The sequence below is a fragment of the Streptomyces canus genome (genome assembly GCF_041435015.1).
Classification (GTDB): domain Bacteria; phylum Actinomycetota; class Actinomycetes; order Streptomycetales; family Streptomycetaceae; genus Streptomyces; species Streptomyces canus_G.
Map to the genome: position 1 here is coordinate 9814396 of NZ_CP107989.1, position 230686 is coordinate 10045081.

Here is a 230686-nt window from a genome sequence, read left to right on the forward strand (position 1 = left end):
TCGCCGAGGCGCAGTGTCTGCTGCGCCGGGCAGGCATCTCACCCGGCGGCATCGACGGCATGTTCGGCCCGCTGACGCTGCGGGCGGTCAAGACGTTCCAGGAACGCGCGGGCCTCGCAGTCGACGGCATGCTGGGGCCGCGCTCGTGGAAGGCGTTGCGCGGATGACAGCCGGCGCGCCCTCACCGCCGGGCGCGCGACTGGCGGTCGTACTCCAGCAGTTGCGGCAGCGCACCGGACTGAGCCTCGCGCAGCTCGCGAACGCGACCACCTACAGCAAGTCGTCCTGGGAGCGCTACCTCAACGGCAAGAGCCTGCCACCGCGCAGCGCGGTCAAAGAGCTGTGCCGTCTCGCCGGCGAACCCGCCGACCATCCGCTGGCACTCCTGGACATCGCCCGCACGGACCGGGCGGAAGCCACCGGGTCGACACGGGCAATGCCTGTTCGACAGCGCACGGCCACCGGGACGGACACACCGACCCCGGGCTCCACCACTGTCCCACCCGACACCGACACCGACACCGACACCGACACGGCCACCGGCGAGACAACTTTGAGCGACGCCGACGACACGCGCACCAGCTCCACCGGCCGTCGGCACGTGAACGTCGTCACCGCCCTCGTCTCGACCTGTGCCGTCGTCCTTGGGGCGCTCGTACTCACCCACCTTCCCTCCACGCACCGCGAGGAGGCGCCACCGTCCCCCGCGCCCTCCGGGGCCACCGGGGTGCTCTGTCGGCACACGGCCTGTCAGAACAAGGACCCGATTGCGATGCGATGCGGGGCCGAGCCGCTGACCCTGGCCGAACACGAGACCGCCACCGGTGCCTTCATCCAGATCCGCTACAGCCAGGAGTGCGGGGCGAGTTGGGCCCGGATGTGGGGCGCCGCCGTGAAGGACCGCGTCGAGATGCGAGTGGGAGGCCGGCACGGTTCCCTCCACAGCGCCCAGGTCACCACCCGCAAGGAGGCGGACACCTACGTCCACACCCTTATGAGTGTCGTCAGCCCCGGAACGCCCGTGCAAGCCTGCTTCAGCCCTGCGGCCGGCGGCGACAAGGAATGCTTCAAGGTCCCGGGTCGGGCAACTGGCGCGAGTGGCGCAGCAGATCCGGCCTGACGTGACCAGCAGGCCCGGCTGAACCGTCACAGGTTCAGCGCCTGGCGCTCGTGACGCTCACGTTCACTACCCCGCGCAACCGTGCGCCGCTGCTCAGGGAGTCGTCGATGCGCTACACAAGGCATCTACATGAGCTACCAGGGGGACGCGATGAGCTCATCAGGGGGAAGTGGCGCGGGTGCACCAGCCGGAAACGGTTCAACCGATGGTGACGCTGCCCAGAGAAGTAACCACCGGATCCAGATCATCGCGGCGGTGATCGCCGCGGCAGCAGCGCTCTGTGTTCCGGTCGTGGCGTTCCTGCTGCCCGAGGACGGCAGGTCAGGGGCGGCCGTCACATCCGATCCCCAAGGCAGCTCGACGTCAACCGGGTCGTGCAAGCTGGACAAGTTGTCCCAGCATTGGGTGACGCCCGATTCAGTGCCACAAAATCGCCAGTACTACGAGAACGGCAGCGAGCCCGACGTACGAGTGCGGATCAGTGCCGGAGACAATCCCAGCATCGAAGTCGTGGGGCAAATCAAACTGGCGCCGCACCCCGGTCAGGACCTGCTCCTGGCCGTGTGGCCCGACCCCAATTCACGGGACACCACGGGAAACCGGGGGTCCGGCCAGTACTATCCACACGGTTCCATCGAGCCGGACTCAACGGGCTGCTGGAACGACGCGCCTCACCTGGTGGGGTATCCGGGCGTACGGGGAATCACGGAAACCTACTCCCTGGAGCTCGTCCCGCACGACCAGGCTGTGAAGGTCCTTGCCCGAGAAGGCCATCCCGACGGCTACTCGCCCCAGGAATGGGAAGCCCTCGACACCACCACGGTCTTCAGCTTCACCGTTCCTACGGCCAAAGAGACGTGACCGCCGATACAGCCTCCTGCGGAGGCAGTGATGCCCCCGCAGGACCGCGTCCTCATCCGGAAGACGTTGAGCGCACCGCGAGCGGTCACGTCCTCCTGCCGCTTCGGCGTCGTCGGTCAGGCGTTCCAGTTCACCTTGAAGACCCAGACATGCTGTCCCGCTTTGCGGGCCGCCGCCGGGACGTCGATCACCAGCGCTCCCTTGCTGAGCGTCCAGGTCAGTGGCCGGTCGTGGCCCAGCATCGTCACCGTGTCACCGTTGCGGATCGGGACCGGCGCCTCAACGGTGAGCCGTGAGCCCGGCTGTGCCAGAGAGTGGATGTAGAAGGCCCGGTTCGGGCGGACGGTGAAGCGGAGGTCGTCACCCAGTTCCGCCATCTTCGACCAGTACGTCGTGTCGTAGACGGCCTCTCCGTTCGTCCGCAGCCACCGACCCGTCTCCCGCAGTCGTGTCTGCATGATCTCCGGGATGGTGCCGTCGGCGCGTGGGCCGATGTCGAGCAGGAAGTTGCCGTTCTTGGAGACGATGTCCACCAGGCTCTGCACGACCTGTTCCGTCGTCATGTAGGAGCCGTCGGGGGTGGCCTGGTTGTAGCCGTAGCTGAAGGGGTCCAGGCCGCGGCTGGACTCCCATTTGGCGATCACGGTGTTGTCGTACGTCGTGTACTCGGGCGTCGTGAAGTCGTGGAAGGAGATGCCCGAGCGGTTGTTGACGGTGACGTCGATGGGACGGGACCGGTTCTTGGCGTGGTTGAAGTACTCGGCGAGCACGTGCACGCTGTCGTTGGCGCCGCCGATGTCGCACCAGATGAGCTCCGGGTCGTACCCGTGGATCAGCTCGAGCATCTGGGGGGCCTGATAGTCCTTCACGAAGTCCTTGCCCGCGCTGTATCCGGTGTAGGGCACGGGGTCGAGGGTGTACGGGTTGCGCGGGGCGTGGCCCATCCAGGGGTTGTCCGGGTTGAACCACTCGGGCATCGAGAAGTAGAGGCCGCGGTGGAGCTCGGGCGTGTAGCGCCGGGACGCCTCGAACAGCTCCTTGAGCAGGTCCCGCTTCGGGCCCATCTTCACGGCGTTGCGGTCGGAGACCTTGGTGTCCCAGAGGGCGAATCCCTCGTGGTGCTTGGAGGTCAGCACGTGGTACTGGGCACCGGCGTCCCGGAACAGCTCGACCCAGGATCGCGGGTCGAACTTCTCCGCCGTGAAGCGCGGGATGAAGTCGTCGTAGGCGAAGTCCTCGCCGTAGGTGTCCCGGTGGTGGGCGTACGTGGGGTTGTTCGGGTCCTGCATCTGGTCCCAGTACCACTCGGCGTACTGCGTGCCGACCGGCGCCCAGGCGGGCACCGAGTACACGCCCCAGTGGATGAAGATGCCGAACTTGGCGCTGTGGAACCAGTACGGCGCCTGGTGACCGGAGAGGGAGGTCTCGGTCGGCTGGTAGTCGGCGACGCCGAGGGACAACCGGCTGCGCTGGGTGGCGGCCGTGGCGCCGCGGCCGGTGACCGTCACCACGCCGTCCTGGGAGGTGCCGGGTGCCGTCCCCGTGCGGTTGCGGATACCGATGCGGACGCGAGCCTGCTCGCCGGGGTCGAGGCGGCGGACGGCGGCGGGCTCCACGGTCCGGGCGCCCGGCACCGTGACCTGTACCGACACGTCGTCGCCGGTCAGGACGGCGGCGGTCCCCGCGTTGACGACGGTGGCCTCGACGCTCTGGGCGCCCGTGGACGTCAGGAGCGAGTTCGTGGAGTGGGCGTCGCGCAGGATGAGTGCGCGTCCCTGGGCGACCGGCTGGAGGGAGAGCGCGAACACGTGCAGCGAGGTCTGGTTCGGCTCGGGTGCGTGGGTGGTCGGCAAGGTGATGGCGATCGCCTCGCGCTGCGGATCGACCCATACCTCCGAGGTGCCGATGCCGACGCTGTGGTCGTCCTTCGCGCCGTCCGGACCGTAGCGGTACGGCGCCGACAGCGAACCGCCTGCCGCGTACCAGTCCGCTCCGGTCAGGCCGGCCGTCGTGGTCGAACCGTCCGCGTAGTGCACGGTTGCCTTGCCCGAGGCGTTGCCGTAACTCCCCGAGGTGAGGAAGTAGGCCGCCATGTAGCGGCCCTTGGGCAGGTCGATGCGCTGACCGAGCGCGACGACGTTGTTCTTGGCGCCTGCGGCCGAGGAAGGGAAGACGAAGGAAACGCCGTCCACCTCCACCTGGCCGGCCGGGAGTTCCTCGCCCGGGAACGTGTAGCCGGAGCCGTCGAAGTCGCCGCCGCGCGCGGCGGCGGTGTCGATGGCGTCGTTGTCGTAGAGGCTGTCGAGGGGTACGGGAACCGGAGCGGGCACGGGCGCCCAGGTCCGGCTCTGCTCTGCGACCGCCTGAGCAGCGTGGGCGTCGGTCGTGGAGGCGAAGGAAAGAGCGGCTGAGGCAGCGACACCCGCCGTGACGCCGAGGACGTGACGTCTTGGATACGTACTCATGGCGGCTCCCAATCATCGGATGTCTTGATGATTGGGGAGGCGTGAGAGGGTGTCAATGGGGAGTGCGTGGAAGAGAGTTGAAGCAGAGGTCGGATGGGTGGGGGCCCCACGGCGAGGGTGACGGCCGCTTCCAGGACGTTGTAGGTGCTGGTCACGGCGACCGGCAGCCGTGTTCGATGGGCCGGCACACCGCGGTGGCCGGGGTGGAACCGTCTTGGCCGCCTCCACCGCGACCACGGGAGCGCGCGGTTGCTCGAGAGCGGGGCCGATACGTTCGTCGGCGGCTTGGCAAAGGCTCGCTGAGGGGGAGGTCGCTGGATCGGCGGAACATCGGCGCCGAGATTGGCAGCGCGCTGTCTCATCTCGCCGTGCCGGCACGCACCTCTGCCTCCGGCATCAATGGGAGACATCCTCACGCACGCGCCGCCGCAGATCCCCGGCCCACCAACGGCCGACGGTCACCGCTGCGCGCGCAGCGGTGACCGTCGTGTTGTCGCGAACTTCAGCAGCAGCCTGCCGTGGGGGCGCTCCTGGCCGCCATCGTCGTCGCAGTCGTGGTGGCGGCCGCCCGCTGATCCTGGGCGATGCGGCCGCGCAGCATGGTCTCCACGATCTTCATGAAGCGGTGTGCTGTCGAGGTGCCCACGATGAACGGGTTCTCGCGGCCGTTCGGCGCGCTGCGCAGCGCTTCCATGCGCTCGAGGCCGTAGTCGGCGAAGCCGTGGTTGCTCAGCTCGACGTCGACACCGGCCCGCCTCGCCCGGGAGGCGAAGGTGAGGGCGGAGGAGAGGTACGTCTGCTTGCTCGCGGTGGCCGCGGGCGGGTTGGTCCCGCCCCACAGCATCGCCGTGTGGGTGCGGCCCCGCCAACGGGCCGGGAAGATCGGCGAGACGGTGCCGGGTGTGTGTCCCGGTGTGTGGTCGAGCGTCACGGTGGTACCGCCCAGCGTCAGCTTCTGGCCGTCGGCGATGTCCAGGTCGCGGGTGGGTGCGTTGGCCGGGGACGTGGAGGCGAGGAGGTCCCAGTCGGCCGGGGCCATCATGACCCGGGCTCCGTACCGGTCGGCCAGGTACTGGGCGCCGCCGAAGTGGTCGCCGTGGCCGTGGGTGACCACGACGTACTTGATCGTCGAAGGGTCGGCCCCCAGGCTGCGCAGTCCGGAGACGATGTACTGCTCTGCCTCGTCCGGGTTGTCGAGGGCGTCGATGAGGATGATGCCGCGTGGGGTGAGGATCGCCGTGGCCGACACGAAGCCGACGCTGAGCACGGCGACGTTGTCGAAGATCCGCAGTGGCGCGGGAGCGGTGGGCCTCGGCGGGGTGTAGCCGGCGGTGAGCGCGCTGACGATGCTCTTGAGGACCGGGTCGTCGCCGGCCAGTTCGGCTGCGCGGTCGAAGTAGTCCTGTGCGGCGGGGACCGCGGACGCCGAGGTCTCGGCGGAGGCACGTCCGGGAAGCAGCGACGCTGCGCCGGCGGTGAGTGCCGCGGCGGCGCCGAGCTGCCACAGGCGGCGGCGCGTCAGGGCTCCGTGGGGGCGGACTTCGGGCGATGCCTGGCGGATGGGGGCGGTGTGCGGCTCGTTCATGCGGGAGCTCCTCGAAGCGTGGTGGTGGGGGGGAGGGGGTGTTGTGGTCGGTCGCCTGTCGCCGCGGCGTGGGCTGCGTCGGCCGGTTTTGACGTTGCTCAGGCGGTCACGACCGCCTGCTCGTCCTTCTCGCCGGCCTCGGCCTCGGCCTCGCTGAGCGGCACGCCCTGGCGCTCCTTCAGGACGAACGTGACGGCGAGTCCGACCACCGTCACTCCCGCGAGGTAGACGGCGACGGAATACACGGTGCCGGTGCCGGACTGCAGGGCTTCGGCGATCATGGGGGCGAATGCGCCGCCGAGTACGGCTCCGATGGCGTACGACAGGGCCGCACCGCTGTACCGGACGGCGGTGGGGTACAGCTCCGCGAACAGTGCGGCCTGCGGACCGTAGGTGAGCCCCAAGCCGATGCTGTAGAGGACGAGCGCCACCACGACGAGGCCGGTGTTCGCCGTGTTGAGCAGCGCGAAGAACGGGAACATCCAGGCGAGTTGGATGACGAAGCCGATGCGGTAGACACGGAGGCGGCCGAATCGGTCGGACAACCGGCCGCCCGCGAGGGTGCTGGCCAGCCAGCCGACCGCGGCGACCATGACGCAGATGAGGATCAGCGTCGGGTCCATGCCCAGATGGTTCACGGAGTAGCTCTGGACGTAGCCGCCGGTGGTCATGTAGCCGACGGCGTTGTTCGCGGCGAAGAGCAGGGCGCCCGCCACGACGAGCGGCCAGTGGTTCTTGAACAGCACGGCGATCGGGGCTCGCGACTGGTTCCCGGACTCCTTCAGCTCCCGGTAGGCGGGGCTTTCCTCGACCTTGCGGCGGATGACGAACCCGGCGGCGACGAGGACGACGCTGAGCAGGAAGGGGATGCGCCAGCCCCAGGCGAGGAACTGGTCGTCCGTGGTGAGAGCGGTGACGGCCGCCAGGGCGCCGTTGGCCAGCAGCAGGCCGAGCGGTGCGCCGAGCTGGGGGTAGGAGCCGAACCTCCCGCGCTGTCCCGGTGGTGCGTGCTCCACGGAGATCAGCGCGGCGCCGCCCCACTCGCCGCCGGCGGACAGGCCCTGAAGGATGCGCAGGAGGACGAGGATGACCGGGGCGCTCATCCCGATGGAGGCGGACGACGGTACGAGGCCTATCAGGGTGGTGGAGACGCCCATGAGCAGCAGGGTGGCGATCAGCATCGCGCGGCGGCCGAGCCGGTCACCGAGGTGCCCGGCGAGCGCGGCTCCGACCGGCCGGAAGAAGAAGCTGATGCCGATGGTCGCGAAGGAGATGACCAGCGAGTCCTCGCCGAGCCCGTCGAAGAACTCGCTGCCGAACACGAGTCCGGTGCACAGGGCGTAGATGAAGAAGTCGTACCACTCGATGGTGGTGCCCGCCATGGCGGCGAGCGCGACCGTGCGGTGCTGACTCCGGTTGCCGGATGTCTGAGCGGATGGGGACATGGGGAGTCCGATCGTCGTCGGGTCGTCGTTGGCCCGGGGGAGCGGGAGGGTGTCCGACGGCGTGGTCCGGTGGGCGTGTCACCGGCAGGCGTGTCAGACGGCGTAGTCGGGGGCGACGCGGTCGATCCTGCGGCGCAGTGCGTCGAACAGGGTCCTGCCCGCCTCGGTACGGTCGCCCATCTGGAAGGACTCCTTGGTCGAGCGCACCGCCGCCTCCCGGCTCACCGCGGTCAGCGGCTGCCCGGACTGCTGGGCGGCGAGCTGGATCTCACAGGCCCGTTGCAGCGTCCACAGGGCGGCGAAGGCGGCGGGGACGGTCGGTCCCACCGCCAGCAGGCCGTGGTTGCGCAGGATCATCAGGTCGCGGTCGCCGAGGTCGGCCACCAGCCGTGGCTTCTCCTCGGGGTCGACGGTGATGCCCTCGAAGTCGTGGTAGGCGACCATGTCGTGCAGTTGCGCGGCGTAGAAGTTGTCCGGGTCCAGTCCACCGCGCAGACAGGCGACTCCGGTGCCTGCTGTGGTGTGGGTGTGCATGATGCAGTGCGCGTCGGGCCGACCGGCGTGGACCACCGAGTGGATCAGCAGCCCCGCCTCGTTGACGGGCCAGTCCGAGTCCGACAGGACGTTGCCGTCGAGGTCGATCTTCACGAGGTTGGACGCGGTCACTTCGTCGTACATCAGGCCGAACGGGTTGATCAGGAGGTGTCCCTCCTCGCCGGGCACCCGGACGGTGATGTGGTTGAAGATCATCTCCACCCATCCGAGGTGGTGGAAGACGCGGTAGCAGGCGGCGAGTTCGAGCCGCGCCCGCCACTCCGCATCACTCATGTACGCCGGTTTCGCCGTGCTCGTCGGGGTGTCCAGAACGGTCACTGCCGTGCTCCTTGATTGCTGCGTGGGCATCGCCGGTACCGGGTGAAGGCCTCGGTGTGCAGGAGCATGGGCGCGCGACCGTCCGCGAGCCAATGTCGGGTTCGACAGTGAATCCGGTGGAGTGGTGTCCGATGCGACATCAGCCCCTCGTCGGCGGCTCCGACAGGCCGGCCAGGGCGGTCAGTTCCAGCGTCAGCAGAAGGCGCCGCGTCGGATCGGCGAGCGCTACGCCGAAGAGTTCCTCGGCCCGGCGCAGCCGCAGCCGCAACGTGTTCTGGTGAATGTGCAACTCGGCGCTGGCCGTGGCGACATCGCCGAAATGCCGCAGATAGGTGAGCAGCGTGGCGCAGTAGTCGGTGGCGTGTTCGGCGTCGTGTGCCCGCAGGCGTTCGGCGATGCCGGTGCGCAGTTCGGCGTCCTCGCGTACGGCGCCGACGAGCCGCCGCAGCACCAGCTCCGGCCGCAGGTCCCCGGCGTGGTACGCGCCGGTCCCGGCCCGCCGCTCCCGGAGGTGGTCGAGCGCGGCGTCGATGTCGCGGCGCGCCGCGAGCAGGGCGGAAGTCGTCCCGACGGTGGGGGAGTCGACCGCCGTGAACGACCGGTGCAGGCTGTGCCGGGCCCGGTCCAGGAGGTGGTCCAGCAGGACACCGGTGGACACGGAGCCGGAACCGGCAGTCGGCAGCAGCACGTAGACGCGGTCCCCGAGCAGGGCCGCCGCCGGTTCGTAGCCGAGGGAGCGCCCGTCGAGGACGGCCAGATCCAGCGCCCGAAGCAGAGCGGCGCGGCGTCGGGCCGCGGTGCCGGCTTCCCATGACTCCTCGTCGCCGCCCTCTTGCATCGCCTCGGCCAACCCGACCAGCACGGCGGGAAGGCGGACACCGCCGGGCGGGTCTCCCTGCCCAAACTGGCCTTCCAGCGCGTGACGCAGGGCGCGGTCGCGGCTCTCCTGCTCGGCGTCGACCTGGCGGCGCAGCGCCAGCATGTGCAGCGCCGCGACCCGGGCCGCCTCCTGCAGGGTGGGCCCGCAGTCGGCGGCCGCGGCCTCGTCGGGGAAGGCGACCCAGAGGGAACCGAGTACGTCCTCGCCCGCCCTGATGACCACGGCCGTGCGCGGCAGATCGCCGGGTCGGTGCTGGCGTACGACCGTGTCGCTCACCCACACCTCCCGGTTCAGGTGATCGGCGAGCGCGTCCTCGGGCACCCGCCTGCCCAGGATCCCGCGCCGCCGGGTCTCGTCGATGGGCTGGTCGGGCAGGTTCGAGTAGGCGACCACCACCTGCTGCGTGTCCATGATCGCGACAGCGCCGCCGACGGTGCCCGCTACCGCGTTGGCCAGCGAGAACAGGTCGCCGCCCGTGGCCCCACCGCCGCCCGGTTCCGCAACCGCCCGGCGCGCGGCCAGGATGGTCGTGACCAGACGCTGCACACGCGTCCACGGCACCCGCGGATCGACGGCCAGCACGGGGACGCGGGCCGTGGCGACCTGTGCCGACACCTCCGGCGGCGGGGGAGTGGGGCACTTGACGGCGAGTGCGCAGGACTGGTCTGCCGCTGTCCGGAGGGCGGCGCCCAACGCGTCGCGGTCGGCGATGTCCAGGCCGACCCCGAGCAACAGGTGTCCGGGCGCGGTGGTCGCAAGCGCCTCCGGGTGGTCCAGCAACTCGGCGCCGGTGACGCGCCATTCAGCCGCAGCGCCGTCGGACAGCAGGCTGATGACACCGCCTCGCAGGGCCTCGACGAGCTGCTCCAGGGGCATCGCGGTCATGCCGACCTCCGTTCAAGGGGATGTCGGAATCTACATCAGGCAAGCTCCGTGCGTGGAGGCACCGACATTGTTGCGGGCCGTGAGGCGGCGCATGCTCGCTGCGAACGGTCACACCGGCCCATGACCACACCCGAAAAGGAGGTGCGACGGCGTTGTCGCATCCACCCGCATCCCCGCCGAGCAGTCGGCCACCTCGGATCACCGTCGTGGGCCCGGGTGCCGTCGGCGCCACCCTCGCCGGGGCGTTCGCCGCCTCGGGCGCCGAGGTCTGTCTGCTCGGACGGCCTGGCCCGCACCTCGACGCGATCGCCGCGCAGGGGCTTCTGCTGCGTGGCCGGGAGACGGAAGGCGGCCGGGGAACGGGAGCCGAGGTCTGTCACCGCTTCCCCACGGCATACGACGCCGCCCGGCTCCCCGTCCCGGACCTGGCCGTCGTCTGTGTCAAGAGCCAGTACCTGCTTCCCGCCGCCCGTAGTATCCGCACCTGGGTCGAGCACGGCACGGACGTGCTGGTGGTGGCCAACGGAGTGCCCTGGTGGCTGCCGTCCACCGCCGAGCGTGCCGGGGAAGACGCCGTGCTGCGATCGGTCGACCCCGACGGGGAACTGCTGCGGCTCCTGCCCGCCGAGCGGGTGATGTCCGGTGTGGCGCACTTCAGCAGCGCTGTCGAGGGCCCGGGCCGGGTGACGCACCTCAGCGGTGACCGGCTGATCATCGGCGACCCGGGAGGCGGGATCTCCGACCGCGTCCACCGATGCGCCGCAGCCCTCTCCGCCGGGCCCGTCCGCCCGGAACCCAGCGCGGACATCCGCCGGGACATCTGGGAAAAGCTGCTGGGCAACGTCAACCTCAACCCCGTCAGCGCACTCACCGGTGCCGCCGTCCTCGACATCCTCGACGACCCCGACGTACGACAGGTCTGCGCCACCATGTTCGACGAGACAGCGGCCGTCGGCAGGGCACTGGGCATCGAGAGCGCCATGACGGCCGACGACCGGCTCGACATCGCCCGCAAGCTCGGCGCGTTCCGCACCTCCATGCTGCAGGACGCGGACCGGGGCCGCCCCCTCGAACTCGACGCCATCGTCGGCGCCGTACGCGAACTCGCGCGCCGCACTGGTGTCCCGTCCCCCTCCCTCGACGCGGTGCACGGACTGCTTGCTCTGCGCGAGCGGGTCCGCGACCGCGGCGAGTCGTCCGGCAGCTGAAGGAGCCCCGGTGTCACACCCCTTGGGGAACCCGCCATCGAAGATCATCGCTGTCCACCTCAACTTCCGCAGCCGCGCCGAGGAGCGCGGCCGAACCCCCGCCCACCCCTCCTATTTCCTCAAGCCGCCGTCGTCGCTGGCCGGCACCCAGGAGGCGATCGTCAGGCCGCGGGGCTGCCGGCTCCTGGGCTTCGAAGGCGAGATCGCCCTCGTCATCGGTACGCGGGCCCGACAGGTGCGACCGGAGGACGGCTGGCGCCATGTGCGCTGGGTGACCGCCGCCAACGACGCGGGCGTCTACGACCTGCGGTACGCCGACCGCGGCTCCAACCTTCGCTCCAAGGGTGCGGACGGCTTCACCCCGATCGGGCCACGGCTGCTGGACGCCTCCGAACTCGACGCCGCTGGACTGCGGTTGAGGACATGGGTGAACGGCGAGCTGGTCCAGGACGACACGACCGACACCCTGTTGTTCCCCTTCGGTGAGCTGGTCGCGGACCTGTCCCGACTGGTCACCCTGGAACCCGGGGACGTCATCCTCACTGGCACCCCGGCCGGCGCCTCGGTGGCCGGACCGGGCGACGTGGTCGAAGTCGAGGTCGGCGACGGCCGGTTGAGTACAGGGGTGCTGCGCAACCCGATCGCCGACGCCGATCACGACCTGGAGCCGTGGGGCGCGCAGCCCAGGACCGACCGGGCCGAGGAGGAATCGGCCTACGGGGCCGGGTACGTGCCCGAGCCGCTGCTGGCCGAAGACCTCGCCGACGGACTTCGCTCGGTGGCCGTGGCGACGCTGAGCGCACAGATGCGCTCGCGCGGTCTGCCGCACATGTCGATCGACGGCGTGCGACTGGTCAGCGGCACGGCGATGGTGGGCGTGGCCCACACCCTGCGCTATCTGCCGCTGCGCGAGGACCTGTTCAAGCGGTACGGCACCGGCATGAACGCCCAGAAGCGGGCGATAGAGGAGCTGCGCCCCGGACACGTCCTGGTCATGGACGCCCGACGGGACCCGACCGCCGGCACCCTCGGCGACATCCTCGCACTGAGGGCCGCCCGGCGCGGCGCGGCCGGTGTCGTCACCGACGGCGCCGTACGCGACGCCGCCGCCATCGCCGGCCTGGGCCTGCCCGTCTACGCGGCAGGCAGACACCCCTCCGTCCTCGGCCGCCGGCACGTCCCCTGGGACACCGGCGTGCCCATCGCCTGCGGCGGGGCTCTGGTGCAGCCCGGCGACCTGATCGTCGGCGACGCCGACGGCGTGGTCGTCGTACCGCCCGACCTCGCCGAGGAGCTGATCGCCGACTGCCTCGAACAGGAACGGCAGGAGCGCTTCATCACCGAGCAGGTCGCCGCGGGCGAGAGCGTCGACGGCCTGTATCCGCTGGGCCCGGCCTGGCGCGACGCCTACGAGAACTGGTGCAAGGGAGAAACACAGTGAAGTTCCGCAGCGACCCGTCGGCCATCCGCGGGTCCATCGCCCCCGTCGTCACACCGTTCACCGCGGACGGCGCCCTCGACCACGACAGCCTGCGCGGCCTGATCCGCTTCCAGCTGGAGTTCGGCTCGCACGGCATCTCGCTCGGTGGATCGACCGGCGAGCCGAGCGCGCAGAGCGTCACCGAGCGGATCGCCGCGATGCGCACGGCGGTCGAGGAGATCGGCGACCGGGTGCCCTTCCTGCCCGGCACCGGCTCCCACAAGCTCGACGAGACCCTGGAACTCACCGCATCTGCCCAGGAGTTGGGCGCCGACGCGGCCCTGGTCATCACGCCGTACTACGCGCGGCCCACGCAGGAGGCCCTCTACGAGTGGTACGCGAGGGTGGCCCGGGAGTTCCCGGACCTGCCGATCGTCGCCTACAACGTGCCCTCCCGCACCGCCGTCGACATCGCCCCGGAGACGGTCAAGCGGCTGTTCACCGATTTCGACAACTTCGTCGGCGTGAAGGAGACCACGAAGGACTTCGAGCACTTCTCCCGCGTACTGCATGCCTGCGGACGCTCGCTGCTGGTGTGGTCCGGCATCGAGCTGCTCTGCCTGCCGCTGATGGCACTCGGCGGGGCGGGCTTCGTGTCGGCCGTCGCCAACCTGGCCCCGACCGCGGTGGCGCGGATGTACGGGCTGTGGGAAGCCGGCGAGTTCGAAGCGGCCCGTGACCTGCACTACCGCCTGCACCCGCTGGTCGACCTGCTGTTCGTCGAGACCAACCCGGCGCCCGCCAAGTGGGTCCTCGCCCAGCAGGGCCGCATCGCCTCCGCCCACGTCCGCCCGCCGTTGACGACACCCACCGAGACGGGCCTGGCGAAGATCCGCGCGCTGCTGGCCGAGGGCGGCGACCTGACCGCACAGATCGGAGCCTGACCGTGAGCATCGAGAACCTGCCTCCCGTCATCCAGCACTGGATCGGCGGAGAGTTGGTCGACAGCGCCGACGGGCGGACGTTCCCCGTGGCCGATCCGGTGACCAACACGCCCTACGCCAAGGCCGCGGCCGGCGGCCCGGCCGACGTCGAACGGGCGGTGACCGCCGCCAGGTCCGCGTTCCACGCCTGGTCGTCCCTCGGCAACCGGGAGCGCGCGAACATCCTGAACCGCATCGCGGACGCCGTCGAAGCCCGCCACGAGCGGCTGGCGTCCTTCGAGTCGTACGACACGGGGCTCCCCATCACCCAGGCGAGGGGGCAGGCCCGCCGGGCGGCGGAGAACTTCCGTTACTTCGCCGACGTCATCGTCGCCCTCGGCGAGGAGGCATTCCGGCAGGGGGACGAGCAGTTCAGTTACGTGGTGCGCAAGCCGGTCGGCGTGGCCGGGCTGATCACGCCGTGGAACACCCCGTTCATGCTGGAGAGCTGGAAGCTGGCCCCGGCCCTGGCCTCCGGCTGCACGCTGGTCCTCAAGCCCGCCGAGTGGACCCCGCTGTCGGCCTCGCTGTGGCCGGAGATCTTCGCCGAGGCAGGAGTGCCCGACGGAGTCGTGAACATCGTGCACGGCTTGGGGGAGAAGGCCGGCCAGGCACTGGTCGACCACCCGGACGTCCCGCTGATCTCCTTCACCGGCTCCACCGACACCGGCCGGCACATCATCCGCTCCAGTGCCCAGCACCTGAAGACCACCTCGATGGAGCTGGGCGGCAAGTCCCCGGCCGTCGTCTTCGCGGACGCCGACCTCGAAGCCGCCCTCGACTCGGTCGTCTTCGGTGTGTTCTCCCTCAACGGCGAGCGCTGCACGGCCGGTTCACGTGTCCTGGTGGAACGGCCGGTGTACGAGGAGTTCACCCGCCGTCTGGCGGAGCGGGCGGACGCCGTCCGCGTCGGGCCGCCCTCCGACCCGGCCACGGAGGTGGGCGCGCTGGTGCACCTTGAGCACTACGAACGCGTCCTGAACTACGTCGAGATCGGCAGGAAGGAGGCCCGCCTCGTCGCCGGCGGCACCCGGCCCGCCCACCTCGCCGACGGCAATTACCTCCAGCCGACCGTCTTCGCGGACGTCCCCCGTGACGCACGGATCTTCCAGGAGGAGATCTTCGGCCCCGTGGTCGCCGTCGCCCCCTTCGACGACGAGTCCGAGGCGATCGAGCTGGCCAACGCCACCCAGTTCGGCCTCGCCGCCTACATCTGGACCTCGAACCTCAAGCGCGGCCACCGCATCGCCCACGCCGTCGAGTCCGGCATGATCTGGATCAACTCCCACAACGTACGGGACCTGCGCACGCCCTTCGGCGGCGTCAAGGCCTCCGGCGTCGGCCGGGAAGGCGGCGCGCACAGCATCGACTTCTACACCGAGTCGAAGATCGTCCACGTCGCCCTCGGCGATGTCCACACCCCCCGCTTCGGAGCCGCCTCGTGACCGCGCCGGATGTGATCCGCTCCGCCTACGCCCAGCTCGCCGTCACCGACCTCGCGGCGGCCCGCTGGTTCTGGGTCGACATGCTCGGATTCCACGTCCAGTACGAGGACGCCGACACCCTGTGCCTGCGCGGCACCGACGAGTTGACACACCACTCCCTCGTCCTGCGCAGGGGCGACCTCGCCGCCCTCGACCACCTCGCCTACCGGGTCCGCACTCCCGAGGACGTCGACAAGGCAGAGAAGTTCTTCCGCCGACTCGGCGGACCGGTGCGGCGCCTCCAGAAGGGCGAAGGCACGCCCGGCGTCGGCGACGCCGTCCGCGTCATCGACCCGCTGGGCTTCCCCGTCGAGTTCTTCCACGACATCGAGCGTGCCGAACGCCTCATCCAGCGCTACGACCTGCGCCACGGCGCCGAGGTGGCCCGCCTGGACCACTTCAACATCTGCACCCCCGACATCTCCGCCGCATACGCCCACTACCAATACCTCGGATTCGGCTGCTCGGAGACCATCGAGGGCGACGAACACGAGCTGTACGCCGCCTGGATGTACCGCAAACAGACCGTCCACGACGTCGCCTTCACCGGCGGTGCCGGACCCCGACTGCACCACCTCGGCGTCGCCACCCACGAATCACACCAAGTCCTGCGCGCCGCGGACCTCTTCGGCTCGATCCGCAAGGAACACCACATCGAACGCGGCCCGGGACGGCACGGCGTCTCCAACGCGTTCTACCTCTACCTGCGCGATCCCGACGGCCACCGGGTGGAGATCTACACCTCCGACTACTACACCGGCGACCCCGACCACGAGACGTACCGCTGGAACGTCCACGACGACCGCCGCCGCGACTTCTGGGGCAACGCCGTCATCGAGTCCTGGTACAAGGAGGCCACCCCGGTCCTCGACCTCGATGGGAGCCCCCAGCCCGTCTCCGACGCCCTGCTCGACGAGTCCGCCGTGACCGTGGGAGCCGACGGCCTCGGCTGACCCGCCGGCATACGGTACGCACGGATCCGGCAGCTGGTAGGCGGTCCGGGTGAGTGGTCCCCGCCGTGGTGGGTCCACCGACGAGCCGGCGCCGGACGGGCTCAGCGGGGCTCGCGGACCACGGCGACGCCTCCCGGTGGGATGGTGACGGTTCCGGTGACCGGTGTGCCGGTGTGCCGGTGAGGAGTTCGACCCCTTCGGCAGGTGCTTCGGCGCCCTTGCCGGTGTGGTCGATGAGGAACAGGTAGTCGGCCTCCGCGCCGCGGCGCCCGACGGCCTCCATCCCGGCGGGTGCGTCGTGCTCCGGTGTGACACCGGCCTCCTGACGGATGCGGTCGAGCAGAGCGGCGAGCGTGTCCGGGTCGGGGTGGGTGCCCAGATACCAGGCGGCGCCCTTCCCGTACTGGTGGCGGGTGACGGCGGGGTGGCCGGTCAGTGGGCCGTCGGCGTGGGAGGCGACGGCCTGAGCGCCGGTGAGCTGGATGCGTTCCGACCACAGGTCGGCCGTGGCGCCCGACGCCACGTCGCCGGTCAGGCCAGTCGTCTCGCCCGGCAGCAGGGGGAAGAGCTCGTCGGTGACCACGCCGAGGACGTCGCGGAACGCGCCGGGGTAGCCACCCAGGTACACGTGGGCGTTCTCGTCGACCATGCCGCTGTGGAAGCCGACGGCCAGCGTGCCCCCGCGCTCGGCGAACCAGGGCGAGGTTCGCCGCGGCTGCCTCCGCGACCAGGTACAGCGAGGGTGCCAGGACGAGTTCGTAGCGGTCGAGGTCGAGGTCGAGGTCGAGGTCGGGGTCGTCGGGGCGTACGAAGTCGACGGCGACCCCTGGGAGGGCAGTTCCAATGCCCAGCGGGCGTCCCAGTCCCACACGATCGCCACCTGCGCGGTGCTGGTGGAGTCCCGCACCTCGGCCAACGCCCGCAGATCTGCGCCCAGTTGGACGACGTCCCGCCAGATCTGGCTGTCGGTTCCGGCATGCGGCAGCATCGCCGAGTGCCACTGCTCGGCACCCGCCTTGGCCGCACGCCACTGGAAGAACGCGACGCCGTCGGCACCGTGGGCCACGTGCGCGAGCGCGTCGCGGCGCATTTCTCCAGGCCCCTTGGCCCGGTTGACGGGCTGCCAGTTGACGGCGCCGGTCGAATGCTCCATGAGGAACCACGGCCCGCCCGCGAGCGAACGCATCAGGTCGCCGTGAAGCGCGATGTCGACCTCGGCCTCCGGGTCGTCGGACAGCAGGTAGTGGTCGTTGGAGAGGATGTCCAGCTCCGGTGCCCAGCGCCAGTAGTCGAGGGCGTCGATGGTGCGCAGGACCAGGAAGTTGGTGGTCGCGGGGATGTCCGGAGCGGCCCTGCGCAGTACGTCGCGCTCGGCGGTGCACAGGGAGAGCAGTTCGTCGGAGCAGAAGCGGCGCCAGTCGAGCTGATGGGTGGGGTTCGGGGGAGCCGCGGTGGTGCGGGGCGGCAGGATCTGGTCCCAGGAGGAGTACCACTGGCTCCAGAACGTGGTGCCCCAGGCGTGGTTGAGGGCGTCCAGGTCGTCGCCGTAGCGGGCGCGCAGCCAGGTGCGGAAGGCGGCGGCGCTGGTGTCGCAGTAGCAGGCGTCGTTGTGGCAGCCGTACTCGTTGTGCACGTGCCACATGGCGACGGCCGGGTGGTCGGCGTAGCGCTCGGCGAGCGCTACGGCGATCCGCAGCGCCGCTCGGCGGTAGACGGGGCTGCTCGGGCAGAACGTCTGGCGGCTGCCGTACGACAGTCCGCGGCCGTCCCTGTCGACCGGCAGCGCTTCCGGGTGCTTGTGGAAGAACCAGGCCGGCGGCGCTGCCGTTCTCGTGGAGCAGGTCGAGGATCTTGTCCATGCGGGCGAAGTCGTGGACGCCCTCGGCCGGTTCGAGCAGCGCCCAGGAGAAGATGCCGACGCTGACCATGGTCACCCCGGCCTCGCGCATGAGGCGCATGTCTTCGGCCCAGACCTCCTCGGGCCACTGCTCGGGGTTGTAGTCACCTCCGTAGGCGATTCCAGGAATGCGAAGACGGCGTGCGGTACTCACTGGTGGTGCTCCGGGGGGTGTAGGGGAGGGGCAAGTGGGGATGTGTCAGCCCTTGTTGGCGCCCAGGGTGAGGCCGCTGACGAACTGCCGCTGCAGCGCGAAGTACACGATCAGCGTGGGAATCGCGGTGAGCAGGGCGCCCGCGGCGACCAGGTTGGGGTCGGTGAAGTACTGGCCGGACAGGTTGTTCAGCGCCGAGGTGACCGGCATGTTGTCGCCCGTGGAGATCAGGACCAGCGCCCAGAAGAAGTCGTTGTAGATCCAGATGGACAGCAGGGTGGCCAGGGCGGCCATCGCGGGCTTGCACAGCGGCAGCACGATCTGCCAGTACAGGCGCCAGACGGAGGCGCCGTCGACGAGGGCGGCCTCGGTCAGTTCGTGCGGGAGCGAGCGCATGTAGTTGGCGAGCACGAAGGCGCAGAAGCTGGACTGGATCGCCACGTGGATGAGGACCAGGCCGAGGGCGGAGTCGTACAGCTTGCCGCTCGTCGTGATGCCGGGCAGGTCGATGAACAGGTACATGCGGTACAGCGGGGTGATGATGACCTGCTGCGGCAGCAGGTTGCCGGCGGTGAAGACCAGCAGCAGGAAGATGTTCAGGCGGAAGTCGAAGCGGGAGACGTAGAACGCGACCCTCCCGATCTACCGCAGCACGGACAAGGGCAACTCCTTCAACTGAACGGTTTGGCGAGGGGGCTCCTGCCCGCTCGGGATCGCGATGCGAACCGGGTGGCAGGAGGCCCCGGGGCGCCGTCCCCTGCGTACGTGATCGGTACGGTGGTACCGGGACGACGAGAGGGGCAGCGGGGTCGTGGATGAGGAAGCGGAGATCAGGACGGCGAAGGAGGCCGCCGACCATGAGCTCATCCTGGCGTTCGGGCGGCTGCAGGGGGCGGCGAACCGGCTGGAGTACATCCTCGGCCGGGCCCTCGAGGTGGAGTGCGGCATCAGCCATCTGGTCTTCGAGGTACTGCTGATCCTCGGTCGGGCGAGTGAGCCGGGGCTCCCCATGCGGGCCGTCGCACAGGAGCAGGTCCTGACCACCGGCGGCGCCACCCGGCTGGTGGATCGCATGGAGACGGCTGGTCTCGTGACGCGTGTGGAGTCCCCTGACGACCGGCGCGGAAAGCTGGTGCGGCTGACCCCGCTGGGCGAGGAGACGGCCGTACGCGCTGCCAGGGTGCACCTGGAGAACATCAAGCGGTACTTCGTGGAGCCCCTCCCGGAGGCCGACCGCGAGCGGTTCGCGGAGGATCTGCGCATCCTCAGCCACACGGCCCGGGACGTACTGCCTCGACTTCCCTGATCTGCGGACCGGCGGCAGCGCAGATGTAATGGCAATGAGTGCTCGCATGTGTCCCAGATCACACGAGTCGAGAAATATCTGATGAGTCAGTTACTGTTTGATCAGGTGAATCGCTCGCAGTCGGCGGGCGCCCCTCTCTGCCGAGGTCCTCGATGAAGCTCGTCTACGTCTTCGACGCCTATTGCGGCTGGTCGCACGGATTCACCGCGACCCTGCGCGAGATCACCACGCGCCACCCCGACCTGCCGGTCGAGGTCGTCTCCGGCGGTCTGTTCACCGGCGGGCGCCGGGTCCCGATCCGCGAGTTCGGCTACGTCCAGGGGGCCAACGCCCAGATCGCCGAGCAGACCGGCGCCACGTTCGGCCAGGCCTACGAGCGGCTGATCGCCGACGGTTCGTTCGTGATGGACTCCGAGGCCGCCGCCCGTGGCGTCGCAGCCGTGCGTCAGGTGGCCCCCGACCGCGCGGCGGAGCTGGCCACGGCCTTGCAGCACGCCTTCTACGTCGACGGCCTGAGCCTGTCGGAGGCGACCACGTACCGGACGGTCGCCCAGGCGACCGGGCTCGACGCGGATGCCGTCGTCGCCGCCTTCGAAGCGCCAGAGGCGCAGACTGCGGCCCGCGCCGACTTCCGCCGCGCCGCCGAGCTCGGTGTCTCCGGCTTCCCCACCCTCCTCGCCGTCGACGGCGAGCACGTCGTCCCCCTGGTCCGCGGGCACGCCACCGCCGACGAGGTGGACCGGCGTCTCGCACACCTCAACTGACCCCGCAACCCTCCACCCCTCCAAGGAGCCCCGAGCATGAGCGCCCTCGACTTCACGATCCTCGACCTCGACTTCCCCGCCGGATCCAAGAACAAGACCGCCACCCTCGTCACCGGCGAGACCGACGCCCTGCTGGTGGACGCCGCGTTCACCCGTGCCGACGGACACCGCCTGGCCGCCGCGGTCCTCGACTCCGGCAAGAAGCTCACCACCGTCTTCGTCTCCCACGCCGACCCCGACTTCTACTTCGGCGCCGAGGTGATCGCCGACGCGTTCCCCGACGCGACGTTCGTCGCCACCCCGATCGTCATCGAGCACATCCAGCACTCCTACGAGGGCAAGCTGAAGGCGTGGGCGGCCCTCGGCCCCAACCTCCCCACCCGCCTGGTCGACCTCGAACCGCTCACCGGCGACCTCACCCTGGAGGGCCACCGCTTCGAGCTCAAGGGCGGCCCGGCGGCTCTGCCCGACCGCCATTACCTGTGGCAGGCCGAGCACCGCGCCCTGCTCGGCGGCGTCCTGCTGTTCCAGCAGGAGCACGTCTGGGTCGCCGACACCGCCACCCCCGAGTCCCGCGCGGCCTGGATCGACCTGCTGGACGAGATGGCCGCCCTCGACCCGCAGCTCGTCGTCCCCGGCCACCGCCTGCCCGACACCGCCGCCGACGCCTCCGCCATCACCGCCACCCGCGACTACCTGCTCGCCTTCGAGGAGGAACTCGGCAAGGCGGCCGACGGCGCCGCGCTGACCGAAGCGCTCATCGCGCGCTACCCGGACAACGGCATGCTGATCGCCGCCCAGATCGGAGCGAAGGTCGCCAAGGGCGAGATGAAGTGGGGCTGACCATGAGCGAGTTCGCCACCTCCACCGCACCCGCCGACGTCGTACGGCGCCAGTATCTGGCCTCGGCCGCCGGGGACCTGGAAGCGCTACGGGCCACCCTCGCGCCCGACGTCGAGTGGACCGAGATGGCCGGCTTCCCGCTGGCCGGCACCTATCGCACCCCAGACGGCGTCACGTCCAACGTCATGGAACAGCTCGGCAAGGACTGGGAGAACTGGACCGCCCACGACGACACCTACGTCGTCGACGGCGAGAACGTCGTCGTCCTGGCCCGCTACACCGCCGTCAACAAGGCCACAGGCAAGGGGATCGACGTACGCGTCGCGCACCACTTCGTCGTACGCGGCGGACTCATCGTCCGCTTCGAGCAGTTTGTCGACACCGCACTCGTCCGCGACGCCATGACCGACTGACGTGTTGCATACCACCACAAGGCAGGAGATGCGCATGTCGGCTGAGGACAACAAGGCGTTGGTGGTCGCCTTCTATCAGCAGGCGTTCAACGACTACCAGCCGGAACAGGCCACTGAAGCCCACCTCGGTGAGACCTACATCCAGCACAACCCCGAGGCGCAGGACAGTCCGCAGGCGTTCGTCGGCTATGTCCACTGGCTGCGCGGGCAGTTTCCCGACCTGCGCCTGGACATCAAGCGCGCGGTCGCCTAAGGGGACATGGTGGTCACCCACAGCAACCTGCACCTCAAGCCCGGCGACCGTGGCATGGCCGTCGCGGACTTCTGGCGCGTCGTCGACGGGAAGATCGTCGAGCACTGGGACGTGATCCAGGAGGTGCCGGAGAAGAGCGCCAACGACAACACGATGTTCTGACTCCGCGGTGGCATCCGCGCCGTGATCGGGTGCGGATGCCCCTTGGGTCTTCGGCCCGACGAGGGAACGGCCCCCCCGCGCGACGTAGCTTCGCACGCCGTGCATCCGGACCTCGGCCGTCCTCCCAGCAGAGGGACGGCCTTTCGTCGTGGCCCTTGCCCCGGACGGGGGTGTCCTCGTGCTGGCCGAAGCCGGTGAAGGAGAAGGGGTCGCCGTTGATGAGGAAGTCGGTGCCGCGCACCTCGACGGTCGGACACCGAAGGGCTGGGTGCAGCTGTCGACGGTCTCGCGGGCCACGGCCAACTCCACGACGAGGTCATGGAGATAAGCCGCGCCCGGCTGCCAGAGCGTGACGTCCTCGATGCGCAGGGCGCCCGCGGGGCCTTCACCTTCCGCGACGGTTCGGCCGGCCTCGTCCACCGCGCACACCCGCACGGTGAGCGCGTCGGTGCGCTCGCCGGCGCGCTCCACGCGGTAGCCGACGGTACCGGCCGCGCCGTCCCGTCCGGTCACGACGGTGACGTCCTCGACGAAGGTCGTCGGCGTGCTGTCCATGCGGACCGGGCGGCCGATGCACGCGTAGTTGTAGAAGTCGTGCAGATACGACTGCCGTTCGCGGCCGTCGGGGCCGGTCGTGACGGTGCCGGGCGGGATCGTCACGTTCGTCAGCCGGTGGTCGATACCGACCGTCAGCCGGAACTCGGCCCCGGGCTCCACGACACCGGTCAGGTCCGCCTCGAACGGTGTGCAGCCGCCGGTGTGTTCGGCCACGAGCCGCTCGTCCCCGTAGATCTGCGCGGCGTAGGTGACCGAGCCGAAGCGCAGGGCCACGCGCTCGCCGGTCCAGCCGCGCGGGACGCGTACCTCGCGGTGGTACCAGACGACCCCGACGTGATCACGGATCTCCGGGTCCACGAACAGGTCGTTGTAGCCGGCGGGCACGGGGACTTCGAGCGGCGGGGCCAGTCGTGACGCCCAGGGGGTGGCACCGGCCCGGGTGCGTGCCGGGAGCGAACCGCCACAGGCCGTTTCTGAACCCCCGGCGGACCCGGGCGGGGGTGAGCCGGCCGGGCTCGCCCACTTCTCCCCAGAGCTGCGGAGATCCGCGGCAAGTGGCCGGGCAAAGCGGAGTCGGGTGTGGGCGGCGACGACCAGCCAGGCCCACCGGTCCGCCGCCTCGGGAGTACGGAGCTCTGGGCGGTCCAGCCCAGCACGACGGGGCGGCAGCCACAGCGACGCACCCGCACCGACGCTGTCGCCGCCGCCCGGACGCTACCCGGCCTGTTCGCGCCGCGCGGTGGCGAATCGGCGCTGGTAGGCGGCGGGACTGATGGACAACTCGCGGGCGAAGACGCGGCGCAGGCTCTCGTAGCTCGGGAAACCGGCCATGGACGCCGTCTGTGTGGCGGTGTACCCCTGATCCGGAAGGGACTTCGCGATGTCGAAGCGGATCGACTCGACGTACCGGGCCGGCGTGGTGCCCAGCTCCTCGCGGAACAGCCTGGTGAGGTGACGCGTACTGACGTTGAGTCGCCCCGCCAGGTCGGCCAGGGAGTAGGGTCCGGCCGGGTCCGCCGTGACCAGGTCGACGACCCGGCGCAGGGCGGGCGAGCGGGGCGGTGGGCCCTGCAGGGGAGCGGAGAACTGCGATTGTCCGCCCGATCGATGCAGGTAGACCACCAGGGACCGGGCCACCTGCCGACTGATGTCGGGGCCGTGGTCCTCCTCGACGAGAGCGAGCGCGAGGTCGATGCCCGCTGTGACGCCCGCCGACGTGTAGACAGTGCCGTCGCGCACATAGATGGCGTCCGGCTCGACGAGGGCCTTCGGGTGCCGGGCGGCGAGTTCGCCGGTGATCTTCCAGTGGGTCGTCGCCCGCCTGCCGTCCAGAAGGCCCGTTGCGCCGAGGACGAAGGCACCGGAGCACACCGAGGCGACTCGGCCGGCGCGGGCCGCGAGATCCCTGGCCGCTTCGGCGAGTTCGCGCGTGACGGGGGTCCTGGGATAGACGTCTCCACCTGGGATCAGGAACGTGTCGGGGTCCGGCTGCGTGGCGGTGCCGCCGTCGACGGCGATCCGCATGCCGATCGAAGAGGTGACGTCGGCGCCCGTCGTCGACACCAGGGCGATCCGGTAGTCGGCGCCGAGCAGGTTCGCCTCCCCGAACACCTCGGCGGGACCGGCGACGTCCAGCAGCTTGACGCCGTCGTAGACGAGGACGGCCACCCGGTGCGGGTCGGTGCTCACGGGCCCACCCTGGAATGACCGGATTCGAGGGGTTCATGGCCCGACGGAGGCGGCGCCGCGGACCGTGCGGTCGGCACGGTGGAGAACGGACGCACGGTCCCCTCGTAGCGCATCGCATCGGAAAGCAGGGACGTCATGACGGACATCATCGCAGGGGTGGAGATACCCAAGACATCGGCTGTCAGGGAAGCCACGGAATTTCTTCGGGAGAGGACGAACCCCCTGATCTTCCACCACTCCCGGCGGGTATTTCTCTTCGGCTCTCTGCACGCGCGGACAAGGGACCTTCGACCCGATCCCGAGTTGCTCTACATCTCGGCGATGTTCCATGACGCGGGCCTGATGATCCCGTTCTCCGAGACGCAGCAGCGCTTCGAACTGGACGGCGCCGACCATGCACGGAAGTTCCTGCTCGACCGCGGGTTTTCCGAGAGCGCCGCCGAGGTGGCCTGGAAGGCGATCGCCCTGCACACGACGCCGGGGATTCCCGGCCGCATGGAGCCCGAGGTCGCCGCCACCAACTACGGCGTGCTGACCGACGCCATCGGCTGGGGGATGGACAGACTGGAAGTCGACCAGATGGACGAGATCGTCGCCGTTCACCCGCGCGGCGATTTCAAGAAGGAATTCCTTCAGGCATTCGTCGACGGCCTCAGAAACCGCCCTGACACCACCTACGGGACGGTCAACGCGGATATTCTGGAACACTTCGTTCCCGGTTTTCGCCGTACATCCATGGTGGAGCGCGTCATCGGCGCTCCCTGGCCGCGATGACTTGCACGGCCCACTCTCCACACACCCAGAAAGGAACGCTCATGCGAGCCATCACCGTCCGGGATCGCGAGGCCGGGCTCAAGGGGTTGACCCTGGAGGATCTTCCCCACCCCCATGCCGCCGAGAACGATGTCATCGTCCGGGTGCACGCTGCCGGCTTCACCCGAGGCGAGCTCGACTGGCCCGCGACCTGGACCGACCGTGCCGGCCGCGACCGCACGCCGAGCGTGCCCGGCCACGAGGTCTCGGGGGTGGTGACGGAACTCGGGTACGGAACCACCGGCCTCACCATCGGCCAGCGAGTCTTCGGACTGACCGACTGGACCCGCAACGGCTCGCTCGCCGAATACGTCGCCGTGGAAGCCCGCAACCTCGCCCCGCTCCCCGCCGACGTCGACCACACGGCGGCCGCCGCACTGCCGATCTCCGGACTGACCGCCTGGCAAGGCCTGTTCGACCACGCCCGTCTCACCACCGGCCAGACCGTCCTGGTCCACGGAGCCGCCGGCGGCGTCGGCTCGATCGCCGTCCAGCTCGCCCACGAAGCAGGAGCCCGCGTGGTCGGCACGGGCCGCTCCGCCGACCGGGACACCGTCCTCGACCTGGGCGCGCACGCGTTCCTCGACCTGGAAACCGACCGGTGGGAAGACACCGGCCAGGTCGATGTCGTGTTCGACGTGATCGGCGGCGACATCCTCGACCGCTCGGCCGCCCTCGTACGCCCCGGCGGCACGCTCGTCAGCATCGCCCATCAGCCCACCGTGCGCCCCGACGACGGGCAGACCGTGTTCTTCGTCGTGGAACCCGACCGCGTACGCCTCGCCGACCTCGCCGGGCGTCTGCGGGACGGCCGGCTGCGGGTGCGCGTCGGTGAGGTGCGGTCGCTTGCCGACGCGCCCGCCGCTTTCACCTCGCGACAGCGTGTCCCCGGCCGCACGATCATGCGGGTCGCCGAGGACTGAGAGCGGCAGGGGCGATGTAGTCGGCGGCGTCCAACGGTACGGCCACTCCTGCCGCCGGAGTCACTCGCCCGTGTGGGAGAGTTCGATGTCGTGGCCGTCCGCACCCGAGCCGTGCATGGTCACCTGGGTGGCCTTCGGCGGGTCGCCGGACGCCGTGACGTGTACTCGCCGCCGTCGAGGTCAGCGAGCCGACGGAGACGGCATCGAAGTCGGACGGCTTCGATCAACCGGCTGGGGCTGCGGTCGGAGCCGGTCGAGTTGATGACCGGCCTCGCCGGCGGCCTGAACTGGAACGAAGAGGAGCCGACAAGCAGGGAGGAGTTCCCACCAGTACGGCGTGATCGGCCATCAACCCTGAGCCCCTGCCGCAGATGCCGCCAGAACGGGCCGGGCTCTCACAGGAGCAGTTGGACCTGCTGCGCACCGGAACCCTCGCGTTGAGCGCTCAGGCCTCCGCGCGTGACCGTGCGCACGATCGCTGCCTGGCCGCCGACTCGGATCCGGTGTCCCGTGCGGTCGCGGTGGGCGGTCGCTGTGATGGTGGACGGGCTGCCGAGGTGATCACCCATGTCGACAGCGAGGCGGTGTGTGCCGAACCCGGCAGCATGCGCTGCCAGGCAGGCCGTGCTGTTGGCGTTGGCGATGTCCTAGGGGACGCCGATCGACGGGGCGAACATCCGGGCTGCTGCTCGGCCGTGTCGGTCCGGGGGCGAGTAGGCGTAGCAGCCCGGCAGACCGCGGTCACAGGTTGCGCGCAACAGGGTTAAGTCCGGTGTGAGTTCGGCCAGTGCGGCGCGGGATCGGATAGGCAGCAGAAGCCTCGGCCGCCCGTTCGACGCCACGCGGGCGTCGCCGACGACCGCGTCCTCCGTCAGTCCGAGGCCGCCTGCGACTGCCCTCAGTTCGGTTCCACCGGCGCTACGCAGGCTGACCGGGCCCGGGTCGAACGACGCCGTCAGGCCGTCACCGTTTCGGCTTGCCCGACCGTCGAAACTGCGGTGGGCCGTACGCAGGACGGTGCGGTTGACGCGACCGGAGAGCGACTCTCCGACCCTTGATCACGATCTCGCGCGCGGTGCTTCCAGCTCGCTTGTCATGCGACAGATCGGCGGGGACACGGCCAATGCCGCGACTCAAGCGGGCATCGCGCCGGAGACCGGGGTGACGCCCATCGCGACAGAACTGCCCGGGGCGGGGCGTCAGACAGTGCTGGTCGGTGGGGTCCACCGGTGGGGGCGGGGTACGACGCCGGTGATGCCGTAGTCCTTCTTGAGTGTCTCGGGGATCGCGTAGTGCATGACGCGTCCACGGGTGAGGGAGGACAGCTCGAGGACCGTGGTGAGGTGGCCGAGGCGGTCCAGGGCCCAGGCGCCGAGCGGGGAGCGGTCCTCGATGGTCTCCAGGACGCCGAGGAGGTGCGGCACTGCCTTGACGAGGGTGTCCCATGAGGTGCGCGGCACGTGGAGCCAATCGGCGCAGGTGTCGCCGATGAGGTGGCGGATGAGGGCGGAGACGATGGGGTCGAAGAAGGTGCCGGGCACCACCTCCTCGTAGAGGTCGATCAGCTGCTTGGTCAGATGGGCGCCCTCCTCGGAGGGCCCCATGTGCCGGACCATGTACAGGTCGAGGAACCGGCGCGCCTCGTCGAGGTTTCGGGGGACGGCGTCCTGGTCGACGCCCAGCATGGCGCCGACGACGCGCCACGCGTAGTAGTACGCTTCCGCGCCCTCGGTCGACATGTGGATGCCGAGTCGGTGCAGGCTGTCCAGGACGAGCAGGGAGAAGAACATCTGCCCGCCGATCATGTCCTCCTGGCAGATCGGCGTCCCGAGCGCCGCGGTGTCCCAGCGGTTCTCGCGGGTGAGGTGGTGGCGGATGGAGGCGTGCAGAAGGCGCACCTTCTGGGCGGCCGGGATGAAGCGGCTGCCGGCCTCGAACGCGTCGGGCTGCATCAGATGGACGGTGAACTGCCCGGTCTCCGCCATCCGTTTGGACGGGTACTTCAGGCCGTGACTGGCCGACAGCAGCTTCGCCACGTGCGGGACGACGTAGCAGGCGGGCATCGAGGCGAAGGACAGCGCGGTGGAGATGTGCACGTTGTTGTCGATGAAGAACAGCCGGGCCTTCTCCATCTCCGCCCAGTCCACCCAGGACGGCGGGGTGCGGGTGGCTTCGAGGTACTCACGCGCGACGTCGGGAAGCCCCTCCGGCAGGGGAGCGCCGGCGGTGGAGACGTACCGCATCAGGGTGTTGTACGTACCCACTTCCCCGCGTGCGAAGAGCTCGGCGACAGTGGCATCGGCGAGTTCGTCCCCGGTTCGCCGCAGGGCGTCCAGCGATGCGTCGGTGTGGGCCATGGCAGGGTTCCTCGTCTTCCTCTGGAACGTCCACGACAGGCGGAAGGGCCGGCTGCCGGGGTGGTGGCTCGTGCTGGACGCGAGAGGTCAGGACAGGCGTACCGCCGCGGAATGCGCCAGCGCGGTCAGTCCGCCGGCGGCGTGCGCCGGTAGGTCCAGCTCGTGGAGGGCGCCGAGAGCCTCCTCGACCCGTGCCCCGATCATGCTCTCGATGCGGTCGGGCGCTTTGAGCCGGCGCATCACCTCGCGCACCGTGTCCAGCCCCTTCCCGTCCGGGTCGTCCCGGCCCAGCAGCGTGTGCAGCAACTCCCGGTCCGCGTCGCCGGCGAGACGCCATGTCTCCGCCAGCAGCGCGGTGGGCCGTCGGCCGCGCACATCGTCGGCATTGGCCTTGCCGGTGAGCTCGGGGTCTCCGAACAGCCCGAGCAGGTCGTCCCGCAGCTGGAACGCCTCGCCCAGAGGCAGTCCGTACGCGGAGTAGCCCTCGCGCAGCCGCACGCCCGCGCCGGCCAGCGCACCACCGATCAACAGGGGCTGCTCCACGGTGTACTTGGCGGTCTTGTACCGGATCACCTTCAGCGACGCCTCGGTGTCCGGACCGGCACCGGTACGCAGGATCTCCAGACACTCGCCCGCGATCAGCTCTCGGGCCATCACCGCCCACAACGGGCGGGCCCGGACGAGATAGGCGGCGGGCAGACCACTGGCGGCGAACAACTGCCCGGCCAGCGCCATCAGCAGGTCTCCCACCAGCATCGCCAACGACCGCCCTGCGGCATCGGCGTCGGGGCGAGTCCCCACGGCCCCGCGCAGGGCGACGTGGGTCGAGGGTCGCCCGTGCCGCAGCGGGCTGTCGTCGATGAGGTCGTCGTGCACGACCGCGGCGGCATGCACCAGTTCCATCGAGGCGGCCGCCCGCACCAGCGCGTCGCTGTCCGGCTGCCCCACCGCCCGCCACCCCCAGTAGCAGAACGCCGCCCGCAGCCGCTTGCCGTGTGCGACCGCCGCCTCCAGCCTCTCGGCCACGGCACCGAGCATCGGATCGACCGCCGCGAACTCGTCGGCCTCCCGGGCGACGAACTGCCGCAGCACCTCGTCCACGCGGGCCTTGAACAGGGCCGGCTCCCACCGCTCATACGCCACCGGCGGCCCTCCGGGCCAGGGCACGCTGGGCGAGGATCTCCAAGTGGGCCGGGGGAGCGGCCGTATACCGGTCCAGCACCAGACGCCCACGCGCCACGAGTTCGCGCTCTGCCTCCCCGGCCAGCTCGGTGGCATCCGACCGGCGCAACAGCCCTCGCACCGTCCCCAGTGCCGACCCCACTGTGCTCACCGCCAGATCAGCCAGGCCGGCAGCCAGCAGGAGTGCCTGGCTGTCGCTGTTCAGGCCTCCGCGCGGTTCCGCTTCTCGCGTCACGCCGTCTCCCTCGTCCGTCGTACGGCCAGGCGGCCCTGGGCGCACACCGCCACTCCGAGCATCGCGGCACACAGGATGCGACCGTGGAAGAACTCACGATCGAGTGATCCCACCGCTCTACCGTGCGGATCCAGCGGTTCGCTCCGAAGAGATCCCTCGGCGGCGTACCTTGCCGCCGCCCGAGCAGCGCTGGGGCGGCCGGCCGCCGACCTGTGATGTCGGACCGACGGCGTTGGCGGCGCTGCACAGCGTTTCGGCGCGTGGTGCGAGGGTCCCGAGGCGCCACGGCGGCAGGCCGATCGCATGCCGGTGCGCCGGTGTGCGCCGGTGTGCGCCGGACCAGATCGGCCAGGGTCAGCTCGGTGTTGTCGGGGTCAAAGGCGAACAGCAGATCCCAGAGTCGGGAGCTGACAGTGCGTCCCGGCTCGTTCGCACGAGGCATGGGCGTTCTGTCAGTGCGTACTTTGCCGAACGTAGGCAACCAGTCACCACCTCGCCAGAGGCCAACGGGAGTGAAGGAGCATGATGGCTACGGAAGCAGGTCCCAGGATCGCGATCCTCGGCGGCGGCATCGGAGGCCTCGCTGCCGCGGCCTTCCTCCGCGACAAGGGCTTCCACAGTGACGTCTACGAGCAGGCGGCAGCCCTCACCGAGGTCGGTGCCGGCCTGGTGATCGCCCCCAACGCCGCCCGCCTGCTCCGGCGTCTCGGCGTGCTGGACCGGTTCATCGAGCGCGCGGTGCGGATGGAGATCGGCTGGGAGTTCCGGCGCTGGGAGAACGGCACCGTCCTGTCCGCGGAGAACCTCCAGGACGGCTGCAAACGCCTGTACGGCGAGCACACCTATACCGCCCACCGCGCCGACCTGCTGAATGCCTTGAGGTCGGCCGTCCCCGAGCACTCGCTCCATCTCGGCAGGCGCTGCGTCTCGGTCGAGTTCGAAGGCGGCCAGGCGGTGCTGCGGTTCGAGGACGGCGAGACCGTGCGCCCGGACATCCTCATCGGAGCCGACGGAATCCACTCACGCGTGCGCAGCGCGATCGTCGGGCAGACACAGGCCAGGGAGTCGGGCATCTGCGCCTTCCGGGCCCTCGTACCGGCGCGCGAGGCACCCGAATTCGCCAGACGGCACGCCCAGACCCTCTGGATCGGCCCCGACCACCACCTCGTGCACTACCCGGTCTCCGGCGGCGACTACGTCAACCTCGTCGCCTTCGCACCGGCCGGCTCGAGCAGTGTCGAGTCGTGGACGGCCACCGCGACGCTCGGGGAACTGCTCGACGAGTTCGACGGCTGGGATCCGCGTCTGGTGGAGCTGATCAGGTCGGCCGACACACCGGGACGCTGGGCGTTGCTCGACCGCGAGCCCCTCGACCACTGGAACCGCGGCACCGCGACCCTGCTGGGTGACGCGGCCCACCCGATGTTCCCGTTCTTCGCCCAGGGCGCTGCCCAGGCGATCGAGGACGGCGCCGTCCTGGCCCTCTGTCTCGCGGAGAACCCGCACAGCCCGTTGACCGCGCTGGGACGCTACGAAGAACTCCGCCGACGCCGCACGGCACGCCTGCAGGAGGTCTCCCACGGACGGTCCCACATCAACCACCTACCGGACGGCCTCGAGCAGCAGGCCCGCGACCTGGCGTACGCGCAGGCCGACCCCCTCAGGGCGAACGGCTGGATCTACGCGTACGACCCAGAGGTCGCCGTCTCGGCCTCGGGGTGAATCGCCATTGCCCCCCCGGGCCAGACCAGGACTTCTGCCGAATCCCTGAGCATGTCGCGAAGGGCCGATCACCCACCGGCACCCGCAACCGGTAATGGGCTCGTTGTGCGAACCGTGCAGCGAGCCGGACTCAACGTCGCCTTCGGCTTGAACGGAGCAGACGCCACGCGACCGAGGGCTCCGCACGCGTCACCGGGGACCGAAGAAATGCGGCTCCCGAGGTGACGTGATGCGCGCGGCGGCTTCAGTTGGCCGGACAAGCGTGTGGCGCCACCCATCCATGGAACAGGACGGGCAGCGCCACACATCGAAACCGGAAACTTATCCGGGGAACGGCTTGCTCGCGTCGTCGTCAGCCTTGATGCACGCGTCGAGCTTCTTCTGGAGGGCGGCCGCGTCGTTGAGCGCCTTCTTGGCCGCCGCGGTCTCCCCCAGCTGCTTCAGCTTCGCGGCCTTGGTCTTGAGGCTGGCGATCTGCTGGCGCAGCTGGCTCGTGTTGCAGGTGACGGCGGCCTTGAGCGAAACCTCGCCCCGGTCGGCCGACGTGGCGGCGTGAGCGGGCACCGCGGTGATGAAGAAGCCTCCGACGATGGCCGCGGAGACGGCCAGGACGGAAAAGCGCTTGGTCATGAGTTGATTCCCCCTGTTAGGGCCTGCGTTGGTCAGAGTGGATCTTACAGACCCTTGTGACCCGTCAGTAACCGGAGGGATGAGGCCTGGGGTGGTTCGCGACCAGAGCGGGACTTCGCGGAGTTGCTGCCGCCGCTCCACCGGCACTGCCCGACGTCCGTACCGTCACACGCTTCCGTAGGTCCGTCGTGACCTGTCCGGCCGGACACGCCGTGGCCCTGCCCGACCCCGCCGGGCAGCATCAGCTGCACATGTTCAGCCACGTCGCGCCGTTCGGCGTCCGAAGTGCGTCTCAGAACATCGCCCGGATGATCCCCACGGTGCGCTCCAGGTGCGGCTCGGAGCGGTCCGCGCGGTGGGCCACGGCCAGTTCCACACGTGCGTCGGCCCCGGTCAGCGGTCGGTAGGCGACGCCGTCGAGTGCCAGCGCTGTCACGGGTTCGGGCACGACGGCGACGCCGAGGCCGCCGGCCACGAGCGTGACCAGTGTCGAGGTCTCGCCGACCTCGTGGCGGATGCGCGGCTCGACGCCCGCGTCGCGCAGCAGGCCGAGCACGACGTCGTACATCACCGACCGGCGGTCGGCGGAGTGCACGATCAGGTCGGCACCGGCCAGGTCGGCTGCCCGCAGTCGTTTCCTGCGGGCGAGCGGGTGGTCGGCCGGTACGGCGACGACGAGCCGGTCCCGGCGCAGCGTGTGCACGGTGAGGGAGAGGTCGGCGGCCACAGGACGCAGCAGTGCGACGTCGATCGCGCCGGTGCGCAGCGCCTCGACCTGGTCGGGCGCGAGCATCTCGCCGCGGAAGGAGAAGTCGACGCCGGGAAGGTCCTCCGTGAGCCGTCGCGACAGCGCGGGCAGAACGCTGTACGTCGCCGAGCCCACGCACCCGAGCGCGAGGTGGCCCACCGATCCGGCGGCGACGAGCCGTGCGAGCTGACCGGCCTCGTCGACGTCGGCGAGGATCGCGCGCGCCCGCTCGAGGTAGGTCCGGCCGGCCTCGGTGAGGTCGACGCGGCGTGTGGTGCGGTGCAGCAGCTGTACGCCGAGTTCGGTTTCGAGCTGGCGGATCTGCTGGGACAGCGGCGGCTGGGCCATGTGGAGCCGCTCGGCGGCACGACCGAAGTGGCGCTCCTCGGCCACCGCCACGAAGTACCGCAGGTGGCGCAGATCCATATGTCGTCCATATCAATCGGCTCGGATATGCGTACTTCAGAATATCGCGGACCGGGATTAGCGTGGCTGTCATGAGTGCTTTCCTCTACTCCGCCACCCGCACGCCGTTCGGCCGCTTCAACGGCGCGCTGGCCGGGGTGCGCCCCGACGACCTCGCCGCCGCCGCGATCACCTCGACGCTGGCCCGGGTGCCGGGTCTCGACCCCGCCGCGATCGACGACGTGGTGTGGGGCAACGCCAACGGCGCCGGCGAGGACAACCGCAACGTCGGCCGCATGGCGGCGCTGCTCGCCGGGCTCCCGGTGAGCGTGCCCGGCACCACGGTCAACCGGCTGTGCGGGTCGAGCCTCGACGCGGCGATGACGGCGAGCCGCACGATCGAGTCCGGAGACGCCGAGGTGGTGCTGACCGGCGGCGTGGAGTCCATGACGCGGGCGCCGTGGGTGCTGCCGAAGTCGGCGAAGCCGTTCCCGGCCGGCGATGTCACCGCGGTCTCGACCACGCTCGGCTGGCGGCTGGTCAACCCGCGGATGCCGAAGGAGTGGACGGTCAGCCTCGGCGAGGCCAACGAGCAGCTCCGGGAACGCTTCGGGATCTCCCGCGAGCGGCAGGACGCGTTCGCCGCCCGCTCCCACCAACTTGCCCACGCAGCTTGGGAGTCGGGCTTCTACGACGACCTGGTGGTGCCGGTCGAGGGCGTCGACCTGGCCCGCGACGAGGGCATCCGGGCCGGATCCACGCCGGAGGTGCTGGCGGGGCTCAAGCCGGTCTTCCGTACGGCGGAGCAGGGCGGCACCATCACCGCGGGCAACGCCAGCCCGCTCAACGACGGTGCCTCCGCGGTGCTGTTGGGCAGCGCGAAGGCCGCGGCCGCGATCGGGGCCGACCCGATCGCCCGGATCGCCGGCCGGGGTGTGATGGCGTTGGAGCCACAGGCCTTCGGCTACGCCCCCGTTGAGGCCGCGAACCGTGCGCTGGCCCGGGCCGGGATCGGCTGGGACCAGGTGGGCGCGGTCGAGCTCAACGAGGCCTTCGCCGTGCAGTCGCTCGCCTGCGTCGACGCGTGGAAGATCGACCCCGCCATCGTCAACCAGAAGGGCGGCGCCATCGCGATCGGGCACCCGCTGGGCGCCTCGGGCGGCCGCGTCCTCGCCACGCTGGCCAAGGTGCTGCGCGAGACGGGGCAGCGCTACGGCGTCGCCGCGATCTGCATCGGGGTCGGTCAGGGCCTGGCCGTCGTACTCGAGAACTGCGCTGTCACGGGGTCGGGCCGATGAGCCGCGCGGAGATCCTCGAAAGCACCGACGCCGCGGTCGCCGGGATCGAGGACGGCTCCACGATCCTCGTCGGCGGCTTCGGCCTGGCCGGGATGCCGTTCGATCTGATCGAGGCCCTCATCCGGCAGGGTGCGAAGGACCTCACGATCGTGTCCAACAACGCCGGCAACGGCGACGTCGGGCTGGCCGCGCTGCTGGCCGCAGGCCGGGTGCGCAAGGTGCTCTGCTCCTTTCCGCGCCAGGCGGACTCCTGGGTCTTCGACGGCCTCTACCGCGAGGGGAAGATCGAGCTCGAGGTGGTGCCGCAGGGCAACCTCGCCGAGCGGATGCGCGCGGCCGGTGCCGGCATCGGCGCGTTCTACTGCCCGACCGCGGTCGGCACACCGCTCGCCGAGGGCAAGGAGGAGCGGGAGATCGACGGCCGCAGGTACCTGCTGGAATACCCCATCAAGGGCGACTACGCGCTGATCGGCGCGCACGTCGCGGACGCGATGGGCAACCTCGTCTACCGGAAGACGGCCCGCAACTTCGGGCCGGTCATGGCCACGGCCGCCACGACGACCATCGTCCAGGTCGACGAGGTCGTCGAGCCCGGCAAGCTCGACCCCGAGGCCGTCGTCACCCCGTCCATCTACGTCGACCGGATCGTCCAGGTCGAGGCCCGCCGCTACACCGTCCAGGGGGCACGATGACCACCACGCCAAACGATCAGGTGCGCGCCGACCACCGGCTCTCGATGGACGAGCTGGCCGCCGTCATCGCACGTGACATTCCGTCCGGCGCCTTCGTCAACCTGGGCATCGGGCAGCCCACCAAGATCGCCGATCATCTGCCGGCCGACTCCGGGGTGGTGCTGCACACCGAGAACGGCATGCTCAACATGGGCCCGAAGGCCGAGGGCGACGCGGTCGACCCCGACCTGACCAACGCCGGCAAGGTCCCGGTCACCGAGTTGCCGGGGGCGGCGTACTTCCATCACGCCGACTCCTTCGCGATGATGCGCGGCGGCCACCTCGACGTCTGCGTCCTCGGGGCCTACCAGGTCGCGTTCGACGGCGACCTCGCCAACTGGACCACCGGCAGACCCGAGGACATCCCCGCCGTCGGAGGTGCCATGGACCTCGCCATCGGCGCCAAGGACGTCTACGTGATGATGACGCTCTTCACCCGCTCCGGCGAACCGAAGCTCGTGCCGCACTGCACCTACCCGCTCACCGGCGTCGGCTGCGTCAGCCGCGTCTACACCGACCACGGGGTCTTCGACGTGGGCCCCGATGGCGTACGGATCCGGGAGACGTACGGCGTCAGCGCCGACGAGCTCGCGGAACGACTCGGCATCCCTCTGGCGTAGCTGTCGTTTCCGGCATTGACGGCTGCGGTCCGGTCGCTGAGCCGTCGGGGCTACGGGCCGGTTGCTCCGGTCGTCTTCGTGGATCCGATTGTGGCGGCGATGTGCCGTGCGGGGGAGTACCGCCGTCGGTTGGAGAAACGGTCCCGGGGTGGGGTGAGGGCTTCGCCGAGCCGACGGGGGAGCTGGCGGATCGCTTGCCGGAGGGGTTCGCCTTGGCGACACATGGCCAGGGGGATCGCATGCAAAAGCGTGCCGTCGTGACGCCCGTCAGTGACGCCGACCCGTTCGCCCCCGAGGTCCTCCTGGACCCCGAACCGCTGCACCGGGCCCTGCGCGAGGCCGGTCCTGTCGTGTAACTGTCGCGCTACGACGTCCACGCGCCGGCCCGCTACGAGCAGGTGCACGCCGCCCTGGTCGACTGGCAACGATTCGAGTCGGGTTCAGGCGTGGGCCTGGCCAACTTCCGGCACGAGGAGCCGTGGCGCCCGCCGAGCCTGCTGCTGGAGGCCGACCCGCCCTGGCGTGACGCCCCGCGTCGGGTGCTGCGCGAGATCCTCACCCCGCCCGCACTGCGCCGCCTGCGCGAGACGTGGCAGCCGGTGGCCGAGGAGCTCGTCGACCAAGTCCTCGCCGAGGGAGCCGAGTTCGACGCTTTCACCGCGCCGGCGCAGGCGTTCCCGCTGCGGGCGTTTCCGGACGCGGTCGGCCTCGGCCCGGACGGCCGGGAGCGCCTTCTGCCGTACGGCAACATCGCCTTCAACGCCTTCGGCCCGCGCAACGACCTCGTCGCGGTGGAGGCGCAGCGAGTGGCCGCCCGGCAGCAACGTACTGATCATGCCGCGCAACCGGGCCACCGGCGGTCGGCGGGTTGTGGACGTCCTCGGCCGCGGCCTCTCGCGATCTGCCACTGCAGGAGCCGAACGGTGCTTCTCTAGATGAGATCCAACAGCCCCCGGCGGACCGCCTCGGAGACCGCCGCCGCCCTGTTGTCGACGCCGAGTTTCCGGTAGATGCGCACCAGGTGCGTCTTGACGGTCGCCTCACTGAGGTAGAGGGCGTGCGCGATGGAGCGGTTGCTGTTCCCGTCGGCCATCAACCGGACGACTTCCTTCTCCCGTTGTGTCAACTCCGGTGCAGGGCTGACCACCTGGCCGACGAGGTCGCCGACCAACTCCGGCGCGAGGCCCAGGCCGCCCTCGGCGGCGCTGCGCACGGCCCGGAAAAGGTCCTCCGGCGGCCCCGCCTTGAGGACGTAGCCGCGTGCGCCGGCCTCCAGCGCGCCTACGACGTCGGCCCGTCCTGAATAACTGGTCAGCATCACCACGGGCATGCCCGGGGCCTGGGCGGTCAGCCGGCGGATCGCCTCGATCCCGTCGATGCCGGAGTTCGTGCCCGCGAAGCGCAGGTCCATCAGCACGACATCGGGTGCCAGCTCGAGCGCCAGGCGTACGGCCTCCTCGCCACTGCCGGCCTCCGCGATCACGTCGAGGTCCGGGGCACCCTCCAACAGGGCTCGCAGCCCGGCCCGTACGACCGGATGGTCATCGGCGATCAGCACGCGCCGCGTTGCGGCCGTCATCGGGCCGCTGCCGCGGAGAGGGGTACCTCAGGACCGGGCCGCACCCCACGGATCGGGACAGTGGCCCGAATCCGCGTACCCCGCCCCGGGGCGCTGTCGATCTCCAGATCACCGCCGTCCCTGCACAGCCGCGCCCGGGCCGAGGGCAGCCCGAACCCCCGGCCCCGCCGGACGGCCCCGCCGACGCGGGCGGGATCGAAGCCGACACCATCGTCGTACACGTCCAGCACGATCCGGTCCGTGAGATGGCGCAGCGTCACCGACACACTGGTGGCCCGTGCGTGCTCGCGGACGTTCGCCAGCGTGCTCTGCGCCACGCGGAACAAGGTCGTGGCGGTCTGTTCGTCCAGACCGAGGGCCGGGGTTCCGACCGTGCGGAACCCCACCTGCCCGGCGCCGCCCATCTGCTCCGCCCGCCCGCACAGCAACCGCAGGGAACCCTCCAACCCGGCCTCGGCGACCGTGGGCGGGGCGAGGTCCTGGATGATCCGCCGGGTCTCGGTGAGCCCCGCGTCCAGGCCGTCGGCGACTGCGCGCACCCGGGTCAGGGCCACGTCGGGCCGTTCCTCCCAGTCCTGTTCCGCCGCCTGCAGCAGCATCAGGCTGCCGGACAGCTCCTGGGCGAGTGTGTCGTGCAGGTCCCGGGCAATGCGCGCGCGTTCCTCGAGTGTGCCGCTGCGATGCCGCTCGTCCGCCAGTACGTCGCGGGTGCCTCGCAGTTCCTCGACCAGACGCTGGCGCTCCACGACGTTCCGCTGCTGCGTCCGGTACAGCGCCACCGTGCCCCATACGGCAGCCACGGGGATCAGCACCATCTCCGGGTCGAACCCGCCCGCGGTTCGGGTCAGCTGACCGACGAGCAGGGCGGTGACGGCGGTCAACGCCACCGCGGCGGTACGGCGTCCGAGCGCGTCCAGCACCACGCACGCCAGCGGAACGGCGCACCAGACGTAGGCGCCGGTCAGGGGCGGCGGAGTGAGCAGCACGAGGATCGTCCACAGCAGGAGGAGGGCCGCGACCCAGGTATGCCGGGCGAGCCTGCCCCACCTGCTCCACCGCGCCAGGCCGACCGCGTACGTCACGGCGAGCAGCCCGCTGACGGTCACGATGTCCCAGCACAGCGGGGTGTTCAGACGGGCAAGACGGATCAGCGCGGCACCGACGACAAGAAAGAACAGCAGGTGCGGCAGCTGCCTCGGGCCGAACCGTCTGCGGTCGGCCGGCACGGAAGCGTGGACGGGGCCGGAGTCGGACACGACAAACCCCCTGGATGAATGATCCATTGGGACAGGGGGGCCGAGTCTATCCGTCGACTGTATGACTCATGTGAAGAGCGGGGCTGCCGTTCCGCCGGGAGGAAGAGTGCGGAACGGCAGCCGGGCCGGTGGCTGGGCGTGGCTGGTGAAGCCCGGTGCGGTACAGCGCCCCGCAGGGGCCGCGGGGCTGCATCCATGTGCGGCTCCGCCGCGCGGGTGCGACCAGCCACGATGGTGCCGCAGACGATCGACGGCACATCGCGGCACTTCCAGCGGAGTGCTCAGGCGCCCGGGTGCAGTCCGAGCCAGCCGGGTGTCGGGGCGCCCTTGACCTCGCCGAAGTACAGGGCGAAGGTCTGCTTCCAGCGCTCCACCTCGGCACGGTCGGCCATGAAGCGGGGGAAGCCGTCCACGTGGGCGTTGGGGTACTCCCACATCTGCTTCAGGCCCGCTGGGGGAGTGACGTCGGTGCGCACGGACCAGCCGTTGAAGGACTGCTGCTGGTGCTCGGTGGACAGCTGCCAGTTGAGGAAGAGCTTTGCGGCAGTGGAGTTCTCGGCCTGCTTGAGGATCGCGGTGCGCTGGCCCCAGGCCACGAACGGGTGGCGCGGGTCGATGACGAACTTCACGGGGGACGACGTGGACGGGACCGCCGAACCCGCTGTGCCGATACCGATCGGCTTCTGCCCGCCGAAGACGGCGTCGCCGGGGGAGTTGCTGCCCCGCGCGAACTGCACGTCCTGCGCGGCAAGTCCGGCCACCCAGTCCCAGCCGTACTTCTGGGCGTACAGCGTGTAGAGGTAGAGGACCGCGTCGTCGTCGTGCGGGTACGACGAGGCGATCTTGCCCTTCCACCGCGGGTCGACCAGGTCGCGCGGGGTGAGCAGCACGCCCGAGCCGACCGCCGTCGTGCTGTACAAGAGGCTGAAGGCGATCGCTCCCGTCGCCACCCAAGCGCCCTGCGGGTCCTTGAACTTGTCGTACACCTTCGAGAACCCGGCGGGCTTGTAGTGCAGCAGGCGGCCCTGCTGCTTCCAGCGGTCGAAGTCCTGGAGCGTCTGGAACTGTACGACGTCCGGAACGAGGGTGTCGGTGGCGAACTGGTTGTCCACCCGCACGTCGTGGTACTTGCTGTAGTCGACGATCAGCGTCAGGTCGATGTCCGGAAAACGGTCCTGGAATGCGGCCTTGGTGCCGTCCTGCTGCGTCGGCGTGTCACCGCCGGCGTAGACGACGAGCTTCCCGCCTTCCGCGAGGGCGGCCTGATAGAGCTCGTCGAGCGACCTCGTCTCCTCGCGTCCGCTCGAGCGCCCCGACGCGGCCGGAGAGGCCGAGGCCGGGATGGCCGAGGCGCCGAAGGCACCGGCGCCGAGGGCGGCACCGGCACCGACGGCGAGGACACGTCGTCTGCTGGGGATGCTGGGCATGCGAGGAGACCTTTCTCAGGGGGGTGGCACAGAAGGCCCGGCGCGCGCCATGGGCGATGCTCATTCTCGTGCGGCTCCACTCGACTTCGCGTCGTCCGTACGGCGGGACGAGGTCTCCCAGAGGTGGAATCCGTGTTCAACCGATCGGTTGAACACGGATTCCAGGTGCCGGTGCGTCGCTCTACTCCGGAGGCGGAGCGGTGGTCCGTCGCGGTACCAGGCTCGGAGAGAGTTTGACCTGTACCGAAGTCTTCCGGCGGTCGGCGATCCGCTCGAGGAGCAGGCGCGCGGCGTTGCTGCCGATCTCGGTGCCCGCCTGGTCGACACTCGTGAGTGAGATCGGGCCGAAGGCGGCGAAGGTCGTGTTGTCGTAGCCGGCCACCGAGATGTCGCCGGGAACGGACAGCCCGGCTTCGGTGAAGGCCTCCAGCACCCCCATGGCAACGATGTCCGCACCGGCGAACACGGCCGTGGGCCGACGGGGACGCGCCAGCAGTTCCTTGGCTCCCTCGTACCCGCCCCGCTGGGTGTAGCTGGTGGAGACGACGTCGATCTCCGCCGCGAGTCCGAGGGAGTGCATGGCCAGCCGATAGCCGTCCGCGCGCTGGGCGTTGGGCATCTCAGCGATGCGCGTCGGGTCGGTTTCGTGGTGTTCGATGTGGGCGATCCGGCGGTGCCCGAGGCCGGCGAGGTGACCGACGACCAGGGACGCCCCCGCCACGTCGTCGTCCGTCACGGTGTCGTACACCGGCGAATGTCCATGGCGGCCGACGACCACGGTCGGTACGACGGCAGCGACGTGCTCCAGATGGGTGCGCGGTGATACGGGGGCGATCAGGACGATGCCGTCCATCCCGCGGTCGATCATTGCCTCGGTGACGCGTGCCTCCGCCTTCTCGTCGTTGCAGCCGCCAGGCCCCAGGAATACCTGATAGTCGGTGTCCGCGAGCCGGCCGGTGATCCCGTCGAGGATCTCGGGGAAGAAGGGATTGCGGATGTCGGGCAGCATGACGCCGATGGTGTACGTCTGCCCGCGCAGGCCCCGGGCGGCGGCGAACGGCCGGTAGCCCAGCTCTTCGATCGCCCTCCGCACCTTCGCGCGCATCTCGGGGCTGGCTCCATAGGCGTTGCGCAGCACCTTGGAGACGGCGGTCGTGGACACCTGGGCGTGACGCGCGACGTCGACGATCGTGACGCGGCGCGGCGGTGCTGGCTGCTCCATCCGGGCGCCCTCCGTCGAAGTGGGAAACGTTGCCGCAGAGTGTACGGACGGAGCCCCACCTGAGTAAGACTTTCCTCTCTGAGCCCCGCATTCGCCGCGGTCGTGGACGGCACCGTCGATGTAACAGACGTGCAGCATGCGCGGCACCTTGACGTCACGCGGGACGCTCTCTAGGGTCTGGCAACACCCTTTGGGGAACGTTACCCACAGCCAGGGGCCGGGTCGCCGCACCCGGTGCCGCCACCACACCCAAGACCTGGAAGCCGACCGGCCGCCTCACGGTGTCGAGTCGACGGAAGCTCTGACCGTGTCGTCGCTTGAAACGTTTCAAGGAAGGGGTCCGCCTGTGACCCTCGCCCCGCACGAGCAACTCCCGGACCACGACCGAATATCCCGATCGGGGCCGATGGCAAAGGCGCGCCGTGCCCACAACACCCCGCCCTGGTGGTTCGCACTGCCGGCATTGCTGTTGTTCGCCTTCGTCGTCCTGGTGCCGAGCGTGCGCGGCGTGTATTACGCCTTCACCGACTGGGACGGCCTGGACCCCCACTTCTCCTTCGTGGGGCTGGGCAACTTCGCCGACATGTTCAACGACGCCGATGCCATGCAGGCCATCTGGCACACGCTGCTGATCGCCGTGTCGATCACGGTCATTCAGAACGCGGTGGGGCTGCTGCTGGCCCTCGGGGTCAACACGGCCATCAAGTCCCGCAACCTGCTCCGCGTGTTCCTGTTCGCACCGGCCGTGATCACTCCGATCGTCACCGCCTACTTGTGGCGGAACCTGCTCGGCCCGGACGGGGCGGTCAACACCCTGCTGGGCGCGGTGGGTCTGGACGGCCGGCAGCAGGACTGGCTGGGCAGCCCGAGCCTGGCGCTCTGGGCGGTGGTCGGAGTGATCGTGTGGCAGTTCGCCGGTTATTCCATGGTCATCTTCCTGGCGGGACTGCAGTCCGTGCCCCAGGAGATCCACGAGGCGGCGGCGCTCGACGGCGCCGGTCCGGTACGGCGCTTCTGGTCGGTGACCAGGCCGCTGCTCGCCCCGGCGTTCACGATCAACCTGATGCTGTCGATCATCGGGGGGATCAAACTCTTCGACCAGGTCTACGCGTTGACGGGGGGCGGACCCGGGCACGCCACCGACACGCTGTCGACCCTCATCTACAAGGACGCCTTCACCCTCGGCGAGTTCGGCTACAGCATCGCCCTCGCGGTTGTCCTGACGATCATCGTCGCGGTGGTGTCCACCGGGCAGTACCTGGCCCTTGCCCGCAACGAGAGGGCCGTGTCATGAACCGCTACCGCCCCCGCACCCTCGCCCTCGAACTGGTGATGATCGGTACCGCCCTGTTCGTGGGCTTCCCGGTGTACGTCCTGGTCAACCTCGCGGTGCGACCGGCATCGGACACGTCCTCGCCTCTGTCGCCGACCGCCTCACCGACCCTGCACAACTTCACACAGGCCTGGCAGCAGGGCGCGCTCGGCGGAGCGCTGGCCAACAGCGTGCTGGTGACGGCGTGCAGTGTCGCCATCGTGCTGGCCGTGTCCTCCCTGGCCGCCTATCCACTGGCCCGCGTCGCCTCACGCTGGTCCCGGGGTACCTATCTGCTGGTCCTCCTCGGGCTGGTGCTGCCCTTCCAACTCGCCTCACTGCCGCTCTACCAGACCATGCGCGACCTTGGCCTCCTCGGCACCCCATGGGCGCTGGTCCTCTTCTACTCCGGCCTTCAGGTGCCGTTCACGGTCTTCCTGTACGTCGGTTTCCTGCGCGCCCTGCCCCGGGACTTCGAGGATGCCGCGCTGATCGACGGCTGCACCCCGCTTCAGGGCTTCCGATACGTGGTGCTGCCGATGCTCAAGCCGATCACCGTGACGGCTCTGGTGCTCAACGCGGTCGCCGTGTGGAACGACTTCTTCACCCCGCTGCTGTATCTCAGCGGCAGCGCGCAGCAGACGATGCCGGTCGCGATCGCCGGCTTCGTCGGCCAGTACGTCACGGACTGGAACCTCATCTTCGCCGCACTGGTGATCAGCATCCTGCCTGTCCTGATCGTCTACTTCCTGCTGCAGCGCAGCATCATCAACGGCTTCGCGGGAGGGCTGCGCGGATGACACGCCACACCCGCCCGCCACGCACGGCCGCGGCACCTTCTCCCAGGGAGACATCATGAAGACACGCACACCAGCGGTCCTGCTGGCCGCGGTGACAGCCACCGCCCTGCTGGCCGCCTGCAGCGGTGGCACCAAGGCGGGCGGCTCCGGCGGCGGATCCAAGACTCTGACGCTGGCCTCCGTCGACCAGGGCTCCGTCGAGGACGTCGTCAAGGCGTTCGAGAAGGCCAACCCGGGCGTCAAGGTCCGCTACACCACCAGCGGAGCCGACCAGTATCAGCAGCAGATCCGCACCCAGCTCTCCTCGGGCACCGCACCCGACGTGATGTCGGTGTGGCCGGGCAACGGAAACCCCGGCGCCACCCACGTCCTGGCGAAGCCCGGATACCTGCGGGATCTCTCGGACCAGCCCTGGGCCGCCAAGATGCCGCCCGCCATCAAGAGCGTCGCCCAGTACGACGGGAAGACGTACAACGCCATCTTCGGGCAGAACGGCATCGGCGCGGTCTACAACCAGCAGGCCATGGACAAGGCGGGCCTCACCCCGCCGGACACCTGGACGAAGCTGCTGGCCTTCTGCCGGGCCGCCAAGGCCAAAGGGACGCCCGCGTTCGCGCTGGGCAACCAGGACAACTGGGTGACCCAACTCGTGCTGTACGCGCTGGTCTCCACGACGGTCTACGGCCCGGACCGCGACTTCGACCAGAAGATGCAGTCCGGACAGGTCACCTTCGAGAAGTCGCCGTGGACCACCGCCCTGGACAAGTACCTGACGATGGAGAAGACCGGCTGCTTCCAGAAGAACCCCCTGGGGACCAACTACGAAGCCAGCCAAGGTCTCGCTGCCACCGGCAAGACGCTCGGCATCGTCCAGGGCAACTGGGTGATCGCCCTCCTCAAGGGAAAGAACCCGCAGGGGACATTCACCTTCAAGGCGCTGCCGGCCACGGACGAGCCGTCAACGACCCTGATCCCGGCCGCCGCGGGCGCCGGCTACGGAGTGAACGCCAAGGCCAGGAACGGCGAACTGGCCCTGAAATTCGTGAACTTCGTGATGTCCCCCCAGGGCATGAACCTGTTCGTCAAGAAGCAGGGCGGTCTGCCCTCACTCCCCGACACCGGCGTCGCGGTCGACCCGTCCCTGACCGAACTCTCCACGTTCATCAAGGCGAACCGCACCGTGCCGTTCATGGACCAGCTCTGGCCCAACGCCAAGGTCCAGCAGACCATGCTCAGCGGCCTCCAGGAGATCTTCAGCGGCCAGTCCACGCCCGACAAGCTCCTCACGGAGATGGACGCCGACTACAAAGCCGGGAGCTGACCAGCCGCCCCATCGCGCCATCGGCCGCCGACAGGGGCGGCACCCACTGGCCCCTGATTGAAACGTTCAAATAGTGGAAGGTCCTGACATGCCCGAAGTCCCCGGCGGAGCCCCGAGCCGCAGACTGGTGGTCGGCACCATGGCAGTCTCCGCGGCCGGGCCGGCACTGCCCGCGGCCCCCTGGCCCCCCACGCAGACCGCGTACGCCGACGAGGCGGGTGACAGACCGGGACCGCAGGCGGCCGGTCTCGCCGTCGTCATGGCTCGCATGGCAGCGCTGATCGGAGCCGAAGGCGAGCAGGGCGGTGCCGGGGCGACCCAGGCCGCGCAGGCACCGGCACTGGACGAGGGCCTGGTACCGGACGGTGAACGCCGGAAGGTCCTCGGCGCACTGGTCGAACTGGTCCGCGCCCACCAGCCGTTCGGGGCAGGGCCGCATCTCAGCGGCGGGACCATCGGGCTCGCGCCGATCGTCAGGGCCCTGCACGAAGGCGGCCGCGACGACGTCCTCTGGGACGTTCTGCAGGAGGACACCCGCCCCGGCTACGGCTCCTTCATGGCGCCCACGACTGCCAACCCCCACGGCCTGACGACCGTTCCCGAGCAGGGGGACATGGGCAACTCCAAGAACCACATGATCCTGCTGCAGATCGACGAGTGGTTCCACAGTGGCCTTGCGGGCATCCGCCAGGCGCGCGGCAAGGCCGACTGCCGCGAACTGGTGATGACCCTCGCCCGTTCGGCGGACTCACGCATGTCGACGGCGGCTACCGCACCCCGTGCGGAGTGGTGTCCGCCCGGTGGATCCGTGAGAACGGCAGGTTCCGGCTCGACGTCGAGCTCCCGCTCAACGCCACGGCGGAAGTTCGGATACCCACCGGCGGACGGACAGCCCAAGTGACCGGGGACGGCGCGGTGTTCCGGGGAGTACGGGGCAACCGCGCCACCTGTTCCGGGGCCTCGGGCAGACACGCGTCCATTGCCCGCGACACCCCGTAGGTCCGCGGCTCCAGGAGAGCTTCGGCGGCCAACCCCATGCCCGGGCCGACCCGTGATCGGTGCCGGCGAACCGAGAGGAAGACGGTGTGAACCATGAAGGACGCAGTACCGACGGTGCCGACCGCGATGTCGAGGTGGCAATCCCCGCCCGCAGTGACAGAACGGGAGTGCGTCGTCGTACCCTGCTCGCGGCGACGGTCGGCACCGTGTCCGTAGGGGCCGGCGCCATGGGAGGCGGAACAAGTGAGGCGGCGGAAGCGTCGCCCCACGCGGAGAGCGGCGCGGTGTCGGACCTGACCGTGGAACACCGCACCGATCCCCTGGGCATGGACGCCGCCGCACCCCGGTTCGGGTGGCGCATGCGGACGGCCACCCGGGGGCGGAGCCAGGGCGCGTACCAGATCCTCGTCGCGAGTTCTCCCGACAGGCTGACCGGCGCCCGTGCCGACGTCTGGAACAGCGGCCGTGTCACCTCGCCCGACTCGGTGGCCGTCCGCTACGCGGGCAGGGCCCTGAGGCCCTCGACCCGCTATCACTGGACCGTCAGCGTCTGGGACGCCGAAGGCCGCCCGGTCGGCACCGCGTCCCCGGCCCTCTTCGAGACCGGCCTGATGACCACCGACGGCGTGGCCGGATGGGACGGCGCGCAGTGGATCGGCATGAAGGGCAAGGCCCCCAACTCGGCCGGCGCACCCATGCTGCGGACAGAGGCAGCCCTGAAGAGCCGGACCCGGATCCGTGAGGCACGGCTGTACGTCTCGGCGCTCGGCGTCTACGAGGCCTACGTCAACGGACACCGCGTCACCGTCCCGCAGGACGGAGGCACCACGACCGAACTGCTGCCTCCGGGCTGGACCAACTACGACGTGCGTGTCAACTACATGACCTATGACGTCACGGAATGTGTGACCCGGGAGCAGGCGGTCACGATCGCCGCCGTCCTCGGCAACGGCTGGTACAACGGCCGCATCTCCGACGGCAGCACCTATTACTCCAGCGACGGTCACGCCCTGGCCCTCAAGGCGAAGCTGCTGATCCGGTACACCGACGGCACGTCGCAGACGGTCGCCACCAGGCCGGACGCCCGCTGGAAGGCCACCGACACCGGCCCGTACCGGGCCGACGACATCTACGACGGCCAGACCTACGACGCCAGGCAGGAACTGCCAGGCTGGACCGCGCCCGCTTTCGACGACTCCGCCTGGTCGGACGTGGAACGCGTGGCCTTCGAGGACAAGTACCCGGACGTGCAACTGCTCGCCTACCCGGGTGAGACCGCTCGCTTCATGCACCGCTGGGACCGCCGACCGCAGTCGATCACCGTCGCCACCGGAGTGACCGGACAGGACGGGAGCGCCAACGGCAGGGGGCGCATCGTCGTGGACCAGGCCCGAACAGTGACAAACCCCGCGAAGGCGGCCTCCGCTTCCATCACGATCGGCAGTGGCGAGACCGCCGTCGTCGACCTCGGCCAGAACATGGTCGGCGTGGCCGGCTACAGTGTGCGCGGACCGGCCGGAGCCCGGGTCGAGTTCAGGTTCGGCGAGATGCTCAACGACGACAGCGCGGGCGCCGACGGCCCCGTGGGCTCCGTCTACCGGGCCAACCTCCGCAGCGCCAAGGCCACCAGCACCTACATCCTCAAGGGCGACCGACGGGGCGAGACCCATCAGGACTCCCTGACGTTCTACGGCTTCCGCTACGTGTCCGTGACCGCGACGGACACCGTCACCATCACTGGGCTGACCGGAAGGGTCGCCACGTCGGCGATCCGCGAGATCGGCACGGTCAGCACCGACGACCCCGACATCAACCAGCTGGCGAGCAACATACGATGGGGGCAGCGCGGCAACTACCTCTGGGTGCCCACCGACTGCCCGCAACGCGACGAACGACTCGGCTGGACCGGCGACACCCAGGTCTTCTCCACGACCGGCCTCTACAACACGGACGCCGGGGTCTTCCTCAGCCACTTCCAGGACACCGTCGTCGATTCCGCGCTCATCTACGGTGCGGACAAGGCGCAGTTCACCGGGGTCGCGCCCGGCGGGCGCTACAACTTCCCCGGTGGCGGCAGCGGTTGGGCCGACTGCGGCGTCGTCCTTCCATGGACGGTGTGGCAGATGACGGGTGACGCGACCGTCGTGGAGCGCAGCTGGCCCGCGCTGACCCGCTACCTGGACTGGATCCGGCAGCAGACCGGCGACACCTACGCCGGGCAGGGATCCCTCACCGGTGACTGGCTGGCGCCCCAGAAGAGCAGTGCTCAGATGATGAGCGACATCTACTACGGCTATGTCGCCCGGCTGATGGCGCAGCTGGCCCGCGCGATCGGCCGGCCGGCGGAGGGGGAGACGTACAGCCGGCTCTTCGGACGCATCCGGCAGGCGTTCATCACGAAGTACCTGAGCACCGAGGGTGGGACGGTCACGGTCAAGTCCAGCCTTGGCGACGCCTCCCCGATCGAGCCGGGTGCCGATCCGAATCAGAAGACGGAGGACAACAGCCAGACCGCGCTGCTGTGGGTCCTGAAACTCGGCTTCTACGAGACTGAGGCCCAACGCCGCACGCTCGTCGAGTTGTTGGCGGACAACATAGGCAACGACGCGGCCTACAAGGCCGCGCACCCGGACAGCAGCCGGGTCGGGTACGCGGAGAACACGCTGTCCGTCGGCTTCCTCGGCGTCAACGTGCTCGCCCCCGTACTCACCGACGAGGGCCGCGCGGACCTGGCGTACAAGCTGCTCCACCAGGACGCGCTGCCGTCCTGGCTCTTCTCCGTGAAGAACGGCGCCACCACCGTCTGGGAGCGCTGGAACTCCTACTCCAAGGACGCCGGCTTCGGCCCGGTCAGCATGAACTCCTTCAACCACTACGCCTACGGCGCCATCATGGAGTGGATGTACGCGTACATGGCCGGCATCTCCCGCGACCCGGACAGCCCAGGCTTCAAGCGTTTCATGCTCCAGCCTCACATCGACCCAACCGGCAGGATCACGCAGGTGTCGGGCACGCACGAGTCGCCGTACGGCGAGATCCGGAGCGAGTGGAAGCTGGAGGACAGCGGCAGGGGCCTTGTGTACGACGTGGTCGTGCCCGCCAACAGCGAGGCGGTGCTGCGACTTCCGGCGGCGTCCGCCGATTCCGTCCGCGAAGGACGAACTCCCCTGGCAGGAGCGGACGGCGTGCGGTTCATCGGTTACACCGATGGCGTTTACGCGTGCCGGTTGGCGTCCGGTCGCTACCGCATCACCGCCGAACTGCGGTGATGGGCGCCTGCTGAGAGGACAGGCGAAGTGTCCGCGGTAAGACCAACGCGGGTCGGATTGACCTTGGGGACGCGCGCATTTGGGTGCCTCACGGTTGCCAGGCCATCCCGCCGGGCCCCATCCAGGTCACGGACACCGTGGGGGCGGGTGACGCGTTCATGGCCGGACTGGTCAGCCGGCTCCTGCACGCCGGGCTGGGCGGAGGCCCGGGTGACGAAGCCGCGATGGCACGCGCCGCACTTCGCGCGGCTACCAGCACGGACCGACTGCCCGCGATCCTCAGTGAGGTACTGACGGCGGCAGCTCGAATGGCCGCACTCACCTGCGCGCAAGAAGGGGCGGCCCCGCCCACAGCCGTCGCATTGGCGGCATGAGCCGACAGGCGTCCGGCCTCGTTTTGACGAGGCCGGACGGCGCTGGGCCCGCGTGCGGGTCAGGTGTTCAACCGCCGACGGGTGGCCTACCTGCCTCCAGCAGGCGGAGGGCTTCGGGCGTCTGCTCGGTCGGTCGTCGCGGGCAGGCCCTACTTCGGCGACAAGAGCGAGCTTTTCGCCGTCGTCGTCGAACGCACCCTGGCCGACCTCGCCGAGGCCGTCCCGCCGAGCGACGACCTTCCCGGCTACGCTGAGCGCCTCTTCGAACCCGCACCCGTCACTACCAGGACAAGATCGACGCCGCCGGATCAGGCGGGCCGGACGGCGACGCGCGGACCCGCGTGTTCTTCACCCTCGCCCTGGTCGGCTGGAGCATCGCCATGCCCCGGCTGCGGCGCATGGTCCTCGGCCCCGACCAAGCCTCGACGACCTCCGCGACGAGGTCCCCGGTCCGTACGAGCCCTGTCGACGGGGCTAGGGACGCCCGGGCAGAGCCGGCAACGGTGACGCAGCAGCGGCGGGGGAGGCAGAGCACCACCACGGCAAGCTCCGGCAGGTGGCCGCAAGAGCCGCGGTCGACCTCACCCGAGGGCGGCCGGACGACGAAGCCGGACCCCGCCCGGCGGCTGGACATCGGCATGGAGGACCATCTGCTCAGCCACCGTGCCACCGTCTGCCTGTGAGGGACCGTCATGCGCTCTGCCCGCCGTACCGTGCCGCCCATCCTGCTCACCAGCCTTCTGCTGGCGGGGTGTTCACCCGCCTCCCTCGGCACGTCGACGTCGTCCGGGACGCAGAGCCCGGCGCCGGGAGCGGCGACCGGCTCGGGGCGGGCGATCGCGGTGGGGGCGGGCCCGCAGAAGCACTACGCGGTGCAAAAGCAGCCGGCCGCGGGCTCCTGCCACTACCGGTACCTCAAGGGGGAACCGCTGGAGGATCCGACGTGCACACCGGGCGCGATATCCCCGGCGGTCACGCAGTCGAACCTGGCCTCGACGATCTGCCGCAAGGGCGGCTACACCTCCGGGGTGCGCCCTTCCACATACGTGACAGGCAAAGAGAAGAAGCTCAACGCCGCCTCCTACGGCTTCACCGGGCGCATGGGAGATGCCGAGTACGACCACCTGATCAGCCTGCAGTTGGGCGGGGACCCCAACGACTACCGCAACCTGTGGGTCGAGCCGGCCGACCCCGGCCACAAGAAGGGCTCCGGGGTCAACAACGCCAAGGACCCGGTGGAGACGAAGCTGCACACCGCGGTCTGCAAGGGCACCGTCACCCTCGCCGCCGCACAGCAGGCGATCGTCACCGACTGGACCACGGCCCTGAGCACGCTTCACCTCGCCTGAAAGCGGCTGGGGTTGCGGGTGGGGGAGAGACGGCCCGGACGAGCGGCCGCCAGGTCTCCGACGAGGCCGCGCAGACTGCCGGCGCACGAAAGCTCTCCGACAACGACACTCACTCATACATGGTTACGCTCACTTGCCCGACTTCGAGGACCAGCAGGTGGAGACCCCGTCTCAGAGCCGCTGTGAGCTGCGGCACGCCCAGCGTGTCCGGCGCCCTGCGTCACATGGGGAGCGAGAACAGCCGTACCGGCCCTGAGGGCCAGCGGACACCGTCGCGCAGAGGCGTCACCATGGTCCGCAGCGGCATGGTCACCAGGCGGTCCTCGGGTTGTTCGATCAGTACGTCCGTATCGAGCGGGTGCCATCCGAGGCGACGGTAGAGCGACACGAGGGGAGGTCGGCAGAACAGGAGTGCATGCTGAGGACCCATCGTGCGGGCGTGCTCCAGTGCAGCTGTGACGACGAGCCGAGCCAGACCCCGACCTTGCATGCTGGGGGCGACGGCGACCCCGCCGACGCCCACCACCTCTGTCTCGTCGTCACCGATCGCGACAGGCAGTCGCCGCAGGCCTGCGTGTGCCACGAGCCGGTCTTCGTGTCTGATTCCGAAGTGTTCCTCTTTCGGCAGCCAGGTCAGGCCGGCCGAAGCGACACCGAAGGGATCATCGCCGTTGCCGAGGATCTCCTCCTGGTCCGCCTTCGTGTACTGGGGAAGCCGCAGCACATGCGGTGCCACAGGGGATGGGTTGTCAGACATTCCCCCAGCATGATCTCTCCGCCTGGCAGGGCCAAGTCGACAGCTCCTCAAGTGGACTGAGTCATCCCGGAGCGGAACTGCCGCACTAGCGTTCCCGGGTGCCGTACGGCCTGCCACAGGCCGATCGACAGCAGCGCCAGGCTGATGGCGAAGCAGACCCAGAACACGAACTGGGTGCCGGTCGCGAGGTCGTGGGTGCTGCCGTCCTCGTAGCGGCAGTACGCCTGAGGAGGAAACGCCTTCGAGACGCCGACGCCCCCGTAGTACATCGAGCACGGGTCCTCGCCGGGGTCCTTGATCGTGTCGTCCGCCGTGACGACCAGCAGCCAGGCCACCGCTGCCACCGGAACCGTGCCGAACACGAGCATCTTCGTCCAGATCGGCAGGCGGGGGTGGCCGAGGAGTCCGATCAGCGCGATCAGTGCGACCACGAACACCGCGGCGACGGCCACGGCGGTGAACGACCTCCTGTACACCTCCTCCAGAAGCCAGACGACTCCGGCCACCGGGGGCGCGGTGAGGAGGACGACCTTGATCCCGGATGCCGTACGCGGGTGCGCGAGCAGGTACACGGCGAGCGCGCCCGCGATCAGGGCGAGGAGCGCGGTCACGGGCGCGCGGTGGCGGTGGCGGGCTCCCGGTGTGTCTCGTCCTTCCGCCACGGACCGACGCCGAGCTTTCCGGTCGTCCCGAGGTCGAGTTCCGGTGCCACCATCACGGGATCGGCTGTGGGCGTTGCCCATACGCGAACGTACGGCGCGTTGACCGGTTCGCCGGCCTGGGTGGTGTTCCGCCAGGCCAGTTCGGCCAGTGCGGCCTCACCGGGACGCAGGACGACCGGTTGCGGTTTGCCGCCTCCGCCGAGGCCGGTACTGATCTGATCGGTCCCCTGGAGGATTTGGACACCGTCCACGGTGTGGTGGTCCTCGTCCTGGATCGTGAGTTTCGGGTAGCCGTTGAGCTGAAGGGGCCCGGTACCGCAGTTGACCAGGTGCAGGCCGACGACGCGCAGCCCCATGGCCGCGTCCCCCTGGTCGGCGTAGAGGCGCAGGCCCGACTTCGGGCACGTTCCCGAGGTGGACGGCGCCTCGGCTTGTGGGACGCTACGTGTCTTGATCACCTCTATGCCCGTCACCTCGGGTGCGTTCCCGACCGGCTCTCCCATGACGACGGTGCCCTTGACGGTCCGCCCCTTCCCGACCGCCTCCACGGTCTGTTCCGCGTTGTCGACCGCTCCTCCGGAGGCCGAGAGGAAGCCGAAAGTCAGCGTGTACGTGGCGGACTCCGTCTGCTGGTTGGTCAGTTCGAAGTCCGCGCTGTAGGCGACTCCCCCGCAGCCGCTCTTCGGGCCCCAGGCGTACAGCGCGGTGATCTTGACGCCGTCCTCGGCCGTACTTCCGACGGAAGGCAGTTGCAGCGCGGTCGGTGTGCCGGAGGGACGAATGGACGGTTCTGTGGACGGCGAGCTGCCGTACCGGGCGAAGTCCGACGGGCACAGTGTCTCGGCCCGGACCGGGCCGCCGCCGGCGCCTCCGCCCGGTGAGACGCTCTCGGAACCGCAGGCGGCGAGCAGCAGGGTGGCGGCGAGGACGGCGGGAGCGGTGCGGGAGGCGGTCGGCATCCGTCCACCACACCAGGGCGACGCCCTCGTGGGCTGTGGCGGAGCCCACACCTCCGGTCACAGCGGTGTCACAGATCATTCTGGAACTGCGCCTGCTCGCGGGTTTGTTCCTCCAGACCAGTGGCGTGATCGGCCAACGGGGCCAGGCCGAGACCTCGTAGAGCGGCATCCCAGCCGCACCGCGGGCCGCCGTCGCGTGCGCAGCCACCCGTGCCGCGCCCGCGCCGCGTGCCGGGCCAGCGCGAACTCCGCCTGGCCCAGCAGCAGATGAGCGTGCAGGGATCCGGGGTGCAAGGGAGGAATCAATCCACACCCACCTGTTCCTGTGGGACGTATTGGCTCCCGGCCGGGCTCAGATACGGCGCACGGTGTGCAGCGTTTTGGCGTACGTCCCCGAGCCGTCGAGCAGAGAGGCACCGCCCAGGTCGGACATGGTGGGCCCGTTGGCCGTCTTGCGGCTGGAGAGGAAGCGGCGTCTGCCGACGGCGTCGAGACCCAGGTAGATGCCGACGTGGTCGAGGGTCGGGCTGACCCGGTCGTCACCGGAGTCGGCGTTGAACAGCACCAGGTCGCCGGGCTGGAGCAGGGCCGCGGCGGGCGGGGTGGCCCCGGTGGCACGGTCGACGACCACGCCCGGCGCGTAGTCGGCGATGTGCCGGGACTTGCGCGGGATCCGCGTGCCCGAGGTGTCCTCCTCCGCGGCCAGGGGCACGCCCAGGTGGTAGCCGTAGACCATGCGTGTGTAGCCCGAGCAGTCGAGGTTGCCTAATCCGTTGCTAAGGGCGTTCCGAGGAACATCGCGGCGTACGCGAGGACGTCCGGGACGGTGGATCCGGCCCAGCCGCGGATGGTCTGCTCCAGCTCGGCTGTCCAGGTACCGTCGAACGGCTCCGGCAGCAGACGCACCCAGTCACCGTGGGCGACGGTCGGCAGGGTCGCCCAGTTCGCGGCGTCCACTTCGAGGCGGCTCACGGACAGGCGGACCGGCAGGTTGGTGCAGCCGTCGTTGGCCAAGGCGCGCAGACCCACACGGCCCTTGGTCAACGTGGGCGTGGAGTCGGTGAGATCGAAGGTCCACGAAGATGGTTCAGGCGACGCGGACGGCCAGGCCTTCGCCTGGATCCGGGCACTCTCCCGCCGCACCCGGATCGTCCAGTCGGCCCCTGCCCGCACACCTGTGGCCAGTGTGACCGCCGCTCCCAGCACCGTCACGTCGTTGTCGACCTCCTTCTCCAACCGCATCTCGACCGCCCCGGAGGTGAGGAAGGACAGCCGGGCCCGGTAGTGATTCTGGGTGCTGAAGTAGCCGAAGGTCAGTGCGAACGAACAGGCCTGCCCTGTGGGGACCTTGTCGAACCTGCCCGTGCAGCGCACGTCGACGTCGGTGATCTGTTCGTCGAGCAGGCTGGCGTGCCGGCTGGACCCGGTGGTCGTGAGGTCGATGATCCCGGTACCCGGTACGACCGAGAAGTCGGTATTGAAGGTGTCGGACGTGATCCACCTGCCGCCGCCCGGTGAGGTGCCCCAGTACACCGGGTCCCCCTCGCGCAGCGCGAGGTCCGGCAGCGTCCGCTGGAAGTCGTCCACGAAAGGTCGCTTGTTCTCCGCGAACGTCCGCTGCGGGCCGGGCAGTACGACGGTTCGCGCGCCGCGTGTCAGCAGCGCGACGCGCTTGCCGGCGGAGGTGACCTCGGTGCGGGCCGGGGTGCCGGCGAGCACGGTGGTGGTGAGCGGGGTGATGAGGGCCACCGGGGTGAAGTACGTGGCGTCCAGGGGCGCCATGCGCACCCACGAACGGGCTGAGGACAGGCCGTCCGGCCCGGGGAAGGCCGGCACGTCCGCGGCCGCGGCGGCACGCGCCGGGGCCGCCGTGGCCAGACCGGTGAGCGGGACGGCGGCGGAGGCCGCGAAGGCGGCGAGGAGTCTTCGTCGAGATGTGTCAGACATGTGTTTCATGATCCGCCGCCACCCATCGAGTCGTCACGCCACCCCCTACTTCGGCCAGGGCCCGGTGAGTTCGCGGTCCAGCAGGTTCGACGTCCTGGTCACTAACGCGGGCGTCCCATCGATCAGCGTGTTCGAGGGCACCCGCATGGCCCGCGCGCGGGAGGTCTTCGAAATCAACACGTTCGGTGTGATCGCGACGACGCAGGCGGTACTGTCCCAGTTCCGCGAGCGCGGCTCCGGCGTGGTGGTCGATGTGACCTCCACCGTGGTGCTGGGCCAGATGTCGCTCTCGGTCGTCTGCAAGGCGAGCAAGATGCCCCCCCGGACGAACTGGTTCCTGCGCCCTACGCACCATGGGCAGAGAAGGCCATGGGCGACTCCACGGGCCAGGCCCCGCGGCACCAGTTCGAACTGCGCACTTGCCTGCGTACCCACTCCGCTGCGGAAACCGCGTCGCCGCACCGGCCGCACAGCCTGATCGCGGCGACAACTCAGGCGGCCTCCCGACGCGGCGCGCGGCGGCGGGTCAGGCGGGTGCGGAGGCCGAGCCGTCCGCCGGTGACGACCAGGGCGACGATCAGGACGAGACCGGTGAACAGGCTGGGGGCCCACTGGGCGGAGGTCGCGAGGCCGAGGCCCACCGTCCCGGTGCCCAGCAGCAGGACGGCGATGACCGTGCCCCAGGAGTTGAAGCGGCCCGCGCGCAGCTGGGTGGCGCCGACGAAGGCGGCGGCGTACGACGACAGCAGATAGGGCGTGCCGGCCTCTGGTGAGCCCGAGCCGATCTGCGAGGCGAAGACGACGCCCGCGCATCCGGCGATCGCCGACGACGCGACGAGGGTGAGGAAGCGAAGGCGGTCGGTGGGTACGCCCTGCAGGCGTGCGGCGTCCGAGTTGAAGCCTGTCGCGTACAGGCGGCGCCCGGTCGCCGTGTGTTCGAGGACGAACCACAGCGCGACCGCCACCACCAGGAGGTAGAGCACGGGGATGGTGAAGCCGCCCGCGCTCTTCTGCCCGATGCTCGCGAAGGGTTCACGCAGGAGTTTGACGCCGGTGATCGACGTGCCGTCGGTGAACATCGTGATGAAGGCCTGGATGAGCGACCCGGTCGCCAGCGTCGCGATGAACGAGTCGACCCGCAGCGTCACCACGACGATTCCGTTGATCACACCGATCACCAGGGCGGTGCCCATGGCGAGGGCGATGGCGCCCCCCGCGCCGATGTCCGTGGAAATGATCACCTTGGCGGTGATGACTCCGGTCAGCGACATCGTGTAGGCGATGGACAGGTCGAAGACGCGCGCGGCCAGCGGCGGCACCACGCTCAACGCGACCAGGCCGGTCACCGCGTTGCTGTTGAGTACCTGCTGGAACGTCTGCCAGGTGGGAAACGTGTCCGGCGCCCAGAACGAGAACACGACGATGATCACGATCCACACGTAGACCGCGCCGATGTTCGTGAAGGACAGTCCCGTGAGCGCACGGCGTCCCAGCGGGGGTCGCGTCGGCGGCGCGGCGGGTGGCGCCTCGGTCGGTTCGCCGAGGGACGGGCCGGTGCCGGTGGGGTCGGCGGCGGTGGTGCTCATGCTTCGGTTCCTTCCATGGCGTGGACGAGCGTCGGCTCGGTGATGGCATCGCCGGCGATCTCCCGGACGACCTGGCCGTCGCGCAGTACGAGGACCCGGGTGCACAGGGCGAGCAGGTCGCCCACGTCCGACGAGGAGACGATGACGCCGAGCCCTTGGGCCGCCTGCTCCTTGATCAGGTCGTAGAGCTGGAGCCGGGTGGCGATGTCGACACCGGCCGTCGGCTCGCACAGGACCAGCACCTCGGGTTCCAGGGCCAGGCAGCGGGCCATGACAACCTTTTGCTGGTTGCCGCCGCTGAGGGTGGTGATCGGGGCGTGCCGGCCGGCCGTACGGATCCCGACCCGCTCCACCCAGTCGTCGACGACCGCGGCCTCGTGCCGGCCGTCGAGGATGCGCCGCCCCGTACGGAGCCGGGACAGCAGCGGCAGCGTGAGGTTCTCGGCGACGCTGAAGTCGGCGATCACACCGTGGGCGGCCCGGTCGCCGGGCACCAGGGGGATGCCGAGGCGGGCGGCGCGGGAGGCGTCGGACCACTCCGGCGACCGGGCGGGACAGCGCAACTGCCCTTGTACGTCACCGGGCCAGGCGCCGGTCACGACGTACGGCAGCACGTCGTGACCGGAACCGGCGAGCCCGGTGACACCGAGCAGCTCACCGCGCGCAAGGGAGAACCCGAGCTCCCGGAGCGGGCCGCCGGTCAACTCCCGTGCCTCCAAGGCGAGTTCGCCGGAACGCGAAGTCGCCGATACCGCCCGGCGCTCGGCGGAACGCTCCGTCGCCTCGCCGGCCATGCGGGAGGCAAGGCTCTGAGGCGTCAGTCCTTGCACCGGCCGGGTGGCGATGCGCCGGCCCCCGCGGATGACGGTCACCCGATCCGCCACCTGGAAGATCTCGTCGAGGCGGTGCGACACGTACAGCACGCTCGCCCCGCCCCGCCGTACCTCCCGCACGATGTCCAGGAGCTTGCCGACCTCGCTCGGCGGGAGAACGGCGGTCGGTTCGTCCAGCACCAGCAGGCCCTGGTCGGCCTCCCAGCCCTGGAGCGCCGCGGCGATGGCCACCACCGTGCGCTGCACGGGCGTGGCGTCCACCAGGGGGCGGCGCACGTCGATGTCCAGGCCGAACCGGTGGACGAGTTCCACAGTGCGCTGCTCCTGCTCGCGCCAGCGGATGTTGCCGAGGCGGCTGCGGGCGAAGCCCCGGCTGAGCGCCAGGTTGTCCATCGCGCTCAACTCGCCCACCAGGCCCAGCTCCTGATGGACGAAGCGCAGCCGGTCGTGGTCCGAGCCGAGGTCGAAGGGCTCACCGTCCAGCCGGGCCTCGGCTCCCGCGTCGGCCTGGTGGTAGCCGGCGAGGATCTTGATGAGGGTCGACTTGCCGGAGCCGTTGGGGCCGACGAGGGCGTGGATCTCGCCTCGTGCGATGTCCAGATCGACGTCCCGCAGCGCCTGGGTCCCGCCGAAACGCTTGGACAGTCCGGTGATGCTCAGCACCGGGCTCGTTGTCACCGTGTCCGGCATCGCGATCACGACCCGCCCTGTACGGCCAGGCCCTCGACGGCGGGGATCGGGTTCGTGCGACCTGTCATGAGGTCCGCGAGCCGTTCCGCGGCGGCGATGGTCGGCAGGTTGGTGTTGGCCCGCGGCACCTCGGGGAAGACCGAGGCGTCGGCCACCCACAGCCCTTCGACCCCGAGCACACGGCCGGCCGGGTCGACCACCGTGCGCGGGTCGTCGGGCGCGCCCATGCGGCAGGTGCCGCAGATGTGTCCGGTGTCGCCGATCGTCTCCAGCAGCCACCGGGCGATGGCGCTGTCGTCCGCGAGCGCGTCGGTGGCCGTGCCGGCGAGGTCGACGGTGATGTGCTCGAAGGCGGCGTCGAACGAACCGGAGCGGACCAGCTCCAGGCAGCGGTGGACGCCGTCCCGCATCCGGGTCAGGTCCCCGGGGTCGTGCAGCAGGTTCTGCTCGATGATCGGGTGGACGTCCGGGTCGGGTGAGGCCAGGCGCAGGGTGCCGCGGGAGAACTCCTGGTTGGCCCACAGGCAGAGCAGCCCCGGACCGCCCGAGGCGTGGCCGCCGCCCGCACCGCCCCAGGTGCCGCGGGCCCCGTCGGCCACCAGGTGCGAGTCGTTCATGTCGGGCAGGGCGAGGGTCTGGTTGATCGAGACGATCATCATGTCGTTCTCGCTCGCGTCGGCGAGGTGGGACGAGTAGCGCAGACAGCAGTTGGTCTGCCGTTCGTCCAGGCCGGGCCGTGCCTCGGGGCGCTGGTGGAGCCAGAACAGCGCCAGCGGGTGCTCCTGCATGCCTTCACCGACCGGCAGCGACGCCACCCGGCCGCCCGGTCCGATGCCGGAACGCAGCAGGATCGAGGGGGAGTGCACGGCCCCGGCGCAGAGCACGACCCGCGCGGCGCGGACCTGCGTCCAGGTGCCGTCCACGCGCACCCGCACACCCACCGCGCGACCGCCCTCGACGATCACCTGGTCGACCGTCGCGTCACCCACGATCCGCAGGTTCGGCCGCTTCCGGGCGGGCTCCAGGTAGCCGTCGTTGGCGGTGACCCGAGCGCCGTCGCGGGCGTTGATGCCGTAGGGCGAAACACCGGTGCCGGTGGGCCCGTTGTGGTCGTCGCACCACGGGTGGCCGATGCCCAGCGCGGCCTCGGCGAGCGCGTGGTCGGCGGGCCCCCACGCCTCGCGCCCGAGCCGTTGCACCGGGATAGGCCCGCCGGCGCCGTGGTGCGGCCGGTCGCCGAAGTCCGCGTCGCTCTCCATACGCCGCAGGTACGGCAGCATCTCCTCGTACGACCAGCCGGGACAGCCGTAGGACGCCCAGCGGTCGTAGTCGTCGGGCAGCGCACGGATGGCGATCATTCCGTTCACCGACGACGAGCCGCCGAGACCCCGGCCGCGCACATGCGGACGGCGCTCTTGAGCGCTGCTGCGCCGCGATTCCAGACCGGGCCACTGAAACGGTGCGCACGCCGTCTCGTCCAGCGCCCGCCAGCCGTTCATGCTGCGCATCTCGGGCGGGGCCTCGGCGGACCGCCAGTCCGGTCCGGCCTCCAGGAGTACGACCTCCTGGGCGGGGTCCTCACTCAGCCGGGCGGCCAGCACACATCCCGCGCTGCCACCGCCGACGACCACCCAGTCGGCCTCGATCATGTTGCCCCTCACGCGCCCACCTCCACTCGCGGGCGCTCGGGGGCGGTCAGGTTCTTCTCCGGGGGGCGGGAACGTAGGAGATGGAGCAGCTGTGTGGACATGAGGTGACTCCCCTATGCGCCTTGTCGCGCGATCGGCTCGTGAGTCAAGCTGAAGTAGCTTCAGTACTGCGAAGCGTCAGTGGCGTGGTGAGGACGTCCGGAAGGGACGTCAGCTCTTGCCCCACAGCTTCTTGAACTGGGCCTGGTACTCCTCGACGAGCGGGAACTGCGTCTTCGTCGAGATCAGGTTGTCCTTGTCGATGAGCATGAACGGCAGCTGGGCGTCCTGTGTCACCTGCATCGACTGGCCGGTGAAGTGCCGTGCCAGCCCGTCGGCCTGCGCCCACGCGTTCTCGATGTTGTTGAACGCGACGGCGGCCTGTGTCTGACCGGAGTCGATGTACTGGTAGTTCGTGGACTCGCCGACGTTGACGATCGTGTGGACCTTGTTCTGCAGTCCGGCGGCCCGCAGTGCGGCCGGCACGCCCACGTTGAGCAGGGCGAGCGAGAAGACGATGTGCGTGACCTTGGGGTGTGCGCGGACGTAGGAGACCACGCGGTCCGGCATGTCCTTGCCGATGGCGGTGATCGGCACGTCGACCTTGTCGTAGCCGCAGCCGGCGCACCACTTCTCGTAGTCGCTGCGGAAGGTGTCGGCGACCGGCTTGAGGATGCCGTACGTCGGCATGTCGAAGTAGACGGCGTCGGCGTCGCCCTGGCTGTCGGAGGTCACCCAGGAGGCCATGATCTTGCCCTCGATGTCCACGACGTCGGGCCCGTCGATGAGCATGCTGATGCCGTCGCCCGCGGTGTCGTCCGTGGAGGACTCGACTACGGGGATGTTCAGGTCCTTGAGCTGCTTCAACTGCTTGGCGAACACGCTGCGCGGGAAGCCGGAGGCGATGACCGCGTCGGGCTTGTCGCGCACCGCCTGCGTCCAGGCGGCCTGCACCGACTGCGGGGTGCCCTGGGTGGGGATCTTGTTGACACTCCAGCCGAGCACCTTGGCCGCCTCGGTGAAGTAGTTCGCCAGGTCCTGGCAGGACTGCACACCGCACAGGATGAAGTCGATCTTCTTTCCGGCCGGGACCGGCTTGCCCACCGGCTGCGTGATGCCGATGCTCGTCGGGCGCTTCGAGTACTGGGCGAGGACTTGCTCGGCCGCCCTGACGCCGGCGGGGTTGCCGCCGGCCGCCTTGGCCGAGGTCCCGGCGTCGGCGTTGCCGCCGCACGCCGCCAGGGCGAGCAGCGCGGCGGTGGTGAACAGGGCCGTTGTGGCGCGGGTGCGGCCCTTGGAGCTGGTTCTACGACGACTCATGGCACTTCTCCTGTCGACCGGGCTACGGCCTTCGCCGTGCCTCCATGTCGTGCAACCTGAGTTCAGTTCAGGTGAATGTAAGCGCGCGGGGTCCGGCAGGCAACAGTCGTGCACACGATTGATCGCGTCTAGTCAACCAGCAACGTCGGTCGCGTCAGGCGGCGTCGTTCGGCGGAGAGGCAGGAGGTGCGTGTCAGCCGGGCAGCAGAACCGCCCGGCCTCGCACCCGCCCCCGGCGCAGCCGACCGAACGCCTCAGGTGCCGCGGACAGCGGGAACTGTTCCGTCTCGACATGGAGTGAACCCGCCCGTGCCAGGGCGATGACCTCGGCGAGTTCGGGACGGGTGCCCCAGAACGGCAGGGAGAGCCGGAAACCCGCGGGAAGGAGGCCCGGCTTGCGGACCGTCAGCCGGCCGCCGCCGCTGCCGATCACCGCCAGTTCCCCACCGGGGCGCAGCAGTTGGACGGCGAGCGCGAACGTCGCCTCGTTGCCGACGAAGTCGAGTACGGCGTCGACTCCCGCACCGCCGGTCTCCGCCCTGAGTACCTTGGCCGTGCCCGGCCCCATCCGGACGCCGAGATGCGCGCCGGACCGCAGGGCGAGGTCCACCGCCTCCTCGCGGATGTCGACCGCCAATACTCGGCTCGGGGTGGTCGCACGCACCATCTGGACGGCCAGGTGCCCCAGGCCGCCGACACCGACGACCAGCACGAGGCTGCCCTCGTCGAGCGCGTGTCGCACTCCGGCGAGGGCGTGGTACGGCGTGAGGCCCGCGTCGGAGAGCGGAGCCGCCTGTGTGGCGGGCAGGTCACCGATCGGCACCAGGTGGCGGGCGGAGGGGACGAGGAGGTACTCGGCCATTCCGCCGTCCCGGCCGAGCCCGGCCCCGTGCCAGTTGAGGTCGCCGCGGTGGTCGCAGTAGTTGTCCCGACCGGCGGCGCAGCGGGTGCAGTTGCCGCAGCCCCACGGGCCGTAGACCACCACGCGCTCACCCGCCGCCCTGCCTTCGGCGTCGGGGCCGAGAGCCGCCACATGGCCGGCGACCTCGTGGCCGAGGGTGAACGGCGGCCGGTAGGAGAGTGTCCCCTCGTCCGCGTCGACGACATGGAGGTCGGACTGGCACAGCCCTGCGGCTTCGACCCGCACCAGCACCTCGGTCCCGCGCGGGACCGGGCGCTCCACCTCGGCGAGCGCCGGTTCCCGTCCCCATTCAGTAAGCCGCACCGCTTGCATGCACACCGTCCCGGGTCTTGTCAGTTGACCGATGGTGACGGTAACAGAGGTGAAGTCAGTTCAGTAACGATGGGGTGGACGCCGTCATGCGGCGGAAAGGGAGTGCGCGGGATGGACGGGAACGAGCGAGGGGCCCGGTTCGAGGGCGGCGTCGTCCTGGTGACGGGTGCCGCCTCCGGAATGGGGGCGGCGGTCGCCAGGCAGGTGGCCGCCGAGGGGGCGCGGGCCGTGGTCGTCGCGGACCTGAACGGCGAGGGGGCCGAGACCGTCGCCAAGGAGCTGGCGGGCGGCCGTGCGGCGTCGCTCGACGTGGCGGACGCCGCCGCGGTCGACGCCGTCGTCGAGGACATCCTGCGCGAACACAGGCGGCTGGACGTGGTCGTGCACGCCGCGGGCGTCGACGACCCGCAGGCCAAGCGGCTCATCGCGGACGCCCTGGTCGAGGGGCGGCCCGTCGAGGTGACCGACCGTCTCGACGACGCGGCCTGGCGGCGTGTCATGCGCGTCAACCTGGACGGCACCTTCCATGTGCTGCGGGCCGCGGTACGGGCGATGCGGCCGGTGGGGGCGGGTGCGATCGTCGTCATCGGCTCCTCCTCGGCCTTCGACACCCCGGTCGGCTATCCCCACTACGCGGCCTCCAAGGCGGGGGTGCACGCGTTGAGCCAGGCGGTGGCCAAGGAGGTCATCGCGGCCGGGATCCGGGTGAACGTGGTCGCGCCCGGCCCGACGGAGACCGGGATGGCGGCGCGCACGCCCGAGGTCCTGCGCAGCGGTTTCGCCGACCCCCGGGTGCGCCCGTACGCGACGCCCGAGGAGATCGCCGACATCGCCCTGTTCCTCGCGAGCGAGGCCTCGGCGAACCTGGTCGGCGCGGTGCTGCTGGCCAACGGCGGCCGTTTCACGACCTGACCGGCTCGCAGGCGGGCGGACGCGCCTCGCAGGGATCCGTTCCGCCGGTCCCGGCGGGGTCGTCGGCCCCGGCTCTCCATGGTTGGCAGCGGTCGAATCAACTCGTGCACAGGTCTTGCCCCTCCCCGGCCCGTTGCTTACGGTTCACGAATTGAGTTCAGTTTGCAATGCGCGTGGGTGACGCTGAGAGCGCCGGGCGCGCGGGTGCGGGTGCGGGTGCGAGGAGACGGTCGACGTGGATCAGTTCCTGCTCATCCTGGTGAGCGGTCTCGCCAGCGGTGCGGTGTACGGCCTGATGGGCCTCGGGCTGGTGATCATTTACAGGGCGACCGACGTGGTCAACTTCGCCCTCGCCGGCCTGGCGACCGTCGGGCTGTACGCGGCGCTGGCGCTGAACGAGCGCGGTCTGCCCCTGCTGTTGGCCGCCGTGGCCGCGATCGTCACGACCGCCGCGGTCGGCCTGGTCGCCCGGGAAGCGGTCATCAGACCGCTCGCACAGGGCGAACTCCTCTCGGCGCTCGTCATGACCATGGGCGTCTCGCTCATCGCGGAGAGCGCCATCAGCACGATCTGGGACGACCAGCCACGGCTCTTCCCGAGCCTGGTGGAGGGCTCCGTCTCCCTCGGGAGCGCCGCAGTACCGGCACAGAGCCTGCTGACCATCGCCGTGGCCGCCGTCGCCATGGCCCTGGTGGCGTACCTCTTCGGACGCACCAGCATCGGCACCGCCATGCGCGCCGTCGCCGAGTCCGCCGACACCGCGCGGATCCTCGGCCTCGGATCCCAGCGCATCGCCCGGATCGCCTGGGCACTCGGGCTCGGCCTCGCGGCGCTCGCCGCCTTCCTGTACGCCCCCCGGGCCGGACTGGTGCCCACCGTGCTCAGCGCGCCACTGTTCCGCGCCTTCGCCGGGATCTTCCTCGGCGGTCTGACCAGCATGTACGGGGCCGTCATCGGCGGACTGACGGTCGGCGTCCTGGACAACCTCGCCGCAGGTTATGTCTCGGCCGGCTACCGCGACACTTTCGTCTTCTCGTTCACCATCCTCGTGCTGCTGATCCGCCCGCAGGGGCTGTTCGGCGTACGCACCTTCCAACGGGTCTGAGGGAGCGGTCCATGTCCTTCGTCAGTCGTTCCGGCAACTCCCTCGTCAGCCGTTCCACCCTCTCGCTCGTCAGTCGCTCCACCGTCGCCAGGGCGGCGCTCGGGCCGCTCGCCGCGGCAGTGCTCCTCGTCGTACTGAGCACCGGTGCCATCCCGCCCTACCAGGCGTATTCCGTGGGACTCGCGGCCGTCTACACGATTCTCGTCCTCTCGGTGAATCTCCTCGCCGGATGGGCGGGCATCTGGTCGATCGCCCACCCCGCGTTCTTCGCCCTGGGCGCCTACTTCGCTGCGTACGGCAGCACACACGGCTGGTCACTGGAGCTCGTGCTGCTCGGCGCGACCGTGTGCGCCGCGGGTTTCGGGGCGTTTCTGGGGGCCGCGGGAGCCCGCTTCTCGATGCTGTACGTCGCACTGCTCACGCTCGCGTTCACCATGGTGTCGCTGGAGGTCATGGGCCAGTGGACCGACGTGACCGGCGGCGACCAGGGCATTCCGATGGAGAAACTGCACAGCGCCCTGGGCCTGGGCACGCTGGCCGGCGCCGGCACCCAGGCGCAGTACCTCGCGGTGGGTGCGGCCGGGCTCGCGCTCGCCGTGGCCGCGGTGGCCCGGCCCAGCGCCCTGCGGATGCGACTGGTCGCCGCCAAGTCCCATCCGATGGCCGCCCGTTCGATCGGGATCGCCCCCGAGGCCCAGTCGGCGCTGGCCTTCGCGGTCAGCGCCGTGTTCGCGGCACTGGCGGGTGTGCTGCTCGCCCTGGTCGTCGGATTCGTCAGCCCCGACCCGTTCTCCCTGGCCCTGGCGATCGCGCTCATCTCCGCGTGCGTACTCGGCGGCGCGGGCACGCTGCTGGGCGCGGTCGTCGGCGGCGCGTACCTGACCTGGGCCCCAACGGCGGCCGAAAGCGCGGGAGTGGCGCAGCCGATCCTTCAGGGGGTCGTCCTCATCGCCGCGTTGCTGTTCCTGCCGGGCGGAGTGGTGCCCTTCCTCGGACGGACGGCGCGTCGGCTGCTGCGACGTCCGTCCGCGCGCCCCGCGACACCGGTGGAGCCGACCGAGGAGCCCCCGCGGCGCATACCAGCGCCGCTGGCAACTGCGGACGAGGTGCTGCGACTTGAGGAGATCGCCGTCACCTTCGGCGGGCTCAAGGCGCTCGAGGGCGCCTCGTTGTCCGTGCGGGCCGGCGAGACCCTCGCCATCATCGGGCCCAACGGCGCAGGAAAGACGACCCTGTTGAACGTCCTGTCCGGGCTCGTCGGAGGCGGACGCGTGGCGGGCAGCGCCCACTACGCGGGCAGGACCCTGCTGAAGAACCGGGCCACCGCGCGCCGCCGGCTCGGCATCGGGCGTACCTTCCAGCACGCCGAGACGTTCCCCGAGCTGACCGTCCTGGAGAACGTGCTCTGCACCCGCCGCCGTATTACCGCGCACGACCGGGACAGGGCCGCCGAGCTCCTGGACCGCTTCGGTCTCGCGCACGTCGCGGACCGCTACCCGGCCGAGCTGCCGTTCGGCCTGCACAAGCGCCTCGACCTCGCCCGGGCGCTCGCCGAGGAACCCGGCCTGCTCATCCTGGACGAGCCCTTCGGCGGCCTCGACGCCACCGAACGCACACTGCTGACACGGCAGATCGTGCGGCAACAGGAACACGGCACAGCCGTCGTGATCATCGACCACGTCCTCGACGACCTGTTCGCCGTCGCCCATCGGGTGGTCGCCTTCGACTTCGGCCGCCCGATCGGCGAGGGCGGCCCCGGCGAGATCCTGGACGACCCCCGAGTGCGCTCCTCCTACCTCGGCGAAGGAGGCACACGGGACGAACTCCCCGCCCGCGACGGCACCGAGAGCCCCGCTGTGCACCTCGACGCAGTGGGCCACGCCTACGGCGGGGTCACCGCGCTGCGCGAGGTCGGCCTCACCGTTCCCCGGGGCAGCGTGCTCGGAGTCGTCGGCGCCAACGGCGCGGGCAAGAGCACCCTGGGCCGGATCCTGCACGGGACCCTCCCGCCCACCCGGGGCCGACGCAACGCCGCGAACGACCTGCGCACCGCGCTGGTGCCCGAGGGCCGTGCCCTGTTCAAGACACTGTCCCTGCGCGAGAACCTGGAGGTCGCCGCCTACGCCGCCGGCATCCGTGGGGCCGAGCTGCGAGCGCGGCTCGCGGAGACCACGCAGTGGCTGCCACCACGGCTGCGCGAGCGCATGGGGTTGCCGGCCGCCGGGCTCTCCGGAGGAGAGCAGCAGGTCCTGGCGATCGCGCGGGCCCTGATGGCGCAGCCGGACCTGCTGATCGTCGACGAACCGGCGCTCGGGCTGTCCCCCGCGATGGCCGACGAGGTGTACGCCCGTATCGGCCGACTCACCCGCGAGGGCATGACGATCGTCCTGCTGGAGCAGTCCCTGGGCCGGGCCGCGTCCGCCTGCCACGAGGTGGTCGTGCTGCACGAGGGCGGCATCGCGGTCCGCGGCGAACCCGCCGACCCGACCTTCCTCGCCCGCGCCGAACAGGCCTACTTCGACGGGGAGGACGATGCCGCCGTACCCGTCCCACAGGGCTGACACAGCCCGGACCCGGTAGCGAGTTTCCCTTTGCCGCTGAGGAGAGTGGCGTGCGCACAGAAGGCGTGGATCTGCTGATCATCGGCTCCCGGGACTCCTCGCCGCCGGATCGGACACCGGCGGCCTGTGGCGCCGCGCCTACGCGGGCGGCCTCGCCTCAGCCCTTGTCTTCGGCCGCAGGGCCGCGGAGACCGCCACCGAACCGACTCACCGTCCTTGACCACGCCGGTCGACGACCTCACCACCCTCGCAGGAGTCAAAGATGACAACGATCGATCACAAGGCCTTCTTCATCGACGGGGCGTGGAGAGCGGCCTCGGGCACGGACCGCTTCGACGTGATCTCCCCGAGGTCGGAGCGGCGCATCGGGAGCGTCCCGGCCGCCTCGAAGGAGGACATCGACGCCGCGGTCGCCGCGGCCCGGCGCGCGTTCGACGAAGGGGAGTGGCCCCGGCTCACCCCCGCGGAGCGAGCCGGCTATCTCTCGCGTCTGGCCGACGGGATCGAGAGGCGGCAGACCGAGCTCGCCGAGCTGATCACTGAAGAACTCGGCTGCACGTTGTTCCTGTCGCAGGTCTACCAGGCGGTGTCGCCTGTCATGAGCTTCAACTACTCGGCCGAGATCGGCCGAAGCCTGCAGACCGCCGAGGTACGCATCAGCGACCTCTCCTCCCTCGCGGGCAAGGCGGGAGGCAGCATCATCCCGATGGCGGGTGCCAGCCTGGTCGTCAAGGAGCCCGTCGGCGTGGTCGCCAGCTTCCCTGCGTACAACTTCGCGCTCCCGGCGATCGGCCAGAAGACCGGGCCGGCGATGGTCGCGGGCTGCACCGTGATCGTCAAGGTCACCGAACCCAACCCGCTGGCGATCTTCGTCATCGGCGAGATCTGTGAGGAGATCGGCCTGCCGCCCGGTGTCCTGAACATCGTCGCGGCACGCGCCCCGGAGTCCGAGTACCTGGTGCGCCACCCCGGTGTGGACATGGTCAGCTTCACCGGCTCGGCCGAGGTGGGCGCCAAGATCGCGGCGGCCTGCGGAGAGCTCGTCCGGCCGTGCGTGCTGGAGCTCGGCGGCAAGTCAGCGGCCATCGTGCTCGAGGACGCGAAACTCGAGGACGTACTGCCCACCCTCGTCGGGGCAACCGCCGGAACCAACGCGGGCCAGAGCTGTGTCGCCCTGTCGCGGCTCCTGGTCCCCGAGTCCCAGTACCGCGCCTACGCGGAGGCCCTGGCCGACGGCTTCGCGTCGCTGAAGATCGGCGACCCCATGGAAGCGGACACCGTGGTCGGACCGCTCGTCACCTCGCGCCAGCGCGAACGCGTCGAGTACTACGTGGATGTGGCCCGCAAGGAGGGCGCGACGATCGCCTACGGTGGCCGCCGCCCGTCGCACCTGGAGCGCGGCTGGTACTACGAGCCGACACTTGTCACCGACGCCCACAACCAGATGAGGGTCTCCAGGGAGGAGATCTTCGGACCCGTCGCCTCGCTCATCCCGCACCGCGGTGAGGACGACGCCATCCGCATCGCCAACGACAGTGACCTGGGGCTGGCGGGCTCCGTGTTCACGGCGGACGCGGCACACGGCTTCGAGGTCGCCCGACGCGTGCGCACCGGCACGTTCTCGGTCAACACGTTCGCAGCCGACCTGGGCTCGCCGTTCGGCGGGTTCAAGAAGTCGGGGATCGGACGGGAGCACGGTCCGTACGCCGTGGAGGAGTACCTCCAGACCAAGACGATCTCGATCGACCCCAGCCAAGAGCTTCCGGAGTCGGTCACCAGGAACGTTCCCTACGGAACCGGACCCGGGACGCGCGGCACCTCCAACTGACGTCGGCCTTGGTCCAGTTGCCCACTTCCTCTCCGCCACCCGAGCACGATGGAGACCCCATGCACCCCCGTCACCCCGACATCGACCCCCAGCTGCTGTCCCAGACCGAAGAACAGCGGGAACTGCGCAGGGTCCTGCGGGACTTCTTCACCGAGGCGAGCGGCCCCGAAGACGTCCGCAAGCACCTGGCCACCCCGCGCGGACACGACGAGAAGCTGTGGGCGCGGCTCGCGGGCGAGATCGGGGTGCATGGGCTGGCGATTCCCGAGGAGTTCGGTGGGTCCGGCTTCACCTTCGCCGAACTGGCCGTTGCTCTGGAGGAATCAGGGCGTGCGCTGTACTGCGGGCCGCTGCTGCCCACGGTGGTCCTCGCCGCGCACGCCCTGCTGAACAGCGGGGACCAGCAGGCGTGCGAGCGCTATCTGCCTCGGATCGCGAACGGCACGCTCACCGCCACGGTGGCCGGGTTCGAGGAGTCCGGGCCCGGCGTCGACGCCGAGCGGAGCGGGCCGGGGTGGGTGCTGCGCGGGGCGGCCGACTTCGTACTGGACGGAGCGGGCGCGGATCTGATCGTGGTCCGGGCCCAAACGCCCGACGGCGCCCGGGTGTTCGCCTGCGAGCCGGCCGAGGACACCTGCCCGCGGACAGCTCGCCGTGTCCTGGACGAGACGCGCCGCCAGGCGCGGGTGGAGTTCCGTGGCGCACCGGCCACACCCGTGGGCGGGGCGGGTGAGGTGACGGCGGTCCTCGACGCCGGGCGGGCCGCGCTCGCCGCCGAGCAGGTCGGCGGCAGCGGCCACGCGCTGGACGCCACCGTTCAATTCGTCGCCCAGCGCGAGCAGTTCGGGCGTCCCATCGGCTCCTTCCAGGCGGTCAAGCACCGGCTTGCCGACGTGCTGGTCGCCCTCGAGGCAGCCCGCTCGGCATCCGCGTACGCGACCGCCTGCGTGGCCTTGGCGTCGCCGCAACTTCCGGTGGCCGCGAGCGCCGCCGCCGCGGTCTGCTCCGAGACCTACCGTCTGGCCACGGCCGAATACGTCCAGCTGCACGGCGGGATCGGCTTCACCTGGGAGCACGCGGCACACCTGTACGTGCGCAGGGCACGCAGCAGCGAAGTGCTGTTCGGTACGGCGAACCGGCACCGCACCCGGCTCGCCGAACTCGTCGGCCTCACCACGCGACCCGCGGCCTGAGCAGGCACGGAGTTCCCCATGACACCCAGCGCCGACCTCACCCTCGCCACGCCGTTCACCCTCGGTGATCTCACCCTCCGCAACCGCCTCGTCGCCACCGCCCACGCCACCGCCGCCGTCGCCGACGGCGCCCCCACCGACAGCGATGCGGCCTACTGGCGCCGCCTTGCGAGGGGCGGCGCCGGGATGGTGATCACGGGCGGCACCGCCGTGGCCCCCGAGTCGACCCTGCCGCAGCGCTACCTGACCGAGGCATGGCGCCCCGAGATCAAGGACGCCGTACGCCGCCGGGCCGATGCCATCACCGACGGCGGCGCGGTCGCCATCGCCCAGCTCGTCCACCTCGGCCGCGAGACCCTCGGCGCGGGCACCTACTATCCGCCGGTCTCCGCCGCCGCCGTCCGTTCCCCTCGTGAGGCGACCGCGCCCCACCCGCTGAGCACGGAGGAAGTGCGCCGAGTCGTCGACGCCTTCCGCGTCTCGGCGGCGAACAGTGTGCGGGCCGGCTTTCACGGCGTCGAACTGCACGCGGGCCACGGCTACTTGCTCGCCCAGTTCCTCTCCCGCGTCAACAACATCCGCGACGACGAGTACGGCGACCGTATCGCCCTGCTCGCCCAGGTGATCGACGCCATCCGCACCGAGATCGGCCGACTCCCCGTCGGCGTACGGGTATCGGTGGAACCCGGTGACAACTCCGGGCTCGACCTGGACGACCTGACCGAGCTGCTGCCACGCCTGTACGAGGCATCGCCCTTCACCTACGCCAACGTCACCACCGGCGTCCGCAACACCTACGTCCCGGGCATGGCCACCACCCGCCCGCCCCTGCTGGAGTCGGTGGCTCGGCTGCGTGCGGCGGTGGCGGTGCCGTTGCTGACCAGTCAGGGGTTCCGGTCGGTGGCCGGCATCGAGCGGGCGCTGGACTCGGGGGCCGACCTGGTGGGCATGGCACGGCCCTTCATGGCGGACCCGGACTTCGCCCGCAAGGTGATCGCGGGCGACGAGCGCTCCGTACGCCCCTGTACGGGCTGCAACGAGGGCTGCCGGACCTTCGAGCCCACCGGATCCTGCTCGGTGAACCCGGAGCTCGGCCCGCCAGGGACCGCGTCCCGCCCGGCGGTGCCGCTGTTGCTCACCCGGCGCGCATCCCGCACCGGACCCGTCGCCGTCCTCGGCGCGGGCCCCGCGGGCATGGAGTGCGCCATGGCCCTAGCCCGTACCGGCGCCGAGGTCGTCGTCTTCGACCGTGCCCCGGCGGCCGGCGGCCAGGCGCGTCTCGCCGCACTCGCCGCGCACCGCTCCGGCTGGCAGAAGCTCGTCACGTACCAGCGCGACCAGCTCGCCGACCTCGGCGTCCCCGTGCGGCTCGGTGCGTCCGTCACCTCTGCCGAACTGGCCGAGTACGCCCAGCTCGTGCTCGCCACCGGCGCCGAGGAGACGGTCGTTCCCGTCCCGGGCGAGATGCGCCGGCTCACCAGCACGGACTTCCTCGACCAGTACACCGACCTCGTCCCGCGAGCGCCCAGGGTGGCCGTCCTCGACGACGGCTTCGGCTGGTGGCAGGGCATCAGCGCCGTCGAGAGCGCGTTGGCGGCGGGCGCTCGCGAGGTCACGGTCGTCACCCCCGGCACGGGGTTCGCGACGGGCCTGTCAGCGGAGAACCGCACCCAGCTGATGAACCGCCTCACCCGCGCGCCCCTCCGCATCGCCGCGATGAACACCGTGACGGCCACGACGGTCGGCGAACTGCTCCTGCGCAATGTCATGGACGGCCACGAGACGACTCTCGCCGCCGACATCCTGGTGACCGTCGGCGAACGCCGCCCGCGACGACCGGAGTTCACCCCAGCCGACGGTCAGACCGTCCGCGCGATCGGCGACTGCGTCGTGCCGCGCCGCATCGCGCACGCCCTCGCGGAGGGGCGCGCGGCCGCGGAGGGGGTCGCGACGGGGGCGCCGTGAGAGAGCGATCGCGTGTGTGAGCCGGCCACTGGACTACCAGCGGCCGACTCATACAAAGGAATGCCGTCTGCTCAGGCCTCGTCACCGTAGACTCCGCGGCCGCTCTTACAACCCAGGTGGCCGGCGGCGACCATCCGCTGGGGCAGCGGGGGAGCGGCCTACAGGGGCTCCTTGAACTCGTCGTACAGCGAGTCCGCTACGGCCTGTGCCGTGTCCAGGCCGATCAGGCCGGGCAGCCGCAGCGGGCCGATCGGGTGGGCGCAGCCCAGCTCCATGCCGCTGTCGATGTCCTCCGACCGGGCGGCCCCGGACTCGACCGTGCGGACAGCCGCGAGCAGACACGGCAGCAGCAGCGCGTTGACCAAGAACCCGGACCGGTCGGGATCCTGGACGACCGCCTTGCCGAGCCGCTCGGCGACGAAGGAGCGGGCGCGTGTCACGGTGTCGGTGGCGGTGGTGAGCGCGGGGATCACCTCGACCAGCTTCTGTACCGGTACCCGGTCGAAGAAGTGCAGGCCCACGACCTGGGCAGAGCTGACGCATCACGTGGAGTGCGTGGCGATCCTCGAACCGGCCGCGAAGGGCCCTTGACCTGCGGATTTGTGCGTGCCCATGATGTGAGGTGGGGGCGTTGGGGCGATATCGTGGCGCTGAAATGGCGCTGAAATGGCGCTCGTGACGCTCAATTGGCGCTCGTCCTGATCGGGTGTCAGGCGGCTTTCGGGCAGCTCGAGCACTTCACCTTCACCTCGCCCTGCCGGAAGGCGATCCTCAGCTCGGCTATGCCGTGATGCCGAATTGGACGTAGGCCACCATGATCGGTCTTGAGGGTGAGTGCGTGGGCGGTAGCCGAGTCCGTGCCGTGTGCCCTGATCCTTCCCTGTACCCGTCACCATCACAGGGCGGTCACGATCGCCGTTACGTCCGGGAGGGCCGTGAGATCGCAGGAGACAGCCGCTGCTCCAAAGCCAGCCCGGCACGCCGTTCTGGAGAAGCGGACGACATGGCGGCAGGGGTACTCGGCGCTGCGTTCCCCGGCTCCGCCATGCACCATTCGAACCATAGGAGGAGCGGCCCGCCCACCGGACGGTGGAACTCGTGCCGATCTCTTTCGGCCCAGTGAGTCCCCATTTCGTTTCTGCCATGACCCCGCGGCGGCCGCGGCCGACTGCCCCAGCTCCGGAGTCCGGATGCAATCCCGCTGTATCGCGTGCATGTCGGGGGCCTCGTCGTGACCTCTGCAAGCCGTCCGGTCGCGCCTGACGGAAAGCCCCCAGCGACCGCCACGGACCCCCTGACTCTCGTCCGTAGCCGTGGTTACGTGGTTCTCCTCCTGATCGCGGCGGTTCTCGGCGTCCCGATCTCGGCGGCGGCCTTCGGTTTTCTCGCGCTCGTCAACAAGCTCCAGTCACTCACCTACACGGATCTGCCCCAGGCTCTGGGCTTTCATGGCACGCCCAACTGGTGGGCGGTGCCGCTGCTGGCCGTGGCCGGGCTCCTTGTCGGTCCGATCGTCCGGTACCTCCCCGGCAACGGTGGTCACGAGCCGGCCCAAGGGTTCGTGGCCTCGGGCCCGACCCCGACAGTCAATTTGCCCGGCGTGGCGCTCGCCGCGCTGGCGTCACTCGGCTTCGGGGCGGTCATCGGGCCGGAGGCCCCGCTCATCGCCCTGGGCAGCGGTCTCGCCGTGGCGGCGCTGCGTCTGGCGCGGAAATCGTTCCCGAAGCAGGCGACCGCCGTCGTGGGAGCCTCCGGGAGTTTCGCCGCGATCAGCACCCTGCTCGGTTCGCCGCTGCTCGGAGCGTTCCTGCTCATGGAAATGTCTGGCTTTGGTGGAGCTATGCTCGGCGTCGTCCTGGTGCCCGGGTTGCTCGCCTCCGGCATTGGTGCGCTCATCTTCACCGGCCTGGGCTCGTGGACCGGCCTGGGTACCTACTCGCTGACGCTGCCGAACGTCCCCCATGCCGCCACACCGGATGCCGCCGGGTTCGGCTGGGCGCTCCTGATCGGGGTAGCGGCGGCGCTGCTCGGCGTCGGGATCCGGTGGCTAGCCCTCCATTTGCTGAAACTGGTCGAACCGCGACGGCTGACGGCCACCGTGCTCGCGGGTGTCATCGTCGGTGTGATCGCCTTGCTCTACGCGGAGTGGACCGGCCACCCGGCGTCGGGGCTGCTGTACTCCGGACAGAGCGCCCTCGGCCCTCTTCTCACCGCCAACGCGCAGTATTCGGCAGGCGCGCTCACGGTGCTCGTCGCCTGCAAGGCAGTGGCCTACTGCGTCTCCATGGCGGCTTTCCGTGGTGGCCCGGTGTTCCCCGCCATGTTCGTCGGCGCAGCCGGCGGTATCGCACTCTCCCACCTGCCCGGACTCGGCGTGACCGCTGGGCTCGCGATGGGCGTGGGTGCGATGTCGGCGGCGATGCTCAAGTTGCCCATGACCTCTTTGTTGCTGGCCACCCTGCTTCTGGGCCATGAGGGGCTCACTGTCATGCCGTTGGTGATCGTGGCGGTCGTGGTCTCCTACGTCCTCAGCCTCAGGTTGCCCCCACCGCCGACCGCCGCACCCGCCACCGAGCAGGACACAGCCGGGCCGCCGAGCAGCTGAGCCAGGTGGTGCGGCGGTCCGCAGCTCGACCCTCCGGGCCCACCACAGCGCGGCCCATTTGCCAGGCGCCCGATGCGGAGGTGACCGTCGTTTTCCAACCCCCACGGGCCCCTACCGATTGCGGCCCGCGACGTTGCTGCATCTCATGGATCCCATGCAGCAACAGACAACCTCGTCAGACGGTGCCGTGCCACCGATGGAGCGATCGCACTGGGTGGCCTTCGCCGGAATCCTGCTCATGGTCAGTGCCCTCTTCAACCTGCTCAACGGATTTGTGGCGATCTTCAATCACGGCTACTACTCGACCGTCTACTCCCAGGGCAATCGGTTGCTCATCCTCAACTACACGGCTTGGGGCTGGATCTGGGTCGCCATCGGCATCGTGATGGCCCTGGCCGGTCTCGGCGTTCTCGTGGGTTCCAGAGCGGCGCGACTGACGGGTGTCTGTCTGGCAGCGTTCTGTCTCGTCGGTCAGATGATCTTCCTTCCCGTCTACCCGTTCTGGTCTCTGTGCACCATGGTCGTGTCCGTTCTGGTCATCTTCGGTCTGCTGGCCGAGCCGCGGCACGTGCACGGCGCGCGCGTGTAGGACAGAGCAGGCCCGGAGGACTGCCGCATCGGGGGCACGGATCGGGGCAGCGCGGGCCGCATGAGGCGCGTACGGTCATCGAAAGCCCCCGAGCCGGGTGCGAGACGGGGGGTGCCGGTGCTGCTCACCACGCTGTTTCGGCGTGGTCGGCCCGTGACACGGCCGTTTCAGCCCTCTCGCTCCCGGCCACCTCCTCGGAGTCTGCGTCACCGTCGCGGCGGCTGCGGGCCTGGTCTGCGATGACGAAGGTGCACTCCCGCCGAGACCGGGCCGGCCAGGGCCCATGCCACCCCCTCGCAGGCTGTCGCTCGACACGACGGCGTTTCGCCCGTCCTCCGGTCCCGCCCATTTCTAAGCTCGGCCCGTGGGACAACCTGAGCAGCGCGCCGAGGGCGCGGGACCGTTCACCACCCGGCTCACCTGGCGCCCGCCCGGCGGCGGCACCGCTGTGTGGGATTCCCGGCTCGCGCGCCGACGCGGAGTACTCGCCGTCCGACCCCACGGTGCGGCGGCAACTCGGCACATCCGTGCGGACGCCGTTGCCATCGCCCGCCTGCACAGACTCAACGCCATTGCCGCGATCGCCTTCGTCATCGGCGGAGCCCTCTTCGCCGCCGGCGCGGCCGTCGCCCAGTTCGGCTCCGGCGACGCCACCGAGTGCGCCTCGATCTACTTCGCGGGCGGCCTGTTCTTCAGCACCGGCGGGTACGTCTCACTGCTCCAGGTGATCAACGCGCCCCGCCACGAGGGGGGCGGCGAAGGCCGGCTGGTCACCGGCCGCTGGCGGTGGTGGAGCTACGAGCCGATGCGGGTGGACTGGCTGAGCACGTTCGTCCTGTTCGCGGGCACACTCGTCTTCGCCGTCGACTTGCTGGATTCCTTTCTGCAGGGCCTGAACGTCCACCAGGTCAACAGGCTGATCTGGGTGCCCGATGTGATCGGCTGCGCCCTCTTCCTGCTCTCCGGCCACCTGGGCTTCGTCGAGATCTGCCACGGCCGGCCCTGCCTCCGTCCGCACAACCTCGGCTGGCGGATCGTCGCCGTGAACCAGCTCGGCTCCGCCCTCTTCATGGTCTCCGCGCTCGCTGCCTATACCCGACCCGCCACCGACAGCCTCGTCAATACCGACATCGCCAACTGGGGCACGCTCACCGGCGCCTTGTGCTTCTCCCTCGCAGGCCTCCTCCAACTCGGCGAACACCCATAGGGCTCGCAGGCAAGGTGACGGAATCGGGGGCCGCTCGGCACCGGTGGCCCTCAGCTCGTCCGGACCGACCTTCCAGCCGACGTGGATCCGGTGGGTACCCGGCCACCGTCCGGTCCGTGCCCCTGGTCCTCCGGGCAGGCATCCACGGTGGTCCGGACGAGGGTGTGTGCCGTGCTGATGACATCGGTGGGTAGCAGCCGGTCCGCGCCCTCCTCCGGGCCGGGGTGCTGAGGTCCGGTCCTACGCCGCGGGCGCGCAGAATGCGACGCAGCGAGTCGCCAGTTACTCGAAGGCGTCCACGGCCCCTTACTCCACCAGCGCATGGTCGAGTTCGGCTTGCGAGCGCAGTTCGGCCAGGGCGGTGACGGCGAGGTTGGCGGGACTCGTCCGGGCCGGTTATCGGCAACGGCCTCGATGACGATCTGCCGGTCGGCCCCGGGCGCCCGGATCATGGGTGAACGACAGCCGGGCCAGGGCCTGGTCGTTGTCTGCCTCGCCGAACCTGCCGCGCCGTGGACCGCGGTACAGGGACGCCGTGACACGTCCGCGGCCCGCCGCGGCCAGCTCGGGCGTCGACTCGGCGATGGATGTTGACGTCGAGGCCGCGCACGGCGGCCACCTCGGCGATGCCCGAGCCCATGGGTCCGCAGCCGACGATGCCAAGGCGGGAGATACCAGGCAAGCATTCTATTGAAGTCAGTTCAGTTCAGTGACAATCTCGGAGGTGTCGTACGGGACCGACACCGAGGAGGAAGCATGCTGGCCGCCAGGCTGTACGGAGCCAAGGATCTGCGGATCGAGGAGATGTCCGAGCCCGAGCCGGGGCCGGGCCAAGTGAAGATCCGCGTGGCGTACGCGGGGATCTGCGGCACCGATGTGCACGAGTACTTCGAGATCCCGCGGGCCACGCACGTGCCCAACCCGCTCACCGGTGCCACCCTCCCGCAGACCCTGGGGCACGAGTTCGCCGGGACCGTGGTGACCTGCGGGGAAGGGGTCGGCCGGGTCGCGCCCGGCGCCCGGGTCTGCGTACGGCCGATCCGCACCTGTGGAGTGTGTCCGCGCTGCACGTCGGGGCTGTCCCACCTGTGTACGGCCCTGGCGGCGATCGGTGTGACCGCCCCGGGCGGCGGCCTCGCCCAGTACGTGGTCGTGCCGGCCGACTCGGTGCATCAGTTGCCCGACGGTGTCCCGCTGGAGCAGGGCGCCCTGGTGGAGCCGATGGCGGTGGCCCTGAACGCGGTGGAGCGGGCCCGTGTGCCCCGTGGCGGCAGCGCGCTGGTGACGGGTGCGGGCGCGGTCGGGATGGGTGCGTTGTTCGCGTTCAAAGCGCACGGTGTCGATGAAGTGCTGATGGTGGAGCCCTCGCCGGCACGCCGTGCGGCGGCCGAACGGCACGGGGGTCGGGTGCTCGACCCCGGCGCGGTCGACGTGGCCGCGGAGGTGATGGCCTTCACCGGGGGGCGTGGCGTGGACGCCGCCGTCGAATGCTCGGGCCGGGCCGACGCGCTGGACGCCGCGATCCGCTCGCTGGCCGCCCGGGCGCCGGTGGTGATGGTGGCCCTGTACTCCGGCCCGGTGGCCATCGACGCGTCCGTGGTGCGCCTGGCCGAACTCGCCCTGCTCGGCTGTGAGGCCTACCCGGACGGGGTCTTCGAGAGGGTCATCGAGCACATGGCGAGCGGTCACTACCCGACGGACGGCTGGCTCGACCACATCCCGCTCCACGACACCCTCGCCGGGCTGCACGACGTCCGGGGCGCTCGACGGCTCAAGGTCCTCGTGGACATTCCGGACGGCGGCGGGAGTTGAGCCGGGCGGACCGGCGGACGTCCTTACGGCCAATCTCGACCAGGGGGTTGACAGTGGATCACCCCCTCCGCAAACTCGTAGTGAATTCAGTTCAGTTTGGAGGATCTGAGATGGCAGTGGAAGACGAAATCCAGTTCGAGCGTGATGGTCATGTCGCCCGCGTCTGGCTGAACCGACCGTGGAAGAAGAACTGCGTCACGGTGCCGATCCTGGACCGGCTCGACGAGATCATCACCGAGGTCGACGAGGACCCCGAGCTGCGCGTTCTGGTGTTCCGCGGCCGTGGGGGCACCTTCTGCTCGGGCTTCGACCTCGACAGCCTGAAGGCCGACTTCGTCGGCAAGTCGAACGCCATCGACGTCGCGGTGAAGTCCGCGAAGGTCTGCGACCGGCTCTACTCGATGAAGACCCCCTCCGTCGCCGTCCTGGAGGGCTACGTCACCGCGGGCGGCTTCGAGATCATGATCTCCTGTGATTTCGCCATCGCTGCGGACGACGCCAAGATCGGCGACTTCCACATCCGTCGCTCGCTGTTCGGCGGCGCGGGCCCGATCTACCGCGTGCCGCGCATGATCGGCATCCGCAAGACCAAGGAGCTCATGCTCACCGGCAAGCTCCTGTCCGGCACCGAGGCCGCCGAGTTCGGCCTGATCAACAAGTCCGCCCCGGCCGACAAGCTGGACGAGACGGTCGAGGACTTCATCGGTGACCTCACCGACAAGAGCCCGTTCACGATGTGGCTCACCAAGATGACCATCGACCGCAGCCTGGACGCCGACACCCAGTCGCTGATGGTGATGGAGCACCTCGCCGTGGGCGTCGCGCTCAACTCCGAGGACGCCGCCGAGGGCGTCTCGGCGTTCCTGGAGAAGCGTGAGCCCAAGTGGCAGGGGCGCTGATCCGCATGACCACGGATCCGCGCAGTCCGGCGACCGCACTCCAGGGCTCACGCTGCCCCGGCTGCTCGGTGTCGGTCTACCCCGCGGACGACGCGTGTCCGCGCTGCGGAGGGCCGGCCGACCCGGCGGCCCTGTCGGGCGCGGGCACCCTGTGGACCTGGACGGTGCAGCGCTACGCACCCAAGTCACCGCCGTACCAGGCCCCACCGGGCGGCTTCGCACCGTTCGCGCTCGGCTACGTCGAACTGCCCGACGGCGTACGGGTGGCCGCCGTCCTCGACGTCGACGACCTCGATGAGGTCCGCATCGGCATGCCCCTCACGGTGACCGCGGACGAAGGGGTGCCGCGGGCCCGCCCCACCACCGGCCACAAGGGGAGCGCATGAGCGCCGACGTCCTGATCTGCGGTGCCGGGCGCACCCCGTTCGGCCGCACGGAGGCAAGCGGCCGCCAACTGGCCGTCGGCGCGGTGAACAGCGCTCTGGCGGACGCCGGAATCGAGTGGTCGCGGGTGGGAGCGGCGTTCGGCGGCAGCGACAGCGCCGGGCTCGCCGACACCCTGGTGGCCCAACTCGGCCTCACCGGGCTGCCGTTCGTCAACGTCAAGAACGGCTGCGCGACCGGCGGCAGCGCCCTGGTCTCCGCCGTGAACGCGATCCGCTCCGGCATGGCGGACGTGGTCCTGGCCGTCGGCTTCGACAAACATCCGCGCGGCGCCTTCGACCCCCGCCCCGAGGACTGGGGACTGGGCGCCGAGTACGGCAGCGACGGATTGATGGTGACCACCCAGTTCTTCGGCATGAAGATCCAGCGCTACATGCACGACCACGGAATCACGCCGCAGACCCTCGCCCTGGTCGCCGAGAAGGCTTACCGCAACGGGGGACTGACCCCCGAGGCATGGCGGCGCAAGCCGGTGTCCGCCGAGGAGATCCTCGACTCCGGCATGGTCAGTGATCCCCTGACCCGCTTCATGTTCTGCTCGCCGGGAGCGGGCGCCGCCGCGCTCGTCCTGTGCTCGCCCGAGGTCGCCCGCACCCTGGACGGCCCGTCGGTCACCCTGCGCTCGGCGGCCGTACGCACCCGTCGCTTCGGCTCGTTCGAGGTGTTCAGCCCCTGGATCCCCGGGGGCGAGCTCACCAGCGTCAGCCGCGACGCCTCCGCCGCCGCCTTCGAGGAGGCGGGGCTCGGTCCCAGCGACGTGGACGTGTGCCAGCTCCAGGACACCGAGAGCGGCGCCGAGGTCATGCACATGGCCGAGTGCGGGTTCTGCGAGAACGGCGAACAGGAGCGGCTGATCGCCTCGGGCGCCACCGAGATCGGCGGCACCCTGCCGGTCAACACCGACGGCGGCTGCATCGCCAACGGCGAACCCATCGGCGCGTCGGGACTGCGCCAGGTCTACGAGGTCGTCCAGCAACTGCGCGGCCGGGCCGGCGAACGACAGGTCCAGGGCGAACCGAGGGTCGGCTTCACCCATGTGTACGGCGCCCCGGGCGTGAGCGCCTGCACGGTGCTGTCCCGCTGATCCCCGAAGGAAGGGCCCGCGGCGGAGGGATCAGCGACCGAAGGTTCCGCGACGGAGGAAGGAGAGGAAGGCAATGAGCGGTATCCCGGCCCCCGACGAGTTCCGCGCGCAGGCCCGGCAGTGGCTCGCCACGGTCGCGCACCCGCGCACCGCCGACGGGGCGTGGGGCAGTGGCTCCGACTCCGTCGCCGTGTTCGAGAACTGGACGCAGCAGCAGGAACGCGAGCACACCGCCCGCACCCAGGAATGGGAACGCACCCGGTACGACCAGGGCTGGGGCGCCCTCAACTGGCAGACCGCGTACGGAGGCCGCGAGCTGCCCGCGTACTACGAGCAGCTCTACCGCACCGAGGAAGCGGCCTTCGACGTGCCGCACCGCACCGAGATCTTCCCCGTGACCCAGCAGCTGGTCGCCCCCGCCATCGGCATCTGGGGCACCGACGAGCAGAAGGGGCGCTGGCTGCGGCCCATGCTGCGCACGGACGAGCTGGCCTGCCAGCTCTTCTCCGAGACCGAGGCGGGGTCCGATCTCGCCGCGGTGCGCACGAAGGCGGTGCGTGAAGGCGACCACTGGGTGCTGCGGGGCCACAAGGTGTGGACCTCCGGGGCCGGCGTCGCGACCTGGGGGGTCGCCGTGTGCCGCACCGACCCGGACGTACGCAAGCACGCCGGCATCACCGTCTTCCTGGTGCGCATGGACGCACCGGGCGTGACCGTACGGCCCATCCAGCAGATGACCGGCGGGGCCAGCTTCAACGAGGTCTACCTCGACGACGTGACCGTGCCCGACACCGACCGGCTGGGACCGGTCGGTGAGGGCTGGCGGGTCACGCTGAGCGTGCTGGCCGCCGAACGGCTCGACTCCGGAAACCTGGGCCTCGACAACGCCGACCGGGCCCTGGACCTGGCCAGGAACCTGCCCCGCCCGCTCACCGGCGGCGAACAGTGCCAGGCCGCCGACGTCTACCTCCGCGCCCTCGTGCAGCGGCTCATCGGACTGCGGGTGACCGGCGCCCTCGTCGCCGGACGCGAACCCGGAGCCGAGGCCTCGGTCGGCAAGCTGTACGCCACAGAGACCATGCGCCGCACCAGCGACCTGGTGTCCGAGCTGCTGGGGCCGCGCCTCGTCGCCGACACGGGGGAGTGGGGCACGTACGCCTGGACGGAGCACCTGCTTGGCGCGCCCGGATACAGCATCGCGGGCGGTACCGACGAGATCCAGCACAACATCCTCGCCGAGCGGGTGCTCGGCCTGCCCAAGGAGCCCGTCCGATGAGCACGGCCACGCAGGTGTCGGAGCTGGCCGCACGGGTCTGTGACGCTCTCGCCCGCCGCCATCCCGGGGCGCCCGTGGGCGAGTTGAGGACCCTGCCCGGCGGCCACTCGGGGCTGACGTACTCGGTGACCGCGGGCGAGGCGGCGTACGTCATCAAGGCGGTGCCTCCCGGGCAGCGGCCCGTCGGGCGCAACGACGTGCTGCGCCAGGCACGGGTCCTGGGAGCGCTCGCCGCGACCGCGGTGCCGGTGCCGGGCGTCGCCGCCGTCGACGAGAGCCAACCGGCCTGGTTCGCCATGGACTTCGCCGCCGGTGAGGCCGTAGAGCCCGTCCTCGACGAGCCCGAGGTGCTCGCCGCCACGGCCCGGGCACGCATGCTGGAGATCGCCTCCGTACTGCGGCGGCTGCACGAGACCGACATCGACACACCCGGTCTCGACGCACCCGAACCGCTCGACGCCGCCGGTGAGCTGGCGCGATGGAGCCGCACCCTGCACGCCGTACCGTCCGAACTGCGGCCGGGAGGCGAGGAGTTGCTCAAGCGCCTCGCCGACGATGTGCCCGACGGGCTCGCCCCGGTGCTGCTGCACGGCGACTTCCGGCTCGGGAACGTGCTGTGCGTCGGCGAGCGCGCGGTGGCGGTCGTCGACTGGGAGATCTGGAGCGTGGGCGACCCACGCATCGACCTGGGCTGGTTCCTGCTCTTCGCCGACCACCGCAACTTCCCGCAGCTGGGCCGCGCGGTGCCCGGCCTGCCCACCGAGGCCGAACTCCTCGACGCCTACGGCGGTGACGGCCCCGCGCTGCCCGCGATGGACTGGTTCCGCGCCCTGGGCCGCATGAAGATGGCCGCGATCATGGGCCACAACCTGCGCCGGCACCGCGAGGGCAAGCACCACGACCCGGACCAGGAGCGACTGCCGCCCACCATCGCCGCGATGATCCGCACGGCGCGCGACATCCTCGGCTGACCCGGACCCACAGGCACACCCCAGCATGAGGAGCAACTCGTGGATTTCGGATTCTCGCCCCGGGCGAGTGAACTCCAGGACCGTATGCGGTCGTTCATGGAACAGCACGTCTTCCCCGCGGAGGCCGTCTACGACCGGCAGCTGGCCGAGGCGGACGACCCGCACGCGCTGCCACCGGTGATGACCGACTTGAAGGAGAAGGCACGCGCCGAGGGCCTGTGGAACCTCTTCATGGCGCACGGCGACTGGGGCGCCGGACTCACCAACCTCGAATACGCGCCCCTCATGGAACTGGCGGGCCGCTCCATCATCGGCCCTGAGGTGTTCAACTGCTCGGCACCCGACACCGGCAACATGGAACTGCTCGCGCTGTACGGCACCCCCGCACAGCAGGAACGCTGGCTGCGGCCCCTGCTGGAGGCCGAGATCCGGTCCAGCTTCGCGATGACCGAGCCCGAGGTCGCCAGCTCCGACGCCCGCAACATCCGCACCCGCATCACCCGCCACGGCGACAGCTATGTCGTCAACGGCCGCAAGTGGTACACCTCCGGGATCCTCGACCCCGACTGCAAGCTGATCATCCTGATGGGCAAGACCGACCCGGACGCGCCCACCTACCGCCAGCAGAGCATGCTGCTCATTCCCCGCGACACACCGGGCGTCACCGTCCTGCGCGACCTGCCGATGTTCGGCTACACCGACCGGTGCGGCCACGGCGAGGTGCTCTTCGAGAACGTCCGCGTACCCGTGGAGAACATCCTCGGCGGTGAGGGCGACGGATTCTCCATCGCCCAGGGCCGGCTCGGCCCCGGACGCATGCACTACGCGATGCGCGCCGTGGGTTTCGCGGAACGCGCCCTGCAGCTGATGTGCGAACGCGCCACTGAGCGTGTCGCCTTCGGCGGGCCCCTGGCGGATCGCGGCGTGGTGCGCGAGTGGATCGCCCGCAGCCGCATCGAGATTGAACAACTACGGCTGCTCGTCTTGAAGTCGGCATGGCTGATGGACACCGTCGGCAACGCCGCCGCCCGGATGGAGGTCGCCGCGATCAAGGTGGCGGCGCTGGAGGTCGCCCACCAGGTGGTCGACCGCGCGGTCCAGGCACACGGCGCGGCGGGGGTCAGCGACGACACCGTACTGGCCCGGCTGTTCTCCATCACCCGGGCACTGAAGATCGCCGACGGGCCCGACGAGGTGCACCTGCGCACGGTCGCCCGCCAGGAACTCGCCCGGTACAAGAAGTCCGATCCGAAGGCCGAACGGCAGACCGCCGACTCGAAGGCCGAACGGCAGTCGGCCGACACGAAGGCAGGGGCAGCGTGAGCGCCAACACCCTCGACGGCAAGGTGGCCGTCATCACCGGCGGATCCCGCGGCATCGGCCTCGGCATCGCCGGCGCCTACCGGGCGGCCGGCGCGCACGTGGTCATAGCGGCCCGGAAGGCTGCCGGACTGGCCCAGGCACGCGAGGAACTGCTGCGCGTCAAGGGCGACGGCGACCTCCACACCGTGGTGGCCAACGCCGGCGAGCCCGACCAGGCCGAGGCCTGCGTCGACGAGACCATGGCCCGCTTCGCCCGCGTCGACATCCTCGTCAACAACGCGGCGACCAACCCGTACCACGGCGACCTGCTCGACCTGGACCTGCCGCGGGCGGAGAAGACGGTCCGGGTCAACCAGTACGGGATGATCGCCTGGACCCGCTGCGCCTGGCGCGCCTGGATGGCCGAACACGGGGGAGCGGTCGTCAACATCGCCTCCGTCGGCGGACTGATCGTCGACCCGCACATCGGCTACTACAACGCCACCAAGGCGGCCATGCTCCACATGACCCGGCAACTCGCCTACGAACTCGGGCCGCGCGCACGGGTGAACGCCATCGCCCCCGGCCTGATCAAGACCGAACTGGCGCGTGCGGTGTGGGAGGTCCGCGAGCCCATCCTCACCGCCAAGCTGCCGATGCGGCGCCTGGGCACCGTAGAGGACGTGGCGAGCGCTGCGCTGTTCCTCGCCTCCGACGCCTCCTCCTGGATGACCGGTCAGACCCTGGTGCTCGACGGGGGCGCGACCGCACTGCCGATCGGGGTGGACGAGTGAGCGCGCCGCGACCCGCCGGTGATCTCTTCTCGCTGGAGGGCAGGACCGCCATCGTCACCGGTGCGTCCGCGGGGCTGGGCGCCCGGTTCGCGAGTGTCCTCGCGCAGGCCGGCGCCACCGTGTTCGCCGCCGCCCGCCGCGTCGACCGGCTGAAGGAACTCGCGGACTTTGACGCGCGCATCCACCCGGTCGCCTGCGACGTGGCACGGGAGGCCGACCGTACGAGGCTCATCGAGACGGCGCTGGCCACCACCGGTCGCATCGACATCCTGGTCAACAATGCCGCGAGCCCGGGGGAGACCCGTGCCGAGAACGAGTCCCCGGACGCCTTCACCGACGTCCTCGGCGTCAACCTCACCGCGCCGTTCCACTTGGCCCGGCTGACAGCAGAGGCCCCGGCCCCGGCGAGTGGCGGCAGGAGCGTCATCAACGTCTCCTCCATCCTCGGCCTGGTCTCCGCAGCACCTCTCGGCGGCGCGAGCTACTCCGCGTCCAAGGCCGGCCTCATCGGCCTGACCCGCGAGCTGGCCGGACAGTGGGGCCGTAGCGGAACACGCGTCAACGCACTCGCCCCGGGCTGGTTCCGCACCGAGATGACCGCGGACCTGTTCGGCGACGAGCGCTCCAGCCGCTGGGTCGAACGCAACACCCTGCTGCACCGCGGTGGCGACAGCCACGAACTCGACGGCGCACTGCTGTTCCTGGCCTCGGACGCGTCCTCATACTGCACCGGCCAGGTCCTGACGGTCGACGGCGGATGGACCGCGCGGTGACGGACGTCGGATCGGGTGTGGGGAGCCAGACGGCGGCGGGCGCCGGACCGGGCGTGGGGGAGCGCGCGACGGTGGGCGCGGGATCGGGATCGAGGGACGGCGCGGTGGCGGCCAACGAATCGGGCGCTGTGGATCGTGTGACGGGGGATGTCGGTCCGGGTTCTGCGGATCGTGAGTCGACGGGTGTCAGCCGACGTGCTGTGGATCGTTCGGCGGGGGACGTCGGTCCGGGTGCCGGGGATCGCCCTACTACGGACATCAGCCGGCGTGCAGCTGATCCCGCGGCGAGTGTCGGCGTGGAGATCCAGGACGACGGCCTCGCCCGCGTCACGCTGCGCCGGGGCCACGCGGGCAACGCCATCGACCTGGAGACCGCGCGCGGGCTCCTCCACGCGGCACGGGCATGCGAACGTGCGGCCGTACGGGCCGTGCTGCTCACCGGTGAGGGGAAGGCGTTCTGCGTCGGCGGCGACCTCAGGGAGTTCTCCCGGCTCACGGGTGAAGCCCTGGCGAAACACCTCGTCGCGGTGACCGACGCCCTGCACGACGCCCTGCGCACGTTCGCCGCGATCGACGCGCCCATGGTGACCGCCGTCCAGGGAGCCGTCGCCGGCGCGGGCATCGGCCTCGCCGTGGCCGCCGACGTGACACTCGCGGCCGACGACGTCACGTTCACCGCCGCGTACACCGGTATCGGTTACTCGCCGGACGCCGGGGTGAGCTGGCAGCTGCCCCGCCTCGTCGGGCCCAAGCGGGCGGTGGAGCTGCTGCTGACGAACCGCCGTGTACCGGCGAGGGAAGCCGCCACGATGGGCCTGGTGAGCCGTGTCGTCCCGTCCGGCGAACTGTCCGCCGAGGCCGAGCGGACCGTCGAGGCCCTGCGCCGCGGCCCCACCTCCGCCTTCGGCGCCACCCTCCGCCTCGTCGCCTCCGGTCAGACCGCGGATCTCGCCCGGCATCTCGACGACGAGGCCAGGGCGCTCGCCGCCGCGGCCGCCTCGGACGAGGGCCGTGAGGGCGTCGCCGCGTTCCTCGACAAGAGGGCGCCGGACTTCACACGCATCCCGTCCAGGCCCTGATCAATCGACGATCACCCAACTCATCCCCGAACCAAGGGAGCCCACCGTGTCGGAAGCATTCATCGTCGGGGCCGTCCGTACCCCGGTCGGCCGCCGCAAGGGCACGCTCAGCGGCGTACACCCGGCCGATCTCGGCGCCCATGCGCTGCGTGCCCTGCTGGAACGCACCGGAGCCGACCCGGACGCGGTCGACGATGTCTACTTCGGCTGTGTCAGTCAGATCGGGGCCCAGACCGGAAACATCGCCCGCACCGCCTGGCTGTCTGCGGGGCTGCCCCAGCACGTCCCCGGAACCACCATCGACCGTCAGTGCGGCTCCTCCCAGCAGGCCGTGCACTTCGCCGCCCAGGCCGTCGGCTCCGGTGCGGCAGACCTGGTGGTCGCGGGTGGGGTGGAGGTGATGAGCCTGGTGCCGATAGCCAGCCCCATGTTCGTCGGCGAACAGGCGGGTATGGGCAGTCCCTTCGCGGGGGACGGCTGGCGCGAACACTTCGGGGAGCAGGAGGTCTCGCAGTTCCGTGGGGCCGAGCTGATCGCCGAGAAGTGGGGCGTCTCCCGCGAGGACATGGAGCGGTTCGCGCTCACCAGCCACCAGCGGGCGCTCGCCGCGCAGGCCGGCGGAGCCTTCGACGAGGAGATCACCCCGGCCTTCGGACTCGCCGCCGACGAGGGTCCGCGCGCCGACACCACGCTCGAGAAGATGGCGGGACTGAAGACCCTCACCGAGGACGGGCGGCTGACGGCCGCCGTCGCCAGCCAGATCTCCGACGGTGCGGCCGCCCTGCTCATCGCCTCCGAGGACGCGGTCCGCCGCCACGGTCTGACCCCGCTGGCCCGCGTGCACACCATGGCAGTGGTGGGCTCCGACCCGATTCACATGCTGACCGGCCCGATTCCGGCCACCGAGAAGGTCCTGGACAGGGCCGGCCTGACCATCGACGACATCGACCTGGTCGAGATCAACGAGGCCTTCGCCTCCGTCGTCCTCGCCTGGCAGAAGGAGATCGGTGCCGACCAGGAGCGGGTCAACGCCTTCGGCGGAGCGATCGCGCTCGGGCATCCGCTCGGCGCCACGGGCGCCCGGCTGATGACCACGCTCGTCCACCAGCTCCGCAGGACCGGCGGCCGTTACGGTCTGCAGACGATGTGCGAGGGCGGCGGGATGGCCAACGCGACCGTACTCGAACGCCTCTGACCGGCCATGCTCGAACGTCTCTGACCGGAACCGATTGGCAACTGAGTTCAACTTGGGTCTACTCTCGGGTACGGACACGGTGGGTGACGGCCATGGAGAGGGAGCATGACGAGGATCGTTGAACCGGAGGCGGGACCGCGGTCCAAGCGCGCGGCCATTCTCACGGCCGCGGTGGACTGCTTCGGTGAGACAGGCTTCGAGGCCACCAAGTGGTCGACGGTGGCGGAGCGCGTCGGCATCGGGCAGACGGCCCTGTACCACTACTTCGAGTCGAAGACTCACTGCCTGCTCACCATCATGCGGGTGGAACTGCAGCGCTCCCACGACCGGTTCGTGGAGGCGACGAAGGACGCCGCGGACCCCGTCGAGGCGCTGCGGGCCGCGGTCCGCGCGGCCTACGACGTGTCCCCGCAGGAGGTTCTGCAGATGCGCATTCTGCAGAACCACATGGATCTCTTGTCCGGTTCGCGCAGGTCCAAGCGCGAGGAGGACGAGCGGGTCGCGGCCCGCCAACTGGTCCAGGTCGTCGAACGGGACTGGACGAATCTGCTCGTCAAGGGCATGTCCCAGGGCTCCTTCCCGCTGCGGGACGCACAGCTGCTCGGTGCGAGTGTGCTCGGGCTGATCGTCAGCGTGTGGCGGTGGTACCGGCCGTCGGGACCGACCCCGCTCGCGGAGGTCAGCGAGCTGATCGAGGGCGCCTGCGTCCGGATGGTCGCCTCCTGACGCGCTGAGCGGTCACCGCACCTCGCGGCCCTCCGACGGACCCCCCGTCGGAGGGCCGCACTGCTTTCTCCGTACGTGACGAGCCATTGCCAGGGCTGTTTCCTCGGGATTAAAATCCAAACTGAACTGAACTGAACTTAACTCAGGTTGATCTGAGGAGGGGTCTTGCGACGACGCACGACACGCTCGCTCATCGCCGCAGCCACCGCCCTGCTCGCCCTGGCAGCGAGCGCCTGCGGCACCCAAGGCCCCGCGGCGCGGGACGACGTCATCAGGATCGGCGCGTGGTACCCGCTCACGGGAGCCGTCGCCTCGTTCGGCATCCCCGAGAGAGCCGGCGCCGACGCGTACTTCAAGTCGGTCAACGCCCGTGGCGGAATCAACGGACGAAAGATCGACTGGGTCGTCAAGGACAACGCCTTCGATCCGCAGCAGACCGTGCAGATCGCCCGCCGGCTCGTCGACCAGGACGGAGTGGTCGCGATCGTCGCCACCAACGGCACCGCCCAGTCCCAGGCCACCTTCCCCTTCGTCCTCGAGCAGTCGAAGGTCCCCGTCCTCAACACCCTGGGCGGAGACGCGTCCTGGTACCAGCCGGCCCGCGACGGCCTGTTCGGCATGCAGACGCTCTACGAGGACCAGGCATCGGCGCTCGGGCAGTGGGCGGCGCAAGACGGGGCGAAGAAGGTGCTCGTCGTGCACAGCGACCCGGCGGCGTTCGTCAACGTCGCCAAGGAGATCGGCCCGGCCGCCCGCAAGACCGATCCGTCGGTCCGGGTCAAAAGCCTGTCGGTCAAGTTCCAGACCACCGACTACAGCCCGGTGATCAGCAAGGTGAAGCGTGAGAAACCCGACGCCGTCGTGGTGATCCTCGCCGCCGCCGAGGCCGCGTCCTATCTGAAGGAAGCCAAGCTGCAGGGGCTGTCGACCCCCGTGTACGGCTACGCTCCGGTCGCGGCACAGTCCACCCTCACCCTGGCGGGCAAGGCGGCCGAAGGTGTCAAGGCGGTGCAACTGGTGAAGTCACCCCACGACGGCGACCCGGCCATCAAGGAGTTCCGCTCCGCGATGGCGAAGTACGAGCGCGGGCAGCCGGCCGACTTCATCACCCTGTGGGGCTGGGCAGCGGCCAAGGCGTTCGTCGAGATCGCCCGGACCATCGACGGTCCGATCACGTCCGAGGCGCTGACCGCCGCGTACAAGAAGGCCCGAGCGGTCGACACCGGCGTCGCACCGGTCCTGAACTTCTCCGCGGAGCACCACCTCGGCACCCGCGACGTTCAGAAGGTCGTCGTCAGGGGCGGCCGTTGGGAGTCGCAGGGGGACTTCTTCACCCCGCCCTCCCGTGACGGAATCCCCGATCGCGACTGATACCCCCCGCGGCTGAAACCAGCCTTCCCCGCATGGAGAGGACTCCCATGGACGGCGTAATCCTCGACTACATGGCCCGTATGGACAGCGACGACCCCCGTCGGGCACTCGAACTCCTCGAGCCGGACTTCCGATTCCTGATCGCCCTGCCCGGCCGTGAGGCGACGGGAACCTCCAGGGACGACTTCGCCGACTACATCGCCGGCCGCAACGCCGTCGAGAGAGGACACACCATCCTCCGGCACAGCTCCGACGGCGATCTGGAGACCGTGTACGGAGTGGTCACCGAGTCCGGGAAGACCGTCGGCTCCTTCCTCTCGGCCGCCGTCGTCACCCCCGACGGGCGCATGGCCCGCTACCAGTCGTACTTCAGCACCACCTACGACCTCATCGACCGGCCGGACTAGCCGCGCCCCTCCCCGGCAGCCACCCACCCATTTCCGGGAGCCGACATGACCGACACCTCCACCGACGCCGCCCCCGCACCCTTCCTCACCGAGTGGTTCGACATCCTCGACAGTGACGAACCGACCCGGATCCTCGACCTGATCAGCGACGACTTCACCCTCTCCATCCTGTTCTCCACCGGCGACGGCAACGCGACCGACTTCGCCGGGGACCGTGCCGCCCTCGTCGGCTATCTCGAACAGCGAGAGAAGGGCACCCGCACCCACCATCTCCTGTCCGCGACCACCCTCGGCCAGGACGAACTCTTCCTCGGCGAGGTGCGGCGCGGGGGAGTGCCCGAGGCGAGCTTCGTCGCCGCGGGCCGGGTGGACGACCACGGACGTCTGCAGCGCCTGCTGATCGGCCGGTCGTCCGAGATCCGCTTCACCTGAACCGTACGACCGGATTCAGCTGCACCTGCAAGCTCCGCTTCGACCGGACACCCACGGAGGACCGCCATGTACAACCTCGTCCTGCTGGCCGCGAGGCCCCCGGAGTGGACCCACGAGCAGTTCATCGACTGGTGGCGCGGCGACCACGCGGAACTGACCTACCGCCTGCCCGGTCTTCGCACCTGGCGCCACACCGCGATCGACCAGGCGCTGGAACCCCGCTCGGAGGGCTGGGACGGGATCTCCGTACTCAGCTTCGACTCCCCGCAGGACCTGAAGAAGGCCCTCGCAAGCCAGGAGTGGGCGGACGCGATCGCGCAGGTCGGGGACATGAAGGGCCGCCGCATCGCGGTGATGGGGCACGAGGCGCAGCTGTTCGGCGGCTGAGACCACCGGAACCACCGGAGAGCGTCCTCCAGTCCCGTCGGCACGGTGCACGTCGGGCATGCACCACAGCGTTCATCACAGAGTTCACGACCGCGTTCATCACACAGTTCTTCACGGAGTTCGGCCGGCGTAGCGAGGAAGCGGGATGCGACAGGTAGTGCGGGAGTTCCAACAAAGGGCCGAGCAGGCGGACTTCGTCGCCGTCATCGACGACGAGGGCAGTCATATGGCGCGCGAGCTGCTCGCCGAGGCCGGGCGGCTCGCCGAGGCGATGTTCCCCGGCGGCCCGGGCGGCACGGTCATGCTCCAGGCCGACAACTCATGGCGTACCGTCGCCGGCTCCCTGGCCGTGGGACTGCGCGGCGGGGTCCTCGCGGTCGTCAACCGGCACACCACCCAGGCCGAGTTCGCCGCGGCCTACGAGGACATCCGTCCCGACGCGATCGTCGCCGAGGCTTCAGCGAGCGACGCATGGGGACTTCGGGAGCTGCTGCCGGGCCCGGTGGACATGGTGCTCGACGGCTGGACCTGCCGTGTGACGCCCGGTCCGCGTGAGGTGTCACGGTGGTCCGGAGGCGTACTCATCGGCCTAACCTCCGGTTCGACCGGGCGGCCCAAGGGCGTGGTGCAGTCCGAGGAGGCCCTGCGGTACGCCTGCGCCAGCACGATCGACGTCAACGGCCTGGCCCCCGGCGACGCGGTGGCCGCGATCGTGCCGCTGTCGTCGACGGCCGCCTACTGCTTCGGCGTCCACCTCTCCCTTCTGCTGGGCGGCCCACTCGTCCTGACCTCGAAATGGGACCGGGCCCTCGCGCTGCGGCGGATGGCCGAGACCGAGGTCCGCTGGACCATGTGCGTGCCGACGATGGCGCTGCAAATGGGGGCCGAGGCGGCCGGATCCGGCATGCTCTCCGGAGTCCGCGCCATCACCGTGGGCGGCGGCCCCATGGACCGTGGCGCCCTGGCGCGTGCCGAACGGTCACTGGGCACCAGGATCCTGCGCGTCTTCGGCATGTCGGAGTGCCTCGGCCACACCTCACCCCGCCCCGACGACCCCGAGGAGATCAGGCTGGGCAGAGACGGCCGCCCCTTCCCCGGCACGGACCTGCGCGCACTGACCCCCGACGGTGCCGTGGCCGGACCGGGCGTCACCGGCCGGGCACAAGTCCGCGGCCCCTCCCTGTTCGTCGGCTACGCCCGCGACGGCCGGGCCGAGCGGCCGGAGCTGACCGAGGAGGGCTTCTTCCCGACCGGTGACCTGCTGCTGACCCACGAGGACGGCACCGTCAGCATCATGGGCCGCGAGAAGGACATCATCATCCGCGGCGGCCGCAACATCGACATCACCGAGATCGAACGGGCGGTCGCCGGGTACCCGCGGGTGGCCAGGGCCTGCGTCGCCGCGGTCCCGGACGAGGTGCTCGGCGAACGCGTCGCGCTGCTCGTCGTCACCGAGGACGGACACGGCATCGACCTGGCCGAGGTGACCGGACATCTGGAGAGCGTCGGACTGTCCAAGGCCAAGTGGCCCGAGTTCGTGTACGACGTCGAGGAGTTGCCCCAGACCAAGGTCGGCAAACTCGACCGGAGAGGGGCCCGCGACCTCGCCCACCGGCTACGGACGGGCGCACCCGACTTGGCCTGATCAAAGGCGATCCGGCCTGATCAGAGGACAGTCCCGGAGGGGTCGCACCCCGCACGCCCCGCCGGGTCCGATCCCCAGCGAAACAGAAGCAGCATTGGAGCATCATGACAGCGCGGTTCGACCAGGGCCCATGGGCCGCAGCCGGAGTCCAGACCGTCCAGCCCGGAGTGCACCGCGTTCCCCTGCCACTGCCCAACGACGGCCTGCACGCCGTCAACGTCTATCTGCTGGAGAACCTCGCGGAGGACAACGGCATCGTCATGATCGACGGGGGCTGGGCGATCCCCGAGGCGCGCAAGGCGCTCGAGGAGGCGCTGGCCGCCGTCGGGCGCGACCTCGGCGACATCAGCCACATCCTGGTCACCCACATCCACCGTGACCACTACACCAACGCCGTGGAGCTGCGCCGACTGCTGGGCTCGCGGGTCTACCTGGGCGCGGGCGAACGGCCGGGCCTGGAGATGCTCGACCGGCTGCGCAGCGACCAACCCGCCGGCTCGCTGGAGACGCTGCGCAGGGGAGGAGCGGCCGAACTCGCAGACGAAATCCGGGCGATGGACCACGGCGGCTACGACCCGAGTGTGTGGGAGGCCCCCGACCAGTGGCTCGGCGCGGAAACGCTCCGCTTCGGCGAGCACGAACTGCGCGTCGTACCGACTCCCGGGCACACCAAAGGACATGTGGTCTTCCTGGACGAACAGCGCGGACTGCTGTTCGCCGGCGACCACGTCCTTCCGCACATCACGCCCTCCATCGGCTTCGAGCTGACCGAGGCCGGCGGGCGCCCCCTCGCCGACTACCTGGACTCGCTGCGGCTGATGACGCGGTACGCCGACACCCGTCTGCTGCCCGCGCACGGCCCCGTCACCGACAGCGCCCACGCCCGCGTCGCCGAACTGCTCACCCACCACGACGACCGGCTGGCCAAGAGCCTGACAGCGCTGGGGGAGGACACCCTCGACGCGCACGCGGTGGCACGAAAGCTGGGCTGGACGCGCCGCGAGGTGCCGTTCGCAGACCTCAACGCCTTCAACCAGATGCTCGCCGTGAACGAGACGGCGGCCCACCTGGACGTCCTGGTGCTGCGCGGACGCGCCACGGTGGCGTTCGTGGGCGGGGTGAACCAGTACACGCGCGTGCGCTGACACGCCACGTGCACGAAGGAGGGGCTCGGCCGTCGCCGCGCCCCTCTTTCCCTTTTCAGGGCACCTTCAGGGACCCTTCGTCAGCGGGCCGTCCAACCGCCGTCCACGTACAGCTCGGATCCCGTGATGAAGGTCGCGTCCTGGGAGGCCAGGAACGCCACCGCGCCCGCGACCTCGTCGGGCCTGCCCAGCCGCCCCATCGGGGTGCCCTCGACCATGGCGGTGTGCCGGGGCGTGCCCCGCCACAGTTCCCGGGAGAGGGGCGTCTCGATGAAACCGGGGTGGATCGAGTTGACGCGGACGCCGCGCGTGGCCCAGTGAAGTGCCGCGTTCTTCGTCATCAGGCGGACCGCGCCTTTCGCCGCGTGGTACGAGAACTGGCTGCCGAAGCCGCCGACCGTACCGAAGATCGACGCGATGTTGACGATCGAGCCGCCGCCGGAGCGTTCGATCGCGGGACCGCCGTGCTTCATGCCGAGCCACACACCGCCCTGGGTGACCGCGATGACCTTGTCCCAGGACTCCTGGGTCTCCGTCTCCACCGTCCGCATCTCGGCGATACCCGCGTTGTTGACGAGCACCGACAGCCCGCCCAGCTCGTCGACCACCCGCTCGACCGCGCCGCGCCACGCCTCCTCGTCGCTGACGTCCAGCGCGAGGCCCAGCGCCCGCGCCCCGTCACTCGTCAGCTCCTTCGCCAGGTCGTCGCAGCGACCGGCGTCCACGTCCGTCACCACCACCGTCGCGCCCTCCGCGGCGAGCCGGTGCGAAACGGCATGTCCGATGCCGCCGGTCGCACCGGTGACCAGGGCGATCCGTCCGGACAGTCGGTCTCCCACGGGCTCTCCTCGGTTCGGTGTGGCCGCGGTCATGGCAGCAGCTCCAGCCCCGAGCGCAGCAGCGCGGGAACCGCGGACCCGACCCGCTCGAATCCGGTGCCGACGGTCTGTCCCGCGAGGTAGCGGGCGTGGATGCCCTCCGCGATGACGGCGAGCTTGAAACAGCCGAGGGCCTGGTAGTAGGGCAGGGCGTCGATGTCGCGGCCGGACTTCACGGCGTACCGCGTGGCCAGTTCGGGCCCGGTGGGGAAGCCGGGGTTGGCGGTGGGGACATGGCGCGCCGCGAGGACCGGCTCGCAGGTCGGGTCCCAGTACATGAGGAGCATCCCGAGATCGGCGAGAGGATCACCGAGCGTGGCCATCTCCCAGTCGACGATCGCCGCGATCCGGCCGAAGCCGTCGGGGGCCAGGATGGTGTTGTCCAGGCGGTAGTCGCCGTGGACGATCGCGGGAGCGCCGCTGACGGGTACGGCGCGGGCGAGCCTGCCGTTGAGTTCGTCGACGTCGGGCAGCGAACGCGTGGCGACCTTCTCCCACTGTCCGCGCCAGCGCCGCACCTGACGCTCCAGATAGCCGTCCGGCCGGCCGAAGTCACCGAGCCCTACGCCGGAGGCGTCGACCGAGTGAAGGGCCACCAGCGCGTCCAGGAGCGCGTCGGCAGCCCGTCGTGCCTCGTCCGGCGGCAGTACGGCAGCCTCGTCGCCGTCGCGCAGCACCGTCCCCTCCACAAAATCGACGACGCAGAACGGCGCGCCGATCACCTCCGGGTCACGGCACGACAGCACGGCACGCGCGACCGGCACCCCGGTACCGTCGAGCGCGGCGACGACGCGGTATTCGCGGTCCATGTCGTGCGCCGTGGGGGTCAGCACCCCCAGCGGGGGCCGGCGCAACACCCACCGGTGCGTCCCGTCGGTCACCTCGTACGTCAGATTGGAGCGCCCGCCCTGGAGCAGCCGGATCCTCAACGGGCCTGCGCACTCGGGGACATGGCGGTCGAAGTACCGCTGCAGCGCGGGCACGCCGACGCCGACCACAGCGGCCTCGGACGCGGTCACTGTGCGGCCACCCGCTCCCGCGCCGCCCGTACCGCGCGCTTGGCGATGGCCCACCGATGAGTCTCGGAAGGACCGTCGTAGATCCGGAAGGGACGCACCTCCCGGTACAGCCGGGACAGCGGGGCGTCCCCCGAGATGCCGAGCGCGCCGCACACCTGCACGGACCGGTCGACCACCCGGTTGACCGCCTCGGAGACGAACGTCTTGGCGATCGACGTGTGCTGGGCGGCCGAGCGGCCCTGGTCCAGTTCCCAGCAGGCCCGCCACAGCACCGCACGGCTGGTCGCGATGTCGATCTCGGAGTCGGCCAACAGCTGCTGCACCATGCCCAGTTCGGCCAGCGGTTTGCCGAAGGCCGCACGCTCCGTCGCCCGCTCCAGGGCGATGTCCTGCGCCCGCCGTGCCACGCCGAGCCAGCGCATGCAGTGCGTCATCCGGGCGGGCCCGAGGCGCACCTGCGCGTACGTGAACCCCTGGTCCACCTCTCCCAGAACAGCGCTGTCGGCGACTTCGCAGCCTTCGAAGACGATCTCGCTGTGCCCGCCGAACAGGCCCTGGTCCAGGGTGTCGATGTTGCGGACGATCTTCATTCCCGGGTTGTCGGCATCGACGAGGAACATCGTGGCGCCGCCCGCGTCGCCAGGTCCGCCACTCGTGCGAGCCATGCAGATGGCGAAGGCCGCCCCATCGGCGCCGCTGATGAACCACTTGCGTCCGTCGATCCGCCAGCCGCCGTCGACCCTGGTCGCGATGGTGGCGAGGGCACGCGGATCGGAACCGGCGCCGGGCGCCGGCTCCGTCATCGCGAAACAGGACCGGACCTCACCTGCGGCCAGCGGCCGCAGGTAGCGTTCTTTCTGTTCGTCGGTGGCGACCACCTCGAGCAGATGCGAGTTGCCCTCGTCGGGTGCCGCGCAGTTCAGCGCCAGCGGCCCGAGCAGCGAGTACCCGGCCGCCTCGAACACCACGGCCTGGCCGCACAGGTCGAGCCCGAGCCCACCCCATTCCGTGCCGACATGGGGTGCGAACACCCCTGCGTCGCGGGCTGCCTGCTGGAGCCTGCGGCGCAGCGGCTCGGGACCGGCGTGGATGTTCCCGTCGCACGCCCGCTCCTCGGGTATCACCACGTCCTGGACGAACGCGGTGGTGCGCCGAGCGACGGCGGCGACCTTCTCGTCGATCTCGAACCCGATGGGCATGTGCACTCCCGAGCTTGGCTACTGACTATTAGCCATCTCAGGGGGCGCGGGGGCGGCATGTCAAGAGTCCCGTCTATGCTTGCTGCTCCAGTAGACGAATTCGGCTAACGGTCGGTAGCTTCAGGAGTTCAGGTGAGCCCAGCCCAGAGTGAGGGGCACGGCAAGTCGCACAGCGCATCGCGCAACGGGTCGTACGAGAGGCCGCACCGGCCGGCGCGGGCCGAGGGCACGCCCGTCACCGACCGCCGGTCGGCGATCCGGCAGGCCGCGCTGCGGCTCTTCGCCGCACAGGGCTACCGGTCCACCACCATGGCCGACATCGGAGCCGCCGTGGGCATCCGAGGCCCGAGCCTCTACAAGCACGTGGCCTCCAAGCACGAACTGCTGGCCGAGATCATGATCGGCACGATGGAACAGCTCATCGCCGACACCATCGTGGCCGTCTCCGGTACCGACGACGTCCGCGAACAGCTGCGCCGCTCCGTGGAGGCGCACATCCGCTACCACGCCCGCCACCGCCTCGAGGCCTTCGTCGGCAACCGCGAGATCGGCAGCCTGGACCAGCCCGACCAGGACCGGGTGCTCGGCCGCCGCAGCGACTACGAGCGCCGCTTCCGCGAACTCATCGAGCAGGGCGCCGCCGAGGGTGCCTTCCACGTGCAGTCGGCCCGCATCGCCTCGTACTCGATCCTCGACATGGGTATCGGCGTCGCCAGCTGGTTCCACGAGGGCGGCGAGTTCTCCGTCGACCAACTCGCCTACCAATACGGCGACATCGCCCTGCGCATCGCGGGGGCGCGTCGGCGGGGGAGGAGTCGACCGGGTGACGTATGACGGCGATGACGGCGAGGTCCGGCGGGATCGCGGATCGTGCAGCGCGGCCGCGACTTCATGAGCCGGCCTCAAGCACGGGAGCGATGCCGAGGAGGGATCCAGATTTTCGAGGTGCGGCGGTGTGAGGATGTCGAGAACGTGCCACCAGCTCCGTCCCAGGGACAGCAGCGGACACCACCGGCCGCACGAAGACGAAGGAGAAACCAGCATGGCGATTCAGCGGATGGACAACGTCGGCATCGTCGTCGAGGACATGGATGCCGCCATCGCATTCTTCGTGGAACTGGGTTTGGAGCTGGAGGGCAGGGCGGAGGTCGAGGGCCTCTTCGCCGATCAGTGCACCGGACTCGACGGCGTCCGCTGTGACATCGCGATGGTCCGGACGCCGGACGGTCACAGCCGGCTCGAGCTGGCGAAGTACCGCAGCCCCGCGGTGATCAGCGCCGGACCGCGCAACCGGCCGCACAACATTCTGGGCACGCACCGCGTCATGTTCGCCGTGGACGACATCGAGGACACCGTTGCCCGCCTGCGGCCGCACGGCGCCGAACTCCTCGGCGAGATCGCCCGGTTCGAGGACATCTATCTGCTCTGCTACCTCCGCGGCCCTGCGGGCATCATCATCGGACTGGCCGAGCAACTGCGCGAGTAAGGGGCAATGCCTGTGGCCGGTGTACGGCCGGCCGCGTCAGTGCGTAGGAGCCTGGTGACATGAGGCCGACTTGCGGGCCAGTATTTGAAGACCCGCCGCTGTGTTGCCGTTCATGGTGGCCACGGTGATTCGTCGCGTGTCGATGGTCTCGAACCCGGCGAGCAGAGAGGTGAACCAGTCGCTCGGATGGTGGCGGCACACTGCGCCGTCGCCGGTCTCGAACACCCCATAGGTGCCGTAGGACTCGGCGAACCTCGCGTAGCGGTCACGGTTGCGCTGATCGTCCTGTAGCAGCAGATCGCTGAGGTAGAGCAGTGCGCCGGGCTTGAGCACCCGATGCAGCTCGCCGATCAGCAGCCGCTGTGCGCTGTCACTTGGGATGCAGGTCAGCACCGCGAAGAGCACCACGGCGTCGATACTCGCGTCCGGGCAGGCGATTGCAGGCGGCGTGTCAAGCACCGCGAAGCGCATCGAGGGGTGGAGGCTGCGGGCCCTGGCGATCATTCCCGGCGATGTGTCGACGCCGGAGAGGTTGTCAAAGCCTTGCTGTTCCAGGGCGTCCAGGGTTCGGCCGTAGCCGCAACCGTAGTCGAGGATCGCCGCGCTTCGTTCGACGTTGTCCAGCCATGGTGTGTGCAGCGGATGTGTGAATCGCTTGGTCGTCGCGGCGGCGTCCCAATATGCGGTCTGGCTGTTGACGTCGGACACAGTGGATGCCTCCCACGGGCGTCTCGGGGTGGTCACGTTGCCACTCTCTCAGGGCGTTCGGCTACATGGCCATGCGTCGAAGCGGGCTCCGGCGCGGACGAGGGCGATGAGGTGAAGTGCGTTGACCGGTCCGCGGCGGCGGTCGCGGCCGGTGGCTTCTCGCCGTGCCCGTGCTTGCCCGCGGGATCGCGGCATGGGCGACGACCTCGGCGTGTGTCGCGAGGACGGTCGGGTTGCGGCCGAGGTCGACGTCCTCGGCCCGTACAGATCCTTCGACGTGGCGGCGGCGCGGTCTCGTTCAGGTCGGCGACGGCGCGTGCTGGACGTCGCCCACCGCGCGGTCGTCCGTGCCAAGGCCGTACTGATCCAGGCCGGTCAGGGCGCCCGCACCTGGCAGGGAGTCGACGTCACGAAGGCTGGTCCCCGGCGACGCTGAGGCACCTGCGTACCTCCGGCTGTGCGCCTGACCCCGGTCGGAGGGTTGCCGGCGGCGGGCAGTCCGCCCTCGCCGGAGCTCTGTCCGACAGGCTGGGGGTCACCCTGCGCCTACGCCAGCCTCCTCGATCGCGCGGCCGCCCTGCTGTCCGCCTGCGAGTCCGTCGTTCTGGACGCCACCTGGTCCGACCAGGCGCAGCGTGAGGCGGCGCAGCGGGTGGGCGAACGCACCCGCACCACCTGGTCGCCCTACGCTGCCACGTTCCGGACGACATGTCAGCGGCCCTTCTGAAGGCGCGCCTCCGGGCCGTCCGAAGCCGACCTCGGCCAACGTGTTCTCGCAGGGCGCCACCACGGGCGCCCTGAACGTGGTGCTGTACCGGGCGTGGGAAAACGTGTCATGTCCGGCGGTCACTGGAACGCCGCGTGGATCTCCTGCTCGGTCGCGTTGTGCGAGACGAGCAGGATCTCGTCGCCGGGGCGGAGCAGGAGCGCCGGATCAGGCACGGTGGGCTGCCCGTCGCGGACGATCGTGGCGACGACCGCCCCCTCGGGCAACGGGACGTCGCCCAGCGCAACACCCGCTGTCCTGGACTGCGGCGTGATGGCCGTTTCGATGACGTCCACGCCGGCCTTGCTGAGCCGTAGCAGGGCGACCGTGTCGGTGGCCCCGGTGGCCTCCTCGATGAGGGAGATCAGCGGGGTGGCGGCGGGGACGGCGACGTCGACGCCCCAACGTCCGTCGAACAGCCACGCGTTGTCGGCGTCGTTGACCCGGGCCGCCACGCGGGCCACGGAGAACTGACGTTTGGCGAGCAGGCTGATGACGAGGTTGTCCTCGTCGTCCCCGGTGGTGGCGATGACGAGGTCTGCGGTGAGAGCACCGGCGTGTTCCAGGAGGGTGGGCTCACAGGCGTCCCCGGCGACCAGCCGCACCGGGACGCGCCCTTCCAGTTCGGCCACGCGGTCGTCGTCGGCGTCGATCAGCGTGACCTCGTTGTGGGCGGCGGCAAGCACCTGGGCGATCTGGGTGCCGAGCCGTCCGGCGCCGGCGATGATCACGTTCACGTCCCCAACTCCTTGTCGAGAAAGCCGCGCAGTCTGCTGAGCGCGGTCGCGGCGACGGTGAAGGTGACCAGGTCGCCCATCCGAGCGGTCGTGCTGTGCGAGGGGATCAGGGAGCGGCCCGCGCGGGTGACCTCGACGACGCGGATCTCGCCGTCGACCTCGAACTCGGCCAACGGCCGCCCGTTCAGATAGGGAGGAACTTCGGAGCGGTAGAGGAGAGTCTCGCCGTTGCCGAAGCTGATTTCTGGGGTCAGGTGGCGGTGCAGCAGCATCTGGTGGATCTGGTGGACCGTCCAGCGGACGCTGGCGATGGTGGGTATGCCGAGTTCGCGGTAGATGTCGGCGCGCCGGGGGTCGTAGATGCGGGCCAGGACGTTCGGCACCCGGTAGGTCTCCTTCGCCGTGCGCGCACTGACGATGTTGCTGTTGTCCCCGGAGGTGACGGCGACGAAGGCGTCCACGTGCTCGATACCGGCAGCCTCGAGGACGGCGCGGCTGTAGCCGTTGCCCTCGTGGAAACGGATATTCGGGCTGTCGGGCAGTTGCCGGGCCGCCTTGGGCCGTCGGTCTACCACCTGCACGTCGTGCCCTTCGGAGGCGAGCAGACCGGCGAGGGCGGCACCCACCCGCCCGCAGCCGACGACGATCACCTTCACTGTCGCGCTCCCTTCCGGCGGTCGGCGCTGCGGCGCAGCCACCGCTTGCGGATCTCGTCCGCGATCAGGGGCAGGGTCCCGAGCCCGGCCAGTACCGCCCAGTCGGCGGCGTCCAGTGCTGCGGTGTTGAAGACGTCCTGCAACAGCGGCACATAGCTGATCGCGGCCATGAGGGCGATACCGAAACCGCCGGCCGCCAGCAGGGCCGGATTGGACAGCAGCCCCACCTTCAGGATGCTCTGCCGGTCGGTGCGGACCGCGAGTGCGTTGAAGAACTGGCTGAGCACGATTCCGGCCTGGACCATGGTGATCGCCTCCCGGTAGACGGGGGTGTCCTTGGTGAAGTCGTCGAACGGGATGCCCGAGGACCCGACGTGCCAGAAGAAGACGGCGGTGACGCAGAGCGCCTGGATCCCGCCGAGAAACAGGATCCGTCCCACCACGGCGGCCGAGAACAGGTGCTCCCGCCGGGAGCGTGGCGGGCGCTCCATCACGTCGGGCTCGGGGGGCTCGGCCCCCAGGGCCAGGGCAGGCAGTACGTCGGAGCCCAGGTCGATCGCCAGGATCTGCACGGCGCTGATGGGCACCAGCGGGAATCCGGCGAAGGTCGCCGCCAGAATCGGGACCAGCTCCCCGATGTTGTGACTGAAGAGGTAGACGAGGAACTTGCGGATGTTCTGGTAGACGGCCCGGCCGAGCCGCACCGCCGTGGCGATCGAGGCGAACGAGTCGTCCAGCAGCACCATCGAGGCCGCCTCCCGGGCCACGTCGGTGCCCGACGCTCCCATCGCCACACCGATGTCGGCGTGTTTGAGCGCTGGGGCGTCGTTGGCGCCGTCTCCGGTGACCGCCACGACCTCGCCCCGCTGTTGGAAGGCGGTGACCACGCGCATCTTGTGCTCGGGGCTGACCCGGCACAGCAGCAGCTCGGACGGTTCGGCGAGCAGGGCGTCGAGTGCCTCCTCGTCCATCGCGTCGAGCCGGGCACCCGTCACCACGACCGGATCCGGCCCCCGAACGATCCCCACGCGGCGGGCCACGGCCTCCCCGGTGAGCGGGTGGTCGCCGGTGACCATGACGATCCGGATGCCCGCCCTGCGGCAGGCGGCGACCGCTTCGGTGACTTCCGGACGCGGCGGGTCCAGCATGCCGACCAGTCCCAGGAACATGAGTCTCGACTCGGCCTCGTGCTGCGTGGGATGGGGATCGTCGAGCTCCCGCCGCGCAGCGGCCAGTACCCGCAGTCCCTGCGAGGCCAGCGCGTCACTCGCCGCGAGGACCGCCGCCCGGTCCTGCTCGGTCAGTGGCCCGCGCCGTCCCTCCCATTCCCCCTCGGTACAGCGCGCCAGCAGCTCCGCCGGCGCACCCTTGGCGCACGCCTCGTAGCCCGCGCCGCTCTTGTGCACCGTGGTCATCAGCTTGCGGTCCGAGTCGAAGGGGTACTCACTCACGCGGGGCGTCGCCGCCTCCTCGGCACCGAGGTCGAGGCCCGCCTTGGCCGCGACGACGAGCAGCGCGCCCTCGGTGGTGTCGCCGAGCACCCGCCAGTGCCGGCGGCCGTCGGGTGGAACCAGACGGGCGTTGCAGCACAGGGCCGCCACCCTGAGCAGCTCGCGTGCCGGTGCCGCGCCGGCGACCTCCCCGCCAGGGGCGTATCCCACACCGGTCACCGCATGGGTCTCACCCCCTGCCCACACCTGGGTGACGGTCATCTCGGCCTGCGTGAGCGTTCCGGTCTTGTCGGTGCACACCACCGTGGTCGACCCGAGCGCCTCGACCGCCAGCAACTGCTTGATCAGAGCTCGGCGGCGAGCCATCCGCCGTACGCCGATCGCCAGTGACACCGAGAGGGTGGCGGGCAGCCCTTCCGGGACCATCGCCACCATCACCCCGAGCGCGAACACCGACGCGGCCACCAGGGACTCCCCGGTGGGCAGCCGCACGGCGAAGAGCAGGGCGCCGATCCCCAAGGCAGCCCCTGCCACCCGCCGTGCCATGGAGGCCACTTGGTGTTGCAGCGGGGTCTTCTGCCGCGGGGCGGCCGCGGCCAGCCGGTAGATGCGTCCGAACTCGGTCGTCGCACCGTTGGCGAAGACCACGACTCGCCCGGACCCGGCGACGACGTCGGTTCCCATGAACACGCAGTTGCGTGCTTCCAGCGGCGGCCCGGCCGGCACCGGGTCGGCCGTACGGCCCACCGCGTTGCTCTCTCCGGTCAGCGGCGCGTTGTTCACGGCCAACTCGTGCGCCTCGACCACCCGGCAGTCCGCGGGTACGGCGTCCCCGGCCTCCAGCACCACCACATCCCCCGGCACCAGGTCCCGCGCCGGAGCCTCCAGGAGTCGGCCGTCCCGCAGCACTCGGCAGGTGTGGGGCACCATCGCCTCCAGTGCCTGAGCCGTCCGCTCCGCCGAGTACTCCTGCGCGAACCCGATGGCGGCGTTCAGCACCACGACGCACAGGATCGCCACGGCGAGTTGCAGAGTGCCGACGTCCCGGGGTTCCTCCAGCCCGTAGGCCAGGAACGTGATCGCCGACGCGACGAGCAGCACGACCGCGAAGAGGTCCGTGAACTGCGCCCCCAGTTGCCCCCATAGGGGGCGACGCCTCGCGCGTGGCATTTCGTTGGGCCCGTACTGCTCCATCCCCGCCCGTGCACGGTCCGCCGACAGACCGCGCCGTGAGGTGTCCAGCGCGGTGTACACGTCACCAGCGGCGAGTTCTCGTACCGAAGGGCGCGGGGCGGGAACGGACGCGGCGTCGACCGCCGAGTCACTCCCTCCGCCTGGGACCAGCGGGTCCGAGCCGGTGCGCATCATCCGAACCCGTACGGCGCCGAGGTCCTCGGTTCCGGCGGAACCGCTCGGACCGCGCGGGGTGCCTTGCGTGCGGCTTTCATCACGGACTCCAATGAGTTCGGCGGCCGTCCCGTCGGCGCACCGCCGTCATTCGGTGGCGCCCTTGCATCGTCGGGCGAGTCGTACGGCGCCGCCAGGGCCGTCCGGGGCAGGGGAGGGGGGCCGCTCGGGCCTCCTCACACCGGGACCGTGATGACCGGGCAGTGGGCGTGCTGCAGAACTCCCTGGCTCACCGAGCCCAGCAGCATGCCCGTGAACCCGCCGTGCCCGCGGGTTCCCACGACCAGGCCGAGGGCGTGTTCCGAGGCTTCCGTCAGAACCCGCACGGGGTGGCCGAGGACGACTTCGTGGTGCAGCTCCACTTCCGGGTGTGTCGCGGTGCGGCCCGCGACCGTCTCGGACAGCACGCGGCGGCACTCCTGCACCGCGGCCTCCTCGTCGAGGACCCCGAGGAGCGGCGGATGCCACACATAAAGGGCCCTGAGAACCGCACCGCGCAGGGCCGCCTCCTCGAATGCCATGTCCACCGCCGCGGCGGCATGCGGACTGCCGTCGACGCCGACGACGAAGTACGCGGGCTCCTGGGTGATGTGCTCCGGCTCCGGAACGACGACCACCGGGCAGGGAGCGTGGGCGGAGAGCGGGAGCGCCACGGAGGCGGAGGTGAACCTTTCGCGCCGGGTGCTCAGATGCCAGGAGCCCACCACGACCAGGGAGGCGTTCCGCGCCTCCTCGCGCAGAACCCACGCCGGCTCTCCTTCCGCCAGCACCGTCGAGACCTCCACCGTCGGCCATCGGGACTCGACGAAGGCGACCGCCTCCTTGAGGGACTCGGCACCCGCTTCGTGCAGCGTGCGGTTCCACTCCTCCCAGGAGGGCCGTGCTTCCCCCGTTCGGTATCCGCCGGTCGGCACACCCTGGGCGTGGACCAGCCGAACGGGCAGGCCGCGGCGATCCGCTTCATCGACGGCCCAGGCGAGTGCCAGCCGTTTCGAGGGGTCGGGGTCGACCCCCACGACGATCGCCCGACGCCCGTCCGCACTGCTCATGGCACCTCCAGGAGATTCCCGTCGCCGCCGTCCACTCACGGTCCTTCCAGCGTGACCCCAGCCGTCGGGAGCCGCCACGTCACCGCTCCGCGAGCGCTCGATCTGGCGGTGCCTGGCTGGGCGGCCACCCGGCCGGGGGGCCGGCTGCGCAAGGTGCGACCCGTTGATGCGGGGTGTTGTGGCCTGAGGGAGCCTGGAAGGGCGGGAGACGGGGCGGCCGTCGGAGGGCCGGTTCGCGGCAGGTGATTGCCGGGCTGCGCGGCGTGGGACCGCGGCTGGTGCATGCCTTCGGGTGGCCGCCGAAGCATCTGCCGCCCGGCCGACGGACCCCGTGGAGTCCGCCGATGGCACGGGTGGACGGCACGCTGAGCGAGGCTGAGGAGCGAGCCCGCAGAGCAGTGCAGCAGGTGGATGTGACGCGCGAGGTCACCGTCGGCGAGCCGCTGACGGTACGGGAGATCGAGTCGCGGACCGCCTCGCTCGTCGTGGTCGGCAGCCGGGGCCTCGGGGCGTTCGGCGGCCTGCTGCCGGTGGTGCGGGGCCGGCCCGACCCGGACAATCCCGAACTGCCGGCGGTCGACGGCTCGTCGGCGGGCGAGGGCGCCGTTGAGTTCGCCTTCACCGACCGAGGCGACGAGCGAGCCCTCTGGATCGTGCGTTCGCCGAGTGGCCACTGCGGACCGAATGGAGGGAGGCTGGAGGGAGCTGATCCATGTTCCCGGAAGCTGTTTCGATCGCCGGGGAGGCTGCCACCAGGCCGGGTGACCAGCTGATCGGAGGAAGCCATGAGGGTGGGAGTGCTGACCGGCGGCGGTGACTGTCCAGGCCTCAACGCCGTGATCCGCAGCGTCGTCCGCAAGGGCGTCCAGGAGTACGCCATTGACTTCGTCGGTCTGCGAGACGGCTGGCTCGGCGCGCTCCAAGGCAAGGTGATGCCGCTCGACATCCCCGGCGTGCGCGGAATCCTCCCCCGCGGCGGAACCATACTCGGCTCCTCCCGCACCAACCCGTTCAAGCACGAGGACGGCCTGCGGCGTGTGCAGGACACCCTTGCGGCGCACGACGTGGACGCGCTCATCGTGATCGGCGGCGAGGACACGCTCGGTGTCGCCACCGAGCTGAGCCGTCAGGGGATCAATCTGGTCGGTGTACCGAAGACCATCGACAACGACGTGTCCGGCACCGACTACACCTTCGGCTTCGACACCGCCGTCGGCATCGCGACCGAGGCCATCGACCGCCTCCACACGACTGCTGAGTCGCACATGCGCACCCTTGTGGTCGAGGTGATGGGACGGCACTCCGGGTGGATCGCGCTGCATGCCGGCATCGCGGGCGGCGCCAACGCGATCCTCATCCCGGAGCAGCCGTTCGACATCGCTCAGGTCTGTGCGTGGGTGCAGAGCCGATTTGAGATCAACTATGCGCCGATCGTCGTGGTGGCGGAGGGGGCTGTCCCCCACGAGGGTCAGATGGTGCTCAAGGACCAGGCGTTGGACGAGTTCGGCCATGTGCGGCTGTCCGGCATCGGCGAGTGGCTGGCCCGGGAGATCTCGGAACGCACGGGCACGGATGCTCGCACCACGGTCCTGGGGCACATCCAGCGCGGCGGGACTCCGAGCGCCTTCGACCGGTGGCTGGCCACGCGCTTCGGGCTGCACGCCGTCGACGCGGTCAAGGACGGTGACTTCGGCAAGATGGTGGCCCTGCACGGTACGCAGATCGTCCGGATTCCGCTCGCCGATGCCACAGACACGACCAAGAAGGTCGATCCGTCGCTCTACGACGAGTTCGAGGTGTTCTTCGGCTGACCCCAGGCACTCGCCGGATCGTCATCGGACCTGCTGGTCCTCCATCAGCCCATGTGCGGAACGACTGCCACCGGACAGCGGGAGTGGTGCAGTACGGCGTGGGTGATGGGCCCCAGTCTGCCCTCGACCGCCTGCGGATCGCTACGGCGGCCCACGACGAGCAGCTCCGAGCCGCGGGACATGTTCAAGAGCGCTTCGGCGGGGTGGAGCAGCACGACGTCGGAACGGACCGTCACCCGCGGGTACTTTTCCTGCCACGCGCGCAAGGCGTCGGAAAGCTGCAACACCTCCTGATCCTCCCAGGTGGCGCGGTCCTCCTCGGTCACCGCCAGCGTCCGGGGAGACACGGAGTCGGCTGGAAGGGCCCAAGCCTGGACCACCCGCAGACCGGCTCCCCGTGCCTCAGCGGCCGAGAACGCGAAGTCCGCCGTTTCGCTGACCGGGTGATGCGCGTCGAACCCCACCACCGTTTGGGCGGCGCCGCGTGCCGCGGGTCTCCCTCCTCCCAAGGCGCCGGCGCGCTGTTGGGGTACCAGCACGATGGGGCAAGGGGCTGCCATGGCCATCCGCAGGGCCACCGAGCCGACCACGAGCCCGTCGAAGCCGCCCGCACCCCGTGTGCCGACCACGAGGACCCCGGCAGTGCGTGCCGCAGCCAGGAGTGCCGAGGCCGGTGCGTCATCGGCCTGTTCACTCCGTACTGCGAGGTCCGGGTAGCGGTCGCTGAGATCGGCAACCGTCTGCCGGAGCATCTGCTCACCCATGCGACGCAACCTGTCCACGGCCGGGAGCGGCACGGCAGCGCCCGGCAGCGGTGGGGAGGCCTGTATCAGGCGCAGCTGAACGCCACGGAGCGCGGCCTCTCGCGCCGCCCAGTCGGCTGCCACCGAACTGTGCGCGGACCCGTCGATACCGGCCAGCACAGGGCGACTCATCGTGTCCTCCTTCGCCGGGCGTGGACCTCCGCAGGAGAACCGCTCAGCCCCTGCCTTTCCCCTTCCAGTTCCAGTTCCACTTCCACTTCCACTGTTCCACGGCGGGAACGCGATGGCGTCCGCAGCGGTGCGGAGCCGAGGGCCCCAAGCGGAGCGGTCCGCATCACTGCCGAAGACCTACTGGCCCTGCGTCAAGCGCGTGGGTGGCGGAGACCAGATGAGGCCGAAGGCCAGTTCGAGCGGGACGGACTACCGTGGATGCCCGGGGTCCTCACGCAGGGCGGCGGCGACCAGGCCTTCGAGGGCCTCGCGGGACACTTCTCCGCCGCTCACCAGCCGGTCGAAGACCAGCCCGTCGATGCAGGTCAGCAGGGTGTGAGTGCGATTCTCGACGTCCGTCACGCCGTGCGTGGTGAGGAACAGCCGCACGGCTCGCGGCCGGCGTTCTCGCGGGGTACGAGGATCTCGCGCAGTTCAGGGTCACGCATGCTCTCGACGGCGCAGGCGTAGCGGGCGAGCGAGCGGCGGCGGCCCTCGCTGGTGAGCCGATGTCGGGTGAGCAATGCCATGCCGTCCACCAGTTCCTCGACGGTGCGCAGAGGTGGAAGCTCTTCGGCCATCATGTGCAGTTCTGCCTGGTCGAGTTGGACCAGGCGTGTGACCAGTCCGGTGAGCAGCGCGGCTCGGGTGCGGAAGTAGGCCCACCGTCGACTCCGCGCTCGCGCGCTACGACGCCGAGCGCCGACCGCGCAGCCAGGCCGTCGCGCGGGCCGCCCGGCAGGCCGGGCGGATGGGCCGGCAGCTCTCCCACCCGCTGGCCGTCGCCCCGCGCAACACGGCGATGCGGCTGACACCCTCCCGCGCCGCAACGCACATGATCCTTCGGCACCACGCCTGGGTCCCACCACAACTGAGCTGATGCGCACGACAGCCCTGTCAAGTGCGGCGGGTCGGCAGTCGGGGTCTGTGGTCTGATCGACGTGGGTCCTGTTCGCGTCGACGGGGACGGTTGGCCCCTACCGTCCGTACGGGGCGCTGACGCACTCTGGGGGAGTCAGCGCAGTGGATCCCCTCACCCGGGAGGCGGGCGAACCGTATGAACGCCCAGGCCAGGGGTGATGCCGAGGAGACGCGGGTGCTGGTCGTGGAGGACGATCGTGGCATCGCGGAGTCCCTGGTGCGCGGCCTTCGGCAGGCCGGATACGGAGTCGAAGGCGTCCGGACCGGGCGCGCAGCTCTGTCGGCGCCCACACCCGACGTCGTCCTGCTGGATCTGGGGCTGCCGGACATCGACGGCGTCGAGGTGTGCAGGCGGCTGCGTGCCCGGTCGGACGCCGCGATCATCGCGGTGACCGCTCGGGGCGAGGAGGCCGACCGGGTGGTGGCCCTGGACGAGGGCGCCGACGATTACCTGGTCAAGCCCTTCGGGCTGGCCGAGCTGCTGGCGCGGATGCGGGCCGTGCTGCGCCGCAGGCGTCCTGCCGAGCCGGAGATCCTGCGGCACGGGCCACTGGCGCTGGACCTGCGAACCCGGCAGGTCTCGGTCGAGGGACGTGCGGTGGCGCTGACGCCGAAGGAATTCGGCATCCTGGAGTGCCTGGCCGCGGACCCGGGCCGCGCGGTGACCCGGCAGCAGATCCTGGAACGGGCGTGGGACGCCCACTGGTACGGGCCGACGAAGGTGCTGGACGTGCACGTGGCCGCGCTGCGCCGCAAGCTCGGCGTGCCGGGGCTGATCGAGACGGTCTACGGGCAGGGCTTCCGGCTCGGGACGGTCCAGGAGCCGCAGGAGCAGCCGTGACGCGCCGGATCACCTGGACGCTCCTGGTCCTCACCTCCGTGCTGTTGGTGCTGGCAGTGGTACCGCTGGCGGTGTCGTTGACGGCGCGCGAGCGCGTCGCCTACCGCGACAGCCAGCGGGCTGCCACACGTGTGATCGCCGCGGCGGCCGAGGAGCATCTCTCCGACCACAAGCCGCCGACCGCCATGCGCCGGGAACTGGAGGCCGCAGCGCGGGCGGGGGACTGCGCCGCCGTGTACGACACCTCGGGGCGCGTGCTGGCCAGTACGTCCTGTACGGCTGCCCAGGGTGAGGAGGCGGAGGAACTGGTGAAGGACGTGCTGGCCGGGCACGAGCCGGAGCCACCGGAGAACGAGGGACGGCTTGTGGCCGCGGAACCGGCCGGAGAGGTGCGCCGGCCCGCTGGAGCCGTCGTCCTGGCCCGCTCCGCCGACCCGCTGGACGCCCGTATCGCGGCTATCTGGGGCTGGTCCGCCGCGATCGGTGTCGCCGGGCTGGCCGCGTCCGCGCTGCTGTCCGTGCGCCTGGCCCGCTGGGTCAGCCGTCCATTGTCGACGCTGGACGTCAGCGCCCGGCGACTGGGTGAGGGGGCCCTCGACGAGCGGGCCGACGTCGGGGCGGGTCCACCGGAGGTGCGTCGGCTGGCTGCCACCTTCAACACCATGGCGGCTCGTATGGAGGCACTGGTCCACGGCCATCGGGCGGTGATCGCGGATGTGTCCCACCAGCTGCGCACCCCGTTGGCCGCACTGCGGCTGCGGCTCGACGTCCTGGCCGCCGACGCCGGAGGTGACACCGCTGCGGAGTTCGCCGCCGCGCAGGAGGAGATCGCACGGTTGTCCCGGCTGGTCGACGGGCTGCTGGCGGTCGCGCGTGCCGAGCAGGCGGCACCGCGTCCGACCGCGGTGCGGATCGACGAGGTGGTGGCCGAGCGGGCGGCCGCCTGGTCGCCCGTCGCCGAGGAACGCGACGTCCGGCTGACCGTAGTTTCCGAAGGGCCGGCCCTGACCGTCGCGCTGGGCGCGGGGCATCTGGAGCAGATCCTCGACAACCTGATCGCCAACGCCGTGGATGCTGTGCCCGAAGGCGGAAGCATCACCCTCGACCGTGGCACGGTGGGGGACGCGGTCCGGGTGTTCGTGCGGGACGACGGTCCCGGGATGACGGAGGAGGCGAGGGCGGTCGCCTTCCGCCGGTTCGGTAACCCCCAGGCCCGGGGCGCGGGCCTGGGGCTGGCCATCGTGCACCGGCTGGTCACCGTCAACGGCGGTACGGCACGGCTGGAGGACACGCCCGGTGGCGGGCTGACCGTCGTACTGGATCTGCCCCTGTGGCCCGAGCGGGGTGCGGCGTAGAGATCTTTACCGGTTCTGAAGGAGACGTGAGCGAGTTCCTGGGTGCCGTGAGCACAGCCTGGATGTGCACGCAGCCGATCCGGGCCGCCGATCTCCAGGAGCGCTGCCATGGCCCCCTCGCCCGACGACTCCCCGCCGACACCCGCCCCTGCTTTTTCCTCGCACGCACGTGACCGCGGCCTGCGCCGCAGCCGCCGCACCACGTTGTGGATCGCGGTCACCGCTGCGGCCGGCGCGGCGGCTCTGGGCGGTGTGTACACGCATGTGCTGCCGGGCGGTTCGGCCGCCCCCGCGCCGGTGAACGCACCGGTCCACCATCCCGCTGCGTCTACCGGCGCGACTGTGGGGAAGGGGGGCGAGGAGCCGAACGGTCACCAGGATGGCGAGGATGACAACGACGAGGAGGGCGCGGCTCCCGTCACGCAACCGGCTCCGCAGCCCCCGGCCCAGCCGCCCGCCGCGACCCAGCAGCAGCCGCAGACCACGACGGGGGCGTCATGAGCACGCACATCCCGGCCCTCTCTCCCTCTCAGGTCGTCTTCCCGGCCCTCGGCACGACGGCCGCCCTGCTGGTCACGGACCCGGCCGCCCTGCCCGCCGCGGAAGCGGTGCTGCGCGCCGAGCTGGCTGCCGTCGACCGCACCTGCAGCCGCTTCCGGCCCGACTCCGAGCTCACACGTGTGAATGTGAGCGCAGGTGTCACGACGAAGGTCAGCGCATACTTCGCCGAGGCCCTGCAGGCCGCCCTGCGTGCCGCCCGCCTCACCGGCGGCGCCGTGGATCCGACCGTGGGCAGCGCGGTGATCGCCCTCGGCTACGACCGCACTTTCGCCTCCCTCTCGCCCGAGGACGCCCGCCCCGTGCCCGTGGCCCGACCGGCGTCCGGCTGGCGGCGGATCGCTTTCGACCCGGACACCCGCCACGTGTGTCTGCCCCCGGGCGCCCGCCTCGACCTGGGCGCCACCGCCAAGGCCCTGGCCGCTGACCATGCAGCCCGGCAGATCGCCGCGGTGACCGGTTGCGGAGTTCTGGTCAGTCTCGGCGGCGACCTGGCGACCGCCGGACCGGCGCCCGAGGGCGGCTGGCGGATCGCCCTCGCCGACGACCACGCCCGGCCCGCCCCGGAAGGCGGTCCCGCCGTGGCGGTGACCAGTGGGGCGCTGGCGACCTCGGGCATCCGGGTGCGCACGTGGCGGCGCGGCGGGCGGGTCCTGCATCACATCGTCGACCCGCTCACCGGCGAACCCGCCGTACCCGTGTGGCGCACGGTCACCGTCGCGGCCGCCACCTGCGTCGACGCCAATGCCTTCAGCACGGCGGCGATCGTGCTCGGTGACCGGGCTCTGGACCGGCTGCACGCCACCGCCCTGCCCGCCCGGCTGACCGGCCTCGACGGCACCGTCGTTCGCGTGGGCGGCTGGCCGCCCGACGGCCACGCTCCCGCCGCTGCGGGCTCCCGGACCGCCGCCCCCGGAGGCCCGCGATGACGACACTGGCCCTGACCGGCAGCCCCCTGTGGTACGCGAGCCGCGCCGGTGGCACCCTCGCCCTGATCCTGCTCACCATTACCGTGGTGCTCGGCATCGCCTCCGGCGGACGCACCGCGCCGCGGCGGATCGGCAGGTTCGAGGTGGGACTGCTGCACCGCAACCTGTCCCTGCTGACCCTGGTGTTCCTCGCTGTCCACGTGGTGACCGCGGTGCTCGATCCGTTCGTCCACCTGAGCTGGGCGGTGTCCGTGGTGCCGTTCTCGGCGTCCTACCGACCGCTCTGGCTCGGCCTCGGCACGGTCGCGCTTGACCTGCTGCTCGCGGTGCTGGTCACCAGCGGGCTACGGCGCCGGCTCGGGGTACGCCGTTGGAAGGCTGTGCATTGGTTGGCCTACGCCGCCTGGCCGGTCGCCATCTTCCACAGCGCCGGCACCGGTACCGACACCCGGCTTTCCCTCCAGCTGTGGCTGTATGCCGCCTGCCTGGTGTCGGTGGTCGGTGCCGTGTGGTGGCGACTGGCGAAGGCCGGTCCGGAGCGGGTCGTCGGACGCCTGGTCGCCGCCGTGGCCGCCATCGCCGTACCTGTGGCGCTGACCGCGTTCCTCGCTGCGGGGCCGCTCCAGCCGGGCTGGGCCCAGCATGCCGCCACGACGGCGATCCTGCACGGGGGCGGACGATGAACTCCCCGACTGCCGTGTCCTCCGCGTCCCACGAACACACGGCTGAGCCGGACTCGTCCGCGGCCGCCCGACTGCTGGCCGGATGGCACGCCACCGGGCGACCGACCGACCTCACCGATCACCTCCGGCGCCACGGGCAGCCTCCTGCCGCCACGGTTCTCGGCAGCCGGACGTCGATGCCGCTGGTGGAGGCTGTCGAGTCGGCCGGGCTCACCGGGCGCGGCGGCGCCGGGTTCCCCACCGCGCGCAAGCTGCGGGCCGTGGCGGAACGTGGCGGCCGGGCCGTGGTCGTCGTCAATGCCATGGAGAGCGAACCCGCCAGCCGCAAGGACCAGTTCCTGCTCGCCGTCGCACCCCACCTCGTCCTCGATGGTGCCGTCCTGGCCGCGACCGCGGTCGGCGCCGATACCGTCCACGTGTGCCTGCCACGCACCCGCAGCGCCCAGTACCGGCAGCTGAGCGAAGCCCTGGACGAACGACACCGCCACCGCCTCGACCGGGTGCGGCTGCGCCTGCACGCCCTTCCGCACGCCTACGTCTCCAGCGAGTCGACCGCGTTGGTGCGCTGGCTCAACGGCGGCCCGGCCCGGCCGCAGGGCAGCCCGCCACGCGCCCACGAACGCGGCGTCGCCCGGCGCCCCACCCTCATCCACAACGCCGAGACCCTCGCCCACCTCGCTCTCATCGCCCGACACGGCCCCGACTGGTTCCGCCGCACGGGAACCCCGGACGAGCCCGGCACGACACTTGTGACCGTCTCCGGCGCCGTCACCACCCCGGGCGTCCAGGAGGTCGCGATCGGCACGCCGCTCGCCACGATCGTCGACCGTGCCGGAGGTCCCACGCAGCCTGTGAGGGCGGTCCTCCTCGGTGGCTTCGCCGGCACCTGGCTCCCGTCGGAACACCTGGACACCCCCCTCACCCAGCGCGACCTGGCCCCGCTGGGCGCCGCCCCCGGGGCGGGCGTGCTCGTCTCCCTTGCCCACTCGGCCTGCGGGCTGAGCGAGACGGCGCGCATTCTCGCCTACCTCGCCGCCCACGGTGCCCGCCAGTGCGGACCGTGCCACTTCGGACTGCCCGCCGTCGCCGACGACTTCGCCATGCTGGCCGCCGGACGGAGCGACCCCGACCTGCTGCCCCGGCTGCACCGGAGGACCGGTCTGCTGCCGGGCCGGGGTGCCTGCCGCCATCCCGACGGTGCCGCCCGCCTCGCCGCCTCCGCCTTGAGCACCTTCGCCGACGACGTCGACCACCACCGCACCTACGGCCCCTGCCCCGCCGGCCACCGGTCGCCCCTCATCCCCGTACCGCCCGCCATACCCCCGGAGACCTGGCGATGACCCCCACCAAGACCCTGCGTGTCGACCGCATCGCCTGCACCGGGCAGGGCCTGTGCGGCGAACTGCTCCCCGAGCTGATCGGCCTCGACGAATGGGGCTACCCCGTTATCAAGGTCCGAGCCGTCCCCGACCATCTGCGCACCCACACGCGCCGGGCCGTCGCCGCCTGCCCCCGCCTTGCCCTCCACGCCGACGACGGTCCCGCGTGACGCGCACAGTGTCCCGTGACACACGCCGGGTCAGTCATCCTCTCCGTCGCCGGCCAAGGCCGTCTTGGAGAAGCTGTCGTGCCACGCGTCCTTCGCCCCCGAATCGCCGAGGGGCGAGGATGCGCCCATGTCTTCGATGCACGCTCGGCGGTCTTCGGCAGCTGCCGCGCCAGGTCGTTCATGGCCCGGCCCGCGGCCAGTTCGTCGCCGATTCCGGACGAGCCTTCCGTGAACGTCGGACCCAGCAGAGGCTCAAGATCGTGGTGAGGCCGGTGCAGGGCTGCGGCGGTAGTCGAGTGCCGACTCGAGCCCCGCCGCCACCAGGAATCCCCGCTCCGGAGGAAGGTCGCGGGCGAAGAGGCTGAAGGTGGCTGGGCCGATCATCCCCTCGTGAAGGGAGGACATGGCGATCGTGACTTCGTACAGATCCCCTGTGTCCGTCACGGACGGAAGCGTGCGGACCACCGGGGTTCCACCAGCCCCCATTCGGCGTCCCATTGCGCGTACCGTCTCCGGTTCAGGACCAGGCGCATGCCCGCCCCGAGCGCGTAGGATCCGGCGCCCACGCCGAACGCCGCCATACCGCCCACCAGCCAGCCGCTGGTCGTCGCGTTGAGCGTGGTCGTCGGCGGCTCGGTGACTTGTCCCTTACGGGTCACCCACACACGTACGGTGGAGCCCTTGGGAGTTCCCGGCTTCACCAGAACCGCGCCCGTCCGCACGACACCGTTGGGGTCGGTCCAGCGAACCCGCGCCGGTCGCTTCACCCAATCGCCACCCCCGGCGGTCGACGTCAGCCGGGCGGTGACCTGGTGCCGTTCCGCTGCCTGGGTCCGCACCGTGTGCATCGACGCTTCGTACGCTGTCAGTCCCGCGCTGACGGCGGCTGCCGGCAGCCCGAGGACGAGAACGACCATCAGAACGCGGCGCATCCAGCACTCGAACGTGTCGGACGCACGCCTCAGGGAGTTCCGGCCCTTGGCCGCGGCATCGCCGCGCCTCGGCGGTGGACCGGGTGTGTATGGCGAACCTTGTGTGCTCATGACCCGCCTTCCAACAATTCGCCGGCCGTCCCCCACCGACTGCTCCCACCGTCGAACGGCAGCGGGGTCGGGGCACAGGGACGAAGGTCCCTGTCGGGCCAGGCTTTTCGGTCCACCGGTAGCCGAAGGGGCCCAGCCCGTGGGCAGCGGTGGCGTCCTCGTGCAGAACCTCGCTCGACAGCCGGACCGTGGGATTTCTATCCGTGGCGGGCTCCGAGGCGGCACTGATCACCTCGGAGGGCTCGCGATCACCGGCAGCCGCGTGCACGAGGCGGAGCGACATACTGTGCCGGGCCGGCTCGGCGGCGCCCCAGTTCACCGCCACCGCCTCCAGGCTCGATTCGGATCCGTCGATGCCGATCACCACGGGAATCGCCACCGCACCCGTCTCCTCTCGTGGCGGGTGCCAGGTGCCAGGTGCCTGGACTTCCTCCCCTCTACGGCTCCGCATGCGCCGGGGAGGATATTGGGGTACTCCTCGTAGGAGAGAAGCACCGCGCTCGGCATGTCGGCGACGTCCGGAGCATGCACGCCATCGGACTCGTTCACCGTCACCCACCGTCGTATCCAGTTTCGTACGAGACGGAGGCCGCCGCCATGCAGCCAGTGATCACCGTGGGCCTCGACGGCTCACCCGAGAGCCTCGCCGCCGCCCGTTGGGCCGCCGACGAGGCGGACAGGCGCAAACTCACGCTGCGCCTGCTGCACGCGTGGCCGCTGCTGGTGCCGGAACCGGCCCGCGTCCCTTCGGACGTCGATCAGAACTACTGGGCGAAGCGCTTCGTCCACACCGCGCGCGCGGAACTGGAATCCAGCCACCCGGGTCTGACCATCATCGGGAGCCTGGTGGCCGACGACGCCCGGAAGGCTTTGCTCCAGGCGGCGTCGGACTCCGAGCTGATCGTGCTCGGCTCACGGGGGCTGGATTCCGTCGGAAGCTACTTCCTGGGTGACGTCAGCATGCCGGTCGTTGCCCGGACACAGCGGCCGGTGGTCCTGGTCCGCACGGGATACAGGACAGCGCAGCCGACGCAGCCGACGCCGGCGAACCGTGTGGTCGTGGCACTGAAACTCCACGGATCCAGCGACGAACTGCTCGACTTCGCCTTCCACACCGCCGCGGTCAGAGGGGTTGCGCTCCTGGCCGTACACGGCCGAAGCGTGCCGCTGCACGCGCGCGTGCCCTGGGGAGTGGACCACGCCGTGACCGAAGAGATGACAGGGGACGCGCAGCAGGAGCTGAGCAAGGCCCTGCACCGCTGGCGCGAGAAGTACCCGCAGGTGGACGCGGCCCACGCCATCCGGCTCGAGACGCCCGCGAAGGCCGTCGTTCATGCTGGCGAAGGCGCCGCGCTGCTCGTCGTCGGCCGGCGCACACACCGGCACGACATGGCACCCCACCTGGGCCACGTGACCCACGCCGCCATCCATCACGGGCGCTGCCCCGTCGCCGTCGTCCCCCATGGCTGAGCCCCGCGACGAACTGAACGACGCCCGGAAAGCCGACATGTAGCAGGCCCACCTTCACTGCGGCGGCCTGGCATACGACTTGTTGTCTCGCCTTGGCGACAGACGTCACAACGAGTCGGGTGCACTCTCCTGGGCGAGATCCTTGTATGCCGGGTGATCCGGGCCGTCGGCCGGGGGAGCGGCCCACAGCGCCGCTTCGACCCGGCGGTTGCTGGTCATGGATGCCGTGATGGCCGTCATCGTCAGGAGGAGGACGGCGGCGGCGTAGAGGGGGGTGCGGATGTCGTAGGTGGTGGCCAGCCAGCCACCGAGGAAGGCCCCGACCGGAGCGGCGCACATGGCCAGCATGCGGGAGGTGGAGGCGACCCGGCCCATGAGGTGGGCCGGGACGATCGCCTGCCGGAGGGAGGGCCCGAGCACCATCGTGGCGCCCATGCCGGCCCCACAGACGGCGAGCGCCAGCCCGGCCACGTACGGGTTCGGGGCAGCGGCCAGGCCCAGGATGGCAAGCCCCTCGACGGCGGCTGTACAGGTCAGTGCGGTGCCGGTGCCGAGTCGTCGGCCAAGGTAGGAGGCGATGCCCGCACCGAGCAGGCCGCCGGTGGCCTCCGCCGTGAGGAGCAGGCCGAAGCCGTAGGTGTCGATGCCGAGTCGGTCGTGTGCGAAGAGGGCGAGGACGGTCTCCACAGCGAGGAAGGCGACGTTCCCGACCGCCGGGCGGAGCGCGAGCCCGAGCAGCAGCCGGTCCCGGAAGACGTACGACGCACCGGCCCGCGCCTGCAGAAGCAGCGACTCGCGGACCTCCGGCACGGGCCGGGGCATGGCGGGCAGCGTACGGACGAGCAGCGCGGAGAGCATGAACGACACCGCGTCGGCGAGCAGCGGAACCGCCCGCCCGAGCGCGAGCAGCGCACTGCCCGCGGGCGGTCCCGCGAAGCCGGACATGGCGGTCTGGGCTCCGCGCAAGCGGGAGTTGGCTCGCTCCAGGAGTGCGGGGTCGCGGCCGAGCAGATCCGGCAGATAGGCCGTGGCGGCCGTATCGAAGAAGAGTCCGCCGAGGCCGAGCAGGAAGGCGACGGCCGCGAGCAGCGGAATGCTCAGCAGGTCGAGTGCAGCCGCTGCCGCCGGTATCGCGAGCAGCACGGCACGCGACGCGTCCATGACCCACATCGTGCGCCGGCGGTCCCAGCGGTCCACCAGCGCACCGCCGAGCACCCCGAAGAGCAGCCACGGCAGCGTACCGGCGGCCGTGACGACGGCGAGCGCCATCGGATCCCGCGTCAACGTCAACGCGATCAGCGGCAGCGCGGCGTGCGACACCCCGTCACCGAGCGAGGACACCGTCTGCGCGGTCCACAGCCGTCCGAACCCGGTCGGCAACTTCCTGACGCCTGAGGTCACTTGGCGCCCCCCTCGGCCTGCTGGCGCGGTGCCGGGTGGAAGAGTGCGAAGACGAGTGACGCGTCCGGCAGTGACGGATCGGACAGCTCCCGGTACTCGTCCGCCAGAGCCTGCAACCGCGCCCCCAGCTGCGCGAACTGCTCCTCGGTGAGCCGCAGATGCGCCATCCGCACGTGCCGCTCGCCGTCCACCGGCGACGCCTCCAAGTCCGCCACCGCATGTCGCATCAGCACATCCGGGCCTCCCTCACCCGGATCGGGCAGCTCGATCGACCGTGCGGCCATCGCGTAATACCGCTCGGTGACACCCCGCACCTTCCGCGTCCGCACCACCTTCACCAGGCCTGCCCGCTCCAACAGCCGCACGTGATAGCTGGAACTTCCCTTCGCAAGGCCCACCCGTTCGGCGATCTGCGTAATCGTCGCCGGCTCGAAGCGGAGCACGGCCATGATCCGGTGGCGCGTCAGATTGGAGACGGCGCGTAGTTGCTCATCCGTGGTGACGTGAAACGTCTCGGGGAGATCATCGGTAGGCATGGGAGCAATGGTCAACGACTCTTGACCATTGAGCAAGGGGATTTCGCGCGGACCTTCGGAATCTGCCCCGCTCTTCGCGCATCAGCGAACGGAACATCGGCAGCAACCGGGTCAGGTCGTGCATTTTCGCGTGGTTGTTGCTGTCGTCGGTGCGGGATTTCGTCGAGCCTGCTCACGGCGGCCAGGCTCGCCTTGTCCTCCTCCGGGGTGCCGGGACCGTGTTCGTCACCGCGCATCAGGATGTCGGTCCCGCCGTCCACCAGCACGACCGCGTCGGCATCGCCGAGATGTGCGATCAGCGTCCGGTAGGCCGTCCGCAGTGGACCGACACCGGTGCTCGGGAACGCGTACACGGTCGACTCCAGATCCTGCGTCGCGAGCCGCTGGGCGAGCGTCCGTTCGGCAAAGAAGTCGCCGCGCAGGGGGGCGGAGGCATTGTCAAAACTTGTGGAGCGATCGGCAGACGGATGGGCTTGAGTCTCCCGTAGGGGGAGACGTCAAAGTGGGGGCATGGACGGCGACGCGCTCTACTCGATCGGCGAACTGGCCCGGCGGACCGGCCTGACGGTCAAGACCATTCGGTTCTACTCCGATCGCGGAATCGTGGCGCCAACGGACCGCAGCCCAGCCGGCTACCGCCTCTACAACGTCGACGCCGTCGCGCGCCTGCCCCTTGCGGACTCTGCGGGACCTGGGGGTGGACCTGCCCACGATCCGCAGGGTCGTGGACCGGGAACTCCCGCTTCCCGAGGTCGCCGCAACGCACGCCGAAGCCCTGGCCGTGCAGATCCGCGTCCTGACCCTGCGGCATGCGGTGCTGACGGCGGTGGCCGAGCGTGGGCTCACTGCTCAAGAGACGGATCTCCTGCACAAGCTGACCCACCTCTCCGAGGACGAACGCCGACGTCTGATCGGGGACTTCCTCGATGCCGCCTTCGGCAGTCTCGACACCGACTCCGCGTTGGCGGGGATCTGGCGCTCGATGACCCCCGAGATACCCGACAGCCCCCAGGCGGAGCAGGTCCGGGCGTGGGTGGAGTGGGCCGAACTGGCCGCAGACCCGGATTTCCGCGCCAGCGTACGGCGGATGTCCGAGGACCACGCGGCCGAACAGGCGCAAGGCGACACCACGGGCCCGCACCGCGACCTCGGTGCAGTCGTCCGTGACCGGGTCGGCTCGCCTGGCTGGTCAGGGTTTCCCGGCACCCGGTGCTGGTGCCGGGAACGCCACAACCCGCCCGCTGGGTTGCCGCGACTCGGGCCCGCCCCAGGACTGGCCGACGACGAACAGACGGGGGTTGTCCCCACGGCTGAGCGCGCAGGCGAAGGCGCCGCGATCCAGGTGGACAGTAGCGAGCACCTCACCTGATTCGATCGAGGAACCGACCCGCGCACTGGTGGGACCGGCAGCCGGTCAACTCACCGTGCCCACTGAGAACGCATCAGCCCCGGCCCCTGCTCATGAAGTGAAGTCGGCGAGGTACGCCAGCCCTGCCAGGAGTCCTGCGTAGGCCAGGACCAATAGCAGACTGAAGAAGATCAGGACCCAACCGGTCACGATACCGAGCAACGCGACGCCGCGGTCGCGGCCGCCCAGGTGCTTGCCCCGACGGCGGCCGAGGTGTCCGGCGGGGACGGCGACAACGCCGAACGCGAACACCAGGAACGTGTACCACCCGCCGTACAGCAGCCACAACATCGGCGTCATGATGATGCCCACGATCAGACCGGCGCCCAAAGAGGCGGACCAGATGCTGATCCGAGCAGGCGTATTGCGAGTAACTCCCGCCGCGTCAGTGTCCTGAGTAGCTTCGGTCACGTTTGATTCCCCCTGGCTGGTACCGGCGAGCCACTCTACGAGAACCGCCTGCCTGAGTGATATGCGCGACCGGAGGTGTGCGGACGCCCACGGTGATTGCCCCCAAGACTGTGGTCGTGTCAGCGGCCCGTACCGGCCCCGTGGTCGGCGAGTGAAGCGTAGGGCAGGGCTGTGACACTCCGTGCGGAGCCCCCGGCGCCCCGCGTCTCCCGGGGCTGAAGGAGACCTGGCCTCAGGTGGACACGCCGTCGCGGTGCTCGGGTCCTGGATCTGCTTCGAAGACGAGGCCGGGCTCTCGATGACGCCGCCAACGACCCGAAGGTGGACCGATTCCGGCGACCTGCTGACCGCCAACAAATCGGCGCGCAGGGCGTGCTCGTATGGGACAACTGTGAGACTCGTGGGGCGCCGTCCGGGGCCAGGGTCTGACCCGTGGGACGACTGGCCCAGGCTGCCTTGTTCGAGACCGGACTCCGTGGCCGAGTGCGGTCGGCGGGCTCGGCGAGAGACTGGTCCACGGACCGTCAACGGCGGCGCGCCGTCAGCAACCAGGCGAGGTCGATCACTGCGATCGCTCCCCAGATCGAGCAGACGACGGTGCCTGCAGTCGGCGCCAGCGCCGTGGCGAGGGCGCCCAAGCCGACGGTGCCCAGCACTACTCCGCCGCTGCGTCCCCATGCCAATGACGCGCGCAGTGGGCCCGGTTCAGCCAGCCGGTCGGCCAGGTAGGCATCGAAGGCTTCCGCGACCTGGTCGTCGATGTCGTCCCGCATCCGGGCATCCAGCGAGTCAGGCATGGACGGCCACCCGTTGCACCACGGCTGCCCGAACGGAAGCCGCCCTTGGAGGCCGCAGCGCGGCGACAGCGCACAATATCGCCAGGGGCAGTTCCAGGGTGCAGGCCAGTGCCAACGAGAACACCACGTCGCGCCCGGGCGCCATGACGTCGAACCATGCGTCGACCAGTAACAGCACGGCTGTCGCGATCGACGCCAGCGGCGCCCGGTGGTCGCCGCGATGCATCAGCACCGCCGACGTCAGCAGACCGGCGATCTCCAACACATCGAAGCCGACCCAGGCGACCCGCCAGTGCTGCGCCGGATAGGGACCCGGCAGCGTCGTCCACAGCACCGCGAGCCACGGCACCAGCGCCACCCCCGCAGCGAGTAACACCCTTCCGATCAGGTCTTTCCGCACCTCAACCCCCAGAGTCCCGGCACCCGCCAGGTGCCTTCCCGAATCAACGTAGCGATTACAGAGACATTCTGCAAACAATCTCTGCAATGACTGCAGAGGGTCTCTGCAGTACGCTGATCGGCATGGTCGAGCGCCCCGAGAAGAGAGTGCTCACCGGCCCGGACCTCAAAGCCTTCTACAAGGCCCTGTCCAACCCGGTGCGCCGCGACATCCTGAGCTACCTCGGCCAGCACGGCGAAGCGAACTCCACCAGCGTCGCCAAGGCGCTCGGCGAAAGTACCGGCACCACCAGCTACCACCTGCGCAAACTCGCTGACCTCAAGCTGATCGCCGAGATCGAGGAACGGTCCGCCGGTCGGGAACGCTGGTGGAAGTCGCTCATGACGGACATCTTCACGCCGCCGGGCCTGGAACTGACGGCCGACGAACGCGAGGCCGCGGTCAAGATCGGCGCGCTCAAGATGACCCATGACCTGAACCTGGTCGTGAGCGCATACGCCGGATACGACGCCTCCGCGGGCTGGAACCAGATCTACCGCTCCGGGCTGCGGATGACGAAGGAACAGGTCGCCACGTTCGTCGAGGAGTATCAGACGCTGCTGCGCAAGTACCTGACCGAGCCCGGCGACCACCCACCCGACTCACGGAGCATGGCCGTACGCCTGGTGGTTGTGCCCGACGAAGGACCCCGGCCCACCCTGCCGGCCGAGTCGGACGACGATCAGCGCCGCATCTGACGACAGAAGGTGAAGTTCCAGGACCGTCCCCGTTCACGCGCCGTGTGCGAGAGCGGGCTCTGTTTGCGCAGTGGGGTGTGATGCAGAACACCGTGCGTGTGCGCAAGCGTGTTCGGTACGTACTTCGGGTGGATTACGCCTGGTCAGAGCGCTACGGAGAGTGACTAGCGGCGCTTGTTGAAGGTTGCACAGTGTCTGTACGCGGACACGTCGGGTGTCTTTTTCAAACGGGCGTGAGTGTTCCGCCCGGCAAATCACTTAGCTAGGACACAGGCCCAACGGCCTTTCGGCGCGTGTGAGTTGGCGCCGGGTCCCTGATTGCCTCCATGGAGAGGATCTTTGCTCATGTCCCCTGCCGACAGGAGCCGGTCGTGACGTACGACGACGTCCCCGAGGGCGCCTCGCCGACGGAGCCCGGCGCCGGGCTCTCGCAGTCCATGTTCGTCCCCCTCGACCTGGAAGTGGACTTCGAGGCCTTCTACCTCGGGCACCACGAGGTCTTCCACGCGTACGCCGAAGTCCACTTCGGTAACCGGGAGACCGCGGAAGAGGTCATCCACGAGGTCTTCCTCGAGATCCACGCCGGCTGGTCGCAGCTGCTGAGCGCGGGCAACCTCGAACAGGGCGCATGGGCGATCGTGCGGCGAATCGTCCACAACCGCCTCGACGCGGAAGGGCGGGGACCGGCGTTCGTCATCAACGGCCCCATCGCCCAGGCCCTCGACACGGCGCTCGTCACGGCCCGCGACAAGCTCCGGAAGATGGAGTCCACCAGCGGCCTGTACGAGGCGATCGCCGAACTCCCCGACCGCCAGTTCGAGGTGATCGTGCTGCGCTACATACTCGGCTACCCGACCGCCAAGGTCGCCTGGTACATCGGCATCGACGACCGCACCGTCGGCCACCATCTGCGCCGCGCCAAGGAACGCCTGCGCCTCAAGCTCGGTCTGCCCGAGACCCCGAAGAAGTCCAAGCACAAAGGAGTGGGAGCGTGAGCACCACCATCAACGACCTCCTGGAAGGCGCCCGCTTGCCGGTCGCCCCGCGAAGCGGCGCCGACGTCGCCGCAGGGCTGCGCCGACTGGCCGCCGACGCCTCCCGCCGTACCCCCACCACCGAGGTCACCCGCGCAGCCCAGGCCGGACAGCGCCTCGCGGTGGTGTGCCGGTGGGTCCTCAATGAACCCGACGCCGCCGCCCACGTCGCGAAGATCGCCGAAGGCCCCGAACGCGGCCCGCTGACCGAAGACGAACTCGACGTCGACGGCGCCCTCGTGTACGCCTGCCTGCTGTCTCTGACCGGGCACCCCGAGTCCGCCCAGTTCTGGTGGCAGCTCGCCGCCGGCGCCGGCAGCCGCGCCGCCGCGTACTGCCTGCACCTGCACCACCTGTGCCTGGGCGAATCCCGGCGGGCCCGGCACTGGTTTCACCAGCTCACCCACTCCATGGCCGACACCGCACCGCCCGACGCCGCCTTCCTCGACGGCCTGGAGATCTTCGCCCGCTACGTGCGCGCCAACGGATCCGGCGCCCATGCGCCCACCGGCCGCCTGGAGAGCGAGGTCGACCGGCTCGCCGCCCGCACCCCGCACTCCTCCGTGATCGTGGCCCGGCCCGACCGTCAGCTCGTGGCCCGGCTCCAGGAGTTCACCGAAGGCCGCTGATCCGCGGCCCCAGACACGACACAGCGAAGGGGAGTCCTTGACCCGGCCACCGGTTCCGAGGCCATCGGCCGGCCGGACTCCCCGTCAGAACGCCATCCAGAAGGGACGTCTGACATGAACCCCAGCCCCCGCACGCCCCGCACGGGCCGGGAACGGCTGATCGCCGCCGGGAAGTGGATCGCGCGACGGCGGCGCACCGCTCTCGCACATCTGCTCCGTGGCGCCTGTTATGGCGCCGGGACCGGAGCCGTCGGCCTGATCTTCATGTGGATGGAACGCCAACTCTGAGTGGTCTGCCTTTGGTGAGCTGGTTGGCTGGGAGGTGGCGTCCGGGAGCTCCCCGACCGCATCTCGTCATCGACGCCGACACCCGTCCGGGTTAAGCGACCGCCTATCAATCAGCGGCCTCACCGGTGCGGAAGATCCGGTTCAGGTGGTGGTCCAGGACGGCGATGGCGGACTCCGGGCTGCGCTGGCCGACAAGGATGCTGGTTCCGAGTCCTGCGGACATGGCAAGCAGGCCGGCTGCCTCCAACTGCGCGTCCACGCCCGGGTTGAGCAGAGCTGCCTCCTGCGCCTGCCGGAGGAGCCGGGTTACCGCGCCTTCTGCGGCATCCGGGCTCTTGATGAAGGGTTGGGCGGCGAGTGCCTGATCGGTCACGGCCAGAACGGCGTACGAGGTGTAGACGAAGTGGAAGGTGCGGCTGTCCTCGTCGGTCGGCAGCGCCGCCATCAGTAGCGCCTCGATCATTTCCCGCGGCCCCGGACTGTCCCCGGCGGCCTGCACACGGGCGGAGGCCCGTTCCCCGAACCGCTCCGTCAGGTGCTCCAGTCCGAAGAGCAGCAGCTTCTCCTTGGTCTCGAAGTAGTACTGCACCAGCCGCAGCGACACACCTGCCTCTGCTGCCACATCGCGCATGCCCACGGCATGCAGCCCGCGTCGCCCGGCGACCCGGACCAGTGCCTCGGCGATCGCGGTGCGCCGTTCCGTGTGGTCCACGCGCTTGGGCATCGGCCGTTTCTCCGCTCGTCGTTCCACTGGTGCGGCCCCAGTCGGCTCTTGATGATACAGCCGTACCAATATCGTGGTACGTTCGTATCACGAAAATGAGATCCGGAGGGGACCGTGTCCGACACTGCTGTCCGTGCCCGAGCCGACATAGGCCGCTATGTGAGCGATGCCTGGCGCGACCGCTACTTCGCGGCTTGCGACGCTGTCTATGCACTGGGCGCACCCGCGCTCGCGGAACAGGACGTGGAGACGTCCTTCGGCACCACGCATGTCTATCGCTACGGCCCCGAGGACGAGGCCGCTCGATCCCGCACTCCCGTCGTCCTGGTGCACGGGGCGGGCTCGTGCTCCGCCATGTGGTACCCGAACACTCCCGCCCTCAGCGCCGACCGCCCGGTCTACGCGATCGACACCCCGGGTGATCCCGGCCGCAGCGAGCAGCGCGAATCGATCCACCAACCCGAGCGCGCCGCACAGTGGCTGGACGAGACCCTCGCCGGACTCGGTCTCGACCGCGTGCACCTCGTCGGTACCTCCTACGGCGGATGGCTCACCCTGAACCAGGCGCACCGCAGGCCCGGTCGCCTCGCCTCGGTCACGCTGCTCGACCCTGGCGGCCTGGAAAAAGTGGGACTGCGTTTCTTCGTCTGGATCTTCGCCGGCCTTTTCGCGACCTTCGCGCCCACAGCACTGCGCCCGCGGCTGGCGGCCTGGCTGGAACAGCCGGTCCTCGTCATGCCGGAACTGCGCACGATGATCAGAACGGCCCTTCGCGCCTATCGCATACGCCGCCCGGCCCCGCTTCCGCTGTCCGAGGAAGAGTTGTCCACCATCAGGACTCCGCTCTACCTCGTGCTCGGCAAGCGAAGCCTGCTCGTGCACCCGCAGCGGCAGGCGGAGCGTGTGCCGCGCCTGGTCCCCGGTGCCCGAGCCGAGATCATCTCCGACACGGGCCACGGGCCGCAGATCGACCACGCGGAGGAGATCAACCGCAGGATGCTGAACTTCATGGCCTCCGTCGACTGACAGTTCCTTCAGGGGAGGCCTCTGCCCAGCGAGTGGGGATGTTTGAGGAGGTCCACTTGCCGGGCCTGAACCTCAAGGTGCGCCGGCTCACGACCGCCGATGGCAACGTGGTGTCGATGCGGCGGGATGTGGGCGGCCGGCAGGTGTCCGCAGTGCGGGCATCCCGCCACGCGGGCCCGCAGCCTGAATCGGCGTCAGATACCCAGCCGAGCGCGGTTTCGGCACGGTTGGAGTGGGGCGTCTCCAGGCCGAAGAGTTCCGACAGAGGCGCCTCGTCGGGGCTGGCACGGACGATCCGGCGGTAGAGGTCCTTGTCCACCAGGGCAGGAGGCCCGTCCTCCTCCGGTCCCGGCAGGCGGACCGGAGTACCCTTCTTGGCGCTACCGGCCGTGTCGGACAGGTCGGTCCTGTAGGCCTTGCGCTTGCTCATGGTGATCAGCCCAGCACGCCCACGGCCGCCGGTTGGCCGGGGGATAGCAGCCTGCCACACGTCCAGGTGATGGCCACGCTCCTACGTACGCACGTCAAGCTCTCTGCGCCTCGGCCTCCGCTGCCGCCCGCGCCACCTCACATCACGGCACTACAGCGCGACGTCACGGCTTGCGGGCGAGTCCGCCGTGTTCGGCGATGACTTCCGGGGCCGGGCCGGTGGGGTCGGGCCGCCAGTGGGGGACCGAGACGACGCCGGGTTCCAGCAGCTCCAGGCCGTCGAAGAGCGAGGTGATCTCGTCGACGGTGCGCAGGTTGTACGGCACGGCGCCGCTCTCGTTGTAGGCGTCCTGGGCCTCCTCGAAGACCGGGTCGAAGCCTCGCGAACCATCGTTGATGGAGAGGTAGCTGCCGGACGGCAGCGCTCCCATCAGGCGGGTGATGATGGAGCGCGCCTGGTCGTAGTCGGCGACGTGGCCCAGGATGTTGCTGAGGATCAGGGCGGTGGGCCGGCTGAAGTCCAGCGTGTCGGCAGCGGCCGCGAGGATGCGGTCCGGGTCCAGCACGTTGGCGTCGACGTAGGCGGTCGCCCCCTCCGGAGTGGAGTAGAGCAGGGCTCGGGCGTGTGCCAGGACCATGGGGTCGTTGTCTACGTAGACGATCCGGGTCTCGGGGGCGAGCCGCTGGGCGACCTCATGAGTGTTCTCGGCGGTCGGCAGGCCCGTTCCGACATCCAGGAACTGTCGTATGCCCGCCTCGGCGACCAAGTACGTGATGTTGCGGCGCAGGAACGCACGGCTGCTGCGGGCGATGGTCACGATGCCGGGGAACACGGCGGTGTACGCGTCGCCGGCCTGCTCGTCGACGGGGTAGTTGTCCTTCCCGCCCAGCCAGTAGTTCCAGATACGGGCCGAGTGCGGCACCGAGGTGTCGATCTTCTGATGCGCCGCCGGTCCGGGCGTGCTCGCGTGGTCGGGCATGTCCACCGTCCGTCTTTCAGCTGAAGCGAGGAGTTCCGGTCACAACTTATGTCCCGACGCCCGTGCCCCGTACGTCAGTTCACATAACCGGTGCGTCTTGGCCGGAGTCTCAGGGTGATCGTCGGTGGTGGTGTTCTGGTACGGGGCTTGGCAAGGCTGGTCAGTGGGTGCTTGTGGTGGGGTGCCCTACCCCCGGCTCCGGGACTCGGCCCGGATCAGCTCCCTCGCCTTGGGGAGCGCGGCCAGCCGCCGGGACCGGAACTCACTTATCCAGCTGGTGAGTTCGGGACCCTGGTCCGCGAACCGGTCCTGTTCCAGGGCCACAGCGGTGGTGAGCAGCCGATGCTCTTGTCCGCACGCGGCGTCGGCCGTGGCCACGCGGATCTCCGCCGCCCGGCCGCCCTTGTGCGCGGCGGTCTGGCCGCCCTGTCGGGCCTCCTGCGGGGTGGCGAAGGAGAAGCCACGGTTCGCCATGCAGGTACGCCAGCCGCCGAGCGCCGACCGGTATGCCTTGGCGTCACGCACGTCCTGAGCGATGTGTCCCTCCAGGTTGGCGGTGACGTGCTGGCTGATCAGATAGCCGCGCAGGTCGTCGCCGTACAGACGCTTGCGTGCCTGTGCGACGCATCCCTCGGTGGCGATCACCAGGCCCTGCCCATCGGGGAGTTCGACCTGCGGGCGGCTGGCCGCAGTGCCGTACAGGGCGGTCTCGTATGCCCGTTGGTCGTCGGGCGAGAGCGTGCGCTGGTAGGCCTCGTTCGGGTCAGGTGAAGTGAAGTCGGCCCGCCGCTGTCCGGCGGAGGTCTCGCTGTAGCCGTATCCGTGGGCGCGGGCGGCGGCGACGTCGGCGGTGCCGTAGCGCTGCTCCGCCGCGGGCCGGGAGGAGGCGGCGAGCGGTTCGGCGACGAACCGCAGACCGGAGCGGGCCATGCACGTGTGCACGATCAGGTCCTCCGCGTACAGCAGCCGGGCGTCCTCCGCGGGGGTCAGCGACCTGGGCAACGGCCCTGTGAGAGTGGGCCCATTGGTCGCGGACGCGGGGCCGACGGCGGCCGGCGTGGAGCAGCCGGCCGCCGTCGCGATCACCACGGCGAGGCACGCCCCCACGAGTGATCGGTGGGAACGCATGTCAGCAGGCCGCGGCGTCGCTGGTGCTCCACGGCCAGTCGTTGCTGCTGCCGGCGTTGTACGCGACGCGGTCCCGCCCGTCGGGGTCACCGGTTCCGCGGGCGTTCGCGCTCCAGTTGGCGCTTCCGAAGTTGGGGTCCACCCAGATGCGTGCCCAGCGTCCGCTCGTGCCGTTGTTGAACCACGAGGCGCTGATGTTGTCGCGGCCGAAGGACGACCAGTAGCGGTTGCAGTCCTGCAGATACGAGTGACTGCCGCTGTAGTTCAGTCCGCTGTAGACGCACAGCGCCCCGGACGGACAGCCGGAGGGGGCCGCGGCGAGCGCGGAGGCGGGCGGGGAGGCGGTCAGCATGGTTCCGCCCGCCAGTACGAGTGCTCCGGCGATGGTGCCGATGGTCTTGGTGTAGCGCATCGATTCTCCCTCTCGACGTACTGGTGGGGCTGTCGGTGACAGATGGACTCCGGCGGCCGGTGCAGACGGTTTCAATGCCGTGCGACGGCTGGCAACGAACCGGCGTCCGGTGGGATGGTGGGACGCGGTTAGGCGGCTCAGCGGGGGACTTGGCCCCCCGGCTGGGACGGGGGTGGGATGCGGCAGCGGACACCGTTCGGACGTGGGACCGGTGTTCCCAAGTCGCGTCACCAGAAGGTCAGTTCACGTTCATGGGCCAGTTCCATCGACCTGCTGACGGGGGGAGCGATCATGGAACGATCGGATACGGCTGAGCGATTAGCGGCGCATCTGCGGATGCTGAAGAGCCGTGCGGGGGTGAGCTACGCGACTCTGGCGCAGCGGACCGGGACCAGCCGCTCCGCCCTGCACCGCTACTGCTCGGGGGACAAGGTCCCCCTCGGCTTCGGCCCTGTGCACGCGTTCGGCACGGCCTGCGGCGCGACCCACGGGGAACTGCGGGAGGCGCACCGGCTGTGGGCGCTCGCGGATGCCGGACGCTGCGCGACCGCGCCCGGCACGGAGCCCGCCGAGGCCGCGCCGGTGGCCGGCTCACCCATGCCCTGGCGATGGGTCCTGCGGGGAACAGCGGCAGTGGTCGCCCTCTCGGCCGCCTTCGCGGTTCTCCGCGGCCGACAGCCCAGAGTGCCGCTGCACCCTCAGGTGGATTGGGGACCTGTTGCGAAAGTGGAACTCGGCCCTAGATGATCACGCGCTCGGCGTCTCCCCACGCCAACCCATCCCTGAACTCGACGCACCCGACCCCGCCGGCCATGTCGCCACCCCGGACGAGATCGCCGAACTCGTCGCCTTCCCGGTCAGTGACGAAGCCTCCTTCATCACCGGTGCGGCGTTGCCCATCGATGGAGGGGCAACGGTTCAGCGAACCGTGCCCCTCGACTGCGAGGAGACCTCCTACCTGGACAGCATGACCGTCACCAGCGTCATGGGACTGCACGTGACCGACGATGCTGAGCCGGCCAGGCGTGAGAATCACTGGGGCGTCGGTGCGGAAATCCGGCGCCTGTGTGTTCTCGACGTCTCACCGCTTACCGTGCACGAGCTCGTCAGGGGAGTACGTGGAACTGGGGGCCGTATGTGCTGTGAGTGCCGGGGATTTCGGTCTCCATCAGCCGAACGGCGGGTTCTTCCAGGGCGCGCATGGCGTGAATGGCCGTACCCAGGGAGCGGGGACCGCCGTCGCCCCAGGCGGCGTCGAGGGAGTCGAGCAAGGTGGTGTAGGTGGTGTCGAACCGGTCCAGGAACTGTTGCACGGGCGCCGGCGGGCGGTCCCAGCCGCCGGCCGGGACCGGGGCCATGGGGCGTGCGTCGGGGAAGGGGACGGGCGCCCCGGTGAACGTCCAGCCGGTGTCGGTCTGCCGCAGTTGCCGGCCGTGGTAGATCTCGCCGAAGGCGTAGTAGTGGGCCGGGTGGTCGTCGGCGAAGGAGTCGGCCGGGGAGCTGCTCGTGCCCTCGCCCTGTTCCCTGATGATGTCGATGGAGCGCTCTGCGTCCAGGAGGGTCTCGACCGGCCGCAGTTCATCGGATCCGATGTGGGCGCTCAACTGTCCGGAAGCCGACAACTGCGGGGCCACGGTCCTGAAGCCCTGCAGCACGGCGCCGTAGAAGGCGCCGATGGTGGGCGGGGCGCTGTCGCTGAGGGCGAGTGGTTCCTCGGGGGCTTCGATGGCCATCATCACGTCGTGCACGAAGGACCTGGTCAGACCCGACAGGTACACGGTCACGCCGGCGTGTACGCCGCCGGGCAGCGGGCCCGGGTAGGTGGGTGCCGCCGCCCTGATCTGTGGCTTGCCACCCACGGCCACGAGCAGGTTGCACACCACGCCCAGGTGGTACATCTCATCGTCGATGACGCGCCGGATCAGACGCGCGGCATCCGTGCCGCGGTCCCTGATGGACCACCAGCCGCACAGGTACGGCGGGATGGTGGACAGTTCCAGCGCCACGGCGACCTGTAGCGCCGACCTGAGCCAGTCGATATCGCGGCCGGCCTCGGGCATGGCCAGCAGGCGCTCCACGGAGTCGAGAGGCCACGGGTCGGCTGGTCCGTTGTGCGGACCCGCGGCCGACGCCGGTGCGGCTGTCGCGGTGACCGACGCACCGGCCGTCACGGCGGCAGTGGCCAGGAAAGTCCTGCGCTTGAATGGAGCCATCGCTGGCCTCTTGGCGTCTTCCCTCACATCAGTCTCCCTCGCCTCGCAGTCGTGGCCCTGCTTCCGCTGCAGGCGTACGGGACCACAGATCAGCTGGCGAAGCTAGCAGGCATCACCGCAGATGAGAGGTTTACGGGCAGACGTGGCGCCACGGCCACTCTGTCAGGCCAATCCGGTGGAAGCCCGGGAGGCAGCCCACTGCCGAGCCAGCCTGGACGTGGGGCTGGGCGCAACGGCTCCGCGCCCGCATCTGGCTGTTGCTGTCGTGGGGCTCTGTCGTTCCCAGTGGATCCGTAGGCGGCGGAAGCAGTGCAGCCAGGAGATCGTCCGCTCGACGACCCAGCCGAAAGTGCCCAGGCCGGTGCCGTGCGGTTGTCCCCGTTCGGCGATCGCGGGCCGGATGCCGCGTTGTCGCAGGAGCCGGCGGTACTTGTCATGGTCGTAACCGCGGTCGGCCCATGACTCCGGCCACTGCCGGGATCTTGTCCAACAGGGGCAGCAGTTGGGTGACGTCGTTGCGGTTGCCGCCGGTCAGCGACACCGCGAGAGGGATCCCTTGGCCGTCGGTGATGATGTGGTGTTTGCTGCCCGGCCGTGCGCGGTCGACCGGGCTGGGTCCGCTTTTGGGCCCGTGCGTGCGGCCCGGACGTGGGAGGAGTCGAGCTCCGCCCGCGACCAGTCCAGCTGGTTCTTCGAGCGCAGCTTGTGCAGCAGCTGGTGCAGCTTCTCCCAGACGCCGGCCTCGTTCCAGGTAGCCAGGCGCCGCCAGCACGTCATGCCCGAGCCGAAGCCCAGCTCCTGGGGCAGGTACTCCCACTGGATCCCGGTGTGCAGCACGACCAGGATCCCGCACAGGGCCTGCCGGTCGGGCACTCGCGGCCGTCCCTCCGCCGGCTTCGGCGCCGGTTCTGGCTACAACGGCTCGATCAGCGACCACTGTTCGTCCGACACGATCCACGGCCGCGACTGACGCTTCCCCATGCCCTCATCAACGGCGACCAGGCCCGACGGTGAGCAGGATGCGGCCGTGGCCACCGCCGGTGTCGACGTGGTCGTGGGCCTTGGCGATGTCGTCCAGCGGGTAGCGGTCGCGGACGTCGACGGTGAGGGCGCCGACGGCGGCGGCGGAGGTGAGGTCGCGGGCGGCCTGGCGCTTGGCCTCGGCGGGGAAGTCGTCGCTGCCGAGCAGCCGCAGGGTGACGTTGTTGAACAGCAGAGGCCAGAAAGGGATTTCGGTGCGGTCTGCGCGGGTGGCATAGGCGGCAATGACGGCATTGTTGGCGGCGACGGCGTTGTCGAGGTCGGCGTTGTCGGACAGCGCGACCTCGATGATCCGGTCGACGCCCCGCGGGGCGTACGAGCGGATGGCAGCGGCGGGGTCGCCGGTGTCCAGGGCGACGGCGTGGGAGACGACGGCCGGGTCGACGTGGTCGAGGTCCGCGGTTCGGCGGACGGTGGCGATCACGGTGGCGCCGGCCCAGTGGGCGAGCTGGGCGGCCAGGGAGCCGACGCCGCCAAGGACTCCGTGGACCAGGACCAGTTGGCCGTCGACCGGGCCGTCGGTGAAGACGGTGCGGTGGGCGGTGATGCCGGGGATGCCGAGGCTCGCGCCCAGCTCGTCACTGAGGTGGTCGGGCAGGGGTGGGGCTTGGTGGTCGGGTACGACGGTGTACTGGGCGGCGGTGCCGAAGGGTCGGTAGGACTGGGCGCCGTATACCCAGACCCGTTGTCCGACGCGGTGGGCGTCGACTCCGGCGCCCACGGCGTCGATGACTCCGGCGGCGTCGCTGTGCGGGATCACGCGCGGGTAGGGCATGGACGAGCCGAGCCAGCCGCGCCGTTTCTTGGTGTCGCCGGGGTTGACGCCCGAGACGGTGACGCGGACGCGGACCTCGCCGGGGCCGGGGGCGGGATCAGGGAGTTCGCCGACGTGCAGGACATCGGCGGCGGGGCCCTGGTCGTCGTACCAGGAAGCAAGCATCGAGGTTCCTCCGGGGGCGGTCAGTTCGCGGGAGCGGCGGGCGCATGTGGATCACTGTCGGTGCATGCGGTGTCGAATGCGGGCGGCTCCTCGCCGAGGGTCTCGCGCAGCCAGGTCCGTTCGGCGCGGCTGGTGGCGCGGGCGGTGAGCAGCATGCCCCGCCGGTAGGGGTCGGCGATCTCCTCGGCACGCAGGGGCCGCTCGTTGTCGTAGAAGAAGCTCGCCGGTTCTTCCAGGAACTCCAGCCGTCTGCGCAGCACCGTGTGCTGTTCGGCCACGTCGGGCAGGTGGGAGAGGAAGGCCAGGACGACGTAGAACCGGGTGAAGTCGGTGATCTCGTGGTCGGCGGGCTTGCGCAGGCGCTGAAGCATTTCGGCCCGCCCGGCCGCGGTCAGGCTGAGCACGTACCGGGCTGCTCCTGCGGCCGGGTCGGCGCGCCGCTCGATCAAGCCCGCCTTGGTCAGGCGATTGATCGCCGGATACAGGCTGCCGTCACTGACCGGCCGCGTGTAGCCGGTCAGCTGTGAGACGCGGCGACGCAGCTCGTGTCCGGGCAGGGGGCCCTCGGCGAGGAAGCCGAGTATCGCGAGTTCCAGCATGAGTCCATCTTCGCATGCGAACATCGAATCGATGTGAACATCGATTCGATGTTACGCTCGCAGGCACCCGCCCAAACGTCTCTGGAGAGGCACAGCAAGATGCCATCGCAGTCCACCGAGTCAGTGATGAACCGTTTCGTCGAGTTCATCAACACGGGCAACGAGGATCTCGCCCTCGAGGTCATTTCTCCGGACGCGGTGTTCCACGCGCCGAGCCACCCGGAACCACTGCGGGGGCCCGATGGGTACCTGGAAGTCCTCGGCATGATGCGCGGCGGCTTCTCGGATGTGGAGTGGACGCTGGAGGAGACGGTCACCGAAGGCGACACAGTGGCCGCGCGGTTCACCATGCGAGGAACCCACGACGGTGACTTCTTCGGGATCCCGGCGAGCGGCAACAAGATCTCGGTGCAGGCCATGAACTTCTACTACCTGGCCGACGGCCGGATCGTCGGCGAACGCGGCCAGCCCGACCTCCTCGGCGTGATGCAGCAGATCGGTGCCCCACCGGCATCGTGAACCTCGTAGCGCCGCAAGAGGTCGGTCTTCTTCTTGATCCGGCGTCTTCGCGCAGACAGCGCCCATCGCGGTGAGAGCTGAACGCCATGTCATCACTGACGTGACCAGGCCGGGTGGGGGAGTGCTCGCCGCCGTGAGGCCTCCGGCTCCCATGAAATTCGACGTCCATCGCCACCTCTGAACCGAGGTGTTGCAACGACCGTCAGAACCCAGACCACCGGCAGGCTCGCCGCCCCGACCACGGCCCTCCTCGGATGCTTCGACGCACCGGGCCGGCTTCGGTGCACCGGCCGCATCACCGTGCTGAACGCGGCCGCCCGCCGGGCCCACGCCCGCGAGCTACAGTCCGGCCTCCCTCGCCATCCGTGGGCCGGGTAGACCTTCTCGACGGGGTGGGGTGTACGGCAGGAGCTCCCTGGTTCACCGCGACCAGACCCACCACCTCGACCTCGCCAGGGGGTCGGCCGCAGACATCGTCACGGCCGTCTTCCACACCATCCCCGAAGGCGTGGAACGGATCTACATCACCGCCTGCGACCCCTGTCACCGTGACACCAGCCGCTATCCCTATCTGCGCGACGCGGTCGCCGCCTGGCTGAGCGCCCCCATTCCCGGCTGGCGCACCGGCACCGGCCGCGACCGCGACCGGATGGCCGGGCACTTCGTCCACGCCCGCCATCCCGTAGGCCGCTACCAGCGCGACAACGGCGAGCAGCATGTGGATATCCGCTCGGTGGGGGAGTGGTTCGACCTCGACGGCGACGCCCCGCACATCGTCCGCGACGCCTTCGTGCTGCTGTGGCAGGCACTGCGACGCCACTGGAGTGACGCGGTCCTGATGGGTTCCCCTCCCAGACCGGCCGCGACCTGTGGACCCGCACCATCCCCATCCGCGGCCAGCATGCCGAGGGCTTTCCCGTGCTGTCGGAGAACCTGCGTGCTCTGCTGCACGTTACCGCCAGCCAGGGCCGCAACGAACTGATCACCCCGCCCCGCGTGCCCGAGCAACTGTCCCAGCTCGTCGGATACGACCGCACCTTCGCCTACGCCAAGCACACCTGGAAGTCCCCGGTCGGCACCCCCCGCCGCATCACCGCCCGCACCTTCGCCCACCTGGAGATCCCCACCTGGCGGCCCGCGGCATCTCACTGAAGCCGAGACACCCCTGGGGTCTGTGTGATGTCGTGATCAAAGGCCGCTTGCAAGAGATCTCCGACCCAGAACATCGTGGTGCGGAGTTCGAGGCCAGCCTACGAGTGTGCCAAAGGTTGCGTAAAATCAGCATCTTCCCTGCAGCGCAGGGCGGGAGAGACCCCCACACTGAATCCCCTGTACAACGGGGGGCGAAATGGCCACGAAGCCAAAGAGACACCAGTTACTGCTGAGCATCATCTTGATCGGCGTCGCGTCGTTCCACCTCGGTTCATGGGAAGCCCACTGGTACCTCGCCGTCATGCGAGTGGGTCTACTGTTTATAGCTTTCTTGATCCTTTATGTCGAGGGGCGTCGTCGTCACCTTCAGTCCCTGGAGCGCCCAGGTTCGGATGAAGGCCGACGTGTCGGTGTTCCGCCGGCTCACGCAAGCGAGCTTCAGCGCCTCGCCGGAAACAAACGCTACACCCCCACGATGACGCAGGTTTTCGCGCTTGCCGTGATCGAGCCAAGCGACCTGCGGCAAAGAGTGGTCGAAACGTACACCCCGACTCATCGAACGCTTGACCAGAGGGTGACCGTGGATGTCCAGGTTCCCGCACGATTCGCCGGTCGGCGCACAGATGCAGATGCCGGGACCAGTGGACCTGACGCCGAACGGATCGCGTTCCCTGTGATCATTCCCCCGAAGGGGACACTGCTCGACAACTTCGATATCTACGACGAGGCGGGCAGGCATGTTGCGGCGCTGTCGTATCGCGAGTCACTGCTGCTTACCGCCTGCACGCTGCGTACTCTCCTCTTGAGCGCGTATAAAGCCAAAAGGCTCCCCGCTGAAGCTGTCACCGCGGAGTATCAGGCGCTAGCAGCGATAATCCAGCGGAACAACCCCGGAGCGGACCGGGATGAGAGCCGGCCATGGCTGTCCCAGGAGGCCGGATCGGCCATTCGCATGCTCAGCGAGCTGGAGTCTGCCGTCACCGACAAAGCGTCCTTGAGGATGGCCATTCGTCTGGCGAAGGAGCTCTCAGGTCACTATGCCGTCGTGGCGCCCATCTCTCTTCCGCCAGGCGGACGCTTCTCCCTCCGCTACGAGCGCTCACTGATCCCTGAGTTGGAGCTGACTCCCGAAAGGCACATGCGGTTCCGTCAGTCCGGCAAGTGGACAAGGGGCATCCAAAGCGCGTGGATAGACGTCAAGGGGAAGCTGCGTGTACTCCTTGGCACACGTCCCGTTAGCGTCACCGTCTCTCTGGACAACGCATGGACGTGCCAGAGCTACCACGTCCGCGTCCAGGCGCCACCAGGGCTGTACCTTCGACGGCAGGAGCTTGACGCCTCCAAGGAGTACCTCAAGAAGCGAACAAAAGGCGCTCCCACGCCGCCTTATTATCGCTTCCGCGGTCGCTTCGGACAGTCATTCGCGCACTTCTACGGCAGATTCTTCTCGGTACCCGACGTCCCTGCCACTCGTGCCAAGCTCAAGCTCTACTTCTATGAGACACCGCCTGGATCGAACTTCCGGGCGGTGGTAGCCTCGGCGACCTGTTTGACGCTGGTATGGGCAGTCGCTTTTTCAATGTCCCGTGTGCCGGATCCAGGAACTGATGCTCCGGCTTTCCTGCTCGCTTTTCCCGGCGTCGCAGCGAGCTGGCTGGGCTTTGAGTCGCCCACGAATCGGCTCTTCGAGGGGACATTGGCGGCACGTTTGTCCCTGACGCTCACCACGATTACGTCCATAGCAGCGAGTGGACTGTTTATGATGAACAGGGCAGGAGTGCGGCTTCCCTTCCACGTAACGGCCCTGCAGGACAGTTCTTTCCTCGGTGTCTACAGGGTCCCCTGGATGATACTGGTTGCCGCCTCGCTCGTTAACACGGCATACATCGGCTACAGGTATCTCGTTGACAGTGCCACGTTTAAATATCTTGCCGAAAGGGTAAATCAAGCACAAAATCTGTAGTCCGTACTTTAGTGCAGGGGGGATGCGGTAATGTCACGCGGAGTCAAGGAAATGGAAAACGCGCACGCGGATAGTGAGGGCCCTCATGAAGATGATCCGAGTTCCCTTCAACGTATGAAGCGACGCCTGCTCGGTAAAATACAGGGAGAAGAGGAAGAGCGGGCGGAAGGGGACTGGACTGGATATTATGTCGCCAGTCATGACTGGCCCGCCTTCGAGAATGACATTCCTATGGAGGATGTCTACCGTATCCTTGACGGATTTAATGAATACCTGCCGTTCGCTCAAGAAAGCCTTGCGGCCGGTGCATTCGAGGACGATGACGGCATCGGAAGCCAGGAGTAGAAACAGGCGGTTTCCACCATCGGTCGGCTGTTTGCCACTCGCGGGTGGCGAGGGTCGGGTGCCACGAACTTGACGAATTTCGTGGCAGCTCCCATTACGTCGTGGGCGATGACCATCGAGTCCAATACTTCGGTTTTGTCGTGTGAGTTCTCGACGCCCGTGATCCGAGTGGAAGACCATGAGCCTTTTCCAACCTCGCACTGAAGCTGCGAGGTGGAGCGTCTGGATGAAAATCCCTTGCGGCCAAGGGTGGTGATCGCTCTACGGTTGTTCCGCTACATCCGCGAGGCCGTGGACCTCCTGGCCGCGCTGGTTTCCCATGCTTCAACAGGCCCTCAACCGCGCGGAAGACAAGGCGTTCGTGATCCTGGACGGCACCCTGTTGCCCATTTACCGGATCGCTGCCGACCGGCCCTTCCACTCGGGCAAGCATCGCAAGCACGGCACGGATGTCCAAGTCCTCGCAGACCCGTTCGGCCGCCTGCTGTGGGCCTCTGCCGCGCGCCCGGCGCCGTGCACGACATGAAGACGGCTCGCACCCAGGCGTCATCGACGCCTAGGCCGAGATCGGCCTGGTTTGCTACGGCGACGAGGGCTATCAGGGCGCTGGCGGCACCGTACGGGTGCCCTTTCGTGGCAAACACCGCGACCTCTCCGTCGGTCAGCAGGCCGCCAATGTCGCCCACACGCGCATCCGCGCCGTCGGCAAACAGGCAATGGCCACCCCGAAGGGCTGGCGTCTCCTGCGCAAACTGCGGTGCAGCACCACCCGCGTCACCGGCCTCGTGCAGGCAGTCCTCGCGCTTCACATCGGATGCGCCTGAGATTGGAAAGGGCTCAGTAAGAGAGACATGTCCGCTGCGTGCGCCCGCGCGTCTGACCGACAAGGCTCCGGGCCCGTGCGGCCATCGCATCCGGCAGACCGATCCAGGCGGTGCGGTCGTCCTGGGTAGGGGCGCCGAGGAGGAAGGCGCGCCGCTCGGCCTGCCGGAGGTGGTGGCGGTCGGGCAGGCCGGCGGGTCCGCCCTTGAGGCGGAACCGGTGGCCATCGGGAATGACGCGCTGGACGGCTTTGTTGCAACGACTGCATGACATGACCGAGTCAAAGCGCTCGGTGGTGGTGGAAGGAGGACCTCATGGCACGCAGCACTACGCGGCCCGTCGTCACGCTCAGGTCGACGGCCGGCACCGGAGTCACCTACGTGACGCGCAAGAACCGTCTGACCAACCCCGACCGGCTGGTCGTGCGCAAGTACGACCCGGTGGCCGACAAGCACGTTCTGTTCCGCGAAGAACGATGACACCCGCCTCGGCCGTCGACCGAGGTTGCACAAGGAGGCACCACCCATGAGGTCCGGCATTCACCCCGTCTCCCGCCCCGTTGTCTTCCGCGACCGTGCGGCAGGCTTCCACCTGCTCACCCGCTCCACCCTCGACACACATCACACGGTGGAGTGGGAGGACGGCACTACGTACCCGGTGGTCGACGTGGACATCTCGTCCGCGAGTCACCCGTTCTACACCGGCACCTCGCGGGTCGTGGACACCGCGGGCCGAGTGGAGCGCTTCGAGCGACGCTACGGCCGTTCCGCTCCCGTCCGTCCCTGACCGTCCGAGCCGTCTCACCCCTGCAAGGCTCTGCAAGGAGGCCGCCATGAAGGTGCGCAAGTCGCTCCGCTCGCTGAAGGCCAAACCCGGCGCTCAGGTGGTGCGCAGGCGTGGCGTGACTTTTGTGATCAACAAGAAGGACCCTCGCTTCAAGGCCCGCCAGGGCTGACGCCACTGCGCAGCATCTCGGCGGCCCGACACCGTACTCGCGGTGCCGGGCCGCTGCCGGATATGCAGCCGGCGCGGACTGGAGGCGTACCGTGCGAGAGCACGACACTGCGTGGAGCTGGGCGAGTTCACCCGGCTGCCTGTACACCGTGGCCGGCCCGCGGTGGCCTGCTCGGTGGTATCACTCCGGGGCGCACTGCGCCTGATCGGAACCCGACCGAGTCGTTGCGAGAGGCTGGGAGGATCACCCCTATGGCCATCGTCGTCTGGATCGTCGAGGGCACCTGGCCCGCGTGTGTGGATGCCGCCCGCGCGCACGCGCCCGAGGACGCCGACATCGTGCTGCTGCACGTGACCGGGCAGGAGATTGCAGGGGTCGCGCACGGCGCGTTCGCCGGCCTCCTCGGCCGCGGCCGCCCCGAACGCGATCCCGGCATCCAGATGGAGCAGCTCGTCGCCGACTCCGCTGCGCAGTTGCTGCAGAAAGCGGTCGACCGTCTGGGCCGGCCCTGTACTCGTGACGAGCGCACCGGCCGCATCGAGCGCGAGGTGGTCGCCGCGGCCCAAGGAGCCGGACTGCTCATCGTGGCCCGCGACGGCGATCGCAGCCATTTGGGCCCCAAGAGCCTGGGCCCAGCCAGCCGGTTCGTCGTCGATCATGCCCCCTGCCCTGTGCTGCTGGTGTGGCCCGAGCAAGCACCCGGTCTGGGCAGCATCCCGCCACCGCCCCCTCGGCCACCCCACCACCGGTAAGGCCCGCAGCGAAGGTGGGGCAGACCAGGCAGTGACATAGGCGGGGACATCTCACGCATGCTCGGCCTTGCGTCGCGTCCACGACGACCAACGGCGGTCGACACCGGATTCATCCGTGAACCGGCGGGCACATTGAACTCCGTGACGACTGGGGGGAAGCCCTACTACTACCTCGCCGACGCCACCGGCAACGTCCTGGGCCTGGTCGTCGACGCGGGCAAGCGCACCCACACCTACGCCGACGGCCCCACCACCGAAGCGGTACGGGCGCCCGCTACTACGCCCCCCCAGGTCGGCCGTTGAGTAGGTCGGAGCATCTGAACAGCCCGGTGTAGGTGCTGGCGCATACGGAAAGAGCGGAAATGGAATGCGCCGGAACGATGCGTCAATGGACGACGCAATAAGAAAAGTGCGAACCTTTTCTGCCGTTTTGATCGCAGGGGGGATATGTGCAGGTATTGCAGGAACGGTTACTGGCGATACCGTGCCGATCGTCCTCGGAGTGATTGCCGCAGTCAGTGGAGTGATCCTGGCAGTCTTCGCCTTTCTGGGCCACCGCAAAACCCGCTCGTGACACGATGATGTGGATTCGCTGGAAGCCGTCCGGTGTGGACTGGAAGGCCCACTGCCGGTTCGATCCGCCGGAGTAGGGCCACTGGATCACGGCGGCACCGTCCGCGTTCGAGGCGCCGGCGACCTTGCCGCTGCGCACGCTGACGCACTTGTACGCCCTGGTGGGTGCGAGCGTGTACTGCACCGAGTCGGCGTCGACGCAGCCGGTGCCGTTCGGGTTGTGGGTGTAGAGGCCGATCTGATCGCGTCGACAGCCGCCCCAGGTCAGCACGTCGATCATCTGCCGGTGGCAGTAGCTCTCCGGTCTGCCTCCCCGGCCTGTCGGCCGGCCCGGAAGCGGTAGCAGGTCCCGCACGAGTGGCCCACTCGGCATCGAAGCGGACCGACCACGCGAGGGGGTGACGGGCATCGAGCCTCATGACCGCCCTCTGAGGTGGCACGGCGGTGGCCGCCCGTGCGGACAGAAGCCCGGGAAGCGTGACGGCCACGGCCATGAGTGCCGCCGCGGTCAGGAACCGGCTGCGGTCGAGAGGCTGGTCGGACAGGCTTGGGGTGCTGACTCCAGTTCCGTGGCGCGCCCCCTGCCATGCGCCGTCACAGCGCGAGGACCTGCCAGTCCTGGTTGGACCCGCCGGTGGAGGGCCACTGGATGACGTTGGCGCCGTCGGCGGTGGAGGCGTTGGCGACGTCGGCGCACCAGCCGGTGCGGACGTTGACGAGCCGGTAGTAGCCGCTGGTGGCCGAGGGGATCAGCTTCCACCACTGGTTGTCGCCGCCGTTGTCGGACGACTGGGTCAGGGTGGCGCCCTGGGTGCTGTCGGGGCTTTGCAGGAGCTTGCTGCTCTTGGCGTTGACCAGCCGGAACGATCCGTCGCTGTTCGGCAGGAGGCTCCACTGCTGGTTGGTCCCGCCGCCGTAGGGCCACTGGATGAGCGTGGCGCCGTCCGCTGTCGAGGCGTTGGCGACGTCCAGTGCCTTGCCGCTCTTGCGGTTGATCACCTTGTAGGTGCCCAGGTCCGCGGTGAAGGGACGGTCGTAGACCTCCAGGTTGCGGATCGACGCGTACACCCCGGCGGGCATCCCGGTGACGGTGACGCGGACGTACCGGGCCTGGGCCTGGAACGCGACCGTCTGGACCTGGCGCGTGCCGGGGGTGGCGGTGTTGTCGACGAGCGTGGTCCACGTGCTGTTGTCGGTGGAGCCCTCGATCTTGTACCGGTAGTTGGTCTTGTCCAGTTCCCAGGCGATCCGGGTGCCGGTCAGGGAGCGGGTCGAGCCGAGGTCGACCTTGAGCCAGTGGCCGGTGTTGCCGTCGTTCGCGCACCAGCGGGTGGCGGTGGCTCCGTCGACCGCCTTGGCCGCGGTGTTGCCCTTGGACGTCTCCTCGCTGTCGGCGGTCGCGGTCTTGCCGGCGGCGATGTCGGCCGGTTGCACGGAGCGGTCCAGTGAGACCCCGACGACGCTGTCCTCGGGGATGCGGGTGCGGTTGATGCCGGTGATCGTCACCCTGCCGTCCGCGCCCACGGTGTACGGGAGGTCGGTGCCCGCGGCGACGTCGAAGACGCGGGTGACCTGGGCGTCCCCGATCGACGGGGTGGTGAAGGAGGTTCCGCTGTATCCGGGCAGCAGGTGGAGGTAGAAGGTGCTGTCCTTGGACGTGAAGCCGTACTTGCCGTCCACCGGCTGCCAGGGTCCGCCGCGGGTGCCGTAGACGGCCTGGCCGCAGGAGGTCAGGAAGGAACCGACCCGGCGCACCACTGCGGCCTGGTCGGCGGGGATCGCCCCGGTCCGGTCGGGACCGACGTTGAGCAGGCAGACCATGTTGCGCACCCAGGAGTTGACCAGGATGTTCATGATGGTGCCGAAGCTCATCACGGGTGCGCCGGCCTTGTAGCCCCAGGTGCCGCAGATGGTGAAGTTCTTCTCCGACAGAAGCCCGGTGCGCATGGCGCCGGTGGGGATCGCGCCGCCTTCCTCGCTGATGTAGTCGCCCATCCAGCCGGAGCGAGGGTTGACCACGACGTCAGGTTGGTGCTTCCGCACCAGGCCCATCACACCGAGGGGGCTGCCGGTGGTGGAGTCGGTATCGCTGTAGGCGGGGTCCACCGGCCACTGATTGGCGCTGTCGCGGATCTTTCCGGGCTCCCAGAAGAAGGCAGCGTCCGCGTCCCGGCCTTGCTGGCCCAGCCAGCCGCCGTCGAAGTAGATGTCGTCGATCTTGCCGTACTTGGTCATCAGCTCTTTGACCTGCTGGTACACCTCGTTCTTCATGACCCGCGCGTTCTCCTTGTGCGCGGGATCGGTGGTGTAACCCCACTTGTTCGGCAGGCAGTTGGTGCCGGTGACGTCGTAGTAGCCGGGGTAACGCCAGCTCATCGGGGAGAAGTACAGGCCCACCTTGAGCCCGGCGTCGCGTACGGCGGTGACGTACTCGCCGACCAGGTCCCGCTGCATCGGGGCCTGTCCGGCATGGAAGGCGTTGGGGTGGGTGGACGGCCACAGGGCGAAGCCCTCGTGGTGACGGGTCGTCAGGACTGTGTACTTCGCGCCCATGTCCTTGGCCAGCAGGGCCCAGTCGGCCGGCTTGTAGGCGCTCGCCGTGAACTGCTCGCTGGTCGCGTCGGTGAAGTACTTCTTGTAGTTCTCCGGCGTGACCGCCGAGTTCTCCATGTACCACTCGCCCTTGGCCGGGCCCGAGTACACACCCCAGTGGATGAACATGCCCAGCTTGGCGTCCTGCAGCCACTTGAGCTTCTCGTTGGACTGCTGCTCGATGCCCAGCTCCGACGTGGGGATCCGCAGGGGGAGAAGGGGCAGCGGCTGGGGGGAGGAGGTGGCGGCGTGTGCGGGTGTCGCCAGCGTCGGTGAGACGGTGGCGGCAACCGTCATGGCAGCCATGCCGGACAGCACTCTGCGGCGACTGATCGGTTCGGACAAGGCTCTCTCCTGATCGTTCGCGGAACAGCACGGACGGTCTCGCGGCTCAGGTGTGGCGCGAGCATGTCTGGGGGCACCGCGGGGGCGGGACCTGGACCGGCCGGCCCGGCCCCGCCCCTGCGGCGGTACTGCCGTCATGGCCACGGTGCGAGACGGGGCCCCGGCGCGGGCGGGCTCGTCGTACGTCAACGGCTCCCCGGGTCACTCCGTCGACTCCGCGACCCACGGCGGCTGAAGTACGTCATGTTCACCGATGGAATCCCCGTCCGTCGCGTCAGCTCGGCTTGAGGATGATCGCCTGGCCGCCCGCGGGAGCCATCGCCACGTCCAGTGCGGTGGCCGAGGTGACCGTCCGGGAGTTGACCACGACCGGCGTCTGGTAGGGGCTGGCGCCCGGAGTGCCGTCGGCGTAGACGGTCGCCGTGAATGTTCCGCCACCCAGGAACGTCAGTGGGAGCGACAGGGTCCGGGATGTCTCGTTGGTCATCGCCCCGACGTACCAGGTGTCGCCGTGGCGGCGGGCGACCACGACGTACTGGCCGATCGATCCGGCGAGGGCGCGGCTCTCGTCCCAGGTGGTGGGGATGGCGTCGAACCACGGCAGCCCCGGCCAGTTGGAGGGGTTGGCGAACTTGGACGGCGAGTCGTACCAGTACAGGAAGTTCAGCGGCTGATAGAAGACCGCCGCCATGGCCATCTGGTGGACGTTGGTGGTCCGGTCCCGCGACTGGCCGTAGCAGATGGTGTAGTCCATCGGCCCGCCGATGTTGCGGGCGAACGGCAGGGTGACGTTGTGGCTCGCGGTCGGGAAGCGCTCGTTGCCGCGCACGCCCTCCATGGTGACCCAGTTCGGGTACGTCCGTTCGTAGCCGAACGGCCGCACGTCGTCGTGCAGGTCGATCAGCAGTTTGTACTTGGCCGCCGTCCTGACCCAGTTCGTGATCTGGTTCGTCATCGCCTGGGTGCCGTCGTCGACGAATCCGAGCTTGACCCCTGCGACGCCCCAGCTCTTGTAGAGGCCGAACAGGCTGTCGGGGTTGCCCGCCGCTCTGCGGTCGACGTAGAGGATGACGCCGATGCCCTTGCTCGTGGCGTAGGAGATGACCGAGGGCAGGTCGATGTCCGCTATCGGCTTCGTCGCGTCGGTGCTGCTGACGTCGCCGTACCAGCCACCGTCGTACTCGATGTACTGCAGGCCGCGAGCCACGGCGAAGTCGACGCCCGCCATCCCGGCGGCGGTGGTCAGCTGTACACGGAAGGCCTTGCCGGGCTTGATCCACGAGGTGTCGGCCAACGCGCTCGCTGGGGCCAGGTTGAGCACCAGCTCGGCGTTGTCGACGAGTTCGGCGTGGGTGGAGCCGGTCACCACCGCCCGCCAGGGCGTGGCGAACGGCGTGGTGACCGTCGAGGTCGTCTGGACCGTGTCCGCACCGCGGGCGGTGTGCTCCATCAGGTAGGCGGCGAGCGTGCCCGGCTGCCCGGACACGGAACTGAGCATCAGCCGCGGGAAGTTGAGACGGGAGGATTCACAGATGCAGGCGATCAGACTGCCGCCGGCGTAGGTGGCGGTCAGCGGCAGGTCGGTCAGTGGGCCGGTGTCCGTGGTCGAGGTGCCCGTGGAGGGGATCGAGCCGGGCGCGACCGGGTTGTAGGGGTCCTCGTCACGCGCGCTGTAGACCAGGGTGCCGTCGGGGAAGGCGAACGTGGTCAGCTCGTCGGCGATCGTGGCGGCGCCCTTGTCGAGCAGCACGTACCGGAAGGCGACGCCGGTCGGGTAGGCGCGGATCTGGACGCTGAAGTTGATCAGCGAGGCGGTGTCCTGGAGGTTCCAGCGCATCTCCTGGTACCGGTCGCGGACGGTCGCGTTGCGGCCGTACACCGGAGTCCAGGTGTTGTCGATGGTCCAGTGCTGATAGTTGGTGATCACCGTGCCGGCGGCGCCGAGCACCGTCCCGTCGCTCAGCTTGAGGCCGAGAGCCGAGGTGTCGACCACCCTCGCGCCTTTTCGCTTCGCCGACCAGCTGAGCGCGCCCGAAGTCAGCGACATCGTGATGGTGTTGCTGCCGTCGGGGGCCGTCGCGGTGACCGAGGCGTCAGCCGCCGCGGCCGTCCCGGCGCCGCCGGCGCCCAGCGCCGCGGCTCCCAGGGTGACGGCGGCGCCCTTGAGGAGTCGACGCCGCGAGACTTGTCCCGGGGCGTCGGCCGACGGCTGTTCAGGTAGGGCGTGACGCGCTGAATCTGCCATGGCTCGTGCACCTCTCCGTTGCGGGCATTTCGATGTGATACAGACAAAAAATGTCAAACGAACCTGATCGCGGGCGCAGTTGGGCACGCGGTGGGGGTTCCGCCCTCGAGCTGGAGCCGCTCACAGCAGGAGTGTCAGGACAGGAACCCTTCCAGGACGAGGGTTGCCGCGCCGAGGCTGACCGGGTTGCGGTCGATGGGGCAGAGGCTGATCTCGGTGCCTTCCCAGGGTTCGGCGAGTGCGTAGTGGGCGGCGGTGGCGCGTAGGTGCGGCAGGACGGCGCTGCCCAGACTGTCGGCGACCCATCCGGTGAGCACGATGATCTGCGGGTTGCACAGGTTGATCAGGTTGGCGATGGCGATGCCGAGGTAACGGCCGGTCGTGGCGATCACCTGCTGTGCGGCGGGGTCGCCGGCCGCGTGGGCGGTGGCCAGGGCGTTGATGGTCGCCGTCTGGTCGTCGGGGTACAGGAGCGGGCTCTCCGGATCGGTCTCCGCGAGGTGCTGCATGATGCCGGGTGCGCCCACGTAGGTCTCCACGCATCCGACGCATCCGCGGCGGCACGTGCGGCCGTCGATGACCAGGCTGGTGTGGCCCCATTCGCCGGCCGTGTTCGTGGCCCCGCGGTAGAGCGCCCCCTGGACGGCCAGGCCGGCGCCGACGCCGGTTCCCAGGGTGAGGACGGCGACGTCGTCGTGGCCGCGGGCGGCACCGAACCACAGTTCGGCAACGGTGCTGGCACGCAGCGGGTTGTCGAGGAGGATCGGCACATCAGGGACCCGGTCCGTGAGCAGGTCCAGCAGCGGCACGTCGTTCCACCGCCAGTTCGGGGCGAAGACGGAGGCCGTGCCGTCCGGCCGTACCTGGCCGGGAATGCTGACGCCGATCCCGAGGATCCTGCCGCGCTCCACCTTGGCCTGCGCGATCGCGTCGTCGACTCCGCGGACGATACGGTCGACGACGTAGTCCGGCGAGTTGGCGTGCGGGTGCAGTTCGTACTCGGCTCTGGCCAGAACCCGCAGAGCGGGATCGAAGACCTCGACGTGGACGTAGGTCTCGGCGATGTCGATGCCGATGAGCCGGGGTCCCTCGAGGTCGGGCGCGAGAAGGTTCCGCGGGCGTCCGCCCCCCGAAGCCTGCTGTCCGATCTCGGCAAGAAGCCCCAACTCGTGCAACTCGTTGACGATGTCGGAGGCGGTGGCCACCGACAGGCCCGTGGCTGCGGCGATGTCACGCCTGACGACGGGCGCCGAGGCGATGAGATGCCGCATCACCGCGAAACGGTTGGTCCGGCGTATGTCCTGGTACGTCCGCTTCAACGACGTCGTCCTGTGCTCGATGCGGCTGGGGCGTCCGATCGTAACCACGGCGTGCACGCCGTTGGAACTGCCGTGCGCAGACTTTTTCTGGCTTGTTGACGAAGGGGTGTAGCGCGCATAACCTGCGTCTCGATCCGCTCGCTGCACCCCCGTCAGCGGCAGGAATTGCCCCCTCCGAATGCGTGCCCCCTCACCCCGCGGGCTTCGCGTCGCGCCCAAACCGGCCGCACTCCGCGGCCGCCCACGGCGTGATCACCCGCCGTCGCGGGCCCCGTCCCCAAGTCCCCTTCCCACGCCTGTTCTTCACAGCAGAGGTGGCCATGTCCCCTGAGCGGAACCCCAGCAGATCGTTCGGCCGCAGGCCCTTCCTGCACGCCTCCGGCGCTGTGGCGGCGGCGGGATTCCTGGCCGCGTGCGGCGGGAACACCGGTCGCGGCGGCTCCACCGGCGGTAAGGCGGCGATCAGCCAGTGCTATCACCGGTACGGCGAGGCCGGCATCCAGCAGGCGGCGGTGCGGTACGCGAAGGCGTACACCAAGGCCGACGTGTCGGTGCAGTGGATCCCCGGTGACTACGCCTCCAAGCTCTCCAGCGGCCTGGCCTCCAGCGGCCTGGTCTCCAGCAGCGGCCCCGACGTCTTCGAGTTCCACCACGACGTCCAGATGGGCAAGTCCGGGCAGATCGTGCCGCTGGACGACATCATCGCGGACGTGAAGTCCGACTTCACGGAGAAGGACCTGGCTGCCAACTCGGTTGACAGCAGGGTCTGCCCGGCCTGTTCAGCTGCTTCACCGCCTTCGTCTTCCGGCAGTACTTCCTCGGCTTCCCCAAGGCACCGGAGGAGGCCGCCCGGATCCACGGCCTCGGCAGCTGGGGCACGTGCGGGCGGATCGTCGTCCCCAACTCCACCGGCTTCTTCTCGGCGATCGCGGCGATCACCTTCACCACCAACTGGAACGCCTTCGTGCGGCCGCTGCTCATCGGCCAGGACAAGTCCAGCTGGACGGTGCAGGTGGCCCGGTCGACCTTCACCACCGTCCAGACCGTCGACATCCACGAGCTGTTCCTCGCCGCCACCGTGTTCATCCTGCCGCTGGTACTCGTCTTCCTCTTCCGGCAGCGGTACCTGGTCGAAGGCGTCGCGCACACCGGCATCAAGGGCTGACCGCAGGCGCCCGGCAATCGCACAGAACGCCGTACTTCACACCAATCCATCCCGGAGCGACCCATGCCCCACCCCGTCAGCCACCCGCCGCTCGCAGGGGCCATACATATGGACCCCAACTTCACCGTCGGCGAGGTGAATCCGCGGTTGTTCGGATCCTTCGTCGAGCACCTCGGCCGCTGCGTCTACACCGGCGTCTTCGAACCGGACCACCCGAGCGCCGACGAGGACGGACTGCGCACCGACGTCCTGGCCCTGATCCGGGAACTGGGCGTCACCATGGTCCGCTACCCCGGGGGCAACTTCGTCTCCGGCTACCGCTGGGAAGACGGAGTCGGCCCGGGGGAGCAGCGGCCCCGCCGGCTCGACGGTGCCTGGCGGACCGTCGAGACGAACCAGTTCGGGCTGAACGAGTTCATGCGCTTCGCGGCCAAGGCCGACGTCGAGCCGATGCAAGCCGTCAACCTCGGCACCCGCGGCCTGCAAGAGGCACTCGACCTCCTCGAGTACACCAACCACCCCGGCGGCACGGCTTTGTCCGAGCTGCGCCGCTCGCACGGCGTGGACAAGCCGCACGGCATCCAACTGTGGTGCCTGGGCAACGAGATGGACGGCCCTTGGCAGCTCGGTCACAAGAGCGCCGACGAATACGGCCGCCTCGCCGCCGTCACCGCCAAGGCCATGCGTGACGTCGACCCCGGCCTGGAACTGGTCGCCTGCGGAAGCTCCAACCGCTCCATGCCGACCTTCGGTGCCTGGGAGGCGACGGTCCTGGAGCACACGTACGACCTCGTCGACTTCATCTCCTGCCACGCCTACTACGAGGAGAGCGACAGCGACGTCGACAGCTTCCTCGCCTCGGCCGCCGATATGGAAGCCTTCATCGACGGTGTGGTCGCCACCGCCGACCACATCGGGGCCAAGCGCCACTCAAGCAAACGGATCAACCTCTCCTTCGACGAGTGGAACGTCTGGTACCAGAGCCAGCCGGTCAACAACACCGACACCCCGGACTGGAGCGTGGCCCCGCGCCAGCTCGAGGACGTCTACAACGTCACCGACGCCGTCGTGGTCGGTACCCTGCTGATCACCCTGCTGCGCCACTGCGACCGCGTCACCGCGGCCTGCCTCGCCCAGCTGGTGAACGTCATCGCCCCCATCATGACCGAGCCGGGCGGCCCGGCCTGGCGGCAGACCATCTTCCATCCCTTCGCCGACGCGGCCCGTCAAGGTGGCGGCCAGGTGCTCCGGCTCGCCCTGGACAGCCCCGTCCACGACACCGCCCGCTACGGCGAGGTGCCCCTGCTGCACGCGACCGCCGTCCAGCGCGAGGACGGGACGCTCACCGTCCTCGCCGTCAACCGGGACACGACGAGGCCGCTCGAACTCACCGCCGACCTGCGGGCGTTCAACCCGGTGGCCGGGCAGCCGACGCACACCGCCCTGACCGACCCCAACCGGCACGCGGCCAACACGTTCCAACACCAGGACCGCGTGACGCCGAAGCCGGTGACCGGCACCGTCACGGACGGCGGACGGCTGAGCGCCCTGCTGCCACCGATGTCCTGGAACACCATCACCATCCCACTCGCCCCCTGAGCGGCCCCAGGAACCCACCGCTCTTCCCGTACATCCGTACACCCGCACCAAACCCGGACCTCAACGGAGAGGCGAGACCATGCCCGACACCACCTCGCACCCCACACCGTCACCGCGCACCCGATGGCGGACCACCCTCCTCACGCTTCTGACCCTGCTCGGCGGCCTCGCCGCCCTGCTGATCCCCACCACGCAGGCACAAGCGGCCTCGGTGACGTTCACGACGGGTGCCGACCGGACCGATCAGAACGGCAACGCGCTCCAGCTGCACGGCCTGGGCATCATCAAGGTGGGCAGCACCTGGTTCGGCTTCGGCGAGGACAAGACCGGCAGGGCATCGGGGGACACGTCCTTCCAGGACATCCCGTGCTACACCTCGACCGACCTCGCCAACTGGACCTACCAGGGTCAGGCCCTGAGCCGGCAGGCCGCGGGTGACCTGGGCCCCAGCCGCATCGTGGAGCGGCCGAAGGTCATCTACAACGCGTCGACCAGCACGTACGTGATGTACATGCACATCGACAGCACCAGCTACGCCGAGGCCAGGGTCGGCGTGGCCACCAGCAGCACCCCCTGCGGCCCGTACACCTACCGGGGAAGCTTCCGGCCGATGGGCAACCTCAGCCGCGACATCGGCCTGTTCCAGGACACCGACGGCACCGGCTACCTGCTGAGCGAGGACCGCAACAACGGCCTGCGCATCTACAAGCTGTCCGCCGACTACCTCTCCGTGGACAGCGCGGTGGCGGTGCTGGGCAGTGGCGGCAGCAGCGGCAGCGTCGAGTCGCCCGCCATGGTGAAGATCAACGGCATGTACTACGTCTTCGGCTCCCACCTGACCGGCTGGAGCCTGAACGACAACATCTACGCTACCGCCACCTCGCTGAGCGGCCCGTGGTCGGCGTTCCGCGACTTCGCCGCCCCCGGCACCAAAACCTATGGCAGCCAGACGGCGAACGTCATCACCGTCCAGGGCACCGCGGGCACCACGTACATCTACGCCGGTGACCGCTGGGACACCTCCAACCTGGGCGCGTCGAAGCTGATTTGGCTGCCGCTGACCATCCGGGGCACGACGGTGAACCTCGGTCAGTACCCGACCTGGTCCCTCGACGTGGACGCGGGCACGTGGACGCCTGGCAGCGGGATCCCGTCGCAGGGGGTCCACACCCTGAAGAACGTCGGCAGCTCCATGCTGATGGATGTCTCGGGCGGCTCCACGGCAAGCGGAGCCAAGATCATCCAGTGGCCGTCCGCCGGCAGTACCAACCAGCAGTGGACCCTCACCCGGGTGACGGACAACATCTACACGCTCAAGAGCGTCAAGAGCGGCCTGTGCCTGGACGTCCCGAGCAAGTCGACCACCGCCGGAGTCCAGTTGCACCAGTGGACCTGCAACGGCGGGACCAACCAGCAGTGGGCCCTCGACCTGACCGGCAGCTACACCGGCAGCAACTACATGCTGGTCGGCGTCGGCAGCGGCCTGCACATCGGGGTCGCGGGCTCCACCGCCCAGGGAGCGGCGGTGGACCAGGAACTCGGCGGCAGCGCGAGCGTCAACAGCGAGACCTGGACGTTCTCCTGACCGCGTGCCCCGGCGGCCCCGCCATCGAGGGGGCCGCCGGGGCACGTCCCTCACGGGGAATCGTCCCAACTCCCGCATTCCTCACAGCCCTCAGCAGACAAAGGAGGTTGCGCAATGGACCACTCCATGGGTCGCAGGCGCCTCCTGACCGCTCCGCACTGACCGCCGGAGCGGCCGCCCTCCCTGGCGGTTTCCTCTCGGGGAACGCCGCGGCCGCCGTCCCGCCGACAGATCACCGTCCCCCACCGCGGCATCTACGACACGTCCCCCGCCGCCTCCTGGACCGACGGCTTCCTCACCGGCAACGGCACGTGCGGAGCCATCCTCCACGGGGCGGCCACACGGGAGAAGGTGGTCTTCGACCACCACCGTCTGGTGCTGCCGAACGGCACCCGCACCGTGCAGCCCCCCGTGATCTCAGGCCGCTTGGAGGGCGTACGCGACAAGGCACTCGCCGCGGACCCTCCGGCGTCAACAGCGACTTCACCTCCGGGTGGTCACTGCGCTGGAGGCAGAGCTACCACCCCGCGTACGAACTGCACATCGACACCCCAGGCATGACCACGGTCAACGACTACGGCCGGGTCGACGACTTCCGTACCGGCGAGGTCAGTTCCAGCTGGACCGACCAGTGCGGCACCTGGACCCGCAGGGCCGTCGTCTCCCGCGCCGACGACGTGATCGTCCACGAGCTGATCCTCGCGCCCGGCCGCACCATCGACACCACCCTGGGCGTCAACACCGCGCTCGACGGAGTGCCGAGCAGTGTCGGTTTCCCCACGCGCGCCACGACGAGCAACGGATCGGGCTACCTGAACCTGCGTGGCACCTACCCGTCGGGGCAGGGCGCCTTCGGCTATGAGGGAGTCACCCGGGTCCTCGCCACGGGATCGGGGGCCTCCGTCAGCGTCAGTGGCTCCACCATCGTGGTGGCGAGGGCGACCAGGGTGATCCTGCTGACCAAGCTGGGCCGTCGACCGACAGCACCGTCCACGGCACAGTCCCAGGCCAGCCCCTCACGCCACACCGGAACCGGCGTTTTCGGCTTCGCCGTATCCCGCAGATCCCGAGCGGCCTTCGTATCGACGTTGCCGTTCGATGCAAGGACATCCGTTGTCCGACCCAGCCATGGACTCCTCCTGTTCCTGCGGTCGTCGTCACGGCGCCGCCGGCAGACCTCGGTGAGGGCCGCACCTGATCCCAGGCGCCGCCAGGCTCCCCGGCTCTGCGGCCCCGCAACCATGGCGGCGCCGCGGCAACAGCGCGTACGGGGTGTCGGCAGTGCGGATTCGGCGGCCGTTCCCGCAGTCATGGCGACGGGAACGGGTATGCCGCGTTCAGGCAGGGGGCAGGAGCCCATCCACCTCGGCCTCCAGCCCCACTGCATCCGCCGCGGGCGGGTTCGCGCCGGGGACGGAGCAGGTCAGGGCGGCGACACGGGCGGCGAAGGTGCAGGCGTCGGTGAGGTCTTCGAGGCTGAGCCGGTCCAGTCGGCCGCCGAGGTGTCCGAGGGCGGCGAGGCGGTGGAGCAGGCCCGCGGTGTAGGAGTCTCCGGCCCCGACGGTGTCGACGACGTCCACCCTCGGGGCCGAGACGGTGACGCGGAGACCGTCGAGGGAGGCAAGGGCGCCGCGCCCGCCGAAGGTGATGACGACGAGGCGCGCGCCGGCGGCATGCCAGGTGTCGCACGCCTCCTCAGGGCCGACGCCGGGCAGGAGCAGCGCGAGGTCGTCCTCGCTGAGGCGCAGGATGTCGGCGACGGCGCACCAGTGGGGGAGCCGTTCGCGGTATGCGGCGGGCGGTACGAGCAGGGGGCGGACGTTGGGGTCGATGGACACGGTGACGTGCTCGCGTGCCTTGGCGAGGTGGTCCTCGATGCGGCTGCCGCCGGGCTGTTGTATCAGTGCCAGGGAGCCGGTGTGCAGGCAGGCCGCCTCGTCCTGCTGGGTGGCGGCGAGTTCGTCGGCGGTCCACTGCCAGTCGGCGGATCTGTCGGCGTAGAAGGTGTAGGTGGCCTGGCCGGACTCGTCGAGGTCGGCGACGGCGAGCGTGCTGGGCTCGGGGGCGGCGGTCACGCTGCCGGTCAGGTCGACGCCGGAGGCAGTGAGGCGGGCATGGAAGAGGGCGCCGAAGACGTCGTGGGAGAACCGCCCGAGGAAACGCGTCCGGGTACCGAGCCGGGCGAGGGCGACGGCGGTGTTGGCCGGGCCGCCACCGGGCAGGGCCCGCAGCGCGAGTACATCGGCGTCGGATCGGGCGGGGTCGGGGAAGGCGTCGGCGACGCACTCACCGAGGACGGTGACGCTGACGGGGGCCTGGGCTCGGGCCATGGTGACTGTCTGCCTCTCTCAGGAAGAGCGCGGGTGGAGATGGGCACCGGGCCGGTGGCCTGATGCGGCCCACGCGCAGGTATTGACATGCCGCTCAAGGCGGACGTAACTTCCCTGCCACAAGGAAGTAACGCGCGTTATTAAAGCGCGAAACCGGAGGCGTTGTCTCGCCTCCGGCTGGTCGAAAGGGAGTGGAAGTGGCCACGAACAGGACGCATCGCGTGACCATGAGCGATGTGGCTCGCCACGCGGGTGTCTCGCGGACCACGGTCTCCTTCGTCCTCAACGACAAGCCCGGTGCCGCCATCCCCGAGGAGACCCGTCGGCGGATCCTGGAGGCGATCGACGAGCTCGGCTACCGGCCCAACGCCGGAGCGCGGGCGCTGGCCGCGAACCGCAGCGGGTGGTTCGGGTTGATCACCGAGATCGTGACCGGCCCGTTCGCGGGGGAGGTGATCACGGGCGCGCAGGGCCGCGCCTGGGCTGACCGGAGGTTCCTGCTGATCGCCGCGAGCGAGGGCGATCCCGCCCAGGAGGCTGCCGCGCTCGACCAGATGCTGGAGCACCGGGTGGAAGGGCTGCTGTACGCCACGACCTGGCACCGGGCCGTCACGCTCCCCAAGGCCGCCCGGGAGGTCCCGACGGTGCTCGTCAACTGCTACGACGCGGAAGGTGAGCTGCCGTGCATCCTGCCCGACGAGGTGTCGGGCGGATACAAGGCGACCCGCCGGCTTCTGGAAGCCGGTCACACCCGCATCGGGTTCATCAACCTCGACCCGGCGATCCCGGCCGCCATCGGCAGGCGCGACGGATACGAACGTGCCCTGCGCGAGGCCGGGATCACCCCCGACCCCTCCCTCGTCGTCCCCGGTTGGGCGACCGCCGACAGCGCCTATACCGCCGCCGGTGAACTCCTTGACCGCCCGGCCGGCGACCGGCCGACCGCGCTGTTCTGCGGAAACGACCGGATGGCGATGGGCGCGTACGACGCGATCAAGGAACGTGGGCTGCGCATCCGGCACGACGTGGCCGTGGTGGGCTTCGACAACCAGGAACTCATCGCCGCCTATCTGCGGCCGAAGCTGACGACGCTCGCCCTGCCCTTCGAGGCCATGGGCACCAAGGGCATCGACATGCTCGCCGCTCTCGCAGCGGGGCAGCCGCTCGACACCCATCAGGTGACGATCGACTGCCCGCTGCTCGAACGCTCGTCGGTCTGACCGCTAATCAGTCCGACGAGGATCCCATCCCGTCTTCGCCCTGTGTGTTGAAGAGAGGAAAGAATCTCCATTATGGCACCCTCCCGCATACCTCCACGGCGGCCACAAGTCGTCCTGAGAGCGGTCACCGCTACCGCCGCCGCGGCCCTGGTCCTGTCCGCCTGTACGGGTGGCTCGGGCGCCGCCGGCGCCGGTGACACCTCCGGCAACCAGCTGCTCACCATCCCGCGCGAGGATCTTGCGACGTTCACGCGCAACTTCAACCCGCTCTCCCCGCAGGCCGCCCCCATGACCCTCCAGGCGGTCTACGAGCCGCTGGCGGTGCACAGCATGGCGGATGCCAAGGACACGCCGTGGCTGGCCACCACGTGGGAGCAGGCCAAGGACGGCAGGTCCCTCACCTTCACGCTGCGCGAGGGCGTCAAGTGGTCGGACGGCCAAGCGCTCACGGCCGACGACGTCGTCTACACCTTCGAGCTCCAGAAAAAGGTGCTGGGCGGCTTCGACTACCTGGACAAGGTCACGGCGGTCGACGCCCACACGGTGAAGTTCTCCTTCAACAAGGCGTTCTCGACCGCCTTCTACGAGATCAGCGGCCATTACATCCTGCCGAAGCACATCTGGTCCAAGGTGAAGGACCCGGCGAAGTTCACCAACCCGAACCCGGTCGGCACCGGCCCGTACACCCAGATCGAGAAGTTCCAGAGCCAGTCGTACGAGCTGCGCAAGAACCCCGACTACTGGCAGCCCGCGAAGCAGCAGATCGCCGGCATCCAGATGCTCGCTTTCTCCGGCAACGACAGCGCCAACATCGCCTTCACCAACGGCGAGGTGGACTGGACGCAGTCGTTCATCCCGGACATCGAGAAGTCCTTCGTCGCCAAGGACAAGAAGCACAACCACTACTGGTTCCCGGCCACCGGCGCCATGATCAACTGGCAGCTGAACACCACCAAGGCCCCCTTCGACGACCCGGCCGTGCGCAAGGCGCTCAGCATGGCCGTCGACCGCGACCAGATCACCAAGGTCGCGATGAACGGCTACGCCGAACCCGCCGACTGCACGGGCCTGGCCCGTACGTACGACAAGTGGCGCGACACGTCGCTGGCCGCCTCCTGCACCTGGACGAAGGACGACACCGACGCGGCGGCCAAGGCCCTCGACGCGGCCGGCTACAAGGAGAGCGGCGGCAAGCGGAAGCTGAAGAACGGCAAGAACTTCACCCTCGACATCTCCGTCGGCTCCGCCTCCTCCGACTGGATCTCGGTCGCCAACATCATCAAGCAGGACCTCGCGAAGGTCGGCATCACCGCCACCGTGAAGACGCCCGACTGGTCGGCGGTCTCGTCCTCGTACAACACCGGCACCTTCGACACCGGCATCGTGTGGAGCAACAACGGCGCCACCCCGTACGAGTACTTCCGCGGCGTGATGTCGACCAAGATGGTGCAGCCGGTCGGCAAGCAGGCCACGGAGAACTACCACCGCTTCGGTGACAAGAAGGCCGACAAGCTCATCGACGCTTTCGCCGCCGCCACGAGCGAGAGCGCCCAGCGGCGGCAGATCGACGGTCTGCAGGAGCTGTACAACAAGGACGCGCCCGTCGTCCCGCTGTTCACCGGCCCCGAGTGGGGCGCGTACACGAACGCCCGCTTCACCGGCTGGCCCACCGAAGAGAACCCGTACGCCACCCTCGGCAACCGCAACGGCAGCACCATTCTCGTGCTCACGTCGCTCAAGCCCGTCAAGGGCTGACGCCGCCCGCACGGACCGGCGGCCGCCCTCCTCCCCGGACGGCCGCCCCCGCGCACCGCCACACACATTCACCCCCACCGACAGGGAGCACGACCCGTGCGTCTGATCCTGCGCAATCTGGGGTTCTATCTGCTCGCCTTCTGGGCCTCCATCACCCTGAACTTCGTTCTCCCGCGCTTCATGCCGGGCGACCCGGTCTCCCGGATGTTCGCGCAGGCCCAGGGCACCATGCAGCCCGACCAGATAGCCCAGTTGCGAAAACTCTTCGGCCTCGACAACCGCCCCCTCTGGGAGCAGTACGTCTCCTATGTCAAGAGCGTCTTCACCGGCGACCTCGGCATCTCCATCACCCGCTTCCCCACCCCTGTCACCGACGTGATCGGCTCGCAGATAGGTTGGACCCTGCTGCTCGGCGGCGTCGCGCTCGTCGTCGCGGCCGTCCTCGGCAACCTGCTCGGTATCGTCGCCGCCTGGCGGCGCGGCGGCGTCCTCGACTCCGCCTTCCCGCCGCTGCTGATCTTCGTCGGCTCGTTCCCCTACTTCTGGCTGGCCATGGGCGCGTTGTACCTGTTCGGGGTGAGCCTGAACTGGTTCCCGCTGCGGCACGCCTACGACGTCGGACTGACCCCCGGCTTCAACGGCGAGTTCCTCTCCAACGTCGGTACCCACCTGGTGCTGCCCGCGCTGACCATCGTGCTGGTCTCCATCGGCGGATGGATGCTCGGCATGCGCAACACCATGATCGCCACCGCGGCCGAGGACTACATCACCATGGCCGAGGCGAAGGGGCTCAGCCCCTCGCGGATCATGTTCCGCTACGCCGCGCGCAACGCCCTGCTGCCCTCCGTCACCAACTTCGGCATGGCACTCGGCTTCGTCGTCGGCGGCGCGCTGCTCACCGAGGTCGTGTTCGCCTACCCCGGCATCGGCTACCAGCTGCTGATGGCCGTCCAGGGCCTGGACTACCCGCTGATGCAGGGCATCTTCCTGACGATCACGGCGGCGGTGCTGATCGCGAACTTCCTCGTCGACCTCGTGTACGTCCGCCTCGACCCGCGCGTCCGCGTCCGCTGAAGGGGGTTGCCGACATGACCGCCATCGACATCGCGACGGCCACCACACCGACAGTCCCCGCGCGCACGATCCGTCGGCGCGGACTGGTGCGCCAGCTCATCGACAGCAAGAAGGCGCTGACCGGGCTGATCCTGCTCGCTCTTTTCGCGCTGCTGGCCCTGCTCGCACCCGTCCTCGCACCGGGTGACCCGTCGCTCATCAACTCCACGGGCAGCCAGGCACCCTCGGCCGCACACTGGCTCGGTACGACCGCCAAGGGCCAGGATGTGCTCGCCCTCACCCTGTGGGGTGCGCGCAGTTCGCTCTTCGTCGGGTTCACCGTGGGGCTCGTGGCGACGGGCGTCGCCATCGTCGTCGGCCTCGCCGCCGCGTACTTCGGCCGCATCATGGACGACGCGCTGACCCTGGTGACCAACATCTTCCTGCTGCTGCCCGGCCTGCCGCTGCTCATCATCCTGGCCGCGTTCCTGCCACCCGGGACCTCCACCGTGATCCTTGTCCTCGTCGTCACCGGCTGGGCGGGCTCGGCCCGGGTGCTGCGCGCGCAGGCCAAGTCGATCCGCGGCAAGGACTTCGTGGCCGCGGCCGTCGTCACGGGGGAGCGCCCGCTGCGGATCATGTTCCGCGAGATCCTGCCCAACATGGCGTCCGTGGTGATGACCACGCTGCTCGGCTGCGTGATCTTCGGCATCGGCGCCCAGGCCGGCCTGGAGTTCCTCGGCCTCGGCGACAGCAGCGTCGTCAGCTGGGGCACCAACCTGTACTGGGCCAGCAACGACGGCGCGCTGATGACCGGCACGTGGTGGGCCTTCGTCCCCTCCGGACTGTGCATCGCGCTCGTCGCCTTCGCGCTCGCGCTGGTCAACTACGCGGTCGACGAGATCACCAACCCCAGGCTGCGCAATCGCCGTGCCCGCCGCGAGAGGAGGGGCTGAGCCATGGAACCCGTACTTGAGGTGAACGGCCTGCGCGTCGAATACCGCAGCGACGGACGCACCGTCGTGGGCGCCGACGACGTCTCCTTCTCCATCGGCGCCGGAGAGGTCTTCGGCCTCGCCGGGGAGTCCGGCTGCGGCAAATCGACCATCGCCAACGCGGTGATGCGGCTGCTGAAGCCCCCGGCGGAGATCACCGCGGGCAGCATCCGCTTCCAGGGCAGGGACGTCCTCGCCCTGGACCCACGGGAGCTGCGCGCCTTCCGGTGGCGGGAGATCGCCATGGTCTTCCAGTCGGCGATGAACTCCCTCAACCCCGTCCTGACCATCGGCGAGCAGATCGTCGACATCTTCACCACGCACGAGAAGATGAAGAAGCGGGCCGCGCGGGAGCGGGCCGGCGAGCTGCTTCAGCTGGTCGGCATCGACCCGGGCAGGCTGAAGGCGTACCCGCACCAGCTCTCCGGCGGCATGCGCCAGCGCGTGGTCATCGCCATGGCTGTCGCACTGCGCCCCCGACTGCTGATCATGGACGAGCCGACCACCGCGCTCGACGTGGTCGTGCAGCAGGAGATCATGGCGCAGATCCGCGACCTCCAGCGGGAGCTGGGCTTCTCCATCCTCTTCATCACCCACGACATGTCCCTGATGGTCGAGCTGTCGGACCGCATGGGCGTGATGTACGGCGGACGGATCGTCGAACTCGCCGACGCCAAGGACCTGTTCGCCCATCCGCTCCACCCCTACACCGAGGCGCTGATGAACGCCTTCCCGCCGCTGACCGGCCCGCGCCAGGAACTCACCGGCCTCTTCGACGCCCCGCGCACCGCCGACAGCTGCGGCTTCCACGTCCGCTGTCCCGAGGACCGCTCGGACTGCTCCATGAACATCCCCGACCTGCGCGAGATCGCGCCCGGCCGCTGGGTGGCCCGCAGCCTCGAAGGAGCCCCCCGATGACCGAACCCCTGCTGTCCGTGCGCGGTCTGACCAAGGACTTCCAGGTCGGCACCGTCTTCTCCCGGCGCCGTGTCCGAGCCGTCGACGACGTCTCCTTCGATCTCCCGGCCGGCCGGATCACCGCCCTGGTCGGCGAATCGGGCAGCGGCAAGTCCACCATCGCCCGCTGTCTCGCCCGCCTCGAACAGCCCTCCGCCGGACAGGTGCTGCTCGACGGCGAGGACGTCCTGCGCACCGAGCGGCGCCGGGCGTCACGGGCGTACCGTCGCAAGGTCCAGATGGTGTTCCAGGACCCCTTCGGCTCACTCAACCCCGTCCACCGCATCGAGCACTTCCTCACCCGGGCCCTCGTCCTGCACGGCCGCTCCGCCACACCAGAGGCGCTGCGCGAGCTGATGAAAACGGTCGGCCTGACCGAAGACATGCTCCAGTCCTACCCGCACGAACTCTCCGGCGGCCAGCGTCAGCGCGTCTCCATCGCTCGCGCGTTGGCGGTGGAACCGCGCCTCATCCTGGCCGACGAACCGACGTCGATGCTGGATGTCTCCGTGCGCGTCGGCGTGCTCAACCTGATGCGGCGCCTGCGCGACGAGCGGAACATCGCCATGCTCTACATCACGCACGACCTGGGCTCCGCCCGCTACCTCGCCGACACCACGATGGTCATGTTCGCCGGCGAACTCGTCGAGGGCGGCGACGCGTTGGCGGTGATGGACGCCCCCGCTCACCCGTACACCCGCTTGCTGTTGTCCGCCGTACCCGACCCCGAACGGGCCGGCAGCTACGACCCCGTCGAGCGCGCCCGCCTGCGCGAGGCGATCCTCAACCCCGCGTCCTGCCCCTACGGCGACGACGGCGCGTGCAGCCGCACCGACCCCGTCCGCCACATCGTCGGCGAGAACGAAGGACAGCCCCACTGGGTGCGCTGCCATCTGCGCGCACCCGCCTCCGACATCGCCCGCCGCGTCCTCAAGGCCACCGACCGGCCGGACGGCGAGGCCACCGACGCCACCGAGAAAGCGGAGACCACCGCCGCATGACCCACGACCTCACCCTCCCCTCCGGCAGTCCCACCGCCGAGGGGCTGGCCGAACGCGCCCTGCGCGACCCCCACCGCCCCCGCTTCCACTTCACCTCGCCCGGCGGCTGGCTCAACGACCCCAACGGCCTGAGTCACTGGAACGGCGTCTACCACCTCTTCTACCAGTACAACCCGCTCGCCGCCGCCCACCACCGCATCCACTGGGGCCACGCCTCCAGTACCGACCTCGTGCACTGGGCCGACGAGCCGGTCGCCCTGGTGCCGGGCTCGGACGGCCCGGACCGCGACGGCTGCTGGTCCGGTGTCCTGGTGGACGACGGGGGAGTGCCCACGCTCGTCTACTCGGGCAGACACGGCGAGCATGAACTCCCGTGTGTTGCCAGGGGATCGGCGGATCTGCGGTACTGGACCAAGGACCCGGCCAACCCCGTCATCACCGCCCCGCCCGAGGGCGTCGACATCACGGCCTTCCGTGACCACTGCGTCTGGCGGGAGGGCTCCGGCGAGAACAGGGTGTGGCGCCAGCTGGTGGGCTCGGGAATCCGCGGCATCGGCGGAACGGCCTTCCTGTACGAGTCCGACGACCTGCGCAGCTGGCGCTACGTCGGCCCCCTGCTGACCGGCGACGCATCGCAGAACCAGGGCGAGCTCGACTGGACCGGCACGATGTGGGAGTGCGTCGACCTCTTCCGGCTCGGCGAGGACGAGGAGGCCGGCAGTACCGACGTGCTGGTCTTCTCCGCCTGGGACGAGGGCACCACCCACCACCCCCTGTACTGGACCGGCCGATACCAGGGCGACACCTTCACCCCGACCGGCCTCCACCGCCTCGACTACGGCGGCCGCTACTTCTACGCCCCCCAGTCCACCCGTGACGAGTACGGCCGACGCATCATGCTCGGCTGGCTCCAGGAGGGCCGGACGGACGAGGCGAACGCGCAGGCCGGCTGGTGCGGTGTGATGTCCCTGCCGAGGGTCGTCACGCTCGCCACGGACGGCGGCCTGCACCAGGCCCCGGTGCCGGAGCTGACCGAGCTGCGGCGGGAGCGCGCAGAGGTGGCTCCGGGCCGGCTGGCCGACTCGTACACCCGGCTGCCCGCCGTGCGCGGGGACCAGCTGGACATCGAGACGACCCTGCGTCTCGCTCCCGGAGCGACCGCCCGGCTCGTGCTCCGCGAGACACCGGACGGCGCGGAACGCACGGTCGTGGAGGTGAGCCGGTCGGACGACGGAGCGAGCGGCACCCTCCGACTGCACCGCGAGACCAGCAGCCTCGACCCGACGGTCGACACCGAACCCCGGTACGGCGAACTGCCGTTGGGTCCCGACGGGCGGGTCGACCTGCGGGTCCTCGTCGACCACTCCGCACTGGAGATCTTCGCCAACGGGCGTGCCCTGACCGCCCGCATCTACCCCACCCGTCCGGACGAGGCCGTCGGCGTCGGTATCGGTGCCGACGGCGACGCGGCCCTGGAGCGGTTCGACGCCTGGCAGATGGCGTCGGCTTTTACCGACGGACCCCGGCCGCTGTGGCCGTGACGGTCTTACACACGGCCACGGCCCGCGGGGTGGACGTCCCCCCGGGCCGTGGCCCACCCTCTCTTGTACTCCCTCAGGAGCCGCCATGAGCGTGTCCCGCCGTACCCTCCTGCTCGCCGGAGGAACCGCCGCCACCCTGCTGCCACTCGGAGGCATCCTCCCCGCAGCACAGGCCGCCGCCACCAGCGCCGCCGGAGCACCCCCGGTGCCCGCCCCGATTCCCGACCCCATCCCCGTTACCGGCGCCTGGACCCGCACCTCCGACGGCGGCCAGAAGGCGACCGCCGGCCGTCGCGGGCCCGCCCTCGCCCTGTCCGAGCAGCAACTCGCGGCCAAGGGCACGTACGCGGCCCGCGTCACGCCCCAATCCTCCTCCGCCGTAGGCGCGTTGGTGTTCCGGGCAGCCCTCGACGGCTCGACCGGATACGCGGTCGCCCTCGACCCCGCCCGCGCCCGCATACGGCTCTACGACCTGGCCGGCGGCGACACACTCGCCACCGCTCCGCTCCCGGGCGCGCAGGCCGGAAAGCCCTACGGCCTCGAAGTGGCGGTCGACGGACCCGAGCTGACGGTGCATGTCGACGGCAAGCGGGTCCTCCACACCGAGGACCACCGCCACGACACCGGCTCGGTGGGCCTGCTCGCCCAGGGCGGCAAGGTCACCTTCGGCCCGCCCGCCCTCTCCTCGGTCACCACCAACCTCACCGGCTGGACCACGAGCGGCGGCACCTGGACGGCGAGTCCGCTGGGCTGGCGCGCGGCCCCGACCCAGGGAGCCACCGCCCGCGCCATCACCACGACCAAGGCGTACGACACCGCGCTCCAGGCCGACCTGCTCCTGCACGACGCCTCCGCCATCGCCTCACTGCTGGTGCGCACCGACGCCACGGCCACGCACGGCTACGGCGTCCAAGTCGACGCGGACCAGGGCAGGCTGAGGCTCTACCGCATCGACGGCAACGTCACCCTCGGCACCTACGCGACCACCATCAAGGCCGACACGGTCTACCGTCTGCGCGTCGAAGCCGAGGGCACCGAACTGCGCGTGCACTGGCAGACCAACTTCCTCTCTCCCGACGGCTACAGCCCCGTCATCACCGCCCAGGACTCCACCCACACGAAGGGCCGACTCGCCGTCACGGCTTCGGCCGGCGAGGTGTCCTTCGAGAACATCGCCGCGGCCGACCTCGCCACCGGCCTCCAGGGCTGGACGGCCCGCTCCGGCACCTGGACCCCGGACCTGCGCGGCATCCGCGCCGAGAACGGCCTGCGGACGGCCCCCTTCACCGACGGCGACCTGGTGGCGAGGGCCGACATCACACCCGGCGACCGCTCCTCCTCGGCCGGCCTCGTCCTGCGCGCGTCCGCGAACGGCTCCGGCGGCTACGAGGCCCGCCTGGAAGCCGGCCGCAACGCCGTCGTCCTGCTGGACCGCTCCTCCGGCGCCCGCCTGGCCTCCGCTGCCGGCCCGGTCCGGCGCATCGCGTCCGGCGGCACCTATCGCGTCGAGGCCCGCGCGACGGGCAGGACGATCGAGGTGTACGTGGACGGCATACGGGCGCTCAAGACCCGTGTGTCCCGCACCAAGGGAGCCGCCTTCGGCACCGCGGCCGCGCACGGGGCGTCGTACTTCCAGAATGTCGAAGTCCACAGCACCGCCGACTACTTCACCGAGCCGTACCGCCCCACCTACCACTACTCCCAGCTCCGCGGCTCCACCAGCGACCCCAACGGTCTGGTCCACTACGACGGCGAGTACCACCTTTTCCACCAGGACGAGGGCCGCTGGGCGCACGCGGTGAGCACCGACCTCGTCCACTGGCGGGCCCTGCCGATCGCCCTGCCCTGGAACGCCTACGGCAACTGCTGGTCCGGCTCGGCGATCGTCGACGCCGACGACACCTCCGGCCTCTTCGACGGCGGCTCGGGCCTGATCGCGTACTACACGAGCTACCACCCGGACAAGCCGGGCGGAAATGCCGGCGTGCGCATCGCCTACAGCAGGGACAAGGGCCGCTCGTGGCAGTGGCACGGTGGCTCGACCCCGGCGGTGCAGAACCCGGGCGGCCCCGACGCCGGCTGGACCTTCCGCGACCCGAAGGTCATCCGCGACGAGGCCCACGACCAGTGGCTCATGGTCGTCTCCGGTGGCGATCACATCCGCTTCTTCACCTCCACCGACCTCCTCACCTGGACCCAGGTCAGCTCCTTCGGCTACGGCGACTGGGCCACACCCGGCGTCTGGGAGTGCCCCGACTTCTTCCCGCTCCCCGTAGACGGCGACAGGGACAAGGTGAAGTGGGTCCTCACCCTGAGCACCGGTGCCGTACGCGCCACGAACGGCTCGGCCGCCCAGTACTTCACGGGTGAGTGGAACGGCACCGGTTTCACTCCCGATCAGAAGGCCGGCACGGTCCTGCGCGCCGACTCCGGCCGTGACTTCTACGCCGCCATGTCCTTCTCCGGCCTGCCCGACGGCCGCCGCGTCTGGCTCGGCTGGATGAGCAACTGGGACTACCCGTTCAGCGCCCCGACCGGAGCCTGGAACGGCCAGCTGAGCACCCCCCGCGAACTGACCCTCACGGACACCGCCGACGGCGTACGCCTGGCGCAGCGCCCGGTCCCGGAGCTGGTCGCACTGCGCACGTCCACCACCACCCGCAAGGACCTCGCCGTCGGCCCCACCTCCGCGAACCCGCTCGCGGGAGTCCGGGGCATCGCCTACGAGATCGAGGCCGAGATCATCCTCGGCACCGCCACGGAGATCGGCTTCCGGCTCCGGGCCGGCGGCGACCAGCACACGACCGTCGGATACGACGCCGAGGCCCGGGAACTGTTCGTGGACCGCTCGGCATCGGGCCCGAGCGACTTCACGCAGTACTTCACGGGCCGTACGACCGCGCCGATGACGACGACCGACGGCCGCGCGACCCTGCGCGTGTACGTCGACTCGTCCTCGGTCGAGGCATTCGGCGCGGCCGGACAGGCCACCGTGACCAGCCTGATCTTCCCCCGCCCGGACGCCGACGGCATGGCTTTCTACGCCAAGGGTGGCACCGCGCACATCGAGTCGCTCAAGGTGCACAGGCTCGACAGCACCTTGCGCCTGGTGGATCGGGTGAAGCCGCTGGTGTCCGGCCCGAGCGGCGGTGAATTCCGCTCGGATCTCGGCACGTTGACGATCACCCCTGCCGGCCGTTGGTCGACGGACAGCGCGGGCCGCACCGGAAGCTTCGACAAGGACTCCAACGCGATCTCGGCCCGCACGGCGACGGACTTGGACCTCACCACTCTGGTCCGGCTCGGCGGCCCCGCTCCGGACACGGGCGGCGCCCTCTCCCTCCTCTGGCGTGCCTCCTCCGACGGCGCCGACGCCTACTGCCTCAACATCGACCCCGACCTACGCGTGATCCGCCTGGTCGCCAAGGCCAACGGCTACTTCGACGACGGCGCCGCCCTCGCCCGCGTCCCGGCCCTGGTCCGCCGCGGCACGACCTACGCCGTCCGCATCCTCACCGAGGGCGACCGCATCCAGGTGTTCCTCAACGGCAAGCGGATCATCGACGTGACGGACACGACGTACGCCGATGGCCACATCGCCCTGAACGTGTTCGGCGGGAGGGCGGCGTACCAGGACACCTACGCGCGGGAGTTGTGACCGCCGGTCAAGCCGTCGAGCAACCACGACACATGAGCAGGTAAAGGGGGCGGAGAGCCAGTACATCGGGCGGGCCGATCGGGCCCCGTTCGACCTCGATGGGCAGATCGAGCAGCTGTGGCTTCAGACCGAAGTGGACGGCACCCACGCGGTGGCCCGTGTCCCCGGCATGGCCGCAGCATCAACCTCATCGAAAACTCGATCAAGGAATCCGCGCTGCTCAGCGAATGGCAGGAGAGTACTTCGTCGCCATCGACGACACCGTGGACGGCGACCGGCGACTGACGCCTGATCTGCCTCGCCCTTTCCGAAGTCTGGCTCCTCCTACCGGACATGTGACCTGGGCGTCCTGGCCGACCGTCACCAGACGGAGCGTCGGAGACTCAGACGAAGGCCACGGCGGCGAGGGCGACCGAGAGCACGGCGGCGGCAGCGGGCCACCTCAGCCAGCGGCGGCGCCGGGCGGCGATCGCCGCCGCCATGAGGTACTCGGCCACGATCCCGATCGCGGTGGCGGCGGCGAGCAGCAGGGCGCGGTTGCCCGCCTGTTCGCCCAGGGTCACCTGACGGTTCTGTTCGGCCGTCAGGGCGGGCCATTGCTCGGGCTCCGCGCTCAGCGCCGTCACCGTGGCCGGGTCGACTCCGTCTGCGCGGACGGGCGCTCGGCCCATGTACTCGGCCATGCGCCGCAGTTGGGCCGCGACAGCAGTCTCGGCACCGGCCACCTCCAACTCGGGCCTGGTGTCCCGCGCTTGCTGGGTCTCCAGCGCCAGTGTCGTCCGTACGGCGGCTCGGATGTCGGCGACGTGGGCTGCCTGGACGCTGCGGGTGAGGAACGCGGACCGCTCTCCGCCGGCCGCGATGTCGGTGGTCAACTGGACTGCCCGGCGGGCCGCTTGGGCCTGGGCACGCTGTTCACCGCCTGCTGCCGCGAGCTGCCCCAGCGGAAGGAAGAAGAGCAGGCAGAAGACGACGAGGTGGCACCACACCGTCCGGCGGTCATCGGGTGGAGCGGTTGCCGGCTGAGGGATGATCTCCGGCTCTCGGAGGACCCGAACGCCGGGCGGCGCGGGGCGTCGCCAAGCCGGTGGCCTCAGCACACCGGCCGCGACAGCGGCGGCGATCACCGCGGCACCCGCGATCCCTGCCGAGACCAACCCCCACGAGGCCCACCGGTCCCCCTCGCGCAAGGTCGCGTCGGGATTGAGCGCGTACATCTCGGGCGAGTGTTCCTGCACGTCCGCCAGCCGACGGGGCACGTCGTAACCGAGGTTCCGGGTCAGATAGGTGTCGTTGCCGACGAGGAGTTCCGGCGGGGCGGCCTGGCGCAGGCTGAACGCGGTGCGGGAGGCCAGCGCGTGTTCGGACACGGCCACCCGGTTGTCCTTGCCCAGCGCCGACAGGGCTTCGGCGCGGACTTCCTCCGCGGCCACCAGGAAGGCCGGCGGGGCCTCGTCCGCGTAGAGGTGGCGTACGTCCTCCTGCACGGCCGCCTGCCGCTTGACGTCCTCTCGGACAGCGTCCTGATATGCGCCGCCCGCCTGGCTGAACTGCCAGGTGCAGACCAGCGTGGCCAGTGACACGACCAGGATCAGCCCGATCTGGACTCGGATGCGCACACTGAAGCGGGTACGGGGCGTCGGGGGAGTCGGGGTGGTCAAGAGTCGACCCGCCGTAAGACGAAGCGGAGGCCGTCTTCGTCGGTGAGGGTGAACACGTCGTCGGCCAGCGACCAGACGAATCGCTGGGGCGTCAGTGAACCCGGCCGGTCGGTGTAGTCGTCGCCGGGGTGTGCGGGATCCTTTCTCGTCGTCGTGGCGGACGAGGGACGCAGGGTCAGTGTCCGACCGTCGACCTCGACGGCTCCGGCGGTGCTGCGCTTCAGGAGGTAGAACTCGTTCGACTCCGCGGACAGAGGGGAGGTCAGCACCCCCGCGTACGCGTACCTGCCGTCTGCCGTGAAGCGGTACGCCAGCGTGGTGTTGGAACCTGGCTGCGCGCTCTCCCATGCGCCGACAAGAGCGGCGGGAACGGCTCCGGCCCATGTGGGAGTCGCCGGGGCGGCCGAGACGGTCGGGCTCGGCGGAGGGCTGGGCTCATCGTGTTCCGTGGCACAGGCCGCGGACATTGCCGCCGCTCCCAGCGTCAGCGAGACCATCAACGCTCTGCGGACGCCGTATAACAGCAGGCGGAGATTCATCAACTGCCCCCCAGCTCCTCGATTCTCAGGAAATCCGGTCATCCTCCGCTGATTTGGCGTACGTAGCTCACGCCGTCGAGCGACAGGTTCTCGAACGTGTAGCCGTAGCCCCCGTCGAAGGGGGTGACCGACCAATTCCTGACATACAGGGGGCCACCGGGAATGTGCAGAGTCATGGCCGAGCCCTCCACGATCGCTGGACCACGTAGCACTTGGCCATTGTTGTAATACACTGCCACGTATCCCTCGGCGAAGAACTCGATCTTCGTCGCCCGTGCGCTGCCCTCGCCGTCGCCGTCCCACTCTCCCACCAGTTCCTCCGGTACCTGTCCCGCGAGGGGGGTGCGTGGACCGGAATCGGGCTCGGCGGGTCCGTCCGACGAGGTTTCCGGCGCTGGGTCGGGCGGCGCCGGCGGGGGCTGGATCGTGGGAGCGGACGATGTCGTCGGTGCGTACGGCTCCGGCGGTGAAGCGGACGAGTCGTCGCCCGTTCCGCACCCCACGGCCAGGCACAGTAAGGCCACCGCGAACCCCCGCATGAGTGACGCGTTCATCGCGGCTCCCTCGAAAATCCCCGCCCTGCAATCCCGCGAGCGAGCGTAGACGCCGCCTCATCTTCGAGAGAGCGCCCTGCTGGAGACGGTCAGCCTTTGGCAATTCCCGCGCCCGAATCGCCTCGACGGCATTCATCTTCTTCCACATGGGGCAAACAGCCGGGTGGTACGAGACTTTCGCGCGGCTTTCCGGCTCAGAGAGGCGGGGTTGTTCGCTGCCGTTCAGTCCTCGTGGAGGCCGCGGACGAGTCGGGCGACGATCTCCGCTGCCCGCTCGGGCCGCTCCTCGAACCAGGTGCCGAGGTGTTCTTGGACGGTCTCCCCGACGCAGGCCCGCACAGCGGTGTTGCCCAGCAACCCCACCGTGGCGCCGAGGAATTGGGGACGGTCCAGCTTCACCGACACCACGGCCGTGAGGCCCTCGCCGATGCGGGCCACGTCGAGATCGGTGTCGGCCGCCGTCAGCAGCCCCCGCCTCCGCGCGTACACGGTGACCGCGGCCGCAACTCCCTCGCGGAAGCCGTCCACGTGCGTGCCCCCCTGGCGGGTGGCCAAGCTGTTGGCGAAGCTGTGCATCCGCTCCTCGCGGGACCCGTTCCACAGGAAGGCCACTTCCATCACCCCTGCCATCCGCGGATCCTCCCGCTCGAATCCGATGACCTCCTCGTGGAGGAGCGACCCCGCCTCCGCGTCGAGAGCGGCGACGAAGTCCCGCACTCCGCCCGGGTACCGGAACATGACCGCCCGAGCCTCGCCCGCCGGGCGTTCGTCCGTGAGGGTGATGCCGAGGCCCGGGTTGAGGAAGGCCACCTGCCGGAAGCGTTCGGCCAGCACGGCGAACGAGCAGCCCGTCGAGTCGAAGACCTCAGTGTCGGGCCAGAAGACGATGGTCGTCCCGCTTCGGTCCGCGGGCCCCAGGGTGGCGGGCGGGGCGACCGCGACACCGCGCGCGTACTCCTGAGCCCGGAGGACCCCCTCGCGCCGCACCTCGGCCCTCAGCCGGCTCGACAGGGCGTTGACGACGCAGAGCCCCACGCGGGGGTGACCCACGGCCACGGTATGCCGGCCACCGGGATCGGGCCCGGCGTGGAGGCTGGTCAGCAGCGTTTCGAGCCCCGGGCCGCCGGTGTCCCCGGTGGTCTCGAAGGGATCCCCCGGCCCGCCGTCGGCGAGCCGCACGCCGCCGTCACGCGTCAGCGTGACGTCGACGGTGCCGCCCTGGCCGGGCAGCGACTGGTTCACCGCCCGGCCGACGGCTTCCCACACCAACTGCAGCACCCCGCGTTCGCCGACCGAGCCGATCCACATCCCGGGCCGCTTCCGAACGGCTTCCCGCCCCTCCAGCACCTCGATCGCGGCAACGTCGTACTCCACGCCTTCTCCACTCAAGAAGACCCCTCCCACGGCTTCCGACGGACCTGCCCAGCCTAGGCTGAATTCAGGAAAGCACCAGGTCAGAGCCATTTTGCTCAAGCCGTGGACGGGCGGGTGACGGCACTCCGGGGGAGCGGTCGGCCCGGGGACCGCGCACCGCCCCCAACGGGTGTCCGGGGCCCCGCCCATGCCGTGCACGACCCCGTTTTGGGAGCCGCTGAGGGCCCTGATTCGGAAGGGCGCGCAGCTCAGGTGAAGGACAGCAGCATGTTCGTCTCGCCGATGGCCAGCGCGGTGCCGATGACGAAGAACAGGCCTTGAACGACGCTGGTGATCCGCATGCGCAGCCGTGTGTGGACGTAGCACGACACGGCGAGCGCACACGGGATGAACCAGACCACGGCCAGCTGAAGCGGCGACACGTCCTCGCTCTTGGCGGGCGTACGACCCGGCGGCCCCGAGTGCGACATCCCGACGATGAACATCAACAGAGCCACTCCCGCCAGGGCCGCGGCATCAGCCACCGCCAGCAGTAGCGCGACCGCGGCATCGGTCAGCCGAGAGGGCCGCGGCCTCTGCGCCCCGGTGTCCTCATCCTCATCCGTGACGGACCGCCCGCCGAAGCGTCGGCGCACTCCGCCGATGGCGTCCCGGGTTCTCTCCCACCAGACCACTGCTCGACTGCACCATGGAGGCGGCGATTCCGCCCGGCCCGGTTCATAACGACTCGGCTTCCGTCGACGCGGGCCGAGGCGGTGTCGTACGGGCGTGGCGGAAGGTGAAGTCGGCGGGCCTGCGCGCATGGACCGCCCGGGCACCCGTCACTCCCACGGCATCAGGCGGATCGACGTACACCCCGAGCCACTGATCAAGGAGGCGGACCGGGAATTGGATCAGCGCTCGGGCTCGTGGGTTGGTGCCGCTTTTGGGGCGGAGTTCTTCAACTCGGCTGGAAGATTTGGTTGAGGAAGTGGTGGGTGGCGGGATCGGTGGTGTGGATGCGGGTGGTGTGGGTGCCGCGGGTGCGGAGAGAGCGATCCGACGCAATCGACCACTGAGGTGACGCTCCGCGACCGCTCTGCACGATCTCACTGTTCTGAACCCACGTCGCGCCATACGGCGAGGTCGAGCTCAACCTGAACAGCACGCTCATTCGCGGCGCAGGCCGGCCACGTGCGAGCCGGGAGCGGTCGATTCCTTTTGGTGGTGGCCGGGATCTACATGGTGAGAGGCGCGGCCCGCACGACGGGCCGATCGGTCTCTCTCATGCACGCCGAGAGAGAGGCTGATCGCCGATGAGCATTCCCGCGACCATGCGCGCACTGCAGCAGACTTCCCTCAACGGCCCGCAGGACATGCACCTGATCGAAGCCGCTGGATGACCCTGCACACCGTGGCTGGCGAGACTCCGAACAGCGGCGCCAGCTGCCGCATGGTGAGGTTCGTCCGGTAGTAGACAGCCACCGGCAGCACCCGGTCGGCAAGCGGTAGGCACCACAGACGCTCGATCCGCGGCCCGTCACCACCCCGCTCCCGCGCCACCTTCAGCAACCCCTCGAACTGCCTCATCCGCAGCCCGGTGAACGTCTCCACCCGCAAGGGCTGAGCCCTCAACACCGCACGCATACAAGGGAAATTCCCAGTTCGATGCGTGCGTAAGATCTTGCGCGGCCCGATGCGACACCGGCCTCGCCGATCTTGCGGCGAGGCCCTGCATCGGGTCAGCCGCAGTGGCGGCCCGAGTTGATGCAGGAGACCGCCTGGTTCATGAGGACGGGGCCCGCAACTCATGACGAAACGCTTACGTCCAGGCTCACCGGAGGCTCATCCGGCCTTCCCCGACCTAGCGTGCCGGTGTGAACCGCGATCTTCTCCGCGACCTGTCCGCGACCCTCGCCGCAGCGCTGCTCGTCACGACGGCGGCTGTGATCGGCACGGTCCTGGAACGCCATTATGGAAACCTTCATGTCAGCTGGCCTCCGCTGTACGGCCATTGGGAGCCGCACGTCGGCCCCGGCACCCCCGCCGCCATCATGGTGGCCCTCGTAGTCGTCGCGTACGGGCCGCTCCTCGCCGCTCGGCTGCCCTGGCGCGCGCTGCTGTGCACGGCCTGGGGCACCGCCATGGCATGGACGTTCTCGCTCGCCCTGGTCGACGGATGGCAGCGCGGAGTCGCCGGGCGCCTGACGACCAAGTACGAATACCTACAGGTCATCGACCCCGTCAACCGCTTCCTCGACATCCCCGCCGTCCTCCGGGACTTCACTCACCACATCCTGATCAACTCACCCGACCATTGGCCTGCGCACGTCGCCGGACATCCGCCCGCGGCTACGCTCACCTTCGTCCTCCTCGACCGGATCGGGCTGGGCGGCGGCGCCTGGGCGGGGGTCTGGTGCATCACTGTCGGGGCGACAGCGGCGGTGGCGGTCCTCGTCACCCTACGAGCGCTGTCCGGGGAGGCGCTCGCCCGTCGCGCCGCGCCCTTCCTGGTCCTGGCCCCGGCGGCCGTGTGGATGGGCACCTCCGCGGACGGGTACTTCGCGGCAGTCGCCGCCTGGGCGATCGCGTTCCTGGCCCTCGCGGTCACGGGACACCGGCCACGGTCGGCAGGTCTTGCCTCCGGGCTTCTCTTCGGACTCACCGCGTATCTCTCGTACGGACTGACACTGTTCGCGGTGATCGCCGGTGGCGTCCTGCTGCTCGGCTCCCGACGGCTGCGCCCCCTCCCCTACGTCCTTGCCGGATTCGTCGTCGTCCCGGCCGTGTTCACGTTCGTGGGCTTCAACTGGTGGGAGGCGTATCACCTGCTGGTCACCCGCTACTACCAAGGGGCCGGCGGCATCCGCCCGTACGGCTACTGGGTGTGGGCGAACCTCGCATGCACGGCACTCGTCGTGGGACCGGCAACGGTGGCCGGGCTCAGACGAGCCGGTGCGACTCCCATCCGCCAGGGTCTTCGCACGTGCCTGCGCCGCTCCGACGCCGAACCTCGCCTTGCCCTGCTCGCCTCCGCCGCCCTGTTTGCGCTCCTCGCCGCCGACCTCTCCGGCATGAGTAAGGCGGAAACAGAGCGCATCTGGCTGCCGTTCGCGATGTGGCTGCTCCCGACATGCGCGTTCCTGACCCGGCCCCGCGCCTGGCTCACCGCACAGGCGGTCCTCGCCCTACTCCTCAACCACCTGCTGTTGACGGGATGGTGACGCGGCAACGTGTCGCCCTCGGCCGTCCGGCGGAAGCGTGTCGGCGGTAGGTGTCCCGGCCTGAGTCCTCTGCGGAAACCGGATCGGCGGTGACTCCTGCTTCCTGAGCCGCGAGTACGACCACATCGATTCCGGTCCGGCCGCGCGGGCTGGATCATCGACCACGCCGGAGCCGATCACGGCGGGAAGGCTCTGTCCAGATCGGTCTCCGCACTCGCGGGAGCCGCGCATTGCTTGGCGGGGTCGCCGGTCACCACTGGCCGATGACCGGCGCGTCGGGTTCGTGCTGCCGCCACGTCCGGGTGAGGCGTGCGAGCCGTTCCGCGGCGGCGAAGCCGTGCACCGCCGCGACCTTGCCGTCGCTGATCTCGAACGCCGCGGTGCCCACGATCCGGTTCTCGAGAACGGCGAGCACGGCGGGCCAGCCGTTGACCTGCGCGAGGTGGAATGAGGGCGAGCCGTCGGCCAGGCGCCGCTTCGCGGAACTGGGTTTGAACGCGGTCCGCATCATGGTGGCGATACGCTGCGGCGTCTCGTAGCGCCACAGCGTCCTGGAGAGGCCCGCGCCGTCGGAGAGCGCGGTCGCGTCGTCGCCGTGGATCCACGTCATAGCCTCCTGGGTCAGCTGGACATCACTGACGCAGGCGCCCAGGCGGTCGACGCTCACGCGGGAAAACGGCCGCTCCCCGATGGTTGTCCACCTTCGCCAGTTGCGGCCGGGTGGGATCTTTCTCGGCGTCGCGCCGGGGCGCGCAGTCAACTCGCGGCAGAACTTGGGGCCGCGACAGACGGAGGGCACGTCGGCGGCGTAGCCCTGCAGCAATGGACGAAGCCCAGTGGGGAACCCTGACGCATCCTTAACGCCTTACTTGCGCTTCCCTGACGTAGTGTCGGGGGCGGAGTGCCGGGAAGTCTGGTCGGCGAAGTGTCCTGTCCTCGACGAATGCGTCCGCAGGGACGCCAAGGAAGGTCTTCGCGTGACCGTCTCGAAGTCGGCCGCCGCCATCGCGGCTGCTCCGTCTGCTGTCGCGGGCGGCCGTGGCCCGCGCCGTTCCGTTCTCTTCTTCGCGTTCGCCTTCGCGGTGATCGCTGACCCCGTCTCCTCGGTGGCGTACGCGATCGAGGCAGCGTTGCGCGCCCTGCATGGCGACCTGGCGCTGCTGCTGCCCACGATGAGCCTGGTCATCGGGCTCGTCGTGGTCGTCACCGCCAACTACTGGCAGCTCGTCCGGCGCTTCCCCAAGGGCGGCGGCGCAGCGGCCGCGGCCGGGCGTGCGTTCGGTGCGCGCTGGACGTTCCTGCCCATCGGCGCGCTGGTCGTCGACTTCGTGCTGACCATCGGCATCTCGATCGCAGCCGCGACCAGCGCGGTCATCGCCCTCTTCCCAGGGCTTGCTCCGCTGCGCATCCCGATGGCGCTTCTGCTGCTGGTCGTGGTGGCGGGGCTGACCTGGTTCGGGCACGGCGGACGGCTGCTGTTCGCCTTCATGACCGTGGCCTTCGTCATCATCTCCGTGGCCGTACTGATCCTCGGCTTCACCTCGCCCCATGCCACCGGCCACGCCGCCACCTCGGCCGACCCGGGCCGTTCGGCGATGCTCGCGGTGGTCCTGGCGTTCCCGGTCGCGATGGCGCTGGCCACCGGAATCGAGGCGCCGTCGACCGCCATCGCCCAGCTCGGCCAGCTCGACGACACCCACCGCCGCCGCTTCGGCCGCGGGACGCTCGCGCTGCTGGTCGTGATCGTCGGAGGGCTGACTCTGGCCCTGACCGCGCTGGCCGTGCAGTTGCACATCGGTATCCCCGGCACGGACTCCACCCAGATCGCCGACATCGCGCACGCAGCCGCAGGACCCGGCTGGCTCTACAGCGCCTTCCAGCTGACCAGCTCGCTGCTCCTGCTCGCCGCGGCCAGCTCCTCCTTCCAGGCCGGCCCCGGACTGCTCAAGGCCCTGTCCGGCACACCCGAACAGCCCGGAGTGCTGCCGCCGGTCCTCGGCCGGGTCAACCGCCACCACACCCCCTACTGGTCGGTGGTCGTCTACCTCGCTGCCGCAGCACTGATCATCGTCGCCGCGGCGGGCCAGGAGCAGAAACTCGTGCTGTTCTACGCGGTCGCCGTCTTCGTCAGCTTCCTCGTCGGACTCGTCGCCATGGCCCGTTTTGCCCTCCGCGAGGACAAAACGGCCCTGGCCTGGGTCAACGCCCTGGCCGCCGTGGCCGTCGCCTTCACCCTGGCGGTGAACCTGCTCCGGGGCTGGCCGATGCTGTCCCTGGTGGCCACCCTCCTCATCGCGGCCGGCCTGTACGCGCGGTGGACGCGGGCCGGACGCCCCACCGGCATCGAAGACCTCGAGGCACGCGCCGAGGCGGAGTGACGGCGTGATGCGTACGGCACGGCGGCCTGAGCGGTAGTCGTGCCCTGCGACACCGGCTGACCACTCCCCGTGCGCATCAGACGGCCGAGACCGCGAGCGTCAGCACAAGCCCTCCATGTGACCTCGGACCGGTTCGCGGAAGCACCTGCGGTCTGACCACGGGCGGGGAGTCACAACCGGGGGCCGAAGGTGGTGATGAGTCGTCAATCGGTCTCTGTCAGCGATTGCGGGGAGCCGTCACGGTCGGTGAGTGTGGTGCTCAATTCCCGCGTCTGCGCCGGGGCGCGCCGTACCGGATATCGCCAGATGTGACGCTCCCTCATGGAGGCCCTGGTGGCAGCCTGTCCGCCGGGAGCCGAGACCCGCTGGCCGGCCCTGTATGTCAAGGGCCGTGCGGACGGTGACCGTACAGTGCGCACCGAGGCGTTCGGTGCGAGGGCGAGGGGAGTGTGGGAGCTGCCCGGCGCCGTGTGGCAGGAGACCGAGCTGCTGCTGTGGAAACCGCCCGCGGCGTGGTACACCGTCAACGCCTTCTACGCCATTGGCGGGCTGCGGACTGGTACGTGAACTTCCAGCACCCCACCGTTCGGTACGCGATGGGTTCGACACCTTCGACCTCACCGTGGACCTGGTCGTCGCCCCCGATCTGACCAGCTGGCAGTGGAAGGACGAAGACGAGTACGCGCACGTGCGTCGGCTCGGCATCGTCACGATCCCAAGCACCGGGCCGGGGACGCTGCCCGTGACCAGGCCCTCGCGATGCTCGCGGAACGCTCCGGCCCGTTCGGCGACGCCGACTCCTGGTCGGCCTGGCGGTGGAACACCACCTGGCCCGCACTCGAGCCTTCCGCGCCCCGTGGCGGCCGGACAGAGTTGCACGGACGGGCGGCTGAAACGTTGGCTGGAGGGTTTCCTCCAGCTGCCGGTCACAACCTGCCGAGGGCCTTGGCCAGCGCGTTCGCGGTGGAAGCGATCACCTTGTCATCGTGCGGGGTGTTGTTGAGGTTGCGGTTGGTGAACACCGACAAGACGATCGGCGCGTTCGATCGGGGTGTCCAGACGATGGCCAGGTCATTGGCGGTGCCGTAGTTTCTCGCGCCGCCGGTGCCGGTCTTGTCGCCGACCGTCCAGTCCTTGGGGAGTCCCGCACGGATCCGGTTGGCGCCGGTGAAGCTGGCCTTCAGCCAGGCGACCAGTCGCGCTCGGTCACGGGGATGGAGGGTCTTACCTGTGGTGAGCTCGGTGAAGGTCCGTGCGGCCGCTGCGGGGGTGGTGGTGTCGCGCTTTTCGCCGGGCTTCCACTCGGTCAGCCACGGTTCCGGTCGGTCCAGGCGGCTCGTCCCATCACCGGCCGCGCGGAAGAACTCGGTCAGCCCGCGCGGCCCGCTGATCTGCTTCAGCAGTGTGTTGCCCGCGAAGCCGTCGGATTTGGTGATCCCGGCGCGGCACAGCTGTGCAGGTGTCATGCCGGTGTCGGTGTATTCAGTCGTTTCTGGGGAGTTCGCGGTCAGCTCGGCCATCTCGGCAGGCTTCCAGCGAACCACCTTGTCCATCAGCCCGGGGTCGCTGGTGCGCGCTTTGTGCAGCACTGCCGCGCACGCGAACACCTTGAACATGGAGTTGAACGGGAAGCGCTCATCGGCCCGGTAGCCAACCGTTCTACCCGTCCCAAGGTCCATGCCCACCGCACCGATACGCCCGTCGTAGGACTTCTCAAGTTCCTGCAACGTCTTGCTCAGGGCGGAGCCGGAGGGGGCACTGCTCCCCGGCCGGGCGGCGACGTTGGAGGCGCTCGTCTCGCCGGTGACGGCACCAGCAACATAGACGAGGCCGCCCAGTAGCGCAGAAGTTAATGCCGCGGGCCCTAGAACTAATCGCAGCCGGATATGTGATGTCATGCCCAAGAGAAGATCAGAAGCTTCTGATCGTCGCCACGCCCATTCTCGCAGTTGGCCTGATCCAGCACTTCGGCTGCCCGCCGATTCTCCGCCGATTCTCCGCCGATTCTCCGTCGGTACGCAGCTCGGTGTGCCCTCGGGGACGGTCGTCTCCGGGCTCGCCCGGCTGCCGGGCAGCAGGCAGCCCGTCCTGCTGTCGAATGCTGACGTACGCGAAGATCAAAGCGGTGGCCGTGCCCGAGGACACCCGTCGACGCGGGATCGGGGCGGCCGTGCTCGCGCGGTGCGCGCAGGTGTACTGGTAGCTGGACTGCACACTGCTGTTCGGCGAGTTCGACTCTGAGCGAGACCTGGGGCCGTACTGGGGAACAGACGAAATGCGATGCTCCGGGTGACGGAATGCGTGGGGCTCAAGGTCAGTCGGCTGAGCGGTGGCCACATATCCGTCCACTCTCGCGGGACTCACCGTCATGCATCGGCGCCCCGCTAGCCGAGCTTTCGCAGCACCTCGGCGATGTTGGATCGGTACGTCCGCAGGGCCTGCAGTCCGGCGGCGTAGCGGTCGCGGTGCCGTGTGATGTCCACGGCCTGCTTCCGCGCCCGTGCAGCGTGCCAGAGTTCGGCCGTATGGTGGCGGCGTTTGCAGGTGACGTCCGCGGCGGCGGTGCCCCGCTCCCGCTGCGTATGGCGGGTGTTGCCGTCACTGCCCCGCTGCCAGGCGGTGTCCGTGTACGCCGCGACGGGGTCGGGATAGCGGGTGAATCCTTGTTGTGCCACACAGCGGGACCACACCTCCCATGCCGCACGGAGGCGGGGGTCGCGCTTGACCGCCTTGTCGACCTCGATCGCCCGTGTACTTGCGTAGAGCCAGTCTCGCTTGAGGTCGATGCCGCGCATCAGCCGCCGGTTCGTCTCGGCGTTGCAGGCGGGGAAGTCCGCATACTCGGCGTTGGTCATCCGGCGGCCCTTCGGCCGGAAAGCCCGGGACCTTGCCGGGTCCCAGCCGTAACCCCAGCGGCGGGCGGTGGCGAGATCCAGGGCGCCGTAGTCGGTGCTGACCGCGGTGGCGACGAAGGGGTCGCTGGGGTAGCGGGGGTCGAGCGGGAAGTCCGGGTGGCCATGCTCCGCCATGCACTGCCGGACCAGTAACGCCGAGGCCCGCTGCGATCGCTGGTAGTCCTGCGGCGTGAAGTCGTAGCGGTCGGCCGGGAGGGGGCCGAGGTCCGACGCCGCACGGATGACCGCCAGGCGTCCTGGACCGGAGACACAGATCGCTGCCAGCACCGCCACGACACCCAGTCGCCAACCCCGCATCGTCATGCGCAGGGATGCTAGCGAACAGCTGCCGGCCATGGCCCCCAGCAACTCATCCACACACGCCAAGACTGGGCTAGCGACGAGATGCAGCGATGCCCAGTGAAAAGGGTCTGCTGCACGATCGGGTGACATCTGAACTGGCTTGCCCTGTGGGGGCGGGTGGGAAGGATTCGCTGTGCCCAAGCCTTATCCGGAAGCGTTCCGCGAGGATGTCGTACGGGTCGCGAGGAACCGCGGCCCGGGTGTGACGGTCGAGCAGGTGGCCGCCGACTTCGGGGTGCACGAACACGACCACCGAGCCAGCCGCACCGAGGAGTTGGCTGCATAGGAAGGTCTCCCTGGTCGGAGGGGATTGACAGGCGGACGTGGAAATGACTATCGAGTCCCCCCAAGGCAAAGACGACGGAGGGGGAGTGCGGCTCATCGTGGGGGCCGGTGTATGTCCTCAGCGCCGCGTACTCCACTGCCAAGGACCCCAACCTCCTGCGCGCCCGCCTGCACGGCTTCCTCGGCTCGGGGCGCCAATAGTGCGCGCATGGGGGACCCAGGCGCCGCGGCCCACGACGCGTCGGACGGCGGCTGCGGTGCGTTCCTTCGAGGTCCGTGCACCTTCGAGTACCAGCACGCGTGCGGAGCTGCGCGCACCGCTATTATATACTATAACTATAACTAGATAGTCAAACTACGGAGGTTGTCATGAAGGTCCAAGGGCACATCTCCTCCCGCGCCGGCGGGAGACTCCGCCGGACCAGGCTCACCGTCCCCGCGGTGATCGCGGCTCTGGCCCTGACCGTGCCGACCGCAGCGGCGGATACGTCACGGGCACCAGGACCCGGCGGGGCGGTGGCCGCGGACCACGCGACGGCCGCTAACAGGTCATCTCATTTGGCCGAGTAGGCTGCTGCCGTGGCGGGGATCGTTGAGCGGCTGGTGCCGGATGAACTGTGGGAGCTGTTCCAGCGGGTGGTACCGGAGGCGCCGTCGCGGCCACAGGGTGGCGGCCGGCGTCGCCACGGCGACCGCGAGGTTCTGGCCGCGATCGTGTTCGTGGCGACCTCGGGCTGTACGTGGCAGCAGTTGCCTGCGGCGTCGTTCGGGCCGTCCGGTGCGACGGCCCACCGCCGGTTCGCCGAGTGGACGAAGGCCCGGGTGTGGGCCAAGCTCCACCGCCTGGTCCTCGACGAACTCGGTGCCCGCGGCGACCTGGACTGGTCCCGGTGCGCGATCGACTCGGTGAATATGCGGGCCCTCAAAAGGGGGACCTGACAGGTCCGAATCCTGTCGACCGGGGCAAGTGCGGCTCGAAGATCCATCTGATCACCGAGCGGACCGGTCTGCCCCTGTCCGTCGGCATCTCCGGCGCCAACGTCCACGACAGCCAGGCCCTGATCCCGCTCGTGAAGGGCATCCCCCCGATCCGGTCCCGCCCAGGACCCCGCCGGCGCAAGCCCGGCAAGCTCCACGCCGACAAGGGCTACGACTACCGCCACCTGCGGCGATGGCTGTCACAGCGAGGCATCCAGCACCGCATCGCCCGCAAGGGCGTCGAGATCTCACAGCGCCTGGGCCGACACCGCTGGACGATAGAACGGACCATGGCCTGGCTTGCCGGCTGCCGCCGACTCCACCGCTGCTACGAACGCAAGGCCGAGCACTTCCTCGCCTTCACCAGCCTCGCCTGCACCCTCATCTGCTACCGCCGACTCAAGACAACTCCGATAGCTGCGCCATGATGGCCCGCGTGAGCAAAGAAACAGCGTTTGAGGCCGTCTCGCGCCTGTACCAAGAGTTCATGACACTGCCCTTTCCTCCCAGATTGGCTGGCGCGGACCGGGCTGGCTTCGACCTGGTGATGCTGGACTCGGACACCGCAGCCTGGGTCTTCATCTGGATCAAGAACGGCGGCGAGCTCGAAGAGCAAGGTCGAAGCGGCCTGCTTCGCTGCATCGCCCGCCTGGACCGGGTCATACCTGTACTCAGCGAAGCGGACGACCCTGAGTACTGGCACCGACTGCACGAGATGGCTCGGCTTCTCGCGGATTCGTAGCCCCCAAATGAGATGACCTCTAATACTGCAACGGTGCTTGTTCTGAGTGCTGGGCAGTTCAGGGGCTGTGTCCGCGTCGTTTGTAGTGGCTGATGCGGGCTTGGTGCTGGCGTCGTCGTCGCCAGGTTGACCAGTGCAGGATGTGGTCGGCCGGGGTGGGACGACGGTCGGTGAGGCGGGTGATCAGACGTCTGATCTCGGCGAGGCTGAGATGGATGAGCTGGGAGGATCCGTTTCTGCTTTGTCGGTGTCCAGCTGTCGGGCTCGCAGGACGGTCAGGCAGGCGTGGGTGGCCATGGCCAGGGTCATGTGACGGTGCCAGCCGGGGTAGCGGCGGACCTGGTAGTCGTCCAGGCCGCACTCCTGCTTGGCGGTCTGGAAGCATTCCTCGACGGCCCAGCGGCTGCCCGCGATGCGGATCAGCTCGTCCAGGGTGGTGTCGGCGGGACAGTAGGCGATGTAGTAGGAGATCTCCTCGGGCCTGCTCACGCTGCGGCGGGCGAGGACCCAGTGCCGGCGGTCCTCGCGGTGCCAGGGCCTCACTTCGACGCGGGCCCAGTCGTAGATCCGCCGGCCATGGGCTCCCTCGCCGCAGGAACGGCGTTTCCATTTCTGCCGGGGCAGGCCGGGGAACAGGCCGTGGACGGGGTGGTCGATGGACCAGCGGGTGACGACGGTGTCGTGCCGGGTGGTGGCCATGACGTGGAAGACGTCCGCCTGCTCGAGCTCGAAGCGCCAGCCCTTGCTGTAGCCGTAGGCGGCGTCCGCCGTCACCCATCCGAAAGGGATCCGGTCGGTGATGGCCCGGCGGACCATCGCCTTGGCCATGGCCACCTTCGTCTCGAAGGCGACGTGGTCGTCGATGCCGGCCCGCCGGCAGCGGTCCCGGTCGTCCGTCCAGGACGTGGGCAGATACAGACGGCGGTCTATCAACGTGCGTCCGCGGCCGGTGGCGTAGGCGAGGAACACACCGATCTGGCTGTTCTCGGTGCGGCCGGCGGTTCCGGAGTACTGCCTTTGCACACCGGCCGAGCGGATGCCCTTCTTGAGAAAGCCGGTGTCGTCGACGATCAGGACGGCATCCCGGTCTCCGAGGTGTTCCACGACGTAGTCGCGTACGTCGTTCAGGACCTCGTCGGCGTCCCACTCGATCCGGTTCAGCAGTCGGTGGATGCGATCGGGACCGGCGTGTCCGGCCTCCTCCGCCAGCGTCCAGCCGTTCTTGCGCTGCAGCGGAGCGACCAGGCCCCGCATGTAAGCCAGCGCCGACTGACGTGGCTCCTCCCGGTTGAACCTGTGCACGAACCGCTCATGCAGAGCGTCCAGTTCACCCGCCCACAGCCTGACATCAGCAAGGTCCCCACCCATAACCACACCAACGACCGAATTGGCCAGCAGTCACGGCAAAGACCGTTGCAGTACTAAGAACCCGAGGGGGATGCTGGATTCGTGGATCCGGCTCTGGAACGGCGACTACGGGCAGGCCGCGGGCATCATCTCGCCCCGCTTCCATGTCCACGCCGCGCTGCTCGACGGCGGTGACGGCAGCTCCGTACGAGGAGCAGACGGTCTGGTGGACATGGTCCGCCAGATACGCGCGCCTTTCCCGGACCTGCGTTTCAGTGTTGAAGTCGGTCCACTGATCGACGGTCAGTACGCGTCCCTGCGCTGGACGGCGACCGGTACCTACGCGGGCGGATTTCCCGGCGCCAAGGCTGAACCCGGGACTGTGGTCACGTTCACCGGCAATGACACGCTTCGTGTGAAGAGTGGCAAGTTCGTGGAGTACTGGCTCAACGCCGACACCTTGAGCCTGGTCGCCCAACTCCAGGTCACCTGAACTGAGTTGCGCCGAGTTGTGGCGGGGGAGTGCTTCAGTGGGCGGATCCGGGCATCACGTGGGAGAACCGGGTCTCGTGGGCCATGTGCCGATGATTGTGGCGTGAGCCCGGTGCGGGTCTCCGGAGCGGCGAAGACTCCGGCCGGGTCGACCCTGACCGGTGGGTTGCCCAGGTGACAGTTGGGGTGGACCCCTACGGTTCGACGATGTGCCGCAAATAGGCCTGCGGGTCGGCGAGATAGCGGCGCCAGTGGTCCACGATGGCGAGCTCCTGCCAGGCGACCCTGCGTATGCCGTGCTCGCCGACCTCGATGATGTCCGCGCCAGGCAGAGCGGTCAGCAAGGGTGAGTGCGTGGCACAGATGATCTGGCCCCCCTCCTTGGCCAGCCGGTCGATGTGCCCGATCAGCTCAAGGCACGAGGAGAAGGAGAGCGCCGCCTCCGGCTCGTCGAGAACATACAGCCCAATGTGCAGGAACTTGTGGCGGAACGCCGCGAGAAAGCCCTCGCCATGGCTGACCGAGTCCGGTGAGAACCCCTCCCTGCCCAGGGCGTCCCGTGCGGTCTCGGCCCGCAGGAAGAAGCCCTTGCGGGCCGACCAGCTGGTGGCCATGCGGCGCCCGCGCGAGGCCGCATCGAATCTCATCCGCTCGCCGAGCGCTGACTTGCCACGCGAGGAGGCGTAGCGCCAGTCGTGGGAACCGCCGTAGGAGTCCAGACCGAACCCCTCCGCCAGCGCCTCGACCAGAGTGGACTTCCCCGAACCGTTCTCACCGACCAGAAAAGTCACCGGCGCGGTGAAGCGCAGCCCTTCGTCGAGCAGCTGCCGGACACAAGGCACCGACCAGGGCCAAGCACTCTCGTCGTACGAGGAGAGATGGGCATACGCACGTTCGACAATCACTCGACCAGTGTCGCCCAGAATCCAGAAGACCTACGTCCTCCCGGACAGCCGGCGCCGACACCTCACGTTCCCAAGCTCCGCTCCGGCGTCCGAGTCGGTGAAACTCGCCGCCTGTGGGGTTCTGATCCCTCTTGCGTGATGAATGTCGTCTCGTGTTCCTGGGCCCACTGAGGTTTTCGGTACGGGGTGACGGCATGGCGGCACCATGGTCAGGTCGGTCTCGACGATGAACCCGGAGAGCAGGTCGGGCCGGTACTGCATCTGTGTGAAGCGGGTCGCCCACACACCCTCGGCCGGAAGGCCGTCAGCCACGCCGCTTCCCGATCAGCTCGGGCTGATAGGACACGGACATCTGCTCGACGATCGCCGAGCAACCTTTCCCGCCACACGGCGTCCTATAGGGCGCCATGTTCAGGAACGCAGCCCCTGACGGTCCGCACGGTTATCCCGATCGTAAAGGATGGTTCCACGATGCCGGACTCCTCGTTCTGCCTGGGCATTCCGAATGGTTTCGACGATTCAGAAGCCGAGACCGGGGTGCACCCGATAGCCAGAAAGCTGTTCCTCGGCGTGAATGCTGCCGAAGCTTTCAAGGCAGCACATGACTAGGTGCGCGAACACGCTGTCCGAGTCGTAGATGTCTCTTGGGACTTCCTTGAGGGCGAGACCAAACCCCATTGCTTGAGCGCCTACTTCACGTTCGAGCTGGATCCCGAGCACGATTGACAGGCATTGGCAACGCTGGTCGTCCCCTCGTAGTCAGAGACTGTGACTGCTGGGAAGGTTTGGCGTCAGTGGGTTGCCCGAAGCCGAGGGCCACTCTCGACATCACGAACTGCGAGGCGGGCTGACCGCTGCGGGCCGGCGAAGGTCGCGCCTGCGTGCAGTGCAGGGGTGCGAAGCAACTGGCTCACGGGGGCCCTTGGCAGCACCACAACCACCGTCAGCGTGCGGAACTCGGAGGCCATCCCGGAAGGCGACCAGGATGGCGGGGTACGTCGATCTCCCGGCCCCCCGCTCGGCGCCCACCGGAACGCGGCCCTGCGACGGCGGTCGCGCGGCTGCCCCCCATGGCCCTCCGGCACCCCGCGACCCGCCGGCAGGCTCAGGACGATCTGGCGCTCGACGGGCCGAAGAACTCGATCTCGGCGATGGAGACCTGCTTCTTCGGCGAGGTTCCGGTGGCGGACTCGATGGTGAAGCGGACCGAGCTGACCGTGCCGACACGGAAGGGGATGCGCTGGCCGCCCGCACCCGGGTCGAGGGTGATCCGGCGGGTGACGGTCTTGCCGTCGGACAGGGTGATGGTCGCCTGGAGCCGGTTCGGGCGGGCCGACTGGGTGATCTGGTCGGGGCGGATGGAGACGCCCGGGGTGATGATCAGGTCCAGCAGGCGGGTCGGCACGTCGAACTTGGCCTGGAGCCACTGGCCCTGGCCGGACTCCGAAACGCCGGGCCCCCACCAGGTGTTGTTGAGCTTGTCCCCGACCAGGCCGGGCTTGTGACCCGGGAAGGAACGAGATGCACTCCAGCTGTCCGGTTGGACCGAGGCGCGCTTGGAGAAGTGGTCCTTGGCCGCCTGGACCCCCTTGGGGATGTTGATCACCAGGACGATCAGGAGGGTCAGTACCACCGCCACGCCCAGCCAGCTCAGTACGCGGTCGAAGGTACGGCGCAGACGGGGACGGTCGCCTGCCCACGGGGTCTCCCGGTTGCCGGCGCCGAAGAGCCGCCGCCACCATGGCAGCCGGCCCGGTGTCCGGGTCTCGCCGGCCATGGGCATCGCGCAGCGGGTGCAGAAGTGCCGGTCGGGCCGGTTGGGGGTGGAGCACCAGGGGCACGGCGTTCCGCCGCCGGCCCCGAGTTCCTCGCCGGGCGCCCGTATGACGTGCGGCCGTTGGGGGGCGGGGCGGCCCGGCAGCACCGGCGCGACGGACGGCTCCGGCGCGGGGCGCGGGTCCGGGTCGGCGACCGGTACGAGCAGCCGCCGGGCACGGTCGGTCATGCCGTCGGGGTCCGCAGGAGCCGCGGGCGTCGGGCGGGCCGGGATGGGGGGCGACGCGGCCGGGACGGGATCGTTGGGGATCGTGTCGTCCACGGCCGGGGCGGGGTGCGAAGAGGCGCCGGGAATACCAGGCACAGAGGAGTCGGCCGGAGCGGCTGCGGTTGGGGGAGTGGGGTCTGGGGCGTCGGCCTCCGCGGTCGCCGTGTACGCGCCCATGAGGTCCCGTTGGCCGCGGCTCAGGCCCGCGCTCCCGTCCGCTCCGGCGAAGGCGTCCCAGCCGCGGCCCCCGTTGCCCGAGCCTCCGGAGGCGGCCGGGGTGCTGGTGGGAACGTGCCCGGACGTTCCCGTGGAGCGAGTGTGCGGCGACGCAGAGGCTGCGAGGGCGGAGGACGACACCGAAGTGCCCCATGCGGACGGCGGCGCGGCTGACGGTGCCGCTCCCGGATCGGCGTCGGATCCGTCGGCGCCCGACGCGCCGTCGGCCCGGCCGGCAGGACCGTCGGCCCGGCCACCGGCGCTCCCGGCCTCACCCGCACGGTCCGTCCAGCTCAGCACGGCACCACAGCCGTCGCAGAACGACTGGCCCGGTTCCGCGCGGGTTCCGCATTCGGCGCAGTTGTGGGTGGTCGTCATGATGACGGAGTCCTTTCGGTGGAGGAGGCGGCGGTCACCTGGACCGTGTACGGCATATGGGCGGGGCGGGCGGCCGCGACGAGGGTGTCCAGGCGGTGGTGGTCCGCCGGGGTGGGCTCGGGCAGGCGCAGGTGGACGTGGAGGCCGGGGCGCGGCTTGCCGGGGAAGCGGTCGAGGGGGCGGGCGCTCCAGGTCGCGTCGCCGCTCTCGGTGATCTGCGGTTCGACGCCGAAGGCGAGCCTGACCGCTTCCGACAGGCCGCGTCTGGTGCCCCGGACGCGGTGCAGGTACGCCGCGGCGGCCACCGCGGCCCGCAGGAGCTCCGCCGGTTCGCTGCCGTCGGTCTCGGCGCCCACCCAACTGCCCAGCCACTGGGTGAAGTCGAGGGGTGCCAGGGACGGACGGAAGTAGGTGTCCAGGCAGTCGAGCACGTTGTGGAGGGGCGCGACCACCTCGTCGAGTCCGCCCACGAACCGCTGGGCCAGGTCGTCGTCGGCGAAGACCGCGGGCAGCATCATGCCGATCGGCGCGGACGACCCGAGACCGTCGATCGAGCCCCTCATCCGCGAGCCCCCTCTGTGTCTCCGATCACTCGTACGCGGTGGTCGAAGGAGAACACCAGGGACGGGGCCGAGAGATCGATACGGTCCGTCGCCTCGCCCCGCTTGCCCGTCAGGGGATCCGCCGGGTGCAGGACCACCTCGTCTACCAGCTCCACGCCCGGCACCCGTTGCAGCACCGCGAAGACCTCGCCGGCCTGCACCGGCCGACCGAACGGCCAGCCCGTGCCGCTCGCCCCGCCGGTAAGAGGATCGAGGTGCCGGTACAGGGCGTCGTGGGCGTCGCGGCGCACCTTGTCGGTGTCGACGCCGCGGAAGGCGTGGACCGTGGCCACGACCGTTACGCCTTGGTAGTACGGCGGTCCGACCGCCAGCCTCGTGCCGATCAGGCGGCGTTCGTCCAGGTGGCGCGTGATGCGGTCCAACAGAGCGTCCCCGGGGACCAGTTGCTCGAAGCGGAGGCGGCCGCCCGGGTCGGGGACGGCCTGCGGGACGACCAGCACCCGTACGGCGTACGCCCCGTACTCGGTCTCCTCGCCCTCCAGGCAGGTGATGCGGGCGGTCTCCGGCGCGGCGCGGCGGGCCAGTTCCTCGTAGTCCCTCAGCGTGACCGCCCGCTCCTGCGCGCGCAGCGTGATCGGCGCGCGGACCTTCGCCTCCTCGACCGTCTCCCCGTCGACGCCGCCGCGTGCGGCCTCGCGGTTGACGACCTCGGAGACGTACGGGATGGAGGTGCGCAGGATCTGCACCGCGCCCCGCGCCACGTTCCCGGCGCGGCCGCCGCCCGTGCGGTAGCGGCGGGCGCGGACCGGGGAGCCCTTGGGCGCGACCGTGCCGTACTGGCGCAGGGTGCCGTCGGGTTCCCGCACGGCGGGACCGAACGCGATCTCGCCGGTCGTCGCGTCGAGGACGATGTGCCGGTCGTAGGGGCCGGAGCCCGCAAAGGTGGGGACCACCTGCCAGTCCACCCAGCCGTCGTGCTCGGCGCTCTGCAGCAGTACCGGTGGGTCGTCGCCGACGATGGGCGCGTGCTCCAGCCGCAGCCGCTGCCCCGGCAGCCCGGTGGACTCGCCGAGCGACTCGTCGTACACCGTCTCGGCGTGTACGGCGGGTGTGGTGCCGCCGATGGTGAAGGCCTCGGCGGCGCGGATGGTGGGCGAGGTGGTGTAGAAGGGCTGGCCGGGCAGGGGCTCGGTGACCCGGCAGCGCAACCAGCCCGCCTCCTGGCCCGCGTTGCGGGACAGGACGTGGCCCCCGGGGACGTGCAGGACCACCTCGCCGGGGCGGTTGAGACCGCCGGTGCCGTCCCGGTCGACCTCGCAGGGCTGCCAGCCGTCCGCGGTCCACGCCTCCCACACCAGCGGCGGTTGCCGCGGGTCAACGCCGACGCCGTCGACCCGGCTGTCCAGATCGAGTGCGACGGCGCAGTGCGGCACGGCGGCGCTCAGCCCCAGCAGCATGCAGTCACCGGAGTCCGGGGACTCGGAGAAGCACAGCAGGTGCTTGTCGTCCTCGGTCAGGTCGTGCGTCCTGTCCACCGCCGGCTCGCCCTTGTGCTGCACCAGCAGCTGGCGCAACTCACACGGTACGACGCTCAGTTCGCGCTCGGTGGCGAAGACGACCGCGTCCTCGCTCTCGGTGCGCACGGTCGCCACCTCCGTGCCCACCGGCACGGCGATCGCCTCCTCCTGCGGTGCCGACAACCAGAACGTCACGTCCGTGCGGGCGGCGGAGGGCGGGAAGAGGGTGATGCCGACCAGGTCCAGGAACGCCAGGTGGTTCTTCTCCGGGACCCGGTTGAGCCGGTAGACGAGCTGGTCGGCCATGTGGGCGACCGTCTCGATGAGGGTGACGCCGGGGTCGGAGACGTTGTGGTCGGTCCACTCCGGGGCGCGCTGCTGGATGTAGCGCTTGGCGTCGTCGACGAACTGCTGGAAGCGGCGGTCGTCGAGGTTGGGGGAGGGCAGGGCCATCAGTGGTCGCTTTCAGGAGCCGAACCGGCCGTGCCGCCGGTGCCGGGGCTGTCCGGCTCGTCGTGGGACGGAATGACGTAGAAGGGGAAGACGAGGCTGCGCGGGTTGTTGGTGCCGCGGATCGAGTAACGGACGTCGATGAACAGCACGCTCTGGTCGGGGCCGGCCGTCACCTCGACCTCCTCGACTGCGATCCGCGGTTCCCAGCGGTCCAGGCTGACGAGCACCTCGTGCTGGATGCGTCCCGCCGTCTGCTCGTTGACGGGGGCGAACACCAGGTCGTGGATCGCGCAGCCGAAGTCGGGCCGCATCGGCCGTTCACCCGGCGCGGTGGCGAGGACGAGCCGGATGGCCTCCTCCACCTCCTGCTCGCCGCTGACGAGGGCGATTCCGCCGGTGGGCCCGATGCGCATGGGAAATGCCCAGCCGGAGCCGACGAACTGTTCGGCCATCAGGGGCCACCTGCTTTCCTTCTTCCGGTGCTCCGGTCATGTGCTCCGGTCATGCCGGGAGGGGGTACTTGATGGTGTTGACGAACACGGCACCGAAGAGATCGACCTTGACGGCCTTGATGTTCACGTTTGCCACGGAGTTGACCGACACCATGCCGGTGGCGTTGATCGACGTGATGCCGCTCGACGACAGGTTCATGGCGCCGCCCATCGCGTTGACCTCAACCGCGCCGCCCAGCGACGAGAGGGTCACCAGGCCCTTGCCCTTCAGGGTCAGCGGGCCGCCGCTCTCGATCATCACGGACTGGCGGCCGCGCAGCCGGAGGCTGGTTCCCGCCTCGACCGACACCGAACGGCTGCCGGTGATGCTGACGCTGCCCTTGCTGTCCACGGTGATCTCGGTCTGGGTGCGGTCGAGGTTGATGACCAGCTTGTCGTTCCCGCTGGCGATCCTGACGCCCTGTTTGCGCCGGCCGGTCTGCTGGCTGAGCAGGTCGACGCGGTTGCCCTGGCGGTCGGACAGGGTGTGCCGTACGGCCTTCTTCTTCAGGCCGTCGTGCAGGGGGACGTCGGAGACCTTGGTGGGCACGTCCCGCCCGTTGTAGAGGCCGCCGATGACGAACGGGTGGTCCAGCGCGCCCCGGTCGAAGGCGACGAGCACCTCGTCGCCGACGTCCATGGGGAAGACCCCGCCGCCGTCCTTGCCGCCCATCTGCACGGTGCGCGCCCAGTCGCTGACGTAGGCGTCGTCCAGCCACGGGAACTGCAGCTTGACCCGGCCCTGCTTGAGCGGGTCCTGCACGTCGGTGACGATGGCGTTGGCGACGCTGGGCAGCCGGGCGGCGCTCGCCGGGTCCGCACCGCCGCTGCCGCCCGAGGCGAGCCCGTACAGGGAACGCCACTGGCGGCCGCTGACCGTGATCCAGGACTCGTAGTGCTTGCCGTCGCCGAAGACGTGACGCACCGAGGTGACGGTGTACTTGCCCTCGAAGGGCTTGCCGACGTCGGCGAGAGCCACGGGTACGCCGGGCCTGAGGTCGGGGTTGCCGTAGACGGCGACCTCCAACTCGGCGAAGGAGGAGGTGATGTCGGCGGCCAGGGCCTTCGCGGCGTGCCGGACCTCGTCCTGCTTGTCGTAGGGGTTGGCGGTCTCGACGAGCTTGGCGGCCTTGAACTTGCCGGCCGCCTCGCCGGGCGTCGAGCCGATGCTGATGCCCGGGTCGGTGGTGGCGGGCGCGAGCTCGGTGATCTTCTTCTTCGTGGTGACGTTCCAGCCGCGCGACTCGACCTTGCCGACCTGGTCGGCGGCGGTCACGGCGGCCCGCAGCCGGAGGATGTCGTGGCCGGCCTGGAGTACGAAGGTGCTCTTGTCACCGTCCGTCTTCGGGGAGGGCGCGCCCGCCGACGGCTTCGGCGTGACGAACTGGAACTTCCCCTTGGCGTCCAGGGACATGACCATGTTGTTCTCGTCGGCGAGCCGGGACAGGAAGTCCCAGTCGGTGACGTTGGACTGGCTGATGAACGCGTAGGTGCCCTTCGTCGCCTGAATGCGGCCGATGGACACGCCGTCCATGCCGGCCAGCTTGCGGGCGATGTCGGAGGCCTTCTGATTGCGGTACGCGGCCACGCGACGCTGGCGCAGCATGCGGTGCCCGTGGTCGTAGCCGCGGATGACGGTGAAACTGCCGGTGCCGTCGTAGTCGGCCTCCAGGCCGGTGACCTCGCCGGTCAGCAGGGGGTTGCCGATGCCCTGTCCGTCGGCGATCGGGGTGATGACGACCTTGGTGCCGAACTGCACGTTCAGCTTGCCGAGGACCAGACGGTAGGGGTCGCGGAAGGTGAGGCGGAACGCCGCGGGCACACCGACGCCCTGGTCGACCCAGCCCTCCACGAGCATCGGGGCGATGTCGGAGGGCAGTTTCGCGCCACCGATCTTGACCTCGACGATGCTGGAAAACGCGTGCCGCACCATCAGTGAGGCACCTCCTCGGCTGCGGGCAGCATGAGTTCGGTTCCGGTCGGCAGGCGGGACGGGTCGTCGATGCCGTTGGCCTCGGCGATCGCCCGCCAGGCGCTCGCGTTGCCGTACTCGCTCCAGGCCAGCGACTGGAGCGAGTCCCCCGCGACGACCCGGTGCACGCGCTGAGCGGTGAGCGCGCCGGACGTCGGATTCTGACCCTGCGTCGGGCCGGGGATCTCCGTGAGCGACACCTGGCAGGTGGCGCGGATGGGGACACCTGTGGTGCCGAACAGGCTGTACTGCGCCTCGATGGACGAGACGTACGCGGTGAACCGCGCCGTGGAGAACGAACCCCACTCGAAGACCACCCAGGGCGGCGACGGCTGCTTGGCGGCGATGCTCTTGGCGGTCACCTCGCAGCACAGCAACAGCGACTCGACCTTCTTCATCACGGTGTTGCCGGTGGGCTTCATCGAGGAGTCCAGGAAGATCTCCAGGGTCATCTGCCGCGGCTCGGCGCCCATGAACTCCGGCTTCGAGCCGTCCCGCACGGCCATCGTCGGCGTCGCCTTCCACTGGGCGCGCTGGGTCAGGGACAGCTGTGCCGGGTTGAACTCGAAGCTGAACCTGCGCATCAGAGCGCCCGGCCTGGTGGTCGTGCCGGTCGGGGGCTCGTGGATCGCGAGGTTGGCGCGTACGAGACTCTTGCCGGCGCCGCCCTTGCTGCCTGTGGCCATGGTGCTTCCTCTCTGCCGTCCGGCGCCGTCAGTCCGTGAATCCGTGGTGGGCGATCTCCAGGACCTCGTTGGCCACGGCCGGGCTGCCCGGATCGAGTGTGGGGCCCTGCCAGCTGACGGGCAGTACGTCGATCAGCCCCCACCGGGCGATCAGTGACCCGTCCGCGCGCAGCGCCGAGATCTGCGCCGTGGGCCGGTTGATGCCGGTCTGTACGGAGGAGATCCACTTGGCGACCTTCGCCGTGTCCGGGGTGAGGGGGCGGGTGAGCCGGATGGTGGAGAAGGTGACGCGGGTGGGCAGCTGCCAGACGAACCCGTTGTTCCCGCCCTCCTGGCGCTGCTCGACCTCCACCTGCGACGACAGCCCCTCGCAGCCATTGAAGTAGCCGAGGCTCTCGCCGTCGATGCTGAGGGTGAACCAGATGGTGGAGCCCGGGTCCTTGCTGGACATCGCGGCTGCCCTTTCTGTCGTACTGGGTTGGGCGGGCTGGCGGTTGGGGGAGGGGGGTGGGGGCGGTCAGTCTTCGGTGGTTGATGGTTGGTGGTCAGCGCCGGGGATCGCGGAGTTTGCCGATCCGTTCGCGGTCCATGCGGAGTTCGGTGCGGACCAGCCGGGTGACCCGGCCGATGATCCGGTGGACGAGCTCGTCGAGCTGGAAGTCGGTGAGGTCCCGGGGGTCGAACGTGCCGGCTGGGACCGCCGTGTACTCGGGCGGGGAGGCGTCGGCAGAAGGGCCGGTGGGCGGTTCGTACGGCGGCGGGGTATCGGCGTGGTGCGGTCGGGCCGCCGGCGAGATGCGGTTGCTGAGCGTCTCACCGACGGTGACCGCGGCGGCCGCCGCGAGGGCTCCGGTGGCGCTGTGGCCGGGGGGCGTGTGCTGGGACTTGGACTTGCTGCTCTTCCAGAAGCGCTGGACGACGGGCGGGGAGGCGGGGGAATCCGCCGTGGCCGGAGCAGGGGGAGGGGTGAGGGGGGCCACGGGGAGGGGGGTGTGGGTGGTGCCGGGGGCGGGTTCAGTGACGGGGGTGGTCTTGCGCTGGACCGAGAGGGCGGCCGGTGTCGTGGCGGTCGTCGTGGCCGGTGCTGTGGGGTGTTGCGCCGACGGGTGATGCGGTACGGGCGTGAGGGGCACCGTGGGCAGGGGCGGAGCCGCCGGGGCGGGAGAGCCCTTGAGAGGAGCGGTATCGGGGGCGGGTGAGGGCATGGGGGCGCCCAGGGGGAAGCGGCGGGGGGTGCGCTGGACGTGAGGGAGGGGCAACGTCGAGGAGTACGGGGCCGGTTGGACGCCGGGGGGAGCGGATGCCGCGCGCTGGACGGCTGGGGGAGCCGACGCGGCGGGGAAGGACGGTGTGGCGCTTCCCGCGCCCGGGGTTACGGGTGAACTGGGCATAGTCGGGTCGGAGTTCGGCCCGATGGATCGCGAGTGCGAGGCCGCGAACGTGGTGTGGGGGGCCGGGTTCGGCGGTGTCGCGGGGGCGCTCTGCCGGTTTGCCGACGCGCGCTGCACGGTGGCGGAACTCGATGGGGCGGGTTGGGGAGTAGCCGAATTCGGTGCGGCGGGGTCGGTCGTCGGGCTCGCGGAGGTGCCCGCGTTTGATGGGACGGGGCGCGAAGCGATCGGCGCGCCGAGACCGGCCCGTGGCGCGACGCTTCGCTGGACGGTCGGTGTCGGGCGAGGGGAGGACGGCGCTGAGGGTTGCGGGGCCCGCTGTACGGGGGCGCCGAGCGGGCCGGGGGAACTGGGGGAGTTGGGGGTCGGCCGGTCCGTGGGCGTGGTGTGGGAGGTCGTGGTGGCGCTTTCGGGGGTGGACTGCTGTCGCTGCACCGGCGAAGGGGGCGTCGGGCGCGCGGTGTTGGAGGAGGTGGTGCTCGGGGGACGGTCCGTGGGCGCGGCGTACGAGGAGGCCGGGGCACTGCTGGGGGTGGCCTGCTGCTGGACGGGTGGTGCGGTGCCCGGTGAAGGGGGCGTCGGGCGGGGGGAGTTGGCCCGGGATGTCGGCGCTGAGGGTTGGGGGGCCCGCTGTACGGGGGTGCCGAGCGGGCCGGGGGAGCTGGGGGAGTTGGGGGTCGGCCGGTCCGTGGGCGTGGTGTGGGAGGTCGTGGTGGCGCTTTCGGAGATGGACTGCCGCTGGAGGGGCGGGTGCGTGCTGGGCGAAGAAGCCGCCGGACGGGGCGAGTTGGAGGAGGGGCTGGGGGCCGGCCCGTGCGAGGACGCCGGGGAGCTGCCCGGGGTGGCCTGCTGCCGCTGGACGGGCAGGGGCGTGGCGGTCGCGGGCAGCGTGTGCCGGGCCTCGGAGGTGGCGTCGCTGGGGATGCTGCTTGAGGGTGTTGTCCGCTGCGGTGTGGCGCTGGGAACGGCTGCCTGCTTGCGCTGCACCGGTGCGGGTGTGGTGCTTCCGGGTGCAGCCTTGTCAGATGCGGGAGCGGGCGCCGGGCTCTGAGTCCCGGAGGCGGGGTCGCCGGGCGTAGCGGCTGTGCGCTGTGCCGGCGGGGGTGGGGTGTTCCCGGGTGCGGCCTTGCCGGGTGCGGCAGTGGGTGCGGAGCTCTGGGGCGAGGAGGCGGTGTCGGCGGGCATGGCCGTTGTGCGCTGTACCGGCGGGGGTGTGCTGTTTTGAGGTGCCGCCTTGCCAGGTGTGGGAGTCTGTGCCGGGATCTGGGCCGTGGCGGCGGTGTTGCCGGGGGCGGCTGCTGCGCGCTGTACCGGCGTGGCTGGGGTGTTTGCGGGCGTCGCCTTGCCAGGGGCGGGCGTGGGCGCCGGATTTCGGCGCGTGGAGGCGGCGTTGCCGGGCGCGGCCGCCGTGCTCCCGGGTGCCGTCTTCTGAGGCGCGGGCGTGGGCGCCGGGCTCGGGGGCGTGGCGGCGGTGTTGCCGGGGGCGGCTGCTGCGCGCTGTACCGGCGTGGCTGGGGTGTTTGCGGGCGTCGCCTTGCCAGGGGCGGGCGTGGGCGCCGGGCTCTGGGGCGTGGAGACGGTGTCAGAGGGCGTGGCCGACGAGGGCGTAGGGCCGCCCGAACTCTCCCGCGCGGGCGCGGACTTCGGTGTCGTCGTTCTCCGGACAGGGCTGTGCTTGGTCCCGGGTGCTGTGGTGTCGGGCGCGCCCGTCGACGATGTCCGCTGTACGGCGGTTGTGGCGTCGGCCGCCGGTCGCAGCCCTTCGGGGACCGTACGGCTGTCGTCGCGACCGTCCGCCGCCCGACCGGATGCCGACGGAGGCTCGCCTGCCCCGCCTGCCCCGCCTGCCCCGCCTGGCGCGGAGCTCGCGCTCGCGCCGGACGTACCGTCGCTGCTTCCCGTTCCGCCCTTGGGCGCGGTGACCTGCCGGGCCACCGGAAGTGTCCGCCGCTGTACCGCGGCCGGTCCGGCCTGTGCCCTCGTGAAGGGTGCTCCCGGCCGGGAGGGCGCCGGTCCGGCCGGAACAGGCGTCACCCTGAGCCCGGAAGCGGGCGCCGCCGACAGGGCGGGAGCCTTCGCCGGGACAGGTGTGCCGACCGCACGTTGAACCGAGGGCGCGGCCACGGGAGCCGCCGCACCGTAGGAAGCCGTGGCTCCTTCCGGCGGAAGCGCCCGCAGAGGCACCGCCGGCACGCGCTGCACCACAGGCTCGGAGCCCGCCAACGGCAAGGCGGCCGCAGGGCGTTCGAGGCCCGGCGTCGGTCGGGCCGACGTGCGGGGAGCCGAGCCGGCGAGCAGCGCGCTCGACTGTCCGTCCAGGACCGAGTGGGACGCCGTAGCCATGAACGACGGGTTCTGCCACGTCGGCAGCCGTCCGCCGAACCCTGGATCCGCGACGGCGCCCCCCGTCGCCCCGAGCACCCGCTGGATCGGCGGCAACGCGGGCCAGGAGGCCGCGACGGCACCGCTCACCGTCGCTTCCGCCCCCTTTGCATCCGGACGCGTCGTATCCGTACGTGCCACGTCCGTCCCCGGGACGGGCGCCGTCGCGCGCCCGGCTCCCTCGGACTGACCCCGTCCGCGCAACCGGTCCAGGAACCCCACCGCTCAGCCCTCCGCCCCGGCCCGCGTCACCAGGGACGCGATCTCCTGCGTGAAACGGCGCCGGTCCTGGTGCTCCAGGTCGAGGATCTCGTCCATGCTCCAGTGGAAGTGGTAGGCGACGTACGCGATCTCCTCGTGCAGCCGGTCGGTCGCGTACGTCACGATTCCCCCAGGCGGCTCCCGCCGAGTTCCACTTCGAAGGGCTCGGCGCAGTGCGGGCACTGCACGGCGGCACGGGTGTGCCCCTCCGCGTTGATCTGGCGGTAGAAGTCCTGAAGGAACGCCAGGTCGGAGGCGAACATGTTCTCCACGATCCCGTCGTGGACCATGGGAAGCGCGCCGAGGCGCGTGATGACCCGGCCCAGCAGCACCACCGACAGGTACGCGGGGTTCTCCTGCACGCGCACGTCCCGCAGCGGCACGAGTTCGTCCCGTGCCGTGGACAGCCGCATCACGCCGTCCCGGTGGACGGTGCCGGACTCGTCGACGTATCCGCGCGGCAGTTGGAAGGGGAACTCCGTGCGCAGGGACTGCTGTTGCTGGGCGAGGGCGGGCGCGGTGGCGGTGGCCGCCGGGGCCGGTGTCGCCTCCGGCCCCGGCAGCTCCGCTTCCGCCTCCGCCGCGAAAGCGCCGGAGGACGCGACGGCGGCGCCGGCCCTGGAAGCCGTACGCCTCATTACTCGATGACCAGTTCTTCGAACACGATGGTCACGGTCTCGGTCAGCGCGGACGCCTCGCCCGCCTTCACCGTGCTCGCGTCGATCTTGCTGCACCAGGCGTTGCGCAGGTGGTAGCGCTTCACCGGGTTGTTCTGGAAGTCCATCATGATGATCGAGGCGTTCTTGCGCGCCGTCGTCATCTGGCCGGAGATGGACTGGTTGATCCACTGGGTGAACGACGCCGACTGGGTCATACCGCGGACCACGGTGCAGCTGCCGTTCTTCTTCACGCCCGGCAGATTCTTGGGCACATTCTGGCCGTTGGGGGTGTTCTGCTGGTAGGTGATGACGTCCTGCTCGATGCTCATGCCGTTGACCTCGGCGAGGTACTCGACCATCACGCCGTCGATCTGCAGGCCGAAATTGTGTGAGGTGAGGGCGTCACCCGGCTGGAGACTCATGCGTTTCGCTGTCCTTCTGAGGGTGGTGAAAACGACGTCGGGGCTGCCGCAGCGCCAGGGCTACTCCTCCAACTCCCCGCTGCCGCTGGAGAACTGGGCCAGCCGGAAGATCACGAACTCGGCGGGCTTGACCGGCGCGACGCCGATCTCGCAGACGACCCGGCCGAGGTCCACGGACTCCGGCGGGTTGGTCTCCTCGTCGCACTTGACGTAGAAGGCCTCCTCGGGCCGCTGGCCGAACAGGGCGCCGCTGCGCCACTCGTTGACCAGGAACGCCGAGATGTTGCGCCGGATCCTGGCCCACAGGGCGTGGTCGTTCGGCTCGAACACCACCCATTGGGTGCCGATCAGGATCGACTCCTCCAGGTAGTTGAAGTACCGGCGGATGTTCAGGTAGCGCCACGCCGGGTCCGACGCCAGCGTCCGTGCACCCCACACCCTGATGCCCCGGCCGGGGAACGCACGGATGCAGTTGACGCCGATCGGGTTGAGCAGGTCCTGCTCGCCGCGGGTGATCTGGGTCTCCAGGTCGACCGCACCGCGTACGACCTCGTTGGCGGGCGCCTTGTGCACGCCGCGCTCGGAGTCGTTACGGGCCCAGATGCCGGCCACGTGACCGCTCGGCGGGATCATCCGGGTCTGGCCGCTCGCCGGGTCGAAACTCTTGATCCAGGGGTAGTAAAGGGCCGCGTACTTGGAGTCGTAGCCGGCCGTCTCCTGCCGCCAGACCCGGATCTGACGGGCGTTCATGCCGGGCGGCGGGTCGATGACGGCGACGCGGTCGCCCATCAACTCGCAGTGCGCGATCAGCCCCAGCTGAACGGCCTTGACGGACTCCAGGTCGATCGCGCCGCGCTGGTAGGCGGCCATCAGGTCGGGGACGGAGACCATGGAGATCTCGTCCACGGCCTCCAGACCGCCGAAGCCGGTGCGGTCGGCGGAGTCGCCGAGGTACTGCGCCGGGCCGGGATGTGAGCCCTCGCTCGCCTTGTCCGGTACGGCGGGTGCGGGCGCCGGAGCGTTCAGGGCCACCGTCTGGTTGTCGGGGCGGACCAGTTGGGCGGCCGGCGCGGCCTCGGCGACGGTGATGAGCCTCGAACGCTCCTTCACCTGGGTGACGACGTAGTTGCGGCCGCCCTTCTTGGCGGTCACGTCGAAGCTCTCGACGGTCTTGTCGCCGTCCTTGACGATCAGCTTGAACCGCTCGGCCGGGCCGTCGCCCTCCGGGTCGGCGACCTCGACACTCAAGGGGCCGCTGCTGCCAAGGGCGTTGGCCGTCACGGTGAACGTGCCGAGCTGCGCGGGCTCGGCCGCGGGCAGTGCGCCCCGGGCGGCGGAACCGCCCACCGCGGCGGGCCCGGAGCCGCCCACTGCAGCGTCCTCGGCGGAGCCGCCCACGCGGACGACGTAGGCCGCCGTACCGCCGTTCTGGAAGAAGCCGTAGACGGAGTGGGCGAGGTAGTACCCGTCGGTGAACTCGCCGAAGGCCGCCACGTACTGGGTCCAGTTGGTCACCAGCGTCGGCTCGTTGAGCGGGCCGGTCGGGGCGAGCCCCACGAAGGCGCCGACCGACGTGCCGACCCCCTCGATGGGACGCGAGCCGCTGGCCACCTCCTCGACGTAGACGCCGGGCGACAAGTAGGACGGCATGCTCTGCTCTCCTCGGGGTACGAGACAGGAACTCCTCACAGCCTCACGCGCGCGGGGCGGCGACCGAAACGTCCCCCGGTGCCGGACCGGGGGCAACGCCCTTGCCCACAAGGGCAGTCGGAGGAACCCTCGTGTCCCGTCGCCCGTCAGGTCTGCCCCTGCGTCTGCCCTGACGGACCTCCCGCCGGGCGGCCCCGTCCGGTAAGGCTGGTGCGGCTGACGCGTGCGCGCCGGGCGAACCGCCCCCGACCGGCCCTGCCACCAGGACACTTCGGGCCGTCGCGGCGAATCAGCACCGGCCGTGCACCATCGAGAGGAGCGCCGTGCATTCCCATGAGACCCGCGCCCGGAAGACCGACGAACAGCAGGCGGTACGCCGTCCCGTCCAGCCGGGCACCCAGGCGCAGCGAATGCTGGACCTTCAGCGCCTCGCGGGCAACGCGGCCGTGACCCACGCCGTGCAGCGGGAACGTCACGAGCACGGGCCCGGCTGCGAGCACGGCCCGGCGGTGCAGCGCTCGCTGGTGCACGAGGTGCGACGCACACCGGGCGAGCGCATGGACCCGCAGCTGCAGTCCGAGATGGAGGCCCGATTCGACGGTGCCGACTTCAGCGGGGTGCGCGTTCACCGGGACGCCCTGGCCCGGGAGTCGGCGGTGCAGGTCCAGGCGAAGGCGTACACCACCTGGCCACACGTGGTCGTCGCCGAACCTTTGTCGAAGGAGGACTGGGCCCACGAGCTGACCCACTTCCAGGACCAGCAGGCCGGCCCGGTCCCGGGCACCGACGACGGTTCCGGGGTCAGCATGTCCCGCCAGGGCGACTCCGGCGAGCGGCACGCGGAGGACAAGGCCCGGCAGGTGATGAGCCGGCCGGCTCCGGTGCAGCGCACCGCAGCGGCGGACGGAACCGGTGACCAGGGGGCGTCCACGGGTCAGGAGGCGTCACCGGACCGGGCGAGGGAACCGGCCGAAGGACACGCACAGGCGCACGCGGCCCCGCACAGCGATGCGCCGGGCGCCGGACACCCCGTGCAGCGGCTGGTCGGCTTCGAGGTGGAGCTGAGCGCGCCCAGCTTCGGACCGGCGTCCACCGCCGGACTGAATCCGGTGGAGGGCAGGCAGCCCGCGCCGGCGCTGGGGGCGTTCTTCCATGGCGGGTTCGACTACGACAAGGTCGTCATGAGCGGGTCGCAGATGGTGGTCAAGGCCGACCACAACGTGCTGCAGAGAGCGGGCGAACTGATCTACGAGGCGCTGGAGGATCTGCAGACGTCCGACGGGGAGCCGGTGGTCGACGGCAAGTACAAGGAGATCAGCAACCTGGAATACGTCACCAGCGCGCTGGACGAGATGGCGCCGGGCTCGGACCACCAGTTCAAGGCCCTGGCCGATCAGATGGGCAACCATGCCCAGGCGATCGTCCAGTCGGGAGCGACACACGGTGTCATGCCCATTCCCGGCGCCGCGGGCGCCGGTACCGGGATCCCGCTCGCGGAACTGGAGGCATGGCTCGGACCCGAGCTCTTCCGGAACCCGGAACTGCAGAGCGCCATCCAGACCTTCCAGAAGCACGTGACCTTCAGCATGTACATTCAGGCGACCGCCGGGATCCTTCCTTCCGGCATGTCTTCGATCTACGAAGCGCAGCAGGGCACGGAGCAGCGCAGCTCCCACACCGGTCAGGCGTGGACGCACGCGGCGAGGGCGGTGGCCTCGGCGTCCGGCGCCATCCGCGAGAAGATCGTCCCGGCGCTCCTGCCGGATCTCGGTGAGGGCGACCGGGAGGCGATGACCGGCTTCCTGTCGATCGCCGCGTCCTACGCGATCGGCAACGCGATGATGCAGACCGAGATCGGCGATGGGTCCACCGAGAAGAACGCCGTCTCGCACCTGGTCAAGCTGACGGACTGGAACCTCGTCCATCAGGCGGGCACGGATTCCCTCCGGGACCGCAAGTTCGGCAAGGACGTGTTGATGGAACTTGCCGGGTGGCTGCACAGCAACGTCCAGGAGACCAACGTCGGCTTCTGGCTGGAATTCCTCAAGCCGCTCGGAAAGGGCCTGAACCACGACCGGTCGCCCGTCTACGGCGAGAAGGGCCAGAACCCGGTCGAGGCGACCTACGAACTGCTCTCGCTGATGATCGACGACGAGGAGGAGCCGGACGTCCTGAACACCGGCAAGAGCATCGACAAGCCGGACGAGCCGAACAAGCAGCTCGAACCGCACCTGGGCGGGCAGAAGGGCATCCCCACGGAGTTCCGCTGGCTGACCAGGAAGATCACGGAGCCTGCCCAGATCTGGCCGGCCTTCAAGTCGATCCTGGACGAGGTGCGCAAGGCCAATCTCAAGACGCTGCCCAAGGACGTGGCGGATCAGGTCCTGGCCCAGATCGTGTCGGGGACGCCCGGGCCCGCCGTCGCGGCCGTGGCGCCGGGTGGTGCCGACGCCATGGACACGAGCTGACCCCGGCGGGGGCCGACCGCGCGGCCGCGTGGAAGGTCCCCAAGGGCAGACATCCCCGGCCCCCTTGTGCCGCCAAGTCTGCCCGGCGGTCCGCTGATCCGCGCCCACTGCCGGGCTAGCGTCGTGAGAGTGAGCCTGTGGACTTCTCTGGAACCCGCCTCCGCGACCGTGGACCCGGGTGGTAGTACGCGTGTGCGGCTGCGGTTGCGCAACACCGGTGATGTGGTTGACGAGTACCGTTTCGAACCGGTCGGTCCGGTCGCGCCGTGGACGAGGGTCGAGCCGCCGTCCTTGCGGCTCTTTCCCGGTACGACCGGCACGGTGGAGCTGATCTTCGCTCCGCCGCGTACGCCGGATGCGGTGGCGGGTCCGAATCCGTATGCGGTGCGGATCACGCCGACCGAGCATCCGGAGGCGACGACGGTTCCCGAGGGGAATCTGACGATCACTCCGTTCACGGAGGTGCGGGCCGAGTTGGTGCCGCCGACCGTGAAGGGACGGTTTCGGGGGCGGCCGCGGCTGGCGGTCGACAATCTGGGCAATACCCGGCTGACGGCGTCGGTCAGCGGCAGCGACAACGGGGATCAGTTGTCGTACGACCTGTATCCGAGCAATGTGCAGATCGAGCCGGGTCGGGCGGCGTTCGTGAGGACGACGCTGAAGCCGCGGCAGATCATCTGGTTCGGGTCGAAGGAGCAGCGGCCGTACACGCTCAATGTGCTGCGTTCCGGTGTCGATCCCCTTGCTGTGGAGGGGACTTATGTCCAGCGCGGGTTCCTGCCGCGCTGGCTGGCCACCTTCCTCGGGGTGTTCGTGGCCCTCGCGATCACCTTCGTGATGCTGTGGATCGCCTACAAGCCCGCCGTCGCCAGCGGTGCCACCGAGAAGACCGTCGAGGCGGGCGCCACGCTGGCCCCCAGCCCTTCGGCGTCCTCGTCGGCGCCCCTGCCGCCCGCCCCGACCAACACCAGCGCACCGCCCCCCGCCGACACCGGCGCGACGGCCGGGGCGGGCGGGGGCGGAGGGGGGCAGGCCACGGCGACCGCCAAGCCGAAGGCGGACACCGCGGCGACCGCCGTGAACCGCCTGGCCGCCAGCGACCCCAGCGGGCGGCACGTCTGCTACCGCGCCTTCGTCGACGGCAAGGGCTGGCAGATACCGGTATGTGACGGCACCGTCGCCGGCACGGTCGGCCAGGCCAGGTCGATCAAGGCCCTCAATGTGGCGGTGTACGGCGTCCAGGGCTCCGCCGGCACCGCAATGGTGCACGACGACCAGTCGACCAACGGCCAGGGCAAGTGGCTGCCGGAATGGACCGCCATCAAGGCGGACGGCAAGGACAACTACATCGGCAGCACCAAGAAGGACGCCCCGTACCTGGTGACCTTCACCTGGAACATTGGCTCCGGCCAGGCGTGCAACGTGGTCAAGGTCCGCGACCAGGACTGGCACGACCAGTCCTGCAACAACGCCCGCCCCGACCTCAACACCGCCGGCTCCTTCGACAACTCCCGCTGGATCGAGGCCATCAAGCTGACGGTGTGATCGCCTGACTCCGTGGAGTTTCTGCCACCCGCCTCCGCGACCGTGGACCCGGGTGGCAGTACGCGTGTGCGGTTGCGGGAACGCGGCGGCGGTGGACCCGGCGGCCGCCGCCCCCTCTTCCAGATCCGCAACGACGCCAACCTCACCCTGTACCCCCAAGCAGGGCTGATGTCCAAGCAGGGCGAGGCGCTACCAGGCGCCCTCGCCCGGCACCAGCCGGCCCGCCTTGCGGTACTCGCGGCGGGCGCCCTCCAGCAGATCGGCCGAGGTGACGTGGTCGCCCCGGCCGGCGGCGAGGTAGGCGGCGGTCACCACGGCGCTGCGGATCGAACCGCCGGCGAGTTCGAAGTCGGCGGCGACCGGCTGGAATTGGAGGTCGTCCGCGCACGGTACGTGGGACAGGCTGTGACGCCACAGCGCCAGGCGCTGTCCGGCGTCCGGGAAGGGGAAGTCGACCACCAGGTCCAGGCGCCGGGTGAAGGCCTCGTCGATGTTGGCGCGCAGATTGGTGGTGAGCAGGGCGATCCCGTCGAAGGACTCCAGCCGCTGCAGGAGATAGGCGCTCTCCATGTTGGCGTACCGGTCGTGCGAGTCCTTCACCTCGGACCGTTTGCCGAAGACGGCGTCGGCCTCGTCGAAGAGGAGCACGGCGTCGGTCCGGTCGGCTTCGGTGAAGATGCGCTCGAGGTTCTTCTCGGTCTCGCCGACGTACTTGTCGACCACCGACGACAGTTGGACCACGTAGAGGTCCAGGCCCAGTTCGGCGGCCACGACCTCCGCGCTCAGTGTCTTGCCGGTGCCGGACTCGCCCGCGAACAGGCCGAGAACGCCGCGGCCCCGGCCGCCGCCCGCGCTGAGCCGCCAGTCGCCGAGGACCCGGTCCCGGTGGCGGGCGCGCAGGGCGAGTTCGTGCAACTGGGTGAGGGGGCGTTCGGGCAGGACCAGGTCGCTCCAGTCGACGGCCGGGCGGATCCGGCGGGCGTGCTGTTCGAGACCGGAGGCGGACTGCTGACGGGCGGCGAGGCGCACATGGGCGGGGGAGAGCCGGGTGCCGTCGAAGCGGGCGAGGTTGCGGGCCGTGTGCGCGGCGCGGGCGATGCGGTCGCCGGGGAGGTGGTACGGGGCGATCGTGGCGGCCAGGTCGAAGTCGGGCTCCTCGTCGAGCGCGGCCGACCAGGCCTGCAGCGCGCCCGCGTGCTGCGCGGGCACGTCCAGGGTGAGCGGGTCCTGGTCGCACCAGTGAGGGTCGTACGGGCGGGGCGCACTGATCAGCACGGGCACGTCCGTGGCCGCAGTCAACGTCCGTACGAGCTGGGCTGGTTGGTCGGGAAGGCCGGGGGCGACGACGGCCGCACCGCTCAGCCGGGCCTCCCGAAGCAGGTCGGGGACGCGGTCTTCGGCGCCGGTGAAACGCAGGGCTGGGATCCCTGCGAGGTGCAGGGCCGCGGCGGCGCAGGCCAGGCCGTCGCCCTCGCGGCGCTCGCGGAGGTAGACGGCGAGCGGGGTCCCGGCGGTGAGGTGGGCGGCCAGCCGGTGCACGAGGTGGCCGAACTCGCCGTCCGGGAAGGGCTCTTGTCGGTCGTACGGCCGAGGCGGCGCGGTCAGCGGGTGGACGTGCCCGGCGAGGGCCGCGTCGGGCGTGTCGTCGCCGAGCAGGTGGGAGGCGAGCCGGTCCGGGACGCGTAACGAGCGGCTGGGGAAAGGACGTTCGGGTTCCTCCACGCTCAGCAGCCCGAGCCGGGACAGCGGGGCCTTGGGGTGGAACCGGGCCCGGGCGCCCGGCGAGTGCAGGGGGGCGCCGAGCAGGTCGAGGGCGAGCGCGACGGTGGCCCGGCGGCGGCTGACGTCGTCGTTGAGATAGCCGTACAGCGGCTCGAAGGCGCGGTCCAGGTCGGGGGCGAGGGCGATGAGCAGCAGCGCGGCGTCGAGTTCGGTCAGCCCGAGCCGCGCGGACAGCTGTGCCAGCCGGTCCTGTGGCTGCCTGTCGAGGACGGCGGGGGCCGGACGGGCCGGCTGGACCGGCCGCAGCAGATGCCGTACAGCCTCCTCGGAGAGGTACAGGCCGCGCAGTGGATCGGAGGCCGTGGGATCGTCCGCGGCGCGCTGCTCCACGAGCTGGGCGACGCGGTCCCGCAGGGCGTGCAGGCGGGTGACGAGGGCATCGGCGGGGTCGCCGGACTCCGTCGTCCCGTGCACCGGTGTGCGCGTCGTCATGTTCGCGGCCCCGCTGCCCTGCCTGCCGTGCGGGCCTCCCGTGCCGCCGCCACCTGCGCAGGCCGGTGGGCGCGTTCCCCCGTGACCGGCGTCGTGTCGTCCAGGGTGCGGAGGCGGACCGCGGCGCCCTCGGTGACGGGCGGGCCGGCGTCGTACTCCGGATAGGCCGGGAAGGGCGCGGTGACCACGAGGTCGAGGGAGGGCTTGAGTTCGCCACCGAGGGCGGACCAGATTTCCGCCAGCGACCGGGACTCCGTCTGGATGCCGGCGACCGACAGCGGCACGGTCAGCCCCAACTCGCCGAGCGCGCCGGGGAGTTCTGTGGGGGCGATCAGCTCGCGCGGGATCAGGGTGGCCAGCACGGCGGACAGCAGCCGGTGTTCGTCCTGGGGCTGCTTCGTCCACGCCGTCACCAGGTACGACAGCCGGAACCAGCGCGGCGGCTGACGCCGCTTGACGACGACGTCCCGCTCGTCGTGCACCGGCATGTGCCCCCGCTGACGGCGGTTGACGTCCTCACGGATGTCGTACAAGTAGGCGTTGATGGTGGGGGAGTTGCGGCGGGCGGCCCAGTCACGGGTCGGGGCGTCGAACGCGATGTCGATGCCTGAGCCCGCCAGTGCACCGCCGCCGAGCAGGCCCTTGAGGACCTCGTCCACCTCGTGGATCACCGTCTTGCTCCCGCCCCGCGGTGTCCGGCACCGCTCGAAACCTGCCGCCGTACTCCGATCCTGGCCTCCGCTCGGGCCGTCCGCAGGTACGCAGGGGACGACGTAGGGGCACACCTGGTTGCCCGAGAGGGCGAAGCGGGCTGCTGCCCTTTCGGTCAGATGTAGCCTTCCCGCAGGGCGTACGCGACCGCGTGTGCTCGGTTGCGCAGGTGCAGCCGCGTGGTCATCCCGTGGATCACGTTCTTGACCGTGCGTTCGGAGTAGGACAACTTGCCAGCGATCTCTGCGGTGTCGAGCCCCTCGGCGACCAGGCGCAGCACGTCCACCTCCCGGGGGGTCAGGCCCGAGGACGGGCCGCCGCTGCGGCCGGCGGCACTGCGGTGCAGCGCGCCCACCTGCCCGATCAGCCGGCCCAGCAGATCGGCGGGCAGATCCCCGTCGCCGCGCGCGGCCGCGAGCACGGCCTGCACCAGACGGGTCGCGGTGGCCTCGTGGCGCCACACGATGGCGCCGACCCCGCACTCGATGACCTCGAGCAGTTCGCTTTCTCTGAGCGAGCTGACGACCAGTACGGCCCGCGCCCCCTCGCTGCGCACCAGACGGCGCAGCCGGGTCAGCGCGGCCTCGTCCAGCACGTCGTCGACGAGCAGCGCTACCGTGCCGGGGCCCGAGGCGTTCTCCTCACGGAGTTCGATCTCCGGGTACCGGCGCAACTGTCCGGTCGCTCCCTCGCGCAGGATCGGGTCGAGGGCGTGAACCGCCACGGGTACCCGCTCCGGTGCGCCGGACATCCCGGAACGTGTGGTCTGCGATGAGCTGAGCAAGCGTTTCCCCAAGTCCACGTGCCGGCCACCTCTGAGAAGCCGGTGACAGGCGTGTGGTGTTCACACTCCTGTGGCCGTTGGGGCGAAGGCAATCGTGGAGCACCACGAGCAGTACCACGAGAACGGCGGCACGGCACCACGAGGGCGCCCGGGCTGTCCGGGTTCACCGGTGGCGCGATTTTTGCGCGGTGGGACTTGTCACACCACTGTCGGTCGGCCGGTTGGTCCTCGAACGCGTTACACGTGATGTCCGAACAAGGAGGAACGGATGTCCGAAGTGCCGCCCGATCAGCCGCGTGAACACCGGGCGGCCGCCTTGCTGTTGGCGGACGCGGCCGCTCGCGCCCGGGCAGGCGCCGGTGGCCTGGTGCTGCTGCGCGGGGCCACCGGCACCGGCCGCACCACGGTCCTGGAGGCCGCCGCGGAGTCGGCCGCCGCGCGCGGGATGCGGGTGCTGCGCGTCCGCTGCGCCCCCGGCGACTCCGCGACGCCCTTCGCCGCCGTACGCCAACTGCTGTGGCGATTAACGCAATCAGAGCAGCCCGAGGCGGCACCGTGTGGGAGTGAGCGGGAAACCGGCACGCTGCTGTGCCAAGTGCTGCGCGGACACGCCGAGGAGTCACCGGTGCTGTTCGCCGTGGACGACGTCCACCTTGCCGACGCGCCTTTCTATCGCTGGTTGGTGGAGACCGCCCGGCACGCGGACCTCCAGGCCATGCCGGTCCTGCTGGCCGTCACCGAACGCAGCCAGTACGACATCGACCCACCCGCCCCGGGCTTCAGCCACACCCTCCCGCCCGCCCTCGTCCGCACCCACACGCTCGCCCCACTCACCGCCGTCGCGGCGGCCGAAATGGTGCGGGCCGAGTTCCCGCATGCACCCGCCGCCTGGGTCAGCGACTCCGTCCTGGCCGGCGCGGGCAGCCCCTTACTGCTGCGGGCCCTCCTGGGAGACCTGGGTGGCGCCACCCGCCACCCGGCTGTCCCCGAGACGTCCGCCGCCCTGTACCCAGGCGCGTACCAGGCTGCCGTCGCCTGGTGGCTGGACAGCGGCGGCCCCGGCACGACCGAGGTGGCCCACGCCCTCGCCGCCCTCGACGAGGGGTGGGACCGGGACAGCGGCGCCATGGGCCGGACCATGGAGCACCTCGGCGCACTGCTCGCCGAGCTGGCGGGTGCCGATTCTGCGCGGGTGACCGGCTGGCTCACCGCCATGACCGGGCTCGGCCTGCTGCGCACCGACCCGGCCGGGCGGCCGCGCTACGCCCACGCCCTGCTGCGGGACGCGGTGCTCACCGGTGTGCCCGAGGCCCGGCGCCGTGCCGCCCGCCGGGCCGCCGCGCAGGCCATGCTGCACAGCGGCGCCCCCACCGAGACGGTCGCCCGGCAGCTGTTGCTGTCCGACCCGGGGCACGCCCCGTGGGCCGCGTCGGTGCTGAAAGACGCCGCCGCCGTCGCCCTGCGCGGCGGCCGCACCGACGACGCCGTGGCGTATCTGCGCCGCAGCCTCGACGAACCGCTGCCCGATGAACGCCGCCAGCGGCTGCTGACCGAACTGGGCTCCCTGGAGGCGGCCGGCCGCGGCTCCTCGGAGGGCATCCCGCGGCTGACCGAGGCGCTGGGACTGCCGGGCACCCCGCAGGACCGGGTACGCGCCGCGATGGCCCTGGGCACCGCACTCGCCGGGCGCGGCAGTCCCCGCGCGGCGGTGGAGGTGTTGCGCGCGACGGCCGCGCAGCTCACCGGCCACCCCGACCTCGCCGCCCCCCTGCACAGTGCGTCCGCCCTGCTGTCCGACCAGGATCAGACGGTCCGCCGGGAGGTCTACCGCCGGCTCACGGCCACGGCCGAGGACACACCGGAACTGATCGGTCCGGCCACCCGCGCCCTGCTGGTGCGCCACGCCGCCACGGCCGGACTGACCTCGGCCGTCGAGGCGATGCAGCGGGTGCGCACGCTGCTGGCCGAACCGGCGGACCCGCTGACCGAGCCGTTCCTGGTGGGCACGGCGGCCGCGATCGCCCAGTGGGCCGACGAACTCGACGAAGCGCAGCGGCTCGTGGAGCGCGGGCTGGCCGGCCAGCACCCCGGCCTGCTGCACCCGATGCACCAGGCCCTGCTCAACACACGCGCCGACATCGCGGCGGCCCGCGGCGAGTACGGGCGGCTGCCGGCCGAGCCGCCTCTGCTGCCCGACACCGGGCCCTCCAACGAGCACGCCCACACCCTCGTCGCCGTCGTGGAGAGCGGCCGCAGGGCCGAGGCGCGGCGCCTCGCGGACGGCTTCGACCTGCGCGAGGCGCCCGACTCCTGGGAGCTGAACCGGTTCCTGTACGCGCGGGGGATACAGCGGGCCGCCGACGGCGACCCGGCGGGGGCGCTGCACGATTTCCTGGAGTGCGGCCGCCGCCAGTCCGCCCGCGACGTGCACAGCCCCGTCGTCACGCCGTGGCGCACGGCCGCCGCCGAGTGCAGCCTCGCCCTCGGGGACCCCCGGCAGGCGCTCGAACTGGCCGAGGACGAACTGCGGCTGGCCCGGCAGTGGGGCACACCCCGCGTGGTGGGCCGCGCCCTGCGCGCCCTGGGCACGGTCACGGGCGGCCGCCGGGGTCTGGAACTGGCGGAGCAGGCCGTACGACTGCTGCGGGACGCCCCGGCCGCGACGGAACCGGAGCTGGTGGCCGCCCTGCTCGCGCAGGGCCGCCAGTTGACCGCCGCCGGGGAACGTGCGCGGGCCCGCGAGTGCCTGCGGGAAGCGGCCGAACGCGCCGAACGGCTCGGCGCGTTACGCCTGCGGACGCTCGCCGAGCAGGCCCTGCGCGAGGGCGGCGCCCGCCGCCCCGCCCTCGCCCGCACCGGCTCGGGCGCCCTGACCGGCAGCGAGCTGCGCATCGCCCAGCTCGCCGCCGACGGCCGCACCAACCCGGAGATCGCCGGACTGCTGCACCTGGCCCGCCGCACCGTGGAGACCCATCTGACCAGCACGTACAAGAAGTTGGGCATACGGCGCCGGGGCGAGCTGCGGGAGGCGCTGGGCGCCCAAGTTTCGTCTAAAGGGTCCTTGCAGAATGAACCTTTTACGGCACCGTGGAGGTGTATGTGATCACCTGCGGGGTGTGACCATGGCGCGGCGGAAGCCGTGGGAGGTCAGCGACGAGTTGCGGGCGGTGGTCGAGCCGCTGTTGTCAAAGCACGAGCGGCGGTTCCGGTATCCGGGGCGCAAGCGGATCCATGACCGCAAGGCGCTCCAGGGTGTGCCGTTCGCGTGGTACACCGGCATCCAGGGGGATATTCCGCGTGGACAGCACCGACGCCGCGGTCGGTCACCCCAACGTCAAAGGCCTCGTGTACATCGCCGCGTTCGCTCCCGATCAGGGCGAGTCCGGCCCGGCGATCCTCGGAAAGTACCCGGGCAGCCGGCTCTCGCCGGCGCTGACGGTCCGGCCGTTCCCGGGTGGGCAGGACGCCTACGTCAACCCCGCTGATTTCCGGCAGGTCTTCGCCGCCGACGTGCCGGCCGGCAAGGCCCGGCTGATGGCGGCCGGGCAACGGCCGGTGGCGCTGGCCGCGCTCGCGGAACCCAGCAGCACGCCGGCATGGAAGTCCCTACCCTCCTGGTTCCTGGTCGCAGGCGCCGACCGCGCCATCCCGCCGGCTGCCGAGCAGGCCATGGCGCTTCGTGCGGGTTCCCACACCGAGATGATCCGAGGTGCCTCGCACGCGATCCTCGTCTCGCACCCCGACGTCACCGCGCGCGTCATCGAGGCAGCCGCCCGCGCCACGACCTGACCCGACATCACCGGCGCTCCACCAATCCGCGAAGGGAAACTGACATGCCGTACATCACCGTAGGCCAGGAGAACTCCACCGACATCGACCTGTATTACGAGGACCACGGGAGCGGGCGGCCCATCGTGCTGATCCACGGCTACCCACTGGACGGCCACTCCTGGGAGAAGCAACTCCCGGCCCTGCTCGACGCGGGCCACCGGGTCATCACCTACGACCGGCGCGGCTTCGGCCGGTCGTCGCAACCGACCAGGGGCTACGACTACGACAGCTTCGCCGCCGATCTCGACACACTGCTGTCCGAACTGGACCTCGCAGACGCGGTACTCGTCGGGTTCTCCATGGGTACGGGGGAAGTCGGCCGTTACCTGGGGACGTACGGCTCGCAGCGCGTAGCCAAGGCCGCCTTCCTGGCCTCCCTCGAACCCTTTCTGCTCAAGACCGACGACAACCCGGACGGCGTCGACCGGTCCGTCTTCGACGGCATCCTGGAGGCGGGTCACGAAGGACCGCTATGCCTACTTCACCGGCTTCTACGAGGCGTTCTACAACCTCGACGAGACCCTGGGCAACCGGATCAGCGAAGAGAATGTGCGGGCCAGCTGGAATGTGGCAGCGGGCGCGTCGGCCTACGCGTCGGTGGCCTGCGTGCCGACCTGGATCACCGACTTCCGCGCCGACGTCGCCAAGATCGACGTACCGACGCTGATCCTGCACGGCACGTCCGACCGGACCCTGCCGATCGACGCCACCGGGCGGCCCTTCCACGCGCTGCTGCCCTCGGCCGAGTACGTCGAGATCGAGGGCGCCCCGCACGGTCTGCTGTGGACGCACGCCGAGGAGGTCAACGCCGCTCTGCTGGCCTTCCTGGGCAAGTAACCTGTGGACCCGGCGGATCATCGCTGCCCACTCCCAGCTCCGACTTCCCCGGCCGCCGGCCGAGGACCTGCGTTGCTTCCCTGGGGACTGACTGAAACGCCGACCGGCCGGATGCCGACACCTCGCATCCGGCCGGTCGGCGACTCCCCACCCGTACTGCCGACGGCGGTCGTCTGGGAACCAGGCGACCGGCTCCTTCCGGCCCCCGATGCGACCGTCTCGGGCGCCATGTGGAGACAAACATGTCGCTCCAAGACCCGATCACCCCTGAGCAGCTTCTTCAACTCGGCCCGGGCTTCATGGCCTCCAAGACACTCCTGCGCGCGGTGGAGTTGGGAATCTTCACCGTGCTGGGGAACGGCAGACGTGACCGCGTGTCCCTGATGGCCGAGGTGGGCCTGCACCCCAGGTCCTCCGCGGACTTCCTCGACACCCTGGTATCGCTGAACCTGCTGACCCGCGACGCGGACGGCAACTACCGCAACACCCCCGCTGCGGACGTGTTCCTGGACCGGGCCAAGCCGTCGTACGTGGGCCGCACCCTCGAGATGGCCAACGCCCGGCTCTCCGGCTTCTGGAACAACCTCACCAACGCACTGCAGACCGGCACCCTGCAGAACGAGGTCGAGCTCGAACACCGGCCCGGCGACGATCTGAGCCGCTCTCCAACCATTCGTCACCCGGGTGGAAGCTCATTCTGCATTCGGTGCCCGGTGAGCAGAGTCCTGTGATGACGAAACAACAGCAGCCCGGTGCCCATGGATGCGCTCTTCCGAATGGTCTGACCCCGTCTTGTCGGGACAGCTCAGTACCGGTCGGCGCGCACTCGAACCGGGGTGGCTCCCCAGTGCCAGCGAAATGTCGACAGGTGTGGAATGTGGCCGGTCGGCGCTATTGGTGCCGCCGGGAACCGGATACGAGGAGGCGGCGATGACGAGATCCGGAGCGCTGAGGATGGCGGATCACATCGGCGTCCCGCTCGCCCACGGCAGACCACGGGGCAACGGGGTTGATCTGCACTATGCGACGGGCGGCAGTGGCGACCCGGTCGTCCTGCTCCACGGCGTGCCGAAAACCATGTACTTCTGGCGCCACGTCACCCCGTTGCTCACACCGCACTACACGGTCGTCGCGGTGGATATGCGGGGATTCGGCGGCTCCGGACGTCCGGCGACCGGGTAAGACACGTGGACCCTGGCCGCCGACATCGCGGCGCTCATGACAGCTCTGGGACACGACCGATACCGCGTGGTGGGCGAGGACTGGGGTGCGGCCGTTTCCTACGCCGTGGCGGCCTTCCACCGCCCGAAGATCGTCCAACTCGTCTTCCAGGAGACGAGACTGCCCGGCCTCCCGGTCCCCGACCTCGGGCCGCTCGCCGCCGAGGATCCCCGTACTGGCTGGCATCGGGCGTTGTTCGGCCTGCCGCACCACCCCGAACTGCTGATCGTCGGCCGGGAGGGCGCCTTCTGGACGTACTTCATGCGACGGATCATGTGGGACCCGAGTGCGTACACGGACGTCGACGAGGACGAGTACATGCGAGGGCTCGAAGAACCGGGCGGCAACCCCGCGGTGTTCGAGCGGTACCGGGCCACCGACATTGACGCCGATCAGAACCGACCCTGACGATCGCATCCGGCCCGGGGTGCTGGCAGGCGGCAGCAGCACGCCAGGCGGGACATAAGCAGGCGGACGCCGAGCTTGAGAACGGCACGAATACAGCTGCCGCTCCAAGACCGCAGATCAGGGTCGGATGCCGGCGGTACCGCTCTCGAAAAGACGGAGGCCACGGCGTGAGTGAATAGGGGACATGCTCTTCGACTTCACGCACGACCACGACGGTGAACGGCTCAACGGCGTGTACGGCGGTGATCTGTCCGGGGCCACCGCTGTGGTGCTGCACGGCGCGGGCGCCAGCAGCATGGAGCGACTGCGTCCGCTGGTGCGTGAGTTCGTGGCCCAGGGCTGTCGCGGGGTCGCCTTCGACTTCTCCGGGCACGGCGAAAGCACAGGAAACCGCGGTGAGTTGAGTCTGCGGCGACGTTTCGAGCAGGCCGTCTCGGTGATCGACGCGTACGCGGGGGTGGACGGGCCACTGGTCCTGGTGGGGTTCAGTATGAGCGGGCAGACGGTGGCCGATCTCGTCCGGCACTACGGGGGTCGAGTGGCGGCGCTGGGGCTGTGCGCGCCCGCCGTATATGCCGCCGAGGCGTGGGACGTGCCCTTCGAGCAAGGAGAGGGCCGGTTCAGCGGGATCATCCGGCGGCCGGACAGCTGGCGGGAGGCGCCCGCGCTTCAGGTGCTGCGGGCCTACGAGGGCCGGGCGGTGCTCGCCGTACCGGGCACGGACACGGTGATCCCGCCCGCGGTGACCGAGTCCGTACAGGATGCGCTGGCAGCCAGCGCCCAGTACACGCGGCTCGACCTGTCGGACGCGCAGCACCAGCTGGGGATGTGGTTCCGCGATCACGGCGAGGACCGACGGGAGTTCGTGGAGGCGGTGCTGACCGGCCTCGACGACCGTGGCTGGACGGCCACGCGTGCGTGGGTGGCCAAGCAGCTCGGCCACGGCCGCTCGGTCGCGGATTCCCGTCGGCTGTCCGGTGGTTGGAGCTCCCAGATGCGCCGGCTCACGCTCGACGACGGCGCGGCCCTGGTGCAACGGACCTTCGTGAAGCCGTTCTTCCGCCACCACGGGCCCGGGCTGCTGGCCCGCGAGGCGTCCGTCCTGACGCTGCTCGCCGGGCAGGAAGGCATCCCGGCTCCCAGGTTCGTCGCAGTGGACGCCACGGCCGAACACTGCGACCACCCGACCCTGCTGATGTCCGCGCTGCCCGGCCGCGTCCGCGTGGACGAGGATGACCTCGACCGGCGCCTGGACCTGCTCGCGGCCCAGCTCGTCCGCGTCCACGACGTCGTACCAACCGAAAGACCGCGCACGTACCAGGCGTGGACGTCCCCGGAGCGCGCCCGCACTCCGGACGGTCCCCTGTGGGAGCGGGCCGTCGAGGTGATCCGGCGCGACCCCCCACCGTACGAAGGCTGCTTCCTGCACCGCGACTTCCACCCCGGGAACGTGCTCTTCACCGGAGCCGGGCCCAAGCTGCGGATCACCGGTGTCGTGGACTGGGTCGAGACCTCGTGGGGACCTGCCGACCTGGACGTGGCGCACTGCTCGACCGCGCTCGCGCTGCTGCACGGGCCGGCATACGGGCTGGAGTTCCGCGAACGGTACGAGGCACACGGCGGCCGCGACCTCGCCGACAACTCCGATCACTTGTACTGGCGGCTGATCGACGCCCTGCACTACTGCCCCGACGCGGCGAAGCTGGCCGGACCGTGGCGTGAACTCGGGCGAGACGATCTGACGTCCGGGGTGCTGCGAGAACGACTGGAGGCGTACGTGGACGGACTGCTGCGACGATACGGCTGACCGGCACTCGACTGATACCGACCCGAGGAGGCGTGCGTATTGGCCGCCGTGGTGCTCGTTCATGGCCTGTATCACCGTCCCGAACACTTCGCTCGGGTGGCGGAACGCCTGCGGACCGCAGGAACCGAGGTCGTCGTTCCCGAGCTCCACCGGGGCTCATTGCCCGCTGACACAGCCGTGGTCCAGGCCGTCATCGACTCGCTACCGGAACCTCCGATTGTGCTCGGTCACTCCTACGGCGGGTCGGTGATCACTGGGCTGCGCGGGGTGGGACACCTGGTCTATCTGGCGGCCTTCGTGCCGGATGTCGGCGAGAGCGCAGCCGGTCTGGGTGGCGCGTCCCCGCAGCTCCAGGACGCCATCAACGCTGAGACCGACGGCTCGACCAGCCTGCACCCCAACATGGCTGCCCACACGCTCTACGGCGACTGCCCCGAACCTCTCGTCGCCTGGGCGGTTGGCCTGCTGCGCGCGCAGGCGCCCGGTTGCGGACGAGGCATCCCAGAGCGTCACAGCTGGAAGCACGCTCTCTCCACCTACGTCGTCTGCGCGCAGGACCGGGCCATCACCCCGGTCCTGCAGCGGAAGATGGCAGGCGGGTCCGCCGAACGCGTCGAAGCCGTCCCAGCGGTACGGGGGATGACCGCTGGAACGGCTCCGGCGACAGCGTAGGCGCAGTCCGGCCGGCCGGTCAGGTACCCGGCGGACATTCTCCGGACGGCCTGCGCGTACGCCTCATGAGACCCCTGAGCGCCGTGGCCGGCGCTCCCCGAACGCCGACCCCGGTCTCGGCGACCGGGGCGTCGGTGACGCCGTTCCCGCACGCCTCATACTGATCGTTTCAGAATGAGGCTGCCCCGGTTCCGGTGTCGTACGGGAGGTCGAACCGATACCGGGAATCAGGCGGCGACGAGCTCCCGCTCGCGGTCCGGCGTGTTGACCTTGGGCTTCTTGTTCGGCAGCGAGAGCCGGACGACCTTGCGCCATGCGGAGAAGACCTGCTTGGGCAGCGGGCCGGTGACGTACTCCAGCTCGTACTTCTCGAACAGCGCGCGCACCTTCACCGCGACCTCGGCGTACCGGTTGCTCGGAAGGTCCGGGAACAGGTGGTGTTCGATCTGGTGCGACAGGTTGCCGGTCATGAAGTGCATGGCCTTGCTGCCGCTGATGTTCGCCGAGCCCATCATCTGGCGCAGGTACCACTGGCCGCGCGTCTCGCCCTTGATCGAACGGCGCTCGAAGACCTGTACCCCCTCGGGGAAGTGCCCGCACATGATCACCGAGTGGGACCAGATGTTGCGGACCAGGTTCGCGGTGAACGTGGCGGCGAGCGTGGGGAGGAAGGACGGGCCCGACAGCAGCGGGTGGATCACGTAGTCCTTGAGCACCTGCTTGCGGATCTTGCGGCCCACGGCCCTGGCCCGCTCGCGGAACTCCGGGTTCTTGCGGCGGCGCTTGTTCAGGTTCTTGCCGAGCTCCAGGTCGTACGCTGCGATGCCGTACTCGAAGAAGCAGGCGTTGAGGAAGTTCCACAGCGGCTGGCCGAGGTGGAACGGGTGCCACTTCTGGTCCTCGTCGACGCGCATGATGCCGTAGCCGAGGTCGTTGTCCTTGCCGATCACGTTGGTGTACGTGTGGTGCAGTTCGTTGTGCGAGTGCTTCCACTGCTCGGACGGCGAGACGTGATCCCACTCCCAGGTGGTGGAGTGGATCTTCGGGTCCCGCATCCAGTCCCACTGGCCGTGCAGGATGTTGTGGCCGATCTCCATATTGTCCATGATCTTCGCCACGGACAGCCCGGCGGTGCCGAGCAGCCACGCGGGCGGGAAGATCGAGAACAGCAGCACGCCCCTGCTGACCAGCTCGAGCTTGCGCTGCGCCGAGATGACCTTACGGATGTAGGCGGCGTCTTTCTCGCCGCGGCCGGCGATCACCTCGTCGCGGATCGCGTCCAGCTCGCGGCCGAGCTCCTCGATCTGCTCCGCGGTCAGGTGGGCGGTGGGGTCGATGGCGGTCAAGGTGCTCCTACCGTTCGATGTCGCAGGGGCCCGCGGCGGCGGACACGCAGGTCTGGATGAGGACGCCCGGCTCGGCCTCGGTGATCTCGCCGGTGCGCAGGTCCCGGACGGCGCCCGTCTTGAGCGGCGTGACGCAGCCGAAGCAGATGCCCATGCGGCACCCGGAGGGCATGAGCACGCCGGCCTCCTCGCCGATGTCCAGCAACGGCGTGGCGCCGTCCGCGTCGACGGTCTTGCCGGTGGTGCTGAACGTGACTTCGCCGCCGTCGCCGGCGACGACGATGCTGGGGCGGAAGCGTTCGGTGTGCAGGCGCTCTGGGACGCCGTGCTCGGTCCAGTGCTTTTCGGCGGCGTCGAGCAGGCCTGCGGGCCCGCAGGCCCAGGTCTCGCGCTCGGCCCAGTCGGGCACGAGTTCGTCGAGACGGGCGATGTCGAGCATGCCGTCGGTGTCGGTGTGCAGCTCGGTGAGCCGCAGCTTCTTGGCCGCGACCAGGTCGTGCAGTTCCTTGCGGAAGATCACGTCTTGCGGCTGTGGTGCGGAGTGGACCATGACGACGTCGTCGAACTCGGTGTCGCGCAGCATGCCCATCACGGGCGTGATGCCGCTGCCGGCCGTCAGGTAGAGCACCTTGGCGGGCTTGGCCTGCGGCAGCACGAAGTCACCGGTTGCATGATCGAGCTGGATCAGCGTGCCTGGTTTCGCCCTGCGGACCAGGTGGTTGCTGACCTTGCCGTCCGGGATCGCCTTCACGGTGATCGTGACGCGGCCGTCCTGGCGGTTTGTCGGCGAAGTGAGGGAGTAGGCACGCCACAGGCGCACTCCGTCGACGTCGACCCCGATCCGCACGTACTGACCGGCTGTGTGGCCGCGCCAGCCCCGTCCCGGTCTGATCACGATGGTCGCGGCGTCGCCCGTCTCGGGGTGCACGGACTCGATGCGCCCCCGCAGGTCAGCGCCCGCTCGCAGCGGGCTGACCAGGTCGAGGTAGTCCGACGGCAGCAGCGGCGTCGTGACCATCTCCAGCAGTTTCCACGCCCTGCTGCGGAGGGCTGTACTCGTCATGACACCAGCTTGCTGCGCCTCAACGCGTAAAGTCCTGACCGCAGGACGTAAATCTGGCTGGTTGAATTGTTCGCAGGGAATAGAAACGTGAGCCATGCAATCCGAAGGGCCAGCGAACTGGCCCTGGACGAGACGACGGTCACCGCACTTCGGGCCGCGCTGAAGAGCACCGCCGACGAGGTCGTCCAGGCGATCATCGACGAGGTCCCTCCCTACGCCAACGCCCTTTCGGGCCACATGGGCGCCACCATCCGCCGAGCCGTCCGCACCGCCCTGGGGCACTACCTGGACCTCGCGAGCGGGAACGCCACAGGCGGCGACGCCGGTGACGCCGCCTATGAGCTGGGCCGCGGCGAGGTGCGCGACGGCCGTTCGATGGACGCCCTGCTCAGCGCCTATCGTGTCGGCGCCCGCGTGGCCTGGCGATGCCTGGCAGCGGGTGCCGTACCCGCAGGTCTTCCCGCCGCCGAGGTCGCCAAGTTCGCCGAGCTGACCTTCGCCTACATCGACGAGCTCTCCGCCGCGAGCGCCGCGGGCCACGCCGACGAGCTGGCCGCCCGAGGCAGGGACCAGGAGCGCCACCTGGAACACCTGGCCCGCGACCTCCTCGCCGGCGCGAGCCCGGACCTGCTGCTGGCCTCTGTTCAACGGGCCGGGTGGCAGCCTCCGGTTTCGCTGACCGCGGTCCTGCTGCCCGCGGCCCAGGCCCGGCCCGCCTACCGCGCGCTCGACCCGAGCACCCTCGTCCTCGACGATCTGCCGGATGCCACCGGTGTGCTGCTCGTCCCCGATGCCGACCGATCACATCTCTTGCGGCAGCTGACCGACCGCACCGCTGTGGTCGGCCCGGCCAGGCCATGGACGCGTGCGTCCGCCTCGTACGCACGAGCCATGCGCGCGCGCTTGCTCTCCTCTGATATTCGCGACACCGAGGACCACCTGCCCGAGCTGGTGCTGAGCGCCGACGTGGACGCGTTCGCAGACCTGCGTGCCCGGGCCCTCGCACCGTTGCGGACCTTGCCTGTCGCGACCGCGCGGCGGCTGGAGGAGACGTTGCGGGCGTGGCTGCTGCACCAGGGCAGGCGGGACGAGGTGGCGGCGGCGTTGTTCATCCATCCCCAGACAGTCCGGTACCGGATGTCGCAGGTGCGGGAGCTGTTTCCGGATCTCGCATCGCCACAACGGGTCCTCGAACTGACGCTGGCGGTCGGTCTTCGGGACACCTGACGCGTACGTCGACCGTCCACGACCGCGTCCGCGAGGGGCCGAGGAATCGTGCCTCGTTCTCGGTGCCGTCAGCTGCCTCATGCGGCCCCGGGGAAGAGGGGTATGAGCCAGCTGAGACCGGGGTTGACGCGCAGACCGGACAAGGCCTCGGGAAGCCCGTCGGGGGCGCTGTCTCTGAGAAGCGCGGTCGCGGATACGGCTCGACCGGATCCGGTGGACGATGTGCACCGGCCCGCTCGTCGCGCTCATCGAGCATCTGGTCGGTGATCTGTGCCGCTATGCCCTGGAAAACGGCTTTCCCGTCGTCGTGGAGGGGGCTGTCCGGGCACGAGCTGACCCACGGGCGCGCGTCGGGCGGCAGCTGGGTGACAGGCGGGACGGCCAGGCCGGGTCACCAGGGGCGGGGGCAGGGCCGCTCGCGGCGGGCACCACCGTGGTTCTGCGACGGCTCCGTGCCTCCCCTCCGACAGGTCAGCCGGACGACCGACCGGGCCGGCCTGGCACTCCGCGCGAGGGATGATGGGGATGGAATGACGGAACGTGAGGTCAGGAGCTTCCATGGCGAACCGGGTTCACCGACCCCGTGAGGACGCGGAGTTCAATTTCATCCTCGGGATGAGCGCAGTCCCGGTGCTCGCATACTTCACCGGGACCTGGCCCAAGGCAATCGAGCCCTGCCGGGTGATGGACCTCGTCGTGGGTGGCATCGCCGACGACTACAGCGGCCGCCTGACGGCCGTCCGCACCGACATCACGCGTTGCCCGGCCACAACCGAGCGATACGGGATCGCCGGAGCCCCGTCCTACGTCCTGCTGAAGGAGGGAGAGGCGGTGGCGCACGGCACGGGGCCTAGGACCACCGCCGAGGTACGGAAGTTCCTGGACGGCCACCTCTGAGCGACCGCTGCGGCACAAGGCCGCGAACGCCCGTCACGTCTCATCTATGGGAGCTGCGCCTGGCGCCAGACCGCATCCCCGTCATCTACGGCGGATCCGCCACCATCGGCGGTCGGTGAGAACTGACACGGCTCCGCTCGGCATCGTCCTGCCGCGTGCGCTGGTACTGCGGCTGGAATCGGTCACGAAGGCCTGACCGCCGATACGGCGGTGACGGTCACGGTGTCGTCGCACTCGGCGAACTGCCCGTCGTCCAGGGCCACCTGGTGTGCCCCGGACCCCGGCAGCCGGACGACCATCGTGGGATACACCACGGGCGCCGAACCGGACACGCAGTACCCGTCGGCCTCTCCCTGCACCTGCACGAACGTCAGCTTCACCCACGCCGTGCCGCCGGGGGCCACCTTCACCGGCGCCGCGGCTCCGGTCGGCTTGACGGTGAGCGGCACGTTCATCTCGGGAGAGCCGTTCCCGGCGCCGGCCACCGTGGGGTGCCCCTTGAGGACGCACGTCCGTCCGGACACGTTGGTGAACTCGACGACGGCCGCCCCGGTCCCCGTACCGGCCGGCCGCACGGCGGCCTGACGGGCGGTCGCCTTCAGACTGCCCGCGGAACAGGTCGCCGCCGAACCGCCCGAAGCGGGTGCGGACGACGGGGGTGCGGAGGCGGCGGGGGAGGAGGAGTAGGGCGCGGAGGACGCGGGCCGGGAGGCGGAGGGCGTCGAGGGGCCGGACGGCGTGGAGGAACCGGAGGCGGAGCTGCCGGGCTTCGGGGCGCCGGGCGTGGAGGAGGAGGCCGCTGAGCTGACGGCCCCGGACGGGGTGACGCCACCGTCTCCGGTGTCCGTACCGCCCCCACCGGGCTGACATCCCGCCACCGCCAGCGCCGCCGAAGCCACAACGACCGCCACCGCCGAACCGCGCATTCCGTTCACGTACCGCATGCTGTCCCCCGAGTCCCAGTTGTCCAAAGCACGGCTCCTCGCCGCCCTCGTCGAACCAGACAGAACCGTGGAGCCGGCAGTTCTCCCTCACTCCGACCTGTGACCCACCGGTGACGAAATCCGGCCACAACCACCGTGGAACGCCCCGGCAGACCGAGCTCCTGACCTGCGCGGCCTCCAGGCGGAGGGCGTCGTTCTTGCCGGACGCATCGATTCGATCCCCAGCGCCATGTCGCCCGCGAGGGTGACTAAGCGGTCTGTCCTGCGGATCTTTCGGGGCCCGGCGCTCCTGGCGCGGCTGCGTTACCCAACGGCGCCAAGGTTGCCGGACACTCACGCGAGCGATGGCCACCGATCGGCGGCCCACTCCAGCCATCCTGACCACCCGGGAGGCGGACCTCCTATCTCATGTCCATCAAGTTCTGTGGCGTCGGGCTCCTCGAACAGCGACCGCCAGTGCACGAGGTCCGTCTCGCTCATGTCGAAGGTCTGATCAGGGGTGGTCGACTGGCGATGGGCGATCCGAGCACGTTGGGTCTCATGGTCCACCGGCATGTATGCAAGGTGACAGGACGCGCCCACAGACATCACCAACCAGCGGATCGCGGACCTCTCGTCACGAGACCAGCATCCGAAATCCAGGACCACGTTCGTTCCCAGCTTCAGTGCCTCCAGACCGAGCCAGAGCAGCCGTCCTTCCAGCACATCGCGCTTCCCGGCCGGCTGCGGATCGCCGAACAGCGGGAGCATCCACTCATCCGGCGTCAGCCGCAGCGCGCTGTGCTCCTTGGCCAGCTGCCGCGCTCTCGTGGTCTTTCCGGCCCCTGGCAGGCCGATCGTCAGGAACAACGCCGTCACGCCCAGATCTTGTCACGAAGGCCAAGTGATCACGGCTTGAGCGAAAGGTGGATCGCTGCCGCGGCACGGTCACCGTGGCAACGATACGACTGTGGCTCCGCTCATGACCTGCACGACAGGTCTAGTGCCTCAGCAGGCAACGTTCGCCCCGTCGCGACGCCCGGCACGCCCTCTCGCCGCACCGGCCGAAAGCCCAAGTACATCCACAGTACGAGGACTTCCGGCCGGCACGCCGAGAGCACGCGCCGGACGCCGCTCCTCAACGGGCAAACGTTGCCTGCCGAGGCACTAGGCGCCGGTCCTCCCGTCGATGAGCTCACGCACGATGTCGAGGTGGCCGTTATGGCGGGACGTCTCCTCAATGAGGTGGAGGATCACCCACCGGAGGTCGACCTGGCGGCCGTCGCTGATGGGACGCTTGGCCGTCGGGTCCAGGTCGTGTTCGGACACCAGTCCACGGTAGCGGGCGCCCTGCTCCTCGTACTCGGCGAGAAACTGGGGCAACGGGATAGCGACTGCTGTCCGCATCTCAGGGTCGGGATCATCGTCGGTCGCCTCGGTGAGCGGCCCCGCGAGCTCCTCGCCCAGAAACATCACGTGGAACCAATAGTGCTCGACCCAACGCAGATGGCTGATCAACCCGCACCACGTCATCAGCGGCGAACTCGGAAGCGGGGCCCTGCAGGCGTCGTCGGCGGACACTCCCTCACACTTGGCACGCGCGGTGTCACGGGCGTAATCCAGGAAGGTGACCGGCTGCGCACGCTCGTCCCACGCAGGAGGCGTGTCGGTTCGTTGTGTCATCGCCAGGAGTTTCCCGCAGCTCGGCACGGGTGTCGACCCAATCGATGGGACGCTGCCACAGCATCGGCCGTGCTCGAGAGAGCCCGGCAGGATCCGCCGGACAGGCCTAGCCGCGGGTGCTGGTGTAGCGCACGCCCGCCCCCACTTCTCCTGCGCCGGCTGCATGCATCACTGGCACAGCGGGCTGCCGCCGGAGCCGTAGCGGTGGGTCCGTGCGCGGACTCCTTGGCCCTGGACGAGGTCGGGGGAGTTCTGCTGATCGACGTCGGCTGCCGGCTCCGTGACGGGAAGGATGATGTCCTCCGCCACCGCCGGCGAGCCGGCCTGGCTTGTCAGCGACTGCCTCGGGCTGGCGTTCACCGAGCGCGACAGCGATGACCGGGGCGTCTACCACCTCGCCACCAGCCTCAACGGACGGATCGAGATCCAGCCCAAGGCAATCCCCGGCGACGGCAGCCGCGGTGTGTTCGCTCGTCCTCGTCGACACCGCCCTGGACCTGACTACAGGCCAGGAGCGGCGAATCCGTTGAGGGCCCACAGCGCGGCCGAGTACCACAACACCCCGATGGCGCCGAACAGGGCGCTTCCGGCGGCCGGGAGCATCCAGCTGGGCAGACGACGGCTGCGCACCACCAGTACCTTGGCGACGAACGCTCCATACAGCGCGCAGCCGGCAACCGAGTGCAGGAAGACCCGGGTGCTCGTGGTCTCCACGCCGTAGGTGCGGACGCAGTGGTAGGCGATGGGCGCCGACAGCAGGAAGGCGGCCCATCCCACCACTCGGTGCGAGAATCGGACCCTGCGGGGCGCGGCTGCGAGGCCGGGGAGTCGCCCGTACATCCACAGGGCCAGCAGAAGCTGGACGAGCGCGAGGCCGAACAGGGCGCTGCCCAGACGGGCCTTGAGGGTGACCGCCGCGGCGCCGTGGGCGCCGAACAGGCCCGTCGTGTACTGGGGGCTATGGTGCCGACCGGTCACCCAGATCGCCCCCGCCACGGCCACTGGCAGGACGGCGCCCAGCGCGAGGGCGGCAGCCTGCGCGGGAGAGTACCGCCGGGGGGTTCGGTGACCGGTCCTCATCGTCACGTCGGCTGCCTCCTCGCGCGCGCGTCGCCGGTCAACTCAGGTCAACCTTGTTGCCGCCGGCATCGAGTACGTACCACTCAGCACCGAACTGGTTCAGAGCCTGGCCGTTCGTGTCGCCCGGCGTGGAGTCTCCTGCGTACCCGTAGAGCGGGTGCCCGTGGTAGGTGACCTGCGTCGTGCCGTCGGACCGCTTCGACGTGCCCAGCAGGCTGGACTTCGCCGAGCCGCCGACCGAGGGCGACCCGGAGGTCAGCAGTGGCGGCCAGGCGGTGGCGCACGCCCCGTCGCAGGTCGAGGTCGTCGACTTGTCCGCCTCGAACAGGTAGAGGGTACGGCCCTTCCCGTCGACCAGAATGGTGCCGAGCTTTCCGGCAGAGGCGGTCTTCACCATGGCCTGCGCACCGGCCGACGCGCTGCTCGACGATGGGGGCGGACTGGTGCTCTGGCTCGGCGCGCCGCTCGTGGCCGTGCTCGACGGCGTCGCTGATGACGAGGAACCACCGTCACCGCTGGAACAGCCACTCGCGGCAGCGATCGTCACAAGCGCGGCCGACCACACGACGGCCAGGCGGATACACCTCATAACAGCTCCAATCATGGGTGAGGGCCCGACGTCTGACAGGCGGGTGAACGTATACTCCCCCCGGCCTCCGACCCGCGCCGCCCCACAGGGCCAAGGGCGCCCTGGGATTCACCGAGATGGGTGGTGAATGGACGGCGGACCGCATCTCCAGCCTTCGCTGGGCCGGAGACCGTCTCCTGGCCATGTGCACACGGTGCCCTGAATTCGGGGACTCCACTGGGTCCTGTTGCACACGTCAGGAAATGCGAAAACGCTGCAAAGGCGTTTGGGATTGGGGGCTGCCGCGTTTCGCGGCGTCGCACACCATCAGGCCTGACATGCCGGCGACGGAATTTCAGACGTTCGCCGAGCTCTGCGGCGCGCAGTTCCCCAAGGCCGTCAAGAAGATCACCGACGACCAGACCGAGGTGATGGAGTTCTACGACCTCCCCGCCGAGCACTGGATCCACCGGCGCACCACGAACCCCATCGAGTCCACGTTCGCCACCGTCTGGCTGCGGACCGAGGTCACCCGCGGCGCCGGCTCCCGCACCGCAGCCCTCGCCAAGGTGTTCAAGCTCATCGAGTCCGTCCAGGCCCGCCGGCGGGCCGTGAAGCAACCCACCGTCGCACTCGTCCGGGCCGGGGCCCCACTTCGTATGTGGTCAGCTCATCGAACGCCACCAGCCCCTGGTGGCATGAACCAACCTGCCGATCCACAGGAACTGGCAATTACTCTGCCGCCCGCGGCAGTCAGGAAGTGTTCAGGTTTCCGGTGGCACGGTCGGGCCTCATGACTTCTGAGACTTCTGAGACAGCGGCGGACCACGGGCCCGCCCCGAGTATCCACGGCCACCGGTGGCGCTGGAACAAGGTGCCCGAAGTCACCGTGTACTTCTGGGTGATCAAGGTGTTGTGCACGACGGTCGGCGAGACTGCGGCCGACCTGCTGAACGAGAAGGCCGGACTGGGTCTGACCGGTGTGTCGCTCCTGATGAGCGTGCTGCTGGCGGTGGTCCTCGTCGTCCAGTTCCGTACCACCGCCTACCGGCCCGGCGTGTACTGGACTGCGGTAGCCCTGATCAGCGTCGTCGGCACCCTGGTCAGTGACAATCTGACCGACAACATGGGCGTACCGCTGGAGACCACCACCGCGGTGTTCGCGGTCCTCCTGACGGCCGTGTTCGTCGCCTGGTACCGCAGCGAGCGGACACTGTCCATCCACAGCATCGACACCCTTCGCCGGGAGTCCTTCTACTGGCTGGCGGTCCTGTTCACCTTCGCGTTGGGCACGTCAGCCGGTGACCTGGTCGCCGAGCGCATGGCGCTGGGCTACTGGGTCTCAGCGGTCCTGTTCGCCCTGGCGATCGCCGCGGTAGCGGTGGCGCGCCTCGCGCTCGGGGCGAACGCCGTGTGGAGCTTCTGGATCGCTTACGTCCTCACCCGCCCGCTCGGTGCCTCGATGGGCGACTACCTCTCCCAGCCGACCGGCGACGGCGGCCTGGGCCTGGGCACCGTGGTGACCAGCGTGTTGTTCCTCGCGGTCATCCTCGGACTGGTGGTGTTCCTGGCGGTGACACGCAAGGACGTCACCGAGCCGGAGCGCCTCGCCCGTACGGCGTAACCACCAGCGGGCGTTCAGGATGCGTTCAGATCACCACTGGCAGGGTCGGACGCCGACGCAACCGCCGCGCCGCGCGCGGTTGTCCCCACCGTCTCGCGGGGTGCTCGCCTTTTGATGAGCGCCCCGTGCCCTGCACGAATCAGGAGCACTCCTTGTTGGAGAAGTCAGAAGTTCTCACCGACCTGGATGTCGCGAGTACGACCAGGTCGGTGATGAAGAAGCTCCCCGAGGTCACCCTGGCCTTCTGGATCATGAAGATCGCCGCCACGACCCTGGGTGAGACGGCCGGTGACCTGTTCGCTCAGACGCTTGAGCTCGGCTATTTCCTCACCACGATCGCCCTGTTCCTGATCTTCGTGGTCACCTTGGTGGTCCAGCTCAGGTCGCGCCGCTACAACCCGTTTTTCTACTGGACCGTCATCCTGTCCACCAGCATGGCCGGTACGACGATGTCCGACTTCATGAACCGCGACGCCAGTGCCACGTTCCTCTCGGGCGGGGCGACGTCGCTGGGCTGGGGCCCGCAGGGCCTGGGCCTGGGCTACCCGGTCGGTGCCGCGATCCTGATCTCTCTCCTGGTCGCCGTCTTCGCGGTGTGGAAACTGACCGGCATGACGTTCGTCATCCGTGACATCGTCACTTTCCGCGGCGAGGTCCTCTTCTGGTCGGCGATTCTCGTCTCCAACACCCTCGGCACGTCCATGGGCGACTTCCTTTCGGACAGTTCCGGCCTCGGTTATGCGGGCGGCGCGCTGCTCGTCTGCGGGATGCTCGCGGTGCTTCTCGTCCTGATGAAGGTGCCCGTGGTGCCGAACGTGCTGCTGTTCTGGTTCGCCTTCGTCCTGACCCGCCCGCTGGGTGCGACCGCGGGTGACTTCCTCACCAAGCCGGTCGCCAAGGGCGGCCTCGACTTCGGCACCGCGGGTTCATCGGCCGTCCTGCTGGCCGTCCTGTTGGGCCTGATGGCGTACGCCCAGGTGCAGGAGCGCCGGGCCGCGTTCTCGAGTGCGGAGTCAGCCGGGCAGGAGGCCGTCATCCAGCGGGCAGCCTGACGGTGAACCGCGCTCCGGGCTTGTGTCCGGGGTCGTACGTCACGTCACCGCCGACGGAGCGGGCCAGGCGTCGCGCGAGCGGCAGCCCGAGGCCCGCTCCGCCGTGTCCGTCGTCGGGGTCGGCCTGCCGGCCGGGCAGGAAGAGCTGCGCCGTGAACGGCTCGGGTACCCCGGGACCGTCGTCGCCGACGTCGATGCGTACGCCGCCGGATTCCCGGCTCGCGATGATGGTGACGTGCGAGGTGGCGTAGCGGACGGCGTTGACGAGGAGCGGGCTGACGATGCGTTCGAGGAGGGCGGCCTGGACGCCGGCCTGGAGCGGGGCGTTGTCGCTGCGTGCGTCGACTGTCACGTGGGCCGGTGCCTCCAGGCGTGCAGCGAGTCGGTGCAGTGCCGGGAGGATCTCGGCCGTTCCGGGGGTGGTGGTCGTGCCCTCGCGGGCGTCGTTGAGCAGGGTGTCGCAGATGCTGTGCATGGACCGGGCGGCGTCGGCGATCACCTCGTGGGTGGCTTTGGTTTCGGCGGCCGAGCGGGGGCGTGCCTGCCACCAGTCGAGTTCGGCGATGATGCGGCTGAGCGGGGTGCGAAGTTCGTGTGACAACTCGCCGGTCAGCTGCTGCTCATGGCGCAGGACGGCGCGGATGCGGTCCAGTAACGAGTCCAACGACGCGCCGAGACGGGCGAGCTCGGTCGGACGTCGAGCGGCGCCGAAGCGTTCCTCGGAGGCGACGGCACTCCACTGCGCTGCCTGGTCGGTCATGGTGGCCACGGGGCGCAGCGCGCGTCCGACGGCGAGGCGTGTCAGGAGGTATGTGCAGGCGAGCATCACCGCGTCGAGGCACAGCGATGTCAGGAGCAGGGTGGCAGCCGAGCTGCGGTAGGGGGAGAGGTCCAGCGCGGTGACGACTACTGCCGTGCTCCGGCCGCCGGATACGGGCAGGCTGCACAGCCGGGCGGGGTCTGGTTCCTCGGCAGTCAGGCAGTGTGTTCCACCCTGCCTGACGAGGCTGTCGGCGGCGTGAGAGAGGGTGCTGTGATCTGTGGCGGATGGCGGCTGTTCGAGCAGCCGGGTGCCCGTGTAGATCCAGACGTTCGTGTCGAGGAGCTGGTCGTTGGAGGTCTCCAGGACGCGGACCGTGGGGCCGCTGGTGTCGATGGTGGTGGCGACGGCGGCGGCCCGGGTGTGGAGCTCGTCGTCGGCCTGGTGCTGGAGGCGGTGGCGGATGACGGTGTTGAAGGTGATGGTGAGGATCGTCATCAGGAGCGTGGCGGTGGTCAGGGCCACCAGGGAGAGGCGGCCGCGCAGGGTGCGCGGCACCAGACGGAAGAACACGGACTTCATGACAGACGGTGGCCGATCCCGCGGGCGGTGGTGATGGTCAGATCGCTGTCCGCCGCACGCAGCTTGCGGCGCAGCCGGGTCAGGTACTGGTCGAGGGTGTTGTCGCTGACCTGGCCCCCCTCGGGCCACCCCGCTCTGACCAGCTCGCGTCGGCGCACGATGCCCCCGGATGCCGCCATGAGCGCGGCCAGGAGGCGGAATTCCGTCGGCGTGAGGTCGACCTGGGTGTCGCGCACGTTGACGCTGTGCCGGACGGCGTCCAGGACCAGATCACCAGACGTGGCCGCAGAAAGGGGTGCGGCGCGTTTGACAGCCGCTCGCAGTCGGGCGGCGAGTTCGGCGAGGTGGAACGGCTTGGGCAGATAGTCGTCGCCCCCGGCGGAGAACCCGGACAGCCGGTCGGTGAGCCGGTGATGGGCGGTCAGAAAGATGACCGGGGAGAGGAATCCGTTCGCCCGCATCGCCTGGCACACGTCCCGCCCGTCCGCGTCGGGCAGGCCGACATCCAGGACGGCCGCGGCGATGTCACCGGTGGCCAGCCGCAGGGCGGATGCCCCGTCCGGGGCCGGCACGGGCTTGAAGTCCTCGTCGCGCAGGCCGCGCAGCAGGACGTCACGCAGGGCGTGATCGTCCTCGACGACCAGGATCTTGTGACGCATGGCCCTCCGTCGGCTGTTGGTCTGTGTCCGTCGTACCTGTGAAGAACCCTTCGGGCAGCCGCCAGGTAGCGGCGCACAGGCACAGCCCCAGCCAGCCGACGGCAACCAGCCAGCCACCGACGACATCGGTGAACCAGTGCACCCCGAGGTAGACGCGGGTCAGCCCGACCAGCGCACCCCAGCAGCCGAAGACGAGGGCGAGCAGGGCCCTGCCGGGCGGGGAGCGTGTGTACACGGCGATGACGAGCAGTCCGGCGGTCAGGGCGGCCGTGGTGGTGTGGCCGGAGGGAAACGCCCACCCCGAAGCGTGCGTGGCCCAGTGCGCAGGCGCCGGGCGGGGCCGGGCGACGAGCACCATCACGCCGTACCGTGCCGCTTGCCCCGCCCCGAGGCAGACGAGGCAGAGCGCGGCGGCCAGGGTCCGTCGGCGCAGCGTGCGCCCGGCGATGATGCCCGCCAGCACGGCGAGGACGTACGGGATGACGCCGGTTCCGGTGGCGGTCAGCCCGCGCGCCAGCGCCACCGCCACGTCCGGCCGGTGCCCGACGGACCAGGACAGCAGGTCCTCATCCCCGTAGAGCGGCTTCCCGTCGCCGATCACGGCCATGGTCAGTACGCCGAACGCCGTCCACGCGCCCAGGGCGACGCTGCCGGCCAGCTCGCCGAGGTCCGTGCGTTTCATGACGCCAGTACCAGCGGGCGGA

209 protein-coding genes, 22 pseudogenes and 1 riboswitch (2 of these 232 running past the window's edge) are annotated in these 230686 nt (G+C 70.0%); of the genes and pseudogenes, 128 read left to right on the plus strand and 103 right to left on the minus strand.

Features of this window, described 5'->3' with window-relative positions:
• The 3 genes from OG841_RS44710 to OG841_RS44720 form a co-directional block, all read left to right on the plus strand.
• Positions 1–167, plus strand: the final stretch of a protein-coding gene (locus OG841_RS44710) for a peptidoglycan-binding protein (protein WP_328636115.1). It extends 664 nt beyond the left edge of the window; 167 of the gene's 831 nt are visible here — the last part of the coding sequence; the start codon falls outside the window, past its left edge; it ends in the stop codon at positions 165–167.
• On the plus strand, positions 164–1120 hold the full coding sequence (locus OG841_RS44715) for a helix-turn-helix domain-containing protein (protein WP_371570039.1): 957 nt from the start codon (positions 164–166) through the stop codon (positions 1118–1120). The genes OG841_RS44710 and OG841_RS44715 overlap by 4 nt, the downstream gene beginning before the upstream one ends.
• Positions 1121–1249: 129 nt before the next feature.
• Positions 1250–1981: a hypothetical protein gene (locus tag OG841_RS44720; protein ID WP_371570041.1), complete on the plus strand. Its 732-nt coding sequence runs from the start codon at positions 1250–1252 to the stop codon at positions 1979–1981.
• A 116-nt stretch (positions 1982–2097) separates the two neighbouring features.
• Here the strand turns inward: OG841_RS44720 and OG841_RS44725 are convergent, their stop codons facing one another.
• The 5 genes from OG841_RS44725 to OG841_RS44745 form a co-directional block, all read right to left on the minus strand.
• A complete protein-coding gene (locus tag OG841_RS44725) occupies positions 2098–4446 on the minus strand; it encodes an alpha-L-fucosidase (protein ID WP_328636112.1) in 2349 nt (782 codons plus the stop codon).
• Positions 4447–4948: 502 nt separating this feature from the next.
• Positions 4949–6031 carry an MBL fold metallo-hydrolase gene (locus OG841_RS44730; protein WP_328636111.1) on the minus strand — a complete coding sequence of 361 codons (1083 nt, stop codon included), beginning with the start codon at positions 6029–6031 and terminating at the stop codon, positions 4949–4951.
• Positions 6032–6129: 98 nt separating this feature from the next.
• Entirely contained in the window at positions 6130–7476 is a 1347-nt protein-coding gene (locus OG841_RS44735; RefSeq protein ID WP_328636110.1) for an MFS transporter, read from the minus strand.
• A 93-nt stretch (positions 7477–7569) separates the two neighbouring features.
• The gene (locus OG841_RS44740) at positions 7570–8349 is read right to left on the minus strand and encodes a class II aldolase/adducin family protein (protein ID WP_328636109.1); all 780 of its coding nucleotides are present in this window, start codon (positions 8347–8349) and stop codon (positions 7570–7572) included.
• A 139-nt stretch (positions 8350–8488) separates the two neighbouring features.
• Complete coding sequence (locus tag OG841_RS44745; protein ID WP_328636108.1) at positions 8489–10114, minus strand: PucR family transcriptional regulator; 1626 nt, start codon at positions 10112–10114, stop codon at positions 8489–8491.
• Positions 10115–10320: 206 nt separating this feature from the next.
• On the opposite strand from OG841_RS44745, the gene OG841_RS44750 reads away from it, so the two are divergent.
• The 5 genes from OG841_RS44750 to hpaD are packed head-to-tail and all read left to right on the plus strand — an operon-like array spanning position 10321 to position 16162.
• On the plus strand, positions 10321–11322 hold the full coding sequence (locus tag OG841_RS44750) for a ketopantoate reductase family protein (protein WP_328636107.1): 1002 nt from the start codon (positions 10321–10323) through the stop codon (positions 11320–11322).
• Between the two features lie 10 nt (positions 11323–11332).
• Positions 11333–12763, plus strand: coding sequence for a fumarylacetoacetate hydrolase family protein (locus OG841_RS44755; RefSeq protein WP_328636106.1), 1431 nt, complete (start codon positions 11333–11335; stop codon positions 12761–12763).
• Entirely contained in the window at positions 12760–13686 is a 927-nt protein-coding gene (gene dapA / locus OG841_RS44760) for a 4-hydroxy-tetrahydrodipicolinate synthase (RefSeq protein WP_328636105.1), read from the plus strand. The genes OG841_RS44755 and dapA overlap by 4 nt, the downstream gene beginning before the upstream one ends.
• A 2-nt stretch (positions 13687–13688) precedes the next feature.
• On the plus strand, positions 13689–15170 hold the full coding sequence (gene hpaE, locus OG841_RS44765; protein WP_328636104.1) for a 5-carboxymethyl-2-hydroxymuconate semialdehyde dehydrogenase: 1482 nt from the start codon (positions 13689–13691) through the stop codon (positions 15168–15170).
• Entirely contained in the window at positions 15167–16162 is a 996-nt protein-coding gene (gene hpaD, locus OG841_RS44770) for a 3,4-dihydroxyphenylacetate 2,3-dioxygenase (RefSeq protein ID WP_328636103.1), read from the plus strand. Before hpaE ends, hpaD begins: the two co-directional genes overlap by 4 nt.
• Before the next feature lie 370 nt (positions 16163–16532).
• Here the strand turns inward: hpaD and OG841_RS44775 are convergent.
• Positions 16533–18120, minus strand: a pseudogene (locus OG841_RS44775) (beta-galactosidase); the annotation flags it as partial.
• A gap of 138 nt (positions 18121–18258) precedes the next feature.
• Positions 18259–18846, minus strand: a pseudogene (locus tag OG841_RS44780) (carbohydrate ABC transporter permease); the annotation flags it as partial.
• A gap of 178 nt (positions 18847–19024) precedes the next feature.
• Here OG841_RS44780 and OG841_RS44785 point away from each other — a divergent pair.
• From OG841_RS44785 to OG841_RS44810, 6 genes are all read left to right on the plus strand, one after another.
• Positions 19025–19519, plus strand: a complete 495-nt coding sequence (locus OG841_RS44785) for a MarR family winged helix-turn-helix transcriptional regulator (RefSeq protein ID WP_326672201.1) — start codon at positions 19025–19027, stop codon at positions 19517–19519.
• Between the two features lie 152 nt (positions 19520–19671).
• A complete protein-coding gene (locus OG841_RS44790; RefSeq protein ID WP_328636102.1) occupies positions 19672–20283 on the plus strand; it encodes a DsbA family protein in 612 nt (203 codons plus the stop codon).
• Positions 20284–20319: 36 nt separating this feature from the next.
• Positions 20320–21126: an MBL fold metallo-hydrolase gene (locus OG841_RS44795; RefSeq protein WP_328636101.1), complete on the plus strand. Its 807-nt coding sequence runs from the start codon at positions 20320–20322 to the stop codon at positions 21124–21126.
• 2 nt (positions 21127–21128) lie between these two features.
• The gene (locus OG841_RS44800) at positions 21129–21539 is read left to right on the plus strand and encodes a nuclear transport factor 2 family protein (protein ID WP_328636100.1); all 411 of its coding nucleotides are present in this window, start codon (positions 21129–21131) and stop codon (positions 21537–21539) included.
• Positions 21540–21573: 34 nt separating this feature from the next.
• Entirely contained in the window at positions 21574–21792 is a 219-nt protein-coding gene (locus OG841_RS44805) for a nuclear transport factor 2 family protein (RefSeq protein WP_328636099.1), read from the plus strand.
• 6 nt (positions 21793–21798) lie between these two features.
• Positions 21799–21954: a nuclear transport factor 2 family protein gene (locus tag OG841_RS44810; RefSeq protein WP_328636098.1), complete on the plus strand. Its 156-nt coding sequence runs from the start codon at positions 21799–21801 to the stop codon at positions 21952–21954.
• A gap of 190 nt (positions 21955–22144) precedes the next feature.
• On the opposite strand, the pseudogene OG841_RS44815 reads toward OG841_RS44810, so the two are convergent.
• The 4 genes and pseudogenes from OG841_RS44815 to OG841_RS44830 form a co-directional block, all read right to left on the minus strand.
• Positions 22145–22195 (minus strand): annotated as a pseudogene (locus OG841_RS44815) (hypothetical protein); the annotation flags it as partial.
• A gap of 68 nt (positions 22196–22263) precedes the next feature.
• Positions 22264–22896 (minus strand): annotated as a pseudogene (locus OG841_RS44820) (sugar-binding domain-containing protein); the annotation flags it as partial.
• Positions 22850–23168: pseudogene (locus OG841_RS44825) on the minus strand (NF041680 family putative transposase); the annotation flags it as partial. The pseudogenes OG841_RS44820 and OG841_RS44825, both read right to left, overlap by 47 nt.
• A gap of 58 nt (positions 23169–23226) precedes the next feature.
• Entirely contained in the window at positions 23227–24201 is a 975-nt protein-coding gene (locus tag OG841_RS44830; protein WP_371570048.1) for a GlxA family transcriptional regulator, read from the minus strand.
• A 135-nt stretch (positions 24202–24336) separates the two neighbouring features.
• Between OG841_RS44830 and OG841_RS44835 the strand changes: the two genes are divergently transcribed.
• Both OG841_RS44835 and OG841_RS44840 read left to right on the plus strand, forming a co-directional pair.
• Positions 24337–24975, plus strand: a complete 639-nt coding sequence (locus tag OG841_RS44835; protein ID WP_371570050.1) for an HD domain-containing protein — start codon at positions 24337–24339, stop codon at positions 24973–24975.
• Between the two features lie 41 nt (positions 24976–25016).
• The gene (locus OG841_RS44840) at positions 25017–25937 is read left to right on the plus strand and encodes an NADP-dependent oxidoreductase (RefSeq protein ID WP_328636093.1); all 921 of its coding nucleotides are present in this window, start codon (positions 25017–25019) and stop codon (positions 25935–25937) included.
• Between the two features lie 395 nt (positions 25938–26332).
• Here OG841_RS44840 and OG841_RS44845 read toward each other — a convergent pair whose 3' ends face one another.
• The 4 genes from OG841_RS44845 to OG841_RS44860 all read right to left on the minus strand — a co-directional run bounded on the left by OG841_RS44845 (position 26333) and on the right by OG841_RS44860 (position 29711).
• Entirely contained in the window at positions 26333–26506 is a 174-nt protein-coding gene (locus tag OG841_RS44845; RefSeq protein WP_328636092.1) for a hypothetical protein, read from the minus strand.
• A 630-nt stretch (positions 26507–27136) separates the two neighbouring features.
• Positions 27137–28294 (minus strand): oxygenase MpaB family protein, encoded by a 1158-nt coding sequence (locus OG841_RS44850; RefSeq protein WP_371570052.1) that lies wholly within the window; start codon positions 28292–28294, stop codon positions 27137–27139.
• A gap of 87 nt (positions 28295–28381) precedes the next feature.
• Positions 28382–29437 carry a polyprenyl synthetase family protein gene (locus OG841_RS44855; protein ID WP_328636090.1) on the minus strand — a complete coding sequence of 352 codons (1056 nt, stop codon included), beginning with the start codon at positions 29435–29437 and terminating at the stop codon, positions 28382–28384.
• Positions 29427–29711: a polyprenyl synthetase gene (locus OG841_RS44860; protein ID WP_328636089.1), complete on the minus strand. Its 285-nt coding sequence runs from the start codon at positions 29709–29711 to the stop codon at positions 29427–29429. Before OG841_RS44860 ends, OG841_RS44855 begins: the two co-directional genes overlap by 11 nt.
• Positions 29712–30233: 522 nt before the next feature.
• Between OG841_RS44860 and OG841_RS44865 the strand changes: the two genes are divergently transcribed.
• Complete coding sequence (locus tag OG841_RS44865; RefSeq protein ID WP_328636088.1) at positions 30234–31433, plus strand: FAD-dependent monooxygenase; 1200 nt, start codon at positions 30234–30236, stop codon at positions 31431–31433.
• A gap of 321 nt (positions 31434–31754) precedes the next feature.
• Here OG841_RS44865 and OG841_RS44870 read toward each other — a convergent pair whose 3' ends face one another.
• Complete coding sequence (locus OG841_RS44870) at positions 31755–32063, minus strand: hypothetical protein (protein WP_328636087.1); 309 nt, start codon at positions 32061–32063, stop codon at positions 31755–31757.
• A 292-nt stretch (positions 32064–32355) separates the two neighbouring features.
• Entirely contained in the window at positions 32356–33237 is an 882-nt protein-coding gene (locus OG841_RS44875; protein ID WP_328636086.1) for a LysR substrate-binding domain-containing protein, read from the minus strand.
• A gap of 71 nt (positions 33238–33308) precedes the next feature.
• Here OG841_RS44875 and OG841_RS44880 point away from each other — a divergent pair, with 71 nt between their 5' ends.
• From OG841_RS44880 to OG841_RS44895, 4 genes are all read left to right on the plus strand, one after another.
• On the plus strand, positions 33309–34514 hold the full coding sequence (locus tag OG841_RS44880; protein WP_371570056.1) for a thiolase family protein: 1206 nt from the start codon (positions 33309–33311) through the stop codon (positions 34512–34514).
• On the plus strand, positions 34511–35206 hold the full coding sequence (locus OG841_RS44885) for a 3-oxoacid CoA-transferase subunit A (RefSeq protein WP_365121295.1): 696 nt from the start codon (positions 34511–34513) through the stop codon (positions 35204–35206). The genes OG841_RS44880 and OG841_RS44885 overlap by 4 nt, the downstream gene beginning before the upstream one ends.
• A complete protein-coding gene (locus OG841_RS44890; protein ID WP_328636083.1) occupies positions 35203–35865 on the plus strand; it encodes a 3-oxoacid CoA-transferase subunit B in 663 nt (220 codons plus the stop codon). The genes OG841_RS44885 and OG841_RS44890 overlap by 4 nt, the downstream gene beginning before the upstream one ends.
• Positions 35866–36263: 398 nt before the next feature.
• Positions 36264–36800, plus strand: coding sequence for a hypothetical protein (locus OG841_RS44895; RefSeq protein WP_328636082.1), 537 nt, complete (start codon positions 36264–36266; stop codon positions 36798–36800).
• Here the strand turns inward: OG841_RS44895 and OG841_RS44900 are convergent.
• The 4 genes from OG841_RS44900 to OG841_RS44915 all read right to left on the minus strand — a co-directional run bounded on the left by OG841_RS44900 (position 36797) and on the right by OG841_RS44915 (position 41349).
• Positions 36797–37444 carry a response regulator transcription factor gene (locus tag OG841_RS44900; RefSeq protein ID WP_328636081.1) on the minus strand — a complete coding sequence of 216 codons (648 nt, stop codon included), beginning with the start codon at positions 37442–37444 and terminating at the stop codon, positions 36797–36799. The two genes, OG841_RS44895 and OG841_RS44900, sit on opposite strands and share 4 nt — an antisense overlap.
• The gene (locus tag OG841_RS44905; protein WP_365121300.1) at positions 37441–38700 is read right to left on the minus strand and encodes a sensor histidine kinase; all 1260 of its coding nucleotides are present in this window, start codon (positions 38698–38700) and stop codon (positions 37441–37443) included. The genes OG841_RS44900 and OG841_RS44905 overlap by 4 nt, the downstream gene beginning before the upstream one ends.
• Before the next feature lie 281 nt (positions 38701–38981).
• Positions 38982–40127 (minus strand): ABC transporter substrate-binding protein, encoded by a 1146-nt coding sequence (locus tag OG841_RS44910; protein ID WP_365121303.1) that lies wholly within the window; start codon positions 40125–40127, stop codon positions 38982–38984.
• A 181-nt stretch (positions 40128–40308) separates the two neighbouring features.
• Entirely contained in the window at positions 40309–41349 is a 1041-nt protein-coding gene (locus tag OG841_RS44915) for a LacI family DNA-binding transcriptional regulator (RefSeq protein WP_365121305.1), read from the minus strand.
• Between the two features lie 406 nt (positions 41350–41755).
• On the opposite strand from OG841_RS44915, the gene OG841_RS44920 reads away from it, so the two are divergent.
• From OG841_RS44920 to OG841_RS44960, 9 genes and pseudogenes are all read left to right on the plus strand, one after another.
• Entirely contained in the window at positions 41756–42643 is an 888-nt protein-coding gene (locus OG841_RS44920; protein WP_365121308.1) for a carbohydrate ABC transporter permease, read from the plus strand.
• Positions 42640–43461: a carbohydrate ABC transporter permease gene (locus tag OG841_RS44925; RefSeq protein ID WP_328636076.1), complete on the plus strand. Its 822-nt coding sequence runs from the start codon at positions 42640–42642 to the stop codon at positions 43459–43461. Before OG841_RS44920 ends, OG841_RS44925 begins: the two co-directional genes overlap by 4 nt.
• A gap of 55 nt (positions 43462–43516) precedes the next feature.
• Positions 43517–44782 (plus strand): ABC transporter substrate-binding protein, encoded by a 1266-nt coding sequence (locus OG841_RS44930; RefSeq protein ID WP_371570061.1) that lies wholly within the window; start codon positions 43517–43519, stop codon positions 44780–44782.
• A gap of 268 nt (positions 44783–45050) precedes the next feature.
• Positions 45051–45392: pseudogene (locus OG841_RS44935) on the plus strand (alpha-L-rhamnosidase-related protein); the annotation flags it as partial.
• A 176-nt stretch (positions 45393–45568) separates the two neighbouring features.
• Positions 45569–45781 carry an alpha-L-rhamnosidase C-terminal domain-containing protein gene (locus OG841_RS44940; RefSeq protein ID WP_365121314.1) on the plus strand — a complete coding sequence of 71 codons (213 nt, stop codon included), beginning with the start codon at positions 45569–45571 and terminating at the stop codon, positions 45779–45781.
• Positions 45782–45867: 86 nt separating this feature from the next.
• A complete protein-coding gene (locus OG841_RS44945; RefSeq protein WP_371570063.1) occupies positions 45868–49050 on the plus strand; it encodes a family 78 glycoside hydrolase catalytic domain in 3183 nt (1060 codons plus the stop codon).
• A gap of 83 nt (positions 49051–49133) precedes the next feature.
• Positions 49134–49424 (plus strand): PfkB family carbohydrate kinase, encoded by a 291-nt coding sequence (locus OG841_RS44950; protein WP_365121318.1) that lies wholly within the window; start codon positions 49134–49136, stop codon positions 49422–49424.
• Positions 49425–49765: 341 nt separating this feature from the next.
• A complete protein-coding gene (locus OG841_RS44955; protein ID WP_328636072.1) occupies positions 49766–50107 on the plus strand; it encodes a hypothetical protein in 342 nt (113 codons plus the stop codon).
• A gap of 9 nt (positions 50108–50116) precedes the next feature.
• Positions 50117–50773 carry a hypothetical protein gene (locus OG841_RS44960; protein ID WP_328636071.1) on the plus strand — a complete coding sequence of 219 codons (657 nt, stop codon included), beginning with the start codon at positions 50117–50119 and terminating at the stop codon, positions 50771–50773.
• Between the two features lie 220 nt (positions 50774–50993).
• Here the strand turns inward: OG841_RS44960 and OG841_RS44965 are convergent, their stop codons facing one another.
• The 5 genes from OG841_RS44965 to OG841_RS44985 form a co-directional block, all read right to left on the minus strand.
• The gene (locus OG841_RS44965) at positions 50994–51530 is read right to left on the minus strand and encodes a GNAT family N-acetyltransferase (RefSeq protein WP_328636070.1); all 537 of its coding nucleotides are present in this window, start codon (positions 51528–51530) and stop codon (positions 50994–50996) included.
• A 47-nt stretch (positions 51531–51577) separates the two neighbouring features.
• Positions 51578–52141 carry a hypothetical protein gene (locus tag OG841_RS44970; protein WP_365121322.1) on the minus strand — a complete coding sequence of 188 codons (564 nt, stop codon included), beginning with the start codon at positions 52139–52141 and terminating at the stop codon, positions 51578–51580.
• Positions 52138–53151 carry a DUF4232 domain-containing protein gene (locus OG841_RS44975; protein WP_371570067.1) on the minus strand — a complete coding sequence of 338 codons (1014 nt, stop codon included), beginning with the start codon at positions 53149–53151 and terminating at the stop codon, positions 52138–52140. Before OG841_RS44975 ends, OG841_RS44970 begins: the two co-directional genes overlap by 4 nt.
• Before the next feature lie 352 nt (positions 53152–53503).
• Positions 53504–53887, minus strand: a complete 384-nt coding sequence (locus OG841_RS44980) for a hypothetical protein (RefSeq protein ID WP_371570068.1) — start codon at positions 53885–53887, stop codon at positions 53504–53506.
• A 29-nt stretch (positions 53888–53916) separates the two neighbouring features.
• A complete protein-coding gene (locus OG841_RS44985; RefSeq protein WP_371570070.1) occupies positions 53917–55098 on the minus strand; it encodes a hypothetical protein in 1182 nt (393 codons plus the stop codon).
• Between OG841_RS44985 and OG841_RS44990 the strand changes: the two genes are divergently transcribed.
• Complete coding sequence (locus OG841_RS44990) at positions 55034–55576, plus strand: SDR family NAD(P)-dependent oxidoreductase (protein ID WP_371570072.1); 543 nt, start codon at positions 55034–55036, stop codon at positions 55574–55576. The genes OG841_RS44985 and OG841_RS44990 overlap by 65 nt on opposite strands.
• Before the next feature lie 13 nt (positions 55577–55589).
• Here OG841_RS44990 and OG841_RS44995 read toward each other — a convergent pair whose 3' ends face one another.
• The 5 genes from OG841_RS44995 to OG841_RS45015 form a co-directional block, all read right to left on the minus strand.
• Positions 55590–56684 (minus strand): ABC transporter permease, encoded by a 1095-nt coding sequence (locus tag OG841_RS44995; protein WP_328636065.1) that lies wholly within the window; start codon positions 56682–56684, stop codon positions 55590–55592.
• On the minus strand, positions 56681–58207 hold the full coding sequence (locus OG841_RS45000; RefSeq protein ID WP_371571013.1) for a sugar ABC transporter ATP-binding protein: 1527 nt from the start codon (positions 58205–58207) through the stop codon (positions 56681–56683). The genes OG841_RS44995 and OG841_RS45000 overlap by 4 nt, the downstream gene beginning before the upstream one ends.
• Positions 58208–58212: 5 nt before the next feature.
• The gene (locus tag OG841_RS45005; protein WP_365121331.1) at positions 58213–59868 is read right to left on the minus strand and encodes a GMC family oxidoreductase; all 1656 of its coding nucleotides are present in this window, start codon (positions 59866–59868) and stop codon (positions 58213–58215) included.
• A 198-nt stretch (positions 59869–60066) separates the two neighbouring features.
• Positions 60067–61215 carry a substrate-binding domain-containing protein gene (locus OG841_RS45010; protein WP_328636063.1) on the minus strand — a complete coding sequence of 383 codons (1149 nt, stop codon included), beginning with the start codon at positions 61213–61215 and terminating at the stop codon, positions 60067–60069.
• 193 nt (positions 61216–61408) lie between these two features.
• Complete coding sequence (locus OG841_RS45015; RefSeq protein ID WP_328636062.1) at positions 61409–62449, minus strand: NAD(P)-dependent alcohol dehydrogenase; 1041 nt, start codon at positions 62447–62449, stop codon at positions 61409–61411.
• A gap of 111 nt (positions 62450–62560) precedes the next feature.
• Here OG841_RS45015 and OG841_RS45020 point away from each other — a divergent pair, with 111 nt between their 5' ends.
• From OG841_RS45020 to OG841_RS45045, 6 genes are all read left to right on the plus strand, one after another.
• Entirely contained in the window at positions 62561–63361 is an 801-nt protein-coding gene (locus OG841_RS45020; RefSeq protein ID WP_328636061.1) for an SDR family NAD(P)-dependent oxidoreductase, read from the plus strand.
• A 235-nt stretch (positions 63362–63596) separates the two neighbouring features.
• Positions 63597–64466, plus strand: coding sequence for a branched-chain amino acid ABC transporter permease (locus tag OG841_RS45025; protein WP_328636060.1), 870 nt, complete (start codon positions 63597–63599; stop codon positions 64464–64466).
• A gap of 11 nt (positions 64467–64477) precedes the next feature.
• Positions 64478–67027: an ATP-binding cassette domain-containing protein gene (locus OG841_RS45030; protein WP_328636059.1), complete on the plus strand. Its 2550-nt coding sequence runs from the start codon at positions 64478–64480 to the stop codon at positions 67025–67027.
• 262 nt (positions 67028–67289) lie between these two features.
• Entirely contained in the window at positions 67290–68855 is a 1566-nt protein-coding gene (locus OG841_RS45035; RefSeq protein WP_371570076.1) for an aldehyde dehydrogenase, read from the plus strand.
• A gap of 59 nt (positions 68856–68914) precedes the next feature.
• Complete coding sequence (locus tag OG841_RS45040) at positions 68915–70048, plus strand: acyl-CoA dehydrogenase family protein (RefSeq protein ID WP_371570077.1); 1134 nt, start codon at positions 68915–68917, stop codon at positions 70046–70048.
• An 18-nt stretch (positions 70049–70066) separates the two neighbouring features.
• Positions 70067–72013 (plus strand): oxidoreductase, encoded by a 1947-nt coding sequence (locus tag OG841_RS45045; RefSeq protein ID WP_371570079.1) that lies wholly within the window; start codon positions 70067–70069, stop codon positions 72011–72013.
• Between the two features lie 71 nt (positions 72014–72084).
• Here OG841_RS45045 and OG841_RS45050 read toward each other — a convergent pair.
• A pseudogene (locus OG841_RS45050) lies at positions 72085–72543 on the minus strand (3-hydroxyacyl-CoA dehydrogenase family protein); the annotation flags it as partial.
• A gap of 701 nt (positions 72544–73244) precedes the next feature.
• Here OG841_RS45050 and OG841_RS45055 point away from each other — a divergent pair.
• The 3 genes from OG841_RS45055 to OG841_RS45065 all read left to right on the plus strand — a co-directional run bounded on the left by OG841_RS45055 (position 73245) and on the right by OG841_RS45065 (position 76414).
• Positions 73245–74618 (plus strand): chloride channel protein, encoded by a 1374-nt coding sequence (locus tag OG841_RS45055; RefSeq protein WP_371570081.1) that lies wholly within the window; start codon positions 73245–73247, stop codon positions 74616–74618.
• A gap of 196 nt (positions 74619–74814) precedes the next feature.
• Positions 74815–75207, plus strand: coding sequence for a DUF7144 family membrane protein (locus OG841_RS45060; RefSeq protein ID WP_328636053.1), 393 nt, complete (start codon positions 74815–74817; stop codon positions 75205–75207).
• A gap of 364 nt (positions 75208–75571) precedes the next feature.
• Positions 75572–76414 carry a hypothetical protein gene (locus OG841_RS45065; RefSeq protein WP_328636052.1) on the plus strand — a complete coding sequence of 281 codons (843 nt, stop codon included), beginning with the start codon at positions 75572–75574 and terminating at the stop codon, positions 76412–76414.
• A 392-nt stretch (positions 76415–76806) separates the two neighbouring features.
• On the opposite strand, the pseudogene OG841_RS45070 reads toward OG841_RS45065, so the two are convergent.
• Positions 76807–77096, minus strand: a pseudogene (locus tag OG841_RS45070) (3-hydroxyacyl-CoA dehydrogenase NAD-binding domain-containing protein); the annotation flags it as partial.
• A gap of 74 nt (positions 77097–77170) precedes the next feature.
• Between OG841_RS45070 and OG841_RS45075 the strand changes: the two are divergent.
• From OG841_RS45075 to OG841_RS45160, 18 genes are all read left to right on the plus strand, one after another.
• The gene (locus tag OG841_RS45075; RefSeq protein ID WP_371570084.1) at positions 77171–78226 is read left to right on the plus strand and encodes an alcohol dehydrogenase catalytic domain-containing protein; all 1056 of its coding nucleotides are present in this window, start codon (positions 77171–77173) and stop codon (positions 78224–78226) included.
• A 110-nt stretch (positions 78227–78336) separates the two neighbouring features.
• On the plus strand, positions 78337–79125 hold the full coding sequence (locus tag OG841_RS45080; RefSeq protein WP_328636050.1) for an enoyl-CoA hydratase/isomerase family protein: 789 nt from the start codon (positions 78337–78339) through the stop codon (positions 79123–79125).
• Positions 79126–79130: 5 nt separating this feature from the next.
• Positions 79131–79511, plus strand: coding sequence for a Zn-ribbon domain-containing OB-fold protein (locus tag OG841_RS45085; protein WP_328636049.1), 381 nt, complete (start codon positions 79131–79133; stop codon positions 79509–79511).
• Positions 79508–80653: a thiolase family protein gene (locus OG841_RS45090; protein WP_365121360.1), complete on the plus strand. Its 1146-nt coding sequence runs from the start codon at positions 79508–79510 to the stop codon at positions 80651–80653. Before OG841_RS45085 ends, OG841_RS45090 begins: the two co-directional genes overlap by 4 nt.
• Before the next feature lie 73 nt (positions 80654–80726).
• On the plus strand, positions 80727–81929 hold the full coding sequence (locus tag OG841_RS45095; RefSeq protein ID WP_365121362.1) for an acyl-CoA dehydrogenase family protein: 1203 nt from the start codon (positions 80727–80729) through the stop codon (positions 81927–81929).
• Positions 81926–82900 (plus strand): phosphotransferase family protein, encoded by a 975-nt coding sequence (locus tag OG841_RS45100; RefSeq protein ID WP_365121365.1) that lies wholly within the window; start codon positions 81926–81928, stop codon positions 82898–82900. The genes OG841_RS45095 and OG841_RS45100 overlap by 4 nt, the downstream gene beginning before the upstream one ends.
• 39 nt (positions 82901–82939) lie before the next feature.
• Complete coding sequence (locus OG841_RS45105; RefSeq protein WP_371570087.1) at positions 82940–84223, plus strand: acyl-CoA dehydrogenase family protein; 1284 nt, start codon at positions 82940–82942, stop codon at positions 84221–84223.
• Positions 84220–84996, plus strand: a complete 777-nt coding sequence (locus OG841_RS45110; RefSeq protein WP_328636044.1) for an SDR family oxidoreductase — start codon at positions 84220–84222, stop codon at positions 84994–84996. The genes OG841_RS45105 and OG841_RS45110 overlap by 4 nt, the downstream gene beginning before the upstream one ends.
• Positions 84993–85769 carry an SDR family NAD(P)-dependent oxidoreductase gene (locus OG841_RS45115; protein ID WP_371570090.1) on the plus strand — a complete coding sequence of 259 codons (777 nt, stop codon included), beginning with the start codon at positions 84993–84995 and terminating at the stop codon, positions 85767–85769. Before OG841_RS45110 ends, OG841_RS45115 begins: the two co-directional genes overlap by 4 nt.
• Before the next feature lie 296 nt (positions 85770–86065).
• Complete coding sequence (locus OG841_RS45120; protein WP_371570091.1) at positions 86066–86848, plus strand: enoyl-CoA hydratase/isomerase family protein; 783 nt, start codon at positions 86066–86068, stop codon at positions 86846–86848.
• A gap of 46 nt (positions 86849–86894) precedes the next feature.
• On the plus strand, positions 86895–88043 hold the full coding sequence (locus tag OG841_RS45125) for an acetyl-CoA C-acetyltransferase (protein ID WP_328636041.1): 1149 nt from the start codon (positions 86895–86897) through the stop codon (positions 88041–88043).
• Between the two features lie 105 nt (positions 88044–88148).
• Positions 88149–88769, plus strand: coding sequence for a TetR/AcrR family transcriptional regulator (locus tag OG841_RS45130; RefSeq protein WP_280859957.1), 621 nt, complete (start codon positions 88149–88151; stop codon positions 88767–88769).
• 165 nt (positions 88770–88934) lie between these two features.
• Complete coding sequence (locus OG841_RS45135) at positions 88935–90140, plus strand: ABC transporter substrate-binding protein (protein WP_328636040.1); 1206 nt, start codon at positions 88935–88937, stop codon at positions 90138–90140.
• 47 nt (positions 90141–90187) lie between these two features.
• Complete coding sequence (locus tag OG841_RS45140; RefSeq protein ID WP_328636039.1) at positions 90188–90547, plus strand: nuclear transport factor 2 family protein; 360 nt, start codon at positions 90188–90190, stop codon at positions 90545–90547.
• 45 nt (positions 90548–90592) lie between these two features.
• Positions 90593–90979: a hypothetical protein gene (locus OG841_RS45145; RefSeq protein WP_328636038.1), complete on the plus strand. Its 387-nt coding sequence runs from the start codon at positions 90593–90595 to the stop codon at positions 90977–90979.
• A gap of 66 nt (positions 90980–91045) precedes the next feature.
• Complete coding sequence (locus OG841_RS45150) at positions 91046–91366, plus strand: EthD domain-containing protein (protein WP_328636037.1); 321 nt, start codon at positions 91046–91048, stop codon at positions 91364–91366.
• A 145-nt stretch (positions 91367–91511) separates the two neighbouring features.
• On the plus strand, positions 91512–93011 hold the full coding sequence (locus OG841_RS45155) for a class I adenylate-forming enzyme family protein (protein ID WP_328636036.1): 1500 nt from the start codon (positions 91512–91514) through the stop codon (positions 93009–93011).
• Between the two features lie 104 nt (positions 93012–93115).
• Positions 93116–94156: an MBL fold metallo-hydrolase gene (locus OG841_RS45160; protein ID WP_328636035.1), complete on the plus strand. Its 1041-nt coding sequence runs from the start codon at positions 93116–93118 to the stop codon at positions 94154–94156.
• Between the two features lie 80 nt (positions 94157–94236).
• Here the strand turns inward: OG841_RS45160 and OG841_RS45165 are convergent, their stop codons facing one another.
• Genes OG841_RS45165 through OG841_RS45175 form a run of 3 tightly spaced genes read right to left on the minus strand, consistent with a single transcriptional unit; the run spans position 94237 to position 97252 of the window.
• Positions 94237–94995: an SDR family NAD(P)-dependent oxidoreductase gene (locus tag OG841_RS45165; protein WP_328636034.1), complete on the minus strand. Its 759-nt coding sequence runs from the start codon at positions 94993–94995 to the stop codon at positions 94237–94239.
• Positions 94996–95024: 29 nt separating this feature from the next.
• A complete protein-coding gene (locus OG841_RS45170) occupies positions 95025–96053 on the minus strand; it encodes a phosphotransferase family protein (protein ID WP_328636033.1) in 1029 nt (342 codons plus the stop codon).
• Positions 96050–97252 carry an acyl-CoA dehydrogenase family protein gene (locus OG841_RS45175; protein WP_328636032.1) on the minus strand — a complete coding sequence of 401 codons (1203 nt, stop codon included), beginning with the start codon at positions 97250–97252 and terminating at the stop codon, positions 96050–96052. The genes OG841_RS45170 and OG841_RS45175 overlap by 4 nt, the downstream gene beginning before the upstream one ends.
• A gap of 132 nt (positions 97253–97384) precedes the next feature.
• Between OG841_RS45175 and OG841_RS45180 the strand changes: the two genes are divergently transcribed.
• The gene (locus tag OG841_RS45180) at positions 97385–98086 is read left to right on the plus strand and encodes a TetR/AcrR family transcriptional regulator (protein ID WP_371570095.1); all 702 of its coding nucleotides are present in this window, start codon (positions 97385–97387) and stop codon (positions 98084–98086) included.
• Positions 98087–98294: 208 nt separating this feature from the next.
• Entirely contained in the window at positions 98295–98738 is a 444-nt protein-coding gene (locus OG841_RS45185) for a VOC family protein (protein ID WP_371570097.1), read from the plus strand.
• A 36-nt stretch (positions 98739–98774) separates the two neighbouring features.
• Here the strand turns inward: OG841_RS45185 and OG841_RS45190 are convergent, their stop codons facing one another.
• On the minus strand, positions 98775–99446 hold the full coding sequence (locus OG841_RS45190; protein WP_328636029.1) for a class I SAM-dependent methyltransferase: 672 nt from the start codon (positions 99444–99446) through the stop codon (positions 98775–98777).
• Positions 99447–99639: 193 nt separating this feature from the next.
• On the opposite strand from OG841_RS45190, the gene OG841_RS45195 reads away from it, so the two are divergent.
• The gene (locus OG841_RS45195; protein WP_365121389.1) at positions 99640–99882 is read left to right on the plus strand and encodes a hypothetical protein; all 243 of its coding nucleotides are present in this window, start codon (positions 99640–99642) and stop codon (positions 99880–99882) included.
• Positions 99883–100292: 410 nt separating this feature from the next.
• On the opposite strand, the gene OG841_RS45200 is transcribed toward OG841_RS45195, so the two are convergent.
• The 4 genes from OG841_RS45200 to OG841_RS45215 form a co-directional block, all read right to left on the minus strand.
• Complete coding sequence (locus tag OG841_RS45200) at positions 100293–100949, minus strand: potassium channel family protein (RefSeq protein ID WP_328636027.1); 657 nt, start codon at positions 100947–100949, stop codon at positions 100293–100295.
• Positions 100946–101605 (minus strand): potassium channel family protein, encoded by a 660-nt coding sequence (locus OG841_RS45205; protein WP_328636026.1) that lies wholly within the window; start codon positions 101603–101605, stop codon positions 100946–100948. The genes OG841_RS45200 and OG841_RS45205 overlap by 4 nt, the downstream gene beginning before the upstream one ends.
• Positions 101602–104310, minus strand: coding sequence for a cation-translocating P-type ATPase (locus OG841_RS45210; RefSeq protein ID WP_365121393.1), 2709 nt, complete (start codon positions 104308–104310; stop codon positions 101602–101604). The genes OG841_RS45205 and OG841_RS45210 overlap by 4 nt, the downstream gene beginning before the upstream one ends.
• Positions 104311–104639: 329 nt before the next feature.
• Positions 104640–105512 (minus strand): universal stress protein, encoded by an 873-nt coding sequence (locus tag OG841_RS45215; protein ID WP_328636024.1) that lies wholly within the window; start codon positions 105510–105512, stop codon positions 104640–104642.
• Between the two features lie 278 nt (positions 105513–105790).
• Between OG841_RS45215 and OG841_RS45220 the strand changes: the two genes are divergently transcribed.
• Both OG841_RS45220 and OG841_RS45225 read left to right on the plus strand, forming a co-directional pair.
• On the plus strand, positions 105791–106285 hold the full coding sequence (locus OG841_RS45220; protein WP_365121414.1) for a universal stress protein: 495 nt from the start codon (positions 105791–105793) through the stop codon (positions 106283–106285).
• Positions 106286–106297: 12 nt separating this feature from the next.
• On the plus strand, positions 106298–107323 hold the full coding sequence (locus tag OG841_RS45225) for a 6-phosphofructokinase (RefSeq protein WP_328636022.1): 1026 nt from the start codon (positions 106298–106300) through the stop codon (positions 107321–107323).
• Between the two features lie 44 nt (positions 107324–107367).
• Here OG841_RS45225 and OG841_RS45230 read toward each other — a convergent pair whose 3' ends face one another.
• Together OG841_RS45230 and OG841_RS45235 are read right to left on the minus strand one after the other, a co-directional pair.
• Entirely contained in the window at positions 107368–108258 is an 891-nt protein-coding gene (locus OG841_RS45230; RefSeq protein WP_328636021.1) for a universal stress protein, read from the minus strand.
• 249 nt (positions 108259–108507) lie between these two features.
• Positions 108508–108935, minus strand: a pseudogene (locus OG841_RS45235) (TetR family transcriptional regulator C-terminal domain-containing protein).
• 17 nt (positions 108936–108952) lie between these two features.
• Between OG841_RS45235 and OG841_RS45240 the strand changes: the two are divergent.
• The 8 genes and pseudogenes from OG841_RS45240 to OG841_RS45275 form a co-directional block, all read left to right on the plus strand.
• Positions 108953–109177, plus strand: a pseudogene (locus OG841_RS45240) (FAD-dependent oxidoreductase); the annotation flags it as partial.
• A gap of 177 nt (positions 109178–109354) precedes the next feature.
• Positions 109355–110059: a response regulator transcription factor gene (locus OG841_RS45245; protein ID WP_328636020.1), complete on the plus strand. Its 705-nt coding sequence runs from the start codon at positions 109355–109357 to the stop codon at positions 110057–110059.
• Positions 110056–111414: a sensor histidine kinase gene (locus OG841_RS45250; protein WP_365121396.1), complete on the plus strand. Its 1359-nt coding sequence runs from the start codon at positions 110056–110058 to the stop codon at positions 111412–111414. The genes OG841_RS45245 and OG841_RS45250 overlap by 4 nt, the downstream gene beginning before the upstream one ends.
• A 108-nt stretch (positions 111415–111522) precedes the next feature.
• A complete protein-coding gene (locus OG841_RS45255) occupies positions 111523–111915 on the plus strand; it encodes a hypothetical protein (RefSeq protein WP_328636018.1) in 393 nt (130 codons plus the stop codon).
• The gene (locus tag OG841_RS45260; RefSeq protein WP_365121401.1) at positions 111912–112901 is read left to right on the plus strand and encodes an FAD:protein FMN transferase; all 990 of its coding nucleotides are present in this window, start codon (positions 111912–111914) and stop codon (positions 112899–112901) included. The genes OG841_RS45255 and OG841_RS45260 overlap by 4 nt, the downstream gene beginning before the upstream one ends.
• A complete protein-coding gene (locus OG841_RS45265) occupies positions 112898–113584 on the plus strand; it encodes a ferric reductase-like transmembrane domain-containing protein (RefSeq protein ID WP_328636016.1) in 687 nt (228 codons plus the stop codon). The genes OG841_RS45260 and OG841_RS45265 overlap by 4 nt, the downstream gene beginning before the upstream one ends.
• Positions 113581–114924 (plus strand): NADH-ubiquinone oxidoreductase-F iron-sulfur binding region domain-containing protein, encoded by a 1344-nt coding sequence (locus OG841_RS45270; protein WP_371570108.1) that lies wholly within the window; start codon positions 113581–113583, stop codon positions 114922–114924. Before OG841_RS45265 ends, OG841_RS45270 begins: the two co-directional genes overlap by 4 nt.
• The gene (locus tag OG841_RS45275) at positions 114921–115133 is read left to right on the plus strand and encodes a ferredoxin (protein ID WP_328636014.1); all 213 of its coding nucleotides are present in this window, start codon (positions 114921–114923) and stop codon (positions 115131–115133) included. The genes OG841_RS45270 and OG841_RS45275 overlap by 4 nt, the downstream gene beginning before the upstream one ends.
• Positions 115134–115385: 252 nt before the next feature.
• On the opposite strand, the gene OG841_RS45280 is transcribed toward OG841_RS45275, so the two are convergent.
• Positions 115386–115577 (minus strand): hypothetical protein, encoded by a 192-nt coding sequence (locus tag OG841_RS45280; RefSeq protein WP_371570111.1) that lies wholly within the window; start codon positions 115575–115577, stop codon positions 115386–115388.
• Positions 115574–116176: an Rv1733c family protein gene (locus OG841_RS45285; protein WP_437114303.1), complete on the minus strand. Its 603-nt coding sequence runs from the start codon at positions 116174–116176 to the stop codon at positions 115574–115576. Before OG841_RS45285 ends, OG841_RS45280 begins: the two co-directional genes overlap by 4 nt.
• A gap of 597 nt (positions 116177–116773) precedes the next feature.
• On the opposite strand from OG841_RS45285, the gene OG841_RS45290 reads away from it, so the two are divergent.
• On the plus strand, positions 116774–117646 hold the full coding sequence (locus tag OG841_RS45290) for a universal stress protein (RefSeq protein ID WP_371570115.1): 873 nt from the start codon (positions 116774–116776) through the stop codon (positions 117644–117646).
• Between the two features lie 105 nt (positions 117647–117751).
• On the opposite strand, the gene OG841_RS45295 is transcribed toward OG841_RS45290, so the two are convergent.
• From OG841_RS45295 to OG841_RS45305, 3 genes and pseudogenes are all read right to left on the minus strand, one after another.
• Positions 117752–119047, minus strand: a complete 1296-nt coding sequence (locus OG841_RS45295) for an MFS transporter (RefSeq protein ID WP_328636011.1) — start codon at positions 119045–119047, stop codon at positions 117752–117754.
• The gene (locus OG841_RS45300) at positions 119044–119583 is read right to left on the minus strand and encodes an ArsR/SmtB family transcription factor (RefSeq protein ID WP_328636010.1); all 540 of its coding nucleotides are present in this window, start codon (positions 119581–119583) and stop codon (positions 119044–119046) included. Before OG841_RS45300 ends, OG841_RS45295 begins: the two co-directional genes overlap by 4 nt.
• A 146-nt stretch (positions 119584–119729) precedes the next feature.
• Positions 119730–120008, minus strand: a pseudogene (locus OG841_RS45305) (DUF1152 domain-containing protein); the annotation flags it as partial.
• Between the two features lie 85 nt (positions 120009–120093).
• Here OG841_RS45305 and OG841_RS45310 point away from each other — a divergent pair.
• A pseudogene (locus tag OG841_RS45310) lies at positions 120094–120760 on the plus strand (MerR family transcriptional regulator); the annotation flags it as partial.
• Between the two features lie 282 nt (positions 120761–121042).
• On the opposite strand, the gene OG841_RS45315 reads toward OG841_RS45310, so the two are convergent.
• The 3 genes from OG841_RS45315 to OG841_RS45325 all read right to left on the minus strand — a co-directional run bounded on the left by OG841_RS45315 (position 121043) and on the right by OG841_RS45325 (position 122557).
• The gene (locus OG841_RS45315; protein ID WP_328636009.1) at positions 121043–121402 is read right to left on the minus strand and encodes a hypothetical protein; all 360 of its coding nucleotides are present in this window, start codon (positions 121400–121402) and stop codon (positions 121043–121045) included.
• 524 nt (positions 121403–121926) lie between these two features.
• Positions 121927–122199: a hypothetical protein gene (locus OG841_RS45320; RefSeq protein ID WP_328636008.1), complete on the minus strand. Its 273-nt coding sequence runs from the start codon at positions 122197–122199 to the stop codon at positions 121927–121929.
• On the minus strand, positions 122192–122557 hold the full coding sequence (locus OG841_RS45325) for a hypothetical protein (protein ID WP_328636007.1): 366 nt from the start codon (positions 122555–122557) through the stop codon (positions 122192–122194). The genes OG841_RS45320 and OG841_RS45325 overlap by 8 nt, the downstream gene beginning before the upstream one ends.
• Positions 122558–122721: 164 nt before the next feature.
• On the opposite strand from OG841_RS45325, the gene OG841_RS45330 reads away from it, so the two are divergent.
• From OG841_RS45330 to OG841_RS45345, 4 genes are all read left to right on the plus strand, one after another.
• Entirely contained in the window at positions 122722–123336 is a 615-nt protein-coding gene (locus tag OG841_RS45330) for a helix-turn-helix domain-containing protein (RefSeq protein ID WP_328636006.1), read from the plus strand.
• Between the two features lie 371 nt (positions 123337–123707).
• On the plus strand, positions 123708–124331 hold the full coding sequence (locus tag OG841_RS45335) for an RNA polymerase sigma factor (protein WP_328636005.1): 624 nt from the start codon (positions 123708–123710) through the stop codon (positions 124329–124331).
• Positions 124328–124999 carry a hypothetical protein gene (locus OG841_RS45340; protein ID WP_328636004.1) on the plus strand — a complete coding sequence of 224 codons (672 nt, stop codon included), beginning with the start codon at positions 124328–124330 and terminating at the stop codon, positions 124997–124999. The genes OG841_RS45335 and OG841_RS45340 overlap by 4 nt, the downstream gene beginning before the upstream one ends.
• A 114-nt stretch (positions 125000–125113) precedes the next feature.
• Complete coding sequence (locus tag OG841_RS45345) at positions 125114–125287, plus strand: hypothetical protein (RefSeq protein ID WP_328636003.1); 174 nt, start codon at positions 125114–125116, stop codon at positions 125285–125287.
• A gap of 106 nt (positions 125288–125393) precedes the next feature.
• On the opposite strand, the gene OG841_RS45350 is transcribed toward OG841_RS45345, so the two are convergent.
• A complete protein-coding gene (locus OG841_RS45350) occupies positions 125394–126011 on the minus strand; it encodes a TetR/AcrR family transcriptional regulator (protein ID WP_328636002.1) in 618 nt (205 codons plus the stop codon).
• A gap of 114 nt (positions 126012–126125) precedes the next feature.
• On the opposite strand from OG841_RS45350, the gene OG841_RS45355 reads away from it, so the two are divergent.
• A complete protein-coding gene (locus OG841_RS45355; protein WP_328636001.1) occupies positions 126126–127037 on the plus strand; it encodes an alpha/beta fold hydrolase in 912 nt (303 codons plus the stop codon).
• Positions 127038–127630: 593 nt separating this feature from the next.
• Here the strand turns inward: OG841_RS45355 and OG841_RS45360 are convergent.
• The 3 genes from OG841_RS45360 to OG841_RS45370 form a co-directional block, all read right to left on the minus strand.
• Positions 127631–128446: an SAM-dependent methyltransferase gene (locus OG841_RS45360; RefSeq protein ID WP_328635999.1), complete on the minus strand. Its 816-nt coding sequence runs from the start codon at positions 128444–128446 to the stop codon at positions 127631–127633.
• Between the two features lie 186 nt (positions 128447–128632).
• Positions 128633–129574 (minus strand): hypothetical protein, encoded by a 942-nt coding sequence (locus OG841_RS45365; protein ID WP_328635998.1) that lies wholly within the window; start codon positions 129572–129574, stop codon positions 128633–128635.
• Position 129575: 1 nt separating this feature from the next.
• On the minus strand, positions 129576–129986 hold the full coding sequence (locus OG841_RS45370) for a peptidase inhibitor family I36 protein (protein WP_328635997.1): 411 nt from the start codon (positions 129984–129986) through the stop codon (positions 129576–129578).
• A 291-nt stretch (positions 129987–130277) separates the two neighbouring features.
• On the opposite strand from OG841_RS45370, the gene OG841_RS45375 reads away from it, so the two are divergent.
• Positions 130278–130733: a helix-turn-helix domain-containing protein gene (locus OG841_RS45375; RefSeq protein WP_328635996.1), complete on the plus strand. Its 456-nt coding sequence runs from the start codon at positions 130278–130280 to the stop codon at positions 130731–130733.
• Positions 130705–130890: pseudogene (locus OG841_RS45380) on the plus strand (SDR family oxidoreductase); the annotation flags it as partial. The gene OG841_RS45375 and the pseudogene OG841_RS45380, both read left to right, overlap by 29 nt.
• Before the next feature lie 202 nt (positions 130891–131092).
• Here the strand turns inward: OG841_RS45380 and OG841_RS45385 are convergent.
• The 4 genes and pseudogenes from OG841_RS45385 to OG841_RS45400 form a co-directional block, all read right to left on the minus strand.
• Complete coding sequence (locus tag OG841_RS45385) at positions 131093–132199, minus strand: ferritin-like domain-containing protein (RefSeq protein ID WP_328635995.1); 1107 nt, start codon at positions 132197–132199, stop codon at positions 131093–131095.
• 162 nt (positions 132200–132361) lie between these two features.
• Positions 132362–133180 (minus strand): annotated as a pseudogene (locus tag OG841_RS45390) (IS5 family transposase).
• Between the two features lie 7 nt (positions 133181–133187).
• Positions 133188–134180, minus strand: a complete 993-nt coding sequence (locus tag OG841_RS45395; protein ID WP_328635994.1) for an NADPH:quinone reductase — start codon at positions 134178–134180, stop codon at positions 133188–133190.
• Between the two features lie 20 nt (positions 134181–134200).
• Positions 134201–134779, minus strand: a complete 579-nt coding sequence (locus tag OG841_RS45400; protein WP_328635993.1) for a PadR family transcriptional regulator — start codon at positions 134777–134779, stop codon at positions 134201–134203.
• Between the two features lie 33 nt (positions 134780–134812).
• Here OG841_RS45400 and OG841_RS45405 point away from each other — a divergent pair, with 33 nt between their 5' ends.
• The 11 genes and pseudogenes from OG841_RS45405 to OG841_RS45455 all read left to right on the plus strand — a co-directional run bounded on the left by OG841_RS45405 (position 134813) and on the right by OG841_RS45455 (position 141590).
• Entirely contained in the window at positions 134813–135298 is a 486-nt protein-coding gene (locus tag OG841_RS45405; RefSeq protein ID WP_365123073.1) for an ester cyclase, read from the plus strand.
• 397 nt (positions 135299–135695) lie between these two features.
• Positions 135696–136280 (plus strand): hypothetical protein, encoded by a 585-nt coding sequence (locus OG841_RS45410; RefSeq protein ID WP_328635991.1) that lies wholly within the window; start codon positions 135696–135698, stop codon positions 136278–136280.
• Positions 136281–136294: 14 nt separating this feature from the next.
• Entirely contained in the window at positions 136295–136450 is a 156-nt protein-coding gene (locus OG841_RS45415) for a hypothetical protein (RefSeq protein ID WP_328635990.1), read from the plus strand.
• Between the two features lie 196 nt (positions 136451–136646).
• Positions 136647–138413: a hypothetical protein gene (locus tag OG841_RS45420; RefSeq protein ID WP_328635989.1), complete on the plus strand. Its 1767-nt coding sequence runs from the start codon at positions 136647–136649 to the stop codon at positions 138411–138413.
• A gap of 114 nt (positions 138414–138527) precedes the next feature.
• The gene (locus tag OG841_RS45425; RefSeq protein ID WP_328635988.1) at positions 138528–138758 is read left to right on the plus strand and encodes a hypothetical protein; all 231 of its coding nucleotides are present in this window, start codon (positions 138528–138530) and stop codon (positions 138756–138758) included.
• A 270-nt stretch (positions 138759–139028) separates the two neighbouring features.
• A pseudogene (locus OG841_RS45430) lies at positions 139029–139582 on the plus strand (transposase family protein); the annotation flags it as partial.
• Between the two features lie 312 nt (positions 139583–139894).
• Positions 139895–140059: a 50S ribosomal protein L33 gene (rpmG, locus tag OG841_RS45435; protein ID WP_266394988.1), complete on the plus strand. Its 165-nt coding sequence runs from the start codon at positions 139895–139897 to the stop codon at positions 140057–140059.
• Between the two features lie 46 nt (positions 140060–140105).
• Positions 140106–140366 (plus strand): type B 50S ribosomal protein L31, encoded by a 261-nt coding sequence (locus OG841_RS45440; protein ID WP_328635987.1) that lies wholly within the window; start codon positions 140106–140108, stop codon positions 140364–140366.
• Between the two features lie 46 nt (positions 140367–140412).
• Complete coding sequence (gene ykgO, locus OG841_RS45445) at positions 140413–140535, plus strand: type B 50S ribosomal protein L36 (protein ID WP_006130958.1); 123 nt, start codon at positions 140413–140415, stop codon at positions 140533–140535.
• Positions 140536–140786: 251 nt separating this feature from the next.
• Positions 140787–141287: a universal stress protein gene (locus OG841_RS45450; protein WP_328635986.1), complete on the plus strand. Its 501-nt coding sequence runs from the start codon at positions 140787–140789 to the stop codon at positions 141285–141287.
• A gap of 141 nt (positions 141288–141428) precedes the next feature.
• Entirely contained in the window at positions 141429–141590 is a 162-nt protein-coding gene (locus OG841_RS45455) for a hypothetical protein (RefSeq protein ID WP_328635985.1), read from the plus strand.
• 82 nt (positions 141591–141672) lie between these two features.
• On the opposite strand, the gene OG841_RS45460 is transcribed toward OG841_RS45455, so the two are convergent.
• The 5 genes from OG841_RS45460 to OG841_RS45480 all read right to left on the minus strand — a co-directional run bounded on the left by OG841_RS45460 (position 141673) and on the right by OG841_RS45480 (position 149088).
• On the minus strand, positions 141673–142140 hold the full coding sequence (locus OG841_RS45460) for an RICIN domain-containing protein (RefSeq protein ID WP_371570137.1): 468 nt from the start codon (positions 142138–142140) through the stop codon (positions 141673–141675).
• A 314-nt stretch (positions 142141–142454) separates the two neighbouring features.
• The gene (locus tag OG841_RS45465) at positions 142455–144797 is read right to left on the minus strand and encodes an alpha-L-fucosidase (protein WP_371570140.1); all 2343 of its coding nucleotides are present in this window, start codon (positions 144795–144797) and stop codon (positions 142455–142457) included.
• Positions 144798–145071: 274 nt separating this feature from the next.
• Positions 145072–147042 (minus strand): glycoside hydrolase family 97 protein, encoded by a 1971-nt coding sequence (locus OG841_RS45470; protein WP_328635982.1) that lies wholly within the window; start codon positions 147040–147042, stop codon positions 145072–145074.
• Positions 147043–147176: 134 nt separating this feature from the next.
• Entirely contained in the window at positions 147177–148409 is a 1233-nt protein-coding gene (locus OG841_RS45475; protein WP_328635981.1) for an ROK family transcriptional regulator, read from the minus strand.
• Between the two features lie 523 nt (positions 148410–148932).
• Entirely contained in the window at positions 148933–149088 is a 156-nt protein-coding gene (locus tag OG841_RS45480; protein ID WP_328635980.1) for a hypothetical protein, read from the minus strand.
• Positions 149089–149127: 39 nt separating this feature from the next.
• On the opposite strand from OG841_RS45480, the pseudogene OG841_RS45485 reads away from it, so the two are divergent.
• From OG841_RS45485 to OG841_RS45505, 5 genes and pseudogenes are all read left to right on the plus strand, one after another.
• Positions 149128–149526: pseudogene (locus OG841_RS45485) on the plus strand (ABC transporter permease subunit); the annotation flags it as partial.
• Positions 149527–149589: 63 nt separating this feature from the next.
• Complete coding sequence (gene arfA, locus OG841_RS45490; RefSeq protein ID WP_328635979.1) at positions 149590–151125, plus strand: arabinosylfuranosidase ArfA; 1536 nt, start codon at positions 149590–149592, stop codon at positions 151123–151125.
• A gap of 79 nt (positions 151126–151204) precedes the next feature.
• Positions 151205–152710 (plus strand): RICIN domain-containing protein, encoded by a 1506-nt coding sequence (locus OG841_RS45495; RefSeq protein WP_328635978.1) that lies wholly within the window; start codon positions 151205–151207, stop codon positions 152708–152710.
• 252 nt (positions 152711–152962) lie between these two features.
• Complete coding sequence (locus OG841_RS45500) at positions 152963–153271, plus strand: glycoside hydrolase N-terminal domain-containing protein (RefSeq protein ID WP_365123099.1); 309 nt, start codon at positions 152963–152965, stop codon at positions 153269–153271.
• Positions 153268–153615: pseudogene (locus OG841_RS45505) on the plus strand (glycoside hydrolase N-terminal domain-containing protein); the annotation flags it as partial. The gene OG841_RS45500 and the pseudogene OG841_RS45505, both read left to right, overlap by 4 nt.
• 432 nt (positions 153616–154047) lie before the next feature.
• Here OG841_RS45505 and OG841_RS45510 read toward each other — a convergent pair.
• On the minus strand, positions 154048–155040 hold the full coding sequence (locus OG841_RS45510) for a carbohydrate kinase family protein (RefSeq protein ID WP_328635977.1): 993 nt from the start codon (positions 155038–155040) through the stop codon (positions 154048–154050).
• Between the two features lie 227 nt (positions 155041–155267).
• Here OG841_RS45510 and OG841_RS45515 point away from each other — a divergent pair, with 227 nt between their 5' ends.
• The 8 genes from OG841_RS45515 (at position 155268) to OG841_RS45550 (ending at position 167220) form a co-directional block, all read left to right on the plus strand.
• Entirely contained in the window at positions 155268–156260 is a 993-nt protein-coding gene (locus OG841_RS45515; RefSeq protein ID WP_371570147.1) for a LacI family DNA-binding transcriptional regulator, read from the plus strand.
• A 72-nt stretch (positions 156261–156332) separates the two neighbouring features.
• On the plus strand, positions 156333–158015 hold the full coding sequence (locus OG841_RS45520; protein WP_328635975.1) for an ABC transporter substrate-binding protein: 1683 nt from the start codon (positions 156333–156335) through the stop codon (positions 158013–158015).
• Between the two features lie 96 nt (positions 158016–158111).
• Complete coding sequence (locus tag OG841_RS45525) at positions 158112–159089, plus strand: ABC transporter permease (protein ID WP_328635974.1); 978 nt, start codon at positions 158112–158114, stop codon at positions 159087–159089.
• A gap of 14 nt (positions 159090–159103) precedes the next feature.
• Positions 159104–160024, plus strand: coding sequence for an ABC transporter permease (locus tag OG841_RS45530; RefSeq protein WP_328635973.1), 921 nt, complete (start codon positions 159104–159106; stop codon positions 160022–160024).
• Between the two features lie 3 nt (positions 160025–160027).
• Complete coding sequence (locus tag OG841_RS45535; protein WP_328635972.1) at positions 160028–160981, plus strand: ABC transporter ATP-binding protein; 954 nt, start codon at positions 160028–160030, stop codon at positions 160979–160981.
• Positions 160978–162021, plus strand: coding sequence for an ATP-binding cassette domain-containing protein (locus tag OG841_RS45540; protein WP_371570154.1), 1044 nt, complete (start codon positions 160978–160980; stop codon positions 162019–162021). The genes OG841_RS45535 and OG841_RS45540 overlap by 4 nt, the downstream gene beginning before the upstream one ends.
• Positions 162018–163562: a glycoside hydrolase family 32 protein gene (locus OG841_RS45545; protein ID WP_371570157.1), complete on the plus strand. Its 1545-nt coding sequence runs from the start codon at positions 162018–162020 to the stop codon at positions 163560–163562. Before OG841_RS45540 ends, OG841_RS45545 begins: the two co-directional genes overlap by 4 nt.
• An 85-nt stretch (positions 163563–163647) precedes the next feature.
• The gene (locus OG841_RS45550) at positions 163648–167220 is read left to right on the plus strand and encodes a GH32 C-terminal domain-containing protein (protein ID WP_371570160.1); all 3573 of its coding nucleotides are present in this window, start codon (positions 163648–163650) and stop codon (positions 167218–167220) included.
• A gap of 383 nt (positions 167221–167603) precedes the next feature.
• Here OG841_RS45550 and OG841_RS45555 read toward each other — a convergent pair whose 3' ends face one another.
• From OG841_RS45555 to OG841_RS45580, 6 genes and pseudogenes are all read right to left on the minus strand, one after another.
• Positions 167604–168839, minus strand: coding sequence for a hypothetical protein (locus OG841_RS45555; RefSeq protein WP_371570163.1), 1236 nt, complete (start codon positions 168837–168839; stop codon positions 167604–167606).
• A 38-nt stretch (positions 168840–168877) separates the two neighbouring features.
• Complete coding sequence (locus OG841_RS45560) at positions 168878–169420, minus strand: hypothetical protein (protein WP_371570166.1); 543 nt, start codon at positions 169418–169420, stop codon at positions 168878–168880.
• Between the two features lie 38 nt (positions 169421–169458).
• On the minus strand, positions 169459–169731 hold the full coding sequence (locus OG841_RS45565) for a hypothetical protein (protein ID WP_371570168.1): 273 nt from the start codon (positions 169729–169731) through the stop codon (positions 169459–169461).
• Positions 169732–170196: 465 nt separating this feature from the next.
• On the minus strand, positions 170197–171348 hold the full coding sequence (locus OG841_RS45570; protein WP_365123097.1) for a DNA gyrase subunit B: 1152 nt from the start codon (positions 171346–171348) through the stop codon (positions 170197–170199).
• A gap of 248 nt (positions 171349–171596) precedes the next feature.
• Complete coding sequence (locus OG841_RS45575) at positions 171597–171872, minus strand: hypothetical protein (protein ID WP_328635964.1); 276 nt, start codon at positions 171870–171872, stop codon at positions 171597–171599.
• Positions 171873–172716: 844 nt separating this feature from the next.
• Positions 172717–172974 (minus strand): annotated as a pseudogene (locus tag OG841_RS45580) (helix-turn-helix domain-containing protein); the annotation flags it as partial.
• Between the two features lie 230 nt (positions 172975–173204).
• On the opposite strand from OG841_RS45580, the gene OG841_RS45585 reads away from it, so the two are divergent.
• The gene (locus tag OG841_RS45585; protein WP_328635963.1) at positions 173205–174551 is read left to right on the plus strand and encodes a hypothetical protein; all 1347 of its coding nucleotides are present in this window, start codon (positions 173205–173207) and stop codon (positions 174549–174551) included.
• Between the two features lie 250 nt (positions 174552–174801).
• Here OG841_RS45585 and OG841_RS45590 read toward each other — a convergent pair whose 3' ends face one another.
• On the minus strand, positions 174802–175161 hold the full coding sequence (locus OG841_RS45590) for a hypothetical protein (RefSeq protein WP_371570173.1): 360 nt from the start codon (positions 175159–175161) through the stop codon (positions 174802–174804).
• A gap of 29 nt (positions 175162–175190) precedes the next feature.
• Positions 175191–175275, minus strand: a riboswitch (ZMP/ZTP riboswitch).
• Positions 175276–175528: 253 nt separating this feature from the next.
• On the opposite strand from OG841_RS45590, the gene OG841_RS45595 reads away from it, so the two are divergent.
• Positions 175529–176929 carry an amino acid permease gene (locus OG841_RS45595; RefSeq protein WP_371570175.1) on the plus strand — a complete coding sequence of 467 codons (1401 nt, stop codon included), beginning with the start codon at positions 175529–175531 and terminating at the stop codon, positions 176927–176929.
• A gap of 333 nt (positions 176930–177262) precedes the next feature.
• Entirely contained in the window at positions 177263–177496 is a 234-nt protein-coding gene (locus tag OG841_RS45600; protein WP_328635960.1) for a hypothetical protein, read from the plus strand.
• 359 nt (positions 177497–177855) lie between these two features.
• Here OG841_RS45600 and bla read toward each other — a convergent pair whose 3' ends face one another.
• Positions 177856–178827 (minus strand): class A beta-lactamase, encoded by a 972-nt coding sequence (gene bla / locus OG841_RS45605; protein ID WP_371570178.1) that lies wholly within the window; start codon positions 178825–178827, stop codon positions 177856–177858.
• 486 nt (positions 178828–179313) lie between these two features.
• A complete protein-coding gene (locus tag OG841_RS45610) occupies positions 179314–180147 on the minus strand; it encodes a hypothetical protein (RefSeq protein WP_365123994.1) in 834 nt (277 codons plus the stop codon).
• A 172-nt stretch (positions 180148–180319) separates the two neighbouring features.
• Here OG841_RS45610 and OG841_RS45615 point away from each other — a divergent pair, with 172 nt between their 5' ends.
• The 3 genes from OG841_RS45615 (at position 180320) to OG841_RS45625 (ending at position 182191) form a co-directional block, all read left to right on the plus strand.
• Positions 180320–180472 (plus strand): hypothetical protein, encoded by a 153-nt coding sequence (locus tag OG841_RS45615; RefSeq protein WP_328635957.1) that lies wholly within the window; start codon positions 180320–180322, stop codon positions 180470–180472.
• Positions 180473–181059: 587 nt separating this feature from the next.
• A protein-coding gene (locus OG841_RS45620) for an IS5 family transposase (RefSeq protein WP_371571018.1) occupies positions 181060–181877 on the plus strand; the annotation gives its coding sequence in 2 pieces (ribosomal slippage) (positions 181060–181399 and positions 181399–181877; 819 coding nt in all).
• A gap of 8 nt (positions 181878–181885) precedes the next feature.
• Positions 181886–182191: a hypothetical protein gene (locus OG841_RS45625; RefSeq protein ID WP_328635956.1), complete on the plus strand. Its 306-nt coding sequence runs from the start codon at positions 181886–181888 to the stop codon at positions 182189–182191.
• A 183-nt stretch (positions 182192–182374) separates the two neighbouring features.
• On the opposite strand, the gene OG841_RS45630 is transcribed toward OG841_RS45625, so the two are convergent.
• Entirely contained in the window at positions 182375–183559 is a 1185-nt protein-coding gene (locus tag OG841_RS45630; RefSeq protein ID WP_365124102.1) for an IS701 family transposase, read from the minus strand.
• A gap of 70 nt (positions 183560–183629) precedes the next feature.
• Between OG841_RS45630 and OG841_RS45635 the strand changes: the two genes are divergently transcribed.
• Positions 183630–184031 (plus strand): ester cyclase, encoded by a 402-nt coding sequence (locus OG841_RS45635; RefSeq protein ID WP_365123162.1) that lies wholly within the window; start codon positions 183630–183632, stop codon positions 184029–184031.
• 193 nt (positions 184032–184224) lie between these two features.
• Here OG841_RS45635 and OG841_RS45640 read toward each other — a convergent pair whose 3' ends face one another.
• On the minus strand, positions 184225–184935 hold the full coding sequence (locus OG841_RS45640; protein ID WP_365123160.1) for an AAA family ATPase: 711 nt from the start codon (positions 184933–184935) through the stop codon (positions 184225–184227).
• A 471-nt stretch (positions 184936–185406) separates the two neighbouring features.
• Between OG841_RS45640 and OG841_RS45645 the strand changes: the two genes are divergently transcribed.
• Positions 185407–185544 (plus strand): hypothetical protein, encoded by a 138-nt coding sequence (locus OG841_RS45645; RefSeq protein ID WP_365123158.1) that lies wholly within the window; start codon positions 185407–185409, stop codon positions 185542–185544.
• A 496-nt stretch (positions 185545–186040) separates the two neighbouring features.
• Here OG841_RS45645 and OG841_RS45650 read toward each other — a convergent pair whose 3' ends face one another.
• The 8 genes from OG841_RS45650 to OG841_RS45685 all read right to left on the minus strand — a co-directional run bounded on the left by OG841_RS45650 (position 186041) and on the right by OG841_RS45685 (position 194514).
• The gene (locus OG841_RS45650; protein ID WP_365123155.1) at positions 186041–187573 is read right to left on the minus strand and encodes an NADase-type glycan-binding domain-containing protein; all 1533 of its coding nucleotides are present in this window, start codon (positions 187571–187573) and stop codon (positions 186041–186043) included.
• Positions 187570–188136, minus strand: coding sequence for a phage tail protein (locus tag OG841_RS45655; RefSeq protein ID WP_328635950.1), 567 nt, complete (start codon positions 188134–188136; stop codon positions 187570–187572). The genes OG841_RS45650 and OG841_RS45655 overlap by 4 nt, the downstream gene beginning before the upstream one ends.
• Positions 188133–190106 carry a putative baseplate assembly protein gene (locus OG841_RS45660; RefSeq protein ID WP_365123152.1) on the minus strand — a complete coding sequence of 658 codons (1974 nt, stop codon included), beginning with the start codon at positions 190104–190106 and terminating at the stop codon, positions 188133–188135. The genes OG841_RS45655 and OG841_RS45660 overlap by 4 nt, the downstream gene beginning before the upstream one ends.
• Positions 190106–190558 carry a GPW/gp25 family protein gene (locus tag OG841_RS45665; protein ID WP_328635948.1) on the minus strand — a complete coding sequence of 151 codons (453 nt, stop codon included), beginning with the start codon at positions 190556–190558 and terminating at the stop codon, positions 190106–190108. The genes OG841_RS45660 and OG841_RS45665 overlap by 1 nt, the downstream gene beginning before the upstream one ends.
• A gap of 49 nt (positions 190559–190607) precedes the next feature.
• Positions 190608–192530 carry a VgrG-related protein gene (locus OG841_RS45670; protein WP_365123149.1) on the minus strand — a complete coding sequence of 641 codons (1923 nt, stop codon included), beginning with the start codon at positions 192528–192530 and terminating at the stop codon, positions 190608–190610.
• Positions 192530–193255 (minus strand): CIS tube protein, encoded by a 726-nt coding sequence (locus OG841_RS45675; protein WP_328635946.1) that lies wholly within the window; start codon positions 193253–193255, stop codon positions 192530–192532. Before OG841_RS45675 ends, OG841_RS45670 begins: the two co-directional genes overlap by 1 nt.
• 28 nt (positions 193256–193283) lie before the next feature.
• Positions 193284–193706: a phage tail protein gene (locus OG841_RS45680; protein ID WP_328635945.1), complete on the minus strand. Its 423-nt coding sequence runs from the start codon at positions 193704–193706 to the stop codon at positions 193284–193286.
• A 94-nt stretch (positions 193707–193800) separates the two neighbouring features.
• Entirely contained in the window at positions 193801–194514 is a 714-nt protein-coding gene (locus OG841_RS45685; RefSeq protein WP_371570188.1) for a hypothetical protein, read from the minus strand.
• Positions 194515–194605: 91 nt separating this feature from the next.
• Here OG841_RS45685 and OG841_RS45690 point away from each other — a divergent pair, with 91 nt between their 5' ends.
• Positions 194606–195697: a hypothetical protein gene (locus OG841_RS45690; RefSeq protein ID WP_371570191.1), complete on the plus strand. Its 1092-nt coding sequence runs from the start codon at positions 194606–194608 to the stop codon at positions 195695–195697.
• A 1556-nt stretch (positions 195698–197253) separates the two neighbouring features.
• On the opposite strand, the gene OG841_RS45695 is transcribed toward OG841_RS45690, so the two are convergent.
• From OG841_RS45695 to OG841_RS45710, 4 genes are read right to left on the minus strand one after another with little or no spacing between them, the layout of a single operon-like run.
• Complete coding sequence (locus OG841_RS45695) at positions 197254–197412, minus strand: DUF6760 family protein (protein WP_328635942.1); 159 nt, start codon at positions 197410–197412, stop codon at positions 197254–197256.
• Positions 197409–197927: a hypothetical protein gene (locus OG841_RS45700; RefSeq protein WP_328635941.1), complete on the minus strand. Its 519-nt coding sequence runs from the start codon at positions 197925–197927 to the stop codon at positions 197409–197411. The genes OG841_RS45695 and OG841_RS45700 overlap by 4 nt, the downstream gene beginning before the upstream one ends.
• Positions 197927–198370: a phage tail protein gene (locus OG841_RS45705; RefSeq protein WP_328635940.1), complete on the minus strand. Its 444-nt coding sequence runs from the start codon at positions 198368–198370 to the stop codon at positions 197927–197929. The genes OG841_RS45700 and OG841_RS45705 overlap by 1 nt, the downstream gene beginning before the upstream one ends.
• Positions 198371–198430: 60 nt before the next feature.
• On the minus strand, positions 198431–200020 hold the full coding sequence (locus OG841_RS45710) for a phage tail sheath subtilisin-like domain-containing protein (protein WP_365123141.1): 1590 nt from the start codon (positions 200018–200020) through the stop codon (positions 198431–198433).
• Positions 200021–200343: 323 nt separating this feature from the next.
• On the opposite strand from OG841_RS45710, the gene OG841_RS45715 reads away from it, so the two are divergent.
• Positions 200344–202488: an eCIS core domain-containing protein gene (locus OG841_RS45715; protein WP_371570196.1), complete on the plus strand. Its 2145-nt coding sequence runs from the start codon at positions 200344–200346 to the stop codon at positions 202486–202488.
• A 129-nt stretch (positions 202489–202617) separates the two neighbouring features.
• Positions 202618–204033: a hydrolase gene (locus tag OG841_RS45720; protein ID WP_328635937.1), complete on the plus strand. Its 1416-nt coding sequence runs from the start codon at positions 202618–202620 to the stop codon at positions 204031–204033.
• A 189-nt stretch (positions 204034–204222) separates the two neighbouring features.
• Here OG841_RS45720 and OG841_RS45725 read toward each other — a convergent pair whose 3' ends face one another.
• The 3 genes from OG841_RS45725 to OG841_RS45735 form a co-directional block, all read right to left on the minus strand.
• Positions 204223–206247: an ATP-binding protein gene (locus tag OG841_RS45725; RefSeq protein WP_371570199.1), complete on the minus strand. Its 2025-nt coding sequence runs from the start codon at positions 206245–206247 to the stop codon at positions 204223–204225.
• The gene (locus tag OG841_RS45730; protein ID WP_328635935.1) at positions 206244–206918 is read right to left on the minus strand and encodes a DUF4255 domain-containing protein; all 675 of its coding nucleotides are present in this window, start codon (positions 206916–206918) and stop codon (positions 206244–206246) included. The genes OG841_RS45725 and OG841_RS45730 overlap by 4 nt, the downstream gene beginning before the upstream one ends.
• 155 nt (positions 206919–207073) lie before the next feature.
• On the minus strand, positions 207074–207709 hold the full coding sequence (locus OG841_RS45735; RefSeq protein WP_328635934.1) for a helix-turn-helix transcriptional regulator: 636 nt from the start codon (positions 207707–207709) through the stop codon (positions 207074–207076).
• A gap of 301 nt (positions 207710–208010) precedes the next feature.
• Here OG841_RS45735 and OG841_RS45740 point away from each other — a divergent pair, with 301 nt between their 5' ends.
• The 8 genes and pseudogenes from OG841_RS45740 (at position 208011) to OG841_RS45775 (ending at position 216518) form a co-directional block, all read left to right on the plus strand.
• Positions 208011–210845 (plus strand): helix-turn-helix transcriptional regulator, encoded by a 2835-nt coding sequence (locus tag OG841_RS45740; RefSeq protein WP_371570202.1) that lies wholly within the window; start codon positions 208011–208013, stop codon positions 210843–210845.
• Positions 210846–210864: 19 nt separating this feature from the next.
• Positions 210865–211026 (plus strand): annotated as a pseudogene (locus OG841_RS45745) (transposase); the annotation flags it as partial.
• A gap of 13 nt (positions 211027–211039) precedes the next feature.
• Entirely contained in the window at positions 211040–211531 is a 492-nt protein-coding gene (locus OG841_RS45750) for an alpha/beta fold hydrolase (protein ID WP_371570205.1), read from the plus strand.
• A 44-nt stretch (positions 211532–211575) separates the two neighbouring features.
• Positions 211576–212410: pseudogene (locus tag OG841_RS45755) on the plus strand (alpha/beta fold hydrolase).
• A 242-nt stretch (positions 212411–212652) separates the two neighbouring features.
• Positions 212653–213141, plus strand: coding sequence for a methyltransferase family protein (locus tag OG841_RS45760; protein WP_371570208.1), 489 nt, complete (start codon positions 212653–212655; stop codon positions 213139–213141).
• Between the two features lie 223 nt (positions 213142–213364).
• Positions 213365–214039, plus strand: a pseudogene (locus tag OG841_RS45765) (alpha/beta fold hydrolase).
• Between the two features lie 184 nt (positions 214040–214223).
• A complete protein-coding gene (locus OG841_RS45770; protein WP_371570210.1) occupies positions 214224–215846 on the plus strand; it encodes an alpha/beta fold hydrolase in 1623 nt (540 codons plus the stop codon).
• 39 nt (positions 215847–215885) lie between these two features.
• On the plus strand, positions 215886–216518 hold the full coding sequence (locus OG841_RS45775; RefSeq protein ID WP_365123120.1) for an alpha/beta hydrolase: 633 nt from the start codon (positions 215886–215888) through the stop codon (positions 216516–216518).
• Positions 216519–216745: 227 nt separating this feature from the next.
• Here the strand turns inward: OG841_RS45775 and OG841_RS45780 are convergent, their stop codons facing one another.
• Positions 216746–217864 (minus strand): fatty acid desaturase family protein, encoded by a 1119-nt coding sequence (locus OG841_RS45780; RefSeq protein WP_371570213.1) that lies wholly within the window; start codon positions 217862–217864, stop codon positions 216746–216748.
• A 7-nt stretch (positions 217865–217871) separates the two neighbouring features.
• Entirely contained in the window at positions 217872–218927 is a 1056-nt protein-coding gene (locus tag OG841_RS45785; protein WP_328635927.1) for a ferredoxin reductase, read from the minus strand.
• 87 nt (positions 218928–219014) lie between these two features.
• Here OG841_RS45785 and OG841_RS45790 point away from each other — a divergent pair, with 87 nt between their 5' ends.
• Both OG841_RS45790 and OG841_RS45795 read left to right on the plus strand, forming a co-directional pair.
• Complete coding sequence (locus OG841_RS45790) at positions 219015–220154, plus strand: PucR family transcriptional regulator (RefSeq protein ID WP_371570216.1); 1140 nt, start codon at positions 219015–219017, stop codon at positions 220152–220154.
• A gap of 558 nt (positions 220155–220712) precedes the next feature.
• Positions 220713–221051, plus strand: a complete 339-nt coding sequence (locus tag OG841_RS45795) for a thioredoxin family protein (RefSeq protein WP_371570219.1) — start codon at positions 220713–220715, stop codon at positions 221049–221051.
• 182 nt (positions 221052–221233) lie between these two features.
• Here OG841_RS45795 and OG841_RS45800 read toward each other — a convergent pair whose 3' ends face one another.
• The 6 genes from OG841_RS45800 to OG841_RS45825 form a co-directional block, all read right to left on the minus strand.
• Complete coding sequence (locus OG841_RS45800; RefSeq protein WP_328635924.1) at positions 221234–222022, minus strand: DUF4232 domain-containing protein; 789 nt, start codon at positions 222020–222022, stop codon at positions 221234–221236.
• Between the two features lie 306 nt (positions 222023–222328).
• Positions 222329–222853, minus strand: coding sequence for an AAA family ATPase (locus tag OG841_RS45805; protein WP_371570222.1), 525 nt, complete (start codon positions 222851–222853; stop codon positions 222329–222331).
• 288 nt (positions 222854–223141) lie between these two features.
• The gene (locus OG841_RS45810) at positions 223142–223657 is read right to left on the minus strand and encodes a DinB family protein (RefSeq protein ID WP_371570225.1); all 516 of its coding nucleotides are present in this window, start codon (positions 223655–223657) and stop codon (positions 223142–223144) included.
• Between the two features lie 168 nt (positions 223658–223825).
• Entirely contained in the window at positions 223826–223966 is a 141-nt protein-coding gene (locus OG841_RS45815; RefSeq protein WP_371570227.1) for a hypothetical protein, read from the minus strand.
• Positions 223967–224158: 192 nt separating this feature from the next.
• A complete protein-coding gene (locus OG841_RS45820) occupies positions 224159–224737 on the minus strand; it encodes a DUF6529 family protein (protein ID WP_328643425.1) in 579 nt (192 codons plus the stop codon).
• A 37-nt stretch (positions 224738–224774) separates the two neighbouring features.
• Positions 224775–225134 (minus strand): COG4315 family predicted lipoprotein, encoded by a 360-nt coding sequence (locus OG841_RS45825; protein ID WP_328635921.1) that lies wholly within the window; start codon positions 225132–225134, stop codon positions 224775–224777.
• Positions 225135–225682: 548 nt separating this feature from the next.
• On the opposite strand from OG841_RS45825, the pseudogene OG841_RS45830 reads away from it, so the two are divergent.
• The 3 genes and pseudogenes from OG841_RS45830 to OG841_RS45840 all read left to right on the plus strand — a co-directional run.
• Positions 225683–226007, plus strand: a pseudogene (locus tag OG841_RS45830) (transposase); the annotation flags it as partial.
• 91 nt (positions 226008–226098) lie between these two features.
• Positions 226099–226929: a COG4705 family protein gene (locus OG841_RS45835; protein WP_365123112.1), complete on the plus strand. Its 831-nt coding sequence runs from the start codon at positions 226099–226101 to the stop codon at positions 226927–226929.
• A gap of 155 nt (positions 226930–227084) precedes the next feature.
• Positions 227085–227981, plus strand: coding sequence for a COG4705 family protein (locus OG841_RS45840; RefSeq protein WP_328635919.1), 897 nt, complete (start codon positions 227085–227087; stop codon positions 227979–227981).
• Here the strand turns inward: OG841_RS45840 and OG841_RS45845 are convergent.
• The 4 genes in view from OG841_RS45845 to OG841_RS45860 are tightly spaced (each overlapping or abutting the next) and all read right to left on the minus strand, a layout consistent with a single transcriptional unit that may run on beyond the window.
• Positions 227962–229323, minus strand: a complete 1362-nt coding sequence (locus OG841_RS45845) for a sensor histidine kinase (protein WP_371570231.1) — start codon at positions 229321–229323, stop codon at positions 227962–227964. The two genes, OG841_RS45840 and OG841_RS45845, sit on opposite strands and share 20 nt — an antisense overlap.
• Positions 229320–229982: a response regulator transcription factor gene (locus tag OG841_RS45850; RefSeq protein WP_328635917.1), complete on the minus strand. Its 663-nt coding sequence runs from the start codon at positions 229980–229982 to the stop codon at positions 229320–229322. Before OG841_RS45850 ends, OG841_RS45845 begins: the two co-directional genes overlap by 4 nt.
• Positions 229936–230664 carry a phosphatase PAP2 family protein gene (locus OG841_RS45855; protein WP_371570234.1) on the minus strand — a complete coding sequence of 243 codons (729 nt, stop codon included), beginning with the start codon at positions 230662–230664 and terminating at the stop codon, positions 229936–229938. The genes OG841_RS45850 and OG841_RS45855 overlap by 47 nt, the downstream gene beginning before the upstream one ends.
• Positions 230661–230686, minus strand: partial view of a phosphatase PAP2 family protein gene (locus OG841_RS45860; RefSeq protein WP_328635915.1) — the 3' portion only. The gene runs 580 nt beyond the window's last position; only the last 26 of its 606 coding nucleotides appear in the window; its start codon lies beyond the right edge, outside the window; it ends in the stop codon at positions 230661–230663. The genes OG841_RS45855 and OG841_RS45860 overlap by 4 nt, the downstream gene beginning before the upstream one ends.

Excerpts from the sequence above, each read along its gene's own strand:
- OG841_RS45845 (WP_371570231.1), bottom strand. The coding sequence starts at position 229,323 with ATGAAGTCCGTGTTCTTCCGTCTGGTGCCGCGCACCCTGCGCGGCCGC.
- OG841_RS45835 (WP_365123112.1), top strand. The coding sequence starts at position 226,099 with ATGACTTCTGAGACTTCTGAGACAGCGGCGGACCACGGGCCCGCCCCG.
- OG841_RS45360 (WP_328635999.1), bottom strand. The coding sequence starts at position 128,446 with ATGCCCGACCACGCGAGCACGCCCGGACCGGCGGCGCATCAGAAGATC.
- OG841_RS44795 (WP_328636101.1), top strand. The coding sequence starts at position 20,320 with ATGAGCGCCCTCGACTTCACGATCCTCGACCTCGACTTCCCCGCCGGA.
- OG841_RS45540 (WP_371570154.1), top strand. The coding sequence starts at position 160,978 with ATGACCGAACCCCTGCTGTCCGTGCGCGGTCTGACCAAGGACTTCCAG.
- OG841_RS44880 (WP_371570056.1), top strand. The coding sequence starts at position 33,309 with ATGAGTGCTTTCCTCTACTCCGCCACCCGCACGCCGTTCGGCCGCTTC.
- OG841_RS45090 (WP_365121360.1), top strand. The coding sequence starts at position 79,508 with ATGAGCGCCGACGTCCTGATCTGCGGTGCCGGGCGCACCCCGTTCGGC.
- OG841_RS45850 (WP_328635917.1), bottom strand. The coding sequence starts at position 229,982 with ATGCGTCACAAGATCCTGGTCGTCGAGGACGATCACGCCCTGCGTGAC.
- OG841_RS45630 (WP_365124102.1), bottom strand. The coding sequence starts at position 183,559 with ATGGGTGGGGACCTTGCTGATGTCAGGCTGTGGGCGGGTGAACTGGAC.
- OG841_RS45085 (WP_328636049.1), top strand. The coding sequence starts at position 79,131 with ATGACCACGGATCCGCGCAGTCCGGCGACCGCACTCCAGGGCTCACGC.
- OG841_RS45230 (WP_328636021.1), bottom strand. The coding sequence starts at position 108,258 with ATGAGTCGCCCTGTGCTGGCCGGTATCGACGGGTCCGCGCACAGTTCG.
- OG841_RS45590 (WP_371570173.1), bottom strand. The coding sequence starts at position 175,161 with ATGACGTGGATCCACGGCGACGACGCGACCGCGCTCTCCGACGGCGCG.
- OG841_RS44995 (WP_328636065.1), bottom strand. The coding sequence starts at position 56,684 with ATGAGCACCACCGCCGCCGACCCCACCGGCACCGGCCCGTCCCTCGGC.
- OG841_RS44730 (WP_328636111.1), bottom strand. The coding sequence starts at position 6,031 with ATGAACGAGCCGCACACCGCCCCCATCCGCCAGGCATCGCCCGAAGTC.
- OG841_RS44865 (WP_328636088.1), top strand. The coding sequence starts at position 30,234 with ATGATGGCTACGGAAGCAGGTCCCAGGATCGCGATCCTCGGCGGCGGC.
- OG841_RS44875 (WP_328636086.1), bottom strand. The coding sequence starts at position 33,237 with ATGGATCTGCGCCACCTGCGGTACTTCGTGGCGGTGGCCGAGGAGCGC.
- OG841_RS44790 (WP_328636102.1), top strand. The coding sequence starts at position 19,672 with ATGAAGCTCGTCTACGTCTTCGACGCCTATTGCGGCTGGTCGCACGGA.
- rpmG (WP_266394988.1), top strand. The coding sequence starts at position 139,895 with ATGGCACGCAGCACTACGCGGCCCGTCGTCACGCTCAGGTCGACGGCC.
- OG841_RS44910 (WP_365121303.1), bottom strand. The coding sequence starts at position 40,127 with ATGCCCAGCATCCCCAGCAGACGACGTGTCCTCGCCGTCGGTGCCGGT.
- OG841_RS45350 (WP_328636002.1), bottom strand. The coding sequence starts at position 126,011 with ATGCCCAAGCGCGTGGACCACACGGAACGGCGCACCGCGATCGCCGAG.
- OG841_RS45795 (WP_371570219.1), top strand. The coding sequence starts at position 220,713 with ATGGCGAACCGGGTTCACCGACCCCGTGAGGACGCGGAGTTCAATTTC.
- OG841_RS45265 (WP_328636016.1), top strand. The coding sequence starts at position 112,898 with ATGACGACACTGGCCCTGACCGGCAGCCCCCTGTGGTACGCGAGCCGC.
- OG841_RS45040 (WP_371570077.1), top strand. The coding sequence starts at position 68,915 with ATGCACCCCCGTCACCCCGACATCGACCCCCAGCTGCTGTCCCAGACC.
- OG841_RS45660 (WP_365123152.1), bottom strand. The coding sequence starts at position 190,106 with ATGGCCCTGCCCTCCCCCAACCTCGACGACCGCCGCTTCCAGCAGTTC.
- OG841_RS45150 (WP_328636037.1), top strand. The coding sequence starts at position 91,046 with ATGTACAACCTCGTCCTGCTGGCCGCGAGGCCCCCGGAGTGGACCCAC.
- OG841_RS45770 (WP_371570210.1), top strand. The coding sequence starts at position 214,224 with ATGCTCTTCGACTTCACGCACGACCACGACGGTGAACGGCTCAACGGC.
- OG841_RS45160 (WP_328636035.1), top strand. The coding sequence starts at position 93,116 with ATGACAGCGCGGTTCGACCAGGGCCCATGGGCCGCAGCCGGAGTCCAG.
- OG841_RS45290 (WP_371570115.1), top strand. The coding sequence starts at position 116,774 with ATGCAGCCAGTGATCACCGTGGGCCTCGACGGCTCACCCGAGAGCCTC.
- OG841_RS44985 (WP_371570070.1), bottom strand. The coding sequence starts at position 55,098 with ATGTCTGACACATCTCGACGAAGACTCCTCGCCGCCTTCGCGGCCTCC.
- OG841_RS45365 (WP_328635998.1), bottom strand. The coding sequence starts at position 129,574 with ATGCGTTCCCACCGATCACTCGTGGGGGCGTGCCTCGCCGTGGTGATC.
- OG841_RS45740 (WP_371570202.1), top strand. The coding sequence starts at position 208,011 with ATGTCCGAAGTGCCGCCCGATCAGCCGCGTGAACACCGGGCGGCCGCC.
- OG841_RS44915 (WP_365121305.1), bottom strand. The coding sequence starts at position 41,349 with ATGGAGCAGCCAGCACCGCCGCGCCGCGTCACGATCGTCGACGTCGCG.
- OG841_RS44735 (WP_328636110.1), bottom strand. The coding sequence starts at position 7,476 with ATGTCCCCATCCGCTCAGACATCCGGCAACCGGAGTCAGCACCGCACG.
- OG841_RS45810 (WP_371570225.1), bottom strand. The coding sequence starts at position 223,657 with ATGACACAACGAACCGACACGCCTCCTGCGTGGGACGAGCGTGCGCAG.
- OG841_RS45060 (WP_328636053.1), top strand. The coding sequence starts at position 74,815 with ATGGAGCGATCGCACTGGGTGGCCTTCGCCGGAATCCTGCTCATGGTC.
- OG841_RS45000 (WP_371571013.1), bottom strand. The coding sequence starts at position 58,207 with ATGCCGGACACGGTGACAACGAGCCCGGTGCTGAGCATCACCGGACTG.
- OG841_RS44805 (WP_328636099.1), top strand. The coding sequence starts at position 21,574 with ATGTCGGCTGAGGACAACAAGGCGTTGGTGGTCGCCTTCTATCAGCAG.
- OG841_RS45820 (WP_328643425.1), bottom strand. The coding sequence starts at position 224,737 with ATGAGGACCGGTCACCGAACCCCCCGGCGGTACTCTCCCGCGCAGGCT.
- OG841_RS45400 (WP_328635993.1), bottom strand. The coding sequence starts at position 134,779 with ATGCTGGAACTCGCGATACTCGGCTTCCTCGCCGAGGGCCCCCTGCCC.
- OG841_RS44800 (WP_328636100.1), top strand. The coding sequence starts at position 21,129 with ATGAGCGAGTTCGCCACCTCCACCGCACCCGCCGACGTCGTACGGCGC.
- OG841_RS45705 (WP_328635940.1), bottom strand. The coding sequence starts at position 198,370 with ATGAGTCTCCAGCCGGGTGACGCCCTCACCTCACACAATTTCGGCCTG.
- OG841_RS44725 (WP_328636112.1), bottom strand. The coding sequence starts at position 4,446 with ATGAGTACGTATCCAAGACGTCACGTCCTCGGCGTCACGGCGGGTGTC.
- OG841_RS45345 (WP_328636003.1), top strand. The coding sequence starts at position 125,114 with ATGAACCCCAGCCCCCGCACGCCCCGCACGGGCCGGGAACGGCTGATC.
- OG841_RS45495 (WP_328635978.1), top strand. The coding sequence starts at position 151,205 with ATGCCCGACACCACCTCGCACCCCACACCGTCACCGCGCACCCGATGG.
- OG841_RS44975 (WP_371570067.1), bottom strand. The coding sequence starts at position 53,151 with ATGCCGACCGCCTCCCGCACCGCTCCCGCCGTCCTCGCCGCCACCCTG.
- OG841_RS44850 (WP_371570052.1), bottom strand. The coding sequence starts at position 28,294 with ATGGCCCACACCGACGCATCGCTGGACGCCCTGCGGCGAACCGGGGAC.
- OG841_RS45710 (WP_365123141.1), bottom strand. The coding sequence starts at position 200,020 with ATGCCGTCCTACTTGTCGCCCGGCGTCTACGTCGAGGAGGTGGCCAGC.
- OG841_RS45530 (WP_328635973.1), top strand. The coding sequence starts at position 159,104 with ATGACCGCCATCGACATCGCGACGGCCACCACACCGACAGTCCCCGCG.
- OG841_RS45175 (WP_328636032.1), bottom strand. The coding sequence starts at position 97,252 with ATGCCCATCGGGTTCGAGATCGACGAGAAGGTCGCCGCCGTCGCTCGG.
- OG841_RS45030 (WP_328636059.1), top strand. The coding sequence starts at position 64,478 with ATGTCCTTCGTCAGTCGTTCCGGCAACTCCCTCGTCAGCCGTTCCACC.
- OG841_RS44845 (WP_328636092.1), bottom strand. The coding sequence starts at position 26,506 with ATGGGTGATCACCTCGGCAGCCCGTCCACCATCACAGCGACCGCCCAC.
- OG841_RS45545 (WP_371570157.1), top strand. The coding sequence starts at position 162,018 with ATGACCCACGACCTCACCCTCCCCTCCGGCAGTCCCACCGCCGAGGGG.
- OG841_RS45725 (WP_371570199.1), bottom strand. The coding sequence starts at position 206,247 with ATGACGACGCGCACACCGGTGCACGGGACGACGGAGTCCGGCGACCCC.
- OG841_RS44835 (WP_371570050.1), top strand. The coding sequence starts at position 24,337 with ATGACGGACATCATCGCAGGGGTGGAGATACCCAAGACATCGGCTGTC.
- OG841_RS44870 (WP_328636087.1), bottom strand. The coding sequence starts at position 32,063 with ATGACCAAGCGCTTTTCCGTCCTGGCCGTCTCCGCGGCCATCGTCGGA.
- OG841_RS44885 (WP_365121295.1), top strand. The coding sequence starts at position 34,511 with ATGAGCCGCGCGGAGATCCTCGAAAGCACCGACGCCGCGGTCGCCGGG.
- OG841_RS44715 (WP_371570039.1), top strand. The coding sequence starts at position 164 with ATGACAGCCGGCGCGCCCTCACCGCCGGGCGCGCGACTGGCGGTCGTA.
- OG841_RS45520 (WP_328635975.1), top strand. The coding sequence starts at position 156,333 with ATGGCACCCTCCCGCATACCTCCACGGCGGCCACAAGTCGTCCTGAGA.
- OG841_RS45320 (WP_328636008.1), bottom strand. The coding sequence starts at position 122,199 with ATGCCTGACTCGCTGGATGCCCGGATGCGGGACGACATCGACGACCAG.
- OG841_RS45095 (WP_365121362.1), top strand. The coding sequence starts at position 80,727 with ATGAGCGGTATCCCGGCCCCCGACGAGTTCCGCGCGCAGGCCCGGCAG.
- ykgO (WP_006130958.1), top strand. The coding sequence starts at position 140,413 with ATGAAGGTGCGCAAGTCGCTCCGCTCGCTGAAGGCCAAACCCGGCGCT.
- OG841_RS44720 (WP_371570041.1), top strand. The coding sequence starts at position 1,250 with ATGAGCTACCAGGGGGACGCGATGAGCTCATCAGGGGGAAGTGGCGCG.
- OG841_RS45825 (WP_328635921.1), bottom strand. The coding sequence starts at position 225,134 with ATGGTGAAGACCGCCTCTGCCGGAAAGCTCGGCACCATTCTGGTCGAC.
- OG841_RS45130 (WP_280859957.1), top strand. The coding sequence starts at position 88,149 with ATGACGAGGATCGTTGAACCGGAGGCGGGACCGCGGTCCAAGCGCGCG.
- arfA (WP_328635979.1), top strand. The coding sequence starts at position 149,590 with ATGCCCCACCCCGTCAGCCACCCGCCGCTCGCAGGGGCCATACATATG.
- OG841_RS45680 (WP_328635945.1), bottom strand. The coding sequence starts at position 193,706 with ATGTCCAGCAAGGACCCGGGCTCCACCATCTGGTTCACCCTCAGCATC.
- OG841_RS45015 (WP_328636062.1), bottom strand. The coding sequence starts at position 62,449 with ATGCAAGCGGTGCGGCTTACTGAATGGGGACGGGAACCGGCGCTCGCC.
- OG841_RS45260 (WP_365121401.1), top strand. The coding sequence starts at position 111,912 with ATGAGCACGCACATCCCGGCCCTCTCTCCCTCTCAGGTCGTCTTCCCG.
- OG841_RS45075 (WP_371570084.1), top strand. The coding sequence starts at position 77,171 with ATGCTGGCCGCCAGGCTGTACGGAGCCAAGGATCTGCGGATCGAGGAG.
- OG841_RS45185 (WP_371570097.1), top strand. The coding sequence starts at position 98,295 with ATGGCGATTCAGCGGATGGACAACGTCGGCATCGTCGTCGAGGACATG.
- OG841_RS45215 (WP_328636024.1), bottom strand. The coding sequence starts at position 105,512 with ATGAGCAGTGCGGACGGGCGTCGGGCGATCGTCGTGGGGGTCGACCCC.
- OG841_RS45045 (WP_371570079.1), top strand. The coding sequence starts at position 70,067 with ATGACACCCAGCGCCGACCTCACCCTCGCCACGCCGTTCACCCTCGGT.
- OG841_RS45635 (WP_365123162.1), top strand. The coding sequence starts at position 183,630 with ATGCTGGATTCGTGGATCCGGCTCTGGAACGGCGACTACGGGCAGGCC.
- OG841_RS45285 (WP_437114303.1), bottom strand. The coding sequence starts at position 116,176 with ATGAGCACACAAGGTTCGCCATACACACCCGGTCCACCGCCGAGGCGC.
- OG841_RS44930 (WP_371570061.1), top strand. The coding sequence starts at position 43,517 with ATGAAGACACGCACACCAGCGGTCCTGCTGGCCGCGGTGACAGCCACC.
- OG841_RS44920 (WP_365121308.1), top strand. The coding sequence starts at position 41,756 with ATGGCAAAGGCGCGCCGTGCCCACAACACCCCGCCCTGGTGGTTCGCA.
- OG841_RS45225 (WP_328636022.1), top strand. The coding sequence starts at position 106,298 with ATGAGGGTGGGAGTGCTGACCGGCGGCGGTGACTGTCCAGGCCTCAAC.
- OG841_RS45370 (WP_328635997.1), bottom strand. The coding sequence starts at position 129,986 with ATGCGCTACACCAAGACCATCGGCACCATCGCCGGAGCACTCGTACTG.
- OG841_RS44745 (WP_328636108.1), bottom strand. The coding sequence starts at position 10,114 with ATGACCGCGATGCCCCTGGAGCAGCTCGTCGAGGCCCTGCGAGGCGGT.
- OG841_RS44965 (WP_328636070.1), bottom strand. The coding sequence starts at position 51,530 with ATGTCTGACAACCCATCCCCTGTGGCACCGCATGTGCTGCGGCTTCCC.
- OG841_RS45385 (WP_328635995.1), bottom strand. The coding sequence starts at position 132,199 with ATGGCTCCATTCAAGCGCAGGACTTTCCTGGCCACTGCCGCCGTGACG.
- OG841_RS45560 (WP_371570166.1), bottom strand. The coding sequence starts at position 169,420 with ATGAATCTCCGCCTGCTGTTATACGGCGTCCGCAGAGCGTTGATGGTC.
- OG841_RS45450 (WP_328635986.1), top strand. The coding sequence starts at position 140,787 with ATGGCCATCGTCGTCTGGATCGTCGAGGGCACCTGGCCCGCGTGTGTG.
- OG841_RS45470 (WP_328635982.1), bottom strand. The coding sequence starts at position 147,042 with ATGGCAGATTCAGCGCGTCACGCCCTACCTGAACAGCCGTCGGCCGAC.
- OG841_RS44840 (WP_328636093.1), top strand. The coding sequence starts at position 25,017 with ATGCGAGCCATCACCGTCCGGGATCGCGAGGCCGGGCTCAAGGGGTTG.
- OG841_RS45670 (WP_365123149.1), bottom strand. The coding sequence starts at position 192,530 with ATGGTGCGGCACGCGTTTTCCAGCATCGTCGAGGTCAAGATCGGTGGC.
- bla (WP_371570178.1), bottom strand. The coding sequence starts at position 178,827 with ATGACATCACATATCCGGCTGCGATTAGTTCTAGGGCCCGCGGCATTA.
- OG841_RS45760 (WP_371570208.1), top strand. The coding sequence starts at position 212,653 with ATGTCGCTCCAAGACCCGATCACCCCTGAGCAGCTTCTTCAACTCGGC.
- OG841_RS45700 (WP_328635941.1), bottom strand. The coding sequence starts at position 197,927 with ATGAGGCGTACGGCTTCCAGGGCCGGCGCCGCCGTCGCGTCCTCCGGC.
- OG841_RS45275 (WP_328636014.1), top strand. The coding sequence starts at position 114,921 with ATGACCCCCACCAAGACCCTGCGTGTCGACCGCATCGCCTGCACCGGG.
- OG841_RS45550 (WP_371570160.1), top strand. The coding sequence starts at position 163,648 with ATGAGCGTGTCCCGCCGTACCCTCCTGCTCGCCGGAGGAACCGCCGCC.
- OG841_RS45145 (WP_328636038.1), top strand. The coding sequence starts at position 90,593 with ATGACCGACACCTCCACCGACGCCGCCCCCGCACCCTTCCTCACCGAG.
- OG841_RS45330 (WP_328636006.1), top strand. The coding sequence starts at position 122,722 with ATGGTCGAGCGCCCCGAGAAGAGAGTGCTCACCGGCCCGGACCTCAAA.
- OG841_RS45510 (WP_328635977.1), bottom strand. The coding sequence starts at position 155,040 with ATGGCCCGAGCCCAGGCCCCCGTCAGCGTCACCGTCCTCGGTGAGTGC.
- OG841_RS44810 (WP_328636098.1), top strand. The coding sequence starts at position 21,799 with ATGGTGGTCACCCACAGCAACCTGCACCTCAAGCCCGGCGACCGTGGC.
- OG841_RS45665 (WP_328635948.1), bottom strand. The coding sequence starts at position 190,558 with ATGGCCGAACAGTTCGTCGGCTCCGGCTGGGCATTTCCCATGCGCATC.
- OG841_RS45535 (WP_328635972.1), top strand. The coding sequence starts at position 160,028 with ATGGAACCCGTACTTGAGGTGAACGGCCTGCGCGTCGAATACCGCAGC.
- OG841_RS44890 (WP_328636083.1), top strand. The coding sequence starts at position 35,203 with ATGACCACCACGCCAAACGATCAGGTGCGCGCCGACCACCGGCTCTCG.
- OG841_RS44960 (WP_328636071.1), top strand. The coding sequence starts at position 50,117 with ATGCGCTCTGCCCGCCGTACCGTGCCGCCCATCCTGCTCACCAGCCTT.
- OG841_RS45645 (WP_365123158.1), top strand. The coding sequence starts at position 185,407 with ATGCCGGACTCCTCGTTCTGCCTGGGCATTCCGAATGGTTTCGACGAT.
- OG841_RS44900 (WP_328636081.1), bottom strand. The coding sequence starts at position 37,444 with ATGACGGCCGCAACGCGGCGCGTGCTGATCGCCGATGACCATCCGGTC.
- OG841_RS45735 (WP_328635934.1), bottom strand. The coding sequence starts at position 207,709 with ATGTCCGGCGCACCGGAGCGGGTACCCGTGGCGGTTCACGCCCTCGAC.
- OG841_RS45020 (WP_328636061.1), top strand. The coding sequence starts at position 62,561 with ATGGACGGGAACGAGCGAGGGGCCCGGTTCGAGGGCGGCGTCGTCCTG.
- OG841_RS45855 (WP_371570234.1), bottom strand. The coding sequence starts at position 230,664 with ATGAAACGCACGGACCTCGGCGAGCTGGCCGGCAGCGTCGCCCTGGGC.
- OG841_RS45155 (WP_328636036.1), top strand. The coding sequence starts at position 91,512 with ATGCGACAGGTAGTGCGGGAGTTCCAACAAAGGGCCGAGCAGGCGGAC.
- OG841_RS45245 (WP_328636020.1), top strand. The coding sequence starts at position 109,355 with ATGAACGCCCAGGCCAGGGGTGATGCCGAGGAGACGCGGGTGCTGGTC.
- OG841_RS45255 (WP_328636018.1), top strand. The coding sequence starts at position 111,523 with ATGGCCCCCTCGCCCGACGACTCCCCGCCGACACCCGCCCCTGCTTTT.
- OG841_RS45515 (WP_371570147.1), top strand. The coding sequence starts at position 155,268 with ATGAGCGATGTGGCTCGCCACGCGGGTGTCTCGCGGACCACGGTCTCC.
- OG841_RS45440 (WP_328635987.1), top strand. The coding sequence starts at position 140,106 with ATGAGGTCCGGCATTCACCCCGTCTCCCGCCCCGTTGTCTTCCGCGAC.
- OG841_RS45785 (WP_328635927.1), bottom strand. The coding sequence starts at position 218,927 with ATGACGAGTACAGCCCTCCGCAGCAGGGCGTGGAAACTGCTGGAGATG.
- OG841_RS45270 (WP_371570108.1), top strand. The coding sequence starts at position 113,581 with ATGAACTCCCCGACTGCCGTGTCCTCCGCGTCCCACGAACACACGGCT.
- OG841_RS45035 (WP_371570076.1), top strand. The coding sequence starts at position 67,290 with ATGACAACGATCGATCACAAGGCCTTCTTCATCGACGGGGCGTGGAGA.
- OG841_RS45610 (WP_365123994.1), bottom strand. The coding sequence starts at position 180,147 with ATGACGATGCGGGGTTGGCGACTGGGTGTCGTGGCGGTGCTGGCAGCG.
- OG841_RS45675 (WP_328635946.1), bottom strand. The coding sequence starts at position 193,255 with ATGGCCACAGGCAGCAAGGGCGGCGCCGGCAAGAGTCTCGTACGCGCC.
- OG841_RS45100 (WP_365121365.1), top strand. The coding sequence starts at position 81,926 with ATGAGCACGGCCACGCAGGTGTCGGAGCTGGCCGCACGGGTCTGTGAC.
- OG841_RS45420 (WP_328635989.1), top strand. The coding sequence starts at position 136,647 with ATGGCCACGAAGCCAAAGAGACACCAGTTACTGCTGAGCATCATCTTG.
- OG841_RS45425 (WP_328635988.1), top strand. The coding sequence starts at position 138,528 with ATGAAGCGACGCCTGCTCGGTAAAATACAGGGAGAAGAGGAAGAGCGG.
- OG841_RS44980 (WP_371570068.1), bottom strand. The coding sequence starts at position 53,887 with ATGGTCTACGGCTACCACCTGGGCGTGCCCCTGGCCGCGGAGGAGGAC.
- OG841_RS45460 (WP_371570137.1), bottom strand. The coding sequence starts at position 142,140 with ATGATCGACGTGCTGACCTGGGGCGGCTGTCGACGCGATCAGATCGGC.
- OG841_RS44925 (WP_328636076.1), top strand. The coding sequence starts at position 42,640 with ATGAACCGCTACCGCCCCCGCACCCTCGCCCTCGAACTGGTGATGATC.
- OG841_RS45650 (WP_365123155.1), bottom strand. The coding sequence starts at position 187,573 with ATGACGACCACCCACAACTGCGCCGAATGCGGAACCCGCGCGGAACCG.
- OG841_RS45010 (WP_328636063.1), bottom strand. The coding sequence starts at position 61,215 with ATGAGTCGTCGTAGAACCAGCTCCAAGGGCCGCACCCGCGCCACAACG.
- OG841_RS45300 (WP_328636010.1), bottom strand. The coding sequence starts at position 119,583 with ATGCCTACCGATGATCTCCCCGAGACGTTTCACGTCACCACGGATGAG.
- OG841_RS45080 (WP_328636050.1), top strand. The coding sequence starts at position 78,337 with ATGGCAGTGGAAGACGAAATCCAGTTCGAGCGTGATGGTCATGTCGCC.
- OG841_RS45375 (WP_328635996.1), top strand. The coding sequence starts at position 130,278 with ATGGAACGATCGGATACGGCTGAGCGATTAGCGGCGCATCTGCGGATG.
- OG841_RS45195 (WP_365121389.1), top strand. The coding sequence starts at position 99,640 with ATGGGCGACGACCTCGGCGTGTGTCGCGAGGACGGTCGGGTTGCGGCC.
- OG841_RS45140 (WP_328636039.1), top strand. The coding sequence starts at position 90,188 with ATGGACGGCGTAATCCTCGACTACATGGCCCGTATGGACAGCGACGAC.
- OG841_RS45655 (WP_328635950.1), bottom strand. The coding sequence starts at position 188,136 with ATGAGGGGCTCGATCGACGGTCTCGGGTCGTCCGCGCCGATCGGCATG.
- OG841_RS45395 (WP_328635994.1), bottom strand. The coding sequence starts at position 134,180 with ATGCTTGCTTCCTGGTACGACGACCAGGGCCCCGCCGCCGATGTCCTG.